187 protein-coding genes, 1 pseudogene and 3 riboswitches (2 of these 191 only partly in view) are annotated in these 230,686 nt (G+C 49.2%); of the genes and pseudogenes, 37 read left to right on the top strand and 151 right to left on the bottom strand.

All coding sequences use genetic code 11. The features are described from left to right. Positions 1-1,216 carry the 3' portion of a MocR-like pyridoxine biosynthesis transcription factor PdxR gene (gene pdxR, locus ACETK5_RS08960; protein WP_326113251.1) on the top strand. The gene continues 212 nt to the left of window position 1, outside the view, so only the last 1,216 of its 1,428 coding nucleotides appear in the window; the start codon falls outside the window, past its left edge; the stop codon is at positions 1,214-1,216. Between the two features lie 111 nt (positions 1,217-1,327). Here pdxR and ACETK5_RS08955 read toward each other — a convergent pair whose 3' ends face one another. From ACETK5_RS08955 to ACETK5_RS08790, 34 genes are all read right to left on the bottom strand, one after another. Then, positions 1,328-2,236 (bottom strand): hypothetical protein, encoded by a 909-nt coding sequence (locus ACETK5_RS08955; protein WP_100537703.1) that lies wholly within the window; start codon positions 2,234-2,236, stop codon positions 1,328-1,330. Then, on the bottom strand, positions 2,233-2,598 hold the full coding sequence (locus tag ACETK5_RS08950) for a glyoxalase superfamily protein (protein WP_326113250.1): 366 nt from the start codon (positions 2,596-2,598) through the stop codon (positions 2,233-2,235). Before ACETK5_RS08950 ends, ACETK5_RS08955 begins: the two co-directional genes overlap by 4 nt. A gap of 171 nt (positions 2,599-2,769) precedes the next feature. Continuing rightward, entirely contained in the window at positions 2,770-3,405 is a 636-nt protein-coding gene (locus ACETK5_RS08945; RefSeq protein ID WP_100537705.1) for a DedA family protein, read from the bottom strand. 18 nt (positions 3,406-3,423) lie between these two features. Further along, entirely contained in the window at positions 3,424-4,665 is a 1,242-nt protein-coding gene (locus ACETK5_RS08940; RefSeq protein WP_100537706.1) for an MGDG synthase family glycosyltransferase, read from the bottom strand. 22 nt (positions 4,666-4,687) lie between these two features. Then, on the bottom strand, positions 4,688-5,224 hold the full coding sequence (locus tag ACETK5_RS08935; RefSeq protein WP_100537707.1) for a phosphatase PAP2 family protein: 537 nt from the start codon (positions 5,222-5,224) through the stop codon (positions 4,688-4,690). Next, positions 5,225-5,842: a YqaA family protein gene (locus tag ACETK5_RS08930; protein WP_100537708.1), complete on the bottom strand. Its 618-nt coding sequence runs from the start codon at positions 5,840-5,842 to the stop codon at positions 5,225-5,227. Between the two features lie 331 nt (positions 5,843-6,173). Next, positions 6,174-6,821 (bottom strand): HAD family hydrolase, encoded by a 648-nt coding sequence (locus ACETK5_RS08925; protein WP_100537709.1) that lies wholly within the window; start codon positions 6,819-6,821, stop codon positions 6,174-6,176. 142 nt (positions 6,822-6,963) lie between these two features. Further along, entirely contained in the window at positions 6,964-7,662 is a 699-nt protein-coding gene (locus ACETK5_RS08920; protein ID WP_326113249.1) for a YjjG family noncanonical pyrimidine nucleotidase, read from the bottom strand. A 27-nt stretch (positions 7,663-7,689) separates the two neighbouring features. Then, positions 7,690-7,923, bottom strand: a complete 234-nt coding sequence (locus ACETK5_RS08915; RefSeq protein WP_326113248.1) for a hypothetical protein — start codon at positions 7,921-7,923, stop codon at positions 7,690-7,692. Positions 7,924-7,932: 9 nt separating this feature from the next. Beyond that, the gene (locus ACETK5_RS08910) at positions 7,933-8,319 is read right to left on the bottom strand and encodes a GNAT family N-acetyltransferase (RefSeq protein WP_394055171.1); all 387 of its coding nucleotides are present in this window, start codon (positions 8,317-8,319) and stop codon (positions 7,933-7,935) included. Between the two features lie 14 nt (positions 8,320-8,333). Next, positions 8,334-8,516, bottom strand: coding sequence for a GNAT family N-acetyltransferase (locus tag ACETK5_RS08905; protein WP_326113246.1), 183 nt, complete (start codon positions 8,514-8,516; stop codon positions 8,334-8,336). 23 nt (positions 8,517-8,539) lie between these two features. After that, positions 8,540-9,196: an HAD family hydrolase gene (locus tag ACETK5_RS08900; protein WP_326113245.1), complete on the bottom strand. Its 657-nt coding sequence runs from the start codon at positions 9,194-9,196 to the stop codon at positions 8,540-8,542. A 52-nt stretch (positions 9,197-9,248) separates the two neighbouring features. After that, positions 9,249-9,728, bottom strand: a complete 480-nt coding sequence (locus tag ACETK5_RS08895) for a GNAT family N-acetyltransferase (RefSeq protein ID WP_394055168.1) — start codon at positions 9,726-9,728, stop codon at positions 9,249-9,251. Positions 9,729-9,743: 15 nt separating this feature from the next. Next, positions 9,744-10,445, bottom strand: a complete 702-nt coding sequence (locus ACETK5_RS08890; RefSeq protein WP_326113243.1) for a class I SAM-dependent DNA methyltransferase — start codon at positions 10,443-10,445, stop codon at positions 9,744-9,746. A 218-nt stretch (positions 10,446-10,663) separates the two neighbouring features. Beyond that, a complete protein-coding gene (locus tag ACETK5_RS08885) occupies positions 10,664-11,410 on the bottom strand; it encodes a GNAT family N-acetyltransferase (protein WP_326113242.1) in 747 nt (248 codons plus the stop codon). A gap of 11 nt (positions 11,411-11,421) precedes the next feature. Beyond that, a complete protein-coding gene (locus tag ACETK5_RS08880; protein ID WP_100537716.1) occupies positions 11,422-11,979 on the bottom strand; it encodes a GNAT family N-acetyltransferase in 558 nt (185 codons plus the stop codon). Positions 11,980-12,014: 35 nt separating this feature from the next. After that, entirely contained in the window at positions 12,015-12,392 is a 378-nt protein-coding gene (locus tag ACETK5_RS08875) for a ribonuclease FAU-1 family protein (protein ID WP_394055167.1), read from the bottom strand. A 159-nt stretch (positions 12,393-12,551) separates the two neighbouring features. Then, on the bottom strand, positions 12,552-13,196 hold the full coding sequence (locus ACETK5_RS08870; RefSeq protein ID WP_326113240.1) for a hypothetical protein: 645 nt from the start codon (positions 13,194-13,196) through the stop codon (positions 12,552-12,554). Positions 13,197-13,324: 128 nt separating this feature from the next. Further along, entirely contained in the window at positions 13,325-13,870 is a 546-nt protein-coding gene (locus ACETK5_RS08865) for a GNAT family N-acetyltransferase (protein ID WP_326113239.1), read from the bottom strand. A gap of 47 nt (positions 13,871-13,917) precedes the next feature. Further along, the gene (locus ACETK5_RS08860) at positions 13,918-14,259 is read right to left on the bottom strand and encodes a DUF3139 domain-containing protein (RefSeq protein WP_243390741.1); all 342 of its coding nucleotides are present in this window, start codon (positions 14,257-14,259) and stop codon (positions 13,918-13,920) included. A gap of 17 nt (positions 14,260-14,276) precedes the next feature. Beyond that, positions 14,277-14,906 carry a hypothetical protein gene (locus ACETK5_RS08855; protein WP_394055165.1) on the bottom strand — a complete coding sequence of 210 codons (630 nt, stop codon included), beginning with the start codon at positions 14,904-14,906 and terminating at the stop codon, positions 14,277-14,279. Between the two features lie 403 nt (positions 14,907-15,309). Continuing rightward, positions 15,310-15,714, bottom strand: a complete 405-nt coding sequence (locus tag ACETK5_RS08850) for a NusG domain II-containing protein (protein ID WP_326113237.1) — start codon at positions 15,712-15,714, stop codon at positions 15,310-15,312. Positions 15,715-15,847: 133 nt separating this feature from the next. Next, positions 15,848-16,318 carry a hypothetical protein gene (locus ACETK5_RS08845; protein ID WP_326113236.1) on the bottom strand — a complete coding sequence of 157 codons (471 nt, stop codon included), beginning with the start codon at positions 16,316-16,318 and terminating at the stop codon, positions 15,848-15,850. Between the two features lie 14 nt (positions 16,319-16,332). Beyond that, positions 16,333-16,872 (bottom strand): thioredoxin domain-containing protein, encoded by a 540-nt coding sequence (locus ACETK5_RS08840; protein ID WP_394055163.1) that lies wholly within the window; start codon positions 16,870-16,872, stop codon positions 16,333-16,335. Positions 16,873-16,882: 10 nt separating this feature from the next. Continuing rightward, positions 16,883-17,410 (bottom strand): MauE/DoxX family redox-associated membrane protein, encoded by a 528-nt coding sequence (locus tag ACETK5_RS08835; protein WP_326113234.1) that lies wholly within the window; start codon positions 17,408-17,410, stop codon positions 16,883-16,885. A gap of 22 nt (positions 17,411-17,432) precedes the next feature. After that, complete coding sequence (locus tag ACETK5_RS08830) at positions 17,433-18,068, bottom strand: hypothetical protein (protein ID WP_326113233.1); 636 nt, start codon at positions 18,066-18,068, stop codon at positions 17,433-17,435. Between the two features lie 210 nt (positions 18,069-18,278). Continuing rightward, complete coding sequence (locus ACETK5_RS08825) at positions 18,279-19,730, bottom strand: carbon starvation CstA family protein (RefSeq protein ID WP_394055160.1); 1,452 nt, start codon at positions 19,728-19,730, stop codon at positions 18,279-18,281. 194 nt (positions 19,731-19,924) lie between these two features. Next, positions 19,925-20,662, bottom strand: coding sequence for a LytR/AlgR family response regulator transcription factor (locus tag ACETK5_RS08820; protein WP_100537727.1), 738 nt, complete (start codon positions 20,660-20,662; stop codon positions 19,925-19,927). Between the two features lie 19 nt (positions 20,663-20,681). Further along, entirely contained in the window at positions 20,682-22,433 is a 1,752-nt protein-coding gene (locus ACETK5_RS08815) for a LytS/YhcK type 5TM receptor domain-containing protein (protein ID WP_394055158.1), read from the bottom strand. Positions 22,434-22,641: 208 nt separating this feature from the next. Then, entirely contained in the window at positions 22,642-23,241 is a 600-nt protein-coding gene (locus ACETK5_RS08810; RefSeq protein WP_326113230.1) for a GNAT family N-acetyltransferase, read from the bottom strand. Between the two features lie 15 nt (positions 23,242-23,256). Beyond that, positions 23,257-23,934 (bottom strand): DUF6320 domain-containing protein, encoded by a 678-nt coding sequence (locus ACETK5_RS08805; RefSeq protein ID WP_394055156.1) that lies wholly within the window; start codon positions 23,932-23,934, stop codon positions 23,257-23,259. Further along, positions 23,931-25,202 (bottom strand): alcohol acetyltransferase, encoded by a 1,272-nt coding sequence (locus ACETK5_RS08800; RefSeq protein ID WP_394055154.1) that lies wholly within the window; start codon positions 25,200-25,202, stop codon positions 23,931-23,933. The genes ACETK5_RS08805 and ACETK5_RS08800 overlap by 4 nt, the downstream gene beginning before the upstream one ends. A gap of 77 nt (positions 25,203-25,279) precedes the next feature. Continuing rightward, entirely contained in the window at positions 25,280-25,891 is a 612-nt protein-coding gene (locus ACETK5_RS08795; RefSeq protein ID WP_394055152.1) for a YkoP family protein, read from the bottom strand. 326 nt (positions 25,892-26,217) lie between these two features. Then, complete coding sequence (locus ACETK5_RS08790; RefSeq protein ID WP_394055150.1) at positions 26,218-26,820, bottom strand: TetR/AcrR family transcriptional regulator; 603 nt, start codon at positions 26,818-26,820, stop codon at positions 26,218-26,220. 149 nt (positions 26,821-26,969) lie between these two features. Here ACETK5_RS08790 and ACETK5_RS08785 point away from each other — a divergent pair, with 149 nt between their 5' ends. Continuing rightward, positions 26,970-28,370 carry a cytochrome P450 gene (locus ACETK5_RS08785; protein WP_394055149.1) on the top strand — a complete coding sequence of 467 codons (1,401 nt, stop codon included), beginning with the start codon at positions 26,970-26,972 and terminating at the stop codon, positions 28,368-28,370. A 163-nt stretch (positions 28,371-28,533) separates the two neighbouring features. After that, on the top strand, positions 28,534-30,924 hold the full coding sequence (locus ACETK5_RS08780; RefSeq protein ID WP_394055147.1) for an Ig-like domain-containing protein: 2,391 nt from the start codon (positions 28,534-28,536) through the stop codon (positions 30,922-30,924). A 351-nt stretch (positions 30,925-31,275) separates the two neighbouring features. Here the strand turns inward: ACETK5_RS08780 and ACETK5_RS08775 are convergent, their stop codons facing one another. The 11 genes from ACETK5_RS08775 to ACETK5_RS08725 form a co-directional block, all read right to left on the bottom strand. Further along, positions 31,276-32,736, bottom strand: coding sequence for a chitinase (locus tag ACETK5_RS08775; RefSeq protein ID WP_100537736.1), 1,461 nt, complete (start codon positions 32,734-32,736; stop codon positions 31,276-31,278). A gap of 634 nt (positions 32,737-33,370) precedes the next feature. Beyond that, positions 33,371-34,012 (bottom strand): YdcF family protein, encoded by a 642-nt coding sequence (locus ACETK5_RS08770; protein ID WP_326120329.1) that lies wholly within the window; start codon positions 34,010-34,012, stop codon positions 33,371-33,373. A gap of 179 nt (positions 34,013-34,191) precedes the next feature. Beyond that, positions 34,192-34,698 (bottom strand): DUF6886 family protein, encoded by a 507-nt coding sequence (locus ACETK5_RS08765; protein ID WP_394055144.1) that lies wholly within the window; start codon positions 34,696-34,698, stop codon positions 34,192-34,194. A 74-nt stretch (positions 34,699-34,772) separates the two neighbouring features. Next, positions 34,773-35,372, bottom strand: coding sequence for a transglutaminase-like domain-containing protein (locus ACETK5_RS08760; protein WP_326120327.1), 600 nt, complete (start codon positions 35,370-35,372; stop codon positions 34,773-34,775). Positions 35,373-35,606: 234 nt separating this feature from the next. Then, positions 35,607-35,813, bottom strand: a complete 207-nt coding sequence (locus ACETK5_RS08755) for a DUF1963 domain-containing protein (protein ID WP_100537740.1) — start codon at positions 35,811-35,813, stop codon at positions 35,607-35,609. A gap of 178 nt (positions 35,814-35,991) precedes the next feature. Next, positions 35,992-36,087, bottom strand: coding sequence for a competence inhibitor ComI (gene comI, locus ACETK5_RS08750; protein ID WP_224753282.1), 96 nt, complete (start codon positions 36,085-36,087; stop codon positions 35,992-35,994). Between the two features lie 506 nt (positions 36,088-36,593). Continuing rightward, positions 36,594-37,358 (bottom strand): SDR family NAD(P)-dependent oxidoreductase, encoded by a 765-nt coding sequence (locus ACETK5_RS08745; protein ID WP_100537741.1) that lies wholly within the window; start codon positions 37,356-37,358, stop codon positions 36,594-36,596. A gap of 173 nt (positions 37,359-37,531) precedes the next feature. After that, complete coding sequence (locus ACETK5_RS08740) at positions 37,532-38,350, bottom strand: SPL family radical SAM protein (protein WP_394055141.1); 819 nt, start codon at positions 38,348-38,350, stop codon at positions 37,532-37,534. Between the two features lie 90 nt (positions 38,351-38,440). Next, entirely contained in the window at positions 38,441-39,154 is a 714-nt protein-coding gene (locus ACETK5_RS08735; protein WP_394055139.1) for a 2OG-Fe(II) oxygenase, read from the bottom strand. Further along, positions 39,147-39,695 carry a methylated-DNA--[protein]-cysteine S-methyltransferase gene (locus ACETK5_RS08730; protein WP_394055138.1) on the bottom strand — a complete coding sequence of 183 codons (549 nt, stop codon included), beginning with the start codon at positions 39,693-39,695 and terminating at the stop codon, positions 39,147-39,149. The genes ACETK5_RS08735 and ACETK5_RS08730 overlap by 8 nt, the downstream gene beginning before the upstream one ends. Next, complete coding sequence (locus ACETK5_RS08725; RefSeq protein ID WP_394055136.1) at positions 39,682-40,278, bottom strand: bifunctional transcriptional activator/DNA repair enzyme AdaA; 597 nt, start codon at positions 40,276-40,278, stop codon at positions 39,682-39,684. The genes ACETK5_RS08730 and ACETK5_RS08725 overlap by 14 nt, the downstream gene beginning before the upstream one ends. 141 nt (positions 40,279-40,419) lie before the next feature. Here ACETK5_RS08725 and ACETK5_RS08720 point away from each other — a divergent pair, with 141 nt between their 5' ends. Continuing rightward, positions 40,420-41,406: a DNA-3-methyladenine glycosylase 2 gene (locus ACETK5_RS08720; protein ID WP_394055134.1), complete on the top strand. Its 987-nt coding sequence runs from the start codon at positions 40,420-40,422 to the stop codon at positions 41,404-41,406. Between the two features lie 94 nt (positions 41,407-41,500). Here ACETK5_RS08720 and ACETK5_RS08715 read toward each other — a convergent pair whose 3' ends face one another. From ACETK5_RS08715 to ACETK5_RS08665, 10 genes are all read right to left on the bottom strand, one after another. Then, positions 41,501-41,974: a DUF3574 domain-containing protein gene (locus ACETK5_RS08715; RefSeq protein WP_394055132.1), complete on the bottom strand. Its 474-nt coding sequence runs from the start codon at positions 41,972-41,974 to the stop codon at positions 41,501-41,503. Positions 41,975-42,200: 226 nt separating this feature from the next. Then, positions 42,201-43,247 carry an ATP synthase beta subunit C-terminal domain-containing protein gene (locus tag ACETK5_RS08710; protein WP_394055130.1) on the bottom strand — a complete coding sequence of 349 codons (1,047 nt, stop codon included), beginning with the start codon at positions 43,245-43,247 and terminating at the stop codon, positions 42,201-42,203. A gap of 73 nt (positions 43,248-43,320) precedes the next feature. After that, positions 43,321-44,277 carry an acetamidase/formamidase family protein gene (locus ACETK5_RS08705; RefSeq protein WP_394055128.1) on the bottom strand — a complete coding sequence of 319 codons (957 nt, stop codon included), beginning with the start codon at positions 44,275-44,277 and terminating at the stop codon, positions 43,321-43,323. 289 nt (positions 44,278-44,566) lie between these two features. Then, entirely contained in the window at positions 44,567-45,649 is a 1,083-nt protein-coding gene (locus tag ACETK5_RS08700) for a glycoside hydrolase family 172 protein (protein WP_100537748.1), read from the bottom strand. Positions 45,650-45,747: 98 nt separating this feature from the next. Further along, positions 45,748-47,421, bottom strand: coding sequence for a ribulokinase (locus ACETK5_RS08695; RefSeq protein ID WP_394055126.1), 1,674 nt, complete (start codon positions 47,419-47,421; stop codon positions 45,748-45,750). Positions 47,422-47,593: 172 nt separating this feature from the next. Continuing rightward, the gene (locus ACETK5_RS08685; protein ID WP_326120314.1) at positions 47,594-48,601 is read right to left on the bottom strand and encodes a LacI family DNA-binding transcriptional regulator; all 1,008 of its coding nucleotides are present in this window, start codon (positions 48,599-48,601) and stop codon (positions 47,594-47,596) included. 319 nt (positions 48,602-48,920) lie between these two features. Next, on the bottom strand, positions 48,921-49,769 hold the full coding sequence (locus ACETK5_RS08680) for an aminoglycoside phosphotransferase family protein (protein WP_394055124.1): 849 nt from the start codon (positions 49,767-49,769) through the stop codon (positions 48,921-48,923). Between the two features lies 1 nt (position 49,770). Continuing rightward, positions 49,771-50,301 (bottom strand): hypothetical protein, encoded by a 531-nt coding sequence (locus ACETK5_RS08675; RefSeq protein ID WP_394055122.1) that lies wholly within the window; start codon positions 50,299-50,301, stop codon positions 49,771-49,773. Between the two features lie 69 nt (positions 50,302-50,370). Beyond that, complete coding sequence (locus tag ACETK5_RS08670; protein WP_394055121.1) at positions 50,371-50,493, bottom strand: hypothetical protein; 123 nt, start codon at positions 50,491-50,493, stop codon at positions 50,371-50,373. 180 nt (positions 50,494-50,673) lie between these two features. Next, positions 50,674-52,554: a beta-L-arabinofuranosidase domain-containing protein gene (locus ACETK5_RS08665; RefSeq protein WP_394055119.1), complete on the bottom strand. Its 1,881-nt coding sequence runs from the start codon at positions 52,552-52,554 to the stop codon at positions 50,674-50,676. 191 nt (positions 52,555-52,745) lie between these two features. On the opposite strand from ACETK5_RS08665, the gene ACETK5_RS08660 reads away from it, so the two are divergent. Beyond that, positions 52,746-53,606, top strand: a complete 861-nt coding sequence (locus ACETK5_RS08660; RefSeq protein WP_326113211.1) for a helix-turn-helix transcriptional regulator — start codon at positions 52,746-52,748, stop codon at positions 53,604-53,606. Between the two features lie 26 nt (positions 53,607-53,632). Here ACETK5_RS08660 and ACETK5_RS08655 read toward each other — a convergent pair whose 3' ends face one another. From ACETK5_RS08655 to ACETK5_RS08645, 3 genes are all read right to left on the bottom strand, one after another. Then, positions 53,633-54,427, bottom strand: a complete 795-nt coding sequence (locus ACETK5_RS08655) for an SDR family NAD(P)-dependent oxidoreductase (RefSeq protein ID WP_326113210.1) — start codon at positions 54,425-54,427, stop codon at positions 53,633-53,635. Between the two features lie 120 nt (positions 54,428-54,547). Next, positions 54,548-55,393 (bottom strand): aldo/keto reductase, encoded by an 846-nt coding sequence (locus ACETK5_RS08650; RefSeq protein ID WP_100537755.1) that lies wholly within the window; start codon positions 55,391-55,393, stop codon positions 54,548-54,550. Positions 55,394-55,508: 115 nt separating this feature from the next. After that, positions 55,509-56,714, bottom strand: coding sequence for an MFS transporter (locus ACETK5_RS08645; protein ID WP_394055116.1), 1,206 nt, complete (start codon positions 56,712-56,714; stop codon positions 55,509-55,511). Between the two features lie 191 nt (positions 56,715-56,905). Here ACETK5_RS08645 and ACETK5_RS08640 point away from each other — a divergent pair, with 191 nt between their 5' ends. Continuing rightward, entirely contained in the window at positions 56,906-57,310 is a 405-nt protein-coding gene (locus tag ACETK5_RS08640; protein WP_100537757.1) for a winged helix-turn-helix transcriptional regulator, read from the top strand. A 137-nt stretch (positions 57,311-57,447) separates the two neighbouring features. Here ACETK5_RS08640 and ACETK5_RS08635 read toward each other — a convergent pair whose 3' ends face one another. The 4 genes from ACETK5_RS08635 to ACETK5_RS08620 are packed head-to-tail and all read right to left on the bottom strand — an operon-like array spanning position 57,448 to position 62,338. After that, entirely contained in the window at positions 57,448-58,446 is a 999-nt protein-coding gene (locus ACETK5_RS08635) for an ABC transporter substrate-binding protein (protein WP_394055114.1), read from the bottom strand. 32 nt (positions 58,447-58,478) lie between these two features. After that, positions 58,479-60,194 carry an ABC transporter ATP-binding protein gene (locus ACETK5_RS08630; RefSeq protein ID WP_394055113.1) on the bottom strand — a complete coding sequence of 572 codons (1,716 nt, stop codon included), beginning with the start codon at positions 60,192-60,194 and terminating at the stop codon, positions 58,479-58,481. Between the two features lie 53 nt (positions 60,195-60,247). Next, positions 60,248-61,282: a FecCD family ABC transporter permease gene (locus ACETK5_RS08625; protein WP_394055111.1), complete on the bottom strand. Its 1,035-nt coding sequence runs from the start codon at positions 61,280-61,282 to the stop codon at positions 60,248-60,250. Further along, positions 61,283-62,338 carry a FecCD family ABC transporter permease gene (locus ACETK5_RS08620; RefSeq protein ID WP_326113205.1) on the bottom strand — a complete coding sequence of 352 codons (1,056 nt, stop codon included), beginning with the start codon at positions 62,336-62,338 and terminating at the stop codon, positions 61,283-61,285. Positions 62,339-62,569: 231 nt separating this feature from the next. Beyond that, positions 62,570-62,630, top strand: a riboswitch (Fluoride riboswitch). A gap of 72 nt (positions 62,631-62,702) precedes the next feature. Here ACETK5_RS08620 and ACETK5_RS08615 point away from each other — a divergent pair. Continuing rightward, positions 62,703-64,028: a voltage-gated chloride channel family protein gene (locus ACETK5_RS08615; protein ID WP_394055109.1), complete on the top strand. Its 1,326-nt coding sequence runs from the start codon at positions 62,703-62,705 to the stop codon at positions 64,026-64,028. A 17-nt stretch (positions 64,029-64,045) separates the two neighbouring features. Here ACETK5_RS08615 and ACETK5_RS08610 read toward each other — a convergent pair whose 3' ends face one another. Genes ACETK5_RS08610 through ACETK5_RS08600 form a run of 3 tightly spaced genes read right to left on the bottom strand, consistent with a single transcriptional unit; the run spans position 64,046 to position 65,984 of the window. Continuing rightward, on the bottom strand, positions 64,046-64,729 hold the full coding sequence (locus tag ACETK5_RS08610) for a hypothetical protein (protein ID WP_100537764.1): 684 nt from the start codon (positions 64,727-64,729) through the stop codon (positions 64,046-64,048). Next, positions 64,726-65,616, bottom strand: a complete 891-nt coding sequence (locus ACETK5_RS08605; protein ID WP_394055108.1) for an ABC transporter ATP-binding protein — start codon at positions 65,614-65,616, stop codon at positions 64,726-64,728. The genes ACETK5_RS08610 and ACETK5_RS08605 overlap by 4 nt, the downstream gene beginning before the upstream one ends. Continuing rightward, on the bottom strand, positions 65,616-65,984 hold the full coding sequence (locus tag ACETK5_RS08600) for a GntR family transcriptional regulator (RefSeq protein ID WP_009591066.1): 369 nt from the start codon (positions 65,982-65,984) through the stop codon (positions 65,616-65,618). The genes ACETK5_RS08605 and ACETK5_RS08600 overlap by 1 nt, the downstream gene beginning before the upstream one ends. 231 nt (positions 65,985-66,215) lie before the next feature. Between ACETK5_RS08600 and ACETK5_RS08595 the strand changes: the two genes are divergently transcribed. From ACETK5_RS08595 to ACETK5_RS08585, 3 genes are all read left to right on the top strand, one after another. After that, complete coding sequence (locus ACETK5_RS08595; protein ID WP_100537766.1) at positions 66,216-67,349, top strand: phosphodiester glycosidase family protein; 1,134 nt, start codon at positions 66,216-66,218, stop codon at positions 67,347-67,349. A gap of 193 nt (positions 67,350-67,542) precedes the next feature. Continuing rightward, on the top strand, positions 67,543-69,711 hold the full coding sequence (locus ACETK5_RS08590) for a restriction endonuclease fold toxin (RefSeq protein WP_394055105.1): 2,169 nt from the start codon (positions 67,543-67,545) through the stop codon (positions 69,709-69,711). A gap of 19 nt (positions 69,712-69,730) precedes the next feature. Then, complete coding sequence (locus ACETK5_RS08585; RefSeq protein WP_100537767.1) at positions 69,731-70,135, top strand: immunity 7 family protein; 405 nt, start codon at positions 69,731-69,733, stop codon at positions 70,133-70,135. Between the two features lie 131 nt (positions 70,136-70,266). Here ACETK5_RS08585 and ACETK5_RS08580 read toward each other — a convergent pair whose 3' ends face one another. The 4 genes from ACETK5_RS08580 to pxpB form a co-directional block, all read right to left on the bottom strand. After that, positions 70,267-70,905: a pyroglutamyl-peptidase I gene (locus ACETK5_RS08580; RefSeq protein WP_394055103.1), complete on the bottom strand. Its 639-nt coding sequence runs from the start codon at positions 70,903-70,905 to the stop codon at positions 70,267-70,269. A 65-nt stretch (positions 70,906-70,970) separates the two neighbouring features. Continuing rightward, on the bottom strand, positions 70,971-71,729 hold the full coding sequence (locus ACETK5_RS08575; RefSeq protein ID WP_394055101.1) for a LamB/YcsF family protein: 759 nt from the start codon (positions 71,727-71,729) through the stop codon (positions 70,971-70,973). Positions 71,730-71,735: 6 nt separating this feature from the next. Next, entirely contained in the window at positions 71,736-72,737 is a 1,002-nt protein-coding gene (locus ACETK5_RS08570; RefSeq protein ID WP_394055099.1) for a 5-oxoprolinase subunit C family protein, read from the bottom strand. Further along, a complete protein-coding gene (gene pxpB, locus ACETK5_RS08565; RefSeq protein WP_394055097.1) occupies positions 72,734-73,453 on the bottom strand; it encodes a 5-oxoprolinase subunit PxpB in 720 nt (239 codons plus the stop codon). The genes ACETK5_RS08570 and pxpB overlap by 4 nt, the downstream gene beginning before the upstream one ends. A gap of 234 nt (positions 73,454-73,687) precedes the next feature. On the opposite strand from pxpB, the gene ACETK5_RS08560 reads away from it, so the two are divergent. Further along, positions 73,688-73,873, top strand: a complete 186-nt coding sequence (locus ACETK5_RS08560; protein ID WP_394055096.1) for a hypothetical protein — start codon at positions 73,688-73,690, stop codon at positions 73,871-73,873. Positions 73,874-74,005: 132 nt separating this feature from the next. Here ACETK5_RS08560 and ACETK5_RS08555 read toward each other — a convergent pair whose 3' ends face one another. The 7 genes from ACETK5_RS08555 to yqeK all read right to left on the bottom strand — a co-directional run bounded on the left by ACETK5_RS08555 (position 74,006) and on the right by yqeK (position 83,750). Next, a complete protein-coding gene (locus ACETK5_RS08555; RefSeq protein WP_394055094.1) occupies positions 74,006-75,214 on the bottom strand; it encodes a VWA domain-containing protein in 1,209 nt (402 codons plus the stop codon). A gap of 3 nt (positions 75,215-75,217) precedes the next feature. Further along, entirely contained in the window at positions 75,218-77,590 is a 2,373-nt protein-coding gene (locus ACETK5_RS08550) for a DUF5682 family protein (RefSeq protein WP_394055092.1), read from the bottom strand. Then, complete coding sequence (locus tag ACETK5_RS08545; RefSeq protein WP_326120293.1) at positions 77,569-78,672, bottom strand: ATP-binding protein; 1,104 nt, start codon at positions 78,670-78,672, stop codon at positions 77,569-77,571. The genes ACETK5_RS08550 and ACETK5_RS08545 overlap by 22 nt, the downstream gene beginning before the upstream one ends. 15 nt (positions 78,673-78,687) lie before the next feature. After that, the gene (locus tag ACETK5_RS08540; RefSeq protein ID WP_394055090.1) at positions 78,688-80,550 is read right to left on the bottom strand and encodes a HEAT repeat domain-containing protein; all 1,863 of its coding nucleotides are present in this window, start codon (positions 80,548-80,550) and stop codon (positions 78,688-78,690) included. A 25-nt stretch (positions 80,551-80,575) separates the two neighbouring features. Continuing rightward, complete coding sequence (locus ACETK5_RS08535) at positions 80,576-82,006, bottom strand: SWIM zinc finger family protein (RefSeq protein ID WP_394055088.1); 1,431 nt, start codon at positions 82,004-82,006, stop codon at positions 80,576-80,578. 354 nt (positions 82,007-82,360) lie between these two features. Continuing rightward, positions 82,361-83,092: a metallophosphoesterase family protein gene (locus tag ACETK5_RS08530; RefSeq protein ID WP_394055086.1), complete on the bottom strand. Its 732-nt coding sequence runs from the start codon at positions 83,090-83,092 to the stop codon at positions 82,361-82,363. 22 nt (positions 83,093-83,114) lie between these two features. Continuing rightward, positions 83,115-83,750: a bis(5'-nucleosyl)-tetraphosphatase (symmetrical) YqeK gene (yqeK, locus tag ACETK5_RS08525; RefSeq protein WP_394057363.1), complete on the bottom strand. Its 636-nt coding sequence runs from the start codon at positions 83,748-83,750 to the stop codon at positions 83,115-83,117. A 486-nt stretch (positions 83,751-84,236) separates the two neighbouring features. Between yqeK and ACETK5_RS08520 the strand changes: the two genes are divergently transcribed. From ACETK5_RS08520 to ACETK5_RS08510, 3 genes are all read left to right on the top strand, one after another. Then, positions 84,237-85,493 (top strand): ABC transporter substrate-binding protein, encoded by a 1,257-nt coding sequence (locus ACETK5_RS08520; RefSeq protein WP_100537778.1) that lies wholly within the window; start codon positions 84,237-84,239, stop codon positions 85,491-85,493. An 86-nt stretch (positions 85,494-85,579) separates the two neighbouring features. After that, complete coding sequence (locus ACETK5_RS08515; protein ID WP_100537779.1) at positions 85,580-86,539, top strand: carbohydrate ABC transporter permease; 960 nt, start codon at positions 85,580-85,582, stop codon at positions 86,537-86,539. 16 nt (positions 86,540-86,555) lie between these two features. After that, the gene (locus ACETK5_RS08510) at positions 86,556-87,377 is read left to right on the top strand and encodes a carbohydrate ABC transporter permease (RefSeq protein WP_394055084.1); all 822 of its coding nucleotides are present in this window, start codon (positions 86,556-86,558) and stop codon (positions 87,375-87,377) included. A gap of 232 nt (positions 87,378-87,609) precedes the next feature. Here ACETK5_RS08510 and ACETK5_RS08505 read toward each other — a convergent pair whose 3' ends face one another. Next, positions 87,610-89,190 (bottom strand): MDR family MFS transporter, encoded by a 1,581-nt coding sequence (locus ACETK5_RS08505; RefSeq protein WP_100537781.1) that lies wholly within the window; start codon positions 89,188-89,190, stop codon positions 87,610-87,612. Positions 89,191-89,397: 207 nt separating this feature from the next. Here ACETK5_RS08505 and ACETK5_RS08500 point away from each other — a divergent pair, with 207 nt between their 5' ends. The 3 genes from ACETK5_RS08500 to ACETK5_RS08490 all read left to right on the top strand — a co-directional run bounded on the left by ACETK5_RS08500 (position 89,398) and on the right by ACETK5_RS08490 (position 92,375). Then, positions 89,398-89,769, top strand: coding sequence for a MerR family transcriptional regulator (locus ACETK5_RS08500; protein ID WP_100537782.1), 372 nt, complete (start codon positions 89,398-89,400; stop codon positions 89,767-89,769). A gap of 125 nt (positions 89,770-89,894) precedes the next feature. Next, the gene (locus ACETK5_RS08495) at positions 89,895-91,124 is read left to right on the top strand and encodes an aminopeptidase (RefSeq protein WP_394055082.1); all 1,230 of its coding nucleotides are present in this window, start codon (positions 89,895-89,897) and stop codon (positions 91,122-91,124) included. A 297-nt stretch (positions 91,125-91,421) separates the two neighbouring features. Continuing rightward, a complete protein-coding gene (locus ACETK5_RS08490) occupies positions 91,422-92,375 on the top strand; it encodes a glycoside hydrolase family 43 protein (protein ID WP_394055080.1) in 954 nt (317 codons plus the stop codon). 170 nt (positions 92,376-92,545) lie between these two features. On the opposite strand, the gene ACETK5_RS08485 is transcribed toward ACETK5_RS08490, so the two are convergent. The 10 genes from ACETK5_RS08485 to fabD form a co-directional block, all read right to left on the bottom strand. Beyond that, a complete protein-coding gene (locus ACETK5_RS08485) occupies positions 92,546-97,762 on the bottom strand; it encodes an S-layer homology domain-containing protein (protein WP_394055078.1) in 5,217 nt (1,738 codons plus the stop codon). Between the two features lie 777 nt (positions 97,763-98,539). Next, entirely contained in the window at positions 98,540-99,112 is a 573-nt protein-coding gene (locus ACETK5_RS08480; RefSeq protein ID WP_100537785.1) for a DUF1697 domain-containing protein, read from the bottom strand. Further along, complete coding sequence (locus ACETK5_RS08475) at positions 99,109-100,506, bottom strand: protoporphyrinogen oxidase (protein WP_100537786.1); 1,398 nt, start codon at positions 100,504-100,506, stop codon at positions 99,109-99,111. The genes ACETK5_RS08480 and ACETK5_RS08475 overlap by 4 nt, the downstream gene beginning before the upstream one ends. Positions 100,507-101,023: 517 nt before the next feature. Next, complete coding sequence (locus ACETK5_RS08470) at positions 101,024-101,767, bottom strand: GTP pyrophosphokinase (RefSeq protein WP_100537787.1); 744 nt, start codon at positions 101,765-101,767, stop codon at positions 101,024-101,026. A gap of 352 nt (positions 101,768-102,119) precedes the next feature. Then, positions 102,120-103,106 carry an acyltransferase domain-containing protein gene (locus ACETK5_RS08465; RefSeq protein ID WP_100537788.1) on the bottom strand — a complete coding sequence of 329 codons (987 nt, stop codon included), beginning with the start codon at positions 103,104-103,106 and terminating at the stop codon, positions 102,120-102,122. 11 nt (positions 103,107-103,117) lie between these two features. Beyond that, positions 103,118-103,795 carry an MBL fold metallo-hydrolase gene (locus ACETK5_RS08460; RefSeq protein WP_394057361.1) on the bottom strand — a complete coding sequence of 226 codons (678 nt, stop codon included), beginning with the start codon at positions 103,793-103,795 and terminating at the stop codon, positions 103,118-103,120. A 73-nt stretch (positions 103,796-103,868) separates the two neighbouring features. After that, the gene (locus ACETK5_RS08455; protein WP_394055075.1) at positions 103,869-121,871 is read right to left on the bottom strand and encodes an SDR family NAD(P)-dependent oxidoreductase; all 18,003 of its coding nucleotides are present in this window, start codon (positions 121,869-121,871) and stop codon (positions 103,869-103,871) included. Next, on the bottom strand, positions 121,868-132,205 hold the full coding sequence (locus ACETK5_RS08450) for an SDR family NAD(P)-dependent oxidoreductase (RefSeq protein ID WP_463510129.1): 10,338 nt from the start codon (positions 132,203-132,205) through the stop codon (positions 121,868-121,870). The genes ACETK5_RS08455 and ACETK5_RS08450 overlap by 4 nt, the downstream gene beginning before the upstream one ends. A 15-nt stretch (positions 132,206-132,220) precedes the next feature. Further along, a complete protein-coding gene (locus ACETK5_RS08435) occupies positions 132,221-141,934 on the bottom strand; it encodes an SDR family NAD(P)-dependent oxidoreductase (protein ID WP_394055073.1) in 9,714 nt (3,237 codons plus the stop codon). 20 nt (positions 141,935-141,954) lie between these two features. Next, entirely contained in the window at positions 141,955-144,339 is a 2,385-nt protein-coding gene (gene fabD, locus ACETK5_RS08430) for an ACP S-malonyltransferase (protein WP_100537793.1), read from the bottom strand. A gap of 467 nt (positions 144,340-144,806) precedes the next feature. On the opposite strand from fabD, the gene loaP reads away from it, so the two are divergent. Continuing rightward, positions 144,807-145,382 (top strand): antiterminator LoaP, encoded by a 576-nt coding sequence (loaP, locus tag ACETK5_RS08425; protein WP_100537794.1) that lies wholly within the window; start codon positions 144,807-144,809, stop codon positions 145,380-145,382. Between the two features lie 89 nt (positions 145,383-145,471). Here the strand turns inward: loaP and ACETK5_RS08420 are convergent, their stop codons facing one another. From ACETK5_RS08420 to ACETK5_RS08390, 7 genes are all read right to left on the bottom strand, one after another. Next, on the bottom strand, positions 145,472-146,374 hold the full coding sequence (locus ACETK5_RS08420; RefSeq protein WP_394055071.1) for an EamA family transporter: 903 nt from the start codon (positions 146,372-146,374) through the stop codon (positions 145,472-145,474). A 159-nt stretch (positions 146,375-146,533) separates the two neighbouring features. Next, entirely contained in the window at positions 146,534-148,282 is a 1,749-nt protein-coding gene (locus ACETK5_RS08415) for an RNA polymerase sigma factor (RefSeq protein WP_394055069.1), read from the bottom strand. Between the two features lie 168 nt (positions 148,283-148,450). Beyond that, positions 148,451-149,821 carry an LLM class flavin-dependent oxidoreductase gene (locus ACETK5_RS08410; RefSeq protein ID WP_394055067.1) on the bottom strand — a complete coding sequence of 457 codons (1,371 nt, stop codon included), beginning with the start codon at positions 149,819-149,821 and terminating at the stop codon, positions 148,451-148,453. A gap of 40 nt (positions 149,822-149,861) precedes the next feature. Then, on the bottom strand, positions 149,862-150,674 hold the full coding sequence (locus ACETK5_RS08405) for an ABC transporter permease (protein WP_394055066.1): 813 nt from the start codon (positions 150,672-150,674) through the stop codon (positions 149,862-149,864). Further along, positions 150,671-151,531 carry an ABC transporter permease gene (locus ACETK5_RS08400; protein ID WP_394055064.1) on the bottom strand — a complete coding sequence of 287 codons (861 nt, stop codon included), beginning with the start codon at positions 151,529-151,531 and terminating at the stop codon, positions 150,671-150,673. The genes ACETK5_RS08405 and ACETK5_RS08400 overlap by 4 nt, the downstream gene beginning before the upstream one ends. Positions 151,532-151,569: 38 nt before the next feature. Then, on the bottom strand, positions 151,570-152,589 hold the full coding sequence (locus tag ACETK5_RS08395; protein WP_394055062.1) for an aliphatic sulfonate ABC transporter substrate-binding protein: 1,020 nt from the start codon (positions 152,587-152,589) through the stop codon (positions 151,570-151,572). Positions 152,590-152,658: 69 nt separating this feature from the next. After that, a complete protein-coding gene (locus ACETK5_RS08390) occupies positions 152,659-153,435 on the bottom strand; it encodes an ABC transporter ATP-binding protein (protein ID WP_100537801.1) in 777 nt (258 codons plus the stop codon). Between the two features lie 499 nt (positions 153,436-153,934). Here ACETK5_RS08390 and ACETK5_RS08385 point away from each other — a divergent pair, with 499 nt between their 5' ends. Both ACETK5_RS08385 and ACETK5_RS08380 read left to right on the top strand, forming a co-directional pair. Then, positions 153,935-154,507 carry a thymidine kinase gene (locus tag ACETK5_RS08385; protein ID WP_127593650.1) on the top strand — a complete coding sequence of 191 codons (573 nt, stop codon included), beginning with the start codon at positions 153,935-153,937 and terminating at the stop codon, positions 154,505-154,507. Between the two features lie 49 nt (positions 154,508-154,556). After that, positions 154,557-154,769 carry a hypothetical protein gene (locus ACETK5_RS08380; RefSeq protein ID WP_071220380.1) on the top strand — a complete coding sequence of 71 codons (213 nt, stop codon included), beginning with the start codon at positions 154,557-154,559 and terminating at the stop codon, positions 154,767-154,769. 172 nt (positions 154,770-154,941) lie between these two features. On the opposite strand, the gene ACETK5_RS08375 is transcribed toward ACETK5_RS08380, so the two are convergent. Further along, positions 154,942-155,808, bottom strand: a complete 867-nt coding sequence (locus ACETK5_RS08375; protein ID WP_100537804.1) for a YitT family protein — start codon at positions 155,806-155,808, stop codon at positions 154,942-154,944. A gap of 109 nt (positions 155,809-155,917) precedes the next feature. Next, complete coding sequence (locus ACETK5_RS08370; RefSeq protein WP_100537805.1) at positions 155,918-156,526, bottom strand: TetR/AcrR family transcriptional regulator; 609 nt, start codon at positions 156,524-156,526, stop codon at positions 155,918-155,920. 338 nt (positions 156,527-156,864) lie between these two features. Here ACETK5_RS08370 and ACETK5_RS08365 point away from each other — a divergent pair, with 338 nt between their 5' ends. Continuing rightward, positions 156,865-157,701: a CPBP family intramembrane glutamic endopeptidase gene (locus tag ACETK5_RS08365; protein WP_326113179.1), complete on the top strand. Its 837-nt coding sequence runs from the start codon at positions 156,865-156,867 to the stop codon at positions 157,699-157,701. 189 nt (positions 157,702-157,890) lie between these two features. After that, a complete protein-coding gene (locus ACETK5_RS08360) occupies positions 157,891-158,544 on the top strand; it encodes a TVP38/TMEM64 family protein (RefSeq protein WP_100537807.1) in 654 nt (217 codons plus the stop codon). A 226-nt stretch (positions 158,545-158,770) separates the two neighbouring features. Here the strand turns inward: ACETK5_RS08360 and mnhG are convergent, their stop codons facing one another. Genes mnhG through ACETK5_RS08330 form a run of 6 tightly spaced genes read right to left on the bottom strand, consistent with a single transcriptional unit; the run spans position 158,771 to position 164,598 of the window. Continuing rightward, positions 158,771-159,166, bottom strand: a complete 396-nt coding sequence (mnhG, locus tag ACETK5_RS08355) for a monovalent cation/H(+) antiporter subunit G (RefSeq protein ID WP_394057357.1) — start codon at positions 159,164-159,166, stop codon at positions 158,771-158,773. Then, positions 159,150-159,443 (bottom strand): Na(+)/H(+) antiporter subunit F1, encoded by a 294-nt coding sequence (locus ACETK5_RS08350; RefSeq protein ID WP_100537809.1) that lies wholly within the window; start codon positions 159,441-159,443, stop codon positions 159,150-159,152. Before ACETK5_RS08350 ends, mnhG begins: the two co-directional genes overlap by 17 nt. Beyond that, a complete protein-coding gene (locus ACETK5_RS08345) occupies positions 159,440-159,919 on the bottom strand; it encodes a Na+/H+ antiporter subunit E (protein ID WP_100537810.1) in 480 nt (159 codons plus the stop codon). The genes ACETK5_RS08350 and ACETK5_RS08345 overlap by 4 nt, the downstream gene beginning before the upstream one ends. Positions 159,920-159,924: 5 nt before the next feature. Further along, complete coding sequence (locus ACETK5_RS08340; RefSeq protein WP_394055057.1) at positions 159,925-161,406, bottom strand: Na+/H+ antiporter subunit D; 1,482 nt, start codon at positions 161,404-161,406, stop codon at positions 159,925-159,927. Continuing rightward, positions 161,399-161,737 (bottom strand): Na(+)/H(+) antiporter subunit C, encoded by a 339-nt coding sequence (locus tag ACETK5_RS08335; protein ID WP_394055055.1) that lies wholly within the window; start codon positions 161,735-161,737, stop codon positions 161,399-161,401. The genes ACETK5_RS08340 and ACETK5_RS08335 overlap by 8 nt, the downstream gene beginning before the upstream one ends. 2 nt (positions 161,738-161,739) lie before the next feature. After that, positions 161,740-164,598, bottom strand: coding sequence for a Na+/H+ antiporter subunit A (locus ACETK5_RS08330; RefSeq protein ID WP_394055053.1), 2,859 nt, complete (start codon positions 164,596-164,598; stop codon positions 161,740-161,742). A gap of 241 nt (positions 164,599-164,839) precedes the next feature. Here ACETK5_RS08330 and ACETK5_RS08325 point away from each other — a divergent pair, with 241 nt between their 5' ends. After that, complete coding sequence (locus ACETK5_RS08325; protein ID WP_100537813.1) at positions 164,840-165,061, top strand: hypothetical protein; 222 nt, start codon at positions 164,840-164,842, stop codon at positions 165,059-165,061. Between the two features lie 18 nt (positions 165,062-165,079). On the opposite strand, the gene ACETK5_RS08320 is transcribed toward ACETK5_RS08325, so the two are convergent. The 3 genes from ACETK5_RS08320 to ACETK5_RS08310 form a co-directional block, all read right to left on the bottom strand. Continuing rightward, positions 165,080-165,709 (bottom strand): DedA family protein, encoded by a 630-nt coding sequence (locus ACETK5_RS08320; protein WP_100537814.1) that lies wholly within the window; start codon positions 165,707-165,709, stop codon positions 165,080-165,082. Between the two features lie 124 nt (positions 165,710-165,833). After that, entirely contained in the window at positions 165,834-166,109 is a 276-nt protein-coding gene (locus ACETK5_RS08315) for a hypothetical protein (RefSeq protein WP_071220365.1), read from the bottom strand. 28 nt (positions 166,110-166,137) lie between these two features. Further along, entirely contained in the window at positions 166,138-166,341 is a 204-nt protein-coding gene (locus ACETK5_RS08310; protein WP_127593658.1) for a hypothetical protein, read from the bottom strand. Positions 166,342-166,564: 223 nt separating this feature from the next. On the opposite strand from ACETK5_RS08310, the gene ACETK5_RS08305 reads away from it, so the two are divergent. Then, positions 166,565-167,608, top strand: a complete 1,044-nt coding sequence (locus ACETK5_RS08305) for a glycine-rich domain-containing protein (protein ID WP_394055050.1) — start codon at positions 166,565-166,567, stop codon at positions 167,606-167,608. A gap of 245 nt (positions 167,609-167,853) precedes the next feature. Here ACETK5_RS08305 and ACETK5_RS08300 read toward each other — a convergent pair whose 3' ends face one another. The 8 genes from ACETK5_RS08300 to ACETK5_RS08265 all read right to left on the bottom strand — a co-directional run bounded on the left by ACETK5_RS08300 (position 167,854) and on the right by ACETK5_RS08265 (position 176,635). Beyond that, positions 167,854-168,330 carry a hypothetical protein gene (locus tag ACETK5_RS08300; RefSeq protein ID WP_394055049.1) on the bottom strand — a complete coding sequence of 159 codons (477 nt, stop codon included), beginning with the start codon at positions 168,328-168,330 and terminating at the stop codon, positions 167,854-167,856. 342 nt (positions 168,331-168,672) lie between these two features. After that, complete coding sequence (locus ACETK5_RS08295; protein WP_394055047.1) at positions 168,673-169,689, bottom strand: hypothetical protein; 1,017 nt, start codon at positions 169,687-169,689, stop codon at positions 168,673-168,675. Beyond that, complete coding sequence (locus ACETK5_RS08290) at positions 169,676-170,038, bottom strand: PadR family transcriptional regulator (RefSeq protein WP_100537819.1); 363 nt, start codon at positions 170,036-170,038, stop codon at positions 169,676-169,678. The genes ACETK5_RS08295 and ACETK5_RS08290 overlap by 14 nt, the downstream gene beginning before the upstream one ends. A gap of 272 nt (positions 170,039-170,310) precedes the next feature. Then, complete coding sequence (locus tag ACETK5_RS08285; protein WP_326113173.1) at positions 170,311-171,111, bottom strand: Cof-type HAD-IIB family hydrolase; 801 nt, start codon at positions 171,109-171,111, stop codon at positions 170,311-170,313. Positions 171,112-171,376: 265 nt separating this feature from the next. Next, positions 171,377-172,798 (bottom strand): sucrose-specific PTS transporter subunit IIBC, encoded by a 1,422-nt coding sequence (locus tag ACETK5_RS08280; protein ID WP_394055045.1) that lies wholly within the window; start codon positions 172,796-172,798, stop codon positions 171,377-171,379. Continuing rightward, the gene (locus tag ACETK5_RS08275; RefSeq protein WP_394055043.1) at positions 172,795-174,297 is read right to left on the bottom strand and encodes a glycoside hydrolase family 32 protein; all 1,503 of its coding nucleotides are present in this window, start codon (positions 174,295-174,297) and stop codon (positions 172,795-172,797) included. The genes ACETK5_RS08280 and ACETK5_RS08275 overlap by 4 nt, the downstream gene beginning before the upstream one ends. 181 nt (positions 174,298-174,478) lie before the next feature. After that, positions 174,479-175,471, bottom strand: a complete 993-nt coding sequence (locus tag ACETK5_RS08270; protein ID WP_100537823.1) for a LacI family DNA-binding transcriptional regulator — start codon at positions 175,469-175,471, stop codon at positions 174,479-174,481. 315 nt (positions 175,472-175,786) lie between these two features. After that, entirely contained in the window at positions 175,787-176,635 is an 849-nt protein-coding gene (locus ACETK5_RS08265; RefSeq protein WP_326120268.1) for a bifunctional 5,10-methylenetetrahydrofolate dehydrogenase/5,10-methenyltetrahydrofolate cyclohydrolase, read from the bottom strand. A gap of 66 nt (positions 176,636-176,701) precedes the next feature. Continuing rightward, positions 176,702-176,781, bottom strand: a riboswitch (ZMP/ZTP riboswitch). A gap of 157 nt (positions 176,782-176,938) precedes the next feature. On the opposite strand from ACETK5_RS08265, the gene ACETK5_RS08260 reads away from it, so the two are divergent. From ACETK5_RS08260 to ACETK5_RS08250, 3 genes are all read left to right on the top strand, one after another. Next, positions 176,939-177,949, top strand: coding sequence for a permease (locus tag ACETK5_RS08260; protein ID WP_100537825.1), 1,011 nt, complete (start codon positions 176,939-176,941; stop codon positions 177,947-177,949). Between the two features lie 97 nt (positions 177,950-178,046). Continuing rightward, a complete protein-coding gene (locus ACETK5_RS08255) occupies positions 178,047-179,018 on the top strand; it encodes a TIGR03943 family putative permease subunit (protein WP_394055040.1) in 972 nt (323 codons plus the stop codon). Further along, complete coding sequence (locus ACETK5_RS08250; RefSeq protein ID WP_100537827.1) at positions 179,019-180,122, top strand: CobW family GTP-binding protein; 1,104 nt, start codon at positions 179,019-179,021, stop codon at positions 180,120-180,122. An 82-nt stretch (positions 180,123-180,204) separates the two neighbouring features. Here ACETK5_RS08250 and ACETK5_RS08245 read toward each other — a convergent pair whose 3' ends face one another. Together ACETK5_RS08245 and ACETK5_RS08240 are read right to left on the bottom strand one after the other, a co-directional pair. Further along, positions 180,205-180,456, bottom strand: a complete 252-nt coding sequence (locus ACETK5_RS08245) for a YolD-like family protein (RefSeq protein WP_100537828.1) — start codon at positions 180,454-180,456, stop codon at positions 180,205-180,207. Between the two features lie 399 nt (positions 180,457-180,855). Continuing rightward, positions 180,856-182,064, bottom strand: coding sequence for a GTP-binding protein (locus ACETK5_RS08240; protein ID WP_100537829.1), 1,209 nt, complete (start codon positions 182,062-182,064; stop codon positions 180,856-180,858). Positions 182,065-182,674: 610 nt separating this feature from the next. Here ACETK5_RS08240 and ACETK5_RS08235 point away from each other — a divergent pair. The 3 genes and pseudogenes from ACETK5_RS08235 (at position 182,675) to ACETK5_RS08225 (ending at position 183,891) form a co-directional block, all read left to right on the top strand. Then, positions 182,675-183,013, top strand: coding sequence for a DUF1801 domain-containing protein (locus ACETK5_RS08235; protein WP_100537830.1), 339 nt, complete (start codon positions 182,675-182,677; stop codon positions 183,011-183,013). 24 nt (positions 183,014-183,037) lie between these two features. Beyond that, positions 183,038-183,355: pseudogene (locus ACETK5_RS08230) on the top strand (ArsR/SmtB family transcription factor). A gap of 29 nt (positions 183,356-183,384) precedes the next feature. Continuing rightward, positions 183,385-183,891 (top strand): SRPBCC family protein, encoded by a 507-nt coding sequence (locus ACETK5_RS08225; protein WP_394055036.1) that lies wholly within the window; start codon positions 183,385-183,387, stop codon positions 183,889-183,891. Positions 183,892-184,032: 141 nt separating this feature from the next. Here ACETK5_RS08225 and ACETK5_RS08220 read toward each other — a convergent pair whose 3' ends face one another. The 3 genes from ACETK5_RS08220 to hxlA all read right to left on the bottom strand — a co-directional run bounded on the left by ACETK5_RS08220 (position 184,033) and on the right by hxlA (position 185,733). Continuing rightward, positions 184,033-184,449 carry a winged helix-turn-helix transcriptional regulator gene (locus ACETK5_RS08220; RefSeq protein WP_127593673.1) on the bottom strand — a complete coding sequence of 139 codons (417 nt, stop codon included), beginning with the start codon at positions 184,447-184,449 and terminating at the stop codon, positions 184,033-184,035. A gap of 81 nt (positions 184,450-184,530) precedes the next feature. Further along, positions 184,531-185,094 carry a 6-phospho-3-hexuloisomerase gene (gene hxlB / locus ACETK5_RS08215; RefSeq protein ID WP_100537833.1) on the bottom strand — a complete coding sequence of 188 codons (564 nt, stop codon included), beginning with the start codon at positions 185,092-185,094 and terminating at the stop codon, positions 184,531-184,533. Positions 185,095-185,100: 6 nt separating this feature from the next. Continuing rightward, positions 185,101-185,733, bottom strand: a complete 633-nt coding sequence (hxlA, locus tag ACETK5_RS08210) for a 3-hexulose-6-phosphate synthase (RefSeq protein WP_100537834.1) — start codon at positions 185,731-185,733, stop codon at positions 185,101-185,103. A gap of 388 nt (positions 185,734-186,121) precedes the next feature. Between hxlA and ACETK5_RS08205 the strand changes: the two genes are divergently transcribed. Continuing rightward, a complete protein-coding gene (locus tag ACETK5_RS08205; RefSeq protein ID WP_394055033.1) occupies positions 186,122-186,667 on the top strand; it encodes an AAA family ATPase in 546 nt (181 codons plus the stop codon). Positions 186,668-186,890: 223 nt separating this feature from the next. Here ACETK5_RS08205 and ACETK5_RS08200 read toward each other — a convergent pair whose 3' ends face one another. From ACETK5_RS08200 to ACETK5_RS08150, 11 genes are all read right to left on the bottom strand, one after another. Next, the gene (locus ACETK5_RS08200) at positions 186,891-187,919 is read right to left on the bottom strand and encodes an ABC transporter substrate-binding protein (RefSeq protein ID WP_326120361.1); all 1,029 of its coding nucleotides are present in this window, start codon (positions 187,917-187,919) and stop codon (positions 186,891-186,893) included. Positions 187,920-188,021: 102 nt separating this feature from the next. Continuing rightward, positions 188,022-188,990, bottom strand: a complete 969-nt coding sequence (locus ACETK5_RS08195) for an ABC transporter permease (RefSeq protein ID WP_071220346.1) — start codon at positions 188,988-188,990, stop codon at positions 188,022-188,024. Positions 188,991-189,024: 34 nt separating this feature from the next. Further along, on the bottom strand, positions 189,025-190,524 hold the full coding sequence (locus ACETK5_RS08190; protein ID WP_394055031.1) for a sugar ABC transporter ATP-binding protein: 1,500 nt from the start codon (positions 190,522-190,524) through the stop codon (positions 189,025-189,027). Positions 190,525-190,657: 133 nt separating this feature from the next. Then, positions 190,658-191,638 (bottom strand): substrate-binding domain-containing protein, encoded by a 981-nt coding sequence (locus ACETK5_RS08185; RefSeq protein ID WP_394055029.1) that lies wholly within the window; start codon positions 191,636-191,638, stop codon positions 190,658-190,660. Beyond that, entirely contained in the window at positions 191,635-193,431 is a 1,797-nt protein-coding gene (locus tag ACETK5_RS08180) for a sensor histidine kinase (protein ID WP_394055027.1), read from the bottom strand. Before ACETK5_RS08180 ends, ACETK5_RS08185 begins: the two co-directional genes overlap by 4 nt. Next, on the bottom strand, positions 193,428-195,047 hold the full coding sequence (locus ACETK5_RS08175; RefSeq protein WP_394055025.1) for a response regulator: 1,620 nt from the start codon (positions 195,045-195,047) through the stop codon (positions 193,428-193,430). The genes ACETK5_RS08180 and ACETK5_RS08175 overlap by 4 nt, the downstream gene beginning before the upstream one ends. Positions 195,048-195,167: 120 nt before the next feature. Then, entirely contained in the window at positions 195,168-195,710 is a 543-nt protein-coding gene (locus ACETK5_RS08170) for an NADPH-dependent FMN reductase (protein ID WP_394055023.1), read from the bottom strand. A 103-nt stretch (positions 195,711-195,813) separates the two neighbouring features. After that, positions 195,814-197,526 (bottom strand): VOC family protein, encoded by a 1,713-nt coding sequence (locus tag ACETK5_RS08165; RefSeq protein WP_326113158.1) that lies wholly within the window; start codon positions 197,524-197,526, stop codon positions 195,814-195,816. Continuing rightward, the gene (locus tag ACETK5_RS08160; RefSeq protein WP_100537842.1) at positions 197,523-198,083 is read right to left on the bottom strand and encodes an NADPH-dependent FMN reductase; all 561 of its coding nucleotides are present in this window, start codon (positions 198,081-198,083) and stop codon (positions 197,523-197,525) included. Before ACETK5_RS08160 ends, ACETK5_RS08165 begins: the two co-directional genes overlap by 4 nt. A 180-nt stretch (positions 198,084-198,263) precedes the next feature. Beyond that, the gene (locus ACETK5_RS08155) at positions 198,264-198,929 is read right to left on the bottom strand and encodes a response regulator (RefSeq protein WP_394055021.1); all 666 of its coding nucleotides are present in this window, start codon (positions 198,927-198,929) and stop codon (positions 198,264-198,266) included. After that, positions 198,907-200,628: a GAF domain-containing sensor histidine kinase gene (locus ACETK5_RS08150; protein ID WP_394055019.1), complete on the bottom strand. Its 1,722-nt coding sequence runs from the start codon at positions 200,626-200,628 to the stop codon at positions 198,907-198,909. The genes ACETK5_RS08155 and ACETK5_RS08150 overlap by 23 nt, the downstream gene beginning before the upstream one ends. A 439-nt stretch (positions 200,629-201,067) precedes the next feature. Here ACETK5_RS08150 and ACETK5_RS08145 point away from each other — a divergent pair, with 439 nt between their 5' ends. Beyond that, a complete protein-coding gene (locus ACETK5_RS08145; RefSeq protein WP_006211013.1) occupies positions 201,068-201,349 on the top strand; it encodes a CD3324 family protein in 282 nt (93 codons plus the stop codon). A 143-nt stretch (positions 201,350-201,492) separates the two neighbouring features. Here ACETK5_RS08145 and ACETK5_RS08140 read toward each other — a convergent pair whose 3' ends face one another. From ACETK5_RS08140 to ACETK5_RS08130, 3 genes are all read right to left on the bottom strand, one after another. Then, complete coding sequence (locus tag ACETK5_RS08140; protein ID WP_100537845.1) at positions 201,493-202,029, bottom strand: hypothetical protein; 537 nt, start codon at positions 202,027-202,029, stop codon at positions 201,493-201,495. Positions 202,030-202,049: 20 nt separating this feature from the next. Further along, positions 202,050-203,540, bottom strand: coding sequence for an amidase family protein (locus ACETK5_RS08135; protein WP_394055016.1), 1,491 nt, complete (start codon positions 203,538-203,540; stop codon positions 202,050-202,052). A 221-nt stretch (positions 203,541-203,761) separates the two neighbouring features. Continuing rightward, the gene (locus ACETK5_RS08130) at positions 203,762-204,175 is read right to left on the bottom strand and encodes a DUF4183 domain-containing protein (RefSeq protein WP_100537847.1); all 414 of its coding nucleotides are present in this window, start codon (positions 204,173-204,175) and stop codon (positions 203,762-203,764) included. 432 nt (positions 204,176-204,607) lie between these two features. On the opposite strand from ACETK5_RS08130, the gene ACETK5_RS08125 reads away from it, so the two are divergent. Then, entirely contained in the window at positions 204,608-205,177 is a 570-nt protein-coding gene (locus ACETK5_RS08125; protein ID WP_394055014.1) for a DUF4183 domain-containing protein, read from the top strand. A gap of 62 nt (positions 205,178-205,239) precedes the next feature. Here the strand turns inward: ACETK5_RS08125 and fucU are convergent, their stop codons facing one another. The 4 genes from fucU to ACETK5_RS08105 all read right to left on the bottom strand — a co-directional run bounded on the left by fucU (position 205,240) and on the right by ACETK5_RS08105 (position 209,821). After that, on the bottom strand, positions 205,240-205,668 hold the full coding sequence (gene fucU, locus ACETK5_RS08120; protein ID WP_100537849.1) for an L-fucose mutarotase: 429 nt from the start codon (positions 205,666-205,668) through the stop codon (positions 205,240-205,242). Between the two features lie 84 nt (positions 205,669-205,752). After that, positions 205,753-207,264, bottom strand: coding sequence for a rhamnulokinase (locus tag ACETK5_RS08115; protein WP_394055012.1), 1,512 nt, complete (start codon positions 207,262-207,264; stop codon positions 205,753-205,755). A gap of 77 nt (positions 207,265-207,341) precedes the next feature. After that, on the bottom strand, positions 207,342-208,001 hold the full coding sequence (locus ACETK5_RS08110) for a class II aldolase/adducin family protein (protein ID WP_100537851.1): 660 nt from the start codon (positions 207,999-208,001) through the stop codon (positions 207,342-207,344). 26 nt (positions 208,002-208,027) lie between these two features. After that, entirely contained in the window at positions 208,028-209,821 is a 1,794-nt protein-coding gene (locus tag ACETK5_RS08105) for an L-fucose isomerase (protein ID WP_394055010.1), read from the bottom strand. A 208-nt stretch (positions 209,822-210,029) separates the two neighbouring features. On the opposite strand from ACETK5_RS08105, the gene ACETK5_RS08100 reads away from it, so the two are divergent. Next, positions 210,030-210,887, top strand: a complete 858-nt coding sequence (locus ACETK5_RS08100) for an AraC family transcriptional regulator (RefSeq protein WP_100537853.1) — start codon at positions 210,030-210,032, stop codon at positions 210,885-210,887. A gap of 97 nt (positions 210,888-210,984) precedes the next feature. Here the strand turns inward: ACETK5_RS08100 and ACETK5_RS08095 are convergent, their stop codons facing one another. Continuing rightward, positions 210,985-211,368, bottom strand: a complete 384-nt coding sequence (locus ACETK5_RS08095) for a 2Fe-2S iron-sulfur cluster-binding protein (protein WP_100537854.1) — start codon at positions 211,366-211,368, stop codon at positions 210,985-210,987. Positions 211,369-211,593: 225 nt separating this feature from the next. Between ACETK5_RS08095 and ACETK5_RS08090 the strand changes: the two genes are divergently transcribed. Continuing rightward, positions 211,594-212,868, top strand: a complete 1,275-nt coding sequence (locus ACETK5_RS08090) for a stalk domain-containing protein (protein ID WP_394055008.1) — start codon at positions 211,594-211,596, stop codon at positions 212,866-212,868. A 227-nt stretch (positions 212,869-213,095) separates the two neighbouring features. On the opposite strand, the gene ACETK5_RS08085 is transcribed toward ACETK5_RS08090, so the two are convergent. Then, complete coding sequence (locus ACETK5_RS08085; protein WP_100537856.1) at positions 213,096-213,572, bottom strand: C40 family peptidase; 477 nt, start codon at positions 213,570-213,572, stop codon at positions 213,096-213,098. Between the two features lie 3 nt (positions 213,573-213,575). Further along, positions 213,576-213,706, bottom strand: a riboswitch (cyclic di-AMP (ydaO/yuaA leader). A 261-nt stretch (positions 213,707-213,967) separates the two neighbouring features. Between ACETK5_RS08085 and ACETK5_RS08080 the strand changes: the two genes are divergently transcribed. Further along, on the top strand, positions 213,968-214,495 hold the full coding sequence (locus ACETK5_RS08080) for a hypothetical protein (RefSeq protein ID WP_076322000.1): 528 nt from the start codon (positions 213,968-213,970) through the stop codon (positions 214,493-214,495). Between the two features lie 396 nt (positions 214,496-214,891). Here ACETK5_RS08080 and ACETK5_RS08075 read toward each other — a convergent pair whose 3' ends face one another. The 11 genes from ACETK5_RS08075 to ACETK5_RS08025 all read right to left on the bottom strand — a co-directional run bounded on the left by ACETK5_RS08075 (position 214,892) and on the right by ACETK5_RS08025 (position 227,108). Beyond that, positions 214,892-215,845, bottom strand: coding sequence for an ROK family protein (locus ACETK5_RS08075; RefSeq protein WP_394055005.1), 954 nt, complete (start codon positions 215,843-215,845; stop codon positions 214,892-214,894). A 35-nt stretch (positions 215,846-215,880) separates the two neighbouring features. Beyond that, the gene (locus ACETK5_RS08070; RefSeq protein WP_394055003.1) at positions 215,881-216,567 is read right to left on the bottom strand and encodes a copper homeostasis protein CutC; all 687 of its coding nucleotides are present in this window, start codon (positions 216,565-216,567) and stop codon (positions 215,881-215,883) included. Positions 216,568-216,596: 29 nt separating this feature from the next. After that, positions 216,597-218,057: a leucyl aminopeptidase family protein gene (locus ACETK5_RS08065; protein ID WP_394055001.1), complete on the bottom strand. Its 1,461-nt coding sequence runs from the start codon at positions 218,055-218,057 to the stop codon at positions 216,597-216,599. A gap of 38 nt (positions 218,058-218,095) precedes the next feature. Beyond that, the gene (locus ACETK5_RS08060; RefSeq protein WP_100537860.1) at positions 218,096-219,085 is read right to left on the bottom strand and encodes an ABC transporter ATP-binding protein; all 990 of its coding nucleotides are present in this window, start codon (positions 219,083-219,085) and stop codon (positions 218,096-218,098) included. Next, the gene (locus ACETK5_RS08055; RefSeq protein ID WP_100537861.1) at positions 219,082-220,086 is read right to left on the bottom strand and encodes an ABC transporter ATP-binding protein; all 1,005 of its coding nucleotides are present in this window, start codon (positions 220,084-220,086) and stop codon (positions 219,082-219,084) included. Before ACETK5_RS08055 ends, ACETK5_RS08060 begins: the two co-directional genes overlap by 4 nt. Before the next feature lie 15 nt (positions 220,087-220,101). Next, on the bottom strand, positions 220,102-221,010 hold the full coding sequence (locus tag ACETK5_RS08050; RefSeq protein ID WP_394054999.1) for an ABC transporter permease: 909 nt from the start codon (positions 221,008-221,010) through the stop codon (positions 220,102-220,104). A gap of 12 nt (positions 221,011-221,022) precedes the next feature. Further along, positions 221,023-221,949, bottom strand: coding sequence for an ABC transporter permease subunit (locus tag ACETK5_RS08045; RefSeq protein WP_009592113.1), 927 nt, complete (start codon positions 221,947-221,949; stop codon positions 221,023-221,025). Positions 221,950-222,065: 116 nt separating this feature from the next. After that, entirely contained in the window at positions 222,066-223,655 is a 1,590-nt protein-coding gene (locus ACETK5_RS08040; protein ID WP_394054996.1) for a glutathione ABC transporter substrate-binding protein, read from the bottom strand. A 94-nt stretch (positions 223,656-223,749) separates the two neighbouring features. Next, positions 223,750-224,754, bottom strand: coding sequence for an asparaginase (locus ACETK5_RS08035; RefSeq protein WP_100537864.1), 1,005 nt, complete (start codon positions 224,752-224,754; stop codon positions 223,750-223,752). 28 nt (positions 224,755-224,782) lie between these two features. Beyond that, the gene (locus ACETK5_RS08030; protein WP_394054995.1) at positions 224,783-225,943 is read right to left on the bottom strand and encodes an ROK family transcriptional regulator; all 1,161 of its coding nucleotides are present in this window, start codon (positions 225,941-225,943) and stop codon (positions 224,783-224,785) included. Positions 225,944-226,871: 928 nt separating this feature from the next. Next, positions 226,872-227,108: an indolepyruvate ferredoxin oxidoreductase subunit alpha gene (locus ACETK5_RS08025; protein ID WP_015736133.1), complete on the bottom strand. Its 237-nt coding sequence runs from the start codon at positions 227,106-227,108 to the stop codon at positions 226,872-226,874. A gap of 288 nt (positions 227,109-227,396) precedes the next feature. On the opposite strand from ACETK5_RS08025, the gene ACETK5_RS08020 reads away from it, so the two are divergent. Further along, positions 227,397-228,044 carry a helix-turn-helix transcriptional regulator gene (locus ACETK5_RS08020; RefSeq protein WP_100537866.1) on the top strand — a complete coding sequence of 216 codons (648 nt, stop codon included), beginning with the start codon at positions 227,397-227,399 and terminating at the stop codon, positions 228,042-228,044. 105 nt (positions 228,045-228,149) lie between these two features. On the opposite strand, the gene ACETK5_RS08015 is transcribed toward ACETK5_RS08020, so the two are convergent. Beyond that, the gene (locus ACETK5_RS08015) at positions 228,150-229,235 is read right to left on the bottom strand and encodes a PQQ-dependent sugar dehydrogenase (RefSeq protein WP_100537867.1); all 1,086 of its coding nucleotides are present in this window, start codon (positions 229,233-229,235) and stop codon (positions 228,150-228,152) included. A 23-nt stretch (positions 229,236-229,258) separates the two neighbouring features. Further along, positions 229,259-230,686, bottom strand: the 3' portion of a protein-coding gene (locus ACETK5_RS08010; protein ID WP_394054992.1) for a UDP-N-acetylmuramoyl-L-alanyl-D-glutamate--2,6-diaminopimelate ligase. 81 nt of this gene lie beyond the right edge of the window; only the last 1,428 of its 1,509 coding nucleotides appear in the window; the start codon falls outside the window, past its right edge; the stop codon is at positions 229,259-229,261.

Genomic DNA, 230,686 nt, shown 5'->3' with positions numbered 1-230,686 from the left:
AGGATCAGGCACCTATGTAGCGGAAGGTATCCTCCCCTCTCCCAATCCGCGTACCGCTCCACCTTCGAGCACGCAGCCGATCCAGAGGCAGATCACAACTGGACTTGAACACGTTATTGATTTTGCGACGGGCGTTCCCGATCAGAACATGTTTCCAAGACACATCTGGGCCAAGTATTTGAAAGAAGCAGCTGAATCTTCCGAATATGCAGACCCTGATTACGGTCACATCAAAGGTGATTCGGCTCTGCGCTCTGCGATTTGCGACTATGTATTCCGGGCTAAAGGCATTCAATGCTCACCCGAACAAATGGTGATTGTGTCCGGTGCCACTGAAGGCTTCTCTCTTCTTGCCAGATCGTTATCTTCCAGATTTCATTCCATTTATATCGAAGACCCGACAATCGATATTACCCGGGATATTTTTCAGACGATGAACTATAATCTTATTCCGGTTGAGGTTGATCACAGCGGAATGCGCGTCGATACCTTGGCAAGTATCACACCAGGTCATCTGGTTTTATTAACCCCGTCACATCAGTTTCCAACCGGCAGCGTATTATCCATTCAGCGCAGACATCAGGTCATTCGGATGCTGGAGGAAGCCGACTCTTTTGCTATTGAAGATGATTATGACAGCGAGTTCCGGCTTCGAGGAATCCCTGTGCCTCCTCTACAGACGCTGTCCCCTTCCAGAGTGATCTATGTGGGAACGTTCAGCAAAACGCTGTCGCCCAGCCTTCGGATCGGATTCATGATTGTTCCGCCGAGTCTAACCGATACCATTGCCGAAATGAAAGATAAACTGAATTTACAAACCCCATACATCATTCAAAAAGCATTAAGCCAATATATGTTGGACGGGCATCTGGAACGACATATCCATACGATGAAGAAAATGTATAAAAAACGACGTAATGCATTGACGGAGCGGCTTCAGCACTTATTCGGACAGGATATTTCCATTCTCGGCGATGATGCGGGAATGCATCTTCAGATTATTTTCCATCCGGAACCCTACGCCCTTCTTCCATGGAATGACACGGCTTCTTACGGGTTCCGTGTTGAGCCTGTATCGAATTACAGGATCTCATCCTCTAGCCCCCTCCGTTCAACGGGTATCGTGTTAGGATATGGAAACCTGTCTTTAGAAGAGATCGAGGAAGGATTACGCCGGCTTTACTTATTTGCTTCCTCTTGCAGGACCTCTACGTGAATGGACACATTATGGATGTTAGACAGATTCATTCTTCCATCTACTAATTAAAAATGGCTCGTCCGCTGTATGCGAACCGAGCCATTTCTGTTTGATCCAGGAAATCCGCTGTCAATCTCCCGCAATCCTTTCAAAATTACGCAGCGTCCGAAGTGCATTCAATGTCAGAACGCCCTTCCATTCCTCTTTGGCCAACGGCCATACCTCTTCGTACTGGTACCAGCTCCAATTGGGCTCCCAGGCACCATCTTCCCCTTGATCCTCTATGAGCAAATCCAGTTCCAGCGGCAGAAACTCCTGGTATTTAGCAAAATAAGGTGAATTCGGAGAATCTATAATACTGAGAGGCGTTGCTCCGTATCCCTCGCGGCTGCCAGGATCCCTGCTTATACAGTTATCCATGAAGGCCTCAAGTGTTTCTCCGATCTCGGACGCCTGCTCTTTCGGCAATCTTTCGTTCAGGCGCAAATAACAAAACAATTCATGCATTTCGTTAAGATCGCTGGTTTGTTTCAGGTAGTTCACAGCATAATCAATCCTTGATTCCAACGATTCCCAAGGGTATAACTCCCGCTCGTCGATAAAATAGGCCATGATATCCGCATTGGGATTTCCCCAATGATCCTTGAAGGCACCGTACTGCCACCATATCGCCCTCGGAGACTGCTCCGCTTCCTTAGGGATAATGTCCCACCCTGACCGTTCTGGCATATAAGAATGCTCAAGATACTTTAACGCGGATATAACCTGTTCGTTCCGCTCCGGGTGATCTGGATTCAACCGAAGAATCTCAAGCGCTCTGGTTGTTGCCAGAGCAGATGACTCTTTGCAGCGAAGATCGGGCTCAAGTCCATGTCCAAATCCACCGTCCTCGTTCTGATAGCTGGCAAGCTCAGTTAACACGTCCGTAAATACCCCGTCCTCGAATTCGTACCGGAACAATGCCCGTTCAAGGTCCCTGGCCTGGTGCAGCATATATTGCCTGGCTTGTTCAAATCGCATCTGGTTTAGCTTCTTCACTTGGATTCCAACTCCTCGTAGAAAGTGATTCGGTTGCCGAATGGATCCGTAACACATACCTCTTTGCTGTTCCAGGGGGCGATCTCGATTCCAGGCCTGGAATACGGATAGTTCTGGCTTAACAGCTGTTTGTGAAAATCTTCAATCCCTTCCATCTCCACGCGAATGGCTGCTCCTGGGGAACAGTCACCGTAATGCTCAGTCAAATGAATCGTTAACGAATCCTTTGTTATTTGCATGTAGAGTGGTGCCGAATCGTCAAACCGATGTTCCCAATCCAAGGTAAAACCAAGATATTGAATATAGAACTCCCTTGCCTTCGTTTCATCGAATACCCTGAATAATGGTATGATTTTGCTCATCATCTGCCCCCTACTACATCCTGTATTTTTCAAACTCATTATGTATGTGCTGCTGACTTATTAAGAATATATCATAAATTCTGCAAGGATTGTCCAAATCATAAAAACCCAGCACAGATACCATAAACACGCTGCCGGGCCCTCTTTGACAAATATTCATTTCATTTATAACTATTCATTCCGGGTCACTTTGGACAGCTTCTTGGCTTTCTCGCGTTTAACACGACTCCACACCAGCAAAACGAGAAAAGAGCTAGCCAGACAAATAAAAATCACCTTCAAATAATGTTCAACCACATTCAGAATGTACTGCCATTGTTCTCCGAATATGAAACCTATGCTGAAAAAGACCAGCACCCATGAAGCCACGCCTGTGTATCCATACAGCCACACCGTTCGATAGGGAACCCGAATCATGCCGATAAAATACCCGATAAATTGCCTGACCCCGGGGATGAAAAAACAAATAATGAGCAGCTTATTTCCATACTTGTTGTAATAAGCCTGCGTCTTCTCTACAAGGGACGGCTTGATAAACAGCCATTTTCCATAGCGCTCTATAAGCGGCATACCCAGCTTGTATCCCAGGATATAGGTAATGGTCAACCCCATGGCCGCTCCCATAAAAGCAGATCCAACTGCCGGAACCATATCGATGATTCCTTTATAGGTTAAGAACCCCGTATAGGTTAAGGTACTGTTTCCAGGAGGAATTGGAAGAGCAATAAAATCAAGGGGGAGCCCAATCAATAACACCAGGTAACCGTATTGTTCAAACAACTGCTCAACCAATTCAAACAAATTCATGGGGAAAACTCCTTCATCTTACCGATAACTGTCATAGTAGTGTTGTAGAGCATCATTTACATAAACTTCTCTGTTCAGCACTTCGTAGGGCACCAGATTCATATCTTCAGACCATTCACGAGAAAGGCGCTGATTCTGTTGAATATCCATCAATCTTGTCAGGACCAGCAAAGCCGAATCTTTATGCGTGTTTATGGCCGCCCGCCGTTTCATCTCTTGCAGCAAGGACGGGCTCGTAATTAATGTCAGCAGCTGGTGTTTCAATTCACCGGCCATGGCTTGACGTGCCACGCCTATTCCAACCAGGTAGTCCGCATTATCCTGCTCTTGGCCTGGCAGGGGTTTCACTAGCAGCATCGGGCGCTCCATCGTTAATGCCTCGGAAATCGTGAGTCCTCCCGGCTTTGTTACCATTAGGTCCGCTATCGCCATCAATTCATGCATACGATCCACATAACCCATGACAGTGATCTGCGGATGATCTAAAAATTCTTCGAGCAGCACTTGATATAACTTCACGTTACGGCCGCACACGACCATAAACCGAACACCCTGCGGATATGCCCTTGATTTTAAGAGCTCGATAATTTCTTTATCGATCATCCCTTCTCCACCGCCCATGATCAGCACGACCTGTTCGGATGGACGCAAGCCATAATAATCTCGGAGCCGTTCCGAATCGACCGGTTGACTATACATTGGATTGACGGGTATGCCGGTGACGGAGATCTTTTCGCTTGGCACGCCTTTACGCTCCAAAGCAACCTGTACCACATCGGAACCAACCATGTAATAATCCGTATGAGAGTGTATCCAGTAACTGTGATCCGTGTGGTCCGTCATGACGGTTGCCGTCGGCACATTTGTGTAGCCCATCGCTTTCAGCAGAGACATGCCCGCTGCTGCCGGCGGAAACGTACTGACCACGATAGCCGGATTTTCCGTTTCCAGCATCGTGCTGAGCTTGTGAAGACTGAAGGTGCTGAAGCGTTTCAGCATCTGGATGAGCGTGTTTTCCTCGCGCGTTTTTTGGAATAAATAGCCGTAAACGGATGGAAAATGCTTCATCCATTGCACAAAGAAAAACTGACCGGCCACATGCAGCCGTGGATGGGTTAACTCCATGTAATCGACGACTTTAACGCGCAGATGAGGGTAGTTTCTTTTAGCTGATTCCACAATGGCCTTTGATGCCTGGTTGTGACCCTCTCCCAGACTTCCGGTTAATATGATGATTTTTTGCTCATATATGGATCTCATGAATAGGACTCCTTATCTAACGTTATGTGATTCCAATGACATGCATCAGGTATACGACCAGCCATCCGGAACCGAATCCAATCAGACTGCCTGCCAGGCAATCGGTTGGGTAATGATATCCCCAATATATACGGGATAAACCGACCAGCACAGCCAGGATAAGCAGCAGTATCGTCGGCAGCGGAGATACGAGAAACAACAGCGGTGTAATGACGGCAAAGATCGCCGTGGTATGTCCTGACGGGAAGGAGTAGTCCTTCAATGGGAAATTTCCGATCTTCACCTGCTCCAGAACCCGGAACGGACGATCTCTTCTGACGATCTTCTTAATGAGGACAACAATCAGATGGCTAACGGTTAATGCAATGGCACTCTGATATGCCGTTATATCCCATGCTTCAAATGCAGCCCAGGCGATGAGCAGTGCGCTCAGAATCGTAAAGGTGGCTCCACCGAGATGGGTGATTCCGGCGAACAAGCGATCAAAGGCTCTGTTGCTGATCGTCTGGTTGCACCAGACGAATACCCGGTGATCAAATCTTCGTAATCGCTCTATCATTCATTCTTCACCTGCCGTAACATCAATTGAATCTTTTGAACCCTGCACGACAGGGACCTCCGAACGTTTCTTCCTGCGGTTCTTGATAAAGCGAACCGTCAGCCAGACTCCTCCAATCAGGGCACCTACGGACAACAAAATAATTGTAAGCACGCTGTCCACCATATTCTCTGCAGCACGCCCATATACGTAGAACAGCACACCTACGGTATAGAACTTCACAGCGCGTCCGATCGCTGCGTAGCTGAGAAGTTTCCATAAGGGATAACTCATGCAGCCGGATAGAATGGTGAAAATTTTGAAGGGTATCGGCGTAAACGCACCGACAAGGATAGCGGCTTCGCCATGCTTGGTAAACAACGCCGTGGCGGAATCGTACCATTTTTTCTTCATGATCTTGGTTAAGACCAAATTTCCGGAAACCTTGCCGATTCCATAACCGATCGGCGTCCCGATCAGGCAGCCGACAAATCCGATCGTGGCGAGCCAGATCGCACGGTCCGGACTCAATGCACTTAAAGACAATTGCGAGAAAAGCGCCGGAATCGGAAAAATAATCGCATCGATCATAGCATGAATAAATAATCCGATATCGCCCAAATTACGTAAAAAATCCATCAGGCCTTGTCTCCTCTGCTAGGCTACACACTTGGCAGCTCGTATATTGTGCGATATCGTTGGTCAAATCCAATTTCGAAATCATCCGTTCACATTCCTCTCCCACATCATGTTAATGCAAGGATATCATGATCGGAGAAGGATGCCTTCCGTCTTCAGACGATAATTAACCTAGACTTAGGTCTAGATACTAATAGTAGATATAATATAGTAGATATAGTATAAACGAGTTTTATGATCAATTAGTTGAGTTTATAACCATTTGGATCAAAAACAAAAAAACAGCTTGGCCGCAATGTGCGGCCAAGCTGCCAAGCTCCAAGACCATGAACTATTCAAATTCACAAATTTGCGCGACCTCTCGGATCGAGTTCACCACATGATCGGCCTGCGATAAGTCCTGATTCCCCGAATTCGGGTTCACGAAGCCGATGCATGTCATGCCAGCCGCCTTCGCTGCAGCCACGCCATGCCGGGCATCCTCAAGCACCATGCAATGCTCCGGATCCACACCGAGCAATTCAGCCGCCTTAAGATATACATCCGGCGCCGGTTTTCCCTTCTCCACTTCTTCACCGCTCACTACGCATTCAAAATGTTCCAAGAGATCGAACTTACGCAAGACGGCCGAAATGAATACAGGTGGCGATGATGATGCAATAGCCGCCGGTATGTTACGCGCTTTAAGCTCCGCAAGGAGCTCTCGTATCCCATCAATAGGCTCCATTTCCCGTGAGGTGAGTATTTCAATTTTATTGGACAATTGGTATTCAATGATTTCCGAAACGGATTGGGTAAGCTGATGTTCATCTTTAATGGCTGCCCACATCTCCGGATTGGTCATGCCTACATACTTCTCCAGCTGTTCATGAGTTATCGCCGATCCGTAGTCGTTCATCACCTGAATATCGACTTCAAAGTGAAGCGGTTCGCTGTCAATAATGACTCCATCCATGTCAAAGATAAATGCCTGTATCATGTTCATACTCCTTTGTTGAAATGTTTTTTGTTAACGCCAGATTATATCGAGTACCGTTCCCAGCACTCCGGATTTATGGCCTCTGAGCACATCGGGATTGAATACTTCGACGAAGCCGCATCGGGTGCAGGATACGAAAAGATCACTCAAATGAAATAATATCGTGCAGTTCCATAAGCGAATGAATCTCATACTTAGGTTGAATGGATGTCGGGTTTGCCTTGCGCAGCGGATTATACCAGCAGGTATCAATCCCGTAATGAATGCCTCCTTGTATATCGGAAGTTAACGAATCGCCGACAATGAGAACCTCCTTCTTGTTGGGGTGATTCAACTTATCGAAGGCATAATCGAATATCCCTTTGTGAGGCTTTTGGGACCCGGCATCCTCCGAAACAATGATGCATTCAAAGGTGTTGCATAACGGCGACCGGCTGATTCGGTTAAACTGCACTTCCTTAATTCCGTTCGTGATGATAGCCATTCGTTGGCCGCGTTCGGCCAGTTGACTGCACAGCTCTTCTGCCCCTTCCATCAGAAAGGAGCCTTGCCCTAAATATTTTATGTAAACATCGCTAAAGGCATCGGCGTCCAAGGCGCACTTAATGCCGTGTTCTGCCAACAGCCGGTCAAACCTGGCCGTACGCAATTCACGCTGTGTAACCTTCCCCTGCTCGAAATCACTCCACAACTGCTGATTAATGCGTCTGTAGCTGTCTACGATGGCATCCGTGCACTCCTGATCAATCTCGCCAAAAACACCGGATAACGCAAAAGCCTCCGACTTGGCGTAGTCGTATAATGTTTCATCTGCATCAAATAAAATAACGTTGTAACGCACGGCTGCCCTCCTTACATGCTGCTTAACTCATTGCAAACTGGATTGTTGATTCAATTCCCTAATCTTTTGCCTTCTTTGGTCCTCTAGATGATCCCTGTTACTCTTTACCAGCTCCGTTAGACGAACGAGTATGAACAACAACAACGTAATGATTGCCCCTGCTGCTAATATCATCATGATCCATTCATTTACTGCAAAGAGCATAGTTAGAAGCAATTCAATCAAAATGAAGATTCCCGCTCCAAGGACAAGTTGTTTCATAATGCCTCCTTAACTCTCTCTGCGGAGTTTATAGAGATGATGCCGCTCCTGCTCAAGCTCGATTTCGCCCATATATTTAAACCCGCATTTTTGGATCACTTTATTGGAGGCATGATTATGAACGACGGCTACAGCACTTAGCTCGAGCTCATTTGTGTTACGGAACAAGAACTGAATTAATGCCCGTACAGCTTGCGTTGTGTATCCCTTATTGTAATACCGATTGGAAATTCCGTACATGATCTCTCTATTAGGCGGGGGCAGTTCTTCCTTAGGACCTGTATTGCACCAGCCGATACATTCGCCTGTTTCTTTCAAGACTATGGCTAGCCGCAGACGCAGCTGCCCCACATCCCCGCCGTCATGAACGGCCTGCAAGAACTGCCGATTCTCCACAATCTCATAGTGAGTTAACCATTAAGTCGTTGTTCCCTCGATACATCCCAACCGGGGAGGAACTGTCTGATCTCCGGTTCGTGCGTGATCTTAAAGATCGCATCAAGGTCTTCCATCTTATACTCCCTGAGCAGGATGTCCTCACATTCAATGGTGAAGGGCATTCCTTGAGAATCGATTTTTGTCTTATTGTTCAATATAGTCCTCCTGCATTCATTGCTCAATTCCCCTTGCCCATGACGAGGGCTATCAGCTGATCGGGCCGAGTATAAATCTCATCCGGCTCAACGCCAAATTGTGCGTTCTGCACGGTATCAAACCAATGCGCTCCAATGGTGAACACCTGGGCTGATTTACCTGCCGCTATATCGGCATCGCTGTCGCCGACAAAAACCACGTCCGATGTGCTCAGGCTCAACAATTGAACGGCTTTGAATATCCCTTCCGGGTCCGGCTTGGAACGTTCAACCTCATCACCCGTGATGGTAGCAGCAAAAAAAACGTCCAGCTCCAGATTTCTAAGACAGATATCCAGGCACCTTCTGCTCTTGCCCGTAATAATGACCATGGGTATTTGTAAATCCCACAACTTCGAGATTAGATTCTGGATCGATTCCGACACCTGTACATGCTTCTGAAAATCCTTCTCAAACACTTCGTAATAATATTCTACGGCTTCGTCAACATGGGCTGGATTCGAGAGATAATTAGTTATAATCTCTTCCTCCGTTGGCCCAAACGTCTGCACGATTTCCGCATCCGTCAACGTTTTGCCTTCATATTTCAAGAAAACCGCCCGGAACGCTTTAAACGAAAGCGGCAACGTATCTGCTAATGTACCATCAAAATCAAACAGCACTGCCTGAATGGTGGACATACCTCGCTCCCCTTTCATCCTTTGCTTCAAGAACGACTATACACCATCCCACTCAGACTAAATTCATCCTCATCTGAATGGTAATCATTTTCCGATCATCATCTAACGTCGTAATACGGACATCGAAGGGCTCAAATCCAAGCTTATGATAAAACACAAGACCTCTGGAATTGGTATTATGGCAGCTAAGATAAAAGCAAGTCATTCCATATTTCTCTTTGGCTATATCCATCATGGTCTGTAACAGCTTCTGCGCAGCTCCCATTCCCCTATGCGACGGAGAAACGATAACATTGCCAAGCCACAGAGATTGATCCATATCCTCATAAAAATTGGCGTAAGCGACAACCTGCCCTGAAGATTCTTCAACAATAACCGTGGGATCATATCGGTTTTCCAGCAATCCCAGGATTTGCTCAGGTGTCAAAGGAAACTCCGATTTGGGACTCATGTAAAACAGTTCTTCCGGCGTTTGAGGAAAGCTGCATATCGCTGACAAATCCTCGTTCGCCAGAGGCCTATGGATGTACATATCACAAGCTCCTCCTTACTTCGTATTTCGTGCAATATACATGCCTCTTCCAATCAAGCCTTGGGGATCGTGCTCTACGTCCAGTCCCGCTTCCTGGAAAGCCTTGATCATCTCGTCCACGGTAAAGAGTCCCATACGATGCTCCTCCGTATAATGCTCGATTCCATGCTCGCTTCCAAACAAATACTCGAATTTCATGATCGAAATAGGGCCTTCGCGGTCCGAATGAGACATCCTGCTCATATGGATCCCACGATGCTCGGTCATCATCGTGTCCACTCTTCCGGATGTCCAGACATCCGGTGTAAACCACGGCTCAACCAGAATGACACCCTCCTCGTTCAGATGCTCCTTAAACTGCTTAAGGGTTTGCACCAACAGATCCAGCGTTTTCACATACCCGATGGAGCTGAACAGACACAGGATGACATCATATTTCCGTTCCAAGCGAAATCGGGTCATGTCGGCAACCGAATAATCACCCTCAGGATTTTTTGACTTCGCTATCGAGACGAATTCGGAATTTAGATCGATACCGTCGATCGAATAGTACTGCTTTAAGAAAAAAGCATGTTCCGCGGTTCCACAGGCAACGTCAAGCAGGGTCCGGAAATCCCTACCCTGTTTTTCAATATATTCCCGGACCTGCTGAGCCTCCTGCTCATAATCCTTGAAGCTGTAGATCACGTCATAATATTTCGACGATAAATCAAACATGGGTTCACCAACCTTCCGCAACGTAAGCAACCTTCACGTCGTATCTGCAGCCAAATCATCGTTCGTTGACTAAAAAGAACCCACTTAGATAGCACCTTCTTAAGTCAGGTCATCCATGCCAGGCTTCTTCCATGATTATACAACTGTTCATCAGATTGAGTAACCCCTTGTCATGCAAGCGGCAGATCTACAACATCCATGGATGGGGTTATATGTCCTTACCCTTCGATACGCTTATGTCTGTACCAATAGGAATAAATCTCTTTGTACTGAAGACGATCATACAACCGGCTTGCAGCAAGATTATGCTGTACCACCTGCAAATAGCTGCGCGTGGCTCCATTCTTCTTAGCCCAATGCAGAATATGTAATAGTAACTGTTTGCCGAACCCGCGATTTCGATATGCCGGAGCGGTAGCCAAATCATATATTCCTACAAAGCCCTGCTCCAAAGCTCCGATCCCGCATGCTACAGGTTCAGCTTGATCATATAGGATGAAGAATCCATACTGTATCACGGAATAGTTAAACAGTTTTCTTTTCACAGCCTTGTTCCTGTCGGAAATTCCGGTTATGTCCGCAAGCACATCCAGCCATTCATCGGTCAGCTTTTCTTCGATCTTAACTTCCTCATGAGATGGAGGCTCAATATCATCCAGGTGATCCAACACTCTGAGGCTGGTAGGATCCAGTATGGTATATCCTCTGGATTCTAAAATAGGATCGAGTTCCTGCGGATTGAATGGTGTGATTTTAAATACGACGTCAAGCCCAGCTTTAACATATAAACGCTCACATTGTTCGATCTGGCCATAAAGGTCTATGGAAGGCTCCGTATAGAGAGCGTGAATGGAGTTGGATCTCTTTGTATATCCGTCTGCAAATCGTAACAGCCATCCATGCTGTGTCAAGATTTGGAGCGCCGGCCAAGCGTTTAAGGTAAGCTCTTCGATTCTCTTATGCACGTATACCACTCCTACAATCTGAATATAACAGGAACATCCGAGAGCTTTCTTTTCCATATCAAATGGTCAGCTCCACTCCCCCAATGGTCCTGAAGGATATAATCGGGTTCACCCAGCTTCTTCTTCCAAATCTTCTGTGCACGAGAGTATCCGCTATCCAAACAAAATTCCGTCAGTCCCTTATTGTGAAGCGTAAGATACATGACATTTAACATTAGATTTCCGATCCCTTGCTGTTGGCAATCCGGATGAACAAATACCGTTCCGATTTCAACCACATCACGCAATTCGCCATGAGTAGCTTCCCGGATCAATGCATTGGATGGTCCAAACTCGATGCAGCTCACAATGTGGTTCTCTAGTAGTCCGATGAGAAAGTATCTCTGCTCTCCGTTCGTATCCAGATCTGCGTTCAAGCACCTTCTTTTGCTCTCAATCTCCAACTCAATGTCCTCCAGTAAATCTGCCAAGCCTTCTTTGGCAAAAGTGTCGGTAATCATGAGCCTGAAAAAATGCTCCATCGCCTCTATATCGCCGCGATTGGGTCGCCTAACTTCTACTTGAAGCATGAAATGTCCTCCTTGTATCTTCAATTACAATAGACTCAGAGGTTGATCAATTGTTGAAAGTGCCTGATACTACTGTTGATTACGTGGTTTTCTCCAGACCGGATTTCCAATATGATCTTTGCCGCCGTTTCTTTAGCCAGCCTATAATCTTCGCGTTCAATATGCCCTTGGCGTAAGGCATCCTCAAGCTCATCCTCATCTTGGATGAAAAAGTTTCCGTCTGGAAGCACAATAACATCCAGATAAAGATCATCCCAATAGGGGATTCCTTCGTCACTAACTCCATTCGACCTAGAAATATCGATATACCGTTGCAGCACTTCATGGCTTTGGTTCAACATCGTGGTCACACAGAAGTTGGAATTCACAGGAAACTGCTGAAGCCAAAAGTACCCGTCAGCTGCGATGCACAATTCTTCGCCCTGATATTGAACGAATAACTTTTCTCTACTTGATGAAGGGTAAGTAAAGTAACATATCCCTTGAAATCCTGCTCCTCAATGAATATACACTTGAAATTTCTGCTTACGACTCTTCGCCAATCGATCCGGTCAGCATATTTTCTTTTCAATTTAACCTCCATGTGCATGAATCCCCGAAGGGATGAATAATGTGTTCAACTCGCCAGCTATATCCTGTATGAACATTTCCACTTTATCTAAGGTAAAATAAATCAGCTCAATCTTCGGCTCATTACGTTCATCCCACAGCCACTCTAATTTGATCGTACGATACTGCTCCACCTCCGACTTCTCAACAAAAAGAGGTATGGCATGCCCTTCCGAATCCTTAAGTTTATTCAAAATGGAGTCTGTCCAAGGCTGTGATCGTTTCAATTCGAATTCGAGCTGACTGACCTCTTGGTTATATGTATATCCTATGTGTTCTTTGTCATCTATGTTTTCTTTCTTAAAAGCAGCGTACAACGTCTGAATCCACCGCAAATCCGTGTAGATATGCGCAAAATAACCGTATATATATTCTTTCCATGCCTTCTCCGGCTCCAGATTTAGATAATGCAAATAGTTCTCCTTGATGAGGTTTGCATCAGGCAGCCTTCCGTCACGTACCAGATGCGTAATCCCTTTCTGTTCTCTCGTGATCTTGCCTCTAACATGAATGGCATCCGGAGCGATGCTCCCTATCAGCAAATGCGAGGACGGCTCCGGTCCGCCCAGCTTCTGGGCAACCCCGAAATGGACCATAGGCCACGGCATAGCGATAACCTCCTGAAATTATCGTAATTGTGAGAAAGACCCAGCACCCCAAATGCTCCCATCTCAGGTATGAGTCTTGATGATCGGTTTGTCTTGGACACTATTGAAGTATGTACCTTTCGATGCGTTTACTCCAAGCGTTCATTGCGGATAACCATATGGAGGTGGTCTTCCCAGACGCCGTTAATCTTCAGGTATTTGATAGCCAATCCTTCTTCGTAGAAGCCTAGTCGTCTCACTACATTCAATGAAGCTTTGTTCCTTGGCATGATGTTAGCTTCCAACCGGTGCAGCTCCAGCGTATCAAAACAATAGGTGACCACGGCCCGTAGCGCTTCGGTCATATACCCTTTTCCCGTATGTGCCTGAGCCAGCTTGTACCCCACATGTGCCGATTGAAAAACGCCTCGAACGATATTGCTGATCGCAATCGAACCGATGATTTCATCATCTTTATGCAGCCACACTTTGAACAGAGATCCGTCAGCTATGCTTCGACTCTCCGCAGCCAGAATCTCCGCCTGCTTATCCATGGTATAGAACTCAGCTTCTCTAGCGGGCTCCCATACCTTCCAATGCTCATCGTTCCTGATTATAAAATCCACCACATCCGCTGCCCGGTCCCGATCCATGGTCTTCAACTGCAGACGTGATGTTTGTAGCATAATGGACATGCTATGCCCCCCTTCAACAACTTAAATTAAAATCAGATAATACTATATCATTCCCTTGGGATATAATGCTTTAGCTTTGATCGGGTAATTCCACGGGCTTTCCCCTCAGGAGTCAACCGGTATTCGAACTGCATAATCGTGTCATGGGCAAAATAAATATATTCGACGTCAGGCTCGTCCTTAAACACCACGACAACATAAAAGGGAGGCAGCTTAACCCCCCAGACGCCTTGTACCGACTGTATCTCATCCTTGCTGTAACGTTCTTCTTCCAGCAGGTAGGCATTCACCTTCTTAGCGTAGATCATTTTGTTCGCCTGCACGTACACAAAGGGAGACAGAAGCACAAGAACGAACAAAACCAATAAGGCAATTTTGATTTTCTTCACTATATTCCCTGCTATTTTCATAGATTAAAATGCCGTTTAACCTCTTCGTAGTTCTCCTGAATGCTTCTGCTTCCGTCCACGAATATGACCTTGAATCCCCGTTCCATGGCGTCCTTGGCCACACATGCCGCAAAACCGATATCTCGTCCCATCCAATTCTGAAACGCGGTATCGGGATCATCGCATTGATTCAGAATATCGTGGATCCATTCCCGCTTCGCATAATGCTCCTTCTGGAAATCCGGTACCGGCACGATCCATATCGCCTGATGAGGGCTGGATACCAGCTGTGCTACTTTTTCCGGCAAAAGAGCTGCGCCCTCCACAATGATGGGGCTTGTGTCGTCCATGGCCGATACATCATCCACAATCATCCGGAATTCCTCGCGATAAAACTCCAGCTCTTCATGGACCTGCTGCTCTACAGGTCGAGACCACAACGTATTCCAGGTCATATCCTTCAATCGGAACATGGTTGGAAACTCAGACGGATGGGATGCGTTCACATGCTGCTCGTTGAACAAATCACATTGATAGTAGGTATAGCCGTACTCTTTCGCGATCATATCGGCAATCGTGGATTTGCCTGAACAGGGGGAGCCTCCAATCCAGTATACGTGCGAGTAGTCTTTTTTCTCGTTCATCATCTAATCATGCCCCTCTATCACTATCGTTTCTTAACTCGTTTCGAATGTCCAGCAATACGTTCCAGATTGCCCTCAAATATACCACAACGAATAAAAAGCCTACAATCAATATCAGCGCGATCATATCCATCTTCTCCCCACCTTTACTGCTATGACTGCAGACCTTCAATTGACCATAACTCTTCTATATGTATTCTCTCTTACCTTTAGCGCTTTTTCGTATCCGCAGCGTATCTGTGATTGTTACCTGACTTCATTTCCTCTCTAATTATAACTATCCTTTCAGCTAAAAAGTTACGCTAGCCTTACATTCACGCCAATTGTCCTAAATAACAAAAAGAACCGGCATAAATCCCCGGTTCTTTATAAAATCTATGAAAGTCATCCCTTTCTTAACCAGGACTTAGCCAACCACGGCATCCAGCTCCGTCTCACGCTGTTCATGCTCGGGAACTAACACCTCGACCACGACTCTGGTCGGTACGCAGATGATCTGCTGATAGGGTTCCGAGATAAATCCCATATCCAGTGCAATTCTCTTCGGGGCATCCGAGTAGATCATCTGGATCCCGTAGTCATATACTTTCAGCGTGTTGTGTCCAAACTTCGTCTTAATATCAATGATACGTTCGTCCCCGGTCAGCGGGACGGTTTCGTATTCTTTGCCATTCACCGTAATCAAGGCCTGCAGTTGTCCTTGCTGATAATCCACATGGCTATGTTTCCACCATTGCAGACCCGTGAAGGATCCAAGGATCAGGATCAAGGCAAACAGGATCTTATCTCCGCGTCTTATTCTGGACAACATGCTCCCTCCTTATATGAACAGTCTTTCGACCCAAGTATGAACAATGTTCAAAGCCATCGAAATGAATTTTGTCACATTCGCCAACTATGTTGATGCCCACATGAATTGCATAAACCATACCTTTTTGCTTCTATCAATACAGCTCCGTTGACCTGCATGCACAGATTACATACCGCCCATAGACCCGTGCTCCCTGATAACACCAATTCCTTCCGACATACGGATGTACATAGCGCGAGATGCAATCCTGACACTTGGCCCGTTGTCCCGCTGGATCACTCGTATACCACCACCCGGATGGATAAGGACATAAACCTTTGCAATCGTCAATCACCGTCTTGGGGGTGCAAATGATATAATCGGACGGACAGGAAGCATCTGCGCCGCAGCCCGAGCAATATTGTCCATGCGGAGGCCGGCAGGGCCCCGCAGCAAACGAGATTTTGACGATATCGTCATCATCGGGCCGGACCAATACTTTGGCGAGCGTCTCGGCCGTTTTTTGCGCAAATGTATTCAGTAGCGACTTCCGATTCATCTTCCGGGTAACCCGGCTGATCAACACCTGCGTCTCTTCGTCCTTATTCTCCGGCTTCCGCCACATACTCTCACCTCATCTTAAGAAGCCCTTGATGCTTTCGCGTACGCTTCAAGCTGTTCCCGGCTGTTGACCAAACCCTTATGCCGGATAACGCCCTTCATATCCACCGCATAGGCGTAGGGGGTGACCTGCACATCCAGATGATTCGCAAACTCCGAACTTACGATCAGCACCTCACCGTCATAAGCTATTTTCCGGACATAATCCGATGCTAAATCCACGGACGAGAATAGCAAAAGAATGGGTTTCACGTTATTCATTCTGGCGATCCGCCTAAAATCCGGCAAAATATCGGCGCATTCCTTACACGTCGGCGATCCAAACAGCATGAGGGAGGGCGTGCCAATCAGCTCGCTCGTGGACCACTCGGCTCCCTGCAGGGTCGTTGTTGAGGCCCCGGGTATTTTGTTGCCGACCGGAATGCCGGACTGATTCACGCCTCTCGCGGTACCCATCACCATAATCCCCAACTGCCGAAACAGAACCAGATTCAGAATGACCAACGGTACGACCAGAATCCACAGCATCGTATATGAGATCCAGAAGAACGTGTTCATCGCGGCCTCCTTACAACCTTTTTATTTTGGAAACATAAGGTGCGGCAATCTCGCGGTATATTCGGATCGCATGCAGCGCATCCGGAACCCCTATGATGATAAAGAGCGATAACAGCAGCATCATCCCCTCCATAAGCAGGCCGGTAACAGCGAAAGAGTGACTGTGGGGAAACCAGACAGGATGGCTGTAAGCCAACCCCATGAGACCCATCGCCAGATTGAACCCGATCAATGGAAAACCAAGCTTGGAGCTGATCTGAGGCCCAAGGCAGCCGCAGTCCACCCTTCCTTTTTTCCGGATGAAATAAGCGACGCCCAAGCCCTGAACGAAATAGAGTAATGAGATGCTCAAGAAGCTGAGTCGCGATGGAAAACAATATACCAAGGTCACTGACAGGACTTGCAGCAGGGTGAGTAGAACATGCAGACGGGCACTTCCGGGGAAACGATCCGGGTCACCGAATACACGGCTCCAGCCAAAACTCACCACCGACAACAGCATTGGCAGAGTAACGGATATCGCAAGCAAATCATACATGGGTCCGTAAGCTCCTTTCTCTTCAGTAGCTGATGATCCAGATGATGGAACCGATGATCAGCAGCTTGGAGACCGTTTGCCGCACGGCTGTAAGCAGCGTGAGGTTGCGTACCCTCTTTTCAAGCATGCGGTACACGATGGATCGGATCAGCGGGAGGCTGAACAAGGTACCGCGAACAAACCCAAACGTTGCCCCTGCCAGCAGACTCAACCACCAAGGAGCGGCGAATAAGGAAACCAGGATATAGGCGTGAAAGAGGACGCCCACCTGCAATGTGATGAAACCCAGGCCCAGAATTTGGCCCCATAATACCGCGGAGCGGTACCCTGCATGCTTGATCCATTCCGAGGGAACGATGAAATTGCCGGATGGAAGAATCCCCGTTTTATGAATGAACTCCAAGGCCAGGAGTATGGCAAACAGCACAACGATAATATAGTTTTGATATAAACCAACCGGGGTTAATTTCAGCAAAAAATTGATGAACCCGATCACCAGTCCCGTCATAGCGCCGCCCAAGGTACAGGACACGATATATACCAGCGCATATTTGGATTTACTGACCTTCGTGCTCTCCAGACTGCCTAACACATTCAGCCCACAGGTGGTGTCTACGCTGGCCAGCGCGGCACCAACGGCAAATATAAAAAGCAACATCGATAACAAGTTATGCCACCTCCGCACCATTCCTAGAAATGAACCCTTCACTTCCTCATCTTATGAGTGACAGCCTGTCGATTATTTACACAAATATCCTATGCGCTTTGTATGCCTGCTGCATGGCTATCTTATTGAGCAAAAAAGAAACCGTCCATGGACAATCTCCATAGACGGTTTAGATTTAGGCATGCATGCTCGAGGATCTCGTTATGCGACCTTATGATAATCCGAGATATCCACCTCAAGCGGCATTTCGGCTGCGCGCGCTTTTTGAGCCGCTTTAAAGAATACGAAAACCAATATGACACTGATGACAGCACCCACGATGTAAGATACATTCATGGACTGCCTGAATCCGATCTGCGCGTTCAGAATGTATACCGTTGTTGTGTAAAGCATAAATGCACCGGGAATCAGCGCTACCCAGTAATTTTTACGGGCTATGAACAGGTACATCGCACTGACAAACAGAGCAATAACCGCGGTAGCCTGGTTCGCCCAGGAGAAATATCTCCAGAGAATATTAAAGTCAATCTGCGTTAAGGCAATGGAGATGACAAACAAAGGAATGGCAATGATAAGGCGCCGCTTCATGCTGAATTGTGGCAGCTTGATATAATCGGCAATGATCATGCGCGCGCTTCGAAATGCGGTATCCCCCGAGGTAATCGGCAGCACGATCACTCCCAGTACAGCCAGCGTGCCTACAACAGCACCTAATGTCACCTTCGCGACCTCGCTTACGACAAGACCTGTTCCGCCGGTAGCAAGAAGCTCGTTCAAGCCATGGGGCCCCTTGAACAAACTCATCGCGGCCGCGGCCCATACCATGGCAATGATCCCCTCGGCAATCATCATTCCATAAAAGATCTTACGTCCCTGCTTCTCGGTTTGTGTTGTCCGGGAAATAATCGGCGTCTGGGTAGCATGGAATCCGGATAAAGCGCCGCACGTAATCGTCAGAAACAGCAGCGGGAAAATCGGCATATGATCCGGATGTAAATTGGCTAATGTCAATTCCGGTATCGGTACCTGCTGTATAATCAGCATCCCGCCGACACCAAGAGACGCTATGAGTAACAGCGCGCCGAATATCGGATAGAAGCGGCCAATGATTTTATCAATGGGCAGCAGCGTTGCCAGAATATAATAGCCGAAAATAAACAGGGTGATGATCCACAAACTGACTTTGCCGTTCATCAGATTGTGAAGCAGGCTGGCTGGTGAGGTCACAAAGACGGTACCTACCAAGACCAGCAGCAGAATCGCGAAAGCGTTCACAACATGCTTCATCACTTTACCCAGAAACTTGCCAGCAAGCTCCGGCAGATGCGCGCCACGGTTGCGGATGGAGATCATGCCCGTCAGGTAATCATGCACAGCTCCGGCAAAAATACACCCCAGCACAATCCAGATAAAAGCAACCGGTCCATAGAGCGCGCCCATAATGGGTCCGAAGATGGGGCCCACACCGGCTATATTGAGGAGCTGAATCAGCGAGTTTTTGTTTGAGCTCATGGGCAGATAATCGACGCCGTCCTGATTGACATAAGCAGGTGTGGCCCGTTCTTCTTTAACTCCGAACATTTTTTCAATGTATTTTCCATAAGTGAAATATCCAATAACCAGCAGAATGATCGATATGATGAAGGTATACATGCCTTCGCCCCCTTTTTCTTGAAATCGCTTACATTGATTATAAGAAATTATCGCAGTCCAAGGGCGATTTTGAACTAACATGTCGTCAAGACGCATTAAGATGTTCAAATTGAAGGTTATTATGCATATCAAAGGGCTCTCATGAAGTCTACATCTGCATCATGAGCATCCCATCCTTATCGTATCCACGTTTACTAAAGCTCTAAAGCTTCTCGAAATGCCTTGGCATAATTACGGCTTACGGCTAGTTTGTCGCTGCAGCCTTTCAGCTCCAGCTGGAATGCGCCGTTAAACCAAGGAACCAGGCTTTTGACATAATTAAGATGTACCACATAGCTTTTATGAATCCGGAAGAACGGATACTGCCGAAGCTTCGTTTCCAGCTCCTTCAACGGTGTTTTGACATGATATTGCTTATCGACTGTGACAATTTTGGAGTATGCATCCTCGCGTGAGATATAAATAATATCATTTGGGTCTATGAACTTGATTTCCCCCTCCACATCCAGCGACAGCTTGCCCGAAGATTTTACATGCCCGCGTTCTGCAAGCTCTTCCCTCCGTAATGATTGCTCAAGGCGCCTCACCGTTTCCGCCAGTCGATCTTCATCAATGGGCTTTAACAAATAGTCCAGCGCTTCAAACCGGAAGGCCTCTACACCGAATTGAGGGTATGCCGTGGCAAATACGATTTTCGGAGGAAGCTTCAGCTCGTTCATGGCTTTAGCCGTTTCAAGCCCGTTCATTAAGGGCATTTCAATATCCAGAAATACGGCTTCCGGCTTCAACTGCATGGTCTTTAACACCGCCTGTTCCCCGGAATCCGCTTCCCCAACGATCTCCAATGTAGGATGCTGCTTCAATAAATAAATCAGTTCTTCCCGGCTGTACCGTTCATCATCCACGATGAGTGTTCGAATGCGTTCGATCATGTGTAAGAAATCCCTGCCTTCATGAATGGAGTTTTAGGTTAACGGCTGCGGGAATCTGAAATTGGATTTCTGTCCCGACCGCTTCATCACTTTGGATGTTTAATGACGCATGGGGCCCATACATCAAGGCCAATCTTCTGTTCACATTATACACAGCCATTCCCGTTCCCGATGAAGAATCGAGCATTTGGCGACCCAATAACTGAAGCCGTTCCGGCGTAATCCCCGTTCCGTTGTCCTTGATTGTAACGATTACACCAGCAGCCGGATCACCCTGAATTCGGATAAGTATGACACAATGGTCTGTTTTGTTTCTGAAACCGTGGCGTATGCTGTTCTCTATTAATGGCTGCAAGGTCAGCGGCGGGACAAGCGCCTGCAGCGCAGAATCCTCTACCTCATATTGGATTTGCAACTTATCCTCGAATCTGGTTTGTTCAATGCTCATATAGGATCTTATATGCTGCAGTTCATCCTGCAGCGTGGCCTTCTCGGCGGTTGCGGCGGTCAAATTCTGGCGGATATAGTCCGATAGACTTCGCAGCAGCTTTCTTGCTTTCTCCGCATCAATCCGTGTTAAGGAGAGGATGGTGTTTAATGCATTAAACAAAAAGTGCGGATGAATTTGTGCTTGAAGCGTCTTGATCTCAGCTTCCCTGGCAAGTTCCTTGGTTTCCTCCAATTGAGCGGCCTCCAGCTGGTAGCTTAACAGCATCGTAAGACCTGACATCAATTCTGTCGTAACGTGGGTAATGTCCTTCGGACTTCGAAAATAGAACTTTAGGGTGCCCACGGTCACTTCTCCCTGTTTCAAAGGTCCGATGACAGCCGCTCCCAGCGGACAATCCGGCTTCTGGCACTGAATATGCGCCCGATCCGCGATCAGCTGCTCCCCTTGTTCAATGACCCGACGCGTCACTTCCGTCTGCAGCGGACGTCCTGCCGCATGATGATCATCCCCCGTGCCGACATGGGCCAGAATCATCCGATCATTCGTAATCGCAATCGCACTGGCGTTGACTTCCTCGTAAAGAATCCGGCATACCGCTTCAGCGGATTGCGCATTCATCCCCTGGCGCATGTATCCAATGGTCCTGCGGGCAATGCGAAGAGAAGCTTGAGCCTGCTGAGCCGCTACCTTCTCCTCTTCATTCAATACGGATCGAATAATGAGCAGAAACAAGGCACAACCGATCCCGTTAGCTACAATCATCGGAACTCCAATATAGCCGACCAAGGACATCGCCTGTTCGAATGGTCTGGACAAAAGCAGGATGATCAGCATTTGAAGGGACTCCGCCAATGCCCCCATTAGAAGCGCAGCTGAGAAACGAACCTGCTCATTCTTCTTATGAAACAAGCTGGCCTGAAGACCTGCGAGTATGGTCGCGAGCCCGCAGGCCAAGCTCGTAAATCCCCCTAATGTAAAACGGTGAAGCCCTGCTATCAGTCCTGCACCGAGCCCGATTCTGTAGCCTCCGAACAATCCGGCCATGACAACACCGACAACCCTTGAATTCGCAATCGCTTCGTCTCCGGAAACCTGCATCATCCATTTGTTGACTTCAAGTGATTCGGTGTTCACCGTAATGCCGGTATACGTCCCGATTATTCCTAAAATACCGAAAACTAATATGGCCTGAAGCTGTTGTACAGGCGTCAGCTTGTCCTGACTTATCATCGACCGAAAGAACCTCAACCGGGTTACGATAAATGCAATCGTCACAATAATTCCAATCCGCTCGGTCATTGTAATCAGCAGTTCAAACATGGCGTCACCCCGCAATCTGACTTTGAGTCGGTTATTCCTCACCATTGATTCCTTATGAAGGTTGCCGTAAACCTGGCAATACATACTAAATTATCATGGCTGAAGCTTAAAAAACAACAAAAAACCTCCCGCTTCAATTATATCTAAAGCGAAAGGTTGTTAACTCCAAATGGTCATATTCGTGTGAGAATCTAATTTTAGATGAATATCACCTTATAAACGGCTTTCTCCATTCCATATAAATACGGTCGTTAAAGCCTTTCTCCCCCGAGTCATCCTCGGATATGCGTTTAAACTCCCGGAATCCTAATTTCTGATATAACCGAAGCGCGGTTTGGTTGCTGTCGGTCACTTCCAAAACATAACGCTTGTATGGCAGCTCCTCCATGACATGCTTCATTAAGGCGGTGGAAACGCCTTTGCCGCGCGCTTTCGTGGTAGTTGCCACACATTCGATATAACCTGTCTCGTCATCATAGGGCAATGCCGGGTTAAATTCGTTTTTCATGACGTTATATGCAAACTCCCCTGTCTTGTCTCCAAATGCCTCCTGAAGCGGAGCTGATTCGACCGGCATGGCCCGCTGCCCATGATGGGAACAGGCTAAAATCCCGATAATGATGCCCTGGACCTCCGCCACATAAAACACCTCAGGACTGAACAGACTCCGGAAGGCTTTCGTTAACGTGTTTCGGTCCTGGGTAAAATAGGACAATTCGTTATAATACCCATCAACAAACACTTCCGCGACTTCCTCGCGAACGTCTCGTTCATATTCTGCCATTCTTCTAATCGTAATGGAGCACATCTTGTTCTCCTCCTGTCAAAAATGTAATCTGCGCTTCATATCCTTACGGAATCCCTTATCTGCAATCAAACACATCCCGCCAAACGTTAATAAGGCATATACAGCAGCCGCAACGGCTGTCCATAATACGTGCGACATGCCGATGGCATACAGTAATAAGGGCACAAACCCAAGCAAGATCAGGGTCAATAAGTAACCTGCGAACTCACGCCAGCGCATTTTTCTGGTGCAGCATATAACGGTAATCAGAAGGGTTGCCGCCATCATCAGGAACGGAATGACATAACCGGTCGACCAGTAATTCGTACCCGCTGCCACGTTAAGCCAAAGCAGCATGCCGGACAGCCCGAGCAGCTGTACGACGATTTTGCCTCCGAGATGCGACTTGGACATCAAGGTATGTCTGATGAACAGCCATGCATAGAGCACGCAGGGCATGAGATACAGGCTCCACCATACTTCGTGATTTCCGAGAATATTTATAAGCACGGACAAACCGATGACGGACACTGCAATGAAGGTAAGCCACTTGGATAACAGACTGCTCGCACGCTGCTCCTCTACAGCCTCATAGACGGGATACCAAGAATTGCCTATGGATGGTGCACCGCCCTTACCATGTAAATTTCTTCGGCATAAGGGACAGGTTGCGTGCGCAGGCTCTACGGATACCCCACAGCTCTCGCATCTCATGCGCCCATCCCCCAATCGTTGCTGACAATCCTGATATCCAATCCGCTCAGGCTGGCAAGCTGATGAAAAAAGTGCCTGATCACATCGCTCTCAACGATATTCCTGGCAAAGGTGATGGTAAGCTGGTCATTGATCGAACTGACGGCACAGTTCATGGGACTCTTGGCCGTAGGATACATCGTGGTTTCCATCGACTCGATATGCGCAGCCATACTCGCAGGGATGTCGATTCGGCCCAGATTGGTGAGCGTAAGCGTTTTGGCCTCTTCGCCGTAATGGTCGAATCCATAACGAATCGCCAGATCCTTCAATTTCAGCGGCGTAAATCGGGATATCAGGTTCTTCTCGTATTTCATGCTGCCGGCCATCGCTTGGCTTAGATAAGACTTCGTAGTTTTCTCCTTCATCTGTGCATGCACGATACCTTGTACCTCATCCAATGTCATGCCTTCCTTCATTTGTACGCCAATATTGATGACCGCAAAAAAGTTGCGCAGGCTGCTCGAAGGGAAGATTTTTCGCAGGTTCACCGGCATGCTGATCACAATCGGCCGATTCCCGTTGTTAAAGGGCAACGTGGTCTCATAAACCGCCATGATCAAAATCGCTGTCAGGTACGCGGTAAGGGTCACTCCCTTCTGCTTGGCCAGGGCATTCAGCCGCGAAGCGTGAATCATGCCGTGGATGACGTTGTGTCCATAAGGCGAGAATCGGGTACCGGGAATTTGCAGGGCCTCCGGCATTCTGGAATCGGCCGTGACCGAAGTATAATGAGCTTTAAAGCTGTCCTGTGCTTCGGCATAACGGGCAAATGAAGCGGGCGGCAGAATCAGTCCTTCCTTGTCCTCCACGTTCTCACCGAGCAGATATAAATACTGGAACACCAAGGTTTTGAGGAACTCCAGTGCCCCTCCTCCGTCCGTCAGTGCATGGAATATCTCCACGCTGATCTTGTTGCCATGATATAAAACCCTTACCAAGCTTCCGTTCTCAGTCGAGAGGGCTGCAGGAGCACAGGGATAGGTGGATTCCGGTTCCACCATCAATCGCGTCTCCTTCTCCCGCAGGAATTTCCAGAACAGGCCATTTCTAAGCTCGACGTTCAATAGAGGGAATCGCTTTATTACGCTATCCAGCGCCTGTTGCAAAACCGATGGCTTCACGTGACTTGTCAGCATCATCGACAACCGGTAGGTTGATGAATTCTCCCTTCCCGCAACCGCGGGAAACAGCTTCCCGGCGTGGTCAAGTTTATACCATTCTTCCATCTGTTGCTCTCCTCGTTTCTTTTTGAACTCCTGCACACAACAGCCTTACTTTATGTACGTCGCCATGCCTCTTTCACTCAAGCTTCAACCGCAGCGGATACCAAGACGGCATGCCCCTCTTCACGTGAAGGCCGCTTATCCGCCACTGAAAATCGCTTCAACAGCGATGAGCGGGTATGTATCAACATCATGGGAACGAGTAATTCGGTTCTTCGATCAATCCGGCTTTTGCCATCCGGATGCATCACGGATAATAGCATTCGCAGGTAGGAAGTGGTCAGCTTTTGGAACAAGTCCGGCTTCATCGCTTGATGCTCAAAACCAAGCCCATGCGTTAATCCACGGTGCAGCAGGGTAATCCCGACCAATGCGCTGACCTTGCTGAACTCGGACTGGTCTTCATATGCACGGCAAATCTGCAGCATGGACTTTCTTGCAAGTCTTGCTATTTTCAGAGCCGCACGATCCGGCCCTTCCGATCGGATTAGTTTCAGAATCGTTTCATTATCTAAATGAAGCTCGCCTACCAGATCTCCATTCTGAATAACCGTCGAGTCCTCGCAAACGATGCACTTTCCTCGATGCTTCTTAATCATGACCGTGCATATGCCAAAGCGCGAGATATGCGAGCTGCGGAACCTGGAAATGAAGCTGAAGATACGTTCCCACATCATCCAGGAGCTTTGCATGACGGTTTTAAGTAATTTTCGCAGCAGTTGGAACACCCCACTATTTTTGGATTGAATATTTCATTCGATGTTTCTCCGGTAGAAATCCGTTAATCTCAGCATAAAGCAGATCTGCACAGGTTCACACCGTCTCAGGTATAGAGTTGCTCTCGGTCTCAAGACGGAAATGAGGATAAAAAAAGCTGCGTCGTTTATTACTCCTGATGATCCTGGATCACAATGAAATGTCTTACAATCCATTTAGCTTATGACTTTGTATGCAAACCAAAACAACCCTTGGTCTGCACCAAAGGTTGCCTCGCCTTGACTCCTGTATCAACAACTCATTAAGCTCTCTCTGTCCCGGAGTGCTCCGGTTTCCCAATCAAACCATAATAAAACAGGCGATCGATATCCCGAAGCATGGTAGGACTCGCTTGCGTAATGAACCCCGGGCGTGCCAGCGCCTCCTTAAACACTTGAATATAGAACAAAGCCGCTTCTATCGATATTTCTGGATCAATAACCCCCTCCTGCTTGCCTTGCTCAATCAATTTCACAAAAAAGGGAATCGTTCTCTCCTTGTAAAATGTCTCGATCAGCTCTCGAACAGACGGTTCATGGCTGATTTGAATAAGATCCGCGTTAATCTGATCCACGCTATTCATTCGTGCTCCCAGCAGCAACTCCAATTTTTCCTGAAAAGGGATGGGCTTATCCAGCAAACTCTCATACTCATTCATGATTTTACTCATATAATCGACAAACGTCATACGAACAAGCTCTTCCTTGCTGCCGAAATAATTATAAATGGAGACGGGGGACACGCGGGCGTGTTTGGAGATTTCTGTAATGCTGGTCTTATCGACTCCATATTTGCTTATCAAATCGAAGGTTGTTTTCATAATTTGTTCTTTTTTCTTCTCCGTGCGTAGTTGATAACCGTTCATATCCTCACCTCTCGCATAAAACTATACTGAATGTTTTGTAATAATGCAATTCATATATTTCAAAAATATGTTGCTCAGTTTCCGCGAAGGGGTTATTATGAAATATATGAATGATTTAATTACAAATTATAAAAAAGGAAGTGTGTAATATGAACCGTATACCAGGACCTGATTCCGCCCTTGGCTGGAGGATCCATATGTTTCATTTCTTCCGCAGTCCGTTCGCATTTCAGCATAAGTTATTTGAAACGTATGGTAAGCTCGCTGCTCTGGGAAAAAGCCACAAGCCTTCTTCTGTCTTTGCGTTTGGACCCGAACTGAACCGTCAAATCCTGTCCAACCCGAACTTTTTCGAGATGAGCACGGCTCTTGTTAAGATACCCAAAGATACCGTAATGGGGGATTTATTCTACCATAATCTCCTGCTGATGAGCGGTGAAAAGCACAAACAGCACCGCCGCCTGATACAGCCCGCCTTTTTGCATGGACAAATTGAAAAATACGGCCAGGATATGGCAGGCACAACGGAACAGTTGGCAGACGAATGGGGAGGACGTACCCGGATTGACATCAACACCGAAATGAAAAAGTTAACGCAGCGCATCGCGCTTAAGACGTTATTTGGTGTTCATAATAGTGAACTAATGGATACGATGGGGACGCTGATCAACCGGTTTACGAAATCTTTTCTGCTTACTACGCTCGCTCCCCTTAATCTTCCGTTCACTCCATATCGTCGCTCTCTTCGTACTGCACAACAGCTTAATACTCAAATACGGTCCATGATTCATAAGAAGCGGCAAGAGGCTGATGCAACGGATGTGCTAGCCGCACTAATTAGAGGACATGATGAGAATGGCTCAACCTTAACGGATGAGGAGTTAGTCGGGCATGCATTCTCAATTTATACAGCTGGTCACGAAACCACCGCAAATGCTTTGACTTGGGCTTTTTTTCTACTGATACAGCACCCGGATATCTATGCAAACTTGATGGAAGAATTAAACGTTGTGCTGGGTGGAAGCCCTCCGACACAAGAGACATTAGGCCGACTTCCCCTACTGGATCATGTCGTCAAAGAGAGTTTGCGTTTACTTCCTCCAGCCAGCATCGGCACCCGCATTACAGCTGCGCCTTGTGAGCTGGATGGTTATGCCCTCCCAGCAGGGACGAATATATTTTTCAGCCAATTCATTACTCATCGTCTTCCGCAGCTTTACGAAGATCCGAATCATTTCAAGCCGGAGCGGTGGGTAACCATGAAGCCAACAGCTTTCGAATTCTTGCCGTTCAGCGCGGGACCCCATATGTGTATAGGCTGGCATTTCGCCATGCAAGAACTTAAGATTGTCCTTGCTGTTCTTCTTCAACGTTATCATTTTTCGTTAGTGCGTCATGCCAAAATCACCCCGAATCTGATGATGCGGCCCGTTCACGGTATGCCTATGCATATAAGCCAGGAACATGGCAATTTTGAACGGGTTGACGTGCGTGGCACCATTCATCGGCTTATCGAATATGGAGTTGAACCTGCCTGCCATAAAAAATAATAATTTGACACGAACCCGACATCGGTTCTATTCGGTTTTTTTCGTAATATTAAAAAGTAAGCGCTTCATATTTACGAAAATGTATACTCCTAGGGAAAGTAAGTAATTGTAACTGCCGTAGAGTCCATTAGGTTTACATCATACTGACAAGGATGTGACTACGATGATGCTTTCACATTTACGTAGGTGCGGGCTTTTGTTTCTGGCGGCAGTTCTAATCTCTACAATCTGTATCCCTTCTCCCCATGCCAAGGCAGCAGCGTTGATTACAATCGATTCCCATCAGGAAGGGCAAACGCTTCAGCCGGGTGTGGCTGAGTTATTCGGGACCTACTCTGGCGTGTATGAGCTTCAGCTCATCGTAAATGGTGAGTTTGTGACAGATGTTCAGATGGATGATCCCAACGGTGATAACAGCGGGTCCTGGTCTTACAAGCTCGACACAAGTCATTTGGACGGTTCAGTCGAAATGGTGCTGAAAGCAAATGACGCGGTTACGCGTTACGGCATCTGGTCTCCTTGGATTCACCTGAACGTCGATAATCCTGCAGCCCATATTCCAAAAGTGGAGATTACCAGCCCTATAGAGTCTACGTTGCAGCGTAACAAAGTGGATATTAACATATCCGCTACAGGTAAAAATCCGATATCACTTGTTGAGCTGCGCATCGATGGTGGAGAATGGCTGCAGGTCTCCCCTGCCAAAAACGGATATCAATATACATTCGATTCGCGTCAATCCACGCAACAGGTTCACAGCCTGGAAGCCAGAGCAACCGATACTTATGGCAATACAGGCTATAGCCTAACGGTCTATGCAAGAACAGGGGGGAAACCCCCGGTTAACCAAGGTAAAAATCCCGCGACGGTTACAGATGCCGTCTATATGGATCTCATCCATCCTACTCAAGTTAGCGTAATAGATGAAGTATACAATCCCTCCGCGTCGAATCCTGAAACAGTAACTAGCAACACCTATACTCCGGAACCACTGCCGGATCAGGATCGAGCGATCTGGATCTGGGAAAATGCCTCCTACCCTCTCGTCCTGAATCCGAACTCCCGCGTTGTCCTCTCGTCCATGGCAAAGGATACAACGACCTTTCATCAACGTCCGATTACGACGCTTTATTTGGCTGTCGGTCAATATAACGGAACCAAAATGCTGGAGGATCATCGAAGCGAGGTTCAACAATTCATCGAGTGGGCACACGCCGAGGGTTTTCGGGTTCAAGCGTTGATCGCCGGCGGTACTACCCCACCTTACTTCGGAGCCTATAGTCGATATCAGACTCATGCCGTAAGGGAATTTGAGCAGATATTGAATTACAATTTGGCCTCAGGCGAGTCCGCACGTTTTGATGGCGTGAACTTGGATACCGAACCGTATATCCTGCCGGATTTCAAAACTGCAAAGCCTTCCGTCCAGATTCAGTACCTGGATATGCTGCAGCTGCTGATGGAACGTAAGCAGGCATCGGGACTCGCCTTGTCAGTCGGCGCAGCGATTCCAAGATGGTACGACACTTCTGCCGACGCCAGCAATATTTCATGGAACGGAAAGACGAAATGGCTGTCTGAGCATATTCAGGACACGGCCGATTATATCTCGATTATGAATTATCGCGATCAGGCCGAAGGCAGCGCCGGCATCATCGCGCAAGCGCTAAATGAGCTGGCCTATGCCAATTCGATCGGCAAGCCGAAGTCGGTTGTGATCGGAGTCGAGACGAAAGACATCGCGGATGGCGGGGATCCGGAAACCATCAGCTTTCATGAAGAAGGGCGAACTTATATGGAGCAGGAGTTAAACAAGGTGTACGACTCTTTTCTGAACGATTCGGCGTTTGGCGGCATTGCCCTCCATCATTACTCCTCGATCGTTGATTTTCCAAGCGAATGGGGCCCTGGCGGCTACGCATGGCAGCCTCCTTCCGACCATGAACCACCAAGCACGGTTAGCGGGGCAACAGCGGCCATGTTTGATTTTCAGCGCATTCATGTATCTTACAATATGGCGATGGATAACACGGCGGTGAATGCATATCGGATCTACCGCGGGACCGAAGCCGACTTTGAGATCGGACCCGCTACTTACGCCGGAACCTCCAAAGGACTTTCCTACAAAGATAACGGGCTGCTGCCGAGCACCACCTATTATTATAAAATCACGGCAGTTGATATCAGCGGCAATGAAGGAGCTGCCAGCGCGGCTGCTTCAGCAACAACAGCACCGTCCACCATGAAACCGATGGTGATTGATCAGATGACCGTCACCTACTCTGCCGGCATCGCCAGTGTCTCCATGCAGATGGTCGATATGGAAACAAGGCTGCCTGTTACAGCCAAGATCAGCGGACGATTCACCCATATGGCTGGCAAATATGTTAATGCCGGAACAAATGCGGAAGGCGTATTCCAATCGCAGTCCGAGCTCATCTCCGTCTCCCGAGGGGAGATCGGTTTCCTGCCGCGGCGCATCATGGCCGACTCCTATTACTGGGCCAGTGCTTATGACCAACTCCCGTACCCGACGGTCATATGGGAGCCCTGATCCACAGTTTGATTGTAAATGCAATGGAGATTATAATCACTCTTCGCGAGGCAGCACTACGAATGCGGATCATGCTTCCGATCCCTGTTGCCCCCGATTTCTTATTGTCCTATTATAAGGTTGAAATCCAGGGACAAAGGGGACCGCTTTCGCTTCTACAGCATGATTCCGGTCTGTAACAATATGGTCTGATACTGGATAGCGCGTGTCCAAGGACAGACCCTTTCGACCAGCCGAAACAAAACGGAAACCTCACTATGATAATGACGGTTATTTACCACCATCTATCAAAGAGAGGTTTCCTTCTATTAAATAGAATAATCTACTTAAATTGTACAAATATCATTCATGTTAAGGCAGCGTGTTCAAGAATGGTCTCACCGTTTTGGCAAGCGTGTAATTCGTGGTCGCATCCCAGTTAATGGACCAAGTCATCGCTCCCTGGATATCAGGGTATTTAGCAACGGGTTTATAACTTCCACAGCTGTTTCCAGTTGCTAGACAATTTAGCGCATTATTTACGACCGTTGGAGAGACATATCCGCCTCCAGCTGCTGAAGAGGTAGCAGGTACTCCCAATCCCAATTGGGAAGGTGACACCCATTGCAGTGTTAAGTCCGAAAGAGCCGTCAGGAAATCAACCGTTCCTTGGGAATAGCATTTACCGTCACGACCTAGCATGCATCCAGAATTATAGTATTGGACGTTAATTACCGTTGTAATATCCTTCAGATTGGTATAAAGCTGCATATAGGAGGTGTTTGGATTCTGCATGTCTATCGTTTGGGGTGCCATCGTCAGAACAAAATCATTTCCCACTTTTTGCTTCAATTGGCGGATTGCATTGGTTAAATTAGGTACATTCATGCCATGCTCCAGATCAATGTCTATCCCATCAAGACCAAATTGAGTGATGATTCCGTACATGCTGTTCACAAAGTTCGCTACATTCGGGGAAGGATTATTCAAATTAATGTTTCCCATTTCCCCTCCAATGGATATAATGACCTTCTTGCCTTGAGCGCGTTTTGCCTGAATATCCGCGATCAGTTCGGCATTGGTGTACCCGCCAAGCGCTGCGGATAGCGCAGAATCCACAGTGAAAGTGACACCACCAGGGTTAACAGGGTCCATCTCGGCAAACGCTAACACAATGATGTCGTACTGATCCGGTATATCTCTCACTTTCAACTTGCTCGCACCATTGACAAAGTTCTGCCAGTACCCTGTCAATATATGCCTCGTCGGCTGGGGACCTCCTGTTCCTTCTGAAGTGGTTGCATTCACGGTTGCACTGGCAGGAGAAAGATTCCCGGCAGCATCCTTAGCAATGACCTTAAAAGAATAGGTCGTGTTCGGTGAAAGGCCCGTTATTATCGCTGTCGTACCGGTAACCGAAATGGCAAGGGATGTGCCTTGGTATACATCATACCCTGTCACGCCTACATTGTCCGTAGAGGCTTGCCAGGATATAGTAACACTTGAAGAGGTGACTGCGCTTACAGTTACATTCGTAGGAGTTGTCGGAGCTACAGTATCACCACCTCCACCGCCTTGAACAAACTGCCACAATGCAGGAACATTAGGCGGTTCCCATCCGGGTAATGAGGTATGAGCTTGAATTGCTTTATACGTTTTTCCATCGTACGTCACGTTGTCGTTTACGGCATAAGATACATTGGGTGCCCAAGCGCCTCGTTCTGCTGCAGACGCCTCAAGGGGAAAAAAGTTCAACACCATAGACACGACGACCAATAAAGGCAACATCATCATTCTCGATTTGTCCAGCACTCTGGATAAACCCTTTTTCATCCATTAATCCCTCCTCAAAATAAGTGATAGTTAGCCTTAGCCTTTGTTGCGAAGACGACATCACCTCCTTTATAAATCACAATGGTCTTGCTAAATTCTCTAAAACTAGGTCGATACAACTTATTTACTCCATTTTGATTCATTTACATATTTCGTAAGTTGATTTATATGTAAAAAATTTACTTTATATGTTAATTTTTATCCATATCTCTAACGGATCAATTTGTGTATGTAAGAAGATTTTCAAACAAGATACGCCCGGGCCTATGGCCTGGGCGTGTGGTTGCTTCCCTATTTTGCAATACAAAAACAACCGCCCTCCTTGAAGTGTGTTCAGGAAAACGGCTCCTTCTATCATTGTATGTAATGGTGATAAAAACCCAACTCATCGTGAGGCAGCACTACGTATGCGGATTATGCTTTCGATCCCTGTTCCCCCCAGATTTCTTATTGTACTTCTCCAAGGTTGAAATCCGGGGGCAAAGGGGACCGCTCCGCTTCTCCAGCATGATTCCGCCTTCTCCGTTGGAGTCTGGAAAGCATCTATCACTCCGGCTATTGCCTTCTCTGGCCATCAGGTAAACTGCCAGCTCAATTTCGAGTCCACTCTGTAATGCCTACCTTAAGATTATTTTCAAATTTCAACATCCGCATCAACAAAATATCGGCCCTTTACCCCGCCAATCACTTTATTAAGCTCACTCAGCACCCGTTTCTCTTCAACAGGATCGGTCCACCAATTGTCACGTCTCCCTAGAGAACGATGGTCCGGACACCATACATACTCATACCAAGGGGGCATAAAGGTCCTGAGCATCAGTTGGCATCGGCGCATATGACCAGGTGCACTGACAAGCATGAGCCGATGGATTCGTTGTAACCCCAATGCCCGGTCAAGCACGGTTAGGGAGGCCAATATGTTTTCCTTCGTATGGTTGGACATCGTTTCAATAAAAATGGATTCTGCCGGAATACCCATTTTTATCGCTTGATCCCGCATCATAACCGCCTCAGGCTGCTCCCACTCGCCAAATCGGTCTCCACCAGTGAATAATATATAGGGGGCGCGTTCGCTTTTGTATAATTCAACCGCTTTCCATACCCGGTCCAGATTTTTTCCGCCAAACACAAAGATACAATCTCCGGTCTGCGTACCATCATCAATCTCCGTTTCCGCTCCGAACACCACCTTCGTGATCTGTTCTCTCGTTAATGTCTCTGGATTCATCTGTGAGATCAGCAGTATGATCGCCTCCCGTTTATCATGTTCATCCAAACGCAACCCAGGCCTGGTCGATTTCCATATCGATAAAATTACTCATTAGATTCTATAACTTCATCTCATTCCTTTACATTATTTAAAAAAAGACGAATCACACGATCGTCCCATACCTGCACTTCTATCCTTGTTCACTTTAAGTTTTGACGAATGCAGTAGGTGAATCCTCCCTACAATTACTTGGCATTATTAAATCTATGTATTCCAAATTCCTTAAAATCTGAAGAAACTATTGATTCCCTAAGAGGACGTAAATTGGGTGTAACCCTTAATTCAATTCCCTTACTTAGAAGTCTCTCAACCAGTCTATCAACTTTCTCTATACCCACTGGCTTTACGGTTTGATAGGAAATATAATATCCTGCAGTCTTATCAAAAATTTCAAACCCCTCGTTTTCAAATTGGTACTTATATAATGTTTGTTCAACGATTCTTGCATACCAATCACTTTCTACAGTTACAATGATGTCAGCAAACGTGTTATTAAAAAATAATTCTTTGTTTTTCTGACTGATATCCTCTGTTCTTCTACATACGATTCGCGGACAATCCCTCGGGAAGTAATATGAGAATTCATGTTCCTCATCGATTGCCCAAACCACTGCCGGAAAATCTGATCGGTTCTGTTTTTCTCTGGGGATGAAGACTTCAATATCAGCCTCTTCGCTAAAATGAAAAAGCATTCATGCACCTCATTTTTATCTATGTATTTCAGTAATTTCGTATTCAATTACCGCCTTTTCCTTGCTGCCCTCGTTCACTCACTCAGGTCTTCTGGTAATCCGCCTAGGTACATCTCCATACCATTTGAATAGGCTTCTAATGTTTGAATAATGATGGGATGGGGCTGATCGTAATTAATCTCATAATCCTTCTCGCCATATTCTTCCCTAATGGGAAATGCTAATCTCTCCTTATCTATTGAAAACTGTGCATTTACGCCTTCCTTATTTCCTCTTCCGTCTAACCGTATCCACCTGTCATATTCCTTCAAATACACTGTATTCAATGCATGTATGCAGTACCCATCCTCGGGTTTATCGAATAGGGTTAACCTTTGATAACAAATGCCTGAAGGTATACCCATTCCACGTAGTATACCTGCTAACAAATGAGATTTGGCATAGCATATTCCATGTCTTTTGTTCAATACTTCAGAGGCCTTTCTTGTTACTTCATCATTTTTAATATCAAAAGAATGATCAATCTGGTCGCGCACAAATTCAAATGCGGCTTTTATTCTTTCTATTTCAGTTTCTTCTGTAAAAGATAAGATCACATCTTGTATCTGAGCATCAAAATAATCAATATACTCAGATGCCTGTAGATAGGCTTCCAATGATGATACCTGCTTCATTGTTTCTCCTCCTAGTTGTTAAATCTGCAATTTCAGCTAACGTTCTTGTATATACAAACCCCAGAGCTAAAGGAGCACCGCGACTGGGTTCGACGGACTTAGCCTAGACCAAGATTGCTGCATCGCCCCGATGGGTCAATGCGGTGTTGTATGACGTACACAACATCTCAGAGATTCATAAACCAACTAAGTACCCACTCGACTTGTCATAATGTGGTCAAAATTCAGATTTATTTAATCCTCTTTCTCAATAAAGAAATATAAAAGACCCGATAAATCCCACTCCATCCCAATATCGCGATCAGAATCAAATTGGAATAATAGCGTTTCGTTTAATGGATAACTACCAAATTGTAAAGTATCGATGTGTCCAAGAAATCTATATCCTATCCCTCGACTATGTTTATCTAAAAATTTTGGTCTGAATATAGACCAGTACAATTCGAGGGCTTATCCTTTAACCCATTTCCTGTTCACTTCTTTTTCCAATTGTGTTATCATAATTTATAAAGAAGCCGAGTGCGGGAACACTCGGCTGAACAATTGGCTTGGATGGTTTATTCCCTTCTAAGCGATCAGAATAAAGACCCACCTTCGGCGCTAACCTTGGGGTGGGTTTTTACTTTCTCTTGTTGTTCGAATTGATGTATGTTAAAAGTGCAAGGATAAACGATCCAAACAGAAACATGACCGTCAACGCATCTTTAACTTCCATGGCTTCACCTCCTTTCGAAGGGAAACCATGCCCACCCAAGATTCAATTGTCTTTCCTTATTGTACCATCATCTACCAACAAGATGAAGAACGATTGTTCGGTATTTTTAATCAATCTTGAATCCGTTGATTTCATCTACCTTTGTAAGTTTTCACGAACCCGATAGGCTTAAAGGAGCGAGTGCGACTGCGTGGCTTTGCCACTTAGCCTTGCAGGGTTATCGGCCTGGAACTGAACTCACATCTTCGAATGCTTCGGGAAGATCAAAGCTTCTATTGATCGTACTCCAAAAGGTTTGAGTCTCAAAATAAATTCGGGGTATCTTATCTGTATAATTGCACTTATTATGCATATCAAACCGATTCATGAAATTGGGCTCATACCATAATTTCACGCGCTCATAGATTTTAATGATTCAAAAATCCACGAACTTCGCAAATCCCCCATCACAATGAGAATCTACGAAGCTCATGAACACGGCTGAGCTCACTCCATTTACCGAACCTCTATATCCCTACCATCACATTCCCGCCACACACAGGAATATACGCCCCGGTAATAAACGACGACAAGTCCGAAGCCAGGAATGCCACGGCATTGGCAATCTCCTGGTCCGTTCCGCGGCGTTTCAGTGGAACGGAGGCTTCGTAGGAGGCGCTATGCTCGGTACCGTTCTCCCGATCGCGGTCACTGATCGTCCAGCCCGGCGCGACCTGGTTGACGGTGATACCGTGCTCGCCGATCTCTTTGGCGAGCACGCGGTAGACACCGTCCATGCCGCGCTTGCCTGCTACGTAGGCGGATTGGCTCGGGAAATTCTGGATCGAACACTCGGTGTTGATCCCGATGAAGCGGCCGCTTTGACGCTCGATCATAGCGGGAACGAAGGCTTTCGCCAGATAGACGCTTTGCATAACGCAGGATTGGAACTGACTCTCGTAATCCTCCGGCGCTTGCTCCAATACAGAAGTCCATTGATAGGATTCGACGGCATTGGCAACAATGATATGCGGGAGCGCACCGAAGTGTGCAAGCACCGCATCCCGCATGGCATTCACGGAAGCTTGATCCGTCACATCGGCTTGCACCGGGAAAGCCCGTCTTCCCATCGACTCTACTTCTCGCTGAAGCTCTTCGGCCTTGGCTTGGCTTCCCCGATAGTGGATAACCACATCCGCGCCGCATTCCGCTAGAGTTCTGACCATGACGCGGCCTAATTGGCCCGCGGCTCCCGTAATTAACGCAATTTTATCCGTCAAATCCATCTTCATTGTTCATTCGCTCCTTTACGTATGACTGGTTATTTTCGCCTATCATACCATAATCCTCTACCAGCAGACATGGCAAAAAGACCGGAAACGTTCTCCCGGTCCTCGCCTAAACCTATCAAAGTCTATCTAATCAATGAATCACGGATTAACTACTATACTTGCCAACCTATCCCCTAAGGTTCAAAACCCTGCTGGCTCACAAACAACTGCTCCTCCGGAAACTCCCTGCTAAATCGATCGTAGACTACTTGATAAGCAGTAGGATCGTACCATTCCTGCTCCCCAAGCTCCTCGTACAGAGCTTGAACTGAAAGTCTCTTCGTACGTTTACCGCCACTGCCGTCCCCCATAAAATAATCGTCGATGCACACGCGATCAACGAGCGGCCGCAGGATCTGTGGGAAAGCCTCCGTGCTCGGAAGCACGGGTGCAATCGCTGCTTGAGCGGGAATTCCTGCGTCCCTCAGGAGCGCGAGGGTTTTCAGTCTTGCTTGGATCGGCGGGGCAGACGGCGTAAAATGCTTGCGCATCTCCTCACGGTCCGTCTCGACCGTCATACTTACCCGCACGCGATCTCCTAACTGCTGCAGCAGATCGATATCCCGCCGGACCAACGGACTGCGTGTCTGTACGAGCAGAAAATCCGGCGGCTCGCCGACCATCACCTCAAGCAACGCGCGAGTCACCATTTCCTTGGCCTCAACCGGCTGGTAAGGATCGGTGCTGGAAGACATGAAAATCGTGACGGGTCCCTTGGACTTGGCACGCTTCAGTTCTTTTTGCAATATATCAGCAGATTCGAGCTTAATGTCGACCCAGCTTCCCCATTCCTGATTGCGGAATATCGATACCGGCATTTGCCGGACATAGCAGTAAGAACAAGCGAAGGCGCAGCCCGTATACGGGTTCAATGTATGGCTGTATCCATTCAGGAATCCCGTTCCTTTATTGAGTAGGGTCTTCGGCGTTTTATAGTACACTGCATGTTTCACCTTGGACACACCTCATTTCCACACTTTCTTCTATTATACTATTTCGCTCCTCCCATCCCATAATGAATGAGTAAACACACACGCCCCCCTCTACTTCGCATCATGAAAAATAATCCCGAGGCTATATCGGGTCCCCGACGTAATCGTGCTGACGCCATGCCGAAGCGTGGTCCGGTAATACCCCCGCGCTCCCTGAACGGGACGATGGTTGGTTGGAAAGATTACCCCCGCTCCTTGTTCCAAGGTGATTACATGTCCCCGGCTCTGTGCCCGCGGCCGCTGCTCCATGAGCAGAAACTCTCCACCCGTGTAATCGACTTCCTTCTCATTCAGCACAAATACCACTTGAAACGGGAAGAATTCATCTCCGTACAAATCCTGATGCAAGCAGTTATAGCCGCCCTCTTCATATTTCAAAATCAACGGCGTCGAACGCTCTTGCCCTTGCGCGTGACACATCTCAAGAAACGCATCCAATCTCTCGGGATACCTCTCCTCATGCCCAAGCTGCGTCAACCAGCGGTTAGCCGTCAGTGCAAGCTCAGGATAGAAGCTTTCCCGAAGCTGCTGCAGCGATTCTGGAAGTGGAGCTTGATAATACTTGTACTCTCCGATCCCAAACCGGTACCTAGCCATATTGATCGTGTTTCGGAACCGCTCCTCTTCCGAATATGTGTTGATAATCTCTGTACACTCTTCAGGCAGCAGCAGCTTTGGAATGACCGCATATCCCTGTTCATCCAGAGCTGCTTGTATCCCTGCCCAATCCAGCCCTGCTATGCGTTGTGCCAACGATTTAGGCATACTTCATAGTCTCCCTCATCCTGGCTCGCTCGCCCTCAAGCTCCAGCAGCCGGGTCTTCATGGCAAGCCCCCCGCGATACCCCGTCAAAGCGCCGCTTTTGCCAATTACCCGATGACAAGGCACTGTTATCAGCAGCGGATTAGCCCCAATAGCCGCTCCTACAGCTCGAACCGCTGCCGGCTTTCCAATCTGGTTGGCGATGTCAGAATACGTAAAAGTCTGCCCATACGGGATCTGGCACAGTGCATTCCATACCGCCATCTGAAAAGCGGTCCCCTTGTAATCCATAGCCAACTCAAACCGATCGCGCTTCCCCTGAAAATACTCCACCATCTCGGCCGCATACGACTGCATGGCTTCATCATTCTTCACAAGTTCACAGCCAGGGAATTTCGCTTGTACCCAGTTCTCCAACTCTGTTAAAGGCTTATCCTGTGATCCGACGTAACATAAGCCCTGCTCCGTGGCCGCGATGTATACGCTCCAGTTATCATGACGCAGTTGAGTCCAGTTAATGGTAATTGAATTATTGGATTTCATGATCGTGCACCTCCGCGTTTGTATGTTTCAAATATTGCCCGCGATAGCTAAGGGGGGTCATCCCGGTCTTCTTCTTAAACAACGTGATAAAGTAAGCCGTGTTCTCCATGCCCACTTTATGGCCGATATCCGAAATGGCTAAGCTGGAATTTGTCAGGAGCTCCTTGGCCTTACCGATCCGGTAATCCTGAATGTATTCCATCGGGGTCTGACCTTTGACGCGCTTAAAGATCCGGTGCAGATGGTACGGACTGCCGTGGCTCACATCGGCCAAGACATCAAGCGACAAATGATCCGTATAGTGTTTATCGATATACTCGGTGACGAGTTCAATCCATTCATGGTCCGGTAATCGCTCGCCCGTCGGCTTGCACCTTTTGCATGGCCGGAAGCGTTCGGCTTTCGCTTCATCCGCCGATTGAAACACGCGCACATTTTCAAACTTCGGGGGCCTGGATTTACAGGATGGCCTGCAGAAGATTTTCGTTGTCTGCACTGCATAGAAAAACTTGCCGTCACTATCCTTGTCGTTGTCGATAATGGCCTTCCACTGGGCTTCGCTCGGTTGTATTCGGTTTGCCACGTTTCCTCACCTCCGCTAACATTATAACCACAGGATATCCTTGTTGTACGCTTTTTGGAATAGAAGAGCAAGATAACAAAATTATACGCCCCCTGTTTATGGTACAACTAGTATAGATAATTCCAGGAGCGAAAGGAAACGATGAAGATGCAGGAACGAAACCAGACACATGACGACAAGCGATATCCTATCGGGAATCAACTCCCCCGGGACAGCTGGGAAGATCATGCCGAAGCCATAAGGCTTTTCGTACCGAAGGAGTTCAGTTTTACGGAGAACCTTAATTATTTGCAAAGATCGCCGAACGAATGTCTTTTTCATATTCGCAATGACAGCATCTACCGGGCTATCCCACTTGAAGGTGACATCGCTGTAATTGAAGTCAGTGCGGAGCCTCAGGAGCAAGCGATCCTTGTTCGGTTTTTGGGGAATACCGCCCCATCCGATCCCTGCAAGCGGGCGGAAGTTGCGGGTTATGTCCGAGACTGGTTCGATCTGAATACCGATCTCGTACCGTTTTATACGATGGCGGAGACAGATCCATTGCTCAGTCAAGCCGTTCAGTCCTTCTATGGACTTCGCAACATGGGCATTCCCGATTTGTTCGAGGCTTTGTGCTGGGGCATTCTGGGGCAGCAGATTAACCTGGCCTATGCCTATACGTTAAAAAGACGTTTCGTTGAAGCCTTCGGCCGCCGCGTGGAGTGTGAAGGAGAAATTTATTGGATTTTTCCAAGACCTGAGGACATTGCACCGCTGCGTGTTGAAGACCTGGACGGGCTTCGGATGACCGTGAAAAAAGGCGAGTATCTTATCGGAGTGGCCCAGCTTATGGTAGAAGGAAAATTGACGAAGGAGCAGCTGCTTGAAGCAGGCAGCTTGAAACAAGCGGAGAAACAATTGGTCAGCATCCGCGGGATCGGACCGTGGACAGCCAACTATGTGCTGATGCGCTGTTTGCGAATGCCGGCGGCTTTTCCCATCGATGATGTGGGTCTGCACAATGCCATCAAACATCTGCTGGGTTTGGAGGTCAAACCGACAAAGAAGGAAATACTGGAGCTGTCGGAAGCATGGGCGAACTGGGAATCCTACGCCACCTTTTATTTGTGGAGGTTCCTCTATTAGAATTCCAAACGTAATAAAGAGGACGTCTCCCCTTCTGCCATGACAGACAGCAGGGAGACGTCCTCTATTAGCACATCGCTGATCCGAGAATCCACTACTCAATGAAATACAGTTTGCCGTCAACCTCGAGGGAAATGGCGGATTGCGCCAGATCGTCCTTAAGCTTCTTCGCATAGTCAACCACTTGATTAAGAGCGTCCTTGTCCAGTTTCTCGGCAAAAGCATACACGATCGTTACTTTTTCCTTGATGAGGGTTTTGTTGTTGTCTACCCAAGCTCCTTCACCCGGAATCGCCGTTGCCCCGCCAAACCAGCCGGACAGCTTCGTCAGCGTTTGGTCGACAAACTTCTGATGAGCTGCGTCCGTAATTGGAATGTCCCCCTTCACCGTTGAAGGCACGTAAATCTTAACGACATGATCCAAGTGGAACAGATCGTTCAGAGCACTCTGTGTAATGGCGGTTGCCGTCGGATTGCCCTCTGCGCTGAAAGACTGCTGAACCGGTACTACGATAAGTGTTAACAATAATGCCGCTGCAAATGCGATAAGCCAACCTTTTCTCTTCATGTCCATTTCTCCTTTATGTATGGTCTCGTGTCCCGTACAAGGATGGCATTACTGTTGTCCAGTGCAATCCTTCCTGCCATCCGCACGATTCAGACTAGCACATATTATATACTGGCCTTTTCTTATCAGCTATGGGACATACGGATTATATTATGCGGAATCATGCAAAAAAGCCGATAATCCCGATAAACAAACTACGAGAAATCGACTTTTGAAGGATACAGTACTATTTTATTGTCCCGATCCAGGATAAACTCTCCACTGATCGGTGATCCATGCTGCCGTTCAAAATAGCTTGAACATCATGCAGCGTATCCTGCAAATGAACCCGCTCGCCTGGTAACCCGGTATAAGCTTCGGCAACGTAAAAAGGCTGCGTAAGATAGGCCTCGAGCCGTTCTCCCCGCTCATAAACCTCCGTCTCGGAAGCCGGAATAGCCTGCAATCCTCGCACTTGAACCAGTGAACGCAGCTCGCGATAACGGCGCAGCAGCTTTTGGGCCCGCTGTTGGACGGATAAGTGAGCCTGATCCAGATGAACGCCTTCCGATACGGATGATGTGGAATATAACGGGTTCACGGCAGGGAACATATGTCTTGCCGCCAGATTGGCATCGAAATACCACAACGTCTCCAGCGGTCCGTAAGGCATATCTTCATCAACAACCCCACCTTTGAGGTCCACAAGAAAAGTCGTGACCTGCCTCATGCCCTCTTGTTGAAAACGTTCCTGAAGAGCGTAGATATGGCCGGTCAAGACGTGCTCCCGGTCCGCTGCAAACACAATGTCTTTCTCGGTATTCGAATTCGCCACTATGGAATAAGTTTCTTCTATTGAATAAGCAACCTTTTCTACGTCATTCAGCATATCCTGCAGTTCGGGATGTTCCCCTTCCGGCTTTAGCAAAATCGTCATGAACCCTTCCTGCTTGAAGTGATGAAACAACTCGCCGAGCAGCACCAGTTGGCCCATTCCGGGGCGGGCGATCAGACCAACGGTACCCCCTTTTACTAAAGGGGCAAATAGATCAAGCGGTTTGATGCCGGTTTCGATCATCTCCACGCTTTCTCCGCGCAGAATCAGTTCATCCAGACTGCATTTTGCCAGAGAGGCCAATGCGGCAATGGTACGGACTTCAGCCCGACCAACGGGAATTTTTCCCGTACATAGATTGGAAACCGTGGCGGGCCGCAATCCGACGGATTTGGCTGCGCTGGTCAGGTTCGGAACTCTTTGTCGTAAAAGTGATACATTCAGCTTCAGATTGTCCAAGTGCGTACATCCTTTTTAATGATAGATTGATGGAACTGCTTCATCTCTTTCAGAAAAGAATCTTAACTTCCTTTCACCTCAACGCCCCAAAAGGTAAAAATGCGTGCACACCCTTTAGGATGTTCACGATCTGGGTTACCCGCAGATCCACTGTCAAGCTGGCGTAAGCGTACGCCTCTGTTCTTGAAATAGAGTAAAGCTCAGTCATGAGATCCAGCATCCCGCTTAATGCCATCCACATGGCTTCGTCCAGGTCCTCGTGAAACCCCATCGTAAGCCAGCCGGTACTCGTCTTCGCTCTGGGCATCGTTATAGGCATGTCGTCACGGACATGAAAGGTTAGGCTCACCTTCTCCATGGGGCATTCCAAGGCGGGACCGCTAACTTCGCCGTCACCCTGAGCCGCATGTCCATCTCCTGTTGAGAACAGCCCGCCATCAACCGGGATCGGCAGATACAAGGTGCTGCCGGCGGTTAATTCTTTGCAATCAAGATTTCCTCCATAGGGGCGAGGTACAAAAGTGGAATACTGACCCTTTTCTTTCGGCGGCATGCCCATAATTCCCATAAACGGTTTCAGGCCGATGCTGTACATGAAATCTCCGAATTGGCTCTTGCCTGTCATTGTCCGGGCATCCAATTCAAAGTCCAACGTCACTTCCTTGGCGTCGGCCACGCCCAGCTTCTCGTTCCAATAGCTCGGAAAACCTCCGGCAGAGGTCCACCCCCACGAACCGGGAACGACTTCGTTGATCCGGATCTCCAATGTAAGCCCGGGTGTAGCCCCTTGGATATGGACGGGACCTAATAAAGCATGCCCAAAATGCTTCTCCAGCCGTTCCGGCTTGCGCTCCGTAAACTTCGTTCTCGCCGCGCCCGGAGAAGATCGCTTCTCCAGTCCCCAACCCGCATCTAAGGTTTGATACACAACGGTATCCCCTGACTGAATAAATAGGGCGGGCTCAAGCTCCTTGCTAAAAAATCCGTGAAGTGTGTGAATATCCGGTTTTAGATTATGAACCTTTGACATCCGTTTCTCTCCCTTCACCCCCATGAACAGAGTGGTCAATTCAATGTCTCATTATCACCCTGTTACTTTATAAGGTATTTTAAATGACTCTTAGAGTCAACAATAAATTACTCCAAAACGTAATAATAATTACTTTCAATGCATTTGGTTACTCATTCCCGGTTGGACCAAGGTGGGTCGTCGGAAAACACAAAAAACCGTCCACTGCGCAGCATCGCTGCGAGGGACGGTTCATCACCATGCTCAGTTAAATTTTCACCTTACCGGCTGGTAAGCAATAGCTCCTCCTTTATATAACCTCCCGCTTATCATTATCCGGAAGCTCTGGGAATGGCGCATGGGGCTCGGCCTGATACCAGAACGCCGTCGATGCAATATCGCTCTGCTGCGGAAGATACCTTCCTCCGGACCTCCAGCCGAGATCCTGAATGGTCACGCGAAGATCGCTTTGAAAGCGGATTGGATCCATGACATGCCATCGATACATGCCAAAACGCTGCTGGCTTCGATACAATCCGTCCGGCTTCAGCACTTGGTGCATCCCCAAATATGGCGTCGAGTAGGTTCGATAGGTACCGATCGGCTGCTCCCAATTCCAGGCCCCGCCAAAATAATCCTCCGTTCCCGTACCGCAAAGGGTCGGATAATCCTGATCCCCGTCCATATAGAACTTGATCTCGCCTTCGCCCCACCAGCCGTTATTATTCACCTGCCACGCTAGGTAAGTCCCTACATAGTGCCCGTGTCCAGTCACCCCATCCAGAATGGTGTAAACCTCTTTATAAGGAACGGGATTCGTTCTCCGCCACTGCGCATGAAAATAAGCCTCATCATCCGGGATGTCCGTCAGCGTATAGTCAATTTGGTAGTAAAGGACTGCCTTTTCCGGCGCACGGTTCTCCATCGTCAAACGGGCATGCTTGCGGAAGGGCATCTGCCAGTAGCTGTTCATGCCGCCGGCCGGATTCACGGCAACCGGAATCGAATTGACATCGCTGCGCTCTCCCCATCCGTTACAGAACAAATCGCCGACGGGCACCTCAACCGAAGGGTCTTTCTCATCATCCCAATACATGCGGATAATCAGATTACGCCACAGCGTTGGATGACAGGTCAGCCAGATATGCTGAATCGCTCCGGGACCCTGAATGTCCCCCATCGTAAACGTTTCTCCCGGTAAGATCTCCACGGAAGGTGAGACCTTCCAGCCCATGCCCAGGTCCCTGGAAGCCGCTGCGCCCGTGCCGTCGGTGGCCATGCCGCCTTTTCCTTTTTCACCGGTAAAATTCTCCGCGCTGATGGATCTCGTCTGCGCATTGGACAGCCGGGATAAATTTCCGAGGTGCATGTTGAGCCCATTAAAGTTCATCATCTGTTATCACTCCTTTTAGTATGTAAAGACAATCCGGCGATATATTTCGTTGCTGCCAGGTTTTAATCCCTCGTTCATTTAGGTGTTCATTCTTGCGCTCATTCCAGTAATTTCCCGCTCCGTAATGCCTTCAAGCGTTTCAGCACCCCGTTTTCGCCTCTTCCCAAATAATCATGAAGTCCTTTATATTCCTTGTATAATTGATCATATACACGCACGTTGGCCTCAATCGGCTTAAAGGTCTCTTCGCGAACACGTGCCATGACTTCTGCAGCCTCCACGATGCTCCCAAAGCCTCCCTGCTCTTTACCTGCCGCGACGGCGCCGAACATAGCTGCACCAAAAGCGGCCGTTTGGACGGTATCCGCTACTTTAATTTCCTTGCCGGTAACGTCAGCATAGATTTGCATCAATAGTCGGTTTCGCTGCGGCAATCCGCCGCAAGCATAGAGCTCCTGGACTTCTACGCCGCTTTCGGTAAAGGCCTCGATGATCGCCCGCGTTCCAAAGGCGGTGGCCTCCAGCAGCGCCCGGTATATTTCAGCCGGCTTGGTCTGGAGGGTCAATCCGAGGATGACGCCGCTCAGATCGGCGTCCATCAGTACGGAACGGCTTCCATTCCACCAGTCGAGAGCCAGCAGTCCGCTTTGGCCAGGCGCATATTGGACCGCTTCCCTCTCAAGCCACTCATGAATGCCAAGGCGCTCATCGGCAGCCTTGCGCCGGACATATTCCGGTACTGCCTCATCCACATACCAGGCGAATATATCGCCAACGGCCGACTGGCCCGCCTCATAACCGTAGTAACCGGGGATGATCCCGTCCTCGACCACGCCGCAAATGCCTTCCCCCGCCACTTCCTTGTCGCTTAAGATCAAGTGGCACGTAGAGGTGCCCATGGCGAGCACCAGTTTGCCCGGGGTTACCACACTGACGGCCGGTACCATGGCATGGGCATCGATGTTGGCTACAGCTACCGCGGTGCCCGGCAGAAGGCCGGTTAAGGCTGCCATCGATTCGGTTAATCCGCCCGCTTTCGAACCCAGTGGCTTGATCGGTCCTCTCAGCTTCGTCTCCACGAGGGACCCGAATCTCGGATCAAGCGACTGCAGGAATTCTTTGGACGGATATCCCTCACGTTTATGCCAATTGGCTTTATAGCCTGCGGTGCAGCTGCTACGTGCGAGCTGACCGGTCAATTGCATGACCACCCAATCGGCAGCCTCCATGAACAGTACAGCTTGCTCGTACAGCTCGGGAGCTTCATTCAGAATCTGTAAAGACTTCGCCAGCATCCACTCCGAGGACAGCTTCCCTCCATAACGTGCAAGAAATTTCTCCCCACGCCGCTTAGCGGCTTCATTGATCAGGTTCGCTTCATCCTGCGCCGCGTGGTGCTTCCACAGCTTTACCCAGCTATGCGGATTGTTCCTCCATTCCTCCAGCATGCACAGCGGAGTCCCTCCGGCATCCAGCGGCATCATCGTGCATGCCGTGAAGTCGATGCCGATCCCGATGACTTGATCTGGTGGTACGTTTGCCTCCGACAACACACGCGGGATGGATTGCCGAAGCACCTCCATGTAGTCGCCCGGATGCTGAAGCGCCCAATCCTGCTCCAGCTTCAAACCGGAGTGGACCAGAACGTCCATGACCCCGTGCATGTATGGCGTCACATGGGTAGCAACTTCTTGCCCGGTCGTGATATCAACCAACAGAGCTCTGCCCGATTCCGTACCGAAATCCACGCCAATGGTGTATAACTGCTTCATGTTATCTGCCTCCTATTGTACAAAGGACCATAAGCTGCGCATGCCCGGTAATCGGCCGAGACCGGCTCCAGTCCGCCGAAGGCGGTCCAGGCGCGATTAACCGGAATATCCGTTCCTTCCTCTGGGACATTGTGTATGCATACCAGAATGCAAAGCATCGATCCCAAAGTGATCAATTCAGCTGTTTCACTTCATTGATGTAAATCTTGATTTCCGGTTCAGACAACGGAGCTTCTTCGCGAATTCGACTTAGAAGAATCTCTCCGGCTTTGATCCCCATGTCATAGGGATGCTGTTCCATATAATAGAGTCCCGATTCCTTGAGTAATGGACCGGCCTCTACCTCACCGAAAGAAGCTACCGCTATGTCGGCCGGAATCTTTAGACCGCTGCGTACAATTTCAAGCAGAACGCCAAGACTCATTCGGTTGTTCAGGGATATAATTGCAGTTGGCCGACGCTCCGAACTCAGAAAATGCCGCACCGCCCGGATTCCGTCCTCTGTAGAGAAGTCACCGTTATATACCATGGGTTCCTCGTTCAGCCCGTATTCCTTCATCGCCTTCCGAACACCGTCAAGCCGTTCCCTGCCCGTGCTGGATCTCGTTGGACCGTTTACCACACCAATTGCCGTATGCCCATCCTCAAGCAGCTTCCGGGTTAGGCGGGATGCGCCTTCGATATTGTCCTCGGCTACCAGATCGAGACTCACCCCCGTTTCCGGCGAGTCCAGCTTTCGGTCTACGAGAACAATCGGCATTTTGGAATCCGCCAGCTGCTGGATCGCCGGGTCATTGCCGCCAGACGTCGCCAGTACGACGGCATCCACGCGCTTTTCCTGCATAAGCTTAAGCAATCGTCTTTCCTTGTCCGGATTCTCATCCGAGCTGCAGAATATAAGCTGAAAGCCTTCTTTGCCTACAATATCCTCAATACCTCTGGAAATGCCCATAAAATAAGGGTTGGAAATATCGGGAACGACGACCCCGATCATATAGGTCCGGTCCTGCTTCAGACTGCGGGCGATGGCGCTTGGCCGGTAATTTAACTGGTTCACCGCGGCCATCACTCGCTCTTTAATCTCATCGCTTACATAATCGCTGTCGTTCAGCACTCTTGAAACGGTGGCCGTGGATACTTCTGCTGCCGCCGCTACTTGTTTAATCGTTGCTTTTGCCAAACATTGTTCACCTCAAAACGTCATGATTCCGATATGTAATCGATTACGTAAACGATTACAAACAAAGATTACAAGAATGGACATGCTGATGTCAACCCTCTTTTTTAAATCTTCGGAGAAAGATTTAATCGAGCTTTTTGCATACCTTCTACTTATCTTCTTCTTGGCGGATTGGTAGGGGATCACGCTGCTTCTTATAGACAAAAAAGCCCCCTACCATCATGTGAAATGGCTATAAGGGGCTCAGAGTACTGCTCCAAGATTCCGTATATCTATCACCTCTTATCAGAGAACCGGCTGTGTATGTTTTGGCTCAGACTTAAAGAAGCTTGAAATTTAAATACTTGTTGCTCGTAAGTATGGACCTAACCCTTGCGATCGTATCCTTTCTCATGGGTGGGTGGTCCACTCTACTGAGCAAAACCCAGCGAAGACAGGCTATGGCTTCAAACAGCTCAAGCTCATCCGCTTCGTATCGTTTCTCGGTACAAAATGCAGCACGGTAGAAGGAAGCTCGCTTCTCGCTTACATATATCCACATTAAGATAATCGACCATCCGATATCATATCTGGGATCACCCATCTGGACATTCGTCCAATCGATCACAGTCAGTTCGTTTTCATTCTCAAGAATATTGCCAAGGTGGTAATCGCCATGGATAACACATTCTTGTTTCATGCCCGCACGCTGAACAAGCTCCATCAATGGGTGTAGGATATCGGGGAACTCATCCATTCGAGGATAAAAATAGGAGGTGAAGTCATAATCCGGCAGCCCGGAGCCTTTCAGGCTATCCAGAGGAAGTTTATGTATATCCATTAAAATCTTTGCAAGTTTCAATAATTTAGGCTGATCGACCTTTTGAACGGGCGTACCGTCGTAACTGGTCAGCAATATTGGATTGCCATTCCGGTCTGACCCCCAGCCCAAAGGCTTCGACACCGCTCTTCCATGCGAGCTTAATGCATTCAATATTTGATATTGCATCTGAACGTTGGGCTTGGACTTTTTATTCCATACCTTTAATACATAGTCTGCCGTTGACGTGGCGATCTTCACCACCTCAGCTTCCAGACCGGAATCTAACGGGACGACTTGAATGGCAGTTTCATGTTCCAGCAATAACTCAAGCGTCTCGCTTTTCTCCAACCAGTTTATTTCTTGCAAATTACATTCCTCCGTCATTGTGCAACGACTCGATGGTTGTGAAAATACGCGAATAGACAGCTTTGATATTGGTCTCATTCATAACATTGTTGTATAATCCGTAACCCCAATATTGATCATCCTTGCCGTAATATCCTGTTGCGTACATATCCGTTGAAAGATCTTGAACCTCATCATAGGACAATTCTTCGATCGTGAAGGGGACATGAGATTTGCTAGACTCGATATAGAAAAAAGGAACTTCAGCCTTGTTATAAACTTCTGTATACTTGGGCTCAGAAGCTTCCACCAGATGTTCTTTCGTTATGAACACGGCGTCAAGCTCAGGAGAAAGGTCTAGCTCCTCTAGCTGCTCAAACGTAACCTCCTTAAAATCCACATGTCCCTCCTCCCTAACCTGCGGTGTTTCTCCGATCACACCAATAACGAGGCTTCTGCCCTCATAAAGGGGCATATCGATCGAATCCGTCTTAGAAACGCAGCCCATTACAATAAAACTAATAAACAACAAGACCATTGAAATTTTTTTCATATGGAGAGCTCCTTCGGTCATTTTTCCTTCTCGGCAACCCGTACATTCCTTTATATGTTTTTCTCACTTTCAATATCCATATTCGATTCGTGGTGTACCCACACCCTCCACCCCTATTTTTCCCGGGAACACAAGGATGGTTAACAGAGCCAGCCATGCCGAGATATTAAATATGCGCTTATCTATTCTCACCCGATCACCTCCATGGATTGATAGCTAACATCAGGGAATGCAGCCCAGTACCATCTTTTCCAATAACTCCATATTATGTGTATTTCTGAGCTTCGTAAACACTTATCTTAACCTTGAACGCATATCTGTACAACAAAAAAACCGCGATCAACGCGGTTTTGATGATGCAATCCATCTTGCTTATTTCTTGTCGCCCTTTTTCCGCTCTCCGATCAGAGGAAATTCACCGATCCGAAGCCTGGCGCTTCCATACGGAACTAACTCCAATTCCGTCATGGGCTGTCCGTCCGTGTTCGGATGAAGCGGAGGGTTTCCGGCGTTGTTGCCTTCCATTTTCCAATCCCGAATCAGTTGGCCCTTAACCTTCACCCTGACAGGCGCATCCTTCGCCAGGAACGGCTGGCGGACCATATCCTGTTCTAGTACCTCGAATGACGTATCGGCGACCAAACCGTATTTCCAAGGCGAGGCAGGGTATACCTCCCAATCGTGGAACATGTCTCGCTGCCGGATCATCTGCCAGTTCTCCTTCACGGGCAGCACATACACCAGAGGCCCTCTCTCAATGCTGGTACCGTACATGCTGCGCGACACGGTCTTCACTTCCATGGGCAAATGAATCTCCAATCGGTCGCCGTTCTGCCAGTTCTGTACGATCCTTGCATAACCGGACTCCACTTCGAATGGCAATTCCTGCCCATTCAGAGTTATGACGGGATCGTCGCACCAGGCCGGGATGCGCAGCGATAGAGCGAACGACTCCGCGTGTTCCAACGACAATTTGATTTGAACGCGATCCTTGAATGGATATTCTCCGGTTACCTCGACTACAGCGGGAACGCCTTGACGACCGACTGTGGTTCTCACCGTACATGGCGCATAGGACACGGCAACAAGCCCGTCCTCCTGATCCTTCATCCATAAATGAGAGGTCAGCTTGGGCCAGCCCTGATGCATGTTAGCCGTGCAGCATCCGAAGTTCGGCTCCAGGCCGAAGACGTTGGCGTCCGGGCTGTTGCTCCAGGACCGCGGAGCGACATTGCAGATCATCTGGTTGACTTGCTGATCATACTGATGCGAGGTCCAATCCGGAGAGATGGCGGCAGGAAGCGCATTAAAAGCGACCTTCTCCAGGATATCCCCGAAACGTCCGTCCCCGAAAATACGCGTCAGCTGCTCCATCGAGAACATATACTCCACGACGGCACATAATTCCACGCCTTGACTCGGATGGGTGCCGGATAACCACTCGTCCCCGGAAAACATGCCATGCGCTTGACCGTGATACGTCATCAGGGAATCAATGCCCCGATGTACGCTTTCCCGCTCCACCGGATTTCCGTTCAGTTCATACAGCAAGCCCGGCGTTTTGATTCCCATCGCCACATTCACGACATGAGTTGTCCAATCCCACTCTTCGACCTTTCGCCAGAATGGAAATTCATGAAAGATATCGCTCCAGTCCGTGGTTTGTCCGGCAACGATATCGGCAAGCTCTAACAGAAAGGGCTGCTTCGTACGTCTATATAACCACACCATGCACAGCAGCATCTCTGCTCCCCTTGTTTGGGCCCAGCCCCGCAGCGGTTGTTCCTCGATAACCGAATGGACATAAGTGAAAAACTTCGTGAGAAAAGGGATGATCCGTTCATCGCCTGTTGCTTCTTCATGCTGCATCATCACTTTCAGCATGATCATGTAATGCCACCAGTCCTGCTCCTTATCAATATCCTGATTGACGGAGGTTATGCGCGCCGGACCGAACATGCCATTTTCCTGCTGGCTGGCAAGCGACCACTCGACCCAGCGATTCGCTTTGGCAATCAAAGACTCGTCTTCAAGCAAATAAGCTAACGGAAGCAAGCCATCGACATAATACGGTCCCCGTTCCCAGCTCTCTCCTTGACCGCCGAGCCACCCATTCTCATCCCCTACGTCCTTCCACTGTTCTTCCAAATGTCCGGTAAACCCGCTTGCTTGAATCTCCAACTGACTCTTAAGCCAGCCGGCCGGTTTAATTGCTCTAAGCGGCAAGCTGTTAAAGGCAGGATTATGCAGCATCCATTTCCACGCTCCTTGTTTCTGTCTTGTAGGTGCACACTCTGGTAGAAATATACCATCTGGGCCAGGCGTACCCTATACACAGAAACAACATCTTTTTATCCGATTGCAACTTGCTGTCTTATTGAATCCGGATCAGCAAAACGATTATCATAGAGAAAAGCTCGTTTGAGGAGGAGGCCTGGCCGCAGATGATCTTCCAGTTCACGGCGCCGCCGCTACCGCACTATATGATTTGTGGAGAAGATACCTATCAGGTAGGAGACAAACATCCGGATCGCTATAACATCGGGGTCTTTGATCTGATTCTGGTGACAAGAGGGACATTATTCCTGGAGGAGAACGGCGTTGCTTACAGGGTAAAGAGCGGCTGCCACCTGATTCTAAGGCCCGATGCCGCGCACCGGACATATCTGCCCTGTCAGGAGGAGACCCACTTTTATTGGCTGCATTTTCAGACACTCGGTCGTTGGATTGAAACGGAGGAACTGACCCTTTTTGCCTTATCGCAAACCGATCAGCCTTATGTACAGATCGAGAGTTTTTCTTTTTACATACCCAAGTATGGAGAGCTGCCCACGATAGAGCAAGCGAGACTCCTGATCGAACAATTGCAGAACCTTCAGCAATCATCTTCTTCCGCGTCACGCTGGAAGCAGCAGCAGCTGCTGCATGAGCTGCTCCTGCTGTTTCAGGCCGAAGAGGAAGGAATCCAGCATCAGAATCCTCAATATGCCATAGCCGAACGAACCGCCAACTATTTGAGACAACATTACAAGGAACCGGTGAGCTACCAGCAATTATCCGATGCGATGCATTTCCACCAGAACTATCTTTCGATCTGTATGAAAAAAACGTTTGGCTGCACGCCCCTGGAATTTCTGACTCGGCATCGGATCGAACAAGCAAAGCAAATGTTGATCCACACCAATGATCCGATTGGACGTATTGCCGAAGAATCCGGGTTCGGTTCATTTCCGTATTTCATTCGCTGCTTTGTTCGTTATACAGGCTTCAAACCCAAATCCTTTAGGCAAAAATACCGTTCCTAACAGAGCGTTCACAGCACCACGGTAGCTTAGAATACGCTTCGTACCAAGCCTCCGTCGATTCGAAGCGCTGAACCGTTAATCGCCGAGGATTTGGGGCTGCTGAGATACGTAACAAAATCCGCAATCTCGTCTGGTCGAATCAATCGCTGAATAATGGAAGTCGGCCGATTTTCCTTCATAAACCGCTGCTCGGCTTCTTCGATCGAAAGATCCTCATCCGGATATAGCGTATTCAGCATCGTTTCCACGCCTTCCGTAAGAGTGGATCCAGGCATGACGGTATTCACCGTTACGCGGGTTCCTGTCGTCAGCTCGGCCAAGCTCCGGGAAAGGGACAACTGCATCGTCTTGGTTGCGCTGTAATGTGCCATCTCCTGGGAAGGCATGACGGCTGCTTCACTCGCGATAAAAATAATTCGACCTTCATTGCGATTGATCATGTTCTTCAAATAGTGCCGGGTTAACCGAACACCGCTCATGATATTGGTCTCGAAGAACCTGAACCAATCCGCGTCAGGGATATCGAAAAATTCAGCAGGCTCAAAAATCCCTAAATTATTGATCAGAATATCAACGACCGGAGCAGCTTCCCTGACCTGATGGCAGCCCTCCTCCGTTCCAAGATCCGCCACGGCAATACGCAGCTCGGCATCCGGATGCACAGCGTGAATGTCATGGATCGTCTGTTTTACTTTATCCTCATGCCTTCCATTAATAATGACGGAAGCTCCCTCGGCTGCAAGCGACATGGCAATCGCTTTGCCAATACCGGATGTCGAGCCTGTTACCAAGGCGACTTTTCCCTTAAGATCCAGATTCATCTTGTTCTCTCCTTCCAAATGATGTAGGAATGGACTCTCCTGACCCCTGTTGTGCTGCCGGCAGTACAGGAGAGCCACAATATTCATTACACTTCTATTCTTGCCGTTCACGCAGATTTCTTAGAAATCAAAATTGTCGGGATCCGGTCCCACTCTGTGATCCTGATTCAAACTGTCGATGCGCTGCATCTCCTCAACAGACAATTCAAAATCAAAGATGGCGGCATTCTCGGCGATCCGATGTTCTTTGGTCGATTTCGGAATCGTGACCACGCCGTTCTGTAAATCCCAACGAAGAATAATCTGTGCAATGGATTTATGATGTTTGTCGGCAATATTTCGAAGCTCCTCTTGATCCAGCAGCTGTCCTTGCATTAAAGGAGACCAAGCCTCAAGCTGAATTCCGTTGGCCTGACAGTACGATTGCAATTCTTTTTGCGTTAATCGGGGATGATATTCCACCTGGTTCACCATCGGTTTGATTTCCGTTTCCTTCATTAACCGCTCCAGATGATGGATCTGGAAGTTGCTCACACCGATCGCTTTCACGCGTCCTTCTTTGTACAACGTTTCTAACGCCTTCCACGCCTCTATATATTTCCCTTCAACCGGCCAGTGTATAAGGTACAAATCCAAATATTCCAGGCCTAGTTTCCGAAGACTCTCCTCGTAAGCCTTCATAGTCGATTCATAACCTAGATCAGCATTCCACACTTTGGATGTGACAAACAGATCTTCCCGCTTAATACCGGCAGCTTCCAAGCCTTCGCGAATGCCTTGTCCGACGCCTTCTTCATTGCCGTATATGGCGGCCGTGTCCACGCTGCGATACCCATGCTGGATGGCCGTACGTACGGCATTCACCAGCTCCGGTCCTTCTTCTACTTTAAATACGCCTAATCCAAACCAAGGCATGTTGACGCCATTATATAAAATGGTTGTATCTTGTAAGTGTTGTGCTGTCATGTTGATAAACCTCCGAACATTTTTTTGGTTGTGATTAAATTAACCTATAATGAAGTATCTCCGATAAAACGCTTAGACATCACCTCCCTTCATCATAAAATAATCACTCAGGCATTCAGGCCGCTTGCTTATCCGGCTTCTCCGAGTTCTTCCGTTCAAGCTTCAAGCTCCATCCCGTAAGGACGATGGCACCTACTACCATGAGCGCTCCGATCCATGCCGTATGAATCAGGCCCATGGAATTCGTGATCAAGCCGCCCAGAAAAGCCCCGATGGCGATGCCTGCATTAAATGCGGCAATGTTCAGCGCGGACGCCATATTCACGGCTCCGGGTGCAAACCGCTCAGCCAGCATTACGACATAAACCTGCAAACCCGGCACATTCATGAAAGCCAGAAATCCCATGAGAATAATCGTGATGAGTCCCGCTACTTGAAACGGTGCGGTAAACGTAAGCGTGAACAGCACCAACGCTTGGGCGATGAACATATAGAATAGTGCTTTAAGCGGGTTGCGATTGGCTGCCTTACCGCCGATCACATTCCCGACCGCAATGGCGATCCCGTATACAAGGAGGATAATGGCCACCGTATTTTCCTTGAAGCCTGTTATATCCTGCAGCAATGGGGATAAATAAGTGAAGACCACAAAGGTGCCGCCATAACCGAGGGCCGTAATCAGGAGCATGAGCAGCAGTCTGCCATTCGTCAGCAGTTTAGCCTGATCACGGAATGAAGTGCGTTCTCCTTTTGGCAAGTCCGATGGGACCAGGATACTATTTGCAATCAGCGCAACAAGGCCGACCACAACAATCGCAACAAAAGCAAGTCTCCAGCCCCACTGCTGACCGATAAACGTTCCAAGCGGAACGCCGGTGACCGTAGCTACCGTCAGGCCCGTAAACATAATGGAAATCGCCGATGCCCTGCGGTTCTCAGGCACCACGCTTGCGGCGATGATCGAACCGATCGACATGAATACGCCATGGGAAAAGGCCGAAAGCACGCGTGCGGCAAGCAGAATACCAATGGAAGCTGCGCTGGCCGCCAAGCTATTACCGATGATAAAAATGATCATAATCCAGAGCAGCAACGTTTTTCTGGACATCCTGGACGTTAGCGATGTTAGGATTGGCGCCCCAAAGGTAACGCCCAGCGCATACATCGAAACGGTTAATCCGGCCGTCGTTACGGATATATTCATATCCTCCGCAATCAACGGCAGCAGCCCTACGCTGATAAATTCCGTTGTTCCGATAGCGAAGGCACTAACGGCAAGCGCCAGCAGCGCAAACAAACTTCTTCTTTTATCTATCATCATGGTGTTGATATTTCCCCCTATCCTATTCTCTTGCTTGTATATTGTAAAAATATTGAGTATGGTGTAATCCAGCTGGCAAATGCTATTATGATCTATATCGTTTTTTGTGTGAAGAACGTACTTTTTTGTAATGTAGGTACCTGACAGTACCCTAGGCACTTTTTAGTGCCTATAGAAATAGGAGGATGACTATGCAAGCAAAGAAATACAACATCGCCGTCGAAGCGACATTGGAAGTGATCGGAGGCAAGTGGAAATGCGTCATTCTGTGTCACCTGACCCATGGCCGTAAACGAACCAATGAACTAAAGCGTCTCATGCCGCATATCACGCAAAAAATGTTGACCCAGCAGCTGCGGGAGCTCGAGGATGATGGCGTGATCAATCGCATTATCCATAATCAAGTGCCGCCCAAAGTGGAATATGAGTTGAGCGATTACGGCATGAGTTTGAGCGGAATTCTGGATATGCTCTGTGCATGGGGAGAAAAACATATCACGAAAGTATATGGGGACAAATTCAGCGTGCTTGAAGATAGTATTCTGAATGATAAACTGAAAGTCTCGGAAGAGCCCACAACCACAGATGCACGCTAAACCTGATTGATAAGCGATCCTGATGCAACAAAGGGCAAGGTCCGTGATTGCGGACCTTGCCCTTTTCGTATAAACCATCTCTTCCTAGCATATTCGAAATCGCCCAGCAATCTATCGGGGATCACCGATACCGCTGGTTATTTCGTGTCCTCCTTCTCTTTTTGGCTGACGATCATTTCCGTCACTTCCTCGGCCTGGGCCAGGACAGCAATGGGATCAAACGGCCAGAACCGCTTGGCATCCAGATAAAACACGCGATCCTGCTTCACCGCCTCAATCGATGTCCATACCTTATCCTTCTTATCCATCTCGGCACCGTTAGACTCATCAAAGAAGATATAATCGCCTGCATAATCGTTGAGCACTTCCAGGGAGACCTCTTTGTATGTCACGTTCGCATCAATCAATTCTTTTTGAATCGTTGCCGGAGGTGTTAGCTGAAGCTCCTTGTAGATCGCCAAGCCCCCGCGATAAATGCCGTCACCGTACAGATAGAAGGTTTTGCCGAATGCGCCAAAGATCGAGAACGTCTCTCCCTCCTCCACCACACCATTCACTTTCGCGCGCAGTCCTTCTATTTTCTCATCAAAATCAGCTAGCCATTCCTTCGCTTCTTCTTCTTTGCCTAGAATAGCCCCCAATCCCTCCACTTCTTCGTGCACGCTTCGATAGGTTTCATAAGGGAGAATGACCGTCGGTGCGATTTTGGACAATTTCTCGTATAATTCCGGGTCCGAGTTAGCGCTGATAATCAGGTCGGGGTTCAATTCCACAATCTTTTCCGGAGCGCTTTCCCCCGTGTTCTCTATGCCCTCAATCATGTCTTGAATATGGACGTTCTCGAGATCCGTCGCTGTCGCGCCGACCGGCTTTTCTCTGAGCAGCAGCAGAGTTGGCAGGTAGGCATCAACTACAATTCGCTCGGGAGCGGCCGGAATTTCGATTTCTCCGTTAATCGTATCCACCTTTCTAGTCGTGGGCGCTGAGGCCTCAGTCTGAGACTTGTCCGTGCCCGCAGCGGTTTCACCGGCAGAGCCCCCATTATTCGCGGTATTTCCATTCCCGCTGCATGCCGAAATAACGATCGAGCATAAGACGAGCGTGGAGAGCATGACACGTATTTTAGACTTGAACATGTTTTATCCTCCTAATAAAATGATGGCTGGATTTAAGCTCCGAATTGAGCTCGATGTAATCGGCTGTATATGCCGTGCGCCGCGAGCAGATCCTCATGGATTCCTTGTTCGGCAATGCCTTTGTCTGCAACAACCACAATGCGGTCTGCATTCTTGATCGTTGCGAGCCGGTGTGCAATCACCAGGGTCGTACGTCCCTCCGACAGTTCGGCCAGCGCCTGCTGAATCGCCGCTTCGGTCTCCGCATCCAATGCAGACGTCGCTTCATCCAGAATAAGAATCGGCGGGTTCTTGAGGAACATCCGGGCGATCGACAGGCGCTGTTTCTGTCCGCCGGACAGCTTAACGCCTCTCTCGCCGATTAAGGTGTCCAGCCCATCCGGAAGCGAAGCGACCAGCTCCTCAAGCTGGGCACGGCTCACGGCTTCCATCATGTCGCTCTCTGCAGCGTTGAGCCGGCCGTAGGCAATATTTTCGCGGATGCTGCCGTCAAACAGGAAAACATCCTGCTGCACGATGCCAATATGGGAACGAAGGGATTGCAGCGTCATGTCTCGGATATCGATCCCGTCAATCGTTATCCGCCCGGCTTCAACGTCATAGAAACGCGGCAGCAAAGAGCACAACGTTGTCTTGCCTGCTCCGGAAGGACCCACAAGCGCAACGGTTTCACCTGCTCGGATGGACAAACTGACATTCTGCAGCACTTGATCTTTGTTCTCGTACCCGAAGGATACCCCGTCAAAGGCAATGTCTCCCCGCAGATGGTTAACCGGCTTTGCATCCGGCGTATCCGCAACGTCCGGTTCGCTCTCAAGCAGCTCCAAATAACGCTTAAAGCCGGCGATTCCCTTCGGATACATCTCAATGACCGCATTGATCTGTTTAATCGGACCCAGGAACACATTGGACAGCATAACAAAAGCGATAAATTCCCCGTTGGTCATCCGGCCTTCGATCACGAACCAAGTACCGCACACCAAAACGAACAGGGAAATGAATTTCATCAGGATAAAGCTGATCGAAGAATTCCAAGCCATAATGCGGTAGGCAATCAGCTTTGTCACGCGGAAGCGGTTGTTGTTCTCAGCAAAACGCGTCATTTCATGCTCCTCATTCGAAAAGGCTTGAACCACGCGGATACCGCTGACGTTGTTCTCCACACGTGCGTTGTAATCGGCAATATCGGAGAACATGCGCTTGAACGCTGCCGACATTTTTCCGCTGAAATACAGCGATAAATAAATCATCAATGGAACGATCACAAACGTCATTACGGCAAGCTGCCAATTAATCCCGAGCATGATGCCCAAGGCTCCGGCAAGCGTCATAAGGGCAATGAACAGATCTTCCGGACCGTGGTGGGCAATTTCCCCGATATCCATCAGGTCGTTTGTCATCCGCGAGACTAGATGCCCCGTCTTGTTATTGTCAAAAAAACGGAAGGATTGCTTCTGCACCCGATCAAACAGCTTTTTGCGCATATCCGTCTCAATGTTGATGCCGAGTTTATGCCCCCAATAGGTGACCACGTAATGTAAGAAAGAACTGACAACATAAATGCCGAGAAGACCCAGACAAGCGTACAAGATCCACTTCCAGTTGCCGCTCGGCAGCAAGTCGTCTATCACGCGGTTGACAGCAACCGGGAATATCAATTCCAGCAAAGCTGCAAAGATCGCGCAACAAAAATCCAATATGAACAGCCCTTTATAAGGCTTGTAGTAGGAAAAAAATTGACGCAGCATAAGGACCTCCTTAATCCGTAATTCCGTTATAGAAATGAGCAAGTCCCTCCCTTTTAAGCTCTCGACCTGGATAGCAGGTAGAGGAAATAGGGAGCGCCAATTACCGCAACCACGATCCCCGTCGGAATCTCTGAAGGTTGTATGATCCAACGTCCAAGGGTATCGGCAGTGATGACCAGCAATGCACCGACCAGTGCTGTTACCGGCAGCAGCATCTGATGCTTCCCACCGACCAAGCGCCTGGACAGGTGGGGCGCGATAAGTCCGACAAATCCAATTCCGCCGCTTACCGCGACGCAGGAGGCTGCTAAGCCAACCGCCGCAGCCAGCAGCTTCAGTTGCTCCCTTGTGACGGAAGCACCGAGTCCGGTTGCCATCGATTCTCCAAGATTGAGGACGTTCATCACCTGCGCTTTGTACATGACGAAGGGCAGCAGCACAAGTATCCATGGGAGCAAGGACAGGACGAACCTCCAGCTGGAACCCCAGATGCTTCCTGCTAGCCAAGTGGCAACAAACTGGTATTTTTCAGGACTCAAGCGCAGCGTTAGCACGATCATAGCCGCACTAATGCCAGCCGCAACGGCAATCCCCGTTAAGAGCAGCCCTGTCGGCTTAAAGCCCTGATTCTTCTTATAGGCCAGCACGCATATTAAGGCAGCGGTTAAGCTTGCCCCAATCAGTGCAAGAACCGGCAGTAAATAGACCGGGGCCGCCGTCGTGCTCGGGAAAAATGAAATAAACAGCATCACCATCAAGCCAGCTCCCGCATTAATCCCCAAGATTCCGGGATCCGCCAGCTCATTACGGGAAATCCCCTGCATGACGCAGCCCGATATCGCTAACCCGGCACCAATAAGAATTGAAATCACGATCCGCGGCAAACGGAATTCAAACAGCACCAGTTCCTGCTTGTCCGTCCCGCTGCCAAACAGGGTTTTTATGACCTCAAACGGCGATAAACGGATCACCCCCGTGTTCATACTGATCAGAAAGACCAGAATGATTAATGCAACCAGGACAAACAATGTCATGAACCTGCGCTTCCTGCCTTTTCGTTCATGCATATTATTGGTAACAGCTTCCATTCACAGTTCCCTCCTTTCTTTGCGTGCCAAGTAGAGGAAGAAGGGCACCCCGATCAACGCGATGATCGCGCCCACCGGTGTCTCGTAAGGGGGGTTCACCATTCTTGCCGCAAGGTCGGCAATGACGACCAGCAAGCTCCCAAGTACTGCCGAGCAAGGAATGATGAGCCGGTAATCCACGCCGACCAGCTTGCGCGTGACGTGCGGAATCATGAGACCGACAAAGCCTACCGCACCGACAACCGAGACGGCAGCGCCAGCCAGCACCAGCACGATAACCGTTCCGGCCAGCTTGACGAGTCCTGTTCGCTGTCCGAGCCCGCGGGCAATTTCATCGCCGAGGCTAAGCATGGTAATGGAGCGTGACAACGCAATAGCTCCCAATATAGCAGCGACGATCCACGGCAGCATAATCTTCAGATGGACCCACTTAATCCCCGCCGTTCCGCCGGCATACCAGAATGCCATGTCCTGTCCGACCTGAAAATACAATGCGATGCCTTCGCTAAGCGCACTTAACAGAGCACTAAGCGCAGCACCAGCCAGAACAAGACGTACCGGTGTCAGACCGCCTTTTGCCATGGAACTGACACCATACACGAGGACCGCACCTAATCCTGCCCCAAGGAATGAGAACAGAATCAGGTACATATAAGGCAGCCCCGGAAAAAATGAAAAGCAGAGGGCAATGGCAAAACCCGCTCCCGCATTTAATCCGAGCAAACCTGAATCAGCGAGCGGATTCCGGGTCATCCCCTGCATGATCGCGCCCGATACCGCAAAGCAAGCGCCCACCATCGCACCACCGAGGACCCGCGGCAAGCGCAGCTCCTGTATAATCTGATGCTCCGTCACATCGGGATTAAAGAAGAACACCGCCTCCCATACCTTTCGCAGATCAATCTCGGCCGCCCCGAGTGATATCGATAAAGCTATGCCAAGCACCAGCGCTGCCACGCCTCCGGTGAGAATCAGGGTCGCAGCCCATGGTCGCCCCTTGAGTTTAACGTGGGTCTTGGAATCTGTAAGACTTGGATTGGACGTGTTTGATGACATCATTTTCCCCTCAATACTTTGATATTGATTCTCATTATCATCTGTAATGATAAAATAAAGGTCTTTCCTGCGTCCATGGACATCTTGAATTTCTTACCTGAAAAAAGTCCATGTCCAAGTCAAGCACTTTTCTCCAAATTAAAGCATACCTCTTTTGGCTAAACAAAAAGCTCGCTCCTGATGGATTGTGACATTGACACAGAAACCTCTATTCCATTACAATAAATGCTAATTAAATGAGGCGATGGAGTTCGCCATAACCGCTTCGATAGCTAATGACTCCTACCAGAGGTCGCTTTCCTGGTAGGAGTCTGTTTGTATATTGAAGGGTCAGCGGCGAATACATAGAAACGGGTGAATTTGCATGATTAAAAAATGGCTTGAAGGTACCGAAAAATGGCCCTACGCCTTGTTGTCCGGTTACTTCATCAAATGGATCGTTCTGGGAAGCTTCGTTGGATTGATGACGGGCAGTGCCTCCGCCTTCTTTCTTTACAGTCTGGACTATGTAACCTCCCTTCGCATGGAGAACCCTTGGCTGCTGTTCTTCCTTCCCTTGGGAGGCGCCGTGGTCAGCTACCTATATTACAAGTTTGGCAAGAGCAGTACCAAAGGGAATAACCTCATCCTTGAACAAATCCATGGCGGTGCGGAATCCATTCCATTGCGAATGGCGCCTTTAGTTCTAATCGGAACATTAACCACGCATCTGTTCGGAGGCTCCGCAGGACGCGAGGGCACTGCCGTTCAGATGGGAGGAAGCTTATCGGAGTGGTTCGGTAAGCTAATCCGCGTAACGCCGGCGGATCGAAAAATCCTGCTTATCTGCGGAATTAGCGGCGGCTTCGGATCCATTTTCGGCACGCCGCTAGCGGGAACCCTGTTTGGACTTGAAGTGCTTGCCATCGGACTGATCTCGCATCAAGCACTATTACCAGCATTCGTAGCCAGCTTGGTCGGGAACCTGACCGCCACCTCTCTGTGGGGTGTCAGCCATCTGCATTATCCGATTGGAGACATTCCGGCTTTGAGTTTCATAGTGATCCTAAAGGTGATTCTGGCCTCGATACTCTTTGGTCTGACAAGCCGACTATTCAGTGAGCTAACCCATTCCTTGAAACGGTGGTACAGCTATTTCTTCCGGAATCCGATGATCAAAAGCGCTGTCGGCGGCATCATCATCATTGGACTGGTTTATCTGCTTGGGACACGCGATTATTTGGGGCTGGGCCTCCCCCTGATCGAAGCCTCCTTCACAGGCGAAGTATCGCCTCTAGCCTTTCTCGGCAAAATCCTCTTTACCTCGCTGACGCTCGGAGCAGGGTTTCAGGGCGGAGAAGTTACCCCCTTGTTTGCCATCGGGGCAACGCTTGGCAACGCGTTGTCGGGATGGATCGAATTATACGCACCGTTCCTGGCCGCACTAGGATTTATTGCCGTCTTCTGCGGAGCGACGAACACGCCAATTGCTTGTTTTATCATGGGAATCGAACTGTTCGGCGGGGAAGGTGCCGTTTATATGTTTATGGCCTGCGTTATCAGCTACCTATTCTCCGGGCACTCCGGCATTTACACCTCCCAACAAATCGGCATATCCAAACACCCGTTCTTCTCGTTTCCGCTGGGCACCACGCTTGCGGGAGCGAAGATGTTAAACAAACAGAAGCACAACAAAAAGACGTCCGAGTAATCGGACGTCTTTTTGCCTTACACCGAGCTTTTGCGAATCGAGCGGTAACTGACGAGTGCGATGATAACCGAGATGGGAATGAGCCACAGGGACAATTCAAAGGCAGTACGTTTCACAACCCAGTCAATCACTTGCCCCCACCGGCCGTATTGGGTGATCAGTACGCTGACCACCGACAATAGAATGAAATAGGCCGCAAGCATGACAAAGGTCTTGATGCCGCGATTACGAAGATAGAAGACGCCGATTCCTATCCCAATAAAGGCAAATGTAAGAAGCAATATGAAATAAATGATGAATTGTTCTAACAGCGTGCCGTCATTCAAATACGGCAGGTTGAAGAACGATATCCGGTCTCCCCAAGAACCCGTAATGCGTTCAATTTCGGCTAAAACTAATAATATAATCGACGTAAAGACGCTGTACGATACCACCATCAGAACAGAGCCCAGATAGAAGTCCGTTCTTCGAATGCTGAATCCGAGGGAGAAGGGAAACAGCTGCAGCACCGATACCAGAGCCGCGATAAACACATAGATAAAGATCGTTGCCAATCCCCCGGCATAGAACGCTTCACCATCAACCAATACGCTGATAATGTAGTTGATCAGAAAGCTGAATGCCGTGATGGCCCAGGGCAAATAAAACCAGGATAGTTTCTGTCTCGAATAAATATGGATTACGCCAGGAATTCCGTTCATGGTTGGATCCCCACCTTTTCGCGCTTAGTTAAATATACGATCAATTGTTGAAGGGAAACGGGAGTTGTTTCCAAGCCCAATTCTTCCGCCTCTTTATGCAACCTCGTGGTCGCACTTCCCATCACCGTGACGGACAACATGGAAGCGAACGATTCCCGATGTATCACTTCCTGCCCTTGGATAAACGATTCAACCGTTCCGGAAGGACCGACGATCTTAAACGCACGTCCCCGCAAGTCATCCGTGGCATCGTCAAGCAAAATTCGGCCGGAATCGATAACGATGATATGCTCCAGCAATCTGCTAACCTCATCAATCAAATGCGTGGACAGAATAATCGTACGCGGATGATTCGTGTAATCCTCAATCAGATGATCATAGAACAGCTCTCTTGCCACGGCGTCGAGTCCAAGATAAGGCTCATCAAAGATCGTGATCGGTGCCCGGCTGGCGAGTCCGACGATGATGCCTACCGATGAGAGCATGCCGCGGGACAATCTCTTTACGAGTCGTTTCATCGGCAGCCGGAATACCTCGATCAGTTTGTTTGCATATGCCGCATCCCAATTCGGATAAACGTTAGCGGCAATTCCCATAACGTCCTTGACCGTAAAGATATCCGGATATTTCTGGCCTTCTTTAATGAAGCATACCTGCCGGATCACCTTCTGATTTTCGTATGGATGCTCTCCGAATACGCGAATCTCCCCTTGGCTCGGGAACAACTGCGCCGTTATCATCTGCATAATGGTTGTTTTACCCGCGCCGTTCCTGCCCAGCAATCCATAGATCTTATTCGCCTCGATGGTAAAACTCACATTATCGACAGCCGTCGCATCCTTGTATGCCTTGCTCAAATTCTTGACTTCGATTACGGTTTGGCTCATCAGTCTTGCTCCCCCCTGCGGATCATTTCCGATAATTGATCTTTGGTAATCCCAAGTTTGGCCGCTTCCTTAACCATGGCGACCACGTACTGTTCATAAAACTCCGTCTTGCGCTTCTCCATCAGCAGTTCACGAGCTCCAGAAGCTACAAACATGCCAATCCCCCGTTTCTTGTACAAAATTCCTTGATCGACCAGCAGATTAACCCCTTTGGCAGCTGTAGCCGGATTGATCTGGTAAAAGGCTGCAAACTGATTCGTTGATGGAACCTGCGTTTCCTCAGGCAGTCGTGCTTCGATGATGTCATCTTCAATTTTGTCGGCAATTTGCATGAATATCGGTCTGCTGTCATCAATCTGAAATGCCATTTACCTCACCAACTTTCGTTTATAACCTCGTTACATAATTGGTTAGTTACTCATGTAATTAACCATATAGGAGATGAAGCTCCTTGTCAATGGGTTCTCGGGATTTTTTTACAAAAACAAGAGAGATGATGGACTTTAGTCCTAAATAAATAGTCCCTGCAAGCCGATAAAATATAGGCACATATTCTACGCCCAATACAGATAAAGAGACAAAGGAGCTTGAGAGAAAACATGAAAAGAATCATTGCAATCGTTGTACTGGCCATGCTGACGGTCATGACGCCGCTTTATGCCGCATCCGCCCCCAAAAATTTGGCCTACGTGGACAAGAACAGCCAGTCCTTCATCTCGGTCGGGGTACTCAAGACCTATGACGGTGTAAAGGTAGCTTATACAGCTGCAGAGAAGAAACTCAACATCACCCGTGAAGATACTGCTCTCACGCTATATCTGGGCAGTCGGAATGCCTATATAAACGGAAAAAAGGTTCAGGCTAAAGCAGCCCCGTTTTCCGAGAACGGCTCTACTTATGTACCGCTGCAATTTGTCAGCCAGCATCTTGGGCTTAAGCTGTCCTGGAGCAATAACAGATCCACCCTGAACATTACGGACGGCAGCGTGTCAAACACCCTCCCCGTTCTTTCGGGGAACATGATGACCCGTTCATCCAAGGCCGTGACGTCGGCCAGAAAAACATTTAAAGTGGGCTCCCGTTCCTTCAGCGCACAAGTCGTCACCGTTTCGCTGCTCCATCCGAAGGTGGAACTGGACGTTGTTTTGGCAGGCAATAAAGCAGGGAAAGTCGAAGACTTACGGAGCATAGCAAAGCGCAGCAACGCCGTAGTTGCCATTAACGGAACGTTCTTTGACGCCTATACTTCAGGAGCGTACAGAGCACCGTACGGTTATTTGGTCAGCAAAGGCAATATTTTTCACAAGGCCTCGGGAGATAACCGGACGATCTTCACCTATGACAGCAACAATCTGGCGACGATGATGCCAGGACTCGACTTCAAATCCGTATATGATGCAGGCCGTATGGAAGGAGCACTTCAGGCGGGTCCGCGTCTGTTGACCAATGGCAAGGTGACGCTGGACGTCAAGAAGGAAGGATTCAAGGATCCGAAGATACTGACGGGCGGCGGCGCACGAAGCGCACTGGGTATCACGAAGGATCATAAGCTGATTATGTTAACGACAGGCGGCGCTACCATTCCTCAACTGGCTGAAATGATGAAGCAGGCAGGTGCCTATCAAGCAATGAATCTAGATGGCGGGGCTTCCAGCGGATTGTATTATAACGGCTCTTACTTAACGACGCCAGGCCGTCAGATCAGCAATGCCATCGTCGTAAAATATCAATAATGAACCCTCTCCTCTGGTTAACCGGATCTTCCGCCGGCTGCCAGAGGAGTTTTATTTTATGAACAGCACTACCTCCTCTTCGAGCCGCATATGCTGATCAAAGAAATGTTTCACTATGAGGACCATTTGTGTAAATATATAGCAAACTGTCTATAGGGAGCGATTCGTAAGATAGTGGTTCATTCAGCGGGGGGTGGATTCGATTACATCGTCTATTGCGGTCATTCGGACGAGAATCAGGGACACGATCGAGGGGATATATCGGGTTTGGAAGGAATGGATTGGGAGGTACCCTTTGATTGCCAAGGTGTATCACTTATTTTCCTGGCTTTCCCTGCTGGTGCTCGTTATAAGTCTGGTTCTGATCGAAGAGTCGCGGACCATGCTTGTGCAATATTTGTGGTCTTTCTATGTACTACTGCAATTTTGGCTGCTAAGCCGGAGCAAAACCGTTACCTGGAAGCAGGTCAGCTTGTTTGTACTCTCAGGCGTTCTATTGGTCATTCCCTTGACTAACGGGACCATGCAGGGACTTCATTTGATTTTTGGAGGACGGACGACCGACACATGGTCATTCGCCGTCATGACACCGGTCGTAGAGGAAATCTACAAGCTGCTGCCGCTGGCATTGTATTTATTTTTTTCACGAAGAGCCACGACGTTAAGCCTGAGCGATTATGTATTATTAGGGGCTGCTCCCGGCATTGGCTTTCAATTTATGGAGGAGCTGTCAAGACGCTTGGTCCAAAGCAATTACGGGGTGTCTTTTCTCGGCGGCAAAACGCTCCACTGGGAGTTCTTCGATTGGTTTCCGGGCTACTTTGAGGAAAGCTTTATTCCAACCATGATGAATGTTACGCATCCTGTACATAGTGCCATGATCGCGCTTGGAATCGGCATTGCATTTCGGTACGCCAAACGTCTGACACGCTGGGTCTATGCATTTCCGGCCGTCCTTCTGCTCTGGGCTATCCTGAATCATGCGACCTGGAATGGACAGAATCGGCTGCCGGAGTGGGTACTTACTCTTCATGAATGGACCGGTGAGGGCTACCGAACCGAAGGCTTCTTCCTTATCCTGCTGGTTGCAGGGTTGTTCATCGATTATTTCGATCTGCATCGAATTCGTGACCGTCTCCCGGTTCTGAAGGGTGAGGCTCTCATCAATCCATTAACGGAATGCTGGCAGATGACGCGGGCTCTCTTTACAGACCGGAAACGCCTCGGTTACCTGATCGGATTCTACCGAGAACGACGCGAGCTCGGATATTCGTTATTGTACGGCAATCTCGAAGCAGCAGGCCAAAGGGATCAGGTCCAGGAAAATGTAAGAAAGTATACCGCCGTTCTGGGAGCCATCGGCATCCTCATACTTGCTGCCGGGATCCTGTCCAGTATCGGCGCTTCGATGATAGCTGGCGACTCCTCTTGTTTTGCGTGCTTATTCGACTCTCTCCAGAACTGGTGGGATCGGCTTAGCGGCTGGGAACAAGCAGGTCTCATATTGGGTGCTTTTGCCCTTTCCCTGCTATTTGTCAGCTTCTGGCCTGCGCTTGGTATTGCCTTGACCGGTGCCGGCATTGCCGGTGGCGGACACGAGATTGCCGGATACATCCGTGACCCGAAGAAGCTGCTATCCCCACAAAATGCGGCCGCTGCCGTGTTAGCCGTTATCCTCAGCCGTATTCCAGTCGGTAAAGGGATATCTTGGCTGTCCAATAAGCTGGGCCCACGAGCCAGGAGGTGGCTGGGTACACTCGCCGAAAAAGTCGGCTTGAAAACGCGCGATGAGCCGGATACTCCAACTGGCGGAACTCGCGATCCAAAGCCTGACGGTACGAATGAACAACCGGAAGAGAATCCGAGGAAGCCAGATGGTGACCATGAGAATAAACCTGATGAAGATAAGCCGAATCCAGATAAGCCTGACAACGAAAAGCCGGAGGAAGAAAAGCCAAAAGACAAACCCGATGATGAAAAGTCTGACGAACCAAACGACACACCGCAAGAGGTGCCGAGATATTCCGGAGAACTGCAGAAGGTTAACAAACCGGATGCTGCCGCCGATGCGCTTGCGGAGCGACTTGGCGGAGAATCGAGAATGAAGTTTGATTCCGACCCCATCGGGCGGGAATTCGACGCCGTTAGCGATGAATATATTGCCCAGACCAAGCCGGCATTGCAACAGGTTAACAAAAAGGTTCGTGATCAAATGAAAGCGACCTTTGAAGCAGCGGAGCAAACCGGCAGAAAGGTCTATTATCATTTTGAAGGGGAGCCTGCCCAATCCGTCATTGACAAATTACATGAATACAGCCAAAGATATGGAATAGAAGTCCACATTGATACCGATCCATTATAACGACAAGGAGTGAACATTCATGTATGAATTTCACGGCTGGGCTACCATCCAGGAGAATCCTGCGGAAGCGGATGCCGGGCAGCTTGACATGATCATTCAGAAAATACAGCTTAAGATGACCGAGTTTGCATGGGGCAGCGGCTTGCTATCCTTGAATGCGGCTAACGGCTCCTATTACCTTCATGTCGGAGGTTTTACGAACCGCAAGGGAGCTGAGGCTGCCGAGATCGTAGCGCTGTACCAATTGATTGGCGAAATCGCTCCCGGCTCATACGGTCTTCTGTATACCCGAGATGATGAGAATCTGGAGGGTTATGACAACGAGTTCCGGGTTCAGGTGCTGGCACGGGGACAACTACGGGAACAACGCGATTCGTTTCTCTCCCCTTGCGTCCCGGTGATCGAAGATGAGGTCGATGAATGACCATATGAAATCATAGAAATCCCGCAACCCCACCATGTTTTGTTCTCATGGTGGGAAGCTGCGGGATTTTTGTTGAGCCGTTATCGTTGGTATATCCGAATGGATATTACCAATGAATGAGTGACAGTAACTTAAGCTCGTCCATTCAATTCATCCATCGTTGCCTGCACGATGATCCGCAGGCCATTCAACATCGTTTCATGGGATAAGGTCGGCAAGGCCGGCTTCTCCACGGCCATCTCCGTCGATGCCGGAAAATGCACAAAGCCGCCTATGGCAGAACTTTGCTGAAGGCGAATTTCTTTCAAAACCGCATACATCGTATTATTGCAAATATACGTTCCGGCAGTATTGGAAACCGAAGCAGGAATTCCAGCTTCCTTCAGTCGGTTGACCATCAAACGGATTGGTAGGGTCGAGAATAGTCCGTCCGGTCCGTCAGCGTCTATGGGCTCATCTTGAGGTCTTGCACCCCGATTATCCGAAATCGTCGATTCCGGCGGTATGTCCTTGATATTAATGGCGATCCTTTCCGGTGTAATGGCGGTTCGTCCACCCGCTACGCCGCAGGCAATGACCGCATCGGGTTCGTATGCCTTCATCTCTTGCAGCAGAATGTCCGCACACTCATCGTAATGCACGGGAAGAAGCAGCGTTCTGATTTCTGCACCGGGGAAGTCGTCGTGCTTGATCTCCTTAACCAGTTTTTCGGTTGGATTGATAGAACTTCCGCCAAAAGGTTCAAAGCCTGAAATTAATATTTTTAACATCTGTCATATCTCCTGTACTCGTTTATGTAAGCTGCCGGATCACGTAAATAGCATCCTGACTTTTATTATAGCAGCGCTCGAATGCTTACACCTTCAGCTTCAAGCCGTGATCGCAAGGTGCTGGCGAACAGCGATGCGTGCGCGCCATCTCCATGAATGCATACGGTATCGGCCGTAATGGGGATCACCTTGCCGTTCAGGGTAACTACCACTCTTTCTTTCACCATCCGCACGACTTGCGTGGCCGCAGCTTCGGGATCGGTTATGATGGCATCCAGCTGATTTCTCGGCGTGAGGGTGCCGTCATCCCGGTAGGTACGATCCGCAAACACTTCGCTTGCTGTGCGAAGCCCTGCCCTCTCCCCCGCCGCGATTAACTCGCTGCCTGCCAACCCATACAGAATGAGCGTCGGATCGATATGCTTGATTGCGGATGCAATCGCATCCGCAAGGGGTCTGGAGGTCGCTGCCATATTATACAGAGCACCATGAGGTTTTACATGCTGCAGTCCGGACCCTTCCTGTATCGCAAAAGCCATCAAGGCTCCAACCTGATAGGTTACCATATCATAAGCTTCGGCAGGCGTAATCTCCATTCTTCTTCTTCCGAAGCCGGCCAGATCAGGCAAGCCCGGATGCGCACCGATCGCGGTACCGTTTGCGATAGCCTGACGGACCGTTGCCCTCATGACCGCCGGATCGCCTGCATGAAATCCGCAAGCAATGTTTGCCGAAGTTATACTGCGAAGAAGCTCCGTATCATTGCCTAACCTGTAAGCACCGTAGCTCTCTCCCATATCGCAGTTCAAGTCCACACGAACCATGCTGACTCACCACTCCTTTAATTTAAGCTTGATCATGGTTTCCAACATTCGAAGCTCTCGAACGTGAGCCGTATAAAGCTGTTCTGCGTCTGCCAAGGATATTTCCGCAAAGCGAATGGCCGCCCCAGGCGACAGCTGAGCGATCAGCGAAATATCGACGGTCGCCACTTGTGCGATTTTGGGATAGCCTCCAAGCGTCTGCCGATCCGCCATTAGAATGATGGGCTGGCCATCTGCAGGTACCTGCACCGTTCCAAGGGCTACCGGCTCGGATATATATTCTTTCGCATGGCTTAATTGAAGCAACGGGCCGGACAATCGGTAGCCCATACGGTCCGATTGCGGAGTTACGGTGAACCGTTCTCCGAGCAGCGCCTGCTTGCTGCCTTCGTCAAAGTCATCATATTGACGCCCTTTCAGCACGCGTATCACCGCCTCCTGTCCTGGACCAGGATACCCTTCAGCAGAGACGGCCCATTTTACGGTGAGGAAACCGCCGTAATCATCAAGATATCGTTTAGACGAAACCAGGGGAAGCCGAGAAGGATGGGCATGCAGCGTATCCCCTTTCTTCAACGGTCTCCCTTCATGCCCGCCGATTCCGGCCCTTAAATACGTACTGCTGCTTCCCATTACCTGGCAGACATCAAATCCGCCCGATACGGCCATATAAGCGCGACAGCCCGTTACCGGCTGTTGAAAGCGCAGAACACGGCCCGCTTTGATCAGCACGGGACGCCACATAGGAACCTTCACGCCTTCGATCGATGGCGATAGATCTCCACCTGTAATGGCAACCCACCGATCGCTATGAAATTCAACCGCGAATCCTGACCATGTAATTTCCAGAACGGCCCGTTCATCCTCATTGCCAACTAGTCGATTGACGATCCGATAAGCGTAGTTATCCATGGCTCCTGCCATAATAATACCGTATCTGCCGTAACCCCGTCTTCCCGCATCCTGAAGAGTAACAAGAAGTCCCGGCTTTATAACGGTTATACTCATAGACCCACTTCCCTTATCTGTTCGTATTCCTCCGCTTGAATAGGCCGAAACCGGATATATTGCCCGCTCTTCAACAGCGTTGGAGGCTCAGCTTCGGGACGAAATAAAGCGAGCGGCGTCCGGCCGATAATCTGCCACCCACCCGGCGTTTCGATCGGATAAATGCCGGTTTGCGTGCCGGCGATTCCTACCGATCCAGCCGGTATAAGCAGCCTTGGAGTCTGTTTCCTCGGTGTCGCAATTTGCTCCGGGATACCTCCGACATAGGGGAAGCCGGGCGCAAATCCGATGGCGTAGATTAAGTAATCCTGCCCGGAATGAATACCGATGACATCCATGGGAGAAAGGCGGTTCTTCTGAGCGACTTCGTCAAGATCCGGTCCATAGTCGCCCCCGTAACAAACCGGAATGTCAACAACCTCATATTTTGTGATGTCCTTCTCCCCAGCTTCCTCCTCCATCCGCTCATCCAGCATCGAGCAGACATAAGCAAACACCGTATCGAATCCGTCTGGTTTGCCGATCTTATCATAATCATAGTAAACCGCTAAGCTCGTATACGAAGGGATGCATTCGATCCAGCCTGGAAAAGGGTTCTTTTCCAATCGCCTCGCCATAGCTGTAACCAGGCGATGTACCTTCTCGCTCACGATGTCTTCGAATTGAATGAGAACAGCCGAATCCCCTAAAGGGAAGAACGAATAAGACTTACTCATTGGACATTCTCCGTTCCATATGGACTGCTGATTGTCGTCAATCATTGAATGATTATTCCTATGATAGCAGAGAAACGGGCATCCGTTGAATATGAAGTTAAATTTTTGGTCGAAAGAATCAGAACAGCTGGCTCTGTACGGATCCTACCAAGCGTCCATGCTGTTATCTGCATAATTTTAGGGAATGGTTGGCAAAATACAGAAGTCGTACTTTAATAAGGAGGTGCCACCCACATGAGCCAACAAAACCAAAACCATAACCGTAACGAACCGACAAAAGCAGAAGTACAAACCACAAAATTGAACAAAATGCCGATTCCAGGTGAATTTGACACCGAGATCTCTGCCGAAGAAGCAGCCGAGGTGTTTAAACAGCAGCAGCAACCAAACGCTGGTCATAGCTCCGAGAACCAACAATAAGTAGAAGACCTCACGGATCATCCGTTGTTTACAGGATCGTCCGTGAGGTCTTTTTAGGTGTATTATTTTACAGTCATTCGGGTTTTTATGGTTTAATTAGCCATCCATGAAGCTCTTATTTAAGCTTTCGGTTTAAATCCCCTTGGTGCCTAACCGCTTCGCAAGTTCCGCCAAATCCTGCCCTTTAAGGGCTCCTTCCACCAGCTGCGGAAGAAGCGCAGGAGTGCATGCAAAGCAAGGTGTTCCGTCTCTCGACAGTGACCTGGCTACCTGCTCATCATAGAACGGTTTTCCCTCCTCGGATAATGCGAGGAGACACATCGTCTTGACTCCCGCTTCCCGTAATTCACGCATTCGCCGGATCAGCCCGGCTTGATTGCCGCCCTCGTACAGATCCGAAATGATGATAAACAGAGTCTTTTTCGGTTCTTCAATAAATTGCTCGCAATACGCAACGGATTTATGAATATCCGTTCCTCCGCCAAGCTGGATGCCGAATAACATATCCACCGGATCATTGGCACACTGCTCCGTCAAGTCAACGACTTCCGTATCGAATACAACCACACGGGTGTCGAGCGAAGGTATGCTTGCAAATATGGATCCAATGACCGAAGCCCAGATCACGGATTCCGCCATGGAACCGCTCTGGTCGATATCCACGATGACGGTCCATTCTTTGCTGCGTCTTACTCTGTCAAAATAATAAAAACGCTCCGGAATGATCTGCTTGCGGTCCGCATCATAATTTTTCAGATTTCGCTGTATCGTCCGCTTCCAGTCAATACCGCTGAGCGAAGGAAGCGGTGTATGCTGCCTGCGGTTCAAGGCACCAGTCACTGCCCTGCGAATATCATCCTGCAGGCGCTGGACAAGCTCGTCCACAACCGCCTTCACCAGCAGGCGTGCCGTATCCTTGGTTTTCTCGGGAATCTTGCCTTTCAGGGACAGCAGCGTGCCAACCAGCTGTATATCCGGCTTGACCGTAGCCAAGACCTCCGGTTCAAACAGCAGCTGCTTCCATCCCTTTCGTTCCATGGCATCATTCTGGATAATGGACACCACGTCCTCCGGAAAAAAGGAGCGGACATCACCCAGCCACTGCGCGAGCCGGGGAGCCGACTTTCCTTGCCCGGCTGCCCGCTGCCCCGCGGACGCACTTCCAGCTTCCGCCCCGCCGTCCGTATTATCATAAATCGCGGCCAGCGCACGGTCCATAATCATTTCTTCCTCCGACAGCTGTATGCCCCCGGCGCTATAGCCCGCTAGCTGAGGTTCAGCCGACTGGCCCAGAATGAGCCGCCAACGCGATATTTGGTTTGGTTCCGTTATGCAGCTCATCGCCTAAAAATCCTCAAAGTCAAAATCATTCAAATCATCGATCATCTTCGCTTCTTCCTCCTTCAGGTCACCGGTCAAAATCTCGGCAGCCTGCTCTGCATTCACGCCCCATAACTCGCCAAGCAGCTCGGCAATCATGGTCTTCTCCTTCGCCGAAAAGCTGCTGAACGCCCGGCGCAGAAAAACAAGCGCACGAGTGAATTCATCATCCTCCAGGGATTGGATGTATTCATTCAGCTGCTCCCACAGGCTCAACCGCGAGAGAAGGGCATACCGGTTCCGCATCGATAAGCCTTCAAACCATCCAGCACCCAAATCGGCCGAAATGCCGGGCGATAGTCTGCGAGATACTTCTTCGGCACACTGCCGGGCGGAAATCGCATTCCGCTCCATCAATACCGCACACGCATATCCCGACAACCGGGCGTTCAAGTCATCCCTCTCAGACAAATGCCCGAGTTCTTGCAGCCAAAGTTCCTCGTCCACCTGCTCCGCGTGCTCCACGGCGACACTGTTCAGTTCATTCAAGGCAGTTATCATCGAGCCTGATACCTCGTCGCTGCACTGGCTGCCATCGAGCAAAAACAAACAAGCGCGCATAAAGAGCTGCTGCAGCAGCGGTACTAACGGCTCTGTATTCATCCGCCTGATCCCGCCGTAGCGGATCAGAACGGATAACTCCCGGGAAGCTGCCGCAATCTGTACGACATCGCGGCTGTCCACAGCAAGCTTTTGCAGGGTCAGCCGACCTGCTTCCATCTGGTGAATCATCCCGCATTCATATGCGATCCGGATGAGCGAAGAGGCTTCGTCAATCGAGCTGCAGCCCGCCAGCTTCTGCTGGAGCCTATAAGCAGCGGCTACCTCTACCGTCTCTCCCAGCAGCGTCGATTCGACAACCTGAATTTCAACCTCAGGCGTCCATTTCACAACCCAGTGCTCAGCCCACGCCCCTTGCTCCTGCCCGCTGGGTCTGGCCTTAACAAAATCAATCCCCAACAGCTTCAAGCGGTGAAACAAAAAGGACCGGTTCAAATCGAGATATGCGGACTCTTTCGAGGTTACCCTCCGGTTCTCGCGCAAATCCAATATTAAATCGTTGGCCACAACCGATTTATACTTCTCAAGCTTTAGCCTTTTCAGCTGGCGGTTCAGGTCGTCCTGGATCGGTGTCTGGCTGACGCCTTCGGCCAGCTCGCCGATCGCCGTGCCGATCTCCACTCGTGCAAGCTCCTCTGCTACGACGGAAAGATCGCCGCGCCCAAGCAGCGTCTGGGCCGCATCCCGCAAATCCCGCAGTGTCGGGAGACCGCCACCATGGAGCGCTGCGAGCGACTCCGCCAACCGGACGGCTTCGATCACCTCTGCCGTGGAGCGGTGGGTACCATTCTTTCTCATCGAGCCCGCGACCATGGATAAATAATGATGCGGCAATTCCGCTAGCGCGTCCTGCTGCATTCGTTCCCACATCATCTCAAAATAATGGGGAGCGATATTCCCGGCACCATAACCGGAAATGGACGACAGCTTATAGTAGGAATAAGGCATCAGCGTAAGCTTGGTTATCCGGGAAGGAAGCTGATTCAATTCCTCGTCGCTCATCGGGCTGGACAAATCGCTAAGCGCGGAGGCATGGTAAGCCCCGCAAATGACTACAATGCGCTCGGGGTCATGCCCTGCCGCAATCGCTTCAACAATCTGACGGCGCATATACGACTCCCGGACGGCATTGTAGGCGTATTCCACAGTATCCTCACGACGCTCTTTCTCCTCCGACAGCTCTCGCATCTGCACGGAAAAAGCCGATATGGATTGCCGGTAAGAGCCTTCGCTCAGATTATGTTCGTAACTCCGCTCCCAGTACATATCATAATCATATTCGCCGGCAAGCTCGGCAATCCGCTCATATACGGATTTTTCGTCCGGCTGGCTCTCGTCCATCGGCTCAACTGCCCCCGAGCTGGATCCATGATCCTCGCCTTCAAGATCTTCCCCGCCCGCTTCGCCGTCGGAGCTGCGGCGCAGCTCCTGCAGACAGACGGCAGCAGATGAGGGCAGATCGATAAATGCGGCATAAGCTCCGTACTTCTGCGCCCATCTCATGGCCTGATATTCCGGGGAATATACCGCAAAAGGCCACAGAACCGTTCGTACGGGCAGTTCTTCGGTAAACGCCAATATAGCAACCGGCGGCTTTGTTGTTGCCTGGGTCAGATGCCGTATTTCCCCGCTTGCATCCGACGGCCCTTCGATGAGCACCGCCGTAGGATTGATCTCATCCAGAAAATCCAGTACATGCTTCGCACCGGCGGGCGACAAATGCCGAACTCCAAAAACATGTATACCGGCAGCATTCACTGGTTGATCTCCTTGCATGCGTTATATAAGCCACGCCACTGCGCTCCGCGTTTCTTCATGATATTATCAAGATATTCCTTCCATACGAGCCGGTCTTTATCATCATCCTTCACAATCGCCCCTTGGAGTCCCGCCGCCAAATCCTCATCCGTCAGCTCACCGCTGCCAAAGCTCGCTGCCAGCGCCATGCTGTTCGTCAGGAGCGAAATCGCTTCAGCCGTCGAGATCACCCCGGCCGGAGACTTCACCTTTTCCTTTTTGTCCAGGGTCATGCCGCTGCGCAGCTCTCGAAAAATCGTCACGACCTTGAGCAGTGCTTCATCTGCGGGAGCAGCAGCCTGCAGATCATAAGAGGCGGCAATCTCGGACACCCGTTTCTTCACGATTTCGATTTCGGTACTCAGATCCGCTGGAGCAGGAAGAACGATAATATTGAAACGGCGCTTGAGCGCTGTTGACATCTCATTGACCCCGCGGTCTCTTGTATTTGCAGTAGCGATAATAGAAAAGCCTTTTCGGGCGTTCATTTCTTTTCCGAGCTCAGGCACCGATATCGTCTTTTCGGACAAAATGGAGATGAGTGCATCCTGTACCTCCGAGGCACAGCGGGAAATCTCTTCGAACCGGGCGATCCCTCCCGCTTCCATCGCCCGCATGATCGGACTCTGCACCAGCGCTTCGGGTGTAGGGCCTTGAGCGAGCAGCATGGCATAGTTCCAGGAATACCGGACGTGCTCTTCACTCGTTCCGGCCGTTCCCTGAACGACCAGACCGGAATTTCCGTAGATCGCTGCCGCCAGATTTTCGGACAGCCAGGATTTGGCCGTGCCTGGCTCCCCGATTAATAACAGGGCACGGTCGGTTACCAAGGTAGCGACCGCCATCTCGATCAACCGCTTGTTCCCGATATATTTAGGCGTGATTTCCGTTTGGCCCGCCTTGCCGCCGACGATGAATTTGAGTACGGATTGAGGCGACATCTGCCATCCGGCAGGAATGTTCCCGGAATCCTCCTTACGCAGTGCTTCCAGCTCGTGACGGAACAGTATTTCCGCCGGCTGCCGCATGATATCTTGTAATTGCTCTTGTCCTGCTGCCATGGGCTTTTCACTCCTTTAAATTTCTTGTTCCTTCATCATCCGAAGGATGTAACGAAGCTGATCTTCGGCGCTGTCCCGATAGTTGCCCAGCACCGCTTGAACGCGGTCATAATAGCCTGCCGGTAATCGGCAAAGCTGCTTAAATATAAAAGGTTCAATCATATAGCAGTCCTGATTGCGCTTATCCTCCATTGCGACCACAATAGCTTCAAATAACGCTTCATCCTTCATGCCGGAACGTACAAGCCCCATAATGATCAAATTGGCAAACCGGTTGCGGAATTCCGGTGAATTCTTCAGCTTCGCCAGCAAATACGACTCGGCTTCGTGGTGTCCCCGGCGGGCGAAAGCGCTCACCAACGCAAGCTCATCCTGCTCGATAAACAGCTCAAGCCATCTGTCATCCCAGCTTGCTTGCAGCTGCTCCTGCGGAAGCATTTCCACGTAATACGTATAGCTCTCCTTCCCCGTAAACGGCATAACTTCCTCATAAGGTTTATACTGCCTATGGATGACCATATCTGACAGGGTGTCCAAAAGCCTTTTTCGTTCTTTGGCCGCGTTGCCAAGTGACGAGGAGGAGAAGCCTTCTAACACAACGTCCTTGTATTGTTCATATACGCGGTCCGGCGGGAGCACGCGAGCGGCTTTTTGGAATACTTCGCGGACATAAGAGCTGCCATGTCTGTATTGCTCCAAATCATTCTCCGCGTTTTGGCGAAGCAGTTCTCTGGCTTCCTCGGAATCCACGCGATTCATGTAAATGACCGCTTCATTCATAAGGTATGTCCAGCCCAAAGATTTGATATATAAGGAATACTGCTGAAGCACGTTCCGGTACAGCTCCTCGAGCGCCGGACTTTGTTTATCGTGCAGGGCCCACAAGCAGCGCTTCACCTTGCTCCAGCTCTCCTCCAGCTTTGACTTGTCATCCGGAAATTCGGAAACCGCTTGAAGCTCGGCGGACATGTCTCGTACAAGCCAATCCGTCAACAAGGCGGAACGGCATTTGCCCAGGGCAGGGTTAACCAGCTCTTTGTCTTTTCCTTGAGCGGCTTCATACAATCGCTCCACGGCTTGATCCGAACCCATCTCGGCAAGTGCGTCATAAGCCGCCTCGCGGATCACCTTCTTCTTGCTCTTGCTCCATTCCATCAGATCAGCCTCATACTCTTCGTAGCGGGCAAGCAGTTTGATCGCCATGCACCGCACCTCATCGCTGCCGGTCTCGGCCGCTTGTCGAATCAGCTCTGCTATTTCCTTGCCGCCGGTTTGCGCCATCACCTTCAGCTTCCGCGACTCCGGCTTTCCGCCCTCCGGATTAAAGCTTTCCAGCAGAAATGGAACGATTTCCGGGCCATACGCTGGCAAAATCTCATTGGCTGCCAGCTCTCCAATCTCGACATAGGGGTCATTCAAAGCTTCAATTGCAAGATATACCAGACGGAAATCCCGGAACAAGCCTTCCTTCCATGCTTCTTCTATGATCTCGTAACGGCCGCCGCCCGTTGTAGTCAACGCGGTCTGTACAGCGGAAAGCTTGCGGAAGGATAAATGGGATGATAGTGAAACCGGATGATGGTCTACCGGGTGGAGCTCTCCCTCAGGGGCTGTCGTTCCTTGGGTATGCAGCACGGAGCTCAGCAGCTGGTTCAAATCCTGAAGCAGCTGTGCCGACTGGGTCTCCTTCCCGGATTCCGGTTCCATTAAAGCGCTGATCCCTTCACCCAATCTCTTGAACACGGGAGCGCGCTCTCCGAGCTGCTGAAACTGCGGCAGCAGCCTCTTGAGGCGGAAGTCGCCTGCCGCGAGTTCGCTGCCGGCAATATATAAACGCCTAACCTCCTGGTTAAGCTCCTGCAGTAATGCCGTACTCATGGTTGTTCCTCCTTCTTTACCCTGCTCAGTACAACAGCCGGATGATTTCGTGATTCGTAATGATGGTCAGCGGCTGCGCCAAGAGGCGGCCTGTCGTCAGGCAGTGCTCAAACATAACCAGCATGGAGACACCGCTCAGCTTCTCCTCCGGCAGATACCGCAGCATCGGTACCGTCGGCTGTAAAAAAACGTCACCAAGCGCAACCGACTGTCCGGCTTCATCCGTGATGGCATACTGACCATCGGCGTTCCGGCTGATCCGGGAAACATGAAGCAGCATCACGGGATGGCTGTCAGCGAGCGGATTTTTCAGCTGGTTCTTCACCTTTTTAATTGCGTCAGCATAAGAGCCCGCCGCATATTCGTGAATCCAAACCATATCCTCCTCTGTCACCGGAGTTGAAGCCATCTCTTCAAAGCGGACCCGCCGGTTCATATCCCCCGGATAACGGTACAATACAGGGACTCGGGCTTTTTCGAAAAAGCTGTCTTCCTCACGCATCAGCTTGGCGGCCTTATAGGGACGGTACTGGATCGTTCGGTGAATTTCGCCGCTGTCCTTCTGAAGCCAGTATCCGGTATCCACATGCTCCAGCCGTGCATCGTCGGCATAACTCAGAAAAGAAAGCTGTATCAACTCTGCCTGTTCACTTACGAGCCCGAAGCTTTGCAGCTCCGTCAGCTGCCAGGCATGCCCCAGCCATTCCTCAATCGTCGACTCATGATCCAGCGCCATTTCCGGATCCTCAAGCTTTGAAGTCAGATATTGTCTGCCTTTTTTAATCATTGCGTTCATGACGGCTAGCTGCTCCACTGCATATGTATAAGCTTTCTCCTGGTCTTTGTCCAACAGCACCAGCGCCAAGCGACGAAGTTCCGACTGAGCACCCGACAAGTAATAATTGCCCATCTGCTTTACATGTTCCTGGATCAGCTTTTGTTCCTTTTTATCCAATGTTCCTAATCCGTTCCGGATCAACGAGTGGATCAGCTTCTCCAATACGTCCAGACCTTCCAGCTGCGCATTGATTTTCTTTTTTAATGCCGATTTGTTGACCTTCTTCGGTTTGGGCGCTGCCCCTTCGGCCGTTTCTTTGAGCTTACGCTCTTCCCGCTTCTCCGCTTTCTCCCGCTTGGCAGCCAAATCTTCCGGCACCTCGGCAGGGGTAAACGCCGCTCCGCCCGCATACGCATAAAGCAGTCCAAGCACATGCTTGCACGGAAACTGCCGGCTCGGGCAAGTGCACCGCATCACCGGTTTCTCCGGCACCGCAAAATCGGCGGACGGCTGGTAATCGGAGCTTCCGCTGCCTGCACATGTGCCGAACAGCACGGCATGGTCCTCCGAATGATGCAGCTGCAGGAACCGTCCTTTTTTTACAAGGCCCTGCCCGTTCTTAATGGCTGCACTATTCGGTGCCTGCGAATCGATCCATGTCTCTGTAATCTCAACCAAACTCATACCCTCCTAAATCAAGTCACTGCTGGTCATTGCACAGTGTAATTATCCATTACTCATAATCATATCTAATCTGTGTCTGGCTCCCTACCCTTCTTAAGACCTATTTAAGAACATTCATTCCTATTTATTCTATCATCTTCATCCTTTAATAGATAATAATGTAAAATTAAATTTATGTGATTGCTAACATAAAAAAAACGTCTATCAACGTACTTTCTCAGTAGACAGACCGCATGTAGCGGAAGTTTTTCTTGCGAGATAAGGATGCTAAGCCTTGGAAGTTTATACTTTCTTATCTCTAAAAAAAAGAGCCGGCATCACCGGCTCTTCAGAAATCGATATCATCCATTAGTCTTTTCTTACTTGATACCGTCCCGTTCTAACCTCAAGAATATAGTCCTCAGGGGAAGGCATGCCGGATTCCAAGGCATCCTGTACGGCTTGTTCAATAGGGTATGGCACGCGAATAAATTGAATGTTGAAAGGAGCAGGATCTTCGCTATCATAGATCCCCTCCAAAATGGCATAGGAGGCGTCAGGCATTTCAAGGGGGTTGCCGACGCTGCCGGTATTAAACAGCGTTCTCCCGTCCAGATGCTGGTGATACGCATTATGAATATCCCCGTAACCGGCGACATCCGCGATTCTTGGGTCCCCGCACAGCGCGGAACTGTGAAACAAGGTTTCCCGCTGCTCCTGATCATCCCAGGGCTGTATCCGCTCGTACACGCTGCGGGGCGAAGCATGAAACAACCGGATCCATTTACCGCTCATCATGAACTCAAGAATATACGGAAGATCGGCAAGATATTGAAGCCTCTCGCTTCCGAGTCTATGCTGATGCCATTGGAGGACCGGATTGTCGGTTTCCTTACCTATAAAGTCATCCCAGTTCCCCTTGATGACTTGCTGGCAATGGGTTCTCACCATATCAACCGCGATATCTCCGTGCGGGCCTTTGCCAATCAAGTCACCCAGGCAATAAATGGTTTCGATTCCGCGCTGTTTGATATCCTTCAGAACGGCCTCCAGGGCAGGGATGTTTCCGTGTATGTCGGAGATCAATGCAATTTGCGTCAATGAACCCGCCTCCAAACTTCGTTTATTTCAGATTACTGTGGTTGTAGTTTAGTGAATCCCGTAATTCATCATATGCGTCTCGAAGCCAAGGATGGACAACTTTCAGCGATTCACGCCGTTTCCATAAGTATTGTATATATTCAAATGAGGCATGATCCAACGAGATTTGCAACTGCTCCGTAATCTCCTTTAAATATGGGGGAGTCCCCTTCTGATCCCACTCGATCTTGTCAGCGACGAACAATACCTTGTCTAACAAAGATGCCTTGGCTCTCAACGTTGTATGGCAGCCAACCGCATTTAAAATTTCCTGTTCTGTAATCTTGAACATATTCTCGGCCATGTATGCTGATATTTTCTGATGTATGATCATCGGAAATTGCTCTTCTTCAGGCAATACATCCAACCCGATCTCGCGGGATACCTGAATGCGGACGTGATTTGGAAAAACGGCGCTAATATCATGAAGATACCCGGCATATTCAGCAGCGGTCGGATCGGCACCATAGAGAACAGCAATTCTGCGGGCTTCCTCCCCCACTTTCAGTACATGCTCTGCTGTCTGTGGACATTGGTGTTTCAGCAGAAAGCTGGCCACGTCATTCCTAAGATTCCCGGTGAGCTTGTGACCCCCAAGCTCACGGTAGGAACGGATCATCAATCGACGGTTACGCGGGTCATTCACTCTTTTCACCTCACCTAATCCCCTTGAATTTACCAATCTAGCACTTCATTTTCCATACAATATTCACTTATACTGAGAATAGTTTGAAGCTATTATACATGAAAGTCAAAGAAAGGAGGTCATCCGATTCCATGCATCGTCGGCTGGGTATTAGAGCACGCGATGCGTATATCCACAGCAACGGCAATACATAACGCACATTGGAAGGAGGCAATTATACACTGGAACGAGCCCAAAGGATTCTATTAAAAAGCAGCCCGGAGGCTGCTTCATTCAATGGAATTAGTTAGGGTGATCCGAAAGCGTACCGTTTGTCCATTTATTATTCCTTAATATGGAATGTTTCGATTTTTAGTCTAATGTTTATAAAGGTAATCATATATTTTTACTCACGCAAGCTTGGTAACTGAATAAGATTTAAAGCATCACCGACTTCACCACGTTAGGAGGCTGACGATAGTGAATACACGCAGGATGGTTAGCTTGGGGTTACTGATTCTTGTTATGCTCATCAGCGGTTGCGCTGGAAATGTTTCCACCGAAAAGACGAAAACGCTTACACTCTGGTATTGGAACCGAAGCCTGGACGATGAGCTGATTAAATCCGTTGAACAGGAGTTTCCGGGGATCCGAATCGATGCGCAAAAAATCGGTGGCGACTTCAAATCGAAGTTAAAAACAACGCTAGCGGCCGGTTCCGGAGGACCGGACATCGTCGCTTTTAACGACTGGGTGGCAGAGCTGTTTACGAGTTCGGATCGTTTCTACGATCTGTATGAGCTGGGCGCAAAGGACATTGAGCCGGATTTCCTGGATTGGAAATGGAAGCTAGGCGTTACGCCCGAAGGCACCATGATTGCCCTGCCAATCGATACAGGGCCAACGGCTCTTTACTACAGGGCCGATTTGTTCGGGGAAGCCGGGCTGCCGACCGAACCGGAAGAGGTCCATGCGCAGCTTGGCACCTGGGATGAATACTTTGAAGCCGGGCAGAAGCTGCAGGAGCATTTTGATCAAAAAGTAAAAATGCTCGACAACATCACCAACATTTACACGCAAATGAATGCTCAGTCTGAACGCATATATTTTGCCGAGGACAATACGTTTATCGGCGAAACTCCCGAGTCCTCCATGAAGACGGCGTGGGATACGGCGGTGAAGGCTTCCCAGATGAAGCTAAGCGCCAACGTCAATACGTCCTCCTCCGAATGGAATGCCGCCATGAACAATGGACGGGTCGCTTCCTTTGTGGGTGCGGTGTGGATGAAGGAAATCTTGATGCAGGCAGCGCCGGATACCAGCGGCAAGTGGAGAGTAGCACGCGCCCCTGGCGGGGACGGCAACAATGGCGGCTCCTTCCTGGCCATTATGAAAACGAGTAAATATCCGCAAGAAGCATTTGAAGTGATGAAATATATTCAGAGTCCGGAAAATCAGGTTCAATCCTTCAAGAAGATCAACCTCTTCCCTTCCGCCAAAGACGCGCTGGATGCCCCCGTGATGAAGGAACCCGAGGAATTTTTCGGGAATCAGGCAACGGGCGAGGTGTTCTCGGAATCTGCGCGTAACGTCAAACCTGCTTATTTCGGCGGTAAATTCGCTAATGTAAACGGCATTGTCAATCGAGAGCTGTCATCCGTTGCGCTCCAGGGCAAGAATCCTGATAAAGCCTGGGAAGACGCGCTGGCCAGAGTCAAAAAAGAACTGCTGCGCTAACCCGGATCCGTTTTCGGTTCTTACCTGTATGTTTCTCGATGGCTATAAGTACTTAAATACCAACCGATTGAGGAGGTTACAGTACGATGGATAATCCAATGCTGAATCATACGCCCGCGGAACAGAAGCCTGTTCCTAAGCATCCGAAATCACAAGACAGACTGTCCGCACAGATATGGAAACACCGCAAAGAATATTTGGCGATTTCCCCTTTTTACATTCTATTTGCCATATTCGGGCTCTTCCCGATCGGCTTCTCGATGTTCCTGTCCTTTCAGAAATGGGACGGCATCGGCGAGATGACCTTTAACGGGCTGGGCAACTACCAATTCATGCTCACCGATCCGGAATTCTGGAGAGCTGTCGGCAACACGCTGCTCATCTGGATCTACTCCACCATACCGATGCTCTTTATCGCGCTGGTTGTTGCCTTCCTGCTTAACGCATCGTTTGTCCGATTCCGCACATTCTTCCGAATCGGTTATTTCCTGCCGAACGTTACCTCACTCGTAGCGGTTGCCATCGTGTTCGGTACCGTATTCTCAAACAATTACGGCCTGCTCAACTATATTCTGTCCTTGCTCGGCCTGAACTCTATCGAGTGGTTGAATAAAACATGGGGCATACAGCTCGCCATTTCGGTCATGGTCATATGGAGATGGGCAGGGTATAACGCCATTATCTATCTTGCCGGGCTGCAGAGCATCCCGACCGTCCTGTACGAAGCCGCCAAGATCGACGGCGCCTCCGGCATACAATCCTTTTTCAAGATCACCATTCCCAATCTAAGGCCCATCATACTCTTCACGGTTATTACTTCGACCATCGGCGGCATGCAGATCTTTACCGAACCGCAGGTGCTTGTCGGCAACGATGGCGGTGTCAGCGGCGGCGGTATGACCATCGTCCTCTACCTATACCGTGAAGCCTTCGTGAATAACTATTTCGGATATGGCGCTGCCGTCGGCTGGGGAATGTTCCTGCTCATTGCACTCTTCTCCATCGTGAACTGGAAAATGGTGCAGGGCAGTCCTTCCAATGACTGAAATGGGGGTGAATCGTATGTTCAAATGGAAATCCATATTCCTTCACATCGGGTTAATCGCCGGACTGCTGCTGTCGATTTTCCCCTTCTATTGGCTGCTTGTAATGGCAACGCGCACCACTTCGGATATTTACAGCTTTCCTCCGAAACTATGGTTCGGTCCACACTTGCTCGATAACGTGTCGAGGGTGCTGAGCAGCATCGATTTTTTCGGCGCCTTCTGGAATACCCTGTTCGTAGCTTCCGCTTGTACACTGTTAGTCTTATTCTTTGATTCCCTGGCCGGATTCACGTTCGCTAAATTCCAATTCCCGGGCAAAAAATGGCTGTTTGTGCTGCTGCTAGCTACCATGATGGCGCCTGCCCAGTTGTCCCTGGTGCCCTCGTTTGTCATTATGGTAGAGTTCGGATGGGTAGGAACTTATAAAGCGTTGATCATTCCGGGAATGGTAAACGCCTTCGGGATCTTCTGGATCAGGCAATATGCGCAGGAGTCGGTACCCTCGGAGCTGCTCGATGCCGGCAAAATCGACGGCTGCGGTTTCTTCCGCCTCTACTGGAATATATCGCTGCCGATTCTGCGTCCCGCCCTCTCGTTCCTGGCCGCCTTCACGTTCATCGGCGTTTGGAATGACTACCTGTGGCCGCTTATTATTCTAAATGATGAGAACAAATTCACCTTACAGGTTGCGCTCTCCTCATTGAACGGAATATATACGACCGACTATTCGATGGTTATTGCCGGTACGCTGCTCGCCGTCATTCCGCTGATCGTTATGTTCCTGTTCATCAGCAAGCAATTCATTTCCGATATTGCAGCAGGTGCCATTAAGAGTTAACCATCAGGGGGTGCCCCAAAAGATCCTGGATCTGGCGGGATGCCCTCTTTTTCTCTTAAGAGCAACCGACTGAAACGCAAGAAATGGCGGTGCAAGGATAATATCCTGAGCACCGCCATGTTTTCATAGAACATAGCTTTCAAACTGACGAACCATCAGTCCCATGAGCCATCTGCTTGTGGGACAAATCTTTGATATGTTGACCCCAGATCATGCCACCGAACTGTAAACGCTACGGCACCATCACCAGCTTTTCATTTTCCGGAGTTTCTCCCTCTTCTTCTGAATCAACCATGGCCTCCCTCTTTAACTCCGCTGTTTCATCCAACTTTTTACGGCCCATTAACGTTGCTGCTGCAAGCGCTAATGCTGCAGGAACAATTGCCCAGGCAAATGTAACCGCAATAGAGGAAGCGAGGGTGTCCGAGATCGGTTTGAGCAGTTCTGATGGAATCAGAGACCTCGTCTCCGGCGCCAATAAAATGTGGGGATCCTTCAGATCGAATCCTTCAGGAAGACCACTGGTGTTCATTCCTCCCGGTGACAGGGATCCGGTGAAGAAGCGGCTCTGTATTAACCCGAACACCGTTATTCCAATGGTCATTCCAAGCGATCGCGTGAAGTTGAAAGTCGAACTCGCCATCCCGCGCTGTTTATAGGATAAGCCATGCATGACGGCCGTACCCAGCACGGAGAACGATCCGCCGATGCCAAGCCCGATCAGCACCATATATAGGGTTACGATGAACCTGCTGGATTCCGACGTAAGCGTCGATGCGAGCACCATCCCTCCCGTGAACAGGACAAGCGTCGGGATCATGATGTTGCGATACGATATTTTACTCATCAGAAAGCCGCTCACCGTAGCCGTGATGACGGAGCCCACCATCATGGGCAGCAGGACGAGCCCCGAGTTCGTTGCGCTTCCGCCGAGTACGCCTTGAATGAAGATCGGAATATACACGGAAGCCACGATGAACGATCCTCCGCTAAATAAACCGCACAGCACACTGGATGTATAGAGTTTATTCTTGAACAAACGAAACGAGATTATCGGTTCCTCCGCCCTTCTCTCCGCAAGCACGAAGAGAACCAGCATGACAAACGCCATAGCAAACAATGCCAGAATGATCCAGGAATTCCACGCCAACTGCTTGCCGCCAAGCTCTAAAGCAAACATGAAACAGATGACACCCGTCAGGAGCGTAGCGGCTCCCATCCAATCAATCGGCTGCTTGGAACGTTCATGCGATTCCTTATAAAACAGCGTAACCATCATGAAAGCCGCGATGCCGATTGGCAAATTAATATAGAATATCCACTGCCATGTAATATGATCCGTAATATACGCACCTGCGAGCGGTCCGAATATGCTGGATAATCCGAACACGGCTCCGAATAACCCGGTGAGCTTACCCCGCTTTTCAAGGGGAACCGTATCGAACATTATAGCGAATGCAATCGGGATGAGCGCACCGCCGCCGATACCTTGCACAGCACGATATAACGCCAGTTCTGTAATGGAGTTCGCCGTACCGCACAGCACGGAACCCAGCATAAATACAATCATCCCGAATACAAAGAACTTCTTGCGACCGTACATGTCGGACAGCTTTCCGAAGATCGGCATTCCCGCAAGCTCGGCGACCATGTAAGCGGAGGTCACCCATACGAAATGATCAAGCCCTCCGAGCTCCCCGACGATATTCCCCATTGCGGTCGCTACGATGGTATTGTCCATGGAGGCCATTAATATGCCGAGCAGCAGGCCGGCAAGCACGATGGGTAATTTGTTCGTTGATTGTGTCTTCAAGTTCTCATACACTCCTTCTAAGTAAGTTTCTTTCATTACTGTTGTCATTGTAATTCAGAAAATATGACAGGTGACTGTCACACTTTTTGCCCTACTTCTCTTTTTTTTCGACTATATAAATAAAGCCCAGACACTTTCAACCCACATACCTGGTAGCGTATAATCTGGGTATCCAACTCATGCAAGGAACAAGGAGGTTCATGTGGAATGAAGATCAGTGAATTATCGCAAATCAGCCAGGTCAGTGCACGCTCCATCCGGCATTATGAACAAAAAGGCCTGCTTGAAGCCGACAGGCTTGATAATGATTACCGTCATTTCGACACATCGGCCATCGAACGGGTTAAGATGATTCAATTGTATTTGAAACTGGGTTTAACGACGGATCAAATCAGAGCTTTATTCAAAGGTGAGGTCACTTCTCCAGATGATTACGAGTATTGCGAGGAAATGCTGTCCATTTACCAAGAGAAGTTAAGTCATGTGGATGGTCAGATCGCAGCTCTCCATGAGTTGAAAAGACTGCTTGAAAGGCAAATTTCCCTTACGCTAAAGAAAAAGAATCAGGTCCCTGTCTGACAACATCCGCAGCCCCGAGTGTCATCATGCTCGGGGCCGTTCATTTCAAGGATTAGATCCGTTATCTGCATTCCTACTTAACATGTTAAAATAAAGTGTACATCTGAAATGGAGGAAATCTACATATGGACAATTTCGAGAAAAATCTGGAGAAATACGCGGAGCTGGTCGTTAAGGTTGGCGTAAACGTTCAACCGGGCCAAGTGCTGATCGTCAATGCTCCAATCGAAACCGTAGAATTGACACGCCACATCGTGGCCAAGGCGTACGATGCAGGCGCGAAATATGTGCAAGTCGACTGGGATGATGAGCGAATCACCCGCATTCGCTACGAGAAAGCACCCGATGACTCTTTCGGTTATTATCCGCAGTGGCAGGCTGACGCCATGCAGCAGCTGGCTGAAGGTGGAGGAGCCATTCTGCGCATTAAGGTTCCGGATCCGGAGCTGTTCCGCGGCATTGATTCGGCCAAAGTATCTACAGCCGTGAAAGCCGCTGCCGTAGCTAACGAGAAATACCAGGTTTATGTGCGCAACAATAAAATCAGCTGGTCGCTCATTAAAGCCCCTACCCGTGCCTGGGCCGATAAGGTATTCGGGGATCTTCCCGAAGAGGATCGGATTCAAGCGATGTGGGATGCGGTATTCCAGATGAATCGGGTGGGTAGCGAAGATCCGGTTGCCGCTTGGCGGGATCATATTGCTCAGCTGAAGCAACGCCAGAATCACATGAATGCCAAACGCTATAAGAGTTTCCACTATCGTGCGCCGGGAACGGATCTGCGCGTGGACATGCCAGAGGGGTATCTCTGGCTCGGCGGCGGTGACGAGAATGAAGCCGGCGTATATTTCGTGGCCAACATGCCGACCGAAGAAATCTACACGATGCCGCACCGTACAGGCGTGAACGGGACCGTAACCAGTACGCTTCCGCTTAATTTGAACGGTCGCCTGGTGGAAGGCATGAAGCTCACGTTCAAGGACGGCAAGGTTGTCGAATATGAAGCCGAATCCGGACGGGAGCATCTTACAACACTGCTGGAAACGGACGAAGGTGCCTCTTATCTAGGAGAAATGGCACTCGTACCGCATGACTCGCCAATCTCCCAGCTGAACCGCGTCTTCTATAACACCGGTATCGATGAGAATGCATCGTGCCACTTTGCCCTGGGAAGCGCCTATCCTGTCAATATCGAGGGCGGTACCAAGATGAACAAAGAAGAACTGCTCGCTCGCGGAGCCAATGTCAGTCTGACGCATGTTGACTTCATGATTGGTTCGGCTGAGCTGGACATTGACGGCATGCTGGCTGACGGCACGATTGAACCTGTATTTCGCGGCGGACGATGGGTTTAAATTCACTCTGAACAAGTTCAGAAACGCATCTGAATAGTTAGGACAAAGCCCTGCGGGAAATCGCAGGGCTTTCTAATGTTCATCACTCGTACATACTGGATTATGCAGACTTCAAAAGGAATTGCCAATACCGATTTTTTTACTTTACTTATTTTGGAAGCGCTTTTATAATTTAATATAACATAAATCATTTCACATAACTATGAATCAATATCATAAAAGGTTGGAGGTGATCCGAGGAAAGATAAACGCGGCACAGTTTAGCAATGCTCATGTCATAATAAAGGGAAGAGGATGATGATGAAGCAAAAAGGGAAATGGCTTGCCACGCTTTTACTTGCCATTAGTTTATGCACGGCAGGCGCGCAATCCGCTTTCGGTGCATTCTGGAACCTGAGCGGCGATATCGTGGTACATGATCCAACGATCATTAAGGAAGGGAACACATGGTACACCTTCTCTACCGGTCAGGGCATCCAACTGCTGAAATCGACCAACGGAACGAACTGGACCAGATCGAACCAGGTGTTTGCTTCCCCGTTGTCCTGGTGGAAAAACTATGTGCCAAACCAAAGCACCAACGATCTATGGGCGCCAGATATCGAATATTTCAATGGCCGCTACTGGCTCTATTACTCGATCTCCTCCTTCGGCTCCAACACATCCGCTATCGGTCTGGCTTCTACGACCAGCATCTCATCCGGCAATTGGCGAGATGACGGTCTAGTCACGCGTACGACCTCCTCCAATAACTACAATGCAATTGATCCGACGCTGACAATCGACAAGGACGGCAATCCGTGGCTGGCTTACGGCTCGTTCTGGAGCGGACTCAAGCTGACAAAGCTTGATGCGAGCACCATGAAACCGACCGGAACCTTGTATTCCATTGCCTCACGCCCGAACAACGGGGGGGCCATTGAAGCGCCAACCATCGTTTATAGAAACGGATATTATTATCTGTTCGCCTCTTTCGATTCCTGCTGCCAAGGTGTAAACAGCACCTACAAAATCGCCTACGGCCGTTCCTCCAGCATAACAGGTCCATACGTGGATAAGAACGGCACCAGTATGATGAATGGCGGCGGCACGATTATGGACAGTGGAAATGCAGTGTGGAAAGGTCCCGGACATCAGGATGTCTATAATAACCTCTTGATTAGACATGCGTATGACGCAACCGACAATGGCACGCCAAAACTGCTCATCAACGATTTAAACTGGGATTCCCAGGGCTGGCCAACTTATTGAGGATGCATACCTTTAAAGCGTATCCTTCCATCCGCACCACGCGCGGCTCCCAGCGCGCCTTGTTTGGCGTTACATGACGGTGGTCAACCATGAAGGCTTCAACTCCAAAAAGGCTGACACTAAAGCGATCGCTCTAGTGTCAGCCTCTTATTTGTTCTTAAATCTTATTGTTATTCTCCATGCTCCAGCATCCGCAGAATCATCATGACCGCTTCCGCACGGGTAGCAGATTCCCGAGGAGCAAACCGGTTACCCGAACGGCCATTCACGATGCCGGCCTCGGCCGCGGCTGCGATTTCCCTCTCCGCCCAAGCCGGAACGGCTTGCTGATCACGGAATTCCGTTGCTGTTGCTGGTAAGGCAAGGCCCAGATAACGAGTGATCATGACCGCCATTTCAGAACGGTTGACGGATTGATTCGGTCTGAATGAGCCGTCTTGATATCCCTTCACAATACCTTCGGATACGGCCCATTGAATCGCTTCAAGCGCCCAGGATCCGATCAGGGAACTGTCTTTGAAATTCAGCTTCCCAGCTTCCCCTTGTCCATCCAGTGCTTTGGCCATCATCACCATAAATTCTGCTCGCGTTACCTTACGGTCCGGTTTAAAGGTTTGATCCGGATAGCCGCCAACGATACCAAGCTGAACCGCTTCCTCTATCACCGACGTAGCCCAATGTCCAGCGATGTCTGTTAACATCACCGGTTTTGGCTCCGGCTTCGGTTCTTCGGTCCCCGGCTTCGCCTTACGGTGAATGGTTATCTGGTAGGTTCGGGTCGTACCGTTCTCCGCCCGAATTACCAGCTTCAACAGGTTAGCCCCTTCCTTCAGCGCAATTACCTGATCCTTCTTCAGGGGTTCTTCTCCCAGAAGGATTGTTGCCTTGCTATGCGCCGCATCAACACGGAGCTGGACGGAATCGGCTTCCGTCTCAAGTCGGTACTCTGTCGTGTTCTCATGGAATGCAGGGGTTAATTCAGCTGCTTTGCCGCCGATGATCAATTCAAGTCCTTTTAAACGGTTGTCTCCAGATAATACATGGCCTCCAGAGGATCCCGATCCCGATTCTGATCCCGATGATGGAGGATTCTCCGGTGAAGGTACAACCGAAGCGTTATAGGCACGAATCGCAGCTTGCAGAGCGTTGATCGCATCCTGTACTTCCTTGGCAGTTGCATGATCCTGTTGCGCTATGGCGCTGGCGCTTTCAATGGCGGCACGGAGTGCTGACCTTGCTCCGGCCGGATACTGCCCCGGCGATGTGCCTTCCCGTGTTTCGTCAAGCCTTTGCTGTGCCGATGCAATCAATCCGATTAACTCGCTCTTGTCAACTGCTGCTGCCGGTGTTGTGACCGAGTTATGAAGTCCGGCGCTCTCTCCCGCAGCATTATAGGCTTTTACGGTAAAATGATATCGGGTGTCCGGCTCCAAACCGGTGGCGGTATGTGAATACACATCATTTGTCACGGTAACCACCGGTTCACTCCGCCCTTTCAGATATACACGATATCCATCCACGCCATCATCTGCGGTTGCTTCCGGCCAGCTCATGGATACGCCGTTTGATGTGATGTCCGAAAATTCAAGCTTCCCGGCTGTCCACACAGGTGCACCCGGAATTTCTACGGCTTGAGTGATGACCGTTAAAATCTCACTCGGAGCCGATTCTGTGCCTTGCTTATCCACGGCGGTAACTTTGAATTCATACAGCGTGTCCGGGGTCAGCCCAGTCGCTTCATATACGCTATCCGTGACAGTTGCCACGCGCTCCCCGTCCTGATACACATTATAGTTCACAACTTGTTGGTCCGGACCCTTCGCGGGATCCCAACCGATTTGAACCGTTGACGATGTCACATTCAGTGCTTTCAGGTTGGTCGGAGCATCAAGCTTCCCGCCATCTGTCGTGAAGGTCCACACATCCGAAAGGGTTTTCCCTCCGAATTTGTCTTTTGCGACGACATACCAGGCATAGGTGCCATCGGAATGAAGTCCTGCCCACGGCTGAGTAACCTCCGTGCCGCTAGCCACGTTCTGCGGTGTACCGATGGGTGCTCCTCTTAGATGATTTACTTGGATCGAATCCGTTGCTACTCGCTTTAATTTCGGTTCAAGATCCAGATTCATCTTGAACTCATCCGATCCATTTGTATAATAATTGTACTTATCCAGGTAAGGAGAATACGTATTCACGTAAATCTGCTTGCTATCCTTATCAAAATGCAGCAGTCTCAAGTAACCACTCCCGCCATCGGCATGTCCTTGATAGTCTGCCAGCATCTGATACACGGTTCTGTCCGCAGTACCGTCACCATTATCATCCAATTCATTTTTAAGCAGACTGGCTCCCGTGTAATGGCCGCTCAGAACGGCTACCACGTTCGGATTCGGGACAACAACTTCCTTGTATAATTTGTTGCCTATTCCGGAGCGAGTTCCGTTCGCGAGCATATAATCATGAAAATTCAGGAATGCGATACGGTCAGGATACTCTGCGAGAACCTCGTTCATCCACTTGATATCCTGATCTTCGACGCCCCATCCCATATACATCATGATGAAGTCGTTTCCTTCTACGGAGACAAGATCGTAGTGCCCGCGATTGTCCTTGTAGGAACCTCCGTAATATGGCTGATTCTTATAACGGTCCTCCCCGAAGTATTGACTGTAGGTCGTGTAATCCCAATCATAACTTCCCACATCATGATTCCCGGCAAGCACGCCGTGCGGAAGATTTGCATCCTCCAGCATCTTCATGTAATCATCGGCACGTTTCCATTGATACTCAGCTGTTGGATCGTTCACGATGTCACCGGTATGGAACAAATATTTGATGTTCATATCGTCGATGGAATCGACAATCCAGTTGAATTGCTTCTGCTGGATATGCGGGTACAGCTCCGTTAAGAATTGGGTATCCGATACCCATACAAACGTGTAATCATAATCCCCACGGGAAGGGATTTCATCCTGTACGATGACATCCACTTTGCTGTTCAGTACGTAGTCTGCTGCCGTCAGTTCGCCTCGAAGCGTAAAATCATCTTCAGACTGCGCAATATGTTTGGTGATCTCCGTCCACTTGTTCAGATTGTGGTTCCAGGCATACATCGTGACCTTGCGGCCCGAAACAGTGTGTCCTTCCCAAGTCACTTCAACGCTGTCACCCGGCTCCACGGCATGCTCCAGCTCTACCTCAAACCGGATATAAGGGAACTGGGACGTGGAATCCACCGTGACATATTGATCGTTGGATTCAGCTACCAGCTTCAATTCCTCTTCAGTCAGCGCGGTTTCGCCCGCCGGGAACCTATCCTTAGGGGGCTCTTCATCCGAGGCGTTCTTGGATAATTTTACCCGATCGCCGCTTAATGCATGATACGGATATGCCTGATGGAAGGAGACCTCAAGCTCGTCATCCGATGGATCGCTGACTTGGACCTTAAGCTCAGGCGATAACCCGGTTCCGCTCTCCATATCTGCTGGTGAGATCAATACTGGGGCATTCGGATGCACCGGTGAAGTGTTAAACGTAACCGTACGTTCCGAGATGTTGCCGATCTTGTCCACTGCGCGGATTTCCAGCTTATGATCACCTGGATCAAGCTCGGAAGATGAAGTATCATACGGCACCTGGATGGCTTGACCATCTAGCAGGACCTCCACCTGTTCTACGCCGGATACGCTATCCTGTACAGTCACATCAATGGGAATGCTTCCCTTATAGCTTTTGCCTTCTTCAACCGTCACGTTAATTTCGGGTCCATTGTTATCTACCTGAATGTTGGCAAAGGCTTCAGACTTACCCTTTACATGCAGATCAACCTTGTGCTGCCCGTCTGTTACCGACGTGGTATCCCATGCGTAAGACAGGGCTTTTACTTTTTCGGCAGGAATATCGAATTGAAACGCAACAAAAGGCAGAAACCGCCCATCGTCACCAAGGTCGTGGATAAGCGCAGGATCTTTAAATTGCGGATCCCGGATTTCTGTCCCATCTCCTAACAGCAGCCGTACGTTGCGGGCATTAAAGTCATCCATATTGCCCGTCGGCTTGTCATCCTCGAAATAGGTTTTCTCGTTATCGCCGGCCCGAAGGGTAATTTCGTTTGTGCCGCTTGTCAGCCATTGCGGTTGGATTGGGACAGCGATCGTTTGATAGCCGTCAATGTTCGCCTCGGTCTTGAACAGAACATCCTTGCCGATGGTTACCGTGTTGATCCCATCGTCAATACCATCGCCTTCAAAAACAAAATAAGCGGAATGCTCCATAACAAGTGTGCCTTGAACCGGCTGCCCGTCGATATGAAGCTCAAGATCGGCAGGTTCTACCCCATCCGCTGCCCCCCGAATATACGTTATCCCGGTGACTGTCTGTTGATCGTCAACATTCAGTCTGGCGCTGGCACCATTCCCCGTAAGATCGACTTCGTATTTGGGACTTTCTACTTCCTTAAAGGTGTTGGACACTGTGAAAAAGTACTCTAGATTGGTGTGTCCCAGCAGTTCCAGATAAGAAATCGTATGGCTGAGGCCTTGCTCCCCATCCTGAAGCTGTACAACCTTGTAATCGTTCTGTCCATCGACACGATAAGATAGCGCGAGTGAGGTAACCATACGATCATCATGCGCTTCTGCGGTAATCTCCAGATTTTCGCCCGGCTCCACATTCGTCGTTGTCGTCCGGTTGGCAACGGTCGGCTCCTTGGTCACGTCGATATGTACCGGCTCCGCAGGCACCTCGGAATGCTGCAGCGAACCCGGCGTAGCCTTATGCTCCAACTGGGAAATTCGCTGCATCTTCAGGCTGCCATCCTCCGGATACTTATAGAAGATTCCCTGATCAGAGCCGTTATGAACATCTCCGTCATTGTAAAATGCGGACACGATCGGATTGCCCGTGTTTGTCACAACCACGAGCTCCCGCATGCGTGAATTGGACATGCCGCCTGAGAATATTTTGACAACATCGGTGTTTTCAATCAGGTTCGTGCCGTAATTTTTATTAAAATCAGCAATCGTGGATTTGCTGTTCTGAGCGTTAATGATCCAGAACACCAGCGTGCCTCTGGATGGAATCATCACCTCATCGGGAACATGAGCCCAAAGGGTATCACTCTCCAAGTAACGATAACGAATTTTGTAATGGCTGAAATCGATGTCTTGATCGGTATTGTTGTATACTTCAATAAATTCATATCCGTCGGCGGTTCCTACATTCGTAGAATCAGGAACAAGCTCGGTGATCAGCAGTTCAGGCACATTGTTCAGCGCAGTGGATGACTGGGCTGAAGCCTGTCCTGCGAAACCGGTAAACGAGGCCGACAACACGATACAGAGAATCAAGAAGCAGGATATACATCGATTCAGGACGATCTTAGACAATGGAAAACCTCCTAGAAATGATTTTTTGAACAATCAATTCAGTTTCCCAATTCTCCAGGTCTCCATGGGATCTCCAAATTTTAATTAAAGCGTTTTCAATATTAAATCCCTCATGATATCAGATTCAGGCTATCCCCTAGAGAGATCCATTTAGCACTTCACCTCCTAAGATCAATAATTGCATATTCCCTTCGTTTTTTAAACCACTTTATGTAAAATCTGATAAATGATACACAAGTCCCGGAATCAGCTAACCATCTAGTAAAATAGGACAACATGTTAACAGACCTGCATCACTATTTCTTGAGTAAGCATCCATATCTCAAGGTCCGCATATGAGATTAGCATGACGTTTAAAGCTCATTACTTCCGGACTATTCACGTCTTATCCGGTTCATCTTTGAGCAAAGATCGGTCCCATCCTCTATCATAGGATGTGGCTTCTGCATATTCTGCACAAAAAAAAGACCCCGCGAATGATATCGCAGGATCCTTATCAGTGGGAAGCGATTCTGTTATTCATTATGCAGCAATTTTCCAATTGCTAGGGTGCCTTACCTGAAAAGAATCGAAGAAACTTCGCTCTCCTTCTCCTTTTGCGAGTGTTCATGGCGAATCAACTGCCTTTCGGAATGACATCATGTTCTTCCGTCCGTCGATTGACAATACCACTTCCCACTTGTTCTATATTTACCCGTTCCTCAGAAAGTGAAACACTTTAGCCCGAACTTCCTCTCGAATTGGGAGATCGGCCTATGTCCCCTTCATTTGTATAAATTATTGCGATGGCTCACTTTCCATCGACTGAGACAGTTGTACCAGCTTGTTCATTGTTTTCCAATTCCGCATCGTCATCGGTACGCCAAGCTTCGACAACTGAACCGCCAGCTTGGAATTCCGAACGCTTTCCTTGAACAGTAAGTATACCTCTTCACCGATAACTTCGAAGGTTTCTTTTTCATTCACATAAAGCCTTAATTTCTCCACGTCTTCAGCAGCAGGCGCTTCCGGCAGCATGGCAACATAAAGACTCTCAAACTCCGATGCTGCCTCCGCTTGACGTATCGTTTCATCCGAAAATGGACAGTTCCGAACGATCCCCTCGATTTCCTCGGAGGTTCTAATAATCACCGATATCGGAAAGCCGAACGTTTCAATTATGCCCTGCTCTATATGAACGCGCAGCGTTTCCTTGGATTCCCCGGATTCAAAGAGCACGTTTCCGCTCTGGATGTAGGTCTGCACGCGATCTAGTCCCATAGATTCAAGCATCTTTCTTAAATCGGCCATCTTGATTTTATTGTGTCCGCCTACGTTGATCCCTCTAAGCAACGCAATATAGATTGTCATCCAGGCATCCTTTCCAGAATCAGACCTGCCGTCTTCTCCCCGTTCGCGATGCAATCCGGTATACCCACTCCATAATAGGAGCATCCCGCGAGAATAACGTTAGGATACAGGTCATCCATTTTCTGTTCTAATGACTCCACGATTTGCCGGTGCTTCAAATGATAATTCGGCATATTGTCATGCCATTTGGTGACTTCGCATGACACGGGCTCAGCCTCGATGCCTAAACTCCGGCGGATATCCTCCATCCCGACACGCTTCAATTCTTCGTCGGATAATCGGATTAATTCGTCATAATGCGGATTGGAGCTCTTGTAGAACAATCGCATCAATAACCGATTATTCTCGGAGGTATGCTCCCATTTCCGGCTCGTCCAGGTGCAAGCATCACATTTTAACTGGGTTCCCTTAGCCGTAATAAATCCCGTTCCATCATAAGGAAGCTCTTCGTCTTGAATATCATAGGCAAGGTACACGCTGATGAGCGATTTGGTATAGAGCTGGTCAAAGTCCTCGTTAAGCTGCGGATCTTGCAGCAGTTCCTTCGCCGCAGATCCCATCGTGCTTAATACAACAAAATCAGCTTCAAGCTTTTCGCCATTTGCCAACGTTATCCCGTAGCCGCTAGCTGTTTTCTCCAGCTTCTCTGCGGCAACGCCCTTGTATATCTTCGCACCTGCTTCTGTCAGGCTCTGTGCCAGTGCGTCAATCACAACCGAGACTCCGTCTTTGAAGGAAAGAAATTTCTTATTGCCCGAGCCAAGGAATTTCTGTTTATTCTCGGCCAACCCCCCCATGATGCTGCCATACGTATTTTTGTACTCCAGCAAATAGGGAAATGTGGACGCAATGGTCAGGTCATGAAGCTCCCCGGAATAGACGCCCGATATGACCGGAGCGATCTGATTCTGAACGATTTCCTTGCCTAGGAAAGACTCGAGGAACTCCCCCAGAGAATCATGCTTGGTAAATGACTCATTCGGCGTGTAGTAGTCCTTGAGCGCCTCCACCTTCCCCTCGGCAGACACCAGCTCGCTTTCCGCCAAGGATTTCAGGCTAAGCGGTATGCCGAATACGCTCTCATCCGGGATTCTTTTCAAACCTGCAGTCGTATAGATAAAAGAAGTCCCCGTGGCATTATACACAACCTGGTCTGTTAACTGAAGTTCCTCCAGAAGTGGTGCCACATTCGTTTTCCGGGAGACGATCGAATCCGCTCCGGTTTCCATCGTAAATTCACCGTTCTGAACGGTTCGGATTTTGCCTCCCAACGTTTCACTTGCCTCGATAAGCACCAGTTCCATATCCTGTTGATGGCGATTCAACTCTTTTTGCAGATAGTATAAGGTCGACAGTCCGGTAATGCCGCCGCCGATGACTACGGTAGTTGTCACTGTACATACACCTCTATTATGTAGGTTCATAACATCTTAATCATGATTGTTACCATTGTATCCAATTTCTAAGTATATCATAGAGGCCGCTCTTTCGAGGGTCGCCATTCCCTCAATATTGTGAACTGATCCGTTTATACAGCCACCGGCTTCCCGCCCGCGGAATATACCGTGTGTACTGCTCCCTTTTATGCACGTGCTTGGATGGTTGTCGACAGCAAAAAACTCCGCGAGATCACTCGCAGAGTTTTTCTATCGTGGGAAGCGGTATATCCATTCTGACGCTATCATTCCATTTCTTTAATAGCTTGAGGTGTACGTTTGGAATAATTCAGACTGTGTCGTCCTTATTCCTCGTTACGTTGTACATGGGTATCAAATCCTTTCGGTAATTCCGACTTAACGTCTTGTTATCCGTCTGGTGTTGATGTGTTTCCACTTCCCACTTAGGATATATATACCCGGTGCACAGTCGATGAAACAGGTGAAACTTTTCTTATTCCCACCGGCGAGAACTTTATTTATCCTCAGTCAACACTTCAAGCAAGCCTGCCGGGAGCTCATACTTGCGGTTGTTGATCTGAATGCTCTTCAATTCCTCCAGCAGCGAATCATCGCTTTCCGAATCCTTAATGGCCTGCACTTCGTGGTGCAATTGCTCCATCTGACGGTCCAGCGCGTTAGCCGTATCGGCAGCCTTCTTAAGCTCTTCCAGCAGATGCTGAGGGACCGACTTATTATATTTGTAGAAAATTTTATGCTCCAAGCTCGCCCAGAAATCCATGGCAATGGTTCGAATTTGGACTTCAACGCATACCTTCTCCACCCGGTCGGAGAAAAAAACTGGCACTTCGACTAAGAGATGCAGGCTCTGGTAACCGTTCGGCTTCGGATTCTTGATATAATCTTTGACATTTAGGACCGTTAAATCGCTCTGCTTCTGCAGCATGTCGCTGATTTTATAAATGTCGGTAATGAATGAGCAGGTGATTCTTAAACCCGCGATGTCTTTGATATTATCTTCTATGGAACTGAGAGAGATGTTTCCGCCTTTTCGGAGCAGCTTCTTCATGATGCTCTCCGGTGATTTCAGGCGGGATTTCGTATGTTCGATCGGGCTATAATCATGAAGAGCCTGGAACTCCTCTTTTAATATTTCCATTTTGGTTTCGATCTCATCTAAAGCGAATTTGTATTTCATCATAAATCGGGTAATTTCATTCCGAATGATTTTGAGCTGTTCAATTTGCAAAGAATTCATGGGATACTTCCTTTCGATTGTGTGATTCAGAGCCGTGATGACTCGAGTAGTAAATAAAAACAAAACACGCTGCTAACATTCTAGAAGTTCTGTTCCCTCTTTAAATAGTAGTTGATATTGAGGTGCGACTGCAACTTTAGTGCAATAACGTCAAAAAGACGCTGCAACCAGAAAGTCGCAATGTCTTTTATCTTATGCGAGCACCGCGCTGCTTGATATCGTTGGTATAAACCATATCTTGCAAGGCGTTTATGCTCGTATTTTATTATCCCATACGGTTTATGAACAAGTTATTATTTCTCGGGTAATCGCAAAATACTCATGGTTTCGACATCAATTCTCTTAGAATGACTTAAGTGGTTACTCGCTGCATTTTTATTTTGGAAATGACTTGTTCCAATCTATGGATATCCTTATGAAAAGGACTTAGAACGGTGTGTATATTTCGGGCTTCATGGGAGCCAAACATTTGATGATTATGCTTAATGAAGGTGGCAAGTGTTCCTCCAGGGCCTAAATCTACAAAAATCTTATCTTCCAGGGGCATCAAAGATTTCAACGCGTCGCGGAATCGGATCGGTTCCCTCACCATGTTCCACAAGTATTCGGGTTCGAAAGCAGCCACCCTCTGCCCGCTAAAAGATGAAATTACGGTTGTATGGGGAGACTTTAAAGCTAAAGAGCTTACATGGCGCTTATAATACGGGCCAGCCGGGTCGATCCACTTGGAATGGAAACCATGACGAATGGGTAATCGCTGAGCCATGATATTACGATCTCTTAAATAAGACTCCACTTCGGAAAGAGCCGAAACTCCTCCCGAGATGACAAAATGCGTATCAAAATTAACCGATGCAATTTCACAGTTCTGATAAAGTATCGATTCGCTGCGGTATAGCGATACCTGATCAAGAATAGCGATCATGCCCCCGGGTTCGCAATGATTCTGAATGATTTCAGCTTGAGCGATCACATGCTCCAACGCTGCATTGTAATCCATGGAACCTGCGACCGTGCAGGAAGCAAATTCCCCCAAGCTTGTGCCTAACACATAATCAGGGAAGATCTGATATTCCATAAATACCTGAGCTAAGGCATACTCGATCATGAATATTGCGGGGTGCGTGAATGGTAATGAATCAAATGGCCGGCTGATTGGATAATTATTCTCGTAAAGCTCGCGGGTTACCGATTTACCGGAGATTTGATAATAATATTGATCCAGCTTCTGAATCCAATGACGAAATACCGGCTGATCCCGATATAACTCCTTGCCCATTTGATAATATTGTGATCCTTGCCCGGAAAACAAAAATACGATCGATTTCCCCACTTTCATTCACTCCCATTTCATCGAAAATTAAATATTCCTTCTTGATTTGGCCTCATTCTGAAATTGACAAAATGCTTGAGCGAATCCAATTGAAAGTAGATGTTCTGATCGTACAACATACTTATCGTTTGACCAGGAGGGGTTCCATAGGAATGACCGGGAAATACCCGCAGTTCCGGAGACGCAAAAGATTTGATTTTTTGAATGCTATCAAACATCGCCTCAGCGGATCCACCCTTGAAATTGCATCCCCCGCAGCCTTCAATAAAGAGTGTATCCCCCGTAAAAATACAGTCTTCAAGCAAAAAACACATACTTCCCGAAGTATGCCCGGGCGTCCACAAGCACGTCACGTTTGTCTCCCCGAATACGACGACCTCATGATCGGATAAACTTCTCAAATGTCGGCAATTGAAACCATAGTCTTCAATTTCCACGCTCGACATGAATACATCGCATTCATAAATCTCGGTTAACACCGACGCCAAATTTACGTGATCGTAGTGAGAATGGGTCAGCATAATCCCTTTCACATCTGCGTTTAAATCGTTTAGCTTGCCCATTATGGTATCGAGTTCCCATGAAGGATCAATGATGATGGCAGAGCGGCTGCTTTTATCAAAAACAATATAGCTATAATTAATAAAGGGATGCGAAACCGTTCGCAGTACAAACACTTCGTAATGAACCATGATTCCTCCCCTTTCACATTGGGTTACAAAAAACTCCCGGCTAAGTGCCGTTTACTGCAGCTTAACCGGGATTCGTTCATGCCTTGACTCCGTGTAATTCTTTCGTCTTCTCTTTAAACATGTGGAGAAACTCTTTGGTCATGCCATGTTCCGAATATAACTCTTCGCAAAACGCAAAAATCGTTTCATAAGATTTGGCTTCTGATAACAGCACCATATGATTGGAAGGATCTATATCCATAACATGCAGATTAGGAAATTGACGTTCCCATTCCTCCCAGTAGGTTGCATGGTCAAGAGCAGAAGAATCTTCGGTAGTAGAGAAATAGGGTTCCAGCTCTCCGAAGATCAGTCCACCCTTATTGCGGAAGTAGTAGCAGGTTACTGCATCGGGTTCGGATAGCGGCCTCACCGAAAATCGATCAAATTGGTATGCATGCTGTATCTTGATATTCGCTTCGATCATCGACATGATTTGCTCCTCCGTCTTGGTGAGTCCGCGGGTGTTTCCAAGCTTAATTAACTGTTCAAACAATTCCTCTTCCTGAACACTCAGATCCAATTCATTTCGATGGATGAGCGTCTGCATAAATGTGTCCGGTTCCTGAAAATTCTTTGAAGCAAGGGCCAAATTAACGGCTTGCAATACGGCCGTCTTTCTAGAAACGGCTCCTTGCTGAAACTCTTTTCCATATGGTGAATCCAGCATCACCACTGAATTCACCGAATGACCAAGCTCCTGCAATTGACGCGTCACTTCATACGCCAGTACTCCGCCTAAGGAGTAACCTCCCAGATCATAAGGCCCGTTAGGCTGAACGGATTGAATAATATGGGCATAGTACGCAGCCATCGCCCCAACCCCTTTTAACGGAGATCGATCAGTTAACCACCCTCTTGCCTGGATGCCGTAAAATGGCCGCTCGCTCTTTTGCGCGAGCTTTTGATACATTTCCACGCCACCCAAGCCGCCATGAAACCAAAATACGGGCGATCCCTGTGAGCCATTGTTAAGAAGGATTAGCTCGGGAAACTGCGGCCAACTCCCGGGCACTTCGGACTTACTTTGTCGGCTGATACTTCGTGATCCATCCACTTTGCTCAGCGATTCGATCATTGTAATGATATCCAGAAAGGTCCTGCATTCCTGAAGTTTAATGAGATCCACCGCCGGGGCCAACTGATTCTGCAATTGCTGCAAAAGCTGCATCAATAGAATGGAGTCAAGCCCATATTGATCCAAAGGCCGGTCCGGATTCATCTCAGAGGGTGCCATTCCCAGTATTTTCGATACGATCTCGATAACACGGCTGCTTACATTAGGGTCCGTCTCCGCCATAACCGATGTGGTTTCTGTTAAACGATGGGTTGAAGCTGCACGTTTAACCTGTCCCTCATGGATCTCTCGTGCACTCTCGCTATCAAGATCGGGCCAGCACCTTCTCCTCTCAAACGGATAGACAGGCAGTGACATTCTACGAACCTCTTTTGCATCGTGAAGTGTTTCCCATGGAAATATGCCGCCTCTTGTCCATTGGAGAGCAATATCATTCAGGTTGTTATCCGCAAATAGTGTTAGAACGGCATCCGAATCCATTTTGGACTTGGAATTGACTGTCTCTCCTGTAAAAATGACAGGATGCGGATCTTTCGCCTTCGGGAGGACATGCGATGTTTTCAGGAATTGCCTGAAACCACTAATCAGCTCCTCGCGACAACTTGCAACGAAAGCCAGCCGGGATTCCATCTGTTCTCTGCCTATCTGCAAGGTGTATGCGAAATCGGATAAAGAGAATTCCGGTGCACGTTCTGCATATTCAAGCATGTGCCGAGCATATTCTTCCAGTCGCTCTGTACTTTTTGCCGAGAGAGCTACGATCTGAGGTTTCCTCGAAGGTTCCTGATGCTTACCGGCAGCTGCCGGAACATACTCTTCCAGGATAACATGAGCGTTCACACCGCCGATGCCATAACTGTTTATCGCCGCACGTCGCGGGAGCACCTTACCATGCACATCGGTTAACGGCTCCCATTCATGATGCTCTGCAGAAATTCGAAGCGGACTTCCCTCCAGCGAAATATGCTGACTCGGACTCGTAAATCGTTTCACTCCAGGGATAAGTTTGTGTCTTATCGCCTGAATGGACTTGATCAACGAAGCCATGCCTGAGGCAACTTCCCCATGACCCAGTGAAGGCTTCAGCGTGCTGATATAACAAGCGCTCTCTCCCAAAGAACCAGATGGGGATGGATCGTTAGACGCTATCTCCTGATAACCCGTCTTCAATGCATTGACTTCGATGCCGTCGGCGATATGCGACGCGATACCATGGGCTTCAATATAGGATATCGTCCGGGGGTTAACACCCGTGCCTTTAAATGCTTGGGCCATGGCTGCCTTCATCCCTGCCGCATTGGGCGAGGTCAATGACATTCCCTTGCCCCCATGGGACACGCCGGTCCCTTTAATTACGGCATAAATTAAATTATTGTCCTCAATCGCTTTCGACAATGGCTTGATGATGATTGCACCAACACCTTCGCTCCGAACAAATCCGTCCGCGTTGGACTGAAAGGATTTAGCTTTTCCATCTGGGCTTAGATATCCCATAGCATCAAAGCCTATGAAGCCTATAGGAGAAATCAGCAGATTTACAGCGCCTACAATTGCTTGTTCGCATTCTTCGTTATATATGGATCGGATCGCTCGATGTAACGCTACCAATGTAGAAGAACAAGCTGTTTCGTAGTATTCACTGGGACCTTGCAAGTTTAATGCATATGAAATGCGGTTTGGAATCAGGGACGGGACCACGCCGGTCATCGCTTGGGGATTCCCTTGTGAAATCGAAGTGATGTTCATATAATCGCCTGGGCCAGCAGCTACGAAAACGCCTGTAGGCTGTTGCGAGAGCTTGCTCGGCGAAATGCCGGCATCTTCAACCGCCTTCCAAACCTGAGTCAGCAGGAGACGCTGTTGGGGATCCATCATTTCGGCTTCTCTCGGAGAAATACCGAAAAACAACGGATCAAACTCTTCCACGCCTTCAATAAAGCCCCCCCATTTCAGACTGGTTTGCTCTTCGTCATCAGAATCATCGTCCAAGCATTCTCTCCAATCCCAGCGCTCTTTCGGTATTTCCGTTATACAGTCCTTGCCCTCCACGATATTCTTCCAAAATTCATCCACATCCTTTGCCATCGGAAACAGGCCACTGATGCCCACAATCGCAATTGGCTCAGATTCAGAATCGGTGGCCTCCGGGTCCGGAGACGGCGACTCAGACCGGACTGCCATCCTTGCAGGGCGAGAACGTGATTTTCTCAAGGGAATCTCTTCTTCCTTGGGCCCCCTTGTCTTCGGCACGGATATATCCTGCTCAGCGGTTAATGCAGCCTTTACATCAAAGGCAGTCCGATGTTCCAATAACAAGTATTCGGCAAAGCTATCCAGCGTCGTATATTCAAAGAACACGGTAGGTGTAAGTTCAAGGTGGTATTCCTCATTCAAATGATTGGCAAATTGCGTAAGCGAGATCGAATCAAACCCATACTCACTTAACTCCGAATGCATATCGATGTCTTCCAGCTTGACCTTTAGCAGCTTGGATACAGTCTGGACCAAGGCTGTCTCTACTCTTGCTGCCAAGCTGGTATCATCTGACTTAACGAGCGCTGGCATGTTCTCATGCTGACCGGATGCGGCTGCAGGCAGCATTCTAGGCTTCACTCGGGACAGGATGCCTGTCATTACTACCACCTGGTTCCTTCCCGAGGCAAGCCCCTGATACAGTGCTTGGATACCTGTCGAAGTCTGCATTGGGACAGTACCCAGGCTCTTCATCATGATTTTTTCGACTTCCTCGTCAACACGCATACCGCCTTCTTTCCAGAGCGGCCAATTGATGGATAACATGCGTCCATGCCTTTGCCTGGAAGCCGTAAGCGAATTTCTATACTCCGCGTAGGCATCCATGAAAGCGTTAGCGGCTGAGTAATCCGCTTGTCCCGGATTCCCCGTCGCCCCAGCCACAGAAGAAAACGCAATGAACCAATCCAGTTGAATGTCTTCGCTAGCTTCGTCTAGATTTACGAGTCCCCTTACTTTGGGTGCCATCACGTTTTCCAACTCTTCGACATCTTTTCTGAGAATTAGATTGTCTCGGATAATGCCCGCCCCATGAATGATGCCGTTCAGGCTTCCGTATTCCTCATGAATGCTCTGAATTAAGGAAGTAACCTGCTGCTTATTTGTCACGTCGACTTGTCGATAATCAACCTTGGCTCCAAGAACCCGCAGTTCATCCAGTTCGGCATGCATGCTCTCATGCAGTGATGAGCGTCCGGTAAGAATCAATACGGCCTCTTTCGCTTTATGGAGAATCTCTTTGGCAAAAATGATGCCAAGACCTCCTGCACCACCTGTGATCAGGTAAATGCCTCGGTCTCTCCAGGGAGCAGCCGCCTTCATAGCATCAGCTTGGAGTTCATCCCATCCGGCAACCCAACGTTTGCCGTCCCGATACCGAATCCGTTGATCCATTGGATAATGACTGTTCTCCATCAGTACGTCCGTTATATTAGAATCAACGGATTCTATTTCGATATATTGACATACCAGCTTGGAGTTTTCCGACTGTGCAGCCTTCATCAAGCCGGAGATACCCGATAACAACAGCCGATCCTGCTGAGAGAGTGACAACACCTGGATAAGGATTTTTTCTTTGGGCTTGTCTCTCAGGATCGCTTGAATCTCCTCAAAGATTCGGGCCGAATACGTTATGAACCGTTCTTCTATTCGTTCCTGATATGATTCCAGCGTAATGCAACGGGCCTGGCTCAACGGATGGTTTAAACTCTGCTCCATGCCCGAACTGATTTCACACAGGAACACCAAGTGTTTGGCATACTCCGGGGCACTGCCAATCCGAGCAGCTGGCTGGTCCCTCCAGATCGGTTCCAGCATGAGGGTGCCAGGTGTTTCCGAAACCGCCGATGATTTCACCTCTCCGTCAAGCACCCTGGTTGAAAACCCCTTCATTTTTACATAAACCTTACCCAGAACATCACATAGGTCGATATCCAGTTTCTGCACTTTACTCTCTGGTTTATTTCCGTCACTGTACCGGATTCGTGCCCACATCTCGGAAGGACAGCTGCCGAAAACCTCCAGCTCCTGCAGGGCAAAAGGAAGTCCCGGCTTCAATGAAGCGGTCGACGCTGAATCTGGGCTCATCATCATGGATATGGTGGCCTGCAGAGCAGAATCCATTAGGCTGGGGTGCAGCGTAAATGGAGCAGCTGGGTCGGTCACTCCGGATGGAAGAGACAGCTTCGCTAACGCCTGGCCTCTGCCCAGATAGACTTTTTGTATGCCTTGATGTGCTGGACCGTATTGTATACCCATTGCGCTATAGGTTTCATAGATCTTGCTTGATGAAATGATGTCCAGATTGCATTCAGCCAGAAGAGATTCAATATCCAACGAAGCATGATCATTCATGCTGCATACTTCCGCACTTCCCTGGCTGTGCAGCACCGGTTCTCCTCCCGCTTCCTGCTCACTGTATACTTCATAGGCAATTTCACCATTATCCTCATGATATAGATCCAAATGGACTTGAACCGGTTGATCTTCCGCCACAATGGGCCGAGCCCATACGACATTTTTAAGCCGAATTCCTGTGCGACCTTGCTCCAGCGTCTCTCCGGCAATTTGTTCTACGGCCGTTCGAGCCATTTCAAGATAAGCCACTCCAGGCAGAACCCGCTGTCCCTTCACAACATGATCCTTTAGGAAAAACTCGCTCCCCGTAAAAACCGAACTGAAACGCAGCCCCGAAAGATCGGAGGTATTCCGGTGAAGTAAAGGATGAACAACCGATACGGCGGGAACTCCAACAGGCTCTGTTGCATTGGCATCCTTCTCGATCTCAGGAATCCAGTAAGGTTCACCAGCAAACGGATAAGTTGGCAAGCTAATGCGGCACGGCTTCACGTCTCCATAGATCTGGTTCCAGTTGACACCCAGTCCTCTTACCCAAAGATTGAGAAGTTTGGCGTATTTTCCGCGCTGGATCCATTTGATAACGGCTTCCTGAAACTCTTCATCTGCTTCGAAGACTGACAACGTCTCCTTATTGCGTTTAACCTGTCCCCGGAACATGTCCTTGATATGACCACGGCCCTCAATGAATCCTTCCAACTTCATCTTAAGATCGTCCATAGACCCTACGATCCATGCCAATCGTTCTTCCATGGCTTCACGCCCCACTTGAAGCGTATAGGCAATATCAGCAAGCGCGCCGTCAGAGAACTGTTCTTCCGTAATGGCATACAATAACTGCCTGGCCTTTTCCCGGAGCCTGTCTTCGTTTTTAGCCGATAAGAGAATTAGCGCAGGACTTTGCGAATTGACGGCAATGCGGGCCCGTGGATCGTTCACCGGGACATACTCTTCAACTATGATATGTGCGTTAGCTCCCCCTGCACCGAAGGATGAAATACCGGAACGGCGAGGAACTTCCTGTCCATGAATCGTTGGACGTTTCCAATGAGCGGTATCACGCTGCACAACAAATGGTGTCCGATCAAAGTCAATATTAGGATTTAAACCATGCCCGTGCATGACATTTTTCACTAAGGTTTGATGCTTCAATTGAAGCAGCACTTTGGTAAGCTGCGCAATACCAGCCGCTGCCTCTGCATGTCCAATGTTGGATTTGACTGAAGAAATGGAGCAATATCCTATATCCCCGGTATATTTGCCGAATACATCCGTCAAGCCTTTAATCTCAATCGGATCCCCGAGAGAAGTTCCGGTGCCGTGAGCTTCAATGGAACTGATGCTTCTTGGATCAATCCCGCTTTGGAGAAGCGCCTTTTCAATCGCCTGAGACTGGGACACTGGACTTGGTACCGTATAACCGTTCGTCCTGCCCGCATGACTGACCGCGGTTCCTTTTATGACCCCATAAATGGAATCCTGATCCTTGATTGCCTCCTGCAAAGGCTTTAAAAAGACTGCGCCTACCGCCTCAGACGGCACATAACCTGTTCCCCCTTCGCCAAAAGCGCGGCATCTTCCGTCGGAGGCGCTGAATTGTCCCTGGCACAATGTAATATACTTGCTAGGATGGAGCGAAAGATTTACACCGCCGGCGATTGCCATCCGGGACTGCCCATTTCGAATGCTTTCACAAGCCAGGTGAACTGCATATAGGGATGAAGAACATGCTGTGTCCACCGTCAAGCTTGGACCTGTAAAATCCATGATATAAGACACCCGGTTTGCTATCGAGAACATCTGGCTTGTCGCCAGATACATCTCTTTACTGGCTTGCCCGGCAGCATCGGCCATAAACAACTGATAGTTGTTAAAAGTAGCACCGACAAATACTCCGATTTGATTTCCATACCCATCCCGCTTCAGCGATTCCCGGGTATATCCCGCATTCTCCATACATCCCCAGGCAACCTCAAGAAACAAGCGTTCCTGCGGATCCATGTACATGGCGTCCCTTGGCGAAATATTAAAAAACAATGGATCGAAATATTCAATGCGATCCAAAAAGCCTCCCCACTTGCTATAGCTTAAACCCTTCGCTACCGCTTTGGTCCGGTCCGGTTCATAGAAGCCGTCTAAAGACCAGCGACTTGCCGGAATTTCTTCAATGGAATCCTTTCCTGCGTACAGGTTATTCCAGAACTGCTGCAGCGTATCTGCTTTCGGATAGCGGCCAGCTAAACCGATAATGGCAATATCGTTCGAGGCGTTTGGCTGCCGATCCGTTAATAAGATCGAACGGCTTAAAGGTATCGCTGCTGGAATAGGAGCTTGCGGAGGTTGTTTTGAGGCCGGTCCCACTTCCTCAACCTGCTTTATGTTCTTCAGAGATGCCCCATTCACAGCCGTATCCACATGCTTGGAGACCGCTACATTATATTCCTGTGCCAAATAAGCGGCTAATGCTTGGATGCTGTTGTACGTATAAAAAAGAGTGGCGTCTAACTGTCCAACCCAGAGCTCGATTTTTTTATTTAACGCATGAATCATCAGGGAATCCAGTCCCAATTCTTCAAAGGTGGCCGCATTCTCCAATTTGTCATGGGGAATCCCGGTTACCTCCGTCAAGAGGGTTCTTAGTTGAGCAGAAACTGACGACACCAGCGCTTCGGAATCCATTTCGCCTGAATGATATGAAATCTCAACATCAGCTTTGATCTCCACATCATATGTGCGGTCGGCTAACGGACTCACCTCAGCCTCTACTGCAGGATGAGGTCCTGCGGCATCGATCCTCCTGATTGTTGGCTCACAAAATTCTCCTTCAGCAGTATTCACCCAATAGCTTTCCCGTTCAAATGGATACGTCGGCAGCTTAACCTTGTAAGGTCGAACATGACCAAAAAGTTGACCCCACTCGATTTCATATCCTTGGCAGTAAAAGTCCGCCAGGGCATATAGCGTGTCTTGAAATTGGCTTTTGCCAAGATGCTGGGTACAGCTCTTCGCAAGCAGTTCCTGTATATACAGTTGCATCGCTTTTTGTCCGGTAAAATCGCGGGGAACCCTGCCTTCGAAAAGATTCGGCACTTTCTCGCGGTTCCCAGCTTGTTTCATTACATACACAGCATCACTTAAATCCTGTATGACAACGGCACAGCGATAACTGAAATGAACGCGGCCATTCAGCAGCGTATAGCTGATATGCTGAAGGTCCTCTTCACCCCACTTCTCATTAACGAGTGCATGAAGCATATCCCGGATTTTTTCCTCGAGCGCTTCTTTCGTTTTGGCTGAAAGTGCAAGCACATAGTACGGCGGTCGCTCCGTGGACACAGCAACTTTTTTCCTCGAATAACTCTCGACAACCATGTGCGCGTTAGTTCCGCTCATTCCGAAAGCGCTAACGGCTCCTTTTAGGGATGCTCCGTTAGCTTGACTCCAAGCCTTCGCTTTCTTGTTCACATAGAACGGGCTGTCCGCCCATTGGATATAGTCGTTCTCTTGCTCAAAATTAAGACTCGGCGGAATCATTTCATGACGCAGGGACATCACGAGATTAATCAGGCTTACCAGTCCGGAAGCCGCAAAAGCATGGCCGAAATTCGTCTTGGAAGAGGTAAGCGCGCAGTACCCCTGTTTCTCCGTATGCGCTTTAAACGCTTCATTCAAGGCATTAATTTCTACTGGGTCGCCCAATTTTGTCCCGGTGCCATGGGTTACAATGTACTCTATTTCTGCTGGATTGATCTGATATTGATGGTAAACTTCTTTCAACAGATTGGTTTGGGCAATTCCGCTGGGAGCTGTGATCCCATTGGTTCTCCCATCATAATTAACTCCGCTTCCGCGAATCACCGCATGTATAGGGTCCCCATCCGCTTCGGCTTGTGACAAGCGTTTGAATACCAAAGCGGTAACAGCTTCACCGGGAACCGTTCCGTTAGCCCGTTGGTCAAATGCATAACACTTGCCGTCTGCAGATAATATCCCAGCCTGACTAATGCCAGTGTATGCATTGGGTGTAAGCAGAAGATTGACTCCTGCCACGATGGCCGCGTCGCACTCTCCATTACGTAGGCTCATACACGCTTGATGAGCTGCAACCAGTCCCGATGAACATGCTGTATTAATGGCCATATTCGGCCCGGTCAAGTTCAGAAAATACGATAATCTCGCTGCCAGAATAGCATTATGGTTAGAGGTTATACTCCCTTTGTCTTTCACAAGCAGATGATAGTCGCCATCTTCGACTCCAACAAACATCCCGATCTTGCATCCGCCAAGCTTGTCCTCCCCATACCCGGCATCTTCCAACGCCCTCCAGGATTCCTGAAGCAAAAGCCGCTGTCTCGGATCCATCGTTTTCGCTTCATTAGGCGAAATCTCAAAAAACATCGGATCAAATTCACGGACGCCCGGAATGGTTCCGCACCATTTGCAATGGATTGGCGTTGATTCCTGCTCGCCATCCCCATAATATCGCCGCCAATCGAATCTCTCGGCAGGAACTTCCGACACGGCACTTTTGCCTTCCGCCAGGATCGTCCACATCTCATCGATGTTTCGGGCTTCCGGAAACCGTCCGCTCATGCCAATGATCGCAATAGGCTCATGGAGGTTTGATGATGAGGCTATTCGTTCCTGCACCCTCGCTCTCTTGAAAGCTTTTGGCTCAGCTGCAGCTGTGTCTGGGAAGTTTGGCGATTCCGTATCTACGATCTGACTTTCTCGATAAAATTCAGTCATCATTTCGTTATGCTCTTTCAAAAAATAATCGATTAATTTTCCGATCGTGGATTGTCCGAAGAATAACGAAGGTGTGATATCCAAGTCATAATGCCCGGTCAGCACATTGGCAAATTGTGCAAGATTGATGGAATCAAAGCCGAATTCCGCCAAATTTTCGTCTAAATCCAGCTTATCGCGAGGGATCTTAAGGAGCTCGCTTACGATTTCCTTCATATCCCATTCCAGGCGCTGCGCAAGGCTCAATCCCTTCATTTCATTCCGCCATCCCTTGCCTTGAGCAGTGTTCGCATTTACGGTATTTGGTGTTTGTCTATTTGCTTCAAATGAATTCTCGTTGTTGGCCAGCCCCAGGAATCGATGCACCCGGCTTCGCTGACCAACCAGCACCAGATGCTGCGAAAGACTGTGAGAAAGAATGCGCTCAAATATCTGTAAGCCCTCTTCAGTCTCCAGCAAGCGCTGACCGCTGGATTTCAAATACATCTTGGTATTATCCTGATCCTCAAAGCCCATGCCGCCTTCCTTCCAAAGCGGCCAATTGATCACGATGGATCGACCGGCCCGGTTCTGTTCGTTCCGATGTCGCGCATATGCCATCTGATACCGGTTTCCAATGGCGTAGTCGCATGAACCAAAATCGCCAATCACAGCCGAGGTGGATGAGAAATAACAGATAAATTCCAACTGCTGCTCATCCTGAAGTATTTCATCCAGTGCGAGTGTTCCTTCCACTTTAGGAGCGAGCACTGCATGGAAATCTTCCAACACTTTTTCAAGTATATGTTGACGGCTTGACATGCCGGCCGCATGAATAACCCCATGTATAGGTCCGAAACGAGCCTTTGCAGCGACCAAACCTTCACGCATATGTTCCACGTCACAAATATCGGATTGGACATATAGAACTTGACTGCCCAGGTCCTCCAGCTCCTTGATGCCGGCCCGTATTTCATCATTCATCGGGGATCTGCCTGTAAGGATTAAATTCGCAGCATACCGGCTTGCGATATGTCTGGCAAAAAGAAGCCCCAAGCCGCCACATCCACCGGTAATCAGGTAGGTTCCCCCTCGCTTCAACATGATAGAATCAATCTCCAGCATGGTGGGCTTGACTCGGCAAATATATCGTTTACCGTCCTGATACAGTACACTTCCTGATTGGTTTGCTTGAAGTTCCGTCCACAGCTTCTCAATCGGGACGATCAGAGACTCCTTTCGCAACCGTGCCTGCAACTCAATGGAAACGACACTTACGCGAACATTTGGCAGTACGAGACCTAAAGATCGCTCAAAGCCAATCCATGATTCCATATAACATCGCTCAATCGGATTCTCGAATTGGCCGGCAAGCAACAACTGCTTCGGTTTTAATTTTGCGGCAGCGATAGCCTGAACCAAATGCACGATGCTGGAATAATCTTTGATGTACGCAGCATCTTCAATTGGCCATAAATACAGCACGGCATCGATTTCTTTGAAATCCTCGCGGATACTCGACAGCACCTGTACATATGAATCCCTATTCATCACGGGAATACGGTAATCATGCCTGGATTTCTTGTCAAAGACGGTACTTTGCGAAACAAAAATAACCTGCATGTCTCCATCCAAGGCTGTGGCTTTGTCCGTAACAATCTGTTTGCTCTCCTCTTCGGTTAGGAAACAAACCAGCGTCTTTAAATCGGCGTTATGGATATCCTCTAAAGCCTCTTCTTCCCAGACCTCTTCAAATGTCATCAATTCGTTAGCTTCTTGCGGCGCCGCACCTTCTGTTATTCGAAGCTGATCTTGTCCCACAGAAGGCCCATGATGTGCATCTCTTCGGGGCCTGTTTATGATTCGGAAGCGCCCGGGTTTCGTATTTGCAACGCCAGCGGTCGCGTCTTGGACAGATGCCCAATAATGCTCTCTGGCGAATGGATAAGTCGGGAGCTCTGTCAGCTGGGCCAATGCACCGTCATATAAACCTTCGCCGCTGATCTCATACCCTTGGCAGTACAGATCAGCTAATGCATAGAGTGCTTCTCGGTATTTATCCGGATCTTCCTTCAGAGATTGGGCAGATCTCAGTAGATCGTTGACGTACTGCTGGATCAAAGGTTGGCCTTCAAAATCACGTGGCACTTTTCCAGCAAAGCGATTGGGCAGACGTAAGGTATCCCCGTTTGCCGATAATATATATTCTGCGTCCTGTTTATCCCCAGCAACAACTGCCATACGATGGTTAAAATGCTGTCGTCCTTCCAACAAGGTATAACTTATTTTGCTCAACGATTCCTGTGATGCATCCGCTTTTCCTAGCATGACAACCATATCTTGAATCTTCTCTTCCATTGCTTCCTTCGTTTTGGCAGAGAACGTAAGCAAATGATAAGGGGGAATGCCTGTTGGCTCTTCTACGGAAGCTGTAACGTAGCTCTCCAAAACCATATGAACGTTCGTTCCGCTCATTCCGAACGCACTTACGGCACCCAGACGTTTTTTATTTCCGCTGGCTGGCCAGGGTTTATTCGATATATTGACATAAAAAGGACTTTCCGTCCAATGGATAAAATCATTCTCTTGCTCAAAATTCAGGCTTGCAGGAATCGTTTCATGACGGAAAGCTTGTATCAGATTGATCATATTGACTAACCCAGAAGCGGCGAAGGTGTGCCCAAAATTCGTTTTATTGGAAGTAATCGCGCAATATCCTTGTTTATCCGTATAGGCTTTGAATGCATCTTGAAGGGCGTTTACCTCTACCGGATCCCCCAGCCTCGTTCCGGTCCCGTGTGTTACGACATATTCAACATCACCCGGGTTAACACGAGACTGTTCATAAACGGCTTTCACAAGCTCGGTTTGCGCAACTCCGCTCGGAGCCGTGATTCCGTTTGTTTTGCCGTCATAGTTAATACTGCTGCCGCGGATCACCGCCAAGATCGAATCCCCATCGGCCTCTGCCCTGGATAAACGCTTGAGCACAACCACGGTGACCGCTTCTCCAGGAACAAGCCCGTTCGCCCGTTTATCAAATGCAAAGCATGTACCATCCCTGGAGAGCATCCCGGCCTGACTCATTCCAACATACGGGTCTGGAGTAAGCATCAGATTGACACCGGCAGCAATGGCCGTATCACACTCATCATTGCGAAGGCTGAGACAAGCTTGGTGTGCTGCGGCCAGCCCAGAAGAACATGCCGTATCCACCGTGAGTACCGGACCATTCAAATTCAGAAAATAGGACAGCCTTGCCGCCAGAATAGCATTATGGTTGGAGGTAATCCCTGCCTCTCCTCTAACTAGCTGCTGGTAATCCCCTTGCTCAGCACCCACAAACATGCCAATTTTCCCAGCTCTGATTTTTTTGTCTCCGTAGCCAGCATGCTCCAACGCCTTCCAGGCTTCCTGGAGCAATAAGCGCTGCCGCGGATCCATTGATTCCGCATCCTTAGGTGAGATCTCGAAAAATAACGGATCGAATTCGCTAACGCCCGGGATACAACCGCACCATTTATTGTCTGTCTTGTGAGGATCCTTGTCTGAGGGACTGTAATAATGACGCCAATCAAACCGATCAGCGGGAATTTCTCTCACTGCGTTCCTTCCCTCGGTCAGAATCGTCCACATTTCTTCAACGTTTCTCGCTTCCGGAAATCGTCCGCTTATGCCGATAACGGCGATGGGCTCATGGGCATCATCAGATAGGTTGCTGCTTAGCTTCATCTTTGCCTGCGCGATGGGGCGTGCTTGGGGAGCGATCTTTGCAGGCCTGTGCTCGTCAGCCTCATAGTAAAACTCGGCAAGTGCTTCTTGGTGCTCCTTCATCAAATACTCCGTTATTTTACTTATCGTGGAATGACCGAAGAATACCGAAGGTGTTAGTTCCACCCCATAATGCTTAGACAGCCTGGTCGCCAAATGGGTTAAATTTATGGAGTCAAAGCCAAAGTCAGCAAGATTGATTTCGCTGTCCAGCCTACCCTTCTGAATTTGGAGCAATATACCGATCTGCTCCTTCAAATCCCATTCAATGCACTGCTTCGTGCTCATGCCTCTCATTTCTCTTCGCCAGCCTTTACCTGACACAGCACTTCGATGACTTGCCTCGTGGATTGTTTCCTTGGAGCTTCCATCCATCTCCATCCTTGCAGACTCATTCGCATTCGCAGAATCCACGAGCGACTTCCGGGTTGATGAAACAACGCCTTCTTTAATCAGCTGATGCTCTGCAATATAATATCGTTCCCTCGCAAAGGGATAGACGGGCAGACTTCGACGGCGTGGTTTAACGCCATTCCTATACAGGATATTCCAATCCACGCGCAGGCCCTGAACCCAAATCATGGCGATGCTATGAAAATTCCGCTCCAGTACCAGCTTCTCCATCGATGAATCCGCTTCTTCTATACTCTGTTGCTCTTTACCCGGCTTCATCTGTCCCCTGTAGAGTCCATCAATATCGTTGTGTCCCGTCACATAACGTGTTAGCTTAGCTCGAAGATCTTGAATCGATTCCGCAACGACTGCAATCCGTTCTTCCATGCCTTCTCGCCCAACCTGAAGAGTGTAAGCCATATCAAGGAGCTGACTATCCGATAAAATCTCCTCAGCCATCATCTCCAAAAGCTGTTTCACTTTCTCGTTAAGGCATGATTGGTTTTTGGCTGACAACGGAACAACCACAGGAAGACCATCTTGAGAAGACGGGGCCGGGCGATACGTCTCCTCAGGCGTATATTCTTCCAAGATGACATGGGCATTGGAACCGCCTGCTCCAAAGGACGAGACACCCGCTATCCTAGGAAACTCTATAAGCTCTCCATCCATATGAATCACCGGTTTTTGCCATTCCTGAAGCGATTGCTGGACGACAAAAGGCGTGTTGGCAAAGTTAATGTTCGGATTCAGTTCTTTGGCATGCAGACTGGGTACCAGCATCTTATGCTTCATTTGCAAGACGATTTTGGTTAGACCGGCCATGCCGGCTGCCGCTTCCAAATGGCCGATATTGGATTTGGCTGAACCGATGGAGCAAAACCCAGTATCCCCTGTATCTATGGAGAATGCTTGGGTAAGCCCTGTTATTTCAATGGGGTCGCCGAGATCGGTTCCTGTTCCGTGCGCTTCGATATAACTGACCGCTCTTGCATTTATTCCTGCTTTATCCAGTGCAGCACGGACGAGATCTCCCTGCGCTACAGGATTGGGTACAGTATAGCCGTTGGTTTTACCGCCATGATTCGTACTGGTGCTTTTAATCACGGCATGAATCTGATCTTCATCTGCAATTGCACGTGACAGAGGTTTCAGAAGAACGATCCCCACGCCTTCACCAGGAACGAATCCGTTTGCGCCCTGGCCAAAACTTTTGCATCTGCCATCCTTCGAGAGCATTTGTTGAACGCTAAGCCAATGATAATTGGAAGGGTGCAAGTATAGATTCACACCGCCTGCGATCGCCATTTCACATTCTCCCAGATGAAGATGCTCACAGGCTTCGTGAATCGCGGTCAGAGAGGATGAGCACATCGTATCAATCGGCATGCTGGGTCCTTGTAAATTCAGATAGTACGAAACTCTGTTGGCAACTGAGCTAAAGGAGGTGTACGGGTTAACATGTTCCCCCTGCTCCCATAAACCGGGGCCGTACAGATCGTAACCCGTCTTCGTGATCCCGGCAAAAACGCCTACCCGGCGGTTATGCTTGATCGCCAGCTGCTCCCGCGTATAACCCGCGTCTTCTAACGCTTCCCAACAGGACTCGATGAACAAGCGCTCTTGAGGGTCCATCATCATGGCTTCACGGGGAGAAATATTGAAAAACAAAGGGTCAAAATCCGCAAATCCCTCTAAAAACCCTCCCCATTTACTATAGCTCTTGCCTTGCGCCACTGCTTCCTGTGGATCCGAATCGAAGAAGTCTTCCATCGGCCAGCGGTCACCAGGTATTTCGGTAATACAATCTTTGCCTGCCTTAAGATTCTCCCAATATTCGTTGAGATTGCGGGCAGAAGGATAACGTCCGCTTATACCGATAATAGCAATGGGTTCTCGCGATTTGAGCTCAGGTTTATGGATTGGAGAGCGGGTAGAACGGTTCTTCTCTTTACGGAATGAAACGAGAACAGGAAAAGGTTCACCGGAACGAGGATCCACCGATGGTCTTGCAGATCCCTCCTCACTCTGCTCTCCCAGCCCTGTCCACCACACACATCGTTCCGTGTGTTCGGCAGTCAGATAATCAAGGACTTCACCTAATGTCTGGTACTCGTAGAACAATGTTTTGGAAAGCTCCCCGAAGATCACTGCCATTTTTGCATTCAATTGGTTGATCATGATCGAGTCGATTCCATAACTCTCAAGGGGTTCATTCACATGTAATTGGGTAACCTCGAGTTGTGTCACTTCTCCAAAGAGGACTTTGAGTTGACGGCCCGTTCTGTCTCTTAACAAGCCCTCATCGACTTGGTGACGCTTCGTCGGTTCAGAAGCTGCTGATTTAGGAGTGGGACCGGGTAGCAGCCTCTCTCTGATCTGATCTACTTGACCTGACACGATGAGGACTCGATCATGACCGGAAGCCAGTGCTTGATGCATAGCCTGTATACCGGTTTTCGTGTCCAGAGCCATCATTCCCCAGCTTTGCATCATCGATTTCTCCGTTATTTCATCAACTTCCATTCCGCCATCCTTCCAGTATGGCCAGTTGATGGACAACGATTGGCCTTGACGCAGTCCGGTTGCTACGAGACCGTTTCTATACGCCGCATAGGCATCCATATATGCGTTGGCAGCAGCATAATCCGCTTGTCCCGGATTGCCGAAACAGCCCGCGATCGACGAGAAGAAAATAAAGAAATCCAGCGGCAAATCCTTGGTGGCCGAATCTAGATATGTCGTCCCTGACACTTTGGGATTCAGCACTTGCTCCAATTCATCCCCGGTCTTTTTAAGTATGAAATTGTCACAAACGACACCTGCACCATGGATGATCCCATGCAGGCTTCCGAATTCCTCCAGGATGTCATGAATCAGGAGTTCTACCTGATCCTTAAGAGACACATCCGTTTGTTTATATTCGATTCTGGCTCCTGTTGCTCTCATCTCATGAAGTTTGGCTTCTTTATCCATAGATAGGACAGAACGACCGGTAAGAATCAATACTGGAGCGTTAACTCGCCAGATAATATCTTCCGCAAACAGGAGTCCGAGTCCACCTGCGCCTCCGGTAATCAGATAAACCCCGTTGTCTTTCCATGGAATGCTCACCTCCACCGGCGGAACAATAACTTCATTCCACCCTGCCTCCCACCTTTTTTCTTGATCAAAGCGTATGATATCTACTGCCAACCCCTTGCTGCGGTTAAGCATTTGCACGAGTATTGATGCCTCTACGTCCGGTTCTATTTCTATCAGTTGACCGCTTAATCGCGGGTTTTCCATACGGGCTGTTCGTAGGAGGCCGTAAAGTCCGGTGAACAGCTTCTGCTCACCCTGAACCGGTACCACAAGTTGAATAAGCACCTCGCCGGTCACTTTCTGTTCCATTATCGTTTTTACGAGGTCAAGAAACTGCTGTGCATAGGATTGGAAGCGTTGATTGATCTCCAGGTAAGAAGGTGACTGAAGCATCAGGCACTCGATGCCTGTCAGCCCGCTCTGTAGACTTTCGAAGGTTGAATGATCCATCTCACAAAAGATGGCTAGATGCCGGACATAACTCGACGGATTCCGACCATTCATGGTCTCTGTTTCTTTATAGATCGGTGTAAACATCTGGACCCCTGAAGCAGAAACTGAGCCTTTTGAACTTGAAAGAGCATCCTGATTTCTCATATTTGTAATCCTCCTCCAACCTTTGCGTGTTTTACGGTATGCTGTCCGTTGCTCTCCAATCGCGCTGTAAGTCCTTTCATGGTTGCGTATAACGCTCCGTGATGATCGTAGAAGTCAATATCAACTTTGATATTTGTCCCCTGAACGCCATACGCACTGTTTCGTACGTGAACCCATGACAATGGCGTTGGCTTACCGATCATATGAACCTCCTGCAAGGATAGCGGTTGTGCAGAACTCACGATTCCGCTACCCATTTGCTCATCCCAATCTGGCAAGAGGCCTATCGTCGCTTGCATAGCAGCCTCGGTTAGACTTGGATGCAATATGAAATGATGGGATGAATCCCGAAAAGCAGAATGCATTGAAAGCTTCGCGAGCAGCTGGTGGTGTCCGATAAACATCTCCTCTACCACTTGCTGTTGAGGACTATGAATTATTCCTGCTTCCACATATACCTTGTACCACTCAAACTTTGAGAAATATTTCACATTGCATTGTGCCTGTACAAGACTCATATCAGCCCGCAATGCCTTGCTTTGAAGGGCCGTTGTCAACACCCGTCCCTGATTGTGTATAACCGGATCTATGCTATTCTTGTCCGCTGTACTGTAGATTTCATATGAAAGGTCTCCCGCATCCGGGAAGATATCAATATGGAGCTGCAAGTCTTCTTCCACAAATTCAACCGGTTGGGACCAAACCACATCCTTGATCTGAATCTCTTCATGGGCGTCAAGGAAAACTCCCCCCGATAACTCCGCTGCTTTCCTGGCCATCTCCACATATATCATCCCCGAGAGTGTGTTCCTTCCTGAGACATCAGTTGAAGCCAGTAAAGGTTCGTCTCTGTTAAAAGTCGAGCTGTAGCGGACTCCCGAAAGATCCGATGTGTTCTGATGAAGCAGAGGGTGCAGCATGGCCTGCCCTTGTGGGGCTGATTCAATAGAAGAGCTGCCTTTGCCTTTTTTATCCGGTACCCAATAGCGTTCAGTCGCAAAGGGATAGGTTGGCAGAGATATGATGGTATAGCGTTCATTCGAGAACAACGCTTCATAATCAAGCCCATATCCTTGAATATATAACTCAGCAATCGTTGTTAGCCGCTCCACATATTCGGTGGGTTCGACCAAATGGCATTCCTGGATGCATTGGTTTCCGTATCGCTTTAAGGAAGGCTGTTCCCGACGATCATTTTCATTCAGTTCCGACACATAAACCTGTGGTACCTTGCTTCTGGCCAGCCATTTACTAAGGAATGTCATTAACTCATCCAAGCTCCGAGCTACGCAGGCTAAGCGGTTGTTAAAGTGCTTTCTTCCCGCCAACAAGGTATAGCTAAGGTTTCCGCAGTCTGCTTGCCTGTCATCTTGGCAGAAATCCAGCAGTTGATTCGCCTGCTTGCGCAGCTGCTCAGGCGTTCGTGCAGATAACACAATCAGATATCCCTGTTTGTCGGTATGACTCCCTGTTAGTTCCGGTGCCTCTTCTATAACAATATGGGCGTTAGTTCCGCTGAATCCGAAGGAGCTCACGGCTGCTCGTCTTTTACCACTCCTTCCTTTCTCCCAATCCCTGAGGCTCGTATTTACATAAAAGGGGCTGTCCTTAAACTGAATATTCGAATTCCCCGTTTCAAAATTTAGCGTAGGCGGAATTTGCTTATGCTTCAAAGACAGCAAAACCTTAATGATTCCCGCGACGCCAGCCGCATGGGCCGCATGCCCGATGTTGGTCTTGATCGAGCCGATCGCGCAGTACTCTTTGTTGTCGGTATAATTTCTAAAAGCCTTCGTTAGTGCCTGATACTCAATGGGGTCTCCCAGCTTCGTGCCCGTTCCATGAGCTTCTATAACCTGTATGTCGCCGGGATCAATTTGGAAGGCATCATATACGTTTCGTTCCAGGCGTTCCTGAGAGACGGCGCTTGGCGCCGTTATGCCGTTCGTCGTTCCGTCCTGGTTCATTCCCGATCCGCGAATGACTCCATAAATATGATCTCCGTCATGTATCGCTTCCTGAAGACGCTTCAGTACTAGAACGCCCGCCCCTTCACCCGGGATAAATCCGTCAGCACGCTCGTCAAAAGTATAGCTGTGGCCCGTTGTCGAAAGCATTCCCGCTTTGTTGGTGCTCAAATAGTACCATGGCGTAGACTGGATAAACACGCCTCCAGCCAATGCCATTTCCGTCTCGCCTGACCATAACCCCTGACATGCCATATGGACGGCGACTAATGAGCTGGAACAGGCCGTATCAATGGCGATGGCCGGTCCCTTGAGATCAAGATAATACGCAATCCGTGCCGGAATGACCGATCCAGCTATGCCCCAGAATGCTTGCGCCGGCGCATCATCTCCGAAGAGCTGTTGATAATCGCCCGCACCTCCAAGGCAGCCGACATAAACGCCGCAATGGCGTCCCTGAATCCTGGATCCGGCATAACCTGAGTCCTCCAGTGCCTTCCAGCATTCCTCCATAAATATCCTTTGCTGAGGATCCATATAGCTGGCTTCCAGACCATTAATATTAAAAAAGAATGGGTCAAACTGATCAATATTCTCTACAAAACCTCCGCGATCGCAATACTGGGCCACTTTCGGATAATGTGCCGAGAGATCCCAACGCGGAGACTCTCCAATAAGTTCTGCTCCGTTGGACAAGTGCGTCCATAGTTCGTTCACGTTAGCTGATTTAGCATACTTTCCGCTCATTCCGATAATGGCAATCGGTTCTTTGTTCATGGGTGTCATAGGAGAGACCTCATGCTTAACGAGATCAGGTGCTTGCCTTCCTGATATAGAAGCCTTATCGATAAACCGGCTGGAATAAGATGGCGATGCTGCTTCACCTAGTTCAGGTATATCCCGCCGATTGTCTTCAGAGACGACTGGTTTGTTTAGATTCTGCCCAAGCAGGCCAGCGACTGCATCCCTGTGATCCGATAAAATATAAGCTGTAAGCTGCTTAACAGAACTGTAATCAAAGAGGCTCGTGGTATCGAGTTCGATGCGTAAGGCTTGATTAAGGACTTGTACCAGATGAACCCCGATAATGGAATCCAGACCATAATCGGCAAAGGACTCCTCCAATTCGATTTCGTTCCTATTTACTTTTAATGCCTCGGAAAGCTTCTCAATGATGGTCTCCTTCACATGATCTTCCAGCATCTGTTCGGTCATAACCGTGCTGGCCTGTTTAGCGGCAACGTTCTTAACTCGAGGCTGCTCTTCCACTGCGGCAATCGTTTCTAACCCGTCCCTTGTATCAAATGGTTTGGCATTAAACGTGCGTTTGACCTCTGCATCGGCTCTGTCTGAATGGGGCACCTGTTTCACTCGGACCACCCCGTTACTACTTGCCGCAATGATCTGCTGTCCCCATTCATGAGACTCTTTTGCCGGAAAAAAAACCGCTTCGTAGCCTTCGGACTCCAACACGTCCTTCCAGGTTTCGGGATACAGACCCGGACTACCAGGAATGCGTAAAGGTGCATCTTCATAAAGCCACCAACCTTCCAGGAGTCCAAAGGTTAAGTGCGTAAATAATCGGTTATCGCTCAGCTCATTGATTAGAATCAAACCGTTCTTTTTCAGGACGGATTTGGTATTGCGTAAAGTTTGGCGGATATTTCGGGTCGCGTGAAGCACATTTGTTGCAATAGCTATATCGAATTCACCCAAAGGGGTGTCCGAGCCGGCAACGGGCGCATCAACATTCAATATTTTATAAGTCAAAAAGGGATTGTGCGGACCGTACTCCTTCTCAGCAAATAATAAAAACGCTTTGGAAATATCGGTGTAGCAATACTCCTCGATATAATCACTGCAAGGCTTTAATTTTTGGAAAAGCCTGCTGCTCGTTCCTCCCGTGCCGGCACCAATTTCAATGATCCGGATTTTAACGGCAGGAGATTCGTTGATCCGTTCCTCCATATAGGCCAATAAGGTATCGGCAAGAACTTCATTGAAATGATCGGCGACGGGATTATTTTTATAGATGCCCTCCACTAGGTTCATGGAGGAATTCGGGAACATAATATCGGTGGCCAGGCGTTTACCTGTCAGAATTTCAGGCAATGCAAGCATGACCTCTTCAGCTAATGTCATCCATGCCTTTAAACTCGGATCTTCCAGCCATTCGACTTTCTTCAGTTCCCATTCCTTCCATAACAAGGCTTTATCAACGGATAACGGATCGGTTACTTTGTACATTTCACCATCCTGATAGAGGGAGTGATGCTGCACAAGGACGCGCAAGCTTTCCTCAAACCACTTTTGGTACATTGGGATGATTCCAATATGGGCTTTGCTCTCGGCTGACTTCGTATCCTTTTCCAATAATCCCATTGACGATAGCTCACTTAGCAGCATTCTTGATAGAAGGCTGATCATTTCCTTATTTAAACTCTGGGCCTCATTCATGTTCTGGAGCCGATCTGCTGTTCCCGAATTATAGTCCCTAATTTTGTTGATCACTGACGGTATGCTATCCGATCGGATATCGATGCGCTCTTTAGGATTCATGCCTTCCACGATAAGAGGTTTGGTCGTTGTAATCATCGCCATTTGATGAATCGGAATGGAAACCAATCGTTCCAAAGCTCTCATGCCAGCTTCAGGCTCAATGAGTCCCATCCCGATCCGGGACAGCTGTTGTACATCCTCTGAAGCAGAAGCGTCATCGCTGCTCCAATACCCCCAATTCATCACCTTCACCTTGCACGGCCATTCATGCGAAAGCCGATGTGCGAACGCATCCTTGAACGTACAGCCTGTTGCGTAGTGGCTCTGTTTTGGATTCTTAATGAAAGCGATCAAGGAAGAGAAGAACATAACAAAATCCAATGATTCCTTACGGAAAACCTGGGCCATCCGTACGGTCACGTCAATCTTGGCCGATAGCCCTGATCTGAATTGATCCTCTTCCATGTCCAGGAGACTTCGATTCGACAGCACCATCGCCGAATGCACGACGCCGTTAATTCGCGAATATGTCTGCTTTATTTTTTCATAAGCTGCTCTGAGTTCTTCATAATCGGTTGCATCTGCTGAGATATAGACGGGTCTGGGTCCAAAACGAGCGATTCTATCCATATCCGCCTGGATATGTTCATCCATCTGTCTGCGGCCGACCCATACCACATAGGCTCCATAAGCACGAACCATATACTCGCTCCATGCCTTGCCGATACCGCCAGCTCCTCCAATTACGACATATACGCCACCCTGCCTAAAGCTTGATTTCACCATTGCAGGAGTATTCAATGGTACAAGCTGCTGCCGGTACCACTGCTGTTTCCGGTACACCCAAGGGTGTCCACGCCGATCAGCAGGGAGAGCGAATATATCGGATACAGGCCACGGACGGCCGGCCTCCAAATCGATAATTCGGATATTCCAGCTCGGATATTCTTTTGCCATTGAACCTACCAGACCGTGAATGCCGGCATGCGAAGGATCGACCTTGCGAGATTCGTTAACCCTCTGCGTGTCAAATGTGATCACTGTCCATCCCAAGGCGCGGGCAGAATAACCCAATCCAATGAACGCCTTAATCAAGCGGAACAATGGGATAACGCCATGCTCCTGTCGTTCAATCAGTTTTTCATCTTCCAGGGAAGATGACGGACCTGCAGGAGCAACCCACACGATATGATCAACTATGCCGAAAGTTTCTAGTTTTGCAGCAATTTCTGATATCGTATCTGCTGGATTCAAATCAAAAAAATGCACCCGCGGGTACATCTGTTGAATCATGCTCCTATTCTCTTCCCCACCAACATAGATCACATGATCGGAATCATGCGCCTGCCATGTGCCATTCTCTACCGGAACGGCCTCCCATGCTGGCACAAGATGTATATTTCCGACAGGCGTTTGTACCATTGCCTCCTGTGTAGCCGCATTAGACCGACTGCTGGCCTCAAGCTCCCCTTCCAGCACCCTTGTTGAGAATCCTTTGATACGAACACAAATATTGCCCTGATCATCACATATATCGATATCCAGCTTTGGAGTTAAACCTGTCTTTGCAGCCTTATCGTTGTTTCGTATCCATGCCCACATATTCGGCGTGCACTCCCCCCGAATATCCAGTTCCTGAAGGGCAAAAGGCATCACCGGGTTCACCGAAACCAGGGGCATGTCGCCAGAATTCATAGAATAAGCAATCGTCGCCTGTAAAGCTGAGTCCATTAGGCTTGGGTGGAGAACATACCCCTTCAAGGTATTAGAAACGGATGACGGCAAGGATAACTTAGCCAATATTTGTCCCGCACCTACATACGCTTTCTCTATTCCCCTGTGGGCCGGGCCATACTCCATCCCCATCTCATGAAAGACCTCGTAGAATTGGGAGGATAAGAAGCACTGTTCGCCGCAATGCCTCTTCAAATCTTCAATATTCAAGACATCCTTCGTTCCAGCAGCTGGTAGCAGCTCGGCACTGCCTTTGCTGTGTACAACAGGCTCTGAATTTGTGCTCTCCTGAACTTGACTATATATTTCGTAAACGATCCCTCCATGCTCAGCGGGAAGCAGTCGGATATTCACTTCAGCATATTCCTCCCCAACGGAGACAGGCCGAATCCAAACCACATTTTTCAGGCGGATTCCCGTATGATGCTCCGCTCGGCTGCCAAGGGATTCCATGACTGCCATACGCGCCATCTCCAGATAGGCAACACCCGGTAATATCTTCTGCTTCCTCACGACATGATCGGATAAGAAAAATTCATTTCCCCTAAAAGTGCTGCTAAATCGCTGCTCGGTAAAGTCGGACGTGTTTTTGTGCAGCAAAGGGTGTATCCCTGCTTCAGCAGTCGCAGCAACGATTGGTTTTCCGGCAGCTGGTACCCAATAACGCTCCCGTGCAAACGGGTAGGTCGGTAAACTGATCCGGGAAGGCCTGGTGCTCTCGCCGTATAATAAATTCCAATCTAACTCCATGCCCGAAGCCCACCCTTCAGCCAATTCATCCCAATTCCCCTCATCGATCCATTGGCTGACGGACTGCTTATTCCTATCACCTGCAGAGGAGGATGCAGCTGTATCCTTCATTAACTTGGCCTTGCCTCTAAAGCCGTGTTTAAGTTCTTTATTGTCCAGAAAAGCTTGGAGCCCCTGAATCAATTCGAGGATATCCTGAGCGACAAACACCACTCGTGCTTCCATGGCTTCGCGTCCGACTTGCAGTGTATAAGCCACGTCTTCGATGGAGATTATCGAGCGGTTCTGTCCCTGCTTGTCCTGATCATCGGATCCGCCATCATGATCTGTTCCAACGTTAGGAGCCCCCATCACTTCTGGGTGCTCATTCAGAAGATGAGCGGTTACGGAAGCAATCGTGCTTCTCTGCCCCCATTCCTGATCATCGATCTCAACGAGGAATTCATCCTGAATTTTTCCCTTTAATAATCGAATATGAACAGGCTCAACTCCATATTCACTCCACGGAACATCTAGTTCAATGAGTTCTTCATGAACATGCATGATATCAGCTAATAATTCCTTCAGTTTACCTTGTAGGTCGACTGTAAATCCCGGCTCTTCATCCTGCTGTACCGGATCGCTCTCAGGCAATCCTAACAGATAATCGAGCATCTCTTTTGCGTAGGTTTTGAGCCTTTCTTCATTTTTAGCCGAAACAGGAACAATCACAGGTCGCTCTTGTCCATGGTTCTCCTGCGTTGTATCGCTTACTTTCGCACCTATGTATTCTTCTAGAATCATATGGGCATTTGAACCAGTGGCTCCGAAAGAACTTAACGCAGCTCTCCGCGGATAGCTAATCTTGCGCATGCCGTCCATGGTTACAGGTTGTTTCCATTTCTCCTTGGTGTGCTGCACATAGAATGGAGATTGTTCAAAATCAATATAGGGATTCAATTGCTCGGAATGCAGGGATGGAACCAGTGTTTTGTGATAGATTTGGAGAGCTGCCTTCTGGAGGCCGATAACTCCCGCGGCGGACTCCGCATGGCCAATATTGGACTTTACTGAACCAATCGAGCAATACTGCCGTTCTCGGGTATACAACTCGAAGGCTTTCATTAACCCTTCGATCTCAATAGGATCCCCCAGCGAGGTGCCTGTACCGTGAGCTTCGACATAACCGATCGTTCGCGGGTTTATGCCTGATTGCTCGAGACAATCAGCGATCACTTCCCCCTGTGCCACTGGGCCAGGCACCATAATGCCGCTCACAGTCCCTACATGGTTGATCGCGCTGCCTTTTATAACCGCATAGATTCGGTCATTATCTCGAACTGCTTTATTTAATGGTTTTAAGAGGACTGCCGCAACGCCTTCGGCTGAAACGTAGCCGTCGCCTCCTTCGCCGAAGGTCTGGCAATAACCGTCACTTGAATGCATCCCCCACAACCCGTATGTCATATACTTCGACGGGTGCAGAGATAAATTCACCCCACCGGCCAATGCAACTTCGCTTTCTCCACGTTTCAAGCTCTCCATCGCCAGATGAACGGCCGTGAGGGAAGATGAACATAGCGTATCCACGGTCATGCTGGGGCCATGGAAATTGCAAAAATATGAAACCCGATTGGCAATAGGGCCTGCATTCAGCGAAAGTGGGAATGCTTCCCCTTGGGAAGCAGCATCTGCGCCCACCAGGGAATAATCCTTATGCATCACACCCGCGAAGACGCCTACCTTCCGCCTGTTATTTTTACCTCGGGGCGGGACTAATGATTTAGGGGTATATCCAGCATCCTCAATGGCTTCCCAGCAAGTTTCCAGGAACAACCTTTCCTGGGGATCCATCGTTTCTGCTTCACGAGGGGATATTCTAAAAAATTTCGGATCAAAGCAATCCGGATCGTCTATGAATCCCCCCCATCTGGACATCGCTTTCCCGCCAGCTGATTTTATACCATCCATCGTCTTCCAGTCCCAGCGGGATTTTGGAATTTCGCTTATGCTGTCCTTTCCCTCCTGCAAATTCCTCCAAAATTCGTGAAGGTTTCTAGCTTGGGGATATCGGCCGGACATACCGATAATGGCAACGTCTCCTTCCGTTGACGGATTATCAGAAAGATTGGAACCGGAAAACGAGCGCTTAGATGAACTCTGAAATTCCGGATCTGAAGCGGTATCAGTTACGGATATTACCGATGCAGCCTCGGATTGCTTGAATTTTGAAGCATAGTTTTCTTCGAGATAAGCAGCAAGCTCGGCAATTGTTGTATACTCAAACAACAAAGTCGGCGATAACGAGATATTAATGCTGGTCTCAATCGCCCTCACAATCTCTAACAATCCGGGGGAATCCAGTCCCATCTCGTAGTATCCGGATTCAGGATGGATATCTTCCACCTTACAGTTAAGCGTGTCCGCCATGAGTTGCCGTAGGAACCATTCGATCGAAATAACGGGTGCCGTTTCGTCGGCACCCGTTATTTGAACCTGCTTATTGGAGCTGACCCGAGGTGGCTTGCGCTGCTCCGTGATCTGAGATGATGAAAGGGACCCTTTCCGCTCCGGATGGATCAACCCGGCATCGCGAACCAGTTTCGTAGATAAGTTTTTCAGTTCCCCGACTTTTTTTCCATCCCCGTTAAAAAACTCCATCGTCCAAAACATCAGCTCATTCTTATGAAGAACGGACGACCTCTGCACCCTTGTAATACACCGTTCCTGGAGCGGTTCCGAAGCATTAAAAACGGCATAACTCAGAGGCAAGAACAAGCGCTGTTCCTCTTGGGCAGAAGGAGCATACATTCTTCCGCCCCCTACGCCACTACCGTCGATCAGAGCAGGATGAAATAAGAACTCTTTCGAGCTGGCTATCGCTTCCCGACTAATAGAAAGATCCAGAATTGCTGCTGTATCCATCTCATAAATCTGGCCTACCGCCTTCATATATCCGGTATGCACCAACTCCTGGCTTCGGTACTCTTCATAAATGTCATGGATGGGGAGCACACGGTTTGCTGCCCCCTTCACGAAGCCTAAATCCAGCGTTTCCGAGTATGACACCTGATCTCTTGCATGCATCTCGGCCGTGGCATAAAGTGTTTGCTCTGGTTCTTCCATACCGTTACGACGATTCTGTCCCTCCAACCGAATCTTCCATCTACCAGGAGAAGCCTCATCACATTGAATGCCGAGAATTATAGTAACATCCCGTTCGACTATGAGCGGTTTATATATACTTAAATGACGAAGCTCAAGTTTGTCGAATAGATAGTGATGTTTCTTATAAACCTGGTAGATAAGGTCAATATAGGCCAGTCCAGGCAATAATTGTTGCCCGTATACCATATGATTGCTAATAATCGGGTTCTTGGCGGACAGGTTAAACTGTTCATACATCACGTTTGCTCCCTCCTAGTCGAAATTTTCCCAAAAAATGCCCTGCGGAACGTTTGCTGCTGTTTTTCTGCCGCTTGATAAGGTTTTGGAATGAGCTTGTGTCTCCCATAACTGCCGCCTGTTTAAAACCGGAACCGGTAAAGGCTGCCTTCTATCACGTTGAAGAGGCACCCCTGCGCCATCCTCCAGGATCACATGGGCGTTGGTTCCTCCGTCCGCAAAACAGTTAATTGCCGCCACTCTGGATGTATGCGCCCACTCGGTTTTTTCTCTACTAAAATAGAACGGAGATGATTCCATATCATAGTGAACCATCGCTTCTCCGCCTGATAAAAAAGGAACGAATTGCCCGTGATGCAGCATCAACACCACTTTAATAAAACTGGCAATGCCTTCTGCACAAAGTGGATGTCCGATATTAGGTTTCATCGATCCCAGCCCCAGCGGAACCGTGCTCGATTCCCGATAAATCGAATGAATCGCTTTAAGCTCCAGTAAATCGGTCACCGTGGTACCCGAGCCATTCGTTTCAATATAACTGATCTCCTCGGGATGCCTTCCACTCTTGCGCAAGGCAGTCTGTAATACATCCCTTTGCGCTTGAATATTCGGAGTTGACGGTCCTGCCGTTCGCCCGTCGTTATTAACGGCCAAGCCCTTAATGACTGCATAGATCCGATCGCCATCGGCAATAGCTTGCTCCACCGTTTTTAACAGAACCATACCTGCGCCTTCTCCCAGCACGATACCTTCAGCCCGTTTGTCAAACATATGGAAGTCCTGTACCGGACTTAAGATCCCGCGTTGTTCAAAAATTTTGTGTGCACGGTCAGTAGTTAGCAGACTCGCGCCTCCGACAATCGCCGAATCGATATCGCCTGCTCGCAGAGCTTGTACCGCCATGTTCATCGCTACCAGCGCCGAAGAGCATGCTGTATCCACTACAACGCTTGGACCACGAAGGTCAAGGAAATGTGAAATATTGGCAGCCAGATAGTTCTGCCCAATCGCCACAATCGGATTACGCGCTTGGTATAAGTCGGATTCCTCCGGTTGATGCTGCGTTCGAGCTCCAATATAGACTCCCATCGGCTTGCCCTTTAATTCTTGCCACGAATATCCAGCATGACATATCAGCTTCAGACTTTCTTCCAGCACCAACAGTGCCTGCGGATCCATGACTCTGGCATCTTCTTGCGGGATCAGGAAAAAGGACGGATCAAAGCTTGAGATTTCCTCAAGCATTCCAGCGTAATAAGAGGTGGAGTGCCCCCACCGTTCATACGGAACCTGCCGAATGGCCGATATCCCTTCGGACAAAATCCTCCAATAGTCCTCAAGTGAACCGGCACCAGGGAATCGGCATGACAATCCTACCACCGCTATACCCGTGGCAGGCTCGCCTGGAAGTCCTTTCCTTGATGCTCCGCTTTCTAACAAAGCCATCGGCGCCTGAGGTGATGATGCCTTTACGTCAGACATGGATTCACCAATATCCGCAGTCCCCAGCATCTGCGATACCGCAGCAGAATGAGCATTGACCATCCAGCCTGCCAATGATTCTATGGTCGGATATTCAAATAGCAGGGTAGGCTCCAAATCCAACCCGGCCAGCTGATTGATTCGTCGAAGCAATTGAGCGATCATGATTGAATCTACACCATAATCTTGGAAAGCTATATCGGGCTCCAGTTTCGTAACAGGAATTTTCAGTTCTTCGGCCAGCAGCTCCGTAAGCCATGCTCGCGTTTGATTCAACAGGCCTTGGGGACTCTTGTTCGAATTGGACTCCGGCTTTTGCCCGCCTTGTCTCAGCCTGCCTTGCAGGCTTCCGTGGATGGCAATCTGCATAAGCTTGCCGGGATTCCACAATTCGGCATTGACCAAAGCCGGCATAACCACCGATGGTATTCGGTTTGAAAGAATCTGATCCAACAGCTGTAAGCCCTCTTCATTGGTTATGCTCAGCAAACCCGTCTGCTCATAGGCCCTGCTTCTCACTTCGCCCATTCCCGCCTCTTTCCAGCTCGGCCACTGAATGCTGGCAATGGGTACCGTATGTTTCGCTTTCTCCGCAAAATAATCCATATACGCATTCGCCATTCCATAATCACTCTGTCCGGAAGCTAAAGCAGGAATCGTGGACGAAACCGAAGAGAAGAGCAGAAAGAACGATAAAGATTCATTTCGGAAGCACTCGTAGAGTACTCGAAGGCCTGACACTTTCGGTTCGAAGACCTGCTCGATTCCTTCAACGGATTTTCTAATAAACGCTGGATTATGGGTGTCAATCCGCCCCGCACAATGAATAACGCCTCCGATGGGCCCCATTGTCCTTTTGACCGACTCCATGCTCTGCCGAACAGCTTGCTCATCCGATAATGATACCGACAAGATTTTCACTTCTGCCTGAAGTTCTTCCAACACCTGAATCGCCTGAATTTTTTGTGCTACCGGCGTTTTTTGCCCCTTATAGAGACTCCATTCTTCACGTGAAGGCAAAACCTCCCGACCTGTCAGAACCAGCTTCTTAACGCCATATTTCTGTACAAAATGTCTGGCGCATAGGTAACCGATCCCCCTTGTACCTCCTGTAATCCAAAGCACATGATCCTCGGGGAAAGCGAACGCTTCTTTATCGGAAATCGCCCCCTTCAACTCTTCCAGCGAAGCCCGATATCGCTTACCGCTCCGGTAACAGATTTCCGTGTCCCGGCTTTCGGTAGCATATTCGTTAACGATCTGTTCAGCAATGATCTGAACATCCGTCTCAGCATCCACATCCACATGCCGTGAGCTCAGGCGACTGTATTCACTCTGCAGCATTCTGTACAGTCCAGCGCGTTCGGCACCGGACAAGTTGACTTCAGCATTCTGGAAAGACTCCAGACATTTCGTTACCCCAAGCAGTGTTAGGCCGTCTGTGTCAGCATGCTCGATCCATTTCTGGAGCCAGGGAACCCATCCGGTCAGCCCCGTTGTATTCAACCCGCAGCCTACAACGTCGATACAGCCGCCATATTGGTTCCAATCCTGTTCAGTCTGATGAAACTCGCGTGCCATATCCTGAATATCAATGATCCGGCTGCTTTTAAAATGCCTGGATATGTGAATAGCTAACTCCATCGTTTCCTGCGTAGTCAATATCGCAATGGATTGCGTAACGGATTTGCTTCGGTCGGCAGAACCATCTATGGCAGTCAGTTCCCACTTTTTATTCAAATAGCTCACTTTACGCTCAACTGGACTTTTTTCCCGGTTAGAGACTACAAGTTCTCGCTTGGGCTCCGGATTGCTCCACGCCTGAGCGTTACTCGGTTCGGGAACCCAGTAGCGATCTTCGAAAAACGGATAGGTGGGCAAGCTGATTCGGCGTGGCTTCGTATTCTCATAAAGCCGGCTCCATTCCACATCCAATCCTTTAACCCAGAGACTTGCGAGCTTGTCATATTTTCTACGCTGAATCCATTTAGCAATGGCTTCCTGCAGTTCTTCGTCTCTTGTAAATACAGATAGCGCTTCTTTGTTCCGTCTTACCTGACCATAATAGATACCGTCCACATGATCGCGGCCTTCGATATATTCTCTTAGTTTATCGATCAGCTCTTTCATTGTAGATACAATCACAGCCAATCGTTCCTCCATGGCTTCCCGTCCTACTTGTAGAGTGTAAGCCATGTCAATAAGGCTGGAATCTTCTTGCGGTTGGTCGCTGATATCCGCGAGAAGACGCTGCGCCTGTATCCTCAGCTGTTCTTCGCTTTTGCCTGATAGCACAATGATGACCGGATTTAGACCTTCCATGATGATTGGTGAAGACTCCTCGACTCCGGGGATATACTCCTCAATGACGAGGTGGGCATTGGACCCTCCCGCACCAAAGGACGATATTCCTGCAATTCTTGGGTACTCCTTCATTACTCCATTCAACTCGAGGACAGGTCTTTTCCACTCCGCAAGCTCTTGCTGCACAACAAATGGAGTCTGGCTAAAGTCGATGTTGGGGTTCAAAACCCGCGAATGCAATGAAGGCACCAGCTGCTTGTATTTAAGCTGAAGCAGAACTTTGGTCAAGCCTGCGATTCCAGCCGCACTCTCACAATGTCCAATATTCGATTTTGCAGAACCGAGCGCACAAAACTGCTTATCCCCTGTGTATTCCTGAAAGATGTTGTGTAATCCCGTTATTTCAATTGGATCCCCCAGCGAGGTTCCCGTTCCGTGCGCCTCCATATAGCTGATCGTGCGCGGATCAATCCCCGCCTTCTTGAATGCTCGTCCAATTACGCTGGACTGGGCTTTGGGATTCGGTACCGTGTATCCGTTGGTTTTCCCCCCGTGATTGATTGCAGTCGCCTTAATAATTCCATAAATCTGGTCTCGATCCTCCATGGCATGGGACAGCGGTTTAAGAAGAACGGCTCCTACTCCCTCACCAGGCACGTATCCCTCTCCTCCCTCGCCAAAACTCTCACATCTTCCTCTGCTGGAGATAAACTTCCCCTGTGACAGATACAGATATTTATTGGGATGAATCGAAACATTAACCCCGCCCGCAATCGATACCTTGCATTCTCCCGTCAGCAAGCTTTGACAAGCCAGATGAATGGCCGTCAAGGATGAAGAACACATCGTATCTATGGTCATACTTGGGCCATGGAAGTTGAAGAAATAAGACACCCGATTGGCGATGGATGCTGGCAGTCCGGGTAGTGCCAGAGGATTCCCCCTTGCTTGCTCCTGAGCACCGTAGAGCTGATATTCCTGATACATGGCACCGACATAGACGCCCACACTACCTTCCAAGCCAAAATCGCTGTATAAGCCCAGGGTTTCCCGGGTATATCCCGCATCCTCAAGGGTTTCATTGACACATTGCAGAAACAGGCGTTCTTGCGGATCCATCATCTCCGCTTCCCGAGGGGATATATTAAAAAACAAGGGATCAAATCGATCGACCCCTTTGAGAAAGCCCCCCCATTTACTGTTGGCTGTTCCTGGTTTGTTGCGATCCTCGTCATAATATAGATTGTAATCCCAGCGGTCGTTCGGTATTTCCGTAATGCAATCCTTGCCATTCTTCAGTACCTCCCAAAACTGCCGTATATTCTCGGCGCCGGGATAACGCCCGGACATTCCGATAATGGCAATATCCATCGCGGTAGACGCATGTTCATCCTGTTGCTTAATGGTTGGCTGTCCAAAACGCGAACGTCTAAGGCTGGCAGGATGCGATACATCCGGTCCTTTCGTTGAAACGGAAGGCGCTGCAAGCTGAACTGAGGGTTCTGCAGACCCCCTCTCTCCCAGCACGCTCACCAACTTATCACGGTATGATTTGATGAAATACCCGGTCAATTCCCTGATATTCTGATATTCGAAAAACAACGTTTTGGACAGCGAGCCAAACGTTTTCTCCAATTCATTCGTCAATTGGGTGGTCATGATGGAATCAATGCCGTAATGCTCCATCGGGGCATCCGTTTCAATTCGCTGTACGGGCAGCCTCAAGACGGTCGAAATCTGTTTTTTCACGAAGCTAATTGCCTTTTCCGTAAAATCGTCCTCACTCATACCCGGGAAGAGCTCATGATCTTCATGTCCTTTCCCTTGAATCGCTTCGATTGGCGTATCTTCCACATTCTGTTTTTCTGTGAGTTTTGTATAAAAATGCTCTAAATCCCCTTCCATGACGAGAACCTGGTCATTACGGGAAGCCCACGCTTGATAGAAAGCAAGGACAGCCGAGCCTGTATCGATAGCCGCCATACCTAACTGCTGCATCATCATCTGTTCGGTCTTTTCATCGACATGCATCCCGCCGTCTTTCCATAAAGGCCAATTCATGGACAGGGTGTGCCCGCTACGCTCCTTCGAACGAACAAGCTCGTTTCGGTACGTGGCATAAGCATCCATAAAGGCATTAGCCGAGCAATAGTCCGCCTGACCCGGGTTGCCCACGATTCCGAATACCGATGAAAAAACGACAAATAGATCAAGCTTCAATTCCTTGCTCGCCTGATCCAAGTTTACGATCCCTTCCACTTTCGGTGCCAATACAGCCTGCAGGTTTTCTACAGTTTTATTAAGAATAAGACTGTCTTTAATCACTCCAGCGCTATGAATGATTCCACTGAGACCACCAAACTCAGCTGTGACACGCTGGATTAGGTCATCTACTTCCTTGCCCTTGGTCACATCAGCCTGCCAGTATTCCGCTTGGGCCCCATGTACTCTTATTTCCTCCAGTTGAGACTCCATTTCGTTGCTGAGATCAGAACGGCCGGTTAGAATCAACGTCGCACCCTTTGTGCGTTTGGCAATCTCATTAGCAAAGATGAAACCGAGTCCGCCCATTCCACCCGTGATCAAGTACGTCCCTGTGTCTTTCCACGGATTGCTATCTTCTGACTGCATAGCTTCAACCTGATCCCAGCTTTTGACCAATCGCTTCCCTGACTCGTACCGGATATGGAAATCCCGGGTGTCCTGAAGATTGCTTTTCAGCTTGGAGACGAGTTCCTCCGGCGTTTCTCCCGAATCGACCTCAATCATCTGGGCCGCGAGTTTTGGATTCTCGAGTCTGGCTGTCTTAAGAAGTCCAGCCAAACCGGAGATTAGCTGTTGGTCTCCATGCCTGGAGAATACGATTTGTATAAACGCTTTCGTCCTCGTTCCGGCTTTAAGAATGCTTTGAAGTTCCTTTAACAGCTTTACCGAGTAATCTTGAAACCGCTCCTTTATCCCGTTACGGTTGGATTGCAAGGATAGAATGCGAGCTTCGTTTACATCGGTTTCTATGCGCTCCTTCACCACATCGTCCATTTCGCAAAGCACGATACAATAGTCTTCGTAGCTCGCGAAAGTCGTATCCCTCGAAATAACCTGTTCCTTCCAAATAGGGTGCAGCATGAGCGTGTCCGAATCCGTCCGTGATTGGAGCAAGGTTTCCTCTTCACTTCGTTTTCTCCAGGATAATTCTCTCATCCTCACACACAACGTTCCTTGCTCATCATAAAGGTCAATATCAACTTTCTTTGACTGTCCTCCAGTGGTATTTTGATTGCTGTATTGAACATGTGCCCACATGACTGAAGAGCATCTCTGTAACACATCGAGTTGTTCAAGTGCAAACGGAAGAAAAAGCCGCGATGAAACTTTGCCGTCGGAAGTGTCTTGCTTCTCCGAACCAAGCATCAGAATCATTGCGGCTTGCAAAGCCGAATCCAGGAGGCTGGGATGCAGAATATATCGAGCTGCTGTACTCTCGATCAAGGAAGGCAACAGCAGCTTGACCAGTACGCGGCCGCCCCCGCTGTATACCTCTTCTATCCCTTGGTGGGCTGGACCATAATGAATTCCGGAGCGCTGAAAAGTCTCATAAAAATGCTTCACCGTATCGTTTGCCCTGGTTAATTGTCCTTTCAATCGATCGATATTCACGCTGGTCAATTCGCCAAACAGATCTGTGTTCATCTGAGCATTGCCCTGGCTATGTACAATAGAATCCCCGCGTCCCTCTTCGGTTTGACTGTAAACTTTGTAGGTAACGTCACCGTTTTCGCCTGGAAAAAGCGCAATATGGACTTGAACCGGATGTTTACCAACGATTACCGGCTTGGCCCACACCACATGTTGAAGCCGAATCGGTGAATCAGCATCGGATGATAACCCAGATGCCTTTTCAACCGCTTCCCGTGCCATTTCAAGGTACGCTACGCCTGGCAGCACATGGCGACCCTTCACCATGTGGTCCTTCAAGAAAAACTCTTCACCCGTAAAGGTAGAACTGTAGCGTTGTTCTGAAAAATCGGATGTATTCTGATGCAGCAGCGGATGAACATAGGAGGTTTCAGCTCTCTCAGCTGTAACAGCATGATCCGAGAAGCTTTCCACTGGGATCCAATACCGCTCCCGTGCAAATGGATAGGTGGGCAAATGCACATGCTGTGTCTTTCCCTTGAGAAATATGGCCTTCCAATCCACTTCATGCCCTTTTACATATAATTCTGCTAATGCCTTCAATTTGCTGCCGTATTCCTGTACATCGCTCCTCTTGAGGGATTGTAGTTCTGTTACCAACACCTTACCCAGATGTTCAAGCAGCGGCTCTTGCTTCTTACCGATTAACGGAATTTGATCTTTACAATATCCATTCGGTCTACTATTCTCCAGCACCTGCTTTAATTTCTCCCGAAGTTCCTGCACATCCTTAACCACATAGGCAGATCTTATTCCGAAATGCTCCCGCTGGAGCAAGAGAGTTGCACTTACATCCGTCAGGCTGATCCCATGCCCATTCCTATCGATCCACCGTGCTAGATCCAGCTCCCTCTGCCGCAAAGATTCTTCTGTTTTCGCAGATAAACAGATGAGATATTGGGGGAGCTTCTTAGCGGATTTTTTCTTCATAGCGGGTGCTTCTTCGAGGACGATATGCGCATTCGTTCCTCCGAACCCGAAAGAACTAATGCCTGCACGTCTCGGAAAGCTTTGCCCATCTGCTCCCTCCAGAAGCTTCCACTCCTGCAGCTTGTCTACCATGTAGAATGGACTTTCTTCAATTGAGATACGATGATTCAATGTTTTGAAATTTTGCAGTCCAGGCAGCTGTTTATGCTTCATGGACATGAGGACCTTGATCAGTCCGGCAATCCCGGCGGCAGATTCCAAATGCCCGATATTTGTTTTCACCGAACCCAGGCCGCAATAATTCTTGGAAAGTATTTGGTCCTTTTTCGATCGTAATTGAAAAGCTTTTAGCAGTCCTTGAAACTCCATCGGATCTCCTTTTGGAGTTCCCGTTCCATGAGCTTCAATATAACTGATGCTTTCCACGGGGATGTCCGCTTTCTTATGGGCCTCAGCTATAACATCTGCCTGGGCTTCAGGGTTGGGATAAGTAAGGGTATGAGTTCTTCCATTATGGTTTACGGCAGTTCCCTTTAAGACGCCATAAATGGAGTCCCCATCTTCAAGGGCTTGTTCTAAAGGTTTAAGCAACACGACCCCTGCCCCTTCACTGCGCACATAGCCATCTGCATTGTCGTCGAAGGTTTTGCATGAGCCGGTCGGGGACAGCATCCCTGCTTTGGAAAAGGAGATATGACGTGAGGGGGTTAGAATAAGGCTGACCCCGCCCGCAAGAGCCATATTGCTCTCCCCGAGAAGTATGGACTGGGCCGCCGAATGAATCGCGTTAAAGGAACTTGAGCATGCTGTGTCTATCGGAAAACTCGGACCTTTCAAGTTAAAGAAATGGGAGATTCGGTTCGCTATGACGGCAGATGCCGTACCTATGGAATGATAGGTTTCAATAATCTGGTTCGTCTGCTCCTGCAGCCCTTTATAATCAAAATTAAAAACCCCCATGTAAACGCCGATTTTGTCCCCTGATATCTGGGAAGGAAGAATCCCGGCGTCTTCCAAACAGGACCATGATAATTCCAGCATGATCCGCTGCTGGGGATCCGTCGCTTCTACCTCCCTTGCCGAAAGGCCGAAAAAGCCCGGATCAAAGGCGTCTGCATCTTGAATAAAGCCGCCCCACTTGCTGTTGCTCTTGTTGTCAGCCTGCGGATCGCCCCAATACTCCTTCCAATCCCAGCGCTCCTTGGGGATCTCCTGAATGCTTGAACGACCTTCTTTCAGATTGTCCCAGAATTCTTCATAGTTCTGTGCTCCCGGGAACCGGCAAGCTATACCAATAATCGCGATTTCATTTTTCATTTATATGGTACACCTCACTTTTAATAAACCTCTTGAACGCTTCGATTGCCCTGAAGATCTGGCAGGCCAGGTTCCTCCGAAGGCATTCGAAAGCTGTTAAATCTCCGGTTCAACAGTGCAGCCGTTTCCGTCATCAGTTTCTCGGCAATCTCATCTACATGCCGATTCCGCCAATCCTCGAGCTCCGTTCCTTTCACCCATTGATTAAATGCGCCTAAGGCTGGCCCGCAATGAATTTGATAGTCGACTTTATTCTCCTGATCCCCTTGCAGAGCCAATCGCGTGCTGTAACTGAAATACCATCTGAATATCAAAGCCATTTTATATTTGGGATTCCGTTCTGCCTTCTCAACGACTTGAGGGTAGCGTGTCCGGACTGTTTCATATACGCTCTCAAAGCTGCGCTTGAAATATTTTTCTTGGATCTGCGCCTTTGTCTTCTCGTCAATATCATCAATGGAATTGAACTGACGGTATAAATCGTACAGTTTATTGGAGCGTGCCGGGAAGAACAGTCCTTTTTTCAGCACCTGTACCCGAGCCCCCATCTCAAACATATCCCCGGCAGGCGCGTATTCCGTATCCTGAACATTCATTTGCTGGAGTAAATCCTTTACTTCGTCGCTAGTTCCAGCCTCGACCGTGCATTGGTTAATCGAACCTGTCACAATGAAATCCGCACCTAATGTAAATGCCGCTGATATGGCATCTGGAGTGCCGATCCCACCTGCAGCTCCTATCCGTATGCTTGTAGGGTATGAATACCGTTGCATCATCTCATCCCGTAATTTAATCATGGCCGGCATTAATGCATAGGCCACGGCACCGTCTGTATGACCACCGGAATCTGCCTCGGCACAAATATCATCCGCAACAGGGACATCCCTGAGCATATGAGCTTCTTCCAGCGTAATTTTGTTTTCTTCCCGCAGCTTTGCAATGATTCGCTCGGGTGCTGGACTAAGAAACGCCTCGGCAACTTCCGGCCGCGATACCTTGGCAATCATTTTATTTATCGAAACAACTCTTCCATCGGCATCGCGGGTTAAACTTTTGGCGCGGTATTTGACCAATGCTGGAGTGATATTCATGAAAGCAGCCGCTTCCATAACCTTCACGCCGCTCTGAAGAAATATGTCCACCGTTTGTTCTTCGATTTCCGGCTCAGAAGGATTGTGCACCAAGTTCATGCCGTAAGTTTGACCTTCAGAAAGTTCTTGCTGTATGTATTGAATCGCCTCTGCAATTTGGGGTAATTTTAAACCTCCAGCTCCGAAAAAACCCATCATTCCTGCCTTGCCCATTCTTACAACCATTTCTTTAGAGGCAATTCCCCGGTACATAGCGCCAGTCAAATAGGCGTATTTAAGATTGTAATCCCTTCTGAATGCTGCGCTTCCCAGCGAACATGGTTTAATTTCGTATGAATACAGTTGTTCCACAGCTATCGGTTCAGATTTATTAGATATCTCTAAATGGCTTTTGTTCAGATCCTCATGCACGGCTTCAATAACTGCTTCAGTATCGAATGCAGGTTCATCCACAATTAGAGGTCCTGCTTCGTTCTTGATTCTCCCTATTAAATCGGTTAAAACCCTTCCCGGACCAATCTCCTCAAAATCAATAACACCAAGCCCCATCAAATATCGAATACTGTCCGTCCATCGAACGGAGCTTGTAATCTGTTGAACCAGATTCCTTTTGATAGAGGACCTCTGATATCGCCTGGCATACACATTGGAGATAACCGGGATACGCAATTCATGGAACGTGAAGTTCTGGAGAAAAGCTTCATATTCTCTGCCCGCATCCTCCATATGACGAGAATGAAAGGCACCGCTCGTTCGCAAGGGAATAAACATCATGACATCCTTAAGCGATTCAAAGACCTGCTTGGCGAGATCCATATCTTCCCTCGCTCCAGAGATTACGATCTGATGAGGGCTATTCAGATTGGCGATATCGATGGTTTCAAGCTTATGTTCCTGCAGCACCTCTGCAATTTGTTCCTCGGTCGGTCCGATGACGGCCGCCATGCCGCCCCCCGCAGCCTGGCTCATTAACTGCCCTCGCTTTTGAACAAGCCTTAAACCTGTAGCAAAATCAAAGGCTCCCGCGGCCAGCAGGGCGTTATATTCCCCAAGGCTATGTCCCGCAACAAAATCTACCGTTCTTGCCGAATGCTTAATCTTGTTGAAGTAGCTTATAGCATTTACGGTATATAATGCCGGTTGGGTATATTGAGTCTTATTCAGATTAAAATCAGGATCTTCCAAGCATAATTGTTTGATCGAATACCCTAGAATATCATCCGCTTGTGCAGTCAATTCTTTAAACTTGTCGAAAAGCTCCTCGCCCATTCCTTTTTTCTGGGCGCCTTGGCCGGGAAATACATAGGCTAGCATATGCTTGTACCATCCTCCCAAATAGATAAATATTGGTGCGTTTTACCCCCACTTAATCCCTGCTTGACGGTTTTAACTCATAATATAGAGATCTCTTATGGTCCTTATACCTGCCGTCAGTTGCTCAGTCGCAAGCTATCGAGCTTTTGCTTTTTGGAAATGAACATAAAAATGCCTACGAGGTCCTCCCCAACTCACTGGAGGCTTCGTAAGCATTCACACACAATGCGTGTATCATTATGGCCCTTAAATGTTCTTAACGCGCCGAAACGTCGATTAAGTCTGTTTAAGTTTTTGTTAAATTAAGTAATTCATTACCAATATATTATTATATAAATATTTTTTTGTAAACTATTAATCTTATAAGATTAGTCGATTATTTTTTCTTCGATTTCCCTGTTTCGACATTTATTTCATAAATTATTTGGTATTATCTTCTTCATCAAAAGGAAGTGGGGGAGCAATTTATGTCATGGTATGCGTTATTTGTTAAAACCGGATACGAGTCTTCAATTAAAAAATGGCTTGACGCCAGATTTGATGATAGCTTGCTAACCAGCGTGATTCCTAGAAGAAAAGTACCGGAGAAGAAAGACCGCCAGGAATACCATGCGATCAAAACACTTTTCCCCGGCTATGTGTTTGTGGAGACAAAAATGAATTTTTCCATATATTATACATTAAAAGAGAATCCCTTCATTTACAACTCACTAAACTATCTCAATAACAAGGATAAGGGATTACTCCCATCGAATACGCAGCAAGTCCACCTGTCATCTCAAAAACCGGACGAGTCTTATTTTTTCAAAGAGATCCCCAAAGATGAAATGCTGATCGTTCTCAAACTGATCAGTGAAAGTGAAGTTATCGAATATTCCCAAGTCACGTTCCAGGAGTCCAATGTCATCGTTAAATCGGGTCCGTTGAAGGGAATGGAAAGCCTTATAAAAAAAGTTGATAAGCATAAAAAGCGCGCGAAAGTGCTCATGAACATCATGGGAAGAGAGCAACTGGTCGATTTTGGAATCGAGATCATTAGATGATGGATGCATGGACCTTCTTCCCCACACAGAAAAGGGGCTGCAAGCAGCCCCTCCACATTCCTATCAGCATTATGATTTTCATCTGAATCCTATCTTTGTACCGCTGGCACCCTGCCCCGCTTCTGCGCCGCCATCTGCGGATACGCAATGCCCAGCAGGATGACAATAACCCCGATCCATTGCAGCGCAGTCACCTGCTCGCTCAGCACCAGCACCGAAGCGATAACGGCGACGGGCAGCTCTCCGGCACCAAGGATGGTTGCCAGTCCCGTACTGATTTTGGGTGCACCCAGTGCGAATAGGAGCACGGGCAAAACAACACCGAATACGCCCAAGATGAGGCCGAACAGCCATAACCCGTTGTCAAACAGGGAAATCTCCGTGTACACTTTCGGCGTAAACAGGATCGTCAGCAGAATCAGGCCACCCGTTGAGGTATAGAAGCTCCGGGTAATCGGTGACATCTGCGTCTCAACCCGGCCGCTGAAGAAAACAAACAAAGCCATCATCAAGGCAGCAGTCAGCCCCAATAAAGTCCCTTTCAAATCCAACTGAATCTCGCCTGCGCCCATAATCCCCCCAGCCATAATCGTCCCAACGAACAGGATGATAACGGAGATGACAGTGGATTTATCCGGCCATTGCCGTTTCACAATGGCTTCGATCATGACGCCGATCCAGGTGAATTGAAATAGAAGAACAACGGCAATCGATGCCGGAATGCTCTGAAGGGCAAGGTAATACGTGACGCCTGTAAGACATGTAAATAACCCAACCCCAGCTAGCTTTAGGAATTGCTTCCCCGTAACCTTTTGACGTCCAAAAAACAGCATCAGCACAAACAGAATAAGCCAGCCTGTCCCGAATTGACTGATCATAACCTCCCGAAACAGGAATCCTTCCTGGTAAGCGAGCTTAACGACCGTTGACAGAATACCGAAACAGCAGGCCCCCAAAAATACGAAGAATGAATTTTTCAACAAATGCAACAACTGAGACTCCCCCTTTTACGCAACAAAAAACCCCACTTTCACTGTTTTGGAATCCAGAAAACAGTAAAAAGTGGGGTTGACTCTGTTAGATATTGAATTATGGTCTTATCTTAAGACAAAATTTCAACATTGTAAATACCAAATGGGGTACGTTTGTATTTATGAAGACAGCTTTGCAAAGATCTCTCTCAATTTAGCAACAGCCTCGATTTCCAGAGCTTTAATATCCTCTACCAGCGATATCGCCGTTGTTGCTTGAACCTCCGAATTAGGCTCCCCGCCTACCGGAAATGGAAACATCTGATGCAGGACACTGTACTTCTCGCACATTCCCGAATATAACGCACTGGCTTCCTTGAACTGCTGCGTGAGCTCCGGTCCTTCCTTATTCGCATCGGGCCAAGCTGCAATCAGTTCCTTAAAGAACTCAGCAGCGTAATACCGGGCGTCTCTTAATACCTCGATGTTGTAAGCATGACCGTTCGGTTCTATCTTCCGCCCCTGCAGCGATTCAATCCAGGCATCGTATGCCGCAAGCCCCTTCACGGCCGTCGGCACCACGCTTTCTTTCCCCTCATATTGTTCGATGGCGGTTTCAAGCGCAAGTCGAAGCTGCTGCTGAAGCGTTAAATCGACCGAGCCCTCAATGGCCAGGACGAACAGATCTTCCAATACACTCCTTCCGAGATTCTCATAAGGCAGCGTATCCACTCTTCCGCATTCCTCGGCATAGAGGGTTCTGGTCTCATCGTCATATCCATACAGCGTACCGAATTCAGGAATGAAAATGTCCCATGCCAGCACAGGGTATCCGCGATCCAGCGAGCTATGAATCAAATCAAGCGCCCTTGGCAGCTCCTGATGAATGCTGCGCTTGCTCATGGCGCCCTTCTCCAAGACGGATGGATCCAGGAGATTGGTATTTGCACCGATGCCCTCGGACATGCCGTCGACGTATTTGGAATGGAAGCCGATATTATGAAGTCCCCGAGATAATACTTCGCCAAAAAAATACGCCGTTGGACCTGCAATGTGAACTTGATCCGGAATGATGTTGATCCGGAATGCATGACCTGTAAGCCCCATAACCATCGGCAGGGATAGCTTCCGATCCGTAAATTGAAGCATTTTATACGTGGCATCCGCAGCGGTTGTCCAAGTTTTGATTTCTTTCAACGATCCTTCATACGACAGAATCTTCTTTTTCATAATTCCCAAGTCCCTTCTCGTCTTAATATAAGAGTCAACGGTGACGCGGATTTTTTCTTGGATCACTTTCTTCCGTGATCTCGAAATAATCTGATACACATTGGCCGAAGAGAGCTGAAACAAGTTGGCAATTTCTTGCGGGGACAGCTGATCGAAAAAATGGGATTCGAAAATAAGCCGTTCGCGTGGCTTCAGGCATTGAATGATGTCCGTTAAAACACGCAGCGTCTCCTGCTGGACGATTCGATCCTCCGGCACGTTGAATCCAGCGGCAGCTTCGGTTGCAGAATGATGGAGCCTGCCCAGAATGCTGTCCAGATTGTTCCACTGATCTGAACTCCCGGCACTATCAAACCTTCTCCTGCCTTCAAGCTCGGTGAAGGTCTGCTCTTTCATCACGTGGCTTCCTTTAAGCCGGGTATAGGCCTGATTCCGGACGATCCGCTGCACCCACGGCAAGAACCGCCGGGCATCGACCAATTTTCCCAGGTGCATGAACGCACGGATTAGCGCATCCTGTACAACGTCCTCTGCCAGGTAGGACTCCCGGGTTATAGCTCTGGCATAGCCATATACCTTGGAGCGATGACGTCGAACAAGCTCCCCGAATGCTTCCCGCTCCCCTGCCTGCGCATATTCCACCAACTCCTGATCTTCCATCTCATCCCACTGGACCGTGCGGTCTGCTGTCGTTTCCAATTGCTCAAACCCTCTTTCTTATCGTTGACTACTTATATGACCAGAGAAGTTTGTCATTTCTGACAAAGTAATTGAAAAATATGATCTGACTTTTATAATACATAAAAAACGTTCCAAGATGACCCCCAAAACTCGGTCACTCGAAACGTTCATTAAAAACATACTCGCTTAGATGACATCCGCCGCTGCCTGGTGAACCTCCCCGCGAAAATGTCCGGGTTCAGGACGTGTTAGGCCCAGGTGCTCCCGCAGTGTCGTTCCGCTGTATTCGGTACGGAATAAGCCTCGTTCTTGCAGCACCGGTATAACCGTATTCACGAAATCATCCAGATCTCCCGGCAGAACCGGAGGCATGATATTAAATCCGTCGCAGGCATAACCTTCAAACCAATCCTGCATCATGTCGGCTAATTGTTCGGGCGTTCCAACAAATTGCATATGGCCCCTCGAAGTCAGTATCTTTCTGCCTAACTCCAGGATCGACATATTTCCTTGGTAAGCCATATCCATATATAACTGGACCCGACTCTTCATACCGTTGGAAGCTGCCACGGGGTCCGGAATGTTTCTTGGCAGCGGCTGGTCCAGCGGGTAGCTGCTAAGATCGTAATTCAGGAACCCGGATAGAACGGTGATCGCCGACGCTGGTGGAATCAGTTCCAGCAGCTCCCGCGCCTTGCGCCGTGCCTCCTCCACTGTGGACCCGATGACAGGGGACAGGCCTGGCATGATTTTCAGGCTCCCGCTTCCTCTTCCATAATGAGACAGCTTCGAGTGGACGCTTGCATAAAATTCCTGTGCGGCCTTCTTGGACTGCTGGGCCGTGAAGATAACCTCGCCATATTGCGCGGCGAAATCCTGTCCCGGAGCGGAAGAACCGGCCTGTATCAACACGGGGTAGCCTTGCGGCGGCCTAGGTACGTTCAGCGGGCCTTTCGTGGAATACCATTGCCCGCTAAAATCCACAGGCCGTACCTTCGCTCCATCCGCAAATCTCCCAGACTCCCGGTCAAGCACCAACGCATCGTCATCCCAGCTGTCCCATAAACGGGTAACCACTTCGACAAACTCACGTGCCATTTCATAGCGCAAGCCATGCTCCGGATGCTTTGTCTTCCCGTAGTTGTGCGCTTCGATATCCAGCTGGGACGTTACGATATTCCAGCCCGCTCTTCCTCCGCTGATCCAATCGAGAGAAGCGAACTTCCTTGCCACGTTGTAGGGCTCATTGTATGTTGTGGAGACCGTGGCGGTCAGTCCCAGCTTATCCGTAACGGTTGAGAGAGCGGATAAAAGCGTCAGCGGGTCCAGCATGCCGGAGGCGGAATTTTCGACCTGGGTCACATACAGCAAATCGGCCAAAAACATCATGTCGAACTTCCCCCGCTCCGCTGTGGCGGCAAGCTGCTTATACAGCTCAATTCCAAACATGCCCTCCACATCGGATGCAGGATGACGCCACCCGCCATGATGATGTCCGGCATAATAAATAAACGCACCCAGGTGCATCTCTTGATCTCTGCGTTCGGTTGTTCCCATCCGTAGAACACTCCTTTTAATAAATTGTCGACCAACCCTCCTAGAAGCCCTTATAGGTCTCTCTCCAGCTCAGCAGCCTGGATTCCAGCAGACGCACCACGGAATCGGACACTTTGCCCACGATCGCGAAAATAATGATGCCTACAAATACGATATCCGTCTGTGAGTAGGCTCTGGCGTCCTGAATCATATAACCGATGCCCGCGCTGGTCCCCATCATCTCTGCAACGACCAGAACAAGCCAGGAGACGCCAAGCGACAGGCGGATGCCAAGCAAAATGTTCGGCAATGCAGCCGGTACGATCAATCGGATCAGCAGCTGCGGCTTGGAATATTGAAAGATCCTTGACACTTCATACAGCTTAGCATCCACATTTCGAATGCCGAGGAAGGTGTTTACATACATCGGGAAGAAAGCCCCCAGGGAAATCATCAGAATCTTTGAGAATTCCCCGATGCCGAACCAGAGAATAAACAGCGGAATCAGCGATAAGAGCGGCACGGTGCGCAGCATTTGCAATGAGGGATCCAGCATTCGCTCCGCCATTTTGCCTAGACCCGTGGACACCCCCAGTGCAAGACCGGTCAAACCGCCCAGCAAAAAGCCCGAGAGCGCTCGAAGAATACTGATTCGAAAATGCTCCCACAGCTCTCCGCTAGCACCCAAACCCGCGAATTGCTTGGCAATCGTAAGCGGCGTAGGCAGCAGGGTTGCCGAAATCCATCCTAAACCGCCCGCTGCCTGCCATAAAGCCACGATCACTACAGGCGCAAGCCAGGCATGAAGCGGCTTTGGTATAGCCTTCAACCAATCCTTCTCCGTTGGTTCACGGGTGGCTATTTGACTTTTCATGACTTGTCATCCCCCTTGTAGCTGTCCTGCCAACGCAGCATCCTGCCTTCGAGCCATTTAACGAGTGTATCCGAGAGCTTTCCGACGAGTGCAAACACCATAATTCCGACGAAGACAACGGTGGTCCACGAGAAGGACCGCGCGTCATTGATGATATATCCGATGCCGGAGCTTGCGCCCATCAGCTCCGCCACAACAAGACCAAGCCATGCCACGCCGATGGAGAGGCGGATGCCGAGGAAGATATGAGGCAGTGCAGCGGGAACGATCAGCCTGCGGATCTGGTCCCAGCGTCTGAACTGCAGAACGCGTGCTACATCAAACAGCCTGTTGTCCACGGATCGGATGCCGAGGAACGTGTTCACGTAAAGCGGAAAGAACGAGCCTTTGGCAATAAGAAGTATTTTCGAGGTCTCCCCAAAACCGAACCACAGGATGAACAGCGGGGCGATCGCCAGATGGGGAAGCGTCCGCAGCATTTGCAAGGAAGGATCGACAAGCCGCTCGGCTTTGTACGAAAATCCTACCCATATGCCCGCAGCCAAACCCAAACTGCCGCCAAGCAGGAATCCGAGCAGCGCTCGCCAGGACGATATGCCAAGATGCCTGATCAGTTCGCCCGTGCTGGTTAATTGGACGAACTCATGCCAGATACTGAGCGGAGTCGGAAGCAGAATCGGATTGAGCCAGTCTAGAGCTCCCGCGATCTGCCATACGATGATTATAAAGAGCGGAACAAGCCAGCCGATCAATGCGTTTGTAAGCTTTAGCAGGAACCTGCGGTCTAGCCGTTTTTGGCGGCGAACAGGCTCGGCGGGCATGACCACGGCTCCTTTGCTGATCCCTTCTGGGAGCATATACGAATACCTCCTTTCTGATTCAGATGAATTGCCGCTTATTTAGACGCAGCCTCAATGTACTGATTATCAAACACGTCTTTAACCTGGATTTTTTTGCGGATCGTTTTTTGCTCGAATTGGAAATCGGCCGTTTTCTGCTGTTCGGCAATAATTGCCTCCGTCACCGGAATGTTGATCGACCTTGAACGCTCAAAGGTGCCTTGAATGACTTCCTGCGGAATGCCGCGCTCATCGGCATACCGCTTAAGTGCCTCGGCTTCGTTCTCTTTCTCCCAAGCGAGCGTTTTGTTCAGCACGGTCAGATAGAGTGTGACCAAATCCGGATACTGATCGGCAAAATCCTTCCGCACGATGTTGAACGACGGTGACAGAACGCCAAGCTGCTCGCCGTCCGCCAGCACTTTGCCTTTGCCCGTCAGCGTGTTCAAGGTGATATACGGGTCCCAGGTTGCCCATGCATCGACGCCGCCCGATTCGAATGCGGGCTGGGCTTCGTCGGGCTGAAGCTGGATGATTTCGATATCGGACACCTTGACTCCCTGATCCGCCAGTCCCCGGTACAGAAAGTTAAAGGCGTTGCTCCCTTTCGTTACCGCAATCTTCTTGCCCTTCAAATCACTTAAGGTCTGCGCAGTACTGCCCGGCGGTACGATGATGGCCACATTCTTCTGGCCATGCAGGCTCTGGGAAATGACCTTAAACTGGATATCAGCCGCCTGGGCAGCGATAATCGGCATATTGCCGAGCCCAGCAAAGTCCAGGCGATTCGAAGCCATCGCTTCGGTCATCGGGGGGCCGCTCTGAAACTCCGACCACTCCACCTTGACACCCAACTTGCCAAACTCCTCCTCAAACCACTTCTCTTCACGTGCCTTGCCAAACAAACCGCCGCTGCCCTGTACCCCGAGTCTTACGGTCAGATCTTTGTACTTTCCGTCCGCCCCTTTCTCCACGGCGCTAACCTTGGGCTGGCTGTTTGCGTCCGCGCATCCGGATGCCAAGACAGACATGATAAGGAATAACATAATGACGACATTCTTTTTCTTTGTGTTCATAATCAGATTCTCTCCCCTGTTTTCCATCGTTCATCTATCTGGTAAGAAGTTCAGCATCATCCAGCGTGTTTAAATGCCCGCACCGGTGTCGAACTCCGGTTCTTCCACTTTCTCAAACTCGCGCAGCACTTTAGTCCGCAGCTCCTGAAAGGAGGAACCGGTCCGTTTGCGAGGAAACGGCAGATCAATCGGCAGGATGGAACGGATATGGCCCGGCCTCGGGTTCATAATGACAACACGTTCGCCGAGGAACACGGCTTCATCCAGATCGTGGGTAACAAAGAGCATGGTCGTGCGGTTATTTTGCCAAATATCCAGCAGCACCTCTTGCATATGGGAACGCGTGAATGCGTCCAACGCGCCAAACGGCTCATCTAACAGCAGCACGTCCGGATTCCGCAGCAGTGCCCGGGCGATCGCCACACGCTGAGCCATCCCTCCTGACAGCTCCCTGGGATATGCTTTCTCGAAGCCTTTGAGCCGCACCAGCTCGATGAATTCATCTACTTTGTTGCGGATGTCCTTCTGCTTCAGCGACAAATTGCCAGCGATATTCTTCTCCACAGTAAGCCATGGAAACAAGCGCGGCTCTTGAAAGATGAACCCTTTCTCGATGCTTGGACCGGATATCGGTTTGTCATTCAACAAGACACTCCCTTCGTACGCTGTGTCCAGACCGGCAACGATTTTGAGCAGCGTGCTCTTGCCGCAGCCGCTCGGTCCGATTAACGTAATGAACTCTCCCTTTCGAACCCGCAAATCAATGCCTTTCAGCGCAGTAACATTCCCCGTCGGGGCTTGAAAAATTTTGTTGACCTGTTGAATAATCAAGGTGTCCGCTGACATTGGTCTCACCACCCTATAACATAATCATTCACACCTGTTTACTTGGTAAAAAAGACAACAAAACCGTCTAAGGACATACTCTCTAAGAAGACTGACCGTATGTAGCGAAGGTTTTTTTCTTGCAAGCTAAGAAGGGTTAAGCTCTGGAAGCTATGCTTTCTTATCTCGAAAAAAAAAGAGATATTGCGCTTGTCTAAGTACGTCCATCCATCATCGTACTTGTTCATATGCGCGATATCTCCAGTTATCCGGTCGATTATCTTGGTATTCTTTGGGTATGTCGTTATATTACAACGGCTGGCAAAGGTTGTCAAACCTTTTTTTCATTCCACGCCTAAGTCATATATGTCAGAATATAGTCCTTGCAGGCAATGGACAAATGCCGTCCAATAATGCGACAATATACTCTGCATGTCATATCTTATATAGTAAGAATAACGAACTTTGCACCACGACACTCAAAGAAGCAACATTGCACTTATAGGAAGGGAACGAAAGCATGGCTCAATTATTTTTTAAGTACGGCTCTATGAACAGTGGTAAATCCATCGAGATTTTGAAAGTCGCCCATAACTACGAAGAACAGAACAAACCGGTGCTCCTCTTTACGTCCGCTATCGATGACCGGGATGCTGTTGGTTATGTATCCTCACGAATCGGCCTGCGCCGCGAAGCGATACCTATATCCGATACGACCGACATCTACGGGATTGTGAAGGATCATCAGCCTAAGCCATACTGCGTTCTTGTTGACGAGTGCCAGTTCCTGTCCAAGGACAGCATCCTGCAGCTCGTTCGAATCGTAGATGAGCTTAACGTGCCTGTCATGGGCTTCGGACTAAAGAATGATTTTCGCAACGAGCTGTTTGAAGGCAGCCGCTGGATGCTGATTTACGCCGATAAAATCGAGGAAATGAAGACGATCTGCTGGTTCTGCGAGCGCAAAGCGATCATGAACCTTCGCGTCATTGACGGTAAGCCCGTGTATGCCGGCGAGCAGATTCTGATCGGAGGGAATGATACCTACTTCCCTGTTTGCCGCAAATGTCATACCAATCCCCCTTTATCATAGGACGTTTTTGCGAACAATCCACCATTCAAACGTAAGGAGTAGGTGATCCATGCCGATAGTCAGACCGCTATTAACCGACCAGGACTTTCAGGAAGTTATGGAGCAGCAGATCCGTATACGCATCTTCAAGGATAATCATCTGATTGATTCCGGCAGTCTCGTCATCCGCTTCACCGACGAAACCGTCATTACGCAATCCAGCGTCAGTTCGCTTGGCTATCATAAGCGGGATGAATGCGAATTTTTTGAAGTACGAAAATGATAGATGGATTGCCTGATCGCTTACATGATAGACCCTACGAAATCTCTATCAGACCCTCAGGCAATCCGATCTTTTCCCCCGCTATAAAAAACAGCGGCCTTCTGCAGAACAAGATCTGCAAAAAACCGCCGTTCGTTAAGCAACCTATTACACGGAGAGCGTGTGCTTGCACCTAGTGAATATCGGACTTCGCCATGCTTCCGCCCAGCACGTCCGCGACATTTTGAATCGAAATAAATGCGTTCTTGTCAATCTCCTGCACAACCGTCTTCAGCTTCGCAATCTCCAGCCTAGTGATGACGCAATAAATCATCTGCGTATCCTCTTTCGAATACCCGCCCTTGGCATAGATCATCGTCGTGCTGCGGCCCAGACGCTGCATGATGGCACTTGAAATTTCTTCGTATTCATTGGATATAATCGTAACGGATTTGGACTCGTCCAAGCCCTCTACCACAATATCCATCACTTTTGCCGCTATGTAGTATGAGAAGATCGAATACATGGCCGAATCTGCACCGAATACAAATCCTGCCGTAATAAAAATAAACACGTTGATGATCATGATGATCTGTCCGACCGGCATCCGCAGCTTTTTAGACAGCAGGATAGCTACGATCTCCGTCCCGTCAAGAGCTCCGCCGTAACGGATAACAAGACCGACCCCCAGCCCCAGAACCAAGCCACCGAACAGCACCGCTAAAATTTTCTCGTTCGTAAACGGGTCTACATGATGCAGGAAGGTAGTCGCCACCGACAACACCACGATCCCATATAAGGTGGAAAATGCAAACGTTTTGCCGATCTGCTTGTAACCGATGAACAGAAACGGTAAGTTGATAATAAACAGAAATACCCCCAATTTGATGGGCGTAATCGATGATAATACGATGGAAATACCGGTAATACCACCGTCGATAATTTCGTTGGGCACCAGGAATATTTCAAGCGCCACGGCCATCAGAACTGCACCGATGGTAATAAAGATGAACCGTTTCAGAATTTCGCCGACTGTCAGATTTTTGTGTTTTTTGACCATGCCATTCTCCTTTTTGTATCTTTTTTCACACGAAGTGCCTGTCGAAGAACCATTGTATTAAAAAAAGGAATGACATGTCAATGTTGACATGCGAAATGACATGGGTCTTTTAGGCCATTTCCTTGTCATCCAGACATAAAGAACGCAGATGCTGATCGACAATCCTCTCGATTTTTTCTTTGGCGAGCTGCTGTGGCCTCATGATATGATGAATCGCTAACCCATCCACCAATGCGTATATTCGCTCCTTCTCATATTCAAGATCCAGCTCCGGTTTAGCCAGCTTATGGGCAACCAGGGTATCCACCACATAATGGCACGCCTTGGTTAAACCATCGTACATATGATCGGTCATTATTCTTAATTCGGGATAGACTAACGCTTTGGCAACAAACGACATCCACACCTCCATCTCCATCGTCCTATCCTCATCCATCGGCAGAAATTGCATCAACACTTTCTTTACATCCTCAAACACGGGTCCCTTCAAGGGTAGAGAAGAAAAACGTTCTTCAATCCGTTCGATAATCAGGTTCATACAGAAAGCTAACAACTCAGCCTGGCTGGTAAAATAGTGCCTCATTGAACCTACGGATAAACCCGCCTCTTCCGCGATATTGCGAACCGTCGCTTTTTCGAGTCCACTCCTCTGAATAACGCGCAGGGCAGCCTCAGCGACCCGTTGTCTTTGTTTATCATGATCTACGATTTTCGGCATAACCCCATTATACACTTCCGGTTTTTTTTAATACAACGTACGATAAACAACATGTCAGCATCTTTAATTTGCTTCGTTCATGCCTACCCTCTTAAAAATAGGTGCTCTCTATGGAACACCTTGGTAGAACCAATACTATATATATTAATGTCAAAAAGAATAGGGAACACGGGTAGCGTGTTCCAGGAGAGGAGAGAGTCGTCATTCGTACATTAACTGAATCGAAGGCTAGGCATGGTGTCGCTCAAGCATTCCGTGATCGGGAGGGCCGCTTAAACCTGTTCTGGCGTGTCGTCCTTGGGTGGCTGGCTTTTGTTGTCGGGCTCAGTTTAGCGGTTGTGATTGCAACGGTTGCGGGCTCTTACGAAATTCCCACGCTCGGGCTGCAAATCCTCCTTGCAGTCGTAACGACCAGCGTATCCGTGCCGCTGATTTATCTGCTTAGGCGTTATGCCGACCAGCGTCCCTGGAGCGGACTTGGTCTTAGCTCTCCACCTTCCGGTTTTCGTTATTTTCTTCTCGGCATTGGCTTCCTTGCCCTTGTCACGGCAGTAGCCCTGCTGATTGGCAGTGCCGCCGGATGGCTCCGGATCGTTGCTTTTCATTTACCTGTAGCTACGATGCTCGTTATCCTCATCAATGCTCTCATTGCATTTTTTTATGAAGCTTTTCCCGAAGAAATCACCTTCCGCGGTTATGTGTATCGGAACCTGAATACCCGTTTTCCTCGCTGGCTTGCTTTGATCCTTCAGGTCGTATTGTTCGTGCTTGCACCCATCGCCGTAACGGGATTCATGGTAGCGATCGGAATAGGGACATGGGACCTGATCACGGTGGAGTATATCGTTAACTTAATCGCTTTCGGTACGGTTCTGCAGCTATGCCGCATCGTATCCAACAATCTGTGGATGAGCATCGGCTTTCACCTTGCCTGGCTGGAGATGGTGCGATACGTCGTGGTGCCTTCGAGTTATGCATTCATCGAGATCGAATATCTTTCGGTCTGGGGCAATTATATGGTAACCATCGGTTCGGTCATCATTGGAATCATCCTATTGATCGTCTGGTCGCTGCGGGGCAAAAATCGAATTGATTGGAACCGGATAGAGCCGGATCTTCCGCTGGATTCGAAACCTGAAACCGAGGAAGCGGCATCCATCTCCCGTTCGGAATAGGAATATGTCAACCGGTATAGCTCAAACTCACCGCTGCTTTGGCGGAGTTTGGGCTTTTGCCTGTATCCGGCTCCCGCATTAATACTTGCAATTTATAATATTGATTCCGGTTATGCTATAATATATTCCATCCGCGATCGACCGGAAAATACATCATTTTACCCCAGGCAGGGAGAGGATTTACTCATCATGTTGGAATGGCTTCAGAACGTGTGGACCCATATGAAAGAAATTGACATGGATCAAGTACAGGGATGGCTTCAGCAGTACTCGCAGCTGGGTCCCATCCCGGGTATTTTGCTTCCATTTATAGAGGCGTTTCTCCCCTTTCTGCCCCTTATTGTCCTGGTTATGGGGAACTCGGCGGCCTATGGTTTATGGTGGGGATTCTTGCTGTCCTGGATCGGCGTTTGCCTAGGATCCGTTACGGTATTCTGGATTGTTCGTAAGCTGGGAGGCAAGCTGGGACTGCTCATACAAAAAAGAATGCCGGGGTCCCAGCGGTTCTTCCATTGGATCGAAGAAAAAGGCTTTACGCCCATCTTCATCCTGTACTGCTTTCCCTTCACGCCTTCCTCGCTGATCAATATCGCATCCGGCATCAGCACGGTATCGGCAACGACGTTCACGATAGCCGTAATGGCAGGTAAATCCGTCATGATCTTTATGGTCGCATTCATCGGACATGATTGGCAAGCCTTTATCCAGCAGCCTTGGCGCATCCTTATCGCGGCCGTCGTCCTCTGGCTGCTGTGGCTGGCCGGCAAAAAGATGGAAAATCGTTACCATCACGATGATCAGCCGGGAAGTGTCGTGATAAGCAACAAAAAGACAAAGCGTTAAATTCATTACAAGACCCGCCTATTCCTACAACCGGAACTGGCGGGTCTTGTTCATAATAGACGTGCTAGAGTTAATGTCCAAGCGTTTCGCGAACTCGTTTTGGCCAATTCTACCATAGGATGACACCCACGAGCTAAGGCATAAAAAAGAAACGGGCTTCCCAAGTTCGCGGGAAGCCCGTTTTTCATATTCCCGATATTTCAAATCGTAGCCTTTTTGTTCGAGGTCACCCCTTCTCGGAGTGCTCCCCCTTCCGGGAAGCGCGCATCCGCTCACGTTCGCGCTTGAGTTCAGGCTTAAGGTCATCGAGAACGCTGTTCTCCCACATGGACACGCCTGATCGATAGGCCGCTCTCCCGTTCAAGTGACCTCCTACCGGCCCCGTAATGAATACGAATACGATTCCCAGCAGCAGTTTGGCACTGACATGCTCCAGGTAGAAGGTGAAATACAGGAATGCGCCTGCAAGGATCAAGAGGACGCCCAGCGTAGCACTTTTCGTAGCTGCATGGGACCTCATGTAAACATCCGGCAGACGGATAAGGCCAAATGCGCTCAATGCACCAAGTAAAGCTCCGAGCAGCACCATCAGCGCGATCAGAAATTCACCGATCTGACTCATCGTTTGTGCGTTCAATGACATCACCCCTCTCGATATATCTGGCAAGCGCCGTCGTTCCGATAAACGTAAGAATCCCGATCAGCAGAATGATATCGAAATAGACGGTTGTCCGGAACAGCATGCACAGGACAGCGATCATGGACAACAGTATAATTCCAATCGTATCCAGCGACATGATCCGGTCGTTCATGGAAGGTCCCTTGATTAGTCGGTACAAGCAGCCCAGTATTGCAAGCGACAAAATCACCAGAGAGGCAATCAGGATGCTTTGGATCATGTGCGGGTCACCTCCTTGATCGCGCGTTCGAAGGTACCGCGGATCTGATTCGACAGCTCTTCGACGTCTTCAATATCCATCGCATGAATATACAACGTCTGACCATCGCGAGACACTTCCAGGGTAAGCGTTCCTGGCGTCAAGCAGATCAGACACGATAACACCGTAATTTCCCAGTCGGATTTCAGCTCGGTTGAATAGGCAAAGATGCCGGGACGAACATTCAGCTTCGGTCTTATGATCTGTCCGATTACGGTGAAACTCGATTTTAACAGTTCCCTTAGGAACAATAGCAGCAGCAGGATGATGGACCACAGCTTGCGCAAATAGAAATCGTTCGGCCAGAAACGCCGCAGCAGAAAAATCAGCAAGATTCCGATCAGATAGCCGATGATAAATTGCTGGGGGGACCAGTTATTGTTCAAGAACATCCAGACAACAGCAATAATGATATTTAACAGGATTTGATGGCCCATATCCACTACTCCTTTAATACAGCGTTAATATATAGTGATGGGTCGGATAATACGGCGCCAGCTTGAGAGGTATAGGAATAAATCCACTCCGAGCCCACCCCAAGGACAATCACCATAACCGTTAGCCCGATAGCTGCCGCATAAGCTGTTCTGTGGATTCTAACCGGTTTCGATTCTTGCTGTCCAGGTGATTCGCCCCAGAATGCCCCCATAAACACTTTGATCAGGGAATACAATACCGCCAAGCTTGATGCCAGTGCCAGTCCCGTTAACACATAATGACCCTCGCTCAATCCGCCGCGGACGATAAGCACTTTGCCTAGGAATCCGCTAAGGGGCGGGATGCCGACCAGCGCCAGGGCAACGATAAAGAACATCCATCCCACCAAGGGATGGCGCTTCATCAGCCCGCCCATCTCGCTCAGCTTGTTCGTGCCTGCACGAGCCATGATGATACCGCCTAGAATAAAGAGCAGTGCCTTTGCAATCATGTCATGCATCAAGTAGAATACGGCTCCGTTCAAGGAGTCGGAGGAGGCCACCGCCACGCCAAAGGCGATGAAGCCAACACTGATGATGATATTGTAATTCAGAATGCGTCCGAGATCCTTATACGCAACCGCGCCCAAACTGCCCAGAATCATCGTTGCCGCGGCCATCCAGCCGATGACGACATGGATGCCGCCGGTGTCGTGATGGAAGATCAGCGTAAAGGTTCGGATAATCGCATATAACCCAACCTTCGTAAGCAGCGCGCCGAACAAAGCCGTAACGGCCGCAGGAGGTGCGCTGTAGGAGCCAGGCAGCCAGAAGAACAGGAACAAGCCCGCCTTCAAGGCGAATACAATCAGGAACAACAGGCCGATGACCGACAAAATTCCATCCTGCTGTACCTCCGCCACACGCAGGGATAGATGCGCCATATTCAGCGTGCCAACCGTCCCGTACAAATAGGCAACGGCTGCAACAAACAGGGTGGATGAAATAATATTAATCAGCATGTACTTCAGGGTTTCTCTCAGCTGGCGCTTGGTGCCGCCCAGTACGATCAAGGCGTAGGAAGCGATCAGCATGACCTCAAAACAGACAAACAGGTTAAACAGATCCCCTGTCAGGAACGACCCGATCACGCCGGCCAGCAAAAATTGAAAAAAGGTATAAAAGTAATGCTTCTCTCTCTCTTCCCCGATACTCCGAAAGGAATAGAACAAACAGGCAGCCGCCACAATCAACGTCGTAAGCACCAGCAGCGCAGCGAGCATATCGGCTACAAACACGATCCCATACGGCGGCAGCCATCCTCCCATATAAAGCGTCTGAATGCCTTCGTGGTTTACCTGATTCACTATGAACAACGCCACAAGCAGGTTTAGTATGACACTGACCACACTGATCCAGCGCTGTGCGCGGACGTACTTGGAGCAGAAAATAAGAATAACGGCTGTAACCAGCGGAATAAGGAGGGGCAGAACAATTACATTATTCATCTTCCATCCCCCTTAGCTCCTCCATGTTGTCCGTGCCCAAGCGTTGATACGCTTTATACGCCAGTACGAAGAAGAACGATGTGACGCCGAAGCTAATGACAATGGATGTCAGAATCAACGCCTGTGGAACCGGGTCCACGTAAGAGGAAGCCTTCTCGCCAAGCAGCGGAGCAGCACCGGTCTTCAGCCGCGACATGGTAAGCAGCAGTAGATGCACCCCATGGGTTAACAGTGAAGTACCGAGAATAATCCGCAGCAAGCTTTTGGATAAGATCTGGTATATCCCAACCGCAAATATGATCCCGATGGCAAGCGACATATATAGTTCCATGCTCAGTTATCCCTCCCAATCGAATTGATGATGGTCATCGTCACGCCAACTACGGCCAAATAGACGCCGAGGTCGAAGAGAACCGCAGTAGCCAGCTCGGTTTCCCCGAGCAATGGCAGGTTGAAGTAACCGAAGGAATGACTTAAGAACGGTGCATCAAAGGCAAAAGAGCCGATCCCCGTAAGCAGTGCGATGGCAAGCCCCGCCGCCGTAACCTTTCGGAACTCGAAGGGGACGATCTTTCGGGTCATATCCATGCCGAAAGCCATCGATAACAGAACCAGTGCGGCAGCAGTCATCAGCCCTCCGATAAATCCGCCGCCCGGCTCATGATGTCCCGAGTTGAACAGGAACCAGGAGAAGGTTACCACGATAAAGATAACCACCTTGGATATGGTTCGAAGAATGACATCATTGCTGTTGGGCAGATATGCCCCTTCATAACGATCCCGCTCACCCAGAATCCCTTCACCCAAATCGATTTTGATCAGGGCATATATCCCAAGGGATGCAATGCCAAGAACCGTAATTTCAAGCAAGGTATCAAATCCGCGGAAGTCCACCAGAATGACATTGACGATATTTTTACCGCCGGCCGAGCGGTAGCTCTCTTTAATGAAGTAATCCGCGATGGAGTCGAAGGTTCTGCCGCTGCTTGCGGCCAGCGCGATCAAGGTTACGACAGCACCGACGCCTACCGATATGAGCAGATTTCTCCACTTCAGGCTCATTGGCACCTTCTCCCGCTTCAGCTTCGGCAGATGATAGAAACATAGCAGGAACAGCATGACGGATACCGTCTCGACGACCATCTGAGTCAACGCCAAATCCGGAGCCCGGAACAGAACGAAGAACAAGGTCACCATGTAGCCGGCAGCACCGGTTAATATGATCGCCATCAGACGTGTCCGGACGAACGGCAGCGCAATGACCGGGATCACCAGGCCGAGGATGGCAACGGCCTCATAGAAGGACATCGGTGCGTAGTCCGTCATATCAAATCCAATATGATCGACCAGCAGAAGTCCCCCGCCAAGAACGGCAATGAAAAACACAAAAATATAAATCACGTAATGACGGAGCGAGCCTGTCATGTAGGTTGAGGTCAGCGTTTCGCCGCCTCTTTCGAGGGCCCGCAATCCCCCGTCATACAGCTTGTTCAATGTCACTCGCTTCGTTAGCGATGTATTCAATATACGTGCTCTGCCGTGAAGCTTATACAGAACGGTACCGAGAACAATGATGCCGATGGTCATAAAAATCTCCGTTGTCCAGCCGTGCCACATCTCGATATGCACGTGAAAACGATCTTCTGCCGCGAGCAGCCCTGGATGAATCGCGGCCATCGCCGGTTCGATGAGTGCATGGGACAGCAGGTTCGGAAACAGACCGAACACGATGGCGAGCGATGCCAGAATGACCGGAGGAATCAGCATCCCCAGCGGTGCTTCGTGCGGCTTCTTCTCCAGTTTTTCAGGCTGGAAGCGTCCCGTGAAGGTTTTGAAGACCATGATCATGCTGTACAGGAACGTAAACACACTGGCGATCCAGGCAACGACCGGGATCAGCACGCCCCAGGTCTCACCATTCCAGAAATTCATTTGAGACGCTTGAACGACCGCCGTAAAGAACATCTCTTTACTCAGGAATCCGTTGAACGGAGGCAGACCGGCCATGGAAAAAGCCCCAATGACGGCCACGGTAAACGTGATCGGCATGAGCGACATCAGACCGCCGAGCTTCCGCAGATCCCGTGTGCCCGTCTCATGATCCACGATGCCAACGATCATAAACAAAGCGCCCTTGAATATGGCATGGTTCATCAAATGGAAGATGGCTGCCGTCGTCGCTTTGGTGTAGAGCAGCGTGTCCACGCCGCCTCCATAATAAGCTGCGGCAGAGCCAAGACCGAGCAAACTCATAATCAGCCCCAATTGGCTGATGGTGGAGAATGCCAGCAGTGCTTTCAGATCCGTCTGCTTGATCGCACGGATCGAAGCGTAGATCAGCGTGGTCAAGCCCGTAATCGCAATGATCCAGAACCAGGAAGCTTGCCCGGCAAACACCGGGCTAAACCTGGCAACCAGATAGATCCCGGCTTTAACCATCGTAGCGGAGTGCAGATAAGCACTAACCGGGGTCGGTGCTTCCATCGCATCCGGCAGCCAGATATGGAATGGGAACTGCGCGGATTTGGTGAATGCCCCCAGCAGGATCAGAATCATGGCTGGAATAAACAGCGCGTCTCCGGCAATGCTCCCCACATTCGCCACGATCTCCCGCACGCTGAAGGTACCTGTCATGATGTACAAAAGGATAAACCCTGCGAACATGGCAAGTCCGCCAAACACGGTAATCAGCATGGATTTTAATGCTCCGTATCTGGAGCGGTCCCGATGATGCCAGAATGCAATCAGCAGGAATGACGAAATACTTGTCAGTTCCCAGAAGCCGTACAGCACCATCAGGTTGTCGGAGAGCACAACCCCAAGCATGGCGCCCATGAACAGAAGCAGATAAATGTAGAATTTGTGGACCGCTTCCTTGTTCTTATCCATGTAGAAGATGGAGTACAGTACAACGAGTGAACCAATACCGGATATTAAAAGTGCAAAAATTAAACTTAATCCATCCAAATAAACGGTAAAGTTTATTCCCACGCTTGGAATCCATTCCAGAACGGCTTGAAGCTGTTCACCTCCCTGAATGGTTGGGATAAGTCCTAAAAAATAGGCGAACAGAACAACCGGTACCGGCAAAATGACCCACCCGGTGTGGACACGGCCAATGAGCTTGTAAGTCAGCATAACTACAAGCGCTACAATAAAAGGTGCCATTACGGCGATGTGCAGCAAAGACAAAGTCTACTCCTCCTATAGTCCGATTTTTCCTTCATTAGTAGTATTTCCCCATTATTTAGGCATAAGTCCAAAAAAACACAAAAAGAGCCCGTTGATGGCAGGCTCCTCCAGGTAAAACCATATGGTATTTTTTCGAATCACACTGAAAATCAGTATATCTTGAGATCAAAGCTTTGTCAAAGGTATCTTGGAATGAAAAGAGGTCCGTTGGGAAATCACTGTATGTAAAGGAGTGGTTCCCATGATGATCAAAAAAGCGGCTGTTTGCGCTTTCATCTTTCTCGTGGTATTGGCGGCGGCCATCGTGACCCATATTCGCACGCAGCCCGTCTACCGACAGGATAACCCGCCAAACGGCGTATATCAAATGCAGACTTCCCTAGATGGATCTCCCTGGTTCTCTCCCCGGGAATATGTGAAAATCATTCGCAAATCACCCGACCCCTTACCGGATCAGCCATAACCCATGGATCAGTATCGTTTATCCGTGAATTTGGATTTCAGTATTCTCCTCTTTGCTTCGTTTATTTCTTCGTATCAACCACGAAATGATCAGGATGACAGCAAGCACCGCAACAATTCCCGCTGCATAGTATCCGTACCGGTTAATCAGTACTCCAATATGATCGACGACCTGATCGCCGACAAACATGCCCAAAGAGAAATAACCGATGGTCCATACAAAGGACGCGGAATACGAATACATCGCAAATCGGCGATACGGCATCCCTTTCATGCCAACCGCATAGGGCGTCACGTTGCGCAAGATGGGCAAAAAAGCGCTGATGCATATGGCGTAATTGCCATACTGGCGGGTCAACCGTTCGGATACATCGAGAAACTGGCGTATTTTCGACTTTTCCCCTACGCGGTTTAACAGCTTGCTCGCGGTAAAGCGGCTAAGCATGTAACCTACCGTCGATCCCGAGCACACGCCAAGAAACGTCATGATAAAAGACGGAAACGGCGTTAAAATTTCGGATGCCGCTAACGCTCCGCCTGTCATTGCCACGACTTCATTAGGCACAGGAAGACCGACCAATCCAAGACACAATACGAGGAATAATGCATAGTGCCCGATCTGTTCAATAAAATCTAATAGCGTATCCACCCCTGTCCCCCTAATCCGTCCCTAGAATATAGTATCAGCTTATATGACAACGTGGCTTTCGCAAACGTGCTGTAGGCGAGGATATGAACTGGACCTGAGACCAGTTTTATTATGGATCATGCCATTAGAGATTTTTAAATGCCGATATGAAAGAACCCGGATCATCCTTCACCGTGTACGAATACACGCCTTGCTGGGTGTGCAAGTATAAGAAACCCCCGCCGTCTCCCATCGGCCGATACGACAGGTCAAACACCTGCTTAATCGGGAACTCCCGGTATTTCGTTACGATTCGATCCTCGTACAGGAACATCTCCCGCCCCTGCTCTTCCGTTCGTTGTTCGATGCCATCCACAACTCGGTTGATTTTGTAGTATGGCTGTACGGCTACCCAATTCACAAGCTCCCTCCTTGCTGTCTTTGCTTTTTTATTTGGAAGATCGCACTTCCCCCTTCTTCTTTCTGCGGCTCTTGATTCGTTCCAGCAGCTCCAGCGCCCCGATAAACAGTACGAATACCACGAAGAGCGCAATCGCCCGGCCAGGCTCGATCAGACCGGTAATAGATGCAACGATGCCGGTAATGCCTACAATAATAATACCTAATACGGATAGTTTCCAACCTGTTAACATATGTATGCTCCTAAAGTAAACGTAATTGCCTTCCATCAAGACATATCTACATGAAAAAAATACGCTAGACACACACGGAATGTATCATAAAGAAGCACCCATGTTCAAGTTATAATCGATTCTCCAATTTCAATTGCCAACACTCATGACATTTGCAATAATTTACTCAGGAGAGAAATTATAAGCCGACCTCCGAACACTAAAAAGACAGGAGGAACATGTTATGAACTCAACAACCTGGATACTGATTATATTATTCATTGTGGTGGATGTATGGATTATTTCTTTTTTCGTGAAACGCTCGTTACGCAGAAGCAGCGGACAGCAGCTGCCTAAAGGCAATAAGCTTGGCCTCGGGAAGATACCCGAGCTGCCGCCGATCGTCAAAGCGGGAAGCCCGGCGAGTGAGCTTGTCGGGAGACTGGAAGCTGCGCTGCCCTACACCTATCAGAACATGCTGAAGCAGCGAGTGATGAGTGAGCATCCGAATCTTTCCGAACAGGAGTATGAATGGAGATGGCAGGAGCTCAAACGGTTCTTCATCATGTGCGCCGTGCTGGATCGTGTCCCGATGTTCAGCAAAGACGTGGATGAAGTATGGCATGAAATGCTGATGTATACATACGAGTACCAACAATTCTCGGAACGCTTTCTTGGTAAAATGCTTCACCACGCCCCAAACACCGGTAGCGAACATGTACCGCTTCCGAATGAACGCGCGTGGTTTGATACGGTATATGTACAATTATTCGGCTGGCATGAATACAGCGCCAAACTATGGGGAGCTTTCTTCCGCGTCCCACTGCCGCGCGAAGAGCTGGAGGTCTGCACTTCCCGTCATTTCACCGTGAATCATGGACAGAAGCGCTTTAATGCCTGGACCTATGAAAAGATCCCTGCAGCGCGTACGGCCATTGATGCTATCATCCAGGATCTGCAGGATCGGGTTCGAACCGCCCAAGAAGAGCCGGCGCGTCATGAGAAGCAGGTCAATTTCCGAAATAGTGATGTGCTCCTGGCAGCGGCCGTCTATTTTGCCTGGAACACACCGGAACAATTTGGTGACCATATGATCCCTGATGAGCGCGAGCTTCATAAAAACAACAGCAGTTCCTCCTGTACCTACGCTTCGGCATGCGGGTCCGGCGGATCGGATTCGGGTGATGGGTCCTCAGGCGATGGATCCGGATCCTCTTGCAGCAGCGGTTCATCCTGCAGCAGCGGGTCCTCTTGCGGAAGTGGCTGCGGGGGCGGCTGCAGCAGCTAAGCTGCAAACGTAACAAGGAACGCCTGCTTATTAATGAACAGAACATAAAGTACGGGCCCAGATTTCAGGCCCATGCTTATTCCAGGACTAAAATAACAAACGGTCATAGCATATTTACTTGCTCAGTTACGCATAAGTGCATATATCCAGAAAACACCATACATCTCCAACTAAAACAAAGAAGCACCTGACCCCATTCATCGAAGGTTCAGGTGCTTCTATATCATTGATATAAACTCGGCATATTAATTGTTAGATGAGAGAACCAAACCGGAACGGGTTTGCGGTCCGACCTTACGCACGGAAATCTGGTTCCGCTCGGCCCAACGCGTAAGACTCCGAATCCCTTCGCAATTTTTCTCTTCAAATTTAAAGCAGCAATACATTGGATTCACGTTCTTGTCCTTGAGGTTTATTTGGAATGCGGCTTTATGGCATCCGGAAACCTTGATCTCACGTATCTGGTCCGCATGAATCTCTACGCCATTGATTGTAATCGTATCCGAAGTCTCCTGAATATTCACTTCCCGTTTCACCAATCGGGCATACCCTTCAATAGCTAGTGCCGCAACAACAACGACGTTCACCGCCATCTGCATATAGAATAGAACAGGATAGGAATATTCGGTCAAGGTCGCTACCTGGAACAGGATAATGCTAATGACAAAGGAAAATAAAATAACGTCTTTCATTCTTGTAGAGTAATGGATCGCGTATTTCATATTAATCAGCTCCGTTCATTCTGTAAGGGTTTTCATTTAGCTCTTACCTTATTATAACACCATTGTACATAATTTTGACACATATCATTCACATTTTTGTCAAAAAAATTATTTGCGTCGCCCCTTATCCTATGCTTATCCATTTTACTTCGTGTCGTTCATGGTCTAGCCAACCTTGTAAGTACACCGTGACGCAAGGGAGGTTGTCCTCGTTAATGGCGAATGGCGGCAAAAGTGGATGAGGAACATTTCGTTTTCCTATGGTGTCTCCTAACAACAAAAAAGAGCATCCCGCCAGATCCAAGATCTTTTGGGATACTCTTTGCTTCAACACTTTTATTTTTACTTGGTTAACGTCGTATTTCCTTCCTTTCCCCGAAACCGTTTCATCACGACAGATACGGTATCAATAAGGGTAATGACCACAATGATGTAAATGAGTCCGTCCCTGGATCGATTCCAAATTGATTTTACGGTTTCATACGCTTCATCTCCCGGTGTTACGAGACCGGCTTGAACGAGCTGATCCATGAATGTCGGATTCCAAATCGTCATATCGGAGAACAGGATCACGGCAACGATAACGGAAGCGACGTTAAATATGACATGCATGACGGCGAGCTGCGGCGTCCACTTTCTTGTGATTAATTTCATGGCTTCATTGAATATGCTGAAGGCGGTAAGAAGCCAGATCAGCGGCAAATACTTGGCAAAGACAGCCTGTTCAAACACCGGAATGGCGATCGAGTTTTCATCGAATCGATGAACACCGATCAGGTTAATGGAAAACGTGAACAGGACGAAGAACAGCACGGAAAACAGGATGCCCAGCACCGGCTCGATCGGTTTAATCCGATCGGCTGGTTCCGGAATTGCAGGTAAATCGGATGGTTTCCATGGGCCTTTGGAGACTTGGCGTGCACCGCGGTATTCGATATAGGCAAAGATAACGGTCACCCAAGCAAACCCGTGGATACCCACGCTCAGCAGGGAGACGAAGTACTCCAGAAGCTTCTCGGCGGTGGGAGCCGGGCTTGCAAAGAAATCAACAATGTAGAAGATACCAAGAGCGACGGCGACCGAGTACAATACAATCCGCAGAACAGCCCAATAACTGTCAATCAAACCGGGACCAATGAGATAACGCTCTCTCCCTCTGTATCTTGCTGCCATTTCCCCGGGTGGCCCGAGCTCGATCAGCACCTGTTCCACATCTGCAATGCTTGCGATCTCACCGCCGGCTCTCCGGTCTTCCAGCATGTCTTCGATGAGTCCGTGAAGCTCCTTTTCAATCTCGGCCCTTTGCGATTCGGGCAGCTTCTGTGTCACCGCATAAATATACCTGTTAATCAGATCCATTACCTGACTCCCCCTTGTTATCAACAAGTCCCTCCAGACTTGTCATCATATCCTTCCATTCATGGTAGAGCTGCCGATATATATCCTTGCCTGTCTGACTTATGATGTAATATTTCCTCGGACGAGCTTCATTCGTATCCCACTCGCTATCCAGCAGACCTTGTTTCTCCAATCGCCGCAGCAAGGGATACAGGGTACCCGCTTCCACGCTGATCCCCTTCTCCTGCAATATGGTCACCAATGAATATCCATACTGAGGTTCCGACAACTGGCTGAGAACACCAAGAATGATGGTTCCTCGCCGAAGCTCCTGCACCAAACTGTGTAGAATGTCTTGATCCTCTGACATATCATCATCTCCTGGAAATTATTATACTGTATGTCACACACTAATGTATATAGTCAAATAATAATTATTTACTATTATTTTTCGTTTAATACAAGTTGCAAGGCTGCTAAACCAGGCAGCAGGCCACGTTGAGGCCTGCCCTTTCATGTAAAAAAGGTTATCCTACAGTCGGGACAGTCCCAGACCATAAGATAACCTTTTTATATACTCTCATCTCATTTACACATTCCAAGTGATGTTGCTTCGCTGTCAAACCAGCCGCTTTCGAAAAACTACACGATCTCCTGCGGCTCCTTGCCCAGCAAACCGAGCATGCGAAGTCCGTATTGTATTCCGTCTTGACCGACATCGCGGGTTATATGTCTGGCCGCCTGCTTGACCATCTCCGGCGCATTGCCCATCGCCACGCCGTGGCCCACGTATGCCAGCATCTCCAGATCATTCAGATAATCGCCAAAAGCGATGGTATTCTCCAGATCGATGTGCAGCAGCTGAATTAATGGTTTGATTCCTTCTGCTTTGGATCCCCCTGCCGGTAACACGTCAATTCCATAGGGGCCCCAGCGCACGAAATCGAACCGGCCATCGAATCTTTTTACGTAATCTGCTTCCTCATCCTCCGTGCAGAATACAATGGCCTGATAAATGTCTCTGCCCAAGTAATATTCGGGATCATATTCCGGAATCGTAAGTTTCAGTTCTCCCCAGCTGGAATCGATATGAACATGCTCGGTTACGTTCATCTTCATGGCTTCACTGCCGGCATATATGATCGGATGGTCAAGCTCCACGGCCTGCTCCGTCAGCTGCTGCAAGGCATCTTGCGCCAATGGATTTCCATATATCGGTTTGCCTTCATGAACCACATACTGACCATTCAAACAAACATAGGAATGGATCCCGAGCTCCTCCCGCAGCTCTTCAAAATGATAAGGGGCGCGCCCTGTCGCTATGGCGACGATGTGTCCGGCTTCCTTTAATTCTCGAATAGACTCCTTTGTTGTCGCCGGAACCTTCTTTTCATGATCCAGCAGCGTCCCGTCAATATCAAAAAATATGATTTTTTTATTCAATGAAACTCGCCTCTCTTCCGTATATGCTAGCCAGTACCCCTATTGTAAATGATGAAAAGCATTTCAGAGCAAGCCATAATTTCAGCAATGTCGCTCGGACGCTTCCCGAACATGCATAAAAACCGCGCCGGTGCACGGTTTTCACGATATCAAATATGGATGAATTAATAATACCATCTGCATTAACAATTCGTGCATGTGCTGTAATTTTCTTATCTAACGACAAAAGAGCCCGCCTATAACAGACGGACTTCTTCTGTGGTCTTTATTTCGCTTCCGAGCGAACCTCGTCGAGCATTTTATCATTGAATCCGAACAGCCAAGTCAGCACAAAAGTTAGAGCCATCGCGGTTACGTTGCACAAAATATAAAGCGGAAGCTGGCTGTTCAAGTATAAGAGCGTACCCGGAATAACGGTAATCGCCATACCCGTAGCCTCAAGCTGGAAGATGGAAGCCATGAAACCGCCCACGCCGCCGCCGATCAAGGCGATAACGAACGGTCTGACGTAACGGAGGTTGACCCCGAAGATCGCAGGCTCCGAAATTCCCAGCATGGCCGAGAATGCTGATGGCAGGGATAACGCCTTCAGTTTTTTATTTCTCGTCTTGAGTCCGACAGCGAGACAAGCTGCACCTTGCGCTGCCATGGCACTTGTCACGATCGCATTAAACGGATTGCTTCCCGTCTTCTCAAGAAGCTGAATTTCAAGGAAGTTAAAAATATGATGCACACCGGTGACCACAATGATCTGGTTAAAAAAGCCGATCACAAGACCCGCAATGCCGAACGGCAGCTCCAGCAAGAAAGTCGTCACGTTCATCACGACCTCTTCCAAGGAGTGGAACACGGGTCCAATTGCGAACAGACCAAGGACGATCATAACGAGCAAGGTTAAAAATGGCGTAACGATCAAATCAATAGCTTCAGGAATGCGTTTTCTCAAAAATCTCTCGAATTTCGCGCCAAGGAGTCCGATGAAGAAGGCTGGAAGGACCGAGCCTTGATATCCGACAACCGGAATGAAATCGAAGAGCATGAGTGCTTCGGCCGAACCGTTCGCCACGCTGTAAGCGTTGGGAAGAGCCGGGTTAACCAGCATCAAACCCAGCACGATACCGAGCACGGGGCTGCCTCCGAACACCCTGAATGCGGACCATGCCACCAATGCCGGCAAGAAAGCAAAAGCCGTATCCGTCAGTACCTGGGTGAAGAGCAGAAAATTAGGCGAGATATCATCCGGTACCGCTCCAAACCAGGCCAGGACGGTTTCTTGCGTCAATAATCCCCGTAATCCCATGAACAAACCTGTGGCGACCAATATCGGGATAATCGGCACAAACACGTCACCGAACGTACGAATCGCCCGCTGAAACGGATTCCCTGATTTTTTCGCCTCGGACTTCAACTCATCCTTGCTTGTGCTCTCCAGCCCAAGCGATTCAACCGCTTCAAAAATCTGATTAACGGTTCCTGTTCCGAAAATGATTTGATATTGACCGGAGTTAAAAAAAGCGCCTTTAACCTTATCGATATTCTCGACCTTCTTCTGGTCTATCTTCTTTTGATCGTGAACCATAATTCGGAGTCTCGTAGCACAGTGGGCAAAGGAAGCAATGTTCTCCCTGCCACCGATGGCTTCCACTACCTGCCTTGCAATTTTCCGATGATCCGCTGCCATGTTCATTCATCCCCTTCTATATCTTTTACGGCTTGGGCAAGATCCCACTTCGTGACCTTTAAGCCGGCGCTGCCGTTCTTTGCAAAAAATCGAATATGACGGCTGTCCTCCTTGGGAAATATCCGACTCGTAAACACCTCTTGGCCATCATTGACGAACACTTCTGCCGAAGAAATATCCACAAAGAGATGGAATTTGATCGAGTCTGCTTTGTTATGCAGCATACAGGTTCGTGTCGTTCCATAATCACTCACAATCGTTGCACCCGATGATGAGCGATCCAGTGTAACCTTCTGCCTGACAGCGTCATACCAAATGACTGTGCGCTCCGTTTCGCCGGCTCGAAATTCAATGCCGACAACGTCCGCTTCGATCGCATGGAACTCGCATATCATCTCGAATACGGTCCCTTCTAACCCTGTATAACTCTTCACCTCGCTGTATAACGTATCCGCTGCTTCCATGGCTGTCCCACGAAGCGTTTCCAACTCGGGGACCGGCTGCTGAATCAGCTTGCCCTCACGGAAAGTGAGCACACGCGGAAGAGTCAAACAATGGGCCCAGCCATGCGAGTCCGTTGGATAGACAACCTCCGGCAAACCCATCCAGCCTACCATGATGCGCCGCTCCTTCTCATCCAGCATGGTCTGCGGTGCGTAGAAATCAAAACCTCGGTCCAGCTCGTAAAAGGGGCCGTGTTCAAACTCCAGCGTGTCCCGATCCAGCGGTTTGCCCGAGATGTAGCCGGATTGGTAAATGTTCCGGAATTCGTCGTTTTGCGGACTCAGCCCCTGCGGTGAAAACAGCAGCACGCCCTGTCCTTCCAGTTCAAAATAATCGGGGCATTCCCACATATAGCCGAAATATCCAAGACGGGTTTGGATTTCCCCTTTGCATGTCCAATCCAGCAAATCCGGTGATTCATAGACAACAGCCGTTCCTGTCTGATCACCCCTCTGGGCGCCGATGACAAACCGGAACAGGTCTTCGTCTTTCCATACCTTCGGATCCCGGAAGTGCTCGGTATATCCGTCCGGCACACGGTCTATCAGCGGTTGATCGAATTTCGTAATGGTGCCAACGCGGTCCATCACTGCCATGCATTGATAAGAATGCCTGCTCCATCCCTCATCCCGGGTATTCCCGGTATACATCAAATACAGTTTGTCGTCTTTCACGATCCCACTTCCCGAATAGGCGCCATATGCGTCAAACGAGTGCCCGGGCTCAATGGCAATGCCTTTGTTTTGCCAGTGCACCAAGTCCTTGGAGGAGGTGTGGTACCAGTATTTCAAGCCGTGAAACGTACCCAGCGGAAACCATTGATAAAACAAGTGATATTCCCCGTTATAATAAGAAAATCCGTTGGGGTCATTCAACAAGCCCATGATGGGCTGTATGTGAAACCTCTGCCTCCATTCGCTTTGTTTTGCTTGCTCCTTTAAGGAGGAAATCTCTTCGGGAGAGGCCTGATCCAGGCGTCGGTATTTCCGTTCTCTGTCCATGTCTCTTCTCCTTGTAAATGGGCTTTCTAATAGCATCAAACGGATCATGCTGTGCGTGAACACCAGCCTGATCCACTTATAGTGGAACCGGTTCCAACTCGAGGTAAAAATAATGAACTCAGCTCCAATACCAGGCAATAGCAGTATTGGAACCGGTTCCGTTTTTTTCAGTATAAAATACCTAATTTAGATTGTCAACGCTTTCCCGATGAATCATATCGCAATTCATGACCGTCAGGAAATCCACAGGCTCGTCGTTGACCAGCTTTATAATATGCTGAGCTGCGAGGTGGCCCGCTTGGGAATATCCATATTTAACGGTTGTCAATCCGGGATGAATCACTTCGGTTACGTCGTATCCGCCAAAGCCGGTAACGGAGAGTTCGTTGGGAATATGAATGCCTCTCATGTGCGCCGCTTTCATCACGCCCAGCGCAATGTTGTCAGTAGCGCAGACCACCGCAGTAGGCATCGTTCGGTTTTGCTCAAAAATAGCCAAAGCCTCCGCAACTCCATCCGCCATCTTAAATCCACTTTCATAGAAAATCGCTTCCACCCCGTCATACTCGCTTAACGCCTTCAGAAACCCTTCTTTCCGCTGAACTCCGACAGCAACGTCTTTTTCCGTCACACCGATATAAGCTATATGACGGTGTCCCTTGGACAGCACATATCGGCCCATGTCATAGCCTGCGGCATGGTCGTTATAAATCATGCTGTGGACCTCCTTATGCTGTTGTCCGAGCAGAATGACGGGAATGCTGATCTCTTTAATCGCGGCAAGATGTGTTTCCGTCACCTGGGTGGCGAATAAAATAATGCCAGATATTTTTTGCCTAGCGAGATCATACAGCGCTTCTATCTCCCTGGATAAATCCTGGCTTGCATTGATGATGAGAAGCTGATAACCGTGTTTCCTTAATTCTTCGTCCATGCCGGCAACGGTCTGCGATGCTGAGAATGAATCCAGACGCGGCACAATGGTGCCGATCATGTTGGTTTTTTTCGCTTTCAAGCTCTGTGCGAACGAATTCGGAATATAGCCGGTTTCCTGAATGACCAGCTCAATCTTTTGGCGTGTCGCATGACTGACGGAACCTCCGTTTAAGAAACGGGAGACCGTGCTTTTGGCAACTCCGGCTTTTTTGGCAATATCTGCAATCGTGTTCTTCATTCGGTTCTCCCGGGAGCCGTTTGCGGCGCTGCACCGAACGGATAAACCTCCGCAGCTCCTTGCTCCGCCACACAACAGGCAATGATTCGTTTGTGCATGAATCTCTCCCCTTCGATTTCACTTTTTCCTAACTATAACATGACGTCTGGGCATCCGTGAAATGCAGACTTCACCCCGAGCCTTTGATGGGCAATACTTTTCTGCGTTCCAGACTCTAGCGGGGAACGAAGCGATTCAAAGGGGGATTCTCCATGCAAATCCCCTTTCGGGACGCGTAAATGAACCGTGCCTTATCCCGTTATTACATGGTTACTGTTAGGCTTGCACGGTTCGCTCAGCCGATTCGACGGTATGCTTCAGCAATGTAGCAATCGTAACGGGGCCAACACCGGCAGGTACTGGTGTAATTGCGGATGCCAACTTCGCGCAGGCTTCGTAATCGCAGTCGCCGATATTGCCTGGATTATAGCCGGCATCCAATACGACGGCTCCCGGCTTGATCCAGTCCCCTTGAATGAAATTAGGCTTGCCTACGGCCGCAACCACGATATCCCCCTGGGACACAATCTCCCCAAGGTTCTTCGTTCTCGAGTGGCAGATCGTAACGGTAGCATTGCGATTAAGCAGCATCATCGATACCGGCTTACCCAGAATCGGACTGCGTCCGACCACCACGGCATGCTTCCCTTCGATTGGCAGATCATAATAATCCATAATCGCAATAATCGCGGCAGGCGTACAAGACGGGTAATCGGCAAAACCAAACGCATTTTGCGAGAAACCAAGCGTGGTCACTCCATCCACGTCTTTTTCAATATCAATAGAATCAAAAGCCGCCCGTTCATCGATATGATGCGGAACCGGATGCTGCAGCAGAATGCCGTGGACATTCGGATCCTCGTTCAGCTCTTGGATCGCGGCAATCAGCTCTGCTGTCGTTGTTGACGTCTCCAGTACCACTTTCTTGGATATGATGCCAAGCCGCTCGCAAGCATTTCCCTTCATCCGCACATAGGTCGCCGAGGCAGGATCATCGCCAACCAGAATCGTTGCCAGACAAGGCGTTACCCCTTGCTGCTTCAATTCCTGTACCTTTACGGCCAGCTTGGCCTTGATATCGTCGGATACCTTTTTTCCATCCAAAATTACGGGTTCCTTACTCATGCTAATCCGCTCCTTCGCCATTGTATTTAAAAACATAAAGAGGCAAGGCGACTTCATCGTCTCCTTACCTCTTGCCCAGGCGTACGGCATATGATCCTATGTGCTCCCTCTTGGTACCCCAAGCTACGCCAGTAACACATAGATAACTTTTTTTAATATACCACGACTTTGGACATCGCGCTACCGATTACGAAACTGACCATTTTAAATCGTAATCTTTTTGATTAATTTAGGGGAATCACGTATGTTGCTGATGGTACAAGCATAGAATGTCCTAAGATCAAATCGCTCCAGGAGGCCCAAATGAAATATCCGGTAATCTTCAGAATGCTGCCCTTCATTATTCCGCTTGTCTTCGTGATTCCGGTCTTGACGATATGGCTGCAGAAGGATTTAAGTCTACTCTCAAGCCATGACATACAGCAGGTAAAAACCATCTTTACGGGTATTTTCCTTGAGGCGCTTCCGTTTGTGCTGCTTGGGGTGCTAATTTCGTCCCTCCTGCAAATGTTCGTCAAAGAACAGTGGGTGCGTCGTATCACGCCCAAAAATCCGGTCGTCGGCGTCCTGTTCGCTTCCATGCTGGGGATTATGTTTCCCATATGTGAATGCGGTATGATCCCGGTCGTCCGAAGGTTGATGCTCAAGGGGATGCCTGCCTACATCGCCGTAACCTTTATCCTCAGCGGTCCCATCCTGAACCCCATTGTGTTCGCTGCAACGATCATGGCCTTCCGTTCGCATCCCGAAGTGACGATCGGCCGGATGGGACTGGCTTTTGCAGTCGCGGTGACGGTAGGTTTGCTCGTCTATGTTTTTTCAAGGAGCAACCCGCTCAAGCGTTCTTTTCAAGAGTTTTCCGAACGGGATTCCGCCAATGGCGGACGCAAGCTGCATGAGCATCCCAAAACATGGAGAAGCATGTTTGTTCACGCCGGAGACGAATTGATTGAGATGGGCAAATACCTGGTTCTTGGCGCATTCCTGACGGCCTGCATCCAATCCTTCATTCCAAGGGAGGAGCTGCTGGCATTGGGGAGCGGTCCCGCCGCCTCTTACTTGTTCATGATGGGGTTTGCTTTCATCCTGTCCCTCTGCTCGACTTCGGATGCCTTTGTGGCATCGGCGTTCACGCATACCTTTACCGTAGGCCCGCTTGTTTCCTTCCTGGTGCTCGGCCCGATGCTGGATTTCAAAAGCCTGCTCATGCTGTCGGCTACCTTCAAAACCAAATTTGTGATCGGTTTAAGCCTGCTGGTGATGACGCTCGTATTTATCGGCTCTGTAGCCGTTGACGCTCTATTGGGTGGTTAGCTGGCGAGAGAAGGAAGATTTGCGAAAAACGAAGAGGAGATTACCGGGACCGTTCAGACTCACCAGGTACCCGTTGAGATTGGAGGTGATTGGGACCATGAAGTCCAGTTTGAGGATACGGATTCACTATACGCTCCGGTCGCTGCTTGTTGCGGCTCTCGCCGCTTATATCATGCATCTGAACGCTTCAGATTCGCTTGAATATTACTTAGCGCCTCATATGCAGACCCTGCTGCTTCTATGCCCGGTTCCGCTGTTGTTCATTGCATTCGGCATGATATGGCATTCCCTTGCAGGTGATTCAGGAGAGGTGTGTGATTGCGAGCACCCCCTTCCTGCCGGCCTTGTCAAAAACGTAACGGTATACGGGCTATTCATGGTGCCGCTGCTGTTTGGCCTGCTCCTGCCGGACCAAGCCCTCGGCAGCGATATGGCTGCCAAAAAAGGCATGATCTACACCTATCCGAATCCCGATGTGCGCCGTAAAACCGATGACCGCAACGCTTCCGTCTTTTCTGGCACGGATAAACGATTACCCGAAGTTGATCAGGGAGTACCAGAAGACCTCACATTAAACGAACGATTCGTTGCCAAGGACATCTATAGCGTGGAGTTTGCAGAGCTTGCCAAGCGCTTATATACGCTGCCCGTCATCCGGGTGGAACCGAACATTTTCTCGGAAACCGTCGGGGCCATGGATATGTATAAAGAGCATTTTCAAGGTAAAGCCATCACGGTCCAAGGCTTCGTCTTCCGCGACGGACATATGAATGAGAATATCTTTGCCGTCAGCCGATTCCTCGTGATGTGCTGCACGGCCGATGCTGTCCCGTTCGGGGTTCTTGTGCGCGGCACAAATGCTGCCTCGTTCGCTAATGACACGTGGGTTCAGATCGATGGCACGATCCAGGTTACCACCTTGAATGGTAAAGAGACTCTGCAAATTCAAGCGGAGCAGATTCAGCCGATTGAGCAGCCGGCATCCCCTTACATTTTCACGAATCCGGACTCCGTCGCGGAGTTTGATGAACTATATTCGAACATAACGATACCGGGAGGTAACAAATAAATGAACAAGATACCTGTTGTACTGATCAGTGGGTTTTTGGGAAGCGGCAAAACCACGCTGCTGCTCAGACTGCTGGCGTATGCCGCCAAGCGGCAGTGGAGAACCGCCGTATTAATGAATGAGATGGGCGAACAAGATGTGGATGGCGATACGGTCTCCGGCGAAATGCCCGATCTTCCGATTGAGAAGCTGCTCGACGGATGTATCTGCTGCACCAGGCGAGACGAGCTGGGTCAAGCATTACAGACCCTGTTCAATCAGAAGCCTGATCTCATATTTATCGAGACGACCGGAGTGGCGAATCCTGAACAGATCCTGGAGGATCTGCAGGATCCATCCCTGTCTAATCAAATCTCAATCCAGCGCAAAATCGCCTTGGCCGACTGCAGCAAATTTCTTGAATACAACAGCTTCTTCGCATCCAGCCGTGAACTGGTCCGCACTCTGAGGGGGCAGATTAGCTTCGCGGATATGATCATCCTGAACAAGGCGGGGGACTGCGACGATAAACAGATCAACAAAGTCATCACCTCCATCCGAAAAATAAACACGACGGCAAGTCTGGCCGTAACCGACTACAGCCGGTTGGATGAGAATGAAGTGTTTACGTCGCTTCAGCTTCAGCCCCGGGAGGATGGGATCCATTCGTCTCCACCTTCGAACCGGAGGCAAGGGAATCTTGCGGATCGTAAGCAGGACAAACCGTTGATTGACGATCACGGCAAGCATGGGCACGACGCCCCTGAGGGAACAGTCATTAACCTTGACCACCATAGCCATCAGCACGGAGAGGAGTCCGGGCACAGCAGCCCTTCCTTTACGGGCCTGGACACCTTGACATTATCTGCTCCATCTCCCTTCCCGCTTCAGATGAGCGTAATTGAAACTTTTCTCGCCGCTCTCGGCTCCAGTCTGATTCGGGCCAAAGGTTACATTCATCTCTCGACGGGTCCCTCTCTAGTTCAGTGGGCGGGTTCACAGCTTGAGTGCCAACCAAGCACGCTGCAGCTGCAGCGCGGCTATCTAACGCTGATCGGCCATCGTTTGAATAAAACGCGCATCGTCCAGGAGTGGGAAGACTTGCTAAGCGGCGTGGTGCAATGAAAGCTGGATGGTTGGTTGGATAGATAATAGATATAAAAAAAAGGAGGTCCACAGAGGATCTCCTTTTTCGATATGCTTCGGATTAGTCCCGAGGATAATTCACTTCCATAATGTCCATAAAAGGAACCTTTGTAATGACGCCATGCTGTTTCATATGCACCTTCCCTGTGCGGGAATCCATTTGATCGATTTGTCCGCGGACCGCTTCTTCCCATCCCCAGACCGTCAGTACGATGACCGATTCCTCCTGGTATGCTTCCGTAAGCTGATTTCCGAGCTCTTCTAGTACAAACTCATCTCTAGTGGGTCTCTTTGGAACTTTTGCTTTTGCCATAACCTTGTCCTCCTGCTTTATGTTGTTCATGCGTCAGCATTACATTCTCAATGAAAACTGAACTTTTAAGATAACTGAATTAGGAATCTACTTCCTATTATACATGAAATACGATTCAGAATACTTGGGACAGCGGAATGAAGGATTAGAATATGCGTATAAACAGGGAATAACTTGTTGAACTTTCCATGACAAATATCCCCTTTAAGTAAACTGTAGCGCTCTTCTTCAGCACTGTCTACGAAAAGGGGATCATATTCTAGAAAACCTGATCATGTGGGAGATGTTAATCCGACATTCATCAATACGCTCTGTATATCAAGAACAGCAAAGCCACTACGAGTGGCCCCTCAACTGTTCGTAATTATTACGATTAATTTCATTCAAAAAAATATAGCCTTACAGCGATAGCTCTTCGATGGCCATCCATGGCAGCGGATTATGAAAAGTCGACCAATCCAGCTGCATTTCCTGATCGTTCAACAAACATTCGTCCAGCTTCTGTTCGATTTGGGTCTGTTCCATCCCAATCCCGATCATCACGAGCTCCGTCATCCGATCTCCCCAGGCGCCATCCCATTTTCTCTGCACATCCGGCTCACTCTGAATCAGCTCCTGCTGCTCCTGCTCGGTTAAAGCAGCCACCCAATATCCTGCAGGCCCGAATTGAATCGAAGGACCGGCCTGACTTAAACTTGCCGCAACATCCTCACGTACAGCCAGCCAAGCGATCCCTTTTGCACGTACGACCTCTTCCGGCCAATCACTCAAGAATTCTGCCAGGCGCTCCGGATGAAACGGTCTTCTTCTCCGATATACAAAAGAGCTGATGCCGTATTCATCCGTTTCCGGCACATGCTCTTCCTTCTGAAGCTCCTGAATCCAGCCGGGGGACTGACTGGCTTTTTCAAAATCGAATAAACCGGTATTTAGAATTTCCGTAGGAGCGACTTGTCCTTTCTCGGTGCGTATGATTTTGGCGCTTGGCTGAAGCTTACGAAGGATGCCTTCCACCTTGGCCAATTCATCTTCGCTTACCAGATCGCATTTGTTTAGTAGCAGTACATCACACATTTCAATCTGGTCAATCAGCAGATCCACGACTTCCCGCGTATCCTCATCGCCCAGCGCCTCCTTTCGATCGAGCAGGCTTTGGCCCGAAGAGAAGTCTTTCCAGAACCGGTTCGCGTCCACAACCGTCACCATGCAATCCAGCCGGGCAAGGTCGGACAACTGGACGCCGGACACCTCATCCGGATAGACAAAGGTCTGCGCAACGGGCACGGGCTCGCTGATACCCGTTGATTCAATGAGGATATAATCAAAACGGTTTTCCTGTACCAGCTTCTGAACTTCCTGCACCAGGTCTTCCCGGAGCGTGCAGCAGATGCAGCCGTTGGACATTTCGACCAGCTTCTCATCCGTTCGGGACAGACTCCCTTCCCCTCGAACCAAATCCGCGTCAATATTCACTTCGCTCATGTCGTTCACAATGACCGCTACCTTCAATCCATCGCGATTATGTAGCACATGATTCAGCACCGTCGTTTTGCCTGACCCGAGGTAACCGCTGAGTACTGTAACCGGAATCCTATTGTTGTTATTCATCTATTGAACTTCCTCCATTCGTTAATCGTAATTATTACGATTTATACGGTATGATATTATATCTCCTCCGTTAAATTGTCAATCCTTCCGTGCAAAATAACTTTCCTTCAAACAAAACAAACCTCCGGCATTTGTGTGCCGGAGGTTTAATTCCTCACTATTTTCAACTTTTATCTTGTTAGCCCAATTTCTTTTGGTCAAGTGTCACTAATCGTTTGTATATATAATATGAATCATCTCAAGACGAAAAGGAGAAAATCGCCATCACTACCACATGAGGAGAGAAGAAGATCAATATTAATATTAAAAATTGATAATGAAAAACTTAAGGCGAGAAGATTTACGCCACGATCGTATGCCGCATTCATGCAGCCGTGCGTGTCATTCTCGCATTTTCTATGCTTACATAGTATTACGGTAAAACTATCATGTGGTACTCAACATACGGTAAACTACTCTCGATTGTTCTCACTTTATAGTCAAATTTAGTTCAGTTACAATCCTCTAAGGAGGCAATATTCAATTCAAAATATTCCTTTACAGGAATATTCCCTTGATGGTATATTATAATCAATCATTGGTTAATCTTCACAAATAAGGAGGATAAGATATGAGCCAAGAAGTAATTTCGTTCATTGAAAACCTTAGTCTGCCATGGCAAATAGAAGTCGGCAAAAAGCTTCGACTCATGGTCCATGAAGCCATTCCGGAGGTAGAAGAACGGATTCAGTACAAAAAACCGCATTTTCTAAAAAACGGACATTATGCAGCTGTGATTTCACCATCAAAAGATGCAATCGCTTTTATGATCATGAACACAACAAATCTAGAAGTCCCCAAAAATTTCGATGGTCCACCCGAACGAAAATGGCTTAAAATTCGAAAAGATGATACTCCAGACTATGAACTGCTATCTGAACTGTTAGTTCAAGCATCAAGTTCGTTGTAATAACTAGATCGGGGGTAAGGTCCTATGAAACAGACAACGTTGAACGCACTAGCCGAACCTAACCGATTACAGATTGTCGAACTATTATGAGAAGGTCCTTCAACCGTCGGTCAGATTGCTGATCGTCTTCATATCCGGCAACCTCAGACTTCCAAACATTTAAAAATATTGTATGAAGCAGGACTGGTAGAAATCCAAGCAGAGGCTAATCGACGCATTTATAAACTACGTCCTGAACCGCTTCAAGGGATGGACGAATGGTTGGAATCGTTCCGCGGTATTTGGGAGAAGCGCTTAGATCAACTTGAGGATTATTTGGAAAAATTACAAAAGAAAAGGTAGCAGTCGCTACCTTCTTAGGAGGAATTCAAATGACTGAGCAAAGCAAACAAGGCTTACTTCTGTCACGTGTTTTCAATGCCCCTCGAGAACTGGTTTTTAAAGTTTGGACCGACCCTGAACACTTCGGCAGATGGTGGGGGCCTCAAGGTTTTTCCTTAGAAGTTATTAAAATGGATGTACGTCCTGGAGGCATGTTCCTAGGTTGTCAGAAGTCTCCGGACGGCAACCAAGCCATGTGGGGTAAATTTGTATATCAGGAAGTTATCGTTCCTGAGAAACTGGTATTCGTTCAATCATTCTCAGATGAGGAAGGTAACACGATACGTGCACCTTTTAACGCAAACTGGCCGCTTGAAATTATGAATATCATCACATTTGAAGAAATCGAAGGAAAAACGACGCTTACCATGCAGGGAGGCCCTATAAGCGCAACTGCGGAAGAACTGGCAGCGTTTGATGAAATGGCTCCAATGGTGAAACAAGGATTTGGCGGTACTTTTGATCAACTCGCTGAATACCTCGAAAGCCAGCAATAATTACATTGATCAAGGAAGCGCAAACCAACTGCGGCGAACCTATTTGTTCGCCGTTTTTTAATTCTTCAGAATTCAGCATCCCTCATTTAAAAAGCCCCCTTAAAATTTAAGGAGGCTTATCCATGCATATTCGAGAAACTACTACTTCTGGGCGACTGCTTGTTCCGCTGCCTGTTCATCGTCTTTATTCTCAGGCAACTCGCCGTCTTTCCAGATGACCTGTTCGCCGTAATCTTTTCCCCAATCGTACATCAACTTCAAAATTGGCATCAAGCTCTCCCCATAAGGCGTGAGCGAATATTCGACTCGAGGCGGAACCTCGGGATAAACCATGCGATGAACGAGCTGATCTTCCTCTAGTTCACGCAGCTGATTGGTCAGCATTTTTTGCGTGATGTGGGGAATCATTCGGTTCAGTTCACCGAAGCGTTTAACGCCCTCCAAGCCAAGATGCCATAGGATGATCAGTTTCCACTTGCCGCCGATGACCGCCAGGGTTAACTCCTTATGGCAGTTTATTTCCTTCAGATTAATTCGCTGCTTGACCTCGTTTGCCATAATGCATCACCCCTTCTTGCCTATAGTATACAACGGGTGCGGGCATATCAACAAAAGTGGAAAACATCACATGATAGCACCTTATTCCAAATTGGCGTGCAGGCCAAACATTTGGTCCGAGTGGAGCTCACTCTTCTCCATTAATCTCAAGATAACCGCATCGAGCACGATCAGCATGCTTTGCTCAAATAATGAAGCCATCGGTTGAACGGTGACGAGAGTATCCTGATTCTGCTCCTTCGTTGTGCCCGGAAGCTGAACCATGGCATCCGACAGCTGACCGATACGTGATTCGGGTTTCACCGTTACGACCGCTACGGCCGACCCGATATCCTTGGCTTTCTGAGCCATCGCCACCAAGCTCTGCGTTTCGCCGGAGCCTGAACCGATAAATAGTAAATCCCGCGCGCCGATGGCCGGAGTTACCGTATCACCGACGATGTGCACCTTATATCCCATCTGCATTAACCGCATCGCAAATGCTCGGATCATCAGACCGGATCTGCCGCCCCCTGCCAAGAAAATAGCATCGGATTGCTCGATCCGTTCAATTAATTCCTCGATCTGGACAGCATCAACCTGCTGTATGGATTCCGCGATTTCCTTGGCAACGACGGCTGCTTGTTGAAATATCTTTTGACTCATTCTGATTTAAGCCTGCTTCACAAGTTGGTTCATTTGAGCCGCTGCAACCTTCTTGTCCGTCTGGCTTGTAATTCCGCCGCCGACGATGACGAGATCGGGATTCGCCTGGATCACCTCAGGGAGCGTCTCGATTTTGATTCCTCCCGCAACGGCGGTCTTCGCATGTTTAACGACACGTTTGATCGCAGCCAATTCCTCGAATGAGTTTTTACCCTCCGCCTGGTGATCGTATCCGGAATGCACGCAAATGTAATCGACGCCGAACGCATCAATCTCCCGTGCTCTTCCTTCAATGTCCTTTACGTTGATCATATCCACCATGACCTGCTTGCCTTGCTTGAGGGCTTCCGCCACCGCGCCTTTGATCGTGGAATCGTCGGATACGCCCAGCACCGTAATGATATCCGCGCCCGCTTCGGATGCCTTCATGACCTCATAACCGCCCGCATCCATAATTTTTAGATCGGCCAGCACGCGCAGATGCGGGAAAGCCTCTTTAATCGCTTTTACGGCATGAAGCCCTTCGTTAATGACAACCGGCGTGCCGATCTCCACGATATCGATAAACTCGGCGACTTCAGCCACCACTTGTTTTGCTTCCGGAATATTCACCAAATCCAATGCCAATTGAAGTTCCATATTGTCAATCTCTCCTTATGAGTGTATTGGTTAATAACTACACGATTATTGTAGAGTAGACAGTTTACTTTACGGAAGTACGTACTTATAAGTGAGATACTTACGTGGAAGTAAGTAATATGGAGGGACAAGGGTTTTCAGGTTTTCGTTTATTTACGAATTTCCGTCTAGATGCTGGTAAAAAACAATTAAGCCTGTTTGTTCACTTTAGCCCAGCCTACGGCTGTGGTTTAATATAGTTGTCAGGCCGGACAAAATGATCGGAAAGGAGGCTGAACGAATTGATTCAGAATATGGAGGTGGCATCCGCATAAGCGGGTGTCACGTTTAAGGGAGCCCCTCATAGGGCTCCCTTCATTTGTAATCCAATCAAACTGGAGGAAACACGATGTCACATTCACGTAAACCAGCGGTTATCGTTGTCACCGGCGTCATGGCTTCCGGTAAGTCGACGGTAGCCCAGCTGCTGGCCGAGAAGTTTGAACGCGCAGTCCATTTGCGGGGAGACTCGTTTCGGAGAATGATTGTCAGGGGAAGGGAAGAAATGCTTCCGGATGCTTCTGACGAAGCGGTAAGACAGCTTGCCTTGCGCTACAGGTTATCCGCCTCCACTGCCAGAACCTATGCCGAAGCCGGTTTTCATGTCGTTCTGCAGGACGTCATTCTCGGCCCGGCGCTGCAACAAATAACCGAAATGCTAAACGGCCTTCCCGTCTTCGTTGTTGTGCTGAACCCATCCGAGAATGCCATCAGCGCACGCGAGTTGATTCGTGACAAAAAAGGTTACGGGGTATGGACCATCCATGAGTTGAATCGGCGGTTGACCGACGAGACGCCGAGAATTGGCCTGTGGCTGGACACCTCCGATTTATCTCCTGAAGAAACGGTTGAAGAGATTTGGAAGCGGATGTGGGACGAGGGGCAGATCCGTTAACATAAATCCGGTATCATTCATGACAAGGCTTCCTGGTAAAAAACAATTAAGCCTGTTTATTCACTTCATTCCCGCCGCCAGCCATGGTTTAATATAGATGTCCGGCTGGACCAAATGCTCGGAAAGGAGGCTGAACGAATTGATTCAGAATATGGAGGTGGCATCTGCGTAAGCGGATGTCACGTTAAGGGGAGCCCTGTACAGGGCTCCCCTTCATTTCATTTTACTCATAGATCACGGCTTTGATCTCGTCGCTGTCGATATTGTTTTTGTCGTACCAGTAGAATCCCGTATCGATCTGCGGCTCGACCTTCTCCCCTTTGACGGCCGCCACGGCGGCTTTTACCGTCTCATATCCGATGCCGACCGGATTTTGTGTGATGGCTCCCGCCATGGTTCCGTTCTTGATCGCGTCAATCTGCGCTTTTCCGGAATCGAACCCGACCACGATAATCTGGCCTTCCTTCTTCATCTCCATTACCGCATTAATGACGCCGACGGCGGAGCCCTCATTCGCCCCGAATATCCCCTTCAAATCCGGATGTGCCTGCATCATGGCTTTAGCCAGGTCCGTCGATTTCAGATGATCGCCGCCTCCATATTGAATGTCTACGATCTCGATATTCGGATACTTCTCTTCGATCTGCTTCTTAAAACCGTCGCGGCGGCTAACCCCGGTTACGCTGGTCTGGTCATGGACCACCATCGCGATTTTACCTTCATTCCCGATGAGCTCCGCCATTTTATCTGCCGCAAGCGCGGATGCAGCCATATTGTCCGTCGATGCGGTCGTGACCGGAATGTCGCTTTCCACGCCCGAATCGAAGGCGATGACAGGGATGTTGTTTTCCTGGGCTTTTTTCAGATAAGGTATGGAGGCCTGGCTATCCAATGCGGCAAAGCCGATCGCGCTTGGTTTCTTGTCGAGTGCTGCCTGCAGCATTTCGATCTGCTTATCCACCTGGGATTCCGTCTCCGGTCCTTCAAAGGTAATCCGTACGCCAAGCTCTTCCCCAGCTTGCTCGGCACCGGCTTTTACCGCCTGCCAGAATTGGTGCTGAAAGCCTTTGGAAATGATCGGGATGTAGATTTCTCCTTCGGCTGCAGAACTGGAACCTGAACCCGATCCGCCCTCGCTTGGATTGTCGGTTCCTCCGGCAGCGTTATTGCCCGATGAACCGCAAGCCGCCAGCATACTTGCAGTCAGCATGAGAATCAGAGCCAATACGGATAGCTTTTTCATAATCTTCATCTCCCCTTGTTTATCAAAATAGTACATCTATAGAACTTCCATCCAAGGAAGCTTCTAACCCGTTAACATTCGGCTAACTTAGCGTGGAACGCAGCTCTAACATTACGCTTTGCGTCTGCGCAAAATATCCGCATACACCGCGAGTATGATAACGAACCCTACGACAACGGTTTGCCACTCCTGCGGCACGGACAGAATGCGTAATCCATTCGTCAGCACGCTCATGATCAAAGCGCCGATCACCGTACCGATGATGGTCCCTTTCCCTCCGCTGAGCGAAGTTCCCCCGATCACGACCGCCGCGATGGCTTCCAGCTCATACCCGGCGCCCAGGGCCGGATTGGCCGAATTCAGCCTCGATGCCATCATGACACCGGCCAAGCCCGTAAAGGCGCCGGTTAGGGTGTAAATGACGATTTTCCAGAAGCCCACATTGACGCCGGACAATCGGGTCGCCTCCTCGTTGCTGCCCAGTGCAAAGTTATACCGGCCGATAATGGTCTTCGATAAGATGAGGTAACCCACAACGGCCGCAATGAAGAAAATAACGACCGCATTCGGAATATCAAGGCCCGGTATCAACCAGCCCAGCACACTGCCTTGGGACACCTCGGCAAAGCTTTCCGCGTCGTTGAAATAGACCGGCTTGGCTCCGGAGATAATCAGTGCCAGCCCTTTGGCAATCATCATCATCGCCAGCGTTGCGATAAAAGGCGGGATCTTCATCTTCGCCACTGCCGTTCCCGACAAAAGCCCGCACAGCGCGCCCGTTAAGATGCCGCCAAGGATGCCGACAGGTACCGGTAATCCCCAGAAGGTGATGCATACGCCGGTCATAACGCCGCTCAGCGTCATGACCGTCCCGACGGACAGATCAATGCCGCCGGTAATGATGACAAAGGTGGATCCCAAGGCCAGCACGCCAATCACCGCGGTCGAAAGAAGAATGCCCACGATATTGGAGAACTGAAAGAAATTGCTGGATGAGAACGTAAAGAATAGAATGAGAACGACCAGGCTGGCTAGGGCCAGCACTTGCTGAAGCGCGCCCGATTTGATTTGAATGTTCATCTGCTTATTCCTCCTAACGTGTATGGATAACGGCTTACATTCTTGCTGTAGCCAGATGCATAATGCTTTCTTGGGTCGCCTGTTCTTGATCCAGCTCGCCCGTAATCCGACCTTCACACATCACGAGAACCCGATGACTCATCCGAAGAATTTCCGGCAGCTCTGAGGAGATCATGATGATGGATTTGCCCTGTGCCGTTAGATCGTTCAGCAAACGGTAGATTTCGCTCTTGGCCCCTACATCGATCCCGCGCGTCGGTTCGTCGAAGATCAGAATGTCGCAATCGCGGGTCAGCCATTTGCCGATGACGACTTTCTGCTGATTGCCGCCGGAGAGGTACTTTACTTCCTGGTCCACATGCGGTGTTTTGACCTTCAGTCGTTCGACCATATCCTCCGCCTGCTTGCGAATCCTGGCCGTACTCATCCAGCCCCCGGGACGCACGAAGTTACCGTATGACGCAATAGCCACATTGCTCTTCACATCCAGATCGACGACGCATCCATAGCGCTTACGATCCTCGGATAAATAACCGATCCCTTGGCGCACCGCATCGTGGGGGCCCTTGATCGTTATTTTGCGGCCATGAACCTGGATCTCGCCGGATTGAATGCGGTCGGCACCGAAGATCGCCCGGGCAAGCTCGGTCCGCCCCGCGCCAACCAGCCCTGCAATGCCAAGGATTTCTCCCTTTTTCAGAGTGAAGTTAATGTCCTTCAAAGTTCGACCTTGATTCAGTCCTTTAACCTCCAATACCGTCTCACGTTCACCTGCGCTCCTCTCCGGCTTCGAGGTCTCGTAGATTTGCCGGCCAACCATCTTGGAAATAATGTCCTGGGTGGTAACTTCAGCTGTGGATACCGTATCGATGTACTGTCCGTCACGCATTACCGTAATGCGATCCGTAATTCGCTTGATCTCATCCATCCGGTGGGAAATGTAAACGATTCCAACTCCGCCTTCGCGAAGCTGGCGAATGATGCGGAACAAATCCTCAATCTCGGTTTCGCTTAAAGCCGCCGTAGGCTCATCCATGACCAGCACGTCGGCGCTATAAGACAACGCCTTGGCAATCTCCACTATCTGCTGCTTGGCCACCGTTAGTTCCGAAACCTTGATGGATGGATCCATGTCCAGGCCCATCCGCTCGAACAGTTCCTTCACTTGTCGGTTTAGCGCCTGATCATCCAGAAACAATCGGAGCTTTCGCCGCGGCTCCCGCCCGATGAATATATTCTGAGCAACTGTCAGATCGGGCGCCAAGTTCAATTCCTGATGGATCATGCTGATCCCCGCGTCTTGTGCCGCTTTCGGATTCGTTAACTCCACGGGCTGCCCCTTGTACGTGATCGTTCCTGCATCCTTCTGGTATACGCCGGTCAAGATTTTCATCATGGTTGATTTGCCAGCACCGTTCTCACCCATAAGCGCGTGGACCTCACCGCGCAGCAGTTCAAATCGGCAGTTATTTAATGCAAGCACGCCCGGAAATTCCTTCATGATTCCTTCCATCTGTATCAATACTTCGCTCAAAGCCCCTCACCTCTCTAGCTGGCACCTTTTATGAATCATTGTACAAAGCGTTCCCCTTGCGGAGGAATGGAATATTCTCTGATCGATGTTGAATAATCTATGATCTGTTAACAGGACCCCATAAAGGAAGAAGCTACTCTTCCACAAAGGGAAAGAGCAGCTTCTGGTTCTCCTCGGTATACATATTGTCTTTGTTGATGACAACGGAATCGGTGTACACGTTGCGTGACACTTTGTCTCCTTCGATGATGGATACGGCTGTTTTGATGCCTAAGTAGCCGATGTTGAAGGGTTTTTGAACGATCGTGGATTGCAGGACTCCCTCTTCGAGCAGTTTGACTTCCTTCACCGAGCTGTCGAATCCGACCAGCTTGACCTTGCCCCCCAGCCCCAATTCTCGAATCGCTCTGCCTGCCCCCACCGTTGAAGGCTCATTCAGTCCCACGATTCCATTCAGGTCAGGCGTCTCCAGCAGCAGCTTCTTCGTGATTTCATAAGCTCTCTCCTCCTTGCCCTCGCTGTAGTAAGTACCCACAATTTCCGTGCCGCTGCGCTGCTCCAAAATGCTTCGAACCCCTTGTTCCCTCTCAATCTGCGTCGAGGTGCCCCGTACGAAACTGATAATAGCAACCTTGGCATGTGCCGGCAGCCGCGAGGAAAGCTCCTTGCCTGCCTTCTGTCCCGCATGAACATTATCGGTCGCGATTAAGCTCTGTGCATAATCACCGTTAACGGCGGAATCAATCATAATAAGCGGGATGTCAGCTTTGCGAATCGACTCCGCAACTGGAACCAGACGGTTATAATCAGCGGCGGCCAAAACAATCGCATCCGGCTTCTGCTTGATGGCTTCCTCCAGCAATTGAATCTGCAAGTCGACTTCGATTTCCTGCGTGGGTCCTACCACCGAGACATCCACGCCGAATTCACGAGAAGCCGTGCTCACCCCTTCAATCAGCACCCGCCAGAATTCATTCTCATCCAGGGCTTTGACACCCACGATGATCTTCTTGGTACCGGGGTCTTCCTTGGACCAGTGATAAACCGCGTAACCCAGAATAAGAACCGGAACCAGCAGCAATAAAATATATCGCAGTCTCATGTACGACTTCATGGCACATCCCCCTCCAAGCTCCGCCATTCATCCGGATGAACGGCAGGAATAACCAGCGTTACGATTGTCCCCGATCCCGGCGCGCTCGCATAGCTAAGACCATATTCCGTTCCAAAATATAACTGAATCCGCTGATGAACATTTGCAATGCCAACGCTGTTTCTCGATTGTTTGCTCCCTGTAGAGGTTAATAATGTCTCAACTTTGGACTGATCCATCCCGATGCCGTCGTCCTTGACTTGAAACTCGATGCGGTTATCTCGACGCTTCCCCGTAATCGTGATCGTACCCGGACCTTCTTTGTTCTTGATACCATGATAAATGGCATTCTCCACCAGCGGCTGCAGCAGCACCTTCAACGTAAGATAAGGGTAAAGTTCGCGATCCATATCCAGAGCAAACCGGATTTTGTCCTGGTATCGCATTTGTTGTATTTTTAAATAATTCGTTATATGCTCCACCTCGGTAGCAATCGGGATCATTTCCCTCCCTTTGCTGAGCGAAGCTCGAAACAGCCTTGCTAAAGCCGATGTCATCAGAATCACCTCATCATGCTTCTTGCTCTCGGCCATCCATATAATGGAATCGAGCGTATTGTAGAGGAAATGGGGATTGATTTGGGCTTGCAGGGCATTCAACTCGCTTTTCCTCTTAATCTCCTGCTCTATCACGATTTGAACCATCAATTCCTTCACCTTCAGCACCATCACATTGAAGCTGCGGGCTAGGCCCGAGATTTCCCTGGAATGCCCCACGGGAACCCGGATATCAAAATTCCCCTTCTCCACTTCCATCATTTTTTCTTGGAGCTTCTTGATGGGACGCGTCAAGTTGCGGGAGATGACGACGGAGAACAGCACGCCGACGCCAAGGCATAACAACCCTGCTATGGCAAAAGAAAGCTGCATCTGCTTCTTATTGTCCACCAGCTCATTCTCATAAAAAACGCCGACGATTTTCCAGCCGAAATCCGTATCCTTGATACTGTATATCCGGCTTGCCCCGCCCTCCTTCACGACAAATCCCCCTTCCTTGTCCTGAAGCACCTGCTCTAATCTCTCCGTCTTCAAATTGCTGTAGAGCAGCTGCTGCTGCGGGTGATACACAATCCGCCCTTGACGGTCAATCACGAACACGTAGCCCCGGTTCCCCAGATCCAGCTTGCTGAGCATATCGTTAATCACCTTGAAGTTAAGATCGATCAACAGAATGCCAAGCCCATTCGAAGGATTCACGCCGCTGAGCTCGCGGCTCAGTGATACGACCCAACGGTACTCTCCCTTGATGACCGGCTGTACATGGGACGAAGAGATCACCGTCTGTCCGTTGTTTTCCTTCGCCTGCCGATACCAGGGCTGCTCCGATATCACAATATAGGGATTCAGTTCGGCGTCCGCCCGATCGGAGATGAAGGTCCCGCCCGCTCCTAAAATATTAATCGACGCAATATCTTTGCGCGAAACCCGAATCGAGTGGAAATATTCCGATATCTTCGCTTTTAATATGGCTAGTTCCGCAGGCTGCAGTTCATCGGCCAAGGCAAGATATTCCCTCACATTCGGGTTGTTCATCGCCGCCAGCGAGATGTCCTTCATCCCCGTAATGTAGGTTTGGATATTCGCATTGACTTGATTGATCAGTTCGGAGGTATAACTCTCCGCCGTTTCGCGCACAGCCGATTCGGACAGCCGATAGGAGATAAAGATCAGCAGCAGCGCCGTAAACAGCACCAGCATCACGAAGGAGCTGGCAATCCGGGATTGAATGCTTTTGATTCGCTGGGGAGCCTTCATGGACTAACCCTGCCTGACGTCATTTTATTCCGGTACTCCGTCGGGGTATCTCCGGTATGTTTCTTAAACAGCACGCTAAAATATTGAGGATCCTGATAACCGGTTTTCGCCGCAATTTCATAGGTTCTCATCAAGGAATGCTTCAGAAGTTCCTTCGCTTTCTCCATTCGGACTTCCGTTACGTATTCAACGAAGGTCTTCCCGGTATGCGACTTGAACAAAGCGCTGAAATAACTCGTGCTCATGTAGATCCGGCTGCACACGGTCTTAATCGATAACTCCACATCCTCGTAATGCCGCTGAATGAAATCGACCGCCTCCAGCATCTGGGTGCGGGTCATGTCCTTTCTCGTCTTGGCAACGTCCCTTAGCGCTTGTTCACACACCTCATTTAACCAATGCTCAATCTCATCCAGTGAACGAAAAGAATACAAATCGGACAGCAGCCTCTTCTCCTTGCCGATCAACTCATTCTCATTGCTGCCGATTTCCATCAAGGTTTGAAGAACTGCAAGCATCACTCGTACGATCCGCACATAACACAGGTCGATTGAAATTGAAGCGCTTCCAAGTTCCTTGATCAGCTGCCGGATGCTCGCCTTCACTTCAGCGTCCGTACCGGCCCGGATCGCAGAGATTAGCGCTGACTCGGTTTCGATCCCATCCTGGAGAGGAGCGTTCCCCCGCTTTTCAAGATCCGTGATATGGATCACCTGATCGCGGCCGATCAGGAGGCGGTATTCCAATGCAGCTTCCGAAGCTCTGCAGGAATAACGGATATCCTGAAGGTCGCGGCACATCGTTCCGATGCCCAGCGTGACCGTGAATTTCATGAACTGTTTCGTAGATCCGCGAATATCCTCCGCCAGCTTCTGCGCCCGAGCTTGCAGCTCCTCCTCGCCGGAGCCCGATAGAATGGTCATGACTTTGTTCTCCTTGTAGCGAAAAACGGCTGTACCGGGCTCTCCCGCCAATATTTCCTGAATGATGTTGTATAAGGCAAAAGCATACAGCTCATGATCGACGTGCTGTTCATCCGAACGTCGCTCATCCATATCCACTGCCATTGCGATATAAAGCGGCCCCGGAAGCGGAATATCAAAATAAGACAGCTTGCTTTCGATCTCGGATCGCTTCATCGGCGATGACGCCAGTCGTTCAAGAAATCGTTCCTTAAGCAGGACCAAACTCTCATTCAACTGATGCTTGAGCCTCTTCAAGTGCTCCGTATGTCCGCGTTCCTCATCCATTTCCAGTTTGAGTTTATCTAGCATCTCCCTTAACTCCGCCGAAGTAACCGGTTTCAAAATAAAATCCGTGACCTGCAGCTTCACCGCCTGCTGGGCATATTCGAAATCGTCAAACCCGGTCAGGATGATGATCTTCGTCTTTGGAAAACGTTCCGTAATATGGCGGGACAATTCCAGGCCATCCATGTACGGCATGTTGATGTCCGTTAACACAACATCGGGTGGATGGCGGGTTACAGTCTCCAATGCATCCCTGCCGTTCTCGCAATCCCCGATGCATTCAAAGCCATGATCAGCCCACTGAATCCGGTTTCGGATCCCTTCCCTTACGATCGGTTCGTCGTCCACAATAAGAATCGTATACAATCAAAGCCTCCCCCGTTCAAAAGCAAATCGCATTTGCTTAGGTTATCTCGTGTTACGAGGTGAATATTACAGGAAAAGCCCTTTGGCAGGCAACTGCCAAAGGGCTCCATGACTACGTATTTATTTGCGGGTGTTCATCCACGTAATGAAATTGTTCACCACGATATCAAGGAAACCGATCGTCGGCTCATGAACCAGCTTGCCGGACTCATCCATCTTCTCATGTACCGCTCCGATATATACTTCATTGTTCGGAAGCAGCGGCGAAGTAATGCCGACAGAAAACAGAATATCCCGGAGATGTTCTTGAGCGCGAACGGTTCCAAGCTGTCCCATCGACGCCCCCATGATCCATGAAGGCTTCCCGTTCATGACCTTATCGACGCGCGATAACCAGTCGAGCGCGTTCTTGAGTACGCCCGGTATGGAGTAATTATACTCCGGCGTGATCCACAATACCGCATCGGCGGCAGCAATCCGCTCTTTGAAATCCTTGACGACCGCAGGAGGGTCCAGCTCAATGTCTTGATCATAGAACGGAAGATCTCGAAGCCCCAAGATTTCAAACGCAATCTGATCCGAGTAGCGCTGCTTCAAATATTCCGCCAGTTTCATATTGTACGACTCTTTTCTAATGCTTCCAACAACGATTGCGACTTTCATGATACCCTCCAGTTCTATGCCTTCTTAGCATATTTCAATCTATTTTTAACAACTAATTTTTAGCCTAACACCATATATTACCAATGTCAAAATATCCTTTGTCCTATTTCATCAACGAGAGTAGTTTACACACATCTCGCTCCATATCTTCTCTCCGTTCAGGCGGCACATATTGGAGCAGAGCCAGTGCCGCATAAGGCACCTTGATGGCATGCGGATCTTCATACCGTTTACTCCAATAAGCCGAATCCATAATCGAAGCTTCTTCAGGTGCCTGAACCCCCTGATTCAAAAGCGTTTGTGGCTTTAAACGGTTGAGTTTCATTTGCAGCCGGTGATTGCTTTGACCAAGCTTGGCAAGCTGAGCATATCCGAGCCGTTCCAGCTCAATCAATGCGTGGGCGTGGGTAATTCCATGCTCAAGCTCACCTGCAAAAAAGTAGTACTTACCTTCAACGTGTTGATCCGGCAGCACGTGATCCAACTCGGATAAAGCACGCCCAGCCAGATCGGATGCATTCCGGTACGGCGGCTCGTCCGAGAGCCGGATTTCGGAACGATCCAGCTTCGTATAATCTTCGATTCCGTAATACCTTGCAAGCTTATGTTCAACGGCCGCATCTTCCATCAGCTTGAGTAAGCCTCGAACGATAGACGGCGTCAGCAAGTCCGGACGGTCCCGCAATGCTTTCAGTCCCAAGACGGCCAGGGTAACACCATGTCCGGAGGTGCTCAGATTCGTCAGATTAGGCAGCAGTCCTTCAATCAATTGATTCATTAATTCAGGCTGCGCAGGCTCGGCAGGATAGGGTTCGAACCAATCTTCATGCTGACTGCGCAAATGCCGGCAATTGGCGGCCAACCCCTTCCGTACATCTTGCGGCAAATCAAACTCCTTCTGCATATAATAAGCAGCCAAATACGCCCCGCCGACATGTCCTTCAAACCAGCCAACCTCGCCGCCGCGGCTCAAGGCCGTAAGACCATCTTCCAAATACCGGTCACTAATGACCGAATTCACCTCCTTCCCTTCGATTGCACTCGGCAGATTCAGCCGGGCTGCAATGTCTTTGGGAAAGCTTGTTATCTTCATTCGGATGCTGTAACCATACATTCTAAAATGCAATCCATCCTTGTTATCCGAAACGATCATCCGCCGATCCAGAGTGGAACGAACCCGGTCCAGAAACCGTTCGTCTGTTACTCCGTAAGTTATCTCCAAGGGTGGTGCCAGCGCATACATCGAAATCGGAATCCATTTGCGCTTCGTTGATACAACAACGGCATGGGCTGTTCCTCCAATGGCAAAAGCGAATTGCTCCGACTCCTTGGAGATCGTTAATCCGAGCGTCCGCTTCATCCACAATCTTGCGGCTACCGGATCTTCCACGGGCAATCCCACCTCCCGCAAATACAGGACGCCATAGGTGCCGTTTGGCGCCAGTACCCCTTCCTTTAGATCATCATGCGCGATAAACTCAAGCAAGTTTCCATCACCATCCTTGAAGTACACGTTCACACCGGATTCGAAGCGCTCAACCACTTCGCCATCAGGCCATTTCAACAAAGGTACCTGCTCTGCGAGCTTCTGGATCAGGGATTCAAACTGAGAATAAGGCACTTCAAACGCGATATGGGCAGGAGCTATAGGTTCATACGCTTCTTCAAAAGCGAGCGTGAAATCCGGTGTAGGCTGAAATACGACCTCAACCTCGCTTTCACTTGCAATCGGGAAGTGAAGCAATCCGTTGTAGAATTGTTTCACGCCCTGAATGGAGACCGTTTTTAATTTCAATCCGGCAAAATGAGTGATCATGAGGTTTCAACCTCCTCTTTACTGCTGATCTTCTTGACCAGCTCCATAAAGATGGATAGCGCCTCTTTAGCCCGATAATCCAGCACAATCGTGCCTTCTGCCGCTTCGGATTCGTAAATGGCACGCTGAGAACCGCCAATGGAGATCCATTCCGGACTATTAATTCCGTGCAAATTGCGTATGGTAGCCTGCATTTGCTGCAGTGAACTCACGCCGACCGCCCCTCCCGCCGAGCTTACCGATAGAACCGGTTTACCCGAGAAATGCATCTGCCCCAAATGATCCAAAGCGTTCTTCAAAACTCCGCTCATCCCTCCGTGATACTCTGGGGTAGTCAAAATAATGCCGTCCGCCTCCATTAATAGGCGCTGCAGCTCGCGCACGCCATCATGGCGGTTGAATATCTCGTCAGGCGAGTAGAACGGGAGCGGTGTTTCATACAGGTTAAACAGCTTCACTTCCACGAACAACCGATTCATTTGCGCTTCCAAGGCTTTGGCCAGAACGGTGCTTGTTGCTTCCTTACGATTGCTGCCAGCTATAATCACGATCTTCATGGTACTGCCTCCCTTATTGGTATCCAATGTTTTGTTAAGTACATTGTAGAGGAGGCAGGCCATGGAAATCGTCAACATTTAGAGTGATTTTACGAGCAAAAGCTCTCATGCCTTCGGCTGAGAGCTTCTACAACTATAGTCTTAGATATTTACCGTTATGTAAGCCAAATACAGCAATCCTTATACGATTCCATGCTTGAGCGCATAAATGGCCGCCTGTGTCCGGTCGGCAACCCCCAGCTTATCGAGCAGATGGCTGACATGGGTTTTAACCGTCTTCTCGGTGATGTAAAGCGCTTCGCTGATTTCCCTGTTGTTCATACCCGATGCAATCAGCTGCAGCACCTCCTGCTCCCGGCGGGTAAGTTTATCCAACTGCGCAGCCTCTTCCTGATGGCCGGACGCGCTGGTCTCATCTGCTCCCGCCGGCGATGTAACATGTGTCATGAGCAGGCCTGCCGCATCCGGATGCAGTTCGACTTGGCCTTCATTTACACGCCTGACCGCAGCCACCAGATCCTCAGGCTCGATATCCTTAAGAAGATAGCCGCGTGCGCCTGCCCGAATGGCTGGAAGAACATGGTCATAATCGATAAACGAGGTCAGCACGATGACTTTAATGTGAGGCTGTTCTTTTTTTAATCGTGCGGTCGTATCGATTCCGTTGAGGATCGGCATATTCAGATCCATTAACACGACATCGGGATTTAGATGTTTGGCCGTCTCCAACGTCTCCTCGCCATTCGCGGCTTCGCCAACCATCTCAATATCCGGCTGCGTCGCCAGAAAAACCTGAAGCCCCCGGCGTACCATGGCGTGATCGTCAGCGATCAACAATCGGATCATCCATTATCCCCCCATTCTCTGTTGATCTCACCCTTATGGGCAGCGAAACCTCAATGATGGTTCCCTCTCTGTACACACTGTATAGACGGAATTGTCCTCCGAGCGATTCGGCCCGTTCCCGCATGCTGGACAACCCTATCGAATGTCTTGTCAGCTCGTTCAATCGTTGCTTGGTAATCCCGCGGCCATGATCTTCGATCCGAAGTTCGACTTCATTGTCCTGCAGGGTTAATACTACCGTTACTTCCTTTGTATCCGCATGCTTGCTAACATTGTTCAGCGCCTCTTGACCGATCCTCCACAATGCTTCTTCCACGATCCGGGGCAGGTCCCGTATCCCGCTGATATGTGAACTTACATGGAGTTTCAAACGTTCGCCGTATTGTTTCAGGCCTGTCATAAGCCCTTCCTCAAGTCCGGGTGGGCGAAGCTGCATGATCAGTTCCCGCATTTCCTTCAGCGCATTTTGCGATAACGACTGAATATCGTGGATCGTGTCCTGGAGCAAGCTTCTCTGCTCATTAGGCTCCGCAGCAAGCATACTCCCTACACCCTTGGACATCATCACCAGCGAGAACAGGGTTTGACTTACCGAGTCGTGCAGGTCTCGGGCTAAACGATTTCGTTCATCCATTCTTGCGAGCTCGCGCCGGTTCTCCTCTAGACGAATGCGCTGAAGTGTCATGCCGATATGTTCAGCCAGTGCCTCAATCACCTCCCTATCCGCCCGGTACGAATTCCCATGATGATCGTACCCTACCAAAAGCAGTCCAAAAGAGGTGTCCCCGGCAGCCGCCAGCGGAACCGCAACTGCTCGGGGGATGGATGAAATCCATCCCTGTTCCACCAATAGATCCGCAAGCCGCTGCGCGTCTTCAGCACTGACGACCGGATCCTCAGAGACCCTTCCCTTGCCAGAACGGGTTTGAGGAGTTTCAGCAAGCCGAAATTTAGCATGGGGCAGCGTTGTCTGCCCTCCGCTGTATAGGGCACGAAGTGTCATTTCATTGCCGATTGGCTCCAGCAATGCGGCAACCGGCCAGTCAAAATAACGGCCCATTAAACTCATGACTTGCTTCGTTAATTCGGCACGATTAACCGCTTGGGAAGCATAAGCACCGAGAGCGCTGCTATATTCCCCAAGCCGGGCAAACAAATCCGCACGGCGCTGCTCAGCTGCGTAGAGCCGCATGCGCTCAATGGCGCTTCCAATTTGGTAGGCTACCGATTCCAGCAGTGCCAGTTCCTCTTTGGTGAAATGCAGCTTCCCGGGTGCAGCCACATTCAGTACGCCGAACCTGCGGCTGCCGGATCGCAGCGGAACGGTTGCATGGTGGGTTATGCCTTCTGTATCGCCCCATTGATACCGAACGGCGTTATCCAGACGCTTGCAATTCAAAATGTTCACTGCATTTTTCAGACGTCCGTCATCGTAACGCTCCAGGCACCAGCAGCTGCCGCATCTCATGGGTTCATTATTATCCCGGCTCAGGGCAGGTGGCAAATTCCGGCTGGCTACGAATTCATGCGTTCCCTGATCTTCCACCAGGAACAGCCAACCGGTCGTAAGTCCCGTTAGCTCCAGCAGCTTGGCAATAACAACGTCCAGCATGGGGGCAAGCTCATTGGACTCGTTCAACGTTTCTGCGATCGTCTTCAGCGTGATTAACTCCTGAATATGCGGATCGTGATTGGACATACACGAAAGCTCCTTCTTTTTTTGCATTCTGAAGTAACTATATTATATAATCCTGTCACACACCATCAAAATTCCCTATGAGTCGTTCGGGTTTTTCTCAGATCGTTCACCTCATGAATTTTGGTAAAAAACAATTAATATTGTTTTATCTCTTGCAAATTTCCATCTACATATGGCTTAATATAGAAGTCGGGGCCGACGAAATGAGCTGAAAGGAGGCTGATTGCAATGATTCAGATCCGTGAGGTGGTATTCGCGTAAAGCGAATATCCGTTAAATGGGAGCCCGCTGCGGGCTCCCTATATCTATTTTTAAATTCAAAAATCCAACAAATCAAAAAAAACCAATTTCACGAAAGGAGGAGGGCAAGCATGATCAATGCAATTGTTTTGAAACTCAGCGATAGCTTAAATATGTATACAGAAAGAGGAGGGCATCGATGGGCCATTACAAGAACGGAAGAGAAGTGCTTCCCCCCGAGCTGCTGCAGCAAATTCAACAGTATATAGATGGAGAATTACTCTACATACCGAAACAGAGCGAGCAAAGAGCCGGCTGGGGAGAGTTAAGCGGTTCCAAACAACGCATCGAAAGTCGAAATAAAGAAATGTATCGCGCTTATTGCAAAGGACGGTCCATTGAGGAATTGGAACGGACCTACTTCCTGTCTGGAGAAAGCGTGCGCAAGATCATAAGTAAACTTACCCGCGTAGGGACCTGAATCGATGAGATTTAACGGTCTGCATACGGATTAACATAGGACTGTTCCCCTGGGGCGCAGTCCTTTTCATTTTATATGAACGTTACTCCATCATAGAAAATGCCCGACTGTAGGCGAATCTACAGTCGGGCATTTTTTATACCCTAGTGATCTTCCCGCTTCTCCCCCGCGATGTCCCAGCGATGGCGAAATTTCTCCAATCTCGGGTGCAAGTACGGCGGCTCGGACAAGAGGATTAGCCTCAGCTTCACGATCCATTCCTCGAATGAAGAAAAGGATGCAAACACATTAGCTACTTCAGGAGTCAGGATCAGAAAATGGGGACTTCCGTATTTCTCTACCAGATGACGAAGCGCGGTATCGATCGGCGTGTATTTTTTCCGTTTCGACTCGAAGGGTTCAATCACAACCGATGATCCCCCATGCTCCTCTACCCATTCCTGAAGCTGTTTCTCCCGTTTGTAATAAGGGCTTACCGGCTCCTTGAACATCCGCCTTGCCGTCTCTTCATGCAGCGGATACAACACCAATTTTACAAATGACCGCTCTTCTAAAATGGCAGCCGCCTGCTCTAAATCCTTCTGGACCTGCTCAAAGAGGTCATAAAATATTAAGGTTCCTTTGGTTGTGGGCTTCGGGGGCTCGTAACCGTAAGGAACATACTCCAAATTGCGCGGCATGATGGAACATCACCTCTCTTCTACTCTGACGACTGGGATGACAGCTTCGGTGGTACACGATGCTGGGTAGCCTGCTCAAAGCCGTAGGCTAATTGGATCAGCACGGGCTCGCTAAATGCCGTCCCGATGAACGTAATGCCCTGTGGACCCTTCGTGATATATCCTCCCGGTGCTATGATGCCCTTCTCGGCATAACCGCCGGGAACGGTTACCGATGGATACCCTGCCCGGGCAGCCAGATCCGGTCCATACTTATTACCCAGAAACAGCAGGGCGTCCAGCTGATACGCCTGCAAAGCATGGTCAATCCCTCTCGCTCCCGCCATTTCTTTGTTCTTCTGCTTGCTCTCAAGATACGCTTCTTCGGTCAGCGTGCCGCTCGTTTCCTCGGCCCAAATCAATGTGCCCTGTCCATATTTCAAGGCAATATCAGCGTGTGCCTCATTATAAGCGATAACCTCGGCCAACGAATGAACCGGCAGGGACTCATCCACGTTTGCCAAATAATCATTGACATATTTCTTGAACTCATAGCGAAGGACATTAGCATCCCATTGGGTATCCTGGCAGGGCAACTCCACCGGATCAATAATGGTGGCTCCTTGGTCCCGCAGCACTTCAATCGCGGACTCAATAATATTTAGTCTATCCCGATCGAGGTGCTTATAGTAGTATCGGGGAATCCCGATTCGAGCTTTCCTCAAATAACTCGAATCCAGAAACTTGGTATAGTCCTCAACCCTTTTTTGAGGATTTATCTGGGTCACTTCGTCCAGATCATCGCTTCCCGCGATCGCGCTAAGCAGAATCGCGGCATCTTCCACCGTTCTGGTCATTGGACCTGCCGTATCCTGCGTATGGGTGATGGGTATGATGCCTGACCGGCTTACCAGTCCGATCGTCGGCTTAATGCCAACCAGACTGTTCTGGCTGGAAGGACTGATAATCGATCCAGATGTTTCCGTCCCGATGGCGGCCGCGGCCAAATTCGCCGCCACCGCAGCACCGGAGCCTGAGCTTGAACCTCCAACAAACATTTCGCCAGGGCCGTAGGGATTTAACGTAAGCCCATGTCTTGACGAGAATCCTGCCCACATCGTCGGTGACATGAAATTCGCCCACTCGGTCATGTTGCTCTTGCCCAAAATAACAGCACCCGCCTTACGCAGCTTCGTTGCAACAAAGGAGTCTTTCGTGGCAAACGAATCGGCAAGAGCGATGGAGCCGGCGCTCGTATGCAGCCGATCCCCGGTGTCGATATTGTCTTTAAGCAGGATGGGAACTCCGTGCAGCAATCCTCTTGCACCCTGGTCCTTGCGCTCTCGATCCAGCTCCTCGGCAATTTGCAGCGCTTCAGGGTTCACCTCAAGAATCGAGCGGAGAATTCCATCGTATAACTTGATCCGCTCCAGATACAATTGAACCAGCTCTACTGAGGTCATCCAACCCTCTGCCATCGCATGCTGCATATCCGAAATGGTTGCTTCCACAATCCATGATTTTTTATCCATGATCCTATATAGTCCCCCTGACTTATCTTTCTGACCTTACGGTAGGTGGTGGCGATTAACGTTTCATATTGTAGCCTCCAAACACTTCATGTTCTTAATGAAATTCGGGATTCAGGCGCAAAATTCCTCTAATATATGTAACCTTGAGTCATAAACAAGGGTTACCCCTTTCTTCTTAATTTAGGGGCAACCCTTGGTTTATAGCCGCTTCGATTCTATTGTTAACTAATGATCGTAATGACCGGCGCCGATATCGTCGGCTGTGTCGTGATCGCGGATGCTGTATTCGTGAAACTGGCGATTTCCAACAAAACCGGTATTCCCGCTGGAACATCCGTCGTATCGAGCACCAAGCTGGCAGTTGTTAATGTCGATAAGGCAAGCTGTTGCAGCATGCCGTTAATATACACATTAAAGTATTCTGAACCTGTCAACGCGGGGAACGCTGTCACGGCTGCTTCGGCATCATCAACAAAGCTCGTAGCCGGCATGGTAATCGAGTCTGCTCCAATCATAGCTTCATCTATCAGAGCAAAGTAACGGGTTACAGCTGGCGTTACCGTTGTTGTGATCGTTCCGCCTGTTGCAACGGGAACCGTTGCGACAGCGGTAATGATAGGTTTAATAACAGGCATATCATCACTCCTCCTAATTAGGGATGTTAAAACTATGAGACTTTGCCACATTATCATTAAATGTTAGTTTTTGAGTTTTGATTCTGGCATTCTCCCTATTAAAGCAAAAATAAATTAGAGAAAGGCATATGATCTGGTCAATATATCCGTAAGCAAAGGATATATGTCCACTCGACTCCCCCTTCAATGACATAAACTAAGTACATACATTCATTCGGGGCGGTGATAAGACTGAAAACTCCCGTGATTAAACGGAAGCGATATCCAAGATTAAAATCCACTAGGCATCAACAACGCAGGAACCACAAGAAGCGTAAATGTAAACATGTCGTATCACCTGGCAATAGAAAAAAAATCCGACCGTGCAAATACAGGCCCGATCATTCAAGCATCATCCCACCTGAATGGTCGGAAAGACAACGGGGAAGGAGCTTGGAGGGATTACCTGGATTGCCTGGTCAGCCAGGTAACCCAGGGCTTCAAGGGCCTCCAGGCACGCCAGGTCTTCCGGGATCCGCCGGACCAGCAGGCATTCCAGGTCCGATAGGTCCCCAAGGGCTGCCGGGTACCCCGGGTATTCAAGGCATTCCCGGGGCTCAAGGCATCCCAGGTCCTCCAGGTCCGATAGGTCCCCCAGGTCCCCCAGGTCCCCCAGGGCCGCAGGGCATCCAGGGATTACCGGGAAGCGTGATTGTGCCGGAGATCATGGTGCTGCCGACCACGCTTCGTTACTTTTACGTATTGATGTCCGAGGTTAGTCTGGATGCTCCCTTCGCCATATCTGCCCAGCAATTTACGGATGATGACGGAAATCCATTTCAGAGCATCGAGGTCGGTCCGAACACCTCCTCAACGGTTTATATCAACGGCATGATTCAGGAAGGCCGAATATACACACTCTCGTCGGAAGCATTAACCTTGTATTCTCCCGGTGATGTGCTCCAGGCCGGCACACCGATTGTGCTGGAGGTTTTGTATCTCACCGTTCAGGTGGTGGCTTGAGCGACGCGGCACAAAGAACCCCGCTGCAGCCGGGCAGCGAGGTTCTTTGCATTTCATGTTATTTAAATGACAACGCCTTTTTTGAGGATAACATTTGCATACAGCGCTTTTTCGCCTGTCGACACGATAGCATACGCATTTTTTGCCCGTTCGTAGAACGAGAATCGCTCTACCTCATCAAATTCTATGGGCACGGCGTGAAACTGCTGCACGATCTCACGGTATTCATCCCAGATTGGAGTTTCCACGGTATCCCCCGGCGTCACGGCCATTAGCGCTACCGGGGATTCAACATACGTATCCAGCGGAAATAACGGCAATATCGCGTTTAATAACGCAGGAATCCCGTGTCCGTCTGCCCGGACCAACCGCTGGGCATGACTGGCTGCCGGAAAATTGGCATCGCCGAGCACAATTTCATCCGCGTGCCCCATTTCCATTAGAATCTTCAGCAGCTCAGGAGAGAGCACATGAGATATGCCTTTTAGCATGATATGACATCCTCCTCTATCGAATTAAAATGTAAGGCTTGGATATGTGAGGAGAACATCATTCTCTCTTAGAATCCCTTAACCTCACTGTTGTACCTGCTGCTGTTCAACAAGGGTCTTGTAATGTTGGTATGCTGCCTCCCAATCCTCGTTGGACTCAGGCTCGTACCAGGCAAGCGGAAAAGACCGCTTGACGAGCTCTACGCCCTCTTCCCGATTGCGCAATGTGCCGTTCGCCACAAATTGAACCAGCATGTTCCCGATGGCACTTGCTTCGATCGGTCCGGCCCACACCGTTCGGCCCATGGCATTGGCCGTATACCGGCATAACAGCTCGTTTTGAATGCCTCCGCCAACCATATGGAGCCCATCGTAGCGTTGCCCTGTAAGGACCTCTATCCGTTCAAGTACTTCCCGGTATCTTAGGGCCAGGCTCTGCAGTATGCACTGGACATACTCTCCGGTGATATGCGGAATGGGCTGCCCGGTCTCCCGGCAGTAATCCCGAATTTCAGCCGTCATATCCGCCGGATTCATGAAGCGCAGGTCATCGGGGTTTATGAAGCTGCGGAACGGTTCCGCGTCCTGTGCGAGTTCAACCAGCTCTGAAAAAGAATACGTCAATCCTTGATTCTCCCATTGCCGCTTGCACTCCTGAAGAATCCAGAGGCCCATGATATTCTTCAGCAACTGAAAGGTTTGATAAGCTCCACCCTCATTGGAGAAGTCTTCTTTCAGCACGTCCGTATGGACAAGCGGCTCCGGAAGCTCTGTTCCGAGAAGCGACCAGGTTCCGCATACAAGATAGGCAAAACGGGATGTGTTCGCCGGAACGGCTACCACGGCGGATTCCGTATCATGCGATGCTACAGCAATCGCTTTAATTGCCGGAATGCCCAGCTCTTGCGCCACCGTATCCTGCAGTCTGCCGATCACGGTTCCCGGCTGTACGGGTTCAATGAACAGGGATGCGGGGAGCCCCAGCTCCTCCATTAAGGGTTCATTCCACTTGCCTTCTGTAACATGGTATAGCTGAGTGGTGGTTGCCATGGTGAACTCGCACGCCTGGACCCCGGTCAGAAAATAGTTCAGCAGATCCGGAGTGAGCAGAAACTTATCCGCAATGTCCAGCATCGGGGATTTTGACTTTCGCATCGCATTTAACTGGAATATCGTGTTAAACGGCATGAATTGCAGACCGCTCTCTTGAAACAGACGTTCTCTCCCGACCTGCTCGCAGGTTTCCTCGACCATACCTTCCGTGCGCAGATCCCGGTAATGATAAGGAACTCCGATGAGCTCCCCGTTACGGTCAATCAGTCCGTAATCGACGCCCCATGAATCGATGCCATAACTGACCGGTTGATGGCCGGTCTGGAACGCTTTACGGATGCCATGCTTCACCTCCTGCAGCAACATCGGGAAATTCCAGTGCAAATGCTTACCCATCTGGACAGGTATATTGGCAAAGCGGTGAATCTCCGTAATCTTCAGCATGCCGGGGGAGTCATGATCAGAAGCGGTAATTTCGCCCAGCAGCGCCCGGCCGCTGCTGGCCCCCAAATCAAACGCAAGCACCGCAGATGAATTGCTCATACGCCGCATCCTTTCTCACCTTTAGTACGATACCTATTCAAATTCCAACAACCCGAGAGCTGAACCTTAACCAACATTTATTTCATCTTCTGCAGAAGCTGAATACGATAATCTTCACTCTCCAGTGCGGCGATATCATCCACTTCCTGGTCCGTCAGCGGCACCGGCGTGCCGGCCGCCTTGGCGCTCAGATAAATTTTAGCGCTCTCTTCAACCACCTGGGTTCGGTAATACGCTTCGCGCAGATTCCGGCCGGTTGTGACCAGTCCATGGTTACCAAGCAGTATGGAACTGGCCATCGTTACTTTCTCCGCGACGGCATCTGCCAGCAAATCTGTCGTCGGAATGATGTAAGGAATGTATGCCGTACGTCCAACCAATGCCGCCTGGTCCGGGAACATCACCGGCAGTTCCTTCTCCACCAGCGTAAAGGCAATGCAATGGGATGGATGTGTATGCACCATCGCCCCGATATCGGGGTTGCTGCGGTATCCATACAAGTGCATCAGCACTTCGGACGAAGGTCGTAGACCTATATCGGTAATATCGCCGGTTGGGATATCCACTTCGATCCATTGCTCCGGCTCGATCTCCTCCAGCGCAAAGCCGCTCGGGGACAAATACATTTTGTCCCCGGCTCTCGCGCTGATGTTTCCTCCCGGTCCTACAACGAGTCCGCTGTCGACGATTTTTTTGGCATATTTGCAGAGCTCGTTTCTCGTTTCTACATTCAGCATGATTCGCTCTCCTCTCGAATATGACCTTATTTATATAGAGGACCGAAGTTCTGGCAAGCGCGGAAATCGGCGCTCTCCGGATCGGATGTTCCGAACATTCCCCATGCGCGTGGACGGAACACCTCTTCGGCGGGCACATTATGCATGTTGACCGGAATACGCAGCACCGAAGCCAGCGTGATAAGATCTGCTCCGATATGTCCGTAACTGATCACGCCATGGTTAGCACCCCACTGGTTCATGACCTCATAAACGCTTGAGAACGCACCCTGTCCTGTAAGATTCGGTACAAACCAGGTCGTTGGCCATGTCGGGTCGGTACGCTTGTCGAGCGTGTCATGCACCTCCGCCGGCAAATCCACGGAATAGCCTTCAGCGATTTGGAGCACGGGACCAAGCCCTTTCACCAGGTTAAGACGGAACATGGTCATCGGCATGCCGCCGCGCGTCAAGTAGTCGGTCGAGTAACCGCCTCCCCGGAAATACTCCAGGTTAGCCGGTCTCCACTGTGTGGCCTTGAGCGTGCGATCAACCTCTTCATCCGTGATCTCCCAGAACGGCTTCATAGCCGGTTTACCGTCTATCTCCTGCTCGCCCGTTCCATCCAGTGCAGCCGAGCCGGAATTGATCAGATGCAGGATGCCGTTCTCCGCTTTGCCTTCCAGCTTATAGCCGGTAACCCGTTCCACCGAAGCCGGACTCCAGTACGTCCGCACATCCGCAAAAATCTGTGCCGTATTGGTCAACAGGTATCCGAACAGCATGCCGACTCCATTGAGGCTGTCATTCTCCGTTGCCACGATATATGGCGAACGTCTGCCGTTCCAATCGAATGAGGAATTGAGGATGGTCTCCAGGAAGTCACCGTTAGGGGAATGATCCGTCCACTGGCGCTGACCTTGGAATCCGGAAGCGATTGCGCTGTGGCCCTGAGCTTCCTCTTCGAAGCCAAGCTCCTTCAGACGCGGATTGCCGATCATCAAATCGCGGGTGATCAGCGTCATTTTAACGACGGTTTCCCATTCCAGATCCTTGCGCTCCCGGCTGTTCTGGAGATGATCCGGGTTGTTATCCGGTCCTTCCGTACAGCTCTCCTTCACCCAAGCAAGCGCCTGCTCATATTCTTCAGGGTCATAGATGCCTTCTTCCAAACGGCGCGTAAACTCGCTCATGTCGACATATTCATTCCGCATGCCCAGATACTCCTGGAAGAAGCTGTCGTCCACGATCGAGCCGGCGATGCCCATCGACACCGAGCCCATGGACAAATACGATTGTCCGCGCATATAAGCTGCAGCCAAGCCGCTCCGTGCAAAACGCAGAAGCTTCTCTTGAACGTCATCCGGAATACGAGTATCCCCCTCATCCTGAACGTCTTCGCCATAGATGCCGAATGCAGGAAGTCCCTTCTGCGCATGCGCAGACAGTATGGCAGCCAGGTAAACCGCGCCTGGACGTCCTGTTCCGTTGAAGCCCCATACCGCCTTCGGACGCGATGGATCCACGTCCATCGTCTCGGTGCCGTAACACCAGCAAGGCGTAACGGTTATGGTCAGGCCGACCTCGGCATTCTTGAATTTTTTGGCAGCCGCAGTCGCTTCGGCCACTCCGCCAATGCAAGTATCCGCAATCACGCATTCAACCGGCTCGCCGTTCGGATATTTGAGCTCCTTCGTCAACATCTCAGCGACGGCCTTGGCCAGATTCATGGTCTGTTCCTCGAGAGATTCCCGTACCCCTCTCCGTCTTCCATCTATCGTAGGGCGAATGCCGATTTTCGGAAATCCGTCCCGCCATCTGTAATCGTTTTCAATTGTCATGTATGTCACGCCTCCCTATAAGGAATAGAATATGACATCATTGTAAGATTAATCGGTGCAAGAGATAACCCACTATTTTGTTATATCGAATCTTAATTTCAGCAAGACAGTGAACCATTCCGAACAGCCGATGAAATCGATTTCCGCATCGAAGAGCGTTTTGCATTATAATAGGTAGAGGATGTTGCTTTCCAGGAGGGACCAGAACGTGCCAAAGATCGAAATCTCGCATAGCAAAAGCGATCACTTCCGCTTCCTTAAAAATCCGCAGCTGCTCTTTGCCGGGCAGGTCGTGGACGAGGACTTCTTTTATGGACCGCCGCAAATTCATGATTTCTGCGAGATCATCTATGTAGTAGAAGGACGCGGAGAATTCACCATTGCAGGAAAAATATACGAACTTCACAAAGGCGATGTCGCGATTTATAACCCCGGCGTTCCTCACGAGGAGAGATCCATCACGGACGGGCCTTTTAAGGTGATATACTGCGGCGTGGATTCGCTTCACATTGAAGGGGTTCCCCAAGGGATGCTGCTCCCGGCTTACGTGGAGCCGGTCATATCCTGCGAGAAATACGCTTATAAAGTGGAGAGCTATCTTTCCGAGATCCTCCGCGAATGCGATTCGCAGGTGCTGGGGTATGAAACGCTGAGCACCAACCTGCTGATGTCATTGATTACCGTGATCTATCGCATTGTGGATGTTAAACACCAATTCCAGTCCTTGAAGGGCAAGAACGAAATCGCGCTGCGGACCAAACACTTTATCGACACCAATTATACCCAGAGCATCAGTCTCAAGGACATCGCCGATACGATGTATGTCAGTCAGCATTATTTATCCCATCTGTTCAAAAAAGAAGTCGGCGACTCCCCCTTCAATTACTTGATATCCCGCCGGATTGAAGAGGCCAAGCGCTTGCTGGCAGATTCCGAAATGCCGATCCATGAGGTTGCTTCTCAAGTGGGTTACGGCAACGATAAGTACTTCTCTATGTTATTCAAAAAAATTACCGGTCAAACGCCGAGCTCGTTCCGGGAACAGAGCAAACTGAGCATGGAGTAAAGCATTAGCATTTTTATCTTTCCGAGCAAAGCAGGCAGCCGTTGTGGTACGGCTGCCTGCTTTTTTAGTATGAAACGGCAATCTGCCTTCGATGTCGTCAAAAATATGGGGCATGCTTGATTTTGATGGGACCGACCGCTTCGATCTTGCTCTGGCATCCCAGTCGATATCCTTCTTCAATCTCCTCGGGATCCAGGCGTCGTTCTTCAGCCAGATTGGGATCGGACAAATACTCGATTCCCTCCACCACCATGCAGCGGCAGCGGGCACAAGTTCCTCTTTTGCAAAAAGAGTTCCAGTCGACGTCATTCCGCTCGGCCAAGTCAAGCACCGTCATGCCTAGAACGGGAGCCACGCTGCGCTGAACTTCGCGGCCTGTAAGCTCAATGATCGGATCCGGTACGGCTTCGATCATCTCTTCCGCTGCCGGGTTCAACGATTTATCTCCCCCGCCTTTTTTGTTTTTCCAGAATTTAAACACGCGTTATCCCCCTATGCATGTAATCATCAGGTTATGTAAGAAATCCTTCATTTATTATACTGGAAAGTTTAAAAAATCAACATGCTTACTCTTATCTATTCTATGACATTGACATCACGGAATTGGAACTCTATGAAAATTTTGCTATACTAGCGTATGCTAGACCAAATTCCATATTCTATGAAATCATTCTATTATTTAATGGATCGGAGGAAATACAAAAGCATGCTGCATAAACGAATAGGAAAAACAGCTGTCGCTGCCGCGCTTGCCTTATCCTTTATCGGAACCGCACCCCATATCGGTCAGGTACATGCTGAGCCTGCCATTTCGGTAAAGCTGGATGATGTGACACTAACCTTCGATGCGGCTCCGCGGGTAGACAAAGGGGTCACCTACGTTCCATTCCGGACGGTCGGTGAAGCATTGGGCATTCAGATCACGTGGAACAGCAAGACGCAAACCGTCAAGGCTATAGGCAAGGTGAAAGGTCAAACGACGGAAGTCCTGCTTCAGGTGGGAAGCACGACGGCGACCGTCAACGGTAAAAAAGTAAACCTTGCAGCTCCGCCAGTCCAACGGGAAGGCCGCGTGCTGATCCCGCTTAGCTCTTTCAGCAGCCAATTCGGTGTCGACGTCGGCTGGAATCAGGCGACTCGTACGGTCTCTCTCGTATCGCCCCAGCGCGAAATGCATTTGAGAGCCTTCTATGCTTTGCAATCTTTCCAAGAGCGGGATCTCGTGGGATCCATGAATTCAGTCGCTTTTGGCTGGAGCCGCATCGATCGTGATGGCCAGTTTACGCTTCAAGGCGACGAGTATCGTCTGCCAGGGGCGGCCGGCGACGTGACCCCGCAATCGATTGTTGCGGATGCGGCGGATCAGGAGATTAAACCGTACCTTATGGTTTATGCTCTGGACGGAAACGGAGAATTAACCAAAGTCCTGAGCGACAGCAGTCTGCGCGAAAAGTCCATTGAAGGCATCACAACCGCGGTTGCCGATAACGGGTTCGGCGGCGTTGTGCTTGATTTTGAAGGACTCGGTTTTAAATTGGATGCCGTGAAGCAGCAGAAGCTGCTCAATGATTACGTCAAGCAATTGAAGGCGGCATTGCCAAATGACATTGCCCTGTCCTTAGCGGTCCCGCCATTGAATAGCGCCTATAAAGGCTATGATTACAAGACGCTGGCTTCCATCGCTGATGATCTCATCGTTATGGCTTATCAATACAATCCGGTCGGAACCAAATCTCAGGTTCCCGAACCAAACAGTCTGGTGGACCAAGCGATCCAGTTGGCACTCCAAGCAGGTGTCCCGAAGCAGAAGCTCCTGCTCGGCATCAGTTTAAGCAGTGAAACCGCCACTTCCGTTGACGACAAGCTCGGCTTGGCCAAGCGTTATGATCTGAAAGGTGCTGCTTTCTGGCGCCTTGGCTTGTTCCGTCTCTATAATAATGGAATAGAAGCTGCTGTGAATGCCTCTGTTGTTAAGGAGTAACCGAACAACCTCTGTGGGATGATAGACTTATCGTAAGAAAAACGTCTATCGACGTACTTTCACAGATGACAGATCGCAGTTAATAGATGTTTTTCTTGCGATATCAGGAAGTCACAAGCTTTCGAAGTTTATACTTTCTGATATCTAAAAAAAGAAAGCCTGACAAGGGCATCCCTTTGTCAGGCTTTCTGGTTATGTATCGAACCCTAAACTGCAACGTAATCCAATTAGCTTGCGCTTCCTACCAGCTTCGCATAGTTTTCTTGACTCAACACACGACGCGCCGTGACATAACGCGGCTCGTAATATGAATCGCTAAGCTTGCTGATTCTGACTCCCTTGCTGCTGGAAGCATGCGCAAATTGTCCGTCACCAATGTAAACGCCTGCATGGGAAATTCCGCTGCCACTTGTATTGAAGAATACCAAATCTCCGACCCGCAGATCTTCGCGATCCACATGTTCACCGGCTTTAGCCTGGCTTTGGGAAGTGCGTGGAAGATCCATATCAAAATTTCTAAACATGTACAGAATAAATCCGGAGCAATCAAACCCGCTGGTGGTCGTTCCGCCCCATTTGTATGGAGTTCCTACCAATTGCTTCACTTGATACTGAAAATTCGGTTGTTGATCAGCAAATGCTGATACGGCACCAGAAGAAAAAATAATTGCAGACCCTAGCAAAGTGATGACAAACTTCTTCAAAATATGTTCTCTCCTTCGATGCCTACGGAGTTAGCTAAAGGTTCGGTTGAAGGTTCCCTATACTCTATATACAAGAGTAATTCACCCAAGACGGTTCCCCCGTTTTCACAAACGAAATTCGGCAAAATTCATTAACGTTTTGTAACCTTCTCTTAATATAGTATACAAGGAAGGATGCTGTCAATAATATCCTAAGAATCTATCGTTTTATGTTTGGAACTGTCGTAAAGATGGTTAATTTCGGGCGTCCATTTGTTAACCATCTCACACAGTCATGACAATTATGTAACTCTGCTTTCCTGTTCGAGCTGCTTTTTTTTAGTAAACTAGCAACTTTTAACAGATTTGTACGTTTACATATTCAGAAAAGAAATTAAAGAGGTGATCGACCACTTATGAGTCAAATTACGATGGCTGAAGCTTTGGCTGTCCGGGCAGCAATCAATCGTCTCATGAATCAATTGATGTCGGAACGCTTGAACAACAGCAGCACGATCATTGAAAAAGGGGAAACGGCGGAATATCCTGCACGCAGCGTGGATGCCATTACGGAGGAGATCGAAGCCGCCGCGGCGGATTACAGAAAGCTGGATTTGCTGATGGCCATCTCCAATACAACGCAAACCATTAGCTGGAACGGCTCCGACATGACTATCATGGAAGCGATCGAGCTGGCCAAACAGATACGCAGCGATATCGGACAGCTTGCTCATCTCGGCTCCCGCAAGAAGCTGGAGCGGCAGAGCAGCCGTGGCAGCGGAGACGGTGCCGTAACGCTGTTCAACGTCGCCTTATATGATCCGGAAGCTTATCAGGCGCAAGCGCGCAAGAAGGAACGCGAAGTAACCAAGCTCTCTTCACTGATTGAACATGCCAATCATACGTCCATGATTACGTTTGACGCATCGAAGTACATGGAATAGCGGCAGCCGCCGGCTCCAAGCCTGCAGGTCACTCCACGTGCGGGTTTGGAGCCGGCGGTTTCCGCCGGCGGGCGGGAAAGTGCGAGCAACCGCTTATTGTTTGTCGGATACAAACAAACCTAACCAGGAAACCAAAAACTCGCCTCCAGTGAAAACGGATGACGGCTTACGGTTCACGCCTATCACTTGTCACATGTTACGGACTTATAACGAAAAAAATGATCGCTCCGTTTCCCGCTCTCTCCATAAATAATTGGAAAGCCGCCCTTGAAGGGCGGCTTTTGTCTAATTCGCTTAAGCTCGGTTAACATGAAACTATGTTGCCGATCCGAACGCTTTTTATCTAACCTCTATTTCATTCTTTATCCTATCCGTAACGTTCTCTTTACACATAGGCTACTGGAACAAGGCCGCAGCTCCAACCAGACCCACATCGTCCCGAAGTCCTGCAGGAACGATTTCGTACGTACCCAGATAGGATGGCATGACCAGCTTATCTGTCATTTCCCGCAGCTGCGGGAATAGAAGCTCGCCTGCTCTGCTTACTCCCCCTCCAATCACGATACGATCGGGGTTAAAACTGTGAATGACGTTAACCAGACCAAGCGCCATGTAATAAATAGCACGATCGATGACCTCCACAGCGACGGGGTCATGAAGACGTTTAGCCTCGAATACATGCTTGGCGTTGACGCCGGCCTCGGCTGCGGCCAGTTCAGAAATTACGCTGGGCTGGGTGAGCATCCGCTGGGATGCTGCCAAACCGATGGCCGTTCCTGAAGCAAATACCTCCCAGCAGCCGTGGCTGCCGCAATTACACTGCGGACCGCTCGGATCAATGATATGATGCCCAAGCTCCCCTGCAAAAGAACTGCTGCCCAGGAACAGCTTCCCGTCCAGCACGATGCCTGAACCGATGCCTGTGCTTAGCGTCACGTATATCATGTTCGTCGACCCTCTTCCGGCACCTCTTACATACTCTCCCCATGCAGCTGCATTGGCGTCATTCAGCACCTGAACCTCCGTATGCAGATCGCGTTCCATCCAAGCTTTGAGAGGAACATTGGTCCATTCCGGCAGATTCGTACCATGAATGACAATTCCCTCCCGGCTGTTAACCGTTCCGGGTGAAGCCATGCCTACGCCTCGAAGCGGGTGACCGCCCGACACGCTGCGAATCATGTTCGTAATTCGCGCGACCACTTCTTCGGCCGTACGCGCACCCGCTGTCTCCATTTGCTCCCGGTTCAGCAGCTGTCCTTCGGAATCAAAGAGCGCTGCCGCGATCTTCGTACCCCCAAGGTCAACGCCAACCACAAATTCTTGCTGTTTATTCCATACGGTTTGCAATTTTTGTTCACCTGTTTCCGATAGGTTTGCTACTTCTATTGATGTAAGCTGTCAGCCAATGATCGCAGCTCAACCGGATCAATGGGCTTCAGCCCTGATCGACCGTACCGTACGGCTGAGCCGAAATGCACCTCGCTCACACCGGTCTGGTCGATAAAATCATGTATGATTTCCCACTTCAGGCCATTACCAGCCAATATTTTCAGCTCACTGCCTGCCGTTTGTTCTACAAGCTCCCGAATTCTTGGGATGGCTTGCGGTGCAGGCTGCGGTCCTCCCGACGTTAGGACGCGGGTAACGGACGGGTATTTCTGCAAGGTACGCAGCCCTTCGAGCTGATCCTCCAATTCATCAAAGGCCCGATGGAACGTGACCTGCATATCACCTGTCCATTCCAGCATTTTGACCAAGGAGACCTCGTCAATCTTCCGTTCCGGGATCAGCATACCAAGCACTACGCCAGCTGCACCTGCCTTGCGGATCGCCTTAACCTCCGCGATCATGGTAGCAATATCATGTTCGTTGTACACAAAGGATCTGCTATGAGGTCTGACCATGACATGAACAGGAATCTGAACAGCTTTCACAACCTCTTCAACGAGCCCGATTCCCGGCGTAAGCCCGCCTTCGGTTATCGCCGTGATTAATTCCAGACGATCCGCGCCATTCTTCTCTGCCGTGATGGCATCATCCACGCATGTTGCGATAATTTCAAGCAGCATCGTCGTCACTCCTTACTGAAGTTGATTCTTTAAGCATGGAGAAACTGCTTCTCCACATAATCCGCCAACAATCTCGCGCCATATCCGGTAGCCCCCGCTGCGGAATGGGGGAATTCCCGTTTATACTGGACCGTGCCCGCCATATCGATGTGCACCCATTTCATGGAATCGGCCACAAAATGCCGGATAAACAGCGCGGCCGTTATAGCGCCTGCCAACGTTGACGTACCGACATTTTTCAGATCGGCATAATCGCTCCTAAGATCCGATTCGTACTCATCCATCAGCGGCATAGGCCATAGACGCTCTCCGTTACGCTCACCGATCTCAACCAAATCGGCCGTAATCTGTTGATCGCCCCAGATACCCGCAATTTCCAAGCCCAGTGCGGCTCCGACATTACCGGTGAGGGTTGCGATATCAATCACCTTATCTGCGCCAAGATTCGCAGCGTGCAGCAGGGCATCCGCAATGATCAACCTTCCTTCCCCATCCGTATTCGCGACCTGAACGCTTAAGCCATTCGGATAGTGAACGACGGAAGAAGGAAGCATCGCATCCGGTCCCGATAAATTATCCGCAACGGCTATCAGCGCCGTGACTCGTACCGGAGCTTTTTGCGATACCAGAATATCCATGGCACCCACGACGGCTGCAGCCCCACCCATATCCATACGGGCATCGCTGATGTCTCGGCCAATTTTGACGTTCATCCCGCCCATATCAAAGGTTACGCCCTTGCCGATGAGCATGATATGAGGGCTCCCCTTCTCGGAATCCACTCCATTATAGGAAATCTCAATCATGGCAGGCTCATATTTACTTCCAGCGCCCACAGCGATTAGTCCGTTCATCTGCCGGTCATGGAGCTCTTGTCCGCGATACACATGAAGCTGAACGGGTGCCTTCTTGAAACGATCCTCGACCACTGCAACGAATGCTTCCGGGTTTAACGTTTCCGGAGATTCATTCACCAAGTCTCGAGTGAGCTGCGTCCCTTCGATTCGGATTCCTGCCGTCTGTATGATGGCTTCCAGCTCTTTACGGGAAAGCCCCTGCCAATCTTCTTGTCGAAGATTTAGGGACAGGGCTTGCAGATTGGCCGTGACCCCGCGATGCTTATTGAATTGATATAATCCGTACATCCAGCCTTCAACCCACGCCTGGAGTTCTTCCTCCTCCGAAATCCGGGAAGAACCCCTGCCATCCCCGTTTGTTGCGCGGATCAGCACTGCGCTTGATTTATTCTCCTTGAGCAGCGCTCTCGCGGCTGAAGCGCCCGTTCTGCGCACTTGCTCCAACGTGAGGTTCGAACGCTGCCCCATGCCGACAACGAGATCGTCCGCTTCTTGATCGGAGCGGCCATAGAACCACGTTAGCGTCATGCTATGTTTACGAGATTCCTTTAAACGAAAATGAGACTCCTCGCCCTCATAAACCACATATATCGAAGTTTCTGCCAATGAAGCTTCATCGATTGTGATGTTCATATCGAGGCTTTCCCTCCTTTATAAGAGAATCAACACCGTTATGCGTTTTTCATGATTTCTTCGTCATATAAATGGCATGCCACCTGATGCCCTGGCTCAACCTCACGGTAAGCAGGCGTGATCTGTTTGCATACTTCCATGCAGGATGGACAGCGTGTATGGAAGCGGCAGCCTGTCGGCGGATTCACCGGACTCGGCAGATCGCCCTTCAGAATGATCCGTTCCTTCTTCTGCTTCGGATCCGGAACGGGCACCGAGGACAGCAGCGCTTGAGTATAAGGATGCAGCGGGCGATCGTACAGCGTATCCTTATCAGCCGTCTCCACGAGCGCGCCCAGATACATGACGCCGATCCGGTCGCTGATATGCTCAACCACGCTGAGATCATGGGAGATGAACAGATAAGTCAGGCCGTATTCCTCCTGAAGATCCTGCAGCAGGTTCAGCACCTGCGATTGGATGGAAACATCCAGCGCGGACACCGGCTCGTCGGCCACGATCAGATTCGGACGCACGGACAGCGCTCGGGCAATGCCGATCCGCTGACGCTGCCCGCCGCTGAACTCATGGGCAAAGCGTTCGGCGTGGAAGCTGTTCAGTCCGACCGTTTCCAGCAGCTCACAAGCCAATTTATCCCTCTCTTTGGTGCTCAGCTTGGTATGAATCAGCAAGGGCTCCGCGACCAGTTCTTTGACCTTCATTCTTGGATTAAGGGAAGCATAAGGATCCTGGAAGACCATCTGCATATCTTTCCGCAGCGGCCGCATCTGATTCTCGTTGTATCCGCTAATATCGGTTCCGTTAAAAATCACTTCGCCGCTATTCGGCGTCAGCAGACGGGTTACCAAGCGGCCGGTGGTCGATTTGCCGCAGCCGCTCTCGCCAACCAGACTGAAGGTCTCGCCCTTATGGATTGCGAAGGAGATGCCATCCACGGCACGAAGCTGCTTGGATGTACCGAAGAACCCCTTTTTCACCGTGAATGATTTCTGCAAATTCTTTACTTCTAATAGAGGTGTTTCTTTCATGCGGTTTCTCCTCCCTTCGAGTGACCTTCTTGTGTCAGCCAGCAGCGGCTCTTACGATGTTCCTCATGTGCGACAGGGAGAAGCTCCGGCTCCTGAGAGAGGCACTGCTCCATCACAAACGGACAACGCGGAGCAAACTTGCAGCCTTTCGGCATGTTCCTTAGATCCGGCACATTCCCTGGAATGGATTCCAAACGGCGCACCTTTTGTCTAAGCTTAGGCACCGAGTTAATAAGTCCTTTGGTGTACGGATGCTGAGGATTCTCAAACAATTCCTCGACTGTCGCCTCTTCCACGACTCTGCCTGCGTACATGACAACCACCCGGTCGCACATTTCCGCGACGACGCCAAGGTCATGGGTAATGAGCAGCATGCCCATTTCCTGTTCGGTCTTGAGTCGATTCATCAGATCCAGGATTTGAGCCTGAATCGTAACATCAAGGGCTGTGGTCGGCTCATCCGCTATCAGCAGCTTCGGATTGCAGGACATCGCCATCGCAATCATGACCCGCTGCCGCATGCCGCCGGACAATTGGTGCGGATAGTCATCCACAACCTCATCGGCTCTCGGAATACCAACAAGTTGGAGCGAATCGATGGCATGCTGCCGCGCTTTCTTGCGGCTGTACCCCAAATGCAGCATAATGGCTTCCTCCAGCTGCTTCCCGATACGAAGGACGGGATTCAGCGACGTCATCGGCTCCTGGAAGATCATGGCCAGCTCATTTCCGCGATAGCGGCGCATTTCTTTTTCCGACATTTGCACGAGATCCTTGCCCTCAAAGCTTACCGAGCCCCCGGATATTCGACCGGGCGTATCTTTAAGAAGCCTCATGATGGACAGGGAGGTTACGCTTTTGCCGCATCCGGATTCACCAACGAGCCCGAGCACTTCGCCTTTATTGATGTGAAAATCCACTCCTGCTACGGCAAGCACGGATGAGCCATCGCGTTTGAACTCGGTTTTGAGACCTTTTACTTCAAGCAATGTTTGCGTCACGATCTATCCCCCCTATTAGTTTTTCGTCTTCGGATCAAGGGCATCATTCAGTCCGTCACCGATCAGGTTAAATGCAAGCACGGTCAGGAATATGAGAAGTCCCGGATAATACACGATATGAGGTGCAATGCTCAAGTAATCGCGCCCCATGCTGAGCATGGCGCCCCAGTCCGGTTCCGTCGGCTTGGCTCCAAGTCCGAGGAAGCTTAACGATGAAGCTGCCAGAATGGCGCCGCCGATTCTCATCGATACGTTCACAATGATGCTGGGAACCGTCTCGGGAAAAATATGCTTCCAGATAATCCGGTTATGCTTGGCGCCCATGGACCGTGCTGCCTCTACATATAAAGACTCCTTCGCGGAGAGTGTCACGCTTCGAATGATTCTGGCAAACGACGGCGTCCCGAAGACCGCCACCGCGATCACCACATTGGATAAGCCCGGTCCCAAAATCGCCACGATCCCGATGGCAAGCAGCAGGTCAGGAAATGAGAACATGACGTCACTTCCCCGCATAATGAGACGGTCGATCCAGCCGCCATAGTAACCGCTGATCAGACCAAGAATCGTACCGAGAATGGCGGATATAAATACAGCACTTAAGCTGACCGCCATGGTCAACCTTGTTCCGTCGATCAAGCGGCTCAGAATATCACGGCCGTACTCGTCCGTACCTGCCCAATGGGCAGCCGACGGGCCTTGCATCATCGCATCATAGTTCGGCTCATTCGGAGGATACGGAACGATTTGCGGACCGATCACCGCCAGCACTAACAATAACAAGATAAATCCGCTTGATATAACGGCAAGCTTTTGCTTCATGAATTTAGACGTAAACGCTTTGAATTTACCAGTTGCCTGACTCTTCGCAAGCGTATCCTCCGGTACGGAGGAATTGACCGTCACTGTTGAATTGTCGCTCATGGGTTCCCCCTCCTATTTCGATGCATACCGGATTTTTGGATTCAGTACACCGTACAATAAATCGACAATCAGGTTAATCAGGATAAATTCGGCTGCAAACAGCAGTAAAAGCGCTTGAATGACGGTATAATCCCGGAACGCAATCGAGTCTACCAAGAGACGCCCCATGCCAGGAATACTGAATACCGTCTCAACCATAACGGAACCGCCCAGCAAAAATCCGAACTGCAGCCCAGCAACGGTTACGACCTGAATCAGGGAGTTGCGCAGCGCGTGTCTGCCGACAACGACGAATTCCCGCAGACCCTTCGCGCGTCCCGTCCGGACATAATCCTCACGCATCGTCTCCAGCATCGAAGTACGGGAGTATCTTGCCAGCATGGACATAATCCCTGCCCCCAGCGTAAAGGATGGCAGAATATAGGACTGCCAGCTGTCGACACCGCCTGTCGGGAACCAGCCCAGCTCAACGGAGAAAATTTGAATAAGTACAAGACCAAGCCAGAAACCTGGCAGGGAAATACCGGATATCGCAGTCAACATTCCGATATAGTCCGGCCATTTTCCGCGGTTGACGGCAGATATGATACCAATGATCAGACCAATGACCAGTGCCCAGCCAAGGCTGGTAAAGGTCAGGACAATCGTTGGGAAAAAGCGGCTTTCCAACATGTCCGTCACCGGCAAACCGGAAGTAACGGATACACCCAAGTCACCCTTCAACAGATCACTCATGTAGTTCACATACTGCTGCCATAGCGGCAAGTTTAAGCCTAGCTGCTCTCGAATCCCGTTGATCTCCTCAAGGGTGGCATCCTTACCTGCAACAAGTCGTGCCGGATCTCCAGGAATAAGGTGAATGAACATAAATACAAGAATGGATACAACGAACAACAGCGGGATAACACCCAGCAGCCTCTGAATTGCATATCTTCCCAAAGGATGTGCCTCCTTTCAACATGCCAGCTTTTTAAAAATACGATGGGCCGCTTCCTTATTGATTCAAGAGGCGGCCCACCACAAGGTATACGTTTAGCAAGCTCTTCGCTGCCTGATTATTTGACTTCTGCGTTGATCACGCTGATCGATCCGTCCGGAAGGGCTTTAACGCCTTCAAGATAAGCTCTCTTGCCGGTGATGACCTGATCGACCCCGAGGAATGCCCAAGGAGCGTCTTCCCAGATTTGTTTTTGGATGTTCGCATAGATTTCTTTTGCATCTTCAGCTTTTACAGATGCGTTAGCATCTTTGATCCATTGGTCTACATTGTCGTTCTTGTAGTAAGCCGTATTAGAACCAGCCGGCGGGAAGAACTCGCTGCTGAACAGACCTTTTGTTGCGCCGTCAGCATCACCTGACGAAGGGGACCAGCTTACATACCACATTTGAATTTTTGCGTTTTCCGGCGTAGCCGAGTTAATCTGATCAGACAGGGTTGCACCCTCCATCGATTTCACGTCGACTTTGATTCCGACAAGAGCCAGCTGCTGCTGAATGAACTGCATGCCTTTCATCGTTTCGGAATCGTTCTCTCCCCAGAGCTCTGCTTCGAATCCGTCCGGATAGCCCGCTTCCGCCAGGAGTGATTTTGCTTTCTCCAGATCGTAATCATAGCCGGTTTGCTCGGAGTAGTGCTGTGTCATTGAGGACATGGAAGACTTCAGCTTCGAACCCAGTCCGGATTTAACCACTTTAATGTAAGCATCCTTATCAATGGCATAGTTGATGGCTTGACGAACCTTCAGATCGTCATAAGGCTTCTTCATGGTGTTAAGGGTGATATAACGAACGATGGTGGAATCGATCTTATCAATGACAATATTGGAATCGCCTTCTACTTCAGAGACTTGCTCGGTTGGCATAGGATAGATGAAATCCGCTTCGCCCGTCTTCAGCATTGCGATCCGGGAACCGTTCTCCGGTACCGGTTTGAACGTAATGCTGTCTACCTTCGGAAGTCCTTCTTGCCAGTAATCTTCATTCTTCACAACAACAAGGCGGTCACCTTGAATCCATTCCTTGAACTTGTATGCCGCTGTACCTACAGGGTTCTTCGTGATGTCGGCACTTTCTTTAAGCGCCTTCGGGCTGATCATCAGCGCCATCGCGGTCTTGTTCAAGAAAGCGTTGTACGGCTGGCTAAGGGTGATGACAACCGTGTGGTCATCCGGAGTTTGAACATCGGCGACGGTAGAGAAGCTTTTACGCATTCTAAGGTTGTTCTTTTCATCCATGATGCGATCCAGGTTGGCTTTTACAGCTTCTGCGTTGAAATCCGTTCCATCATGGAACTTCACGTTCTGGCGCAGATTGAATGTGTAAGTCAGGCCGTCTTCGCTGATCTTGTAGTCTTCAGCCAGTACAGGAACGAGTTCCATCTTGTCGTTGAAGCCCATCAAACCTTCGTACATTGTGCGTGCACCGGAAATGGAGTGCGTGTCTCCGGCATTGTGAGGGTCAAGCGTGATGAAGTTGGCGTTAATCGCAATGACAACATCTTTGTTATCTTTTGTCACCGGCTTGCTCTCGCCGCCGCCTTCGCTTGCCCCTTTGCCGCTTCCGCTGTTTCCGCCGCAGCCTGCCGCAACAATCGTAAATGCGAGCAGCAGCATGAGCAGTGACCATGTTCTACCTTTGAATCTCATTGTTTTACTCCCCCTTTGATGTAGTGAATATCTATAGATTCACTCGCCGCTTCAGCATATAACATCCTGCCGTTCGCCTTGAGTTCCTCACAGCTTAAACATTCCATTCGTACACCGCGCGTCGCTTCCCAACCAGCGTACCGCCATCGTTGAAAATCTCATTCGGAACCAGCGCATACAAGCGGTCGATCGTAGCCTGATCGCTGTAACCCAGGCGCTCCAGGATGGAAGCGATGATGCATGGCCATACTTGCTCGGAGCCATCGGACACTTTAAGCGAGATCGCCAAGCGTTCTTTCCGAAGACCGATGCCGTACACGCCCTTGGCGCCGCCCTTGGCAGTCAGATTGTGGTCCCGGAGTAGAGCAGAGCATACAAACTTCGTGTCTGCAATGATATCCGGGTACTCATTCATCCGTTTTGCCATTCTGGCAGCTGCCTCTGCAGTCTCTGGATCCTCGATCAAATCCGGGCATGCCAGCTTGAGGAAGGAGTAACCGATGCGGTCCAGCGGAAGCGCGAAGATAGGAAGGCCACAGCCGTCAATGCCTTGCGGAATCGAGGAAACCGGAACCTCGGCAAAATAAGCCAGCGTCTCAATGATCTCTTGCTGAACCGGATGCTCCGGCTTGTAATACGTGCTCTCGTCCCAGCCCATATGCTTGCATAGGGCAATCAAGCCGCTGTGCTTGCCTGAGCAGTTATGGAAGATTCTGCGCTTGTCCTCATGATCGCGATGGCGCTGCGCCTTGGCATCCTCGTTCAATGGATAAGTTGCACAGCAGTGCAGCGTTTCTTCCTGAATCCCGGTTTTCTTCAAAATAGATTCCAAAGCATCAATGTGGAAGCGTTCGCCCCGGTGTGAAGCAGCAAACAAGGCCGTTTCTTCCCCTGTAAGTCCGTACACCTCGTCAATCCGGCGTTTCATTACCGGTATTGCCTGGAACGGTTTAGCCGCCGATCTCAGAAAGGTCATATGATGCGGATCACCCGCTGCATAAACCACCTTTCCGTTCTCGTCTACAACACTGATCGCTCCGTAGTGGATGTTCTCCAGTACGTTTCCGCGATACTCCTCTACCAATGGCACAAATCCCATGATTTTGCTCCCCCGATCTCCAGATGAATTAATTCAATTGAAAATAACGATCCTGTGCGACAAGTCCCGACCCGATGATGACCCCATGCTCGTGAAGCTCGGATCGGACAATTGTAAAGGAATCCTGAAGCGGTTCCCAGATATACTGTGAGTAGCACAGCTCGGTGATCTCTTCATATACTTCAGGGAACTTGTCCAGAATCTCACCGCTCAATATGACGCTGTCCGGATTGTACATACTGACGACGTTATTAATCGTAATCGCCATATAGGCAAGGGCCCGATCGATCAAATAGCTTGCCCAGCGCGTTCCGGCCCGCCTCTCCGCGAACAGCTCCTCGATCGTGCGGACGGGTTTGATTTTGCTGGCTTCCGACAACAAGGACGGTATATTGATATACGTTTGGAGGCATCCGGCTTTCCCGCAGTCGCACATCATGCCTTCAGGGTCCACTGTCGTGTGACCGATTTCCCCGGCGCTGTTCGTCACCCCGCGGTAAATCTCCCCCTCCAGAATGAGCGCCGATCCGACGCCATTACCGAAGCCCAGGAGCACCGTACGGTTGGAGCCGTAGGCCGAACCCTTGAGCTGCTCCGCCAACGCCTTCACCTTCAGTTCATTGTCCACGACAGCTTCAAGCCCGGTTAGTTCCTTGAGTCTCTCGGCTAGGCTCACATTCTTCCATCCTAGCTGTACCGAAAAATTGACAATGCCGGCGTCGACATCAATGATGCCCGGCAGTCCAACGCCAATGCCGACCACCCGTCTTCGGTCGATATCGCATTCGGCGATCAGCTCTTCTATGGTTTCCGCAATCCGGGTCACCGTGACATCTGCCGTTTCATCGGATGATCTTGAAAAGCTTCCGCTGCACAATACGTTACCCTGAACGTCAATGAATCCGATATTCGCCTGATGCCGATCCAGCTCGACGCCGATCGAGATGACCGCCGTATCCAGCAGCCTTATTAAGGAAGACTTTCTTCCGCGGCCGGCCGAGGCTTGTTCTTCTGTTTCGTGAACGTATCCTTCTTCCGTCAGCTCCGATACGATCCGGCTGACCGTTGTCGGACTCATTCCCGTCTGTTTGGCAATGGCTGCTCTTGAAATCGGCTGTTCGTTCTTGATGATTTGGAATACTGTGAGTCTGTTCTGCCGCTTCATAAAGTCTTGATCATGCTTTTTCATGAAGACATCCCCTATTTAATTTCACCAGTAGATTAATTAGATCATTTTTCCAAAAAAAACGATCCGAAATCATCAAAAAACCGTGATTATTATCAAATTTATTATTTTTATTCTCCAGTGATATTAATAATAAAACGTGTTTTGTAAATGTGTCAATATATATGACACATTTAAATTATTATTTTTTTGATTCTGGAAATGTAAGTGTTTCAATATTTTACGAAAGAAATTCATTCTCGTGTATACATACAATTGACCGCGCTTCGCGCACAACATGACATCAACTTGACGCAGGATCTCCTAAAATGTAGATAACAACGTCTTTCCACCCTATGAATAAAGCCACCCGAGAAATGAATGATTGGAACATTCTTCATCTCGAATGGCTTCTAAAAGAGGAAATACATGATTTTTTCGGTGTTGTGCCGGGTCTTTAGGTGCTTTCTTGCTCGATCTTCCCACAACGAATTAAACCACCCGAGAAATAAATTCGAGGTGACCCTCAAATAATCCCGGATGGCTTATGTATAAAGAACACGTATTTTGATTAACGCATGAGCGCAGCTTAAAGCTATCATAATTTCGACTATTTATCGTAGCCTCTTTTATTTGATCGCATCAGATATGAGTTACAACTTGTAATCCTTGATCTATTTTAATCTTTTAATCTTTAGTCTCTTATCTTTAGTCTTTTGATCTTTCCTTTTGAACTTTCCAACCAGCGGAGGTTTGAGGATAGCAGATCCTTTGGGAGTCCGTTTCTACCTTACTTATTCCATTCAGGAAACGGACGGACAACAGAGCGGATAGCCTCAAACCGGAGCGCACGGAGTCCGTTTCTACCTTACCAATTCCATTCAAGAAACGGACAGACAACAGAGCGGATAGCCTCAAACCGGAGCGCCCGATAGCCTCAAACCGGAGCGCCCTACTTGTTCTTGTAATATTCAACCGCTTTATCGAAATAATGCTTCTGGTCTTCCGGCAGATCCTCAAAATAGAAAATGGCCGCAACCGGACAAGCTGCTTCGCAAGCCCCGCAGGAGATACAAATATCGGTATCGATATAGAACTGGTCATCTCCTTCTTCGATACAATCCACAGGGCAAACGTCAACGCATTCTCCCGCTTTCTCTTCGATACAAGCTGAGCCAATAACATACATTCGTGATTCCACCTTCCCGATTGTAATAATCTTTCAAACTTTCGACGGGCTATCATTGCAAAAAGTCGATCTTCATAGATTTCTTGGTTTTCTATACTTTTTATACTAAAATATATCATAATTATGTGGTTAATCATGCCAATTGTCAATGAACCGCATGAGGACAGCCTCAAAAACAGCTATTCCGGTTGACTTATAGAAGGTAAAGACATAAGATGAGACATATTGCTTTTTAACCTTTTTAGTTGAAAAAGAAAGCATTCATCGAGAAACAAGGCGGTGATTATAGTGGATCAAGAAGTCGCATACAGTACCCGCGAGTATATCATGCAAATGTTAAAAATAAATGGTGAACTCAGCACGAAATCCATTACCGAGGCACTGGGCATAACAGGCATGGCCGTCCGGCGCCATCTGGAGAGCTTGAAGAGTGAGGGTTACATCACCTATCGAACCGTGAAGCAGCCGATGGGAAGACCCGTCTCCTTATACAGTCTTACTGAATCAGCTGAGGATTTTTTCCCTAAGAACTATCATGCGCTTGCACTCGATCTGCTGAACGAGCTGCAGGACGAGGCCGGTGACGAAATGATTTCACGGTTGTTCGACAAGCGCAAAGATACATTGCTGAACAAGTATACGCCTACGGTGAAAGCCGATGCTCTCGAAGATCGCGTTGCAGCCCTTGCCCAGATTCAGAATGACAACGGATATATGGTGGATTACAAAAAAGTCACCGAAGAAGAATACCTCCTCGAAGAACTGAACTGCCCCATATCCCAAGTAGCCAACCGGTATCAACACGCATGCCGCTGTGAGCTTGACCTGTTTCAATCCTTGCTGGAGGCGGATGTGGAACGTACCGAGTGCCTTGCCAAGGGCGACAAAAAATGCGTGTACCGTATTCGAAAACAAACCGAAGCCATGCAAACATAATATCTGTTATTGCCACTTCAGGCTCCTTCCATACAGGAAGGGGCCTTTTTTTGTACTTGTCCTATCCTATTCTCTTAAATCGCAAGACATGTACAATTCTTTGAATTATTTCAGCACCAGCAGTCGATCATCCTGATCGGAGGGCACACCCCTGCCATCGGTATTGTTGGTAATGACATAGGTTTTGCCGTCATGGACTTTGACGTCTCTTAACCTGCCCTCCCCCTCCAATACCGTCTCAAGCGAGGCATCCTCCGGCCGAAATCGGTACAGCTTCTGACCGCGAAGGGTCGCCACGTACATGTAATCCTCCTCATCAAAAGCGATGCCTGAAGGAGCAATAGCCGTTTCGCTGCTGTGGTAGAGCGGGGTATTCATGCCCTCTTGCTGTTCATCCCCAATAATCTCGGGCCAGCCGTAATTGCTGCCGGCCGTTATCTCATTAATCTCATCATGTCCACCGGGTGTTCCGGACGGTCCATGCTCCGAACTGTAGAATTCACCATCCGAATTCCAAGCTAAGCCCTGCGAATTCCGATGCCCTAACGTATAGATATAAGAGCCTGCGGTCGGATTATCCGCCGGGACCTTCCCATCCAGCGTCAATCGCAATATTTTGCCTGCTAGACTTTCCTGGTTTTGCGCAAGCTCTCCTTCTCCCGAATCTCCAGTTGTTACGTATAGCATCTCGTCAGGTCCGATCGCAATTCTGCCTCCGTTATGCACATTGGAGCCAGGAATACGCTCCAGGAAGACTTGCGACTCTGTCCATTGATTCCCCTCCTGCTTCAGAAGGACCAACCGGTTCATGACCTTTCCATCCGAATCATAGGTGTGGTAGGCGAAAGCCTTGCCGGAATCCTGAAAATCAGGGGCTAACGCAAAGCCTAAGAATCCACCCTCTCCTTGATGGGCGACCGACTTCTCGGTATGTACCGATTGTCTGGTTAAGGTGCCGTCCTGGATCTGAACGATATTTCCTTCCCGCTCGCTGATATAAATCGTATCGCCGTCAAAATCGATAGACCAAGGTGTCCTCAACTGCTCTGCAAGCACTTGAACGGAGGAATCGGTTTTCTCCTCCCGATGTTCTTCCTGCCTCCCCTCTTCCTCAGAAGGGGGAGACTGTGTACAAGCAGCAAGAAGCAGCAAAACCGCGATTAACGCAGCACCAAACACCGTTCGTTTCAAAATCCAGCACCTCCCGGGTAATTTTATAGCTCCGGTGTCATCATCTGGATGCCTTGCTCCATGTCCTGCAATGAACGCAGCACAATATCCTCATCGCTAAATGATTCGATCTGGCTGCCTGCTACATAACGGGTCTCATGTCCTCGTCCGGTAATAATGATCCTGTCCTCGTCACCGGCCAATTCCACTGCTCGTTGAATGGCTTCTTTACGGTTCAGGATAACCTCCCAATTCCCCGCCTCATGCGAGGTTAAGCCACCCAACATCTCTGCCATAATCTGCTCCGGATCCTCCGAGAACGGATTGTCCGTCGTGAACAACACATAATCCGAATACGAAGCGGCAATGTCCGCCATGATCGGGCGTTTCAACCGATCCCTCTCGCCCCGGCAGCCCATCACGCATATCATTTTGCCCGAAGTGATTTCCTTGGCGGATTGTAATGTTGCCTTAAGTCCATCCGGATTATGCGCATAATCCACAACCACGCGAAATCTCCGTCCTGTTTCTATTTCTTGAAATCGTCCATGAACCCCTGCAAATTGTTCAAGACTTCTGCGAATTTCTTCAAGAGGTATCCCTTCCAGCAGGCAAGTGGTCATGGCAGCAAGTGCGTTATATACATTGTGAACACCATGCACCTTCAGTCTGAAGCCGCCCTGTCCCCATGGCGTTTCTACATGAAACGTGCTGCCCTCCGGCATATTTTGAATGTGCGTTGCCCGAACATCAGCCTCGTTATGAATGCCATAGGTTACGATCTGTGCGGATGTACGTTTTGCATAATAGGACGATGCTTCATCATCCGCATTCAGGACCGCCTTCTTCAGCATGTCACGGTTACTGTTTCCCAGCTGGGCGAACAACAGCTCCTTCGTATTGCGATAACTCTCCATATTCTGATGAAAGTCCAGATGATCATGTGATAAATTCGTAAAGACTACGGTTTGAAAATCACATCCGCGCACTCTCCCCATATCCAATCCGTGCGAAGACACTTCCAACACGGCATAGTCCCCGCCATGGGTGACCATCGTGTGAAAATAACGCTGCAGCTGGATCGTATCCGGCGTGGTATTCAGCGTCTTCTCCATATGATCTCCGATCTTCATATACAGTGTGCCAATAATGCCCGTTTTGCGGTGAGCGTCGTTCAGTATCTTTTCTACCATATGGGTTGTCGTGGTCTTGCCGTTTGTCCCGGTTATTCCGATCAGCTTCAAACGCTGTGTGGGATCTTCAAAAAATGCGTTTGCGAGAATCGGCAGAATTCTTCTGGTACCCGGTACTGTTATACGCGTTACGTTCCCTGGAAGCACCGGCAGCTCCCGCTCAGCTACGATGGCAACAGCGCCGTTGCGTATCGCATGCCGGGCATAGTCATGGCCGTCCACGTGAAAACCCGGAACACAGACGAACAGGCCGCCAGGCCGGATCTCTCTTGAATCTGT

Origin of the sequence: Paenibacillus ilasis (assembly GCF_043195395.1) — a bacterium.
In the GTDB taxonomy this organism is placed as follows: Bacteria; Bacillota; Bacilli; order Paenibacillales; family Paenibacillaceae; genus Paenibacillus_AQ; species Paenibacillus_AQ lautus.
The sequence above is the reverse complement of the archived record's forward strand: the minus strand, read 5'-3'. Positions and strand labels throughout refer to the sequence as shown.

What these genes read in the sequence shown, in the direction of transcription:
- ACETK5_RS08950 (WP_326113250.1), bottom strand. Translation starts at nt 2,598, where the DNA reads ATGAGCAAAATCATACCATTATTCAGGGTATTCGATGAAACGAAGGCA.
- ACETK5_RS08945 (WP_100537705.1), bottom strand. Translation starts at nt 3,405, where the DNA reads ATGAATTTGTTTGAATTGGTTGAGCAGTTGTTTGAACAATACGGTTAC.
- ACETK5_RS08940 (WP_100537706.1), bottom strand. Translation starts at nt 4,665, where the DNA reads ATGAGATCCATATATGAGCAAAAAATCATCATATTAACCGGAAGTCTG.
- ACETK5_RS08935 (WP_100537707.1), bottom strand. Translation starts at nt 5,224, where the DNA reads ATGATAGAGCGATTACGAAGATTTGATCACCGGGTATTCGTCTGGTGC.
- ACETK5_RS08930 (WP_100537708.1), bottom strand. Translation starts at nt 5,842, where the DNA reads ATGGATTTTTTACGTAATTTGGGCGATATCGGATTATTTATTCATGCT.
- ACETK5_RS08925 (WP_100537709.1), bottom strand. Translation starts at nt 6,821, where the DNA reads ATGATACAGGCATTTATCTTTGACATGGATGGAGTCATTATTGACAGC.
- ACETK5_RS08915 (WP_326113248.1), bottom strand. Translation starts at nt 7,923, where the DNA reads ATGAAACAACTTGTCCTTGGAGCGGGAATCTTCATTTTGATTGAATTG.
- ACETK5_RS08900 (WP_326113245.1), bottom strand. Translation starts at nt 9,196, where the DNA reads ATGTCCACCATTCAGGCAGTGCTGTTTGATTTTGATGGTACATTAGCA.
- ACETK5_RS08895 (WP_394055168.1), bottom strand. Translation starts at nt 9,728, where the DNA reads ATGTACATCCATAGGCCTCTGGCGAACGAGGATTTGTCAGCGATATGC.
- ACETK5_RS08890 (WP_326113243.1), bottom strand. Translation starts at nt 10,445, where the DNA reads ATGTTTGATTTATCGTCGAAATATTATGACGTGATCTACAGCTTCAAG.
- ACETK5_RS08880 (WP_100537716.1), bottom strand. Translation starts at nt 11,979, where the DNA reads ATGCTTCAAGTAGAAGTTAGGCGACCCAATCGCGGCGATATAGAGGCG.
- ACETK5_RS08870 (WP_326113240.1), bottom strand. Translation starts at nt 13,196, where the DNA reads ATGCCGTGGCCTATGGTCCATTTCGGGGTTGCCCAGAAGCTGGGCGGA.
- ACETK5_RS08865 (WP_326113239.1), bottom strand. Translation starts at nt 13,870, where the DNA reads ATGTCCATTATGCTACAAACATCACGTCTGCAGTTGAAGACCATGGAT.
- ACETK5_RS08855 (WP_394055165.1), bottom strand. Translation starts at nt 14,906, where the DNA reads ATGATGAACGAGAAAAAAGACTACTCGCACGTATACTGGATTGGAGGC.
- ACETK5_RS08850 (WP_326113237.1), bottom strand. Translation starts at nt 15,714, where the DNA reads ATGTTGTCCAGAATAAGACGCGGAGATAAGATCCTGTTTGCCTTGATC.
- ACETK5_RS08845 (WP_326113236.1), bottom strand. Translation starts at nt 16,318, where the DNA reads ATGTGGCGGAAGCCGGAGAATAAGGACGAAGAGACGCAGGTGTTGATC.
- ACETK5_RS08840 (WP_394055163.1), bottom strand. Translation starts at nt 16,872, where the DNA reads ATGAACACGTTCTTCTGGATCTCATATACGATGCTGTGGATTCTGGTC.
- ACETK5_RS08835 (WP_326113234.1), bottom strand. Translation starts at nt 17,410, where the DNA reads ATGTATGATTTGCTTGCGATATCCGTTACTCTGCCAATGCTGTTGTCG.
- ACETK5_RS08830 (WP_326113233.1), bottom strand. Translation starts at nt 18,068, where the DNA reads ATGTTGCTTTTTATATTTGCCGTTGGTGCCGCGCTGGCCAGCGTAGAC.
- ACETK5_RS08825 (WP_394055160.1), bottom strand. Translation starts at nt 19,730, where the DNA reads ATGTATACCTTCATCATATCGATCATTCTGCTGGTTATTGGATATTTC.
- ACETK5_RS08820 (WP_100537727.1), bottom strand. Translation starts at nt 20,662, where the DNA reads ATGATCGAACGCATTCGAACACTCATCGTGGATGATGAACGGTACAGC.
- ACETK5_RS08815 (WP_394055158.1), bottom strand. Translation starts at nt 22,433, where the DNA reads ATGTTTGAACTGCTGATTACAATGACCGAGCGGATTGGAATTATTGTG.
- ACETK5_RS08810 (WP_326113230.1), bottom strand. Translation starts at nt 23,241, where the DNA reads ATGTGCTCCATTACGATTAGAAGAATGGCAGAATATGAACGAGACGTT.
- ACETK5_RS08805 (WP_394055156.1), bottom strand. Translation starts at nt 23,934, where the DNA reads ATGAGATGCGAGAGCTGTGGGGTATCCGTAGAGCCTGCGCACGCAACC.
- ACETK5_RS08800 (WP_394055154.1), bottom strand. Translation starts at nt 25,202, where the DNA reads ATGGAAGAATGGTATAAACTTGACCACGCCGGGAAGCTGTTTCCCGCG.
- ACETK5_RS08795 (WP_394055152.1), bottom strand. Translation starts at nt 25,891, where the DNA reads ATGCAAAGCTCCTGGATGATGTGGGAACGTATCTTCAGCTTCATTTCC.
- ACETK5_RS08790 (WP_394055150.1), bottom strand. Translation starts at nt 26,820, where the DNA reads ATGAACGGTTATCAACTACGCACGGAGAAGAAAAAAGAACAAATTATG.
- ACETK5_RS08785 (WP_394055149.1), top strand. Translation starts at nt 26,970, where the DNA reads ATGAACCGTATACCAGGACCTGATTCCGCCCTTGGCTGGAGGATCCAT.
- ACETK5_RS08780 (WP_394055147.1), top strand. Translation starts at nt 28,534, where the DNA reads ATGATGCTTTCACATTTACGTAGGTGCGGGCTTTTGTTTCTGGCGGCA.
- ACETK5_RS08775 (WP_100537736.1), bottom strand. Translation starts at nt 32,736, where the DNA reads ATGAAAAAGGGTTTATCCAGAGTGCTGGACAAATCGAGAATGATGATG.
- ACETK5_RS08765 (WP_394055144.1), bottom strand. Translation starts at nt 34,698, where the DNA reads ATGCTTTTTCATTTTAGCGAAGAGGCTGATATTGAAGTCTTCATCCCC.
- ACETK5_RS08760 (WP_326120327.1), bottom strand. Translation starts at nt 35,372, where the DNA reads ATGAAGCAGGTATCATCATTGGAAGCCTATCTACAGGCATCTGAGTAT.
- comI (WP_224753282.1), bottom strand. Translation starts at nt 36,087, where the DNA reads ATGGAAGTTAAAGATGCGTTGACGGTCATGTTTCTGTTTGGATCGTTT.
- ACETK5_RS08745 (WP_100537741.1), bottom strand. Translation starts at nt 37,358, where the DNA reads ATGAAGATGGATTTGACGGATAAAATTGCGTTAATTACGGGAGCCGCG.
- ACETK5_RS08735 (WP_394055139.1), bottom strand. Translation starts at nt 39,154, where the DNA reads ATGCCTAAATCGTTGGCACAACGCATAGCAGGGCTGGATTGGGCAGGG.
- ACETK5_RS08730 (WP_394055138.1), bottom strand. Translation starts at nt 39,695, where the DNA reads ATGAAATCCAATAATTCAATTACCATTAACTGGACTCAACTGCGTCAT.
- ACETK5_RS08720 (WP_394055134.1), top strand. Translation starts at nt 40,420, where the DNA reads ATGAAGATGCAGGAACGAAACCAGACACATGACGACAAGCGATATCCT.
- ACETK5_RS08715 (WP_394055132.1), bottom strand. Translation starts at nt 41,974, where the DNA reads ATGAAGAGAAAAGGTTGGCTTATCGCATTTGCAGCGGCATTATTGTTA.
- ACETK5_RS08705 (WP_394055128.1), bottom strand. Translation starts at nt 44,277, where the DNA reads ATGTCAAAGGTTCATAATCTAAAACCGGATATTCACACACTTCACGGA.
- ACETK5_RS08700 (WP_100537748.1), bottom strand. Translation starts at nt 45,649, where the DNA reads ATGATGAACTTTAATGGGCTCAACATGCACCTCGGAAATTTATCCCGG.
- ACETK5_RS08695 (WP_394055126.1), bottom strand. Translation starts at nt 47,421, where the DNA reads ATGAAGCAGTTATACACCATTGGCGTGGATTTCGGTACGGAATCGGGC.
- ACETK5_RS08675 (WP_394055122.1), bottom strand. Translation starts at nt 50,301, where the DNA reads ATGAAAAAAATTTCAATGGTCTTGTTGTTTATTAGTTTTATTGTAATG.
- ACETK5_RS08665 (WP_394055119.1), bottom strand. Translation starts at nt 52,554, where the DNA reads ATGCTGCATAATCCTGCCTTTAACAGCTTGCCGCTTAGAGCAATTAAA.
- ACETK5_RS08660 (WP_326113211.1), top strand. Translation starts at nt 52,746, where the DNA reads ATGATCTTCCAGTTCACGGCGCCGCCGCTACCGCACTATATGATTTGT.
- ACETK5_RS08655 (WP_326113210.1), bottom strand. Translation starts at nt 54,427, where the DNA reads ATGAATCTGGATCTTAAGGGAAAAGTCGCCTTGGTAACAGGCTCGACA.
- ACETK5_RS08650 (WP_100537755.1), bottom strand. Translation starts at nt 55,393, where the DNA reads ATGACAGCACAACACTTACAAGATACAACCATTTTATATAATGGCGTC.
- ACETK5_RS08645 (WP_394055116.1), bottom strand. Translation starts at nt 56,714, where the DNA reads ATGATGATAGATAAAAGAAGAAGTTTGTTTGCGCTGCTGGCGCTTGCC.
- ACETK5_RS08640 (WP_100537757.1), top strand. Translation starts at nt 56,906, where the DNA reads ATGCAAGCAAAGAAATACAACATCGCCGTCGAAGCGACATTGGAAGTG.
- ACETK5_RS08635 (WP_394055114.1), bottom strand. Translation starts at nt 58,446, where the DNA reads ATGTTCAAGTCTAAAATACGTGTCATGCTCTCCACGCTCGTCTTATGC.
- ACETK5_RS08630 (WP_394055113.1), bottom strand. Translation starts at nt 60,194, where the DNA reads ATGCTGCGTCAATTTTTTTCCTACTACAAGCCTTATAAAGGGCTGTTC.
- ACETK5_RS08625 (WP_394055111.1), bottom strand. Translation starts at nt 61,282, where the DNA reads ATGGAAGCTGTTACCAATAATATGCATGAACGAAAAGGCAGGAAGCGC.
- ACETK5_RS08620 (WP_326113205.1), bottom strand. Translation starts at nt 62,338, where the DNA reads ATGTCATCAAACACGTCCAATCCAAGTCTTACAGATTCCAAGACCCAC.
- ACETK5_RS08615 (WP_394055109.1), top strand. Translation starts at nt 62,703, where the DNA reads ATGATTAAAAAATGGCTTGAAGGTACCGAAAAATGGCCCTACGCCTTG.
- ACETK5_RS08610 (WP_100537764.1), bottom strand. Translation starts at nt 64,729, where the DNA reads ATGAACGGAATTCCTGGCGTAATCCATATTTATTCGAGACAGAAACTA.
- ACETK5_RS08605 (WP_394055108.1), bottom strand. Translation starts at nt 65,616, where the DNA reads ATGAGCCAAACCGTAATCGAAGTCAAGAATTTGAGCAAGGCATACAAG.
- ACETK5_RS08600 (WP_009591066.1), bottom strand. Translation starts at nt 65,984, where the DNA reads ATGGCATTTCAGATTGATGACAGCAGACCGATATTCATGCAAATTGCC.
- ACETK5_RS08595 (WP_100537766.1), top strand. Translation starts at nt 66,216, where the DNA reads ATGAAAAGAATCATTGCAATCGTTGTACTGGCCATGCTGACGGTCATG.
- ACETK5_RS08585 (WP_100537767.1), top strand. Translation starts at nt 69,731, where the DNA reads ATGTATGAATTTCACGGCTGGGCTACCATCCAGGAGAATCCTGCGGAA.
- ACETK5_RS08580 (WP_394055103.1), bottom strand. Translation starts at nt 70,905, where the DNA reads ATGTTAAAAATATTAATTTCAGGCTTTGAACCTTTTGGCGGAAGTTCT.
- ACETK5_RS08575 (WP_394055101.1), bottom strand. Translation starts at nt 71,729, where the DNA reads ATGGTTCGTGTGGACTTGAACTGCGATATGGGAGAGAGCTACGGTGCT.
- ACETK5_RS08570 (WP_394055099.1), bottom strand. Translation starts at nt 72,737, where the DNA reads ATGAGTATAACCGTTATAAAGCCGGGACTTCTTGTTACTCTTCAGGAT.
- pxpB (WP_394055097.1), bottom strand. Translation starts at nt 73,453, where the DNA reads ATGAGTAAGTCTTATTCGTTCTTCCCTTTAGGGGATTCGGCTGTTCTC.
- ACETK5_RS08560 (WP_394055096.1), top strand. Translation starts at nt 73,688, where the DNA reads ATGAGCCAACAAAACCAAAACCATAACCGTAACGAACCGACAAAAGCA.
- ACETK5_RS08555 (WP_394055094.1), bottom strand. Translation starts at nt 75,214, where the DNA reads ATGAGCTGCATAACGGAACCAAACCAAATATCGCGTTGGCGGCTCATT.
- ACETK5_RS08550 (WP_394055092.1), bottom strand. Translation starts at nt 77,590, where the DNA reads ATGCAAGGAGATCAACCAGTGAATGCTGCCGGTATACATGTTTTTGGA.
- ACETK5_RS08545 (WP_326120293.1), bottom strand. Translation starts at nt 78,672, where the DNA reads ATGGCAGCAGGACAAGAGCAATTACAAGATATCATGCGGCAGCCGGCG.
- ACETK5_RS08540 (WP_394055090.1), bottom strand. Translation starts at nt 80,550, where the DNA reads ATGAGTACGGCATTACTGCAGGAGCTTAACCAGGAGGTTAGGCGTTTA.
- yqeK (WP_394057363.1), bottom strand. Translation starts at nt 83,750, where the DNA reads ATGATCCGTTCCTACCGTGAGCTTGGGGGTCACAAGCTCACCGGGAAT.
- ACETK5_RS08515 (WP_100537779.1), top strand. Translation starts at nt 85,580, where the DNA reads ATGGATAATCCAATGCTGAATCATACGCCCGCGGAACAGAAGCCTGTT.
- ACETK5_RS08510 (WP_394055084.1), top strand. Translation starts at nt 86,556, where the DNA reads ATGTTCAAATGGAAATCCATATTCCTTCACATCGGGTTAATCGCCGGA.
- ACETK5_RS08500 (WP_100537782.1), top strand. Translation starts at nt 89,398, where the DNA reads ATGAAGATCAGTGAATTATCGCAAATCAGCCAGGTCAGTGCACGCTCC.
- ACETK5_RS08495 (WP_394055082.1), top strand. Translation starts at nt 89,895, where the DNA reads ATGGACAATTTCGAGAAAAATCTGGAGAAATACGCGGAGCTGGTCGTT.
- ACETK5_RS08490 (WP_394055080.1), top strand. Translation starts at nt 91,422, where the DNA reads ATGATGAAGCAAAAAGGGAAATGGCTTGCCACGCTTTTACTTGCCATT.
- ACETK5_RS08480 (WP_100537785.1), bottom strand. Translation starts at nt 99,112, where the DNA reads ATGACAATCTATATTGCGTTGCTTAGAGGGATCAACGTAGGCGGACAC.
- ACETK5_RS08470 (WP_100537787.1), bottom strand. Translation starts at nt 101,767, where the DNA reads ATGAATTCTTTGCAAATTGAACAGCTCAAAATCATTCGGAATGAAATT.
- ACETK5_RS08465 (WP_100537788.1), bottom strand. Translation starts at nt 103,106, where the DNA reads ATGAAAGTGGGGAAATCGATCGTATTTTTGTTTTCCGGGCAAGGATCA.
- ACETK5_RS08455 (WP_394055075.1), bottom strand. Translation starts at nt 121,871, where the DNA reads ATGAGAAATCAGGATGCTCTTTCAAGTTCAAAAGGCTCAGTTTCTGCT.
- ACETK5_RS08450 (WP_463510129.1), bottom strand. Translation starts at nt 132,205, where the DNA reads ATGTATGAACAGTTTAACCTGTCCGCCAAGAACCCGATTATTAGCAAT.
- ACETK5_RS08435 (WP_394055073.1), bottom strand. Translation starts at nt 141,934, where the DNA reads ATGAAAAATGAAATCGCGATTATTGGTATAGCTTGCCGGTTCCCGGGA.
- fabD (WP_100537793.1), bottom strand. Translation starts at nt 144,339, where the DNA reads ATGCTAGCCTATGTATTTCCCGGCCAAGGCGCCCAGAAAAAAGGAATG.
- loaP (WP_100537794.1), top strand. Translation starts at nt 144,807, where the DNA reads ATGTCATGGTATGCGTTATTTGTTAAAACCGGATACGAGTCTTCAATT.
- ACETK5_RS08410 (WP_394055067.1), bottom strand. Translation starts at nt 149,821, where the DNA reads ATGGGAACAACCGAACGCAGAGATCAAGAGATGCACCTGGGTGCGTTT.
- ACETK5_RS08405 (WP_394055066.1), bottom strand. Translation starts at nt 150,674, where the DNA reads ATGAAAAGTCAAATAGCCACCCGTGAACCAACGGAGAAGGATTGGTTG.
- ACETK5_RS08400 (WP_394055064.1), bottom strand. Translation starts at nt 151,531, where the DNA reads ATGCTCCCAGAAGGGATCAGCAAAGGAGCCGTGGTCATGCCCGCCGAG.
- ACETK5_RS08395 (WP_394055062.1), bottom strand. Translation starts at nt 152,589, where the DNA reads ATGAACACAAAGAAAAAGAATGTCGTCATTATGTTATTCCTTATCATG.
- ACETK5_RS08390 (WP_100537801.1), bottom strand. Translation starts at nt 153,435, where the DNA reads ATGTCAGCGGACACCTTGATTATTCAACAGGTCAACAAAATTTTTCAA.
- ACETK5_RS08385 (WP_127593650.1), top strand. Translation starts at nt 153,935, where the DNA reads ATGGCTCAATTATTTTTTAAGTACGGCTCTATGAACAGTGGTAAATCC.
- ACETK5_RS08380 (WP_071220380.1), top strand. Translation starts at nt 154,557, where the DNA reads ATGCCGATAGTCAGACCGCTATTAACCGACCAGGACTTTCAGGAAGTT.
- ACETK5_RS08375 (WP_100537804.1), bottom strand. Translation starts at nt 155,808, where the DNA reads ATGGTCAAAAAACACAAAAATCTGACAGTCGGCGAAATTCTGAAACGG.
- ACETK5_RS08370 (WP_100537805.1), bottom strand. Translation starts at nt 156,526, where the DNA reads ATGCCGAAAATCGTAGATCATGATAAACAAAGACAACGGGTCGCTGAG.
- ACETK5_RS08360 (WP_100537807.1), top strand. Translation starts at nt 157,891, where the DNA reads ATGTTGGAATGGCTTCAGAACGTGTGGACCCATATGAAAGAAATTGAC.
- mnhG (WP_394057357.1), bottom strand. Translation starts at nt 159,166, where the DNA reads ATGAGTCAGATCGGTGAATTTCTGATCGCGCTGATGGTGCTGCTCGGA.
- ACETK5_RS08350 (WP_100537809.1), bottom strand. Translation starts at nt 159,443, where the DNA reads ATGATCCAAAGCATCCTGATTGCCTCTCTGGTGATTTTGTCGCTTGCA.
- ACETK5_RS08345 (WP_100537810.1), bottom strand. Translation starts at nt 159,919, where the DNA reads ATGGGCCATCAAATCCTGTTAAATATCATTATTGCTGTTGTCTGGATG.
- ACETK5_RS08340 (WP_394055057.1), bottom strand. Translation starts at nt 161,406, where the DNA reads ATGAATAATGTAATTGTTCTGCCCCTCCTTATTCCGCTGGTTACAGCC.
- ACETK5_RS08335 (WP_394055055.1), bottom strand. Translation starts at nt 161,737, where the DNA reads ATGGAACTATATATGTCGCTTGCCATCGGGATCATATTTGCGGTTGGG.
- ACETK5_RS08325 (WP_100537813.1), top strand. Translation starts at nt 164,840, where the DNA reads ATGATGATCAAAAAAGCGGCTGTTTGCGCTTTCATCTTTCTCGTGGTA.
- ACETK5_RS08310 (WP_127593658.1), bottom strand. Translation starts at nt 166,341, where the DNA reads ATGTTAACAGGTTGGAAACTATCCGTATTAGGTATTATTATTGTAGGC.
- ACETK5_RS08305 (WP_394055050.1), top strand. Translation starts at nt 166,565, where the DNA reads ATGAACTCAACAACCTGGATACTGATTATATTATTCATTGTGGTGGAT.
- ACETK5_RS08300 (WP_394055049.1), bottom strand. Translation starts at nt 168,330, where the DNA reads ATGAAATACGCGATCCATTACTCTACAAGAATGAAAGACGTTATTTTA.
- ACETK5_RS08295 (WP_394055047.1), bottom strand. Translation starts at nt 169,689, where the DNA reads ATGGATCTGATTAACAGGTATATTTATGCGGTGACACAGAAGCTGCCC.
- ACETK5_RS08290 (WP_100537819.1), bottom strand. Translation starts at nt 170,038, where the DNA reads ATGTCAGAGGATCAAGACATTCTACACAGTTTGGTGCAGGAGCTTCGG.
- ACETK5_RS08280 (WP_394055045.1), bottom strand. Translation starts at nt 172,798, where the DNA reads ATGAACATGGCAGCGGATCATCGGAAAATTGCAAGGCAGGTAGTGGAA.
- ACETK5_RS08275 (WP_394055043.1), bottom strand. Translation starts at nt 174,297, where the DNA reads ATGGACAGAGAACGGAAATACCGACGCCTGGATCAGGCCTCTCCCGAA.
- ACETK5_RS08270 (WP_100537823.1), bottom strand. Translation starts at nt 175,471, where the DNA reads ATGAAGAACACGATTGCAGATATTGCCAAAAAAGCCGGAGTTGCCAAA.
- ACETK5_RS08265 (WP_326120268.1), bottom strand. Translation starts at nt 176,635, where the DNA reads ATGAGTAAGGAACCCGTAATTTTGGATGGAAAAAAGGTATCCGACGAT.
- ACETK5_RS08260 (WP_100537825.1), top strand. Translation starts at nt 176,939, where the DNA reads ATGAAATATCCGGTAATCTTCAGAATGCTGCCCTTCATTATTCCGCTT.
- ACETK5_RS08255 (WP_394055040.1), top strand. Translation starts at nt 178,047, where the DNA reads ATGAAGTCCAGTTTGAGGATACGGATTCACTATACGCTCCGGTCGCTG.
- ACETK5_RS08250 (WP_100537827.1), top strand. Translation starts at nt 179,019, where the DNA reads ATGAACAAGATACCTGTTGTACTGATCAGTGGGTTTTTGGGAAGCGGC.
- ACETK5_RS08245 (WP_100537828.1), bottom strand. Translation starts at nt 180,456, where the DNA reads ATGGCAAAAGCAAAAGTTCCAAAGAGACCCACTAGAGATGAGTTTGTA.
- ACETK5_RS08240 (WP_100537829.1), bottom strand. Translation starts at nt 182,064, where the DNA reads ATGAATAACAACAATAGGATTCCGGTTACAGTACTCAGCGGTTACCTC.
- ACETK5_RS08235 (WP_100537830.1), top strand. Translation starts at nt 182,675, where the DNA reads ATGAGCCAAGAAGTAATTTCGTTCATTGAAAACCTTAGTCTGCCATGG.
- ACETK5_RS08225 (WP_394055036.1), top strand. Translation starts at nt 183,385, where the DNA reads ATGACTGAGCAAAGCAAACAAGGCTTACTTCTGTCACGTGTTTTCAAT.
- ACETK5_RS08220 (WP_127593673.1), bottom strand. Translation starts at nt 184,449, where the DNA reads ATGGCAAACGAGGTCAAGCAGCGAATTAATCTGAAGGAAATAAACTGC.
- hxlB (WP_100537833.1), bottom strand. Translation starts at nt 185,094, where the DNA reads ATGAGTCAAAAGATATTTCAACAAGCAGCCGTCGTTGCCAAGGAAATC.
- hxlA (WP_100537834.1), bottom strand. Translation starts at nt 185,733, where the DNA reads ATGGAACTTCAATTGGCATTGGATTTGGTGAATATTCCGGAAGCAAAA.
- ACETK5_RS08205 (WP_394055033.1), top strand. Translation starts at nt 186,122, where the DNA reads ATGTCACATTCACGTAAACCAGCGGTTATCGTTGTCACCGGCGTCATG.
- ACETK5_RS08200 (WP_326120361.1), bottom strand. Translation starts at nt 187,919, where the DNA reads ATGAAGATTATGAAAAAGCTATCCGTATTGGCTCTGATTCTCATGCTG.
- ACETK5_RS08195 (WP_071220346.1), bottom strand. Translation starts at nt 188,990, where the DNA reads ATGAACATTCAAATCAAATCGGGCGCGCTTCAGCAAGTGCTGGCCCTA.
- ACETK5_RS08185 (WP_394055029.1), bottom strand. Translation starts at nt 191,638, where the DNA reads ATGAAGTCGTACATGAGACTGCGATATATTTTATTGCTGCTGGTTCCG.
- ACETK5_RS08180 (WP_394055027.1), bottom strand. Translation starts at nt 193,431, where the DNA reads ATGAAGGCTCCCCAGCGAATCAAAAGCATTCAATCCCGGATTGCCAGC.
- ACETK5_RS08170 (WP_394055023.1), bottom strand. Translation starts at nt 195,710, where the DNA reads ATGAAAGTCGCAATCGTTGTTGGAAGCATTAGAAAAGAGTCGTACAAT.
- ACETK5_RS08165 (WP_326113158.1), bottom strand. Translation starts at nt 197,526, where the DNA reads ATGATCACTCATTTTGCCGGATTGAAATTAAAAACGGTCTCCATTCAG.
- ACETK5_RS08160 (WP_100537842.1), bottom strand. Translation starts at nt 198,083, where the DNA reads ATGAAGATCGTGATTATAGCTGGCAGCAATCGTAAGGAAGCAACAAGC.
- ACETK5_RS08155 (WP_394055021.1), bottom strand. Translation starts at nt 198,929, where the DNA reads ATGATCCGATTGTTGATCGCTGACGATCACGCCATGGTACGCCGGGGG.
- ACETK5_RS08150 (WP_394055019.1), bottom strand. Translation starts at nt 200,628, where the DNA reads ATGTCCAATCACGATCCGCATATTCAGGAGTTAATCACGCTGAAGACG.
- ACETK5_RS08145 (WP_006211013.1), top strand. Translation starts at nt 201,068, where the DNA reads ATGGGCCATTACAAGAACGGAAGAGAAGTGCTTCCCCCCGAGCTGCTG.
- ACETK5_RS08140 (WP_100537845.1), bottom strand. Translation starts at nt 202,029, where the DNA reads ATGCCGCGCAATTTGGAGTATGTTCCTTACGGTTACGAGCCCCCGAAG.
- ACETK5_RS08135 (WP_394055016.1), bottom strand. Translation starts at nt 203,540, where the DNA reads ATGGATAAAAAATCATGGATTGTGGAAGCAACCATTTCGGATATGCAG.
- ACETK5_RS08130 (WP_100537847.1), bottom strand. Translation starts at nt 204,175, where the DNA reads ATGCCTGTTATTAAACCTATCATTACCGCTGTCGCAACGGTTCCCGTT.
- fucU (WP_100537849.1), bottom strand. Translation starts at nt 205,668, where the DNA reads ATGCTAAAAGGCATATCTCATGTGCTCTCTCCTGAGCTGCTGAAGATT.
- ACETK5_RS08115 (WP_394055012.1), bottom strand. Translation starts at nt 207,264, where the DNA reads ATGAGCAATTCATCTGCGGTGCTTGCGTTTGATTTGGGGGCCAGCAGC.
- ACETK5_RS08110 (WP_100537851.1), bottom strand. Translation starts at nt 208,001, where the DNA reads ATGCTGAATGTAGAAACGAGAAACGAGCTCTGCAAATATGCCAAAAAA.
- ACETK5_RS08105 (WP_394055010.1), bottom strand. Translation starts at nt 209,821, where the DNA reads ATGACAATTGAAAACGATTACAGATGGCGGGACGGATTTCCGAAAATC.
- ACETK5_RS08090 (WP_394055008.1), top strand. Translation starts at nt 211,594, where the DNA reads ATGCTGCATAAACGAATAGGAAAAACAGCTGTCGCTGCCGCGCTTGCC.
- ACETK5_RS08080 (WP_076322000.1), top strand. Translation starts at nt 213,968, where the DNA reads ATGAGTCAAATTACGATGGCTGAAGCTTTGGCTGTCCGGGCAGCAATC.
- ACETK5_RS08070 (WP_394055003.1), bottom strand. Translation starts at nt 216,567, where the DNA reads ATGCTGCTTGAAATTATCGCAACATGCGTGGATGATGCCATCACGGCA.
- ACETK5_RS08065 (WP_394055001.1), bottom strand. Translation starts at nt 218,057, where the DNA reads ATGAACATCACAATCGATGAAGCTTCATTGGCAGAAACTTCGATATAT.
- ACETK5_RS08060 (WP_100537860.1), bottom strand. Translation starts at nt 219,085, where the DNA reads ATGAAAGAAACACCTCTATTAGAAGTAAAGAATTTGCAGAAATCATTC.
- ACETK5_RS08050 (WP_394054999.1), bottom strand. Translation starts at nt 221,010, where the DNA reads ATGAGCGACAATTCAACAGTGACGGTCAATTCCTCCGTACCGGAGGAT.
- ACETK5_RS08040 (WP_394054996.1), bottom strand. Translation starts at nt 223,655, where the DNA reads ATGAGATTCAAAGGTAGAACATGGTCACTGCTCATGCTGCTGCTCGCA.
- ACETK5_RS08035 (WP_100537864.1), bottom strand. Translation starts at nt 224,754, where the DNA reads ATGGGATTTGTGCCATTGGTAGAGGAGTATCGCGGAAACGTACTGGAG.
- ACETK5_RS08030 (WP_394054995.1), bottom strand. Translation starts at nt 225,943, where the DNA reads ATGAAAAAGCATGATCAAGACTTTATGAAGCGGCAGAACAGACTCACA.
- ACETK5_RS08025 (WP_015736133.1), bottom strand. Translation starts at nt 227,108, where the DNA reads ATGTATGTTATTGGCTCAGCTTGTATCGAAGAGAAAGCGGGAGAATGC.